The organism is Bacteroides cellulosilyticus (assembly GCF_020091405.1).
Taxonomy (GTDB): Bacteria; Bacteroidota; Bacteroidia; order Bacteroidales; family Bacteroidaceae; genus Bacteroides.
Window position 1 is genome coordinate 1,038,085 of record NZ_CP081903.1, and the last position, 230,686, is coordinate 1,268,770.

The 230,686-nt window shown below is 44.2% G+C and carries 169 protein-coding genes, 1 tRNA gene and 1 pseudogene (2 of these 171 running past the window's edge); 81 read left to right on the plus strand and 90 right to left on the minus strand.

Going from position 1 to position 230,686, the window contains the following annotated elements:
* Nucleotides 1-3,320, plus strand: partial view of a hybrid sensor histidine kinase/response regulator transcription factor gene (locus K6V21_RS03580; protein ID WP_224320871.1) — the 3' portion only. It extends 754 nt beyond the left edge of the window; only the last 3,320 of its 4,074 coding nucleotides appear in the window; its start codon lies off the left edge, out of view; the stop codon is at nucleotides 3,318-3,320.
* A 129-nt stretch (nucleotides 3,321-3,449) separates the two neighbouring features.
* On the opposite strand, the gene K6V21_RS03585 is transcribed toward K6V21_RS03580, so the two are convergent.
* The 5 genes from K6V21_RS03585 to K6V21_RS03605 all read right to left on the minus strand — a co-directional run bounded on the left by K6V21_RS03585 (nucleotide 3,450) and on the right by K6V21_RS03605 (nucleotide 11,924).
* Complete coding sequence (locus K6V21_RS03585) at nucleotides 3,450-3,821, minus strand: hypothetical protein (protein ID WP_224320872.1); 372 nt, start codon at nucleotides 3,819-3,821, stop codon at nucleotides 3,450-3,452.
* Nucleotides 3,822-4,278: 457 nt separating this feature from the next.
* Complete coding sequence (locus K6V21_RS03590) at nucleotides 4,279-4,764, minus strand: hypothetical protein (RefSeq protein ID WP_025836046.1); 486 nt, start codon at nucleotides 4,762-4,764, stop codon at nucleotides 4,279-4,281.
* On the minus strand, nucleotides 4,752-8,003 hold the full coding sequence (locus K6V21_RS03595; protein ID WP_224320873.1) for a DUF6443 domain-containing protein: 3,252 nt from the start codon (nucleotides 8,001-8,003) through the stop codon (nucleotides 4,752-4,754). The genes K6V21_RS03590 and K6V21_RS03595 overlap by 13 nt, the downstream gene beginning before the upstream one ends.
* 12 nt (nucleotides 8,004-8,015) lie before the next feature.
* Nucleotides 8,016-11,765 carry a hypothetical protein gene (locus K6V21_RS03600; protein ID WP_224320874.1) on the minus strand — a complete coding sequence of 1,250 codons (3,750 nt, stop codon included), beginning with the start codon at nucleotides 11,763-11,765 and terminating at the stop codon, nucleotides 8,016-8,018.
* 63 nt (nucleotides 11,766-11,828) lie between these two features.
* The gene (locus K6V21_RS03605; protein WP_224320875.1) at nucleotides 11,829-11,924 is read right to left on the minus strand and encodes a smalltalk protein; all 96 of its coding nucleotides are present in this window, start codon (nucleotides 11,922-11,924) and stop codon (nucleotides 11,829-11,831) included.
* 235 nt (nucleotides 11,925-12,159) lie between these two features.
* Here K6V21_RS03605 and K6V21_RS03610 point away from each other — a divergent pair, with 235 nt between their 5' ends.
* The 16 genes from K6V21_RS03610 (at nucleotide 12,160) to K6V21_RS03685 (ending at nucleotide 31,407) form a co-directional block, all read left to right on the plus strand.
* Nucleotides 12,160-12,930 carry an XRE family transcriptional regulator gene (locus K6V21_RS03610; protein ID WP_224320876.1) on the plus strand — a complete coding sequence of 257 codons (771 nt, stop codon included), beginning with the start codon at nucleotides 12,160-12,162 and terminating at the stop codon, nucleotides 12,928-12,930.
* Nucleotides 12,931-13,420: 490 nt separating this feature from the next.
* The gene (gene mraZ / locus K6V21_RS03615; protein ID WP_224320877.1) at nucleotides 13,421-13,900 is read left to right on the plus strand and encodes a division/cell wall cluster transcriptional repressor MraZ; all 480 of its coding nucleotides are present in this window, start codon (nucleotides 13,421-13,423) and stop codon (nucleotides 13,898-13,900) included.
* Nucleotides 13,901-13,923: 23 nt separating this feature from the next.
* Nucleotides 13,924-14,835, plus strand: a complete 912-nt coding sequence (gene rsmH, locus K6V21_RS03620) for a 16S rRNA (cytosine(1402)-N(4))-methyltransferase RsmH (protein ID WP_217712565.1) — start codon at nucleotides 13,924-13,926, stop codon at nucleotides 14,833-14,835.
* Between the two features lie 56 nt (nucleotides 14,836-14,891).
* Nucleotides 14,892-15,260 (plus strand): FtsL-like putative cell division protein, encoded by a 369-nt coding sequence (locus K6V21_RS03625; RefSeq protein WP_125910786.1) that lies wholly within the window; start codon nucleotides 14,892-14,894, stop codon nucleotides 15,258-15,260.
* A 53-nt stretch (nucleotides 15,261-15,313) separates the two neighbouring features.
* A complete protein-coding gene (locus tag K6V21_RS03630; protein WP_224321994.1) occupies nucleotides 15,314-17,416 on the plus strand; it encodes a penicillin-binding protein in 2,103 nt (700 codons plus the stop codon).
* Between the two features lie 50 nt (nucleotides 17,417-17,466).
* Complete coding sequence (locus K6V21_RS03635) at nucleotides 17,467-18,915, plus strand: UDP-N-acetylmuramoyl-L-alanyl-D-glutamate--2,6-diaminopimelate ligase (protein ID WP_044265177.1); 1,449 nt, start codon at nucleotides 17,467-17,469, stop codon at nucleotides 18,913-18,915.
* A gap of 59 nt (nucleotides 18,916-18,974) precedes the next feature.
* Nucleotides 18,975-20,243, plus strand: coding sequence for a phospho-N-acetylmuramoyl-pentapeptide-transferase (gene mraY, locus K6V21_RS03640; RefSeq protein ID WP_007210863.1), 1,269 nt, complete (start codon nucleotides 18,975-18,977; stop codon nucleotides 20,241-20,243).
* A gap of 132 nt (nucleotides 20,244-20,375) precedes the next feature.
* On the plus strand, nucleotides 20,376-21,710 hold the full coding sequence (gene murD / locus K6V21_RS03645; RefSeq protein WP_217712567.1) for a UDP-N-acetylmuramoyl-L-alanine--D-glutamate ligase: 1,335 nt from the start codon (nucleotides 20,376-20,378) through the stop codon (nucleotides 21,708-21,710).
* 194 nt (nucleotides 21,711-21,904) lie between these two features.
* Nucleotides 21,905-23,182: an FtsW/RodA/SpoVE family cell cycle protein gene (locus K6V21_RS03650; protein ID WP_217712568.1), complete on the plus strand. Its 1,278-nt coding sequence runs from the start codon at nucleotides 21,905-21,907 to the stop codon at nucleotides 23,180-23,182.
* 47 nt (nucleotides 23,183-23,229) lie between these two features.
* Nucleotides 23,230-24,399 carry an undecaprenyldiphospho-muramoylpentapeptide beta-N-acetylglucosaminyltransferase gene (gene murG, locus K6V21_RS03655; RefSeq protein WP_410490260.1) on the plus strand — a complete coding sequence of 390 codons (1,170 nt, stop codon included), beginning with the start codon at nucleotides 23,230-23,232 and terminating at the stop codon, nucleotides 24,397-24,399.
* A gap of 82 nt (nucleotides 24,400-24,481) precedes the next feature.
* Nucleotides 24,482-25,870 (plus strand): UDP-N-acetylmuramate--L-alanine ligase, encoded by a 1,389-nt coding sequence (gene murC, locus K6V21_RS03660; RefSeq protein ID WP_224320878.1) that lies wholly within the window; start codon nucleotides 24,482-24,484, stop codon nucleotides 25,868-25,870.
* Nucleotides 25,871-25,891: 21 nt separating this feature from the next.
* Nucleotides 25,892-26,632: a cell division protein FtsQ/DivIB gene (locus K6V21_RS03665; protein ID WP_217712570.1), complete on the plus strand. Its 741-nt coding sequence runs from the start codon at nucleotides 25,892-25,894 to the stop codon at nucleotides 26,630-26,632.
* A gap of 19 nt (nucleotides 26,633-26,651) precedes the next feature.
* Nucleotides 26,652-28,079, plus strand: coding sequence for a cell division protein FtsA (ftsA, locus tag K6V21_RS03670; protein WP_044265191.1), 1,428 nt, complete (start codon nucleotides 26,652-26,654; stop codon nucleotides 28,077-28,079).
* 20 nt (nucleotides 28,080-28,099) lie between these two features.
* Nucleotides 28,100-29,419, plus strand: a complete 1,320-nt coding sequence (gene ftsZ, locus K6V21_RS03675; protein WP_007210870.1) for a cell division protein FtsZ — start codon at nucleotides 28,100-28,102, stop codon at nucleotides 29,417-29,419.
* A gap of 89 nt (nucleotides 29,420-29,508) precedes the next feature.
* Complete coding sequence (locus K6V21_RS03680; RefSeq protein WP_044265193.1) at nucleotides 29,509-29,958, plus strand: GatB/YqeY domain-containing protein; 450 nt, start codon at nucleotides 29,509-29,511, stop codon at nucleotides 29,956-29,958.
* 201 nt (nucleotides 29,959-30,159) lie between these two features.
* Nucleotides 30,160-31,407, plus strand: coding sequence for an acyloxyacyl hydrolase (locus K6V21_RS03685; RefSeq protein WP_217712571.1), 1,248 nt, complete (start codon nucleotides 30,160-30,162; stop codon nucleotides 31,405-31,407).
* Between the two features lie 217 nt (nucleotides 31,408-31,624).
* On the opposite strand, the gene recO is transcribed toward K6V21_RS03685, so the two are convergent.
* Nucleotides 31,625-32,359: a DNA repair protein RecO gene (recO, locus tag K6V21_RS03690; RefSeq protein WP_044265197.1), complete on the minus strand. Its 735-nt coding sequence runs from the start codon at nucleotides 32,357-32,359 to the stop codon at nucleotides 31,625-31,627.
* Between the two features lie 286 nt (nucleotides 32,360-32,645).
* Here recO and K6V21_RS03695 point away from each other — a divergent pair.
* From K6V21_RS03695 to gyrB, 3 genes are all read left to right on the plus strand, one after another.
* Nucleotides 32,646-32,717: transfer RNA gene (locus K6V21_RS03695), tRNA-Glu, on the plus strand.
* 39 nt (nucleotides 32,718-32,756) lie between these two features.
* The gene (rpsT, locus tag K6V21_RS03700) at nucleotides 32,757-33,011 is read left to right on the plus strand and encodes a 30S ribosomal protein S20 (RefSeq protein WP_044265199.1); all 255 of its coding nucleotides are present in this window, start codon (nucleotides 32,757-32,759) and stop codon (nucleotides 33,009-33,011) included.
* A 211-nt stretch (nucleotides 33,012-33,222) separates the two neighbouring features.
* On the plus strand, nucleotides 33,223-35,184 hold the full coding sequence (gene gyrB / locus K6V21_RS03705; RefSeq protein ID WP_217712572.1) for a DNA topoisomerase (ATP-hydrolyzing) subunit B: 1,962 nt from the start codon (nucleotides 33,223-33,225) through the stop codon (nucleotides 35,182-35,184).
* A 183-nt stretch (nucleotides 35,185-35,367) separates the two neighbouring features.
* Here gyrB and K6V21_RS03710 read toward each other — a convergent pair whose 3' ends face one another.
* From K6V21_RS03710 to gpmI, 3 genes are all read right to left on the minus strand, one after another.
* The gene (locus K6V21_RS03710; RefSeq protein WP_217712573.1) at nucleotides 35,368-35,949 is read right to left on the minus strand and encodes a DUF3109 family protein; all 582 of its coding nucleotides are present in this window, start codon (nucleotides 35,947-35,949) and stop codon (nucleotides 35,368-35,370) included.
* A gap of 68 nt (nucleotides 35,950-36,017) precedes the next feature.
* The gene (locus K6V21_RS03715) at nucleotides 36,018-37,367 is read right to left on the minus strand and encodes a WG repeat-containing protein (RefSeq protein WP_224320879.1); all 1,350 of its coding nucleotides are present in this window, start codon (nucleotides 37,365-37,367) and stop codon (nucleotides 36,018-36,020) included.
* 454 nt (nucleotides 37,368-37,821) lie between these two features.
* On the minus strand, nucleotides 37,822-39,336 hold the full coding sequence (gpmI, locus tag K6V21_RS03720) for a 2,3-bisphosphoglycerate-independent phosphoglycerate mutase (protein ID WP_217712575.1): 1,515 nt from the start codon (nucleotides 39,334-39,336) through the stop codon (nucleotides 37,822-37,824).
* A gap of 272 nt (nucleotides 39,337-39,608) precedes the next feature.
* Here gpmI and K6V21_RS03725 point away from each other — a divergent pair, with 272 nt between their 5' ends.
* A complete protein-coding gene (locus tag K6V21_RS03725; RefSeq protein WP_149933995.1) occupies nucleotides 39,609-40,535 on the plus strand; it encodes a magnesium transporter CorA family protein in 927 nt (308 codons plus the stop codon).
* A 7-nt stretch (nucleotides 40,536-40,542) separates the two neighbouring features.
* Here K6V21_RS03725 and K6V21_RS03730 read toward each other — a convergent pair whose 3' ends face one another.
* Nucleotides 40,543-41,367 (minus strand): hypothetical protein, encoded by an 825-nt coding sequence (locus K6V21_RS03730; protein WP_224320880.1) that lies wholly within the window; start codon nucleotides 41,365-41,367, stop codon nucleotides 40,543-40,545.
* Between the two features lie 66 nt (nucleotides 41,368-41,433).
* A complete protein-coding gene (locus tag K6V21_RS03735) occupies nucleotides 41,434-41,673 on the minus strand; it encodes a hypothetical protein (RefSeq protein ID WP_224322114.1) in 240 nt (79 codons plus the stop codon).
* On the opposite strand from K6V21_RS03735, the gene K6V21_RS03740 reads away from it, so the two are divergent.
* Together K6V21_RS03740 and K6V21_RS03745 are read left to right on the plus strand one after the other, a co-directional pair.
* The gene (locus tag K6V21_RS03740) at nucleotides 41,634-41,744 is read left to right on the plus strand and encodes a type II toxin-antitoxin system HicB family antitoxin (protein ID WP_258771430.1); all 111 of its coding nucleotides are present in this window, start codon (nucleotides 41,634-41,636) and stop codon (nucleotides 41,742-41,744) included. The two genes, K6V21_RS03735 and K6V21_RS03740, sit on opposite strands and share 40 nt — an antisense overlap.
* Before the next feature lie 459 nt (nucleotides 41,745-42,203).
* Nucleotides 42,204-43,718 carry a PQQ-like beta-propeller repeat protein gene (locus K6V21_RS03745; RefSeq protein ID WP_224320881.1) on the plus strand — a complete coding sequence of 505 codons (1,515 nt, stop codon included), beginning with the start codon at nucleotides 42,204-42,206 and terminating at the stop codon, nucleotides 43,716-43,718.
* On the opposite strand, the gene K6V21_RS03750 is transcribed toward K6V21_RS03745, so the two are convergent.
* Nucleotides 43,719-44,324: a ribonuclease HII gene (locus K6V21_RS03750; RefSeq protein WP_044265213.1), complete on the minus strand. Its 606-nt coding sequence runs from the start codon at nucleotides 44,322-44,324 to the stop codon at nucleotides 43,719-43,721. It abuts the gene before it with no gap.
* A gap of 96 nt (nucleotides 44,325-44,420) precedes the next feature.
* Here K6V21_RS03750 and K6V21_RS03755 point away from each other — a divergent pair, with 96 nt between their 5' ends.
* The 8 genes from K6V21_RS03755 to hepB all read left to right on the plus strand — a co-directional run bounded on the left by K6V21_RS03755 (nucleotide 44,421) and on the right by hepB (nucleotide 59,682).
* Nucleotides 44,421-46,043 (plus strand): tetratricopeptide repeat protein, encoded by a 1,623-nt coding sequence (locus K6V21_RS03755; RefSeq protein WP_217712584.1) that lies wholly within the window; start codon nucleotides 44,421-44,423, stop codon nucleotides 46,041-46,043.
* 213 nt (nucleotides 46,044-46,256) lie between these two features.
* Nucleotides 46,257-49,433, plus strand: coding sequence for a SusC/RagA family TonB-linked outer membrane protein (locus tag K6V21_RS03760; protein ID WP_217712585.1), 3,177 nt, complete (start codon nucleotides 46,257-46,259; stop codon nucleotides 49,431-49,433).
* Between the two features lie 21 nt (nucleotides 49,434-49,454).
* Nucleotides 49,455-51,005 carry a RagB/SusD family nutrient uptake outer membrane protein gene (locus tag K6V21_RS03765; RefSeq protein ID WP_217712586.1) on the plus strand — a complete coding sequence of 517 codons (1,551 nt, stop codon included), beginning with the start codon at nucleotides 49,455-49,457 and terminating at the stop codon, nucleotides 51,003-51,005.
* Nucleotides 51,006-51,113: 108 nt separating this feature from the next.
* Complete coding sequence (locus K6V21_RS03770; RefSeq protein WP_022208430.1) at nucleotides 51,114-51,392, plus strand: LysO family transporter; 279 nt, start codon at nucleotides 51,114-51,116, stop codon at nucleotides 51,390-51,392.
* Nucleotides 51,389-51,994 carry a lysine exporter LysO family protein gene (locus K6V21_RS03775; RefSeq protein WP_007210896.1) on the plus strand — a complete coding sequence of 202 codons (606 nt, stop codon included), beginning with the start codon at nucleotides 51,389-51,391 and terminating at the stop codon, nucleotides 51,992-51,994. The genes K6V21_RS03770 and K6V21_RS03775 overlap by 4 nt, the downstream gene beginning before the upstream one ends.
* A 28-nt stretch (nucleotides 51,995-52,022) precedes the next feature.
* Nucleotides 52,023-55,175 carry a glycoside hydrolase family 2 TIM barrel-domain containing protein gene (locus K6V21_RS03780; protein ID WP_224320882.1) on the plus strand — a complete coding sequence of 1,051 codons (3,153 nt, stop codon included), beginning with the start codon at nucleotides 52,023-52,025 and terminating at the stop codon, nucleotides 55,173-55,175.
* Nucleotides 55,176-55,201: 26 nt separating this feature from the next.
* A complete protein-coding gene (locus K6V21_RS03785; protein WP_224320883.1) occupies nucleotides 55,202-57,130 on the plus strand; it encodes an MGH1-like glycoside hydrolase domain-containing protein in 1,929 nt (642 codons plus the stop codon).
* 236 nt (nucleotides 57,131-57,366) lie between these two features.
* Complete coding sequence (hepB, locus tag K6V21_RS03790) at nucleotides 57,367-59,682, plus strand: heparin/heparin-sulfate lyase HepB (RefSeq protein ID WP_224320884.1); 2,316 nt, start codon at nucleotides 57,367-57,369, stop codon at nucleotides 59,680-59,682.
* Between the two features lie 91 nt (nucleotides 59,683-59,773).
* Here hepB and K6V21_RS03795 read toward each other — a convergent pair whose 3' ends face one another.
* The gene (locus K6V21_RS03795) at nucleotides 59,774-61,978 is read right to left on the minus strand and encodes a sodium-translocating pyrophosphatase (RefSeq protein ID WP_217712602.1); all 2,205 of its coding nucleotides are present in this window, start codon (nucleotides 61,976-61,978) and stop codon (nucleotides 59,774-59,776) included.
* 173 nt (nucleotides 61,979-62,151) lie between these two features.
* On the opposite strand from K6V21_RS03795, the gene K6V21_RS03800 reads away from it, so the two are divergent.
* Entirely contained in the window at nucleotides 62,152-62,307 is a 156-nt protein-coding gene (locus tag K6V21_RS03800; protein WP_217712603.1) for a hypothetical protein, read from the plus strand.
* A 40-nt stretch (nucleotides 62,308-62,347) separates the two neighbouring features.
* Here K6V21_RS03800 and K6V21_RS03805 read toward each other — a convergent pair whose 3' ends face one another.
* Entirely contained in the window at nucleotides 62,348-62,668 is a 321-nt protein-coding gene (locus K6V21_RS03805) for a heavy metal-binding domain-containing protein (RefSeq protein ID WP_007210905.1), read from the minus strand.
* Between the two features lie 167 nt (nucleotides 62,669-62,835).
* Between K6V21_RS03805 and K6V21_RS03810 the strand changes: the two genes are divergently transcribed.
* Both K6V21_RS03810 and K6V21_RS03815 read left to right on the plus strand, forming a co-directional pair.
* Nucleotides 62,836-63,177 carry a hypothetical protein gene (locus tag K6V21_RS03810; RefSeq protein WP_224320885.1) on the plus strand — a complete coding sequence of 114 codons (342 nt, stop codon included), beginning with the start codon at nucleotides 62,836-62,838 and terminating at the stop codon, nucleotides 63,175-63,177.
* An 88-nt stretch (nucleotides 63,178-63,265) separates the two neighbouring features.
* On the plus strand, nucleotides 63,266-64,309 hold the full coding sequence (locus K6V21_RS03815; protein ID WP_224320886.1) for a CNNM domain-containing protein: 1,044 nt from the start codon (nucleotides 63,266-63,268) through the stop codon (nucleotides 64,307-64,309).
* Between the two features lie 73 nt (nucleotides 64,310-64,382).
* On the opposite strand, the gene K6V21_RS03820 is transcribed toward K6V21_RS03815, so the two are convergent.
* The 15 genes from K6V21_RS03820 to K6V21_RS03890 form a co-directional block, all read right to left on the minus strand.
* Entirely contained in the window at nucleotides 64,383-65,594 is a 1,212-nt protein-coding gene (locus K6V21_RS03820) for an aminotransferase class V-fold PLP-dependent enzyme (RefSeq protein ID WP_224320887.1), read from the minus strand.
* A gap of 99 nt (nucleotides 65,595-65,693) precedes the next feature.
* Nucleotides 65,694-67,037: a Fe-S cluster assembly protein SufD gene (gene sufD, locus K6V21_RS03825; protein WP_224320888.1), complete on the minus strand. Its 1,344-nt coding sequence runs from the start codon at nucleotides 67,035-67,037 to the stop codon at nucleotides 65,694-65,696.
* 14 nt (nucleotides 67,038-67,051) lie between these two features.
* On the minus strand, nucleotides 67,052-67,492 hold the full coding sequence (locus K6V21_RS03830) for a GxxExxY protein (protein ID WP_025832422.1): 441 nt from the start codon (nucleotides 67,490-67,492) through the stop codon (nucleotides 67,052-67,054).
* Between the two features lie 54 nt (nucleotides 67,493-67,546).
* Nucleotides 67,547-68,299, minus strand: a complete 753-nt coding sequence (gene sufC / locus K6V21_RS03835) for a Fe-S cluster assembly ATPase SufC (protein ID WP_025832420.1) — start codon at nucleotides 68,297-68,299, stop codon at nucleotides 67,547-67,549.
* 113 nt (nucleotides 68,300-68,412) lie between these two features.
* Nucleotides 68,413-69,870 (minus strand): Fe-S cluster assembly protein SufB, encoded by a 1,458-nt coding sequence (gene sufB, locus K6V21_RS03840; RefSeq protein WP_007210913.1) that lies wholly within the window; start codon nucleotides 69,868-69,870, stop codon nucleotides 68,413-68,415.
* Nucleotides 69,870-70,376 carry a CvpA family protein gene (locus K6V21_RS03845; protein WP_224320889.1) on the minus strand — a complete coding sequence of 169 codons (507 nt, stop codon included), beginning with the start codon at nucleotides 70,374-70,376 and terminating at the stop codon, nucleotides 69,870-69,872. The genes sufB and K6V21_RS03845 overlap by 1 nt, the downstream gene beginning before the upstream one ends.
* 102 nt (nucleotides 70,377-70,478) lie before the next feature.
* Complete coding sequence (infB, locus tag K6V21_RS03850; protein WP_224320890.1) at nucleotides 70,479-73,589, minus strand: translation initiation factor IF-2; 3,111 nt, start codon at nucleotides 73,587-73,589, stop codon at nucleotides 70,479-70,481.
* 68 nt (nucleotides 73,590-73,657) lie between these two features.
* Nucleotides 73,658-74,998, minus strand: coding sequence for a transcription termination factor NusA (nusA, locus tag K6V21_RS03855; RefSeq protein WP_217716185.1), 1,341 nt, complete (start codon nucleotides 74,996-74,998; stop codon nucleotides 73,658-73,660).
* Nucleotides 74,999-75,002: 4 nt separating this feature from the next.
* Nucleotides 75,003-75,470 (minus strand): ribosome assembly cofactor RimP, encoded by a 468-nt coding sequence (gene rimP / locus K6V21_RS03860; RefSeq protein ID WP_217716184.1) that lies wholly within the window; start codon nucleotides 75,468-75,470, stop codon nucleotides 75,003-75,005.
* A gap of 128 nt (nucleotides 75,471-75,598) precedes the next feature.
* On the minus strand, nucleotides 75,599-77,173 hold the full coding sequence (locus K6V21_RS03865) for an ATP-binding protein (protein ID WP_224320891.1): 1,575 nt from the start codon (nucleotides 77,171-77,173) through the stop codon (nucleotides 75,599-75,601).
* A 139-nt stretch (nucleotides 77,174-77,312) separates the two neighbouring features.
* On the minus strand, nucleotides 77,313-77,921 hold the full coding sequence (locus tag K6V21_RS03870; protein WP_224320892.1) for an HU family DNA-binding protein: 609 nt from the start codon (nucleotides 77,919-77,921) through the stop codon (nucleotides 77,313-77,315).
* 316 nt (nucleotides 77,922-78,237) lie between these two features.
* Nucleotides 78,238-80,571, minus strand: a complete 2,334-nt coding sequence (locus K6V21_RS03875) for a glycoside hydrolase family 3 N-terminal domain-containing protein (protein ID WP_224320893.1) — start codon at nucleotides 80,569-80,571, stop codon at nucleotides 78,238-78,240.
* A 106-nt stretch (nucleotides 80,572-80,677) separates the two neighbouring features.
* Entirely contained in the window at nucleotides 80,678-81,859 is a 1,182-nt protein-coding gene (locus tag K6V21_RS03880) for an esterase (RefSeq protein ID WP_224320894.1), read from the minus strand.
* A gap of 13 nt (nucleotides 81,860-81,872) precedes the next feature.
* Complete coding sequence (locus K6V21_RS03885) at nucleotides 81,873-82,673, minus strand: alpha/beta hydrolase (RefSeq protein WP_217716180.1); 801 nt, start codon at nucleotides 82,671-82,673, stop codon at nucleotides 81,873-81,875.
* 109 nt (nucleotides 82,674-82,782) lie between these two features.
* Nucleotides 82,783-84,036 carry a carboxypeptidase-like regulatory domain-containing protein gene (locus tag K6V21_RS03890; protein ID WP_224320895.1) on the minus strand — a complete coding sequence of 418 codons (1,254 nt, stop codon included), beginning with the start codon at nucleotides 84,034-84,036 and terminating at the stop codon, nucleotides 82,783-82,785.
* A 563-nt stretch (nucleotides 84,037-84,599) separates the two neighbouring features.
* Here K6V21_RS03890 and K6V21_RS03895 point away from each other — a divergent pair.
* Nucleotides 84,600-84,998, plus strand: coding sequence for a hypothetical protein (locus tag K6V21_RS03895; protein WP_118401997.1), 399 nt, complete (start codon nucleotides 84,600-84,602; stop codon nucleotides 84,996-84,998).
* Here the strand turns inward: K6V21_RS03895 and K6V21_RS03900 are convergent.
* From K6V21_RS03900 to K6V21_RS03920, 5 genes are all read right to left on the minus strand, one after another.
* On the minus strand, nucleotides 84,989-85,918 hold the full coding sequence (locus tag K6V21_RS03900; RefSeq protein ID WP_224320896.1) for a hypothetical protein: 930 nt from the start codon (nucleotides 85,916-85,918) through the stop codon (nucleotides 84,989-84,991). The two genes, K6V21_RS03895 and K6V21_RS03900, sit on opposite strands and share 10 nt — an antisense overlap.
* A gap of 23 nt (nucleotides 85,919-85,941) precedes the next feature.
* Nucleotides 85,942-87,075 carry a hypothetical protein gene (locus K6V21_RS03905; RefSeq protein WP_224320897.1) on the minus strand — a complete coding sequence of 378 codons (1,134 nt, stop codon included), beginning with the start codon at nucleotides 87,073-87,075 and terminating at the stop codon, nucleotides 85,942-85,944.
* Between the two features lie 11 nt (nucleotides 87,076-87,086).
* Nucleotides 87,087-88,349, minus strand: a complete 1,263-nt coding sequence (locus tag K6V21_RS03910; RefSeq protein WP_224320898.1) for a DUF6175 family protein — start codon at nucleotides 88,347-88,349, stop codon at nucleotides 87,087-87,089.
* An 18-nt stretch (nucleotides 88,350-88,367) separates the two neighbouring features.
* Complete coding sequence (locus K6V21_RS03915) at nucleotides 88,368-89,249, minus strand: hypothetical protein (protein WP_195352718.1); 882 nt, start codon at nucleotides 89,247-89,249, stop codon at nucleotides 88,368-88,370.
* A 318-nt stretch (nucleotides 89,250-89,567) separates the two neighbouring features.
* A complete protein-coding gene (locus K6V21_RS03920; protein WP_224321997.1) occupies nucleotides 89,568-90,284 on the minus strand; it encodes a SprT family zinc-dependent metalloprotease in 717 nt (238 codons plus the stop codon).
* A 282-nt stretch (nucleotides 90,285-90,566) separates the two neighbouring features.
* Between K6V21_RS03920 and K6V21_RS03925 the strand changes: the two genes are divergently transcribed.
* Entirely contained in the window at nucleotides 90,567-91,430 is an 864-nt protein-coding gene (locus K6V21_RS03925; RefSeq protein ID WP_217716176.1) for a head GIN domain-containing protein, read from the plus strand.
* A gap of 394 nt (nucleotides 91,431-91,824) precedes the next feature.
* Here the strand turns inward: K6V21_RS03925 and K6V21_RS03930 are convergent, their stop codons facing one another.
* The 13 genes from K6V21_RS03930 to K6V21_RS03990 form a co-directional block, all read right to left on the minus strand.
* Nucleotides 91,825-93,969 carry a glycoside hydrolase family 97 protein gene (locus K6V21_RS03930; protein ID WP_224320899.1) on the minus strand — a complete coding sequence of 715 codons (2,145 nt, stop codon included), beginning with the start codon at nucleotides 93,967-93,969 and terminating at the stop codon, nucleotides 91,825-91,827.
* Nucleotides 93,970-94,071: 102 nt separating this feature from the next.
* The gene (locus K6V21_RS03935; protein WP_224320900.1) at nucleotides 94,072-95,295 is read right to left on the minus strand and encodes an alpha-amylase family glycosyl hydrolase; all 1,224 of its coding nucleotides are present in this window, start codon (nucleotides 95,293-95,295) and stop codon (nucleotides 94,072-94,074) included.
* An 18-nt stretch (nucleotides 95,296-95,313) separates the two neighbouring features.
* Nucleotides 95,314-97,110, minus strand: coding sequence for a RagB/SusD family nutrient uptake outer membrane protein (locus K6V21_RS03940; RefSeq protein ID WP_224320901.1), 1,797 nt, complete (start codon nucleotides 97,108-97,110; stop codon nucleotides 95,314-95,316).
* A 35-nt stretch (nucleotides 97,111-97,145) separates the two neighbouring features.
* Nucleotides 97,146-100,124: a SusC/RagA family TonB-linked outer membrane protein gene (locus tag K6V21_RS03945; RefSeq protein ID WP_224320902.1), complete on the minus strand. Its 2,979-nt coding sequence runs from the start codon at nucleotides 100,122-100,124 to the stop codon at nucleotides 97,146-97,148.
* A 196-nt stretch (nucleotides 100,125-100,320) separates the two neighbouring features.
* Complete coding sequence (locus tag K6V21_RS03950) at nucleotides 100,321-101,976, minus strand: DUF6377 domain-containing protein (RefSeq protein ID WP_224320903.1); 1,656 nt, start codon at nucleotides 101,974-101,976, stop codon at nucleotides 100,321-100,323.
* Nucleotides 101,977-102,251: 275 nt separating this feature from the next.
* Entirely contained in the window at nucleotides 102,252-102,734 is a 483-nt protein-coding gene (locus K6V21_RS03955; protein WP_217716168.1) for a hypothetical protein, read from the minus strand.
* A complete protein-coding gene (locus K6V21_RS03960; protein ID WP_007210941.1) occupies nucleotides 102,724-103,233 on the minus strand; it encodes an RNA polymerase sigma factor in 510 nt (169 codons plus the stop codon). The genes K6V21_RS03955 and K6V21_RS03960 overlap by 11 nt, the downstream gene beginning before the upstream one ends.
* A gap of 61 nt (nucleotides 103,234-103,294) precedes the next feature.
* Entirely contained in the window at nucleotides 103,295-104,068 is a 774-nt protein-coding gene (argB, locus tag K6V21_RS03965) for an acetylglutamate kinase (RefSeq protein ID WP_224320904.1), read from the minus strand.
* Between the two features lie 96 nt (nucleotides 104,069-104,164).
* Entirely contained in the window at nucleotides 104,165-106,057 is a 1,893-nt protein-coding gene (gene speA / locus K6V21_RS03970; protein WP_224320905.1) for a biosynthetic arginine decarboxylase, read from the minus strand.
* A 107-nt stretch (nucleotides 106,058-106,164) separates the two neighbouring features.
* A complete protein-coding gene (locus tag K6V21_RS03975; protein ID WP_217716165.1) occupies nucleotides 106,165-106,692 on the minus strand; it encodes a shikimate kinase in 528 nt (175 codons plus the stop codon).
* 54 nt (nucleotides 106,693-106,746) lie between these two features.
* On the minus strand, nucleotides 106,747-107,355 hold the full coding sequence (locus K6V21_RS03980; protein ID WP_224320906.1) for a nitroreductase family protein: 609 nt from the start codon (nucleotides 107,353-107,355) through the stop codon (nucleotides 106,747-106,749).
* 85 nt (nucleotides 107,356-107,440) lie between these two features.
* Complete coding sequence (locus K6V21_RS03985; protein WP_224320907.1) at nucleotides 107,441-107,896, minus strand: hypothetical protein; 456 nt, start codon at nucleotides 107,894-107,896, stop codon at nucleotides 107,441-107,443.
* Nucleotides 107,893-108,348, minus strand: coding sequence for a DUF3990 domain-containing protein (locus K6V21_RS03990; protein ID WP_217716163.1), 456 nt, complete (start codon nucleotides 108,346-108,348; stop codon nucleotides 107,893-107,895). Before K6V21_RS03990 ends, K6V21_RS03985 begins: the two co-directional genes overlap by 4 nt.
* Nucleotides 108,349-108,539: 191 nt before the next feature.
* Between K6V21_RS03990 and K6V21_RS03995 the strand changes: the two genes are divergently transcribed.
* Entirely contained in the window at nucleotides 108,540-109,175 is a 636-nt protein-coding gene (locus tag K6V21_RS03995; RefSeq protein ID WP_217716162.1) for a viroplasmin family protein, read from the plus strand.
* Between the two features lie 484 nt (nucleotides 109,176-109,659).
* Here K6V21_RS03995 and K6V21_RS04000 read toward each other — a convergent pair whose 3' ends face one another.
* Nucleotides 109,660-111,501 (minus strand): ABC transporter ATP-binding protein, encoded by a 1,842-nt coding sequence (locus K6V21_RS04000; protein WP_224320908.1) that lies wholly within the window; start codon nucleotides 111,499-111,501, stop codon nucleotides 109,660-109,662.
* Between the two features lie 197 nt (nucleotides 111,502-111,698).
* Between K6V21_RS04000 and K6V21_RS04005 the strand changes: the two genes are divergently transcribed.
* Nucleotides 111,699-113,462, plus strand: coding sequence for an LTA synthase family protein (locus tag K6V21_RS04005; protein WP_224320909.1), 1,764 nt, complete (start codon nucleotides 111,699-111,701; stop codon nucleotides 113,460-113,462).
* 109 nt (nucleotides 113,463-113,571) lie between these two features.
* On the plus strand, nucleotides 113,572-115,326 hold the full coding sequence (locus K6V21_RS04010) for an AAA family ATPase (protein ID WP_224320910.1): 1,755 nt from the start codon (nucleotides 113,572-113,574) through the stop codon (nucleotides 115,324-115,326).
* Nucleotides 115,327-115,394: 68 nt separating this feature from the next.
* Here K6V21_RS04010 and K6V21_RS04015 read toward each other — a convergent pair.
* The 3 genes and pseudogenes from K6V21_RS04015 to K6V21_RS04025 form a co-directional block, all read right to left on the minus strand.
* Nucleotides 115,395-115,538, minus strand: a pseudogene (locus K6V21_RS04015) (AAA family ATPase); the annotation flags it as partial.
* Nucleotides 115,539-115,634: 96 nt separating this feature from the next.
* Nucleotides 115,635-115,853: a hypothetical protein gene (locus tag K6V21_RS04020; protein WP_224320911.1), complete on the minus strand. Its 219-nt coding sequence runs from the start codon at nucleotides 115,851-115,853 to the stop codon at nucleotides 115,635-115,637.
* Between the two features lie 193 nt (nucleotides 115,854-116,046).
* Nucleotides 116,047-117,477, minus strand: coding sequence for an MAC/perforin domain-containing protein (locus K6V21_RS04025; RefSeq protein ID WP_224320912.1), 1,431 nt, complete (start codon nucleotides 117,475-117,477; stop codon nucleotides 116,047-116,049).
* A 263-nt stretch (nucleotides 117,478-117,740) separates the two neighbouring features.
* On the opposite strand from K6V21_RS04025, the gene K6V21_RS04030 reads away from it, so the two are divergent.
* The 5 genes from K6V21_RS04030 (at nucleotide 117,741) to K6V21_RS04050 (ending at nucleotide 123,886) form a co-directional block, all read left to right on the plus strand.
* Nucleotides 117,741-119,183, plus strand: coding sequence for an MAC/perforin domain-containing protein (locus K6V21_RS04030; protein WP_224320913.1), 1,443 nt, complete (start codon nucleotides 117,741-117,743; stop codon nucleotides 119,181-119,183).
* A 428-nt stretch (nucleotides 119,184-119,611) separates the two neighbouring features.
* On the plus strand, nucleotides 119,612-120,574 hold the full coding sequence (locus K6V21_RS04035) for a glycosyltransferase (protein ID WP_224320914.1): 963 nt from the start codon (nucleotides 119,612-119,614) through the stop codon (nucleotides 120,572-120,574).
* A 233-nt stretch (nucleotides 120,575-120,807) separates the two neighbouring features.
* Nucleotides 120,808-121,941 carry a glycosyltransferase gene (locus K6V21_RS04040; protein ID WP_224320915.1) on the plus strand — a complete coding sequence of 378 codons (1,134 nt, stop codon included), beginning with the start codon at nucleotides 120,808-120,810 and terminating at the stop codon, nucleotides 121,939-121,941.
* A gap of 89 nt (nucleotides 121,942-122,030) precedes the next feature.
* A complete protein-coding gene (locus tag K6V21_RS04045; RefSeq protein WP_317197611.1) occupies nucleotides 122,031-123,077 on the plus strand; it encodes a glycosyltransferase family 1 protein in 1,047 nt (348 codons plus the stop codon).
* Nucleotides 123,071-123,886 carry a glycosyltransferase family 2 protein gene (locus K6V21_RS04050; RefSeq protein ID WP_224320917.1) on the plus strand — a complete coding sequence of 272 codons (816 nt, stop codon included), beginning with the start codon at nucleotides 123,071-123,073 and terminating at the stop codon, nucleotides 123,884-123,886. The genes K6V21_RS04045 and K6V21_RS04050 overlap by 7 nt, the downstream gene beginning before the upstream one ends.
* Nucleotides 123,887-123,895: 9 nt before the next feature.
* On the opposite strand, the gene K6V21_RS04055 is transcribed toward K6V21_RS04050, so the two are convergent.
* The 13 genes from K6V21_RS04055 to K6V21_RS04115 are packed head-to-tail and all read right to left on the minus strand — an operon-like array spanning nucleotide 123,896 to nucleotide 136,189.
* Complete coding sequence (locus K6V21_RS04055; protein WP_224320918.1) at nucleotides 123,896-125,023, minus strand: glycosyltransferase; 1,128 nt, start codon at nucleotides 125,021-125,023, stop codon at nucleotides 123,896-123,898.
* Between the two features lie 9 nt (nucleotides 125,024-125,032).
* Nucleotides 125,033-126,139, minus strand: coding sequence for a glycosyltransferase (locus tag K6V21_RS04060; protein ID WP_224320919.1), 1,107 nt, complete (start codon nucleotides 126,137-126,139; stop codon nucleotides 125,033-125,035).
* Nucleotides 126,136-127,104 (minus strand): glycosyltransferase family 2 protein, encoded by a 969-nt coding sequence (locus K6V21_RS04065; protein ID WP_224320920.1) that lies wholly within the window; start codon nucleotides 127,102-127,104, stop codon nucleotides 126,136-126,138. Before K6V21_RS04065 ends, K6V21_RS04060 begins: the two co-directional genes overlap by 4 nt.
* A gap of 40 nt (nucleotides 127,105-127,144) precedes the next feature.
* Nucleotides 127,145-128,230 (minus strand): glycoside hydrolase family 99-like domain-containing protein, encoded by a 1,086-nt coding sequence (locus K6V21_RS04070; RefSeq protein WP_224320921.1) that lies wholly within the window; start codon nucleotides 128,228-128,230, stop codon nucleotides 127,145-127,147.
* Nucleotides 128,231-128,260: 30 nt separating this feature from the next.
* Nucleotides 128,261-129,247 (minus strand): glycosyltransferase family 2 protein, encoded by a 987-nt coding sequence (locus tag K6V21_RS04075; RefSeq protein WP_224320922.1) that lies wholly within the window; start codon nucleotides 129,245-129,247, stop codon nucleotides 128,261-128,263.
* Nucleotides 129,248-129,275: 28 nt separating this feature from the next.
* Nucleotides 129,276-130,274: a glycosyltransferase family 2 protein gene (locus K6V21_RS04080; protein ID WP_224320923.1), complete on the minus strand. Its 999-nt coding sequence runs from the start codon at nucleotides 130,272-130,274 to the stop codon at nucleotides 129,276-129,278.
* Nucleotides 130,267-131,082: a glycosyltransferase family 2 protein gene (locus tag K6V21_RS04085; RefSeq protein WP_217716122.1), complete on the minus strand. Its 816-nt coding sequence runs from the start codon at nucleotides 131,080-131,082 to the stop codon at nucleotides 130,267-130,269. The genes K6V21_RS04080 and K6V21_RS04085 overlap by 8 nt, the downstream gene beginning before the upstream one ends.
* Nucleotides 131,083-131,104: 22 nt before the next feature.
* Nucleotides 131,105-131,599: an adenylyltransferase/cytidyltransferase family protein gene (locus K6V21_RS04090; protein WP_007210973.1), complete on the minus strand. Its 495-nt coding sequence runs from the start codon at nucleotides 131,597-131,599 to the stop codon at nucleotides 131,105-131,107.
* Between the two features lie 11 nt (nucleotides 131,600-131,610).
* Nucleotides 131,611-132,648, minus strand: coding sequence for a pyridoxal-phosphate-dependent aminotransferase family protein (locus K6V21_RS04095; RefSeq protein WP_044265405.1), 1,038 nt, complete (start codon nucleotides 132,646-132,648; stop codon nucleotides 131,611-131,613).
* 35 nt (nucleotides 132,649-132,683) lie between these two features.
* Nucleotides 132,684-133,733, minus strand: a complete 1,050-nt coding sequence (locus tag K6V21_RS04100; RefSeq protein WP_224320924.1) for a CDP-glycerol glycerophosphotransferase family protein — start codon at nucleotides 133,731-133,733, stop codon at nucleotides 132,684-132,686.
* 8 nt (nucleotides 133,734-133,741) lie between these two features.
* Complete coding sequence (locus K6V21_RS04105; RefSeq protein WP_217716119.1) at nucleotides 133,742-134,488, minus strand: lipopolysaccharide kinase InaA family protein; 747 nt, start codon at nucleotides 134,486-134,488, stop codon at nucleotides 133,742-133,744.
* A 60-nt stretch (nucleotides 134,489-134,548) separates the two neighbouring features.
* Nucleotides 134,549-135,580, minus strand: a complete 1,032-nt coding sequence (locus tag K6V21_RS04110; protein ID WP_224320925.1) for a glycosyltransferase family 9 protein — start codon at nucleotides 135,578-135,580, stop codon at nucleotides 134,549-134,551.
* Between the two features lie 3 nt (nucleotides 135,581-135,583).
* Complete coding sequence (locus K6V21_RS04115) at nucleotides 135,584-136,189, minus strand: DUF4254 domain-containing protein (protein WP_224320926.1); 606 nt, start codon at nucleotides 136,187-136,189, stop codon at nucleotides 135,584-135,586.
* Between the two features lie 311 nt (nucleotides 136,190-136,500).
* Between K6V21_RS04115 and pdxB the strand changes: the two genes are divergently transcribed.
* A complete protein-coding gene (pdxB, locus tag K6V21_RS04120) occupies nucleotides 136,501-137,544 on the plus strand; it encodes a 4-phosphoerythronate dehydrogenase PdxB (RefSeq protein WP_224320927.1) in 1,044 nt (347 codons plus the stop codon).
* 148 nt (nucleotides 137,545-137,692) lie between these two features.
* Here pdxB and purN read toward each other — a convergent pair whose 3' ends face one another.
* Nucleotides 137,693-138,268, minus strand: coding sequence for a phosphoribosylglycinamide formyltransferase (gene purN / locus K6V21_RS04125; RefSeq protein WP_217716115.1), 576 nt, complete (start codon nucleotides 138,266-138,268; stop codon nucleotides 137,693-137,695).
* A gap of 149 nt (nucleotides 138,269-138,417) precedes the next feature.
* Between purN and K6V21_RS04130 the strand changes: the two genes are divergently transcribed.
* The 3 genes from K6V21_RS04130 to rnc are packed head-to-tail and all read left to right on the plus strand — an operon-like array spanning nucleotide 138,418 to nucleotide 140,836.
* On the plus strand, nucleotides 138,418-138,654 hold the full coding sequence (locus tag K6V21_RS04130; protein ID WP_004291965.1) for an acyl carrier protein: 237 nt from the start codon (nucleotides 138,418-138,420) through the stop codon (nucleotides 138,652-138,654).
* A gap of 19 nt (nucleotides 138,655-138,673) precedes the next feature.
* Nucleotides 138,674-139,939 carry a beta-ketoacyl-ACP synthase II gene (fabF, locus tag K6V21_RS04135; RefSeq protein ID WP_217716114.1) on the plus strand — a complete coding sequence of 422 codons (1,266 nt, stop codon included), beginning with the start codon at nucleotides 138,674-138,676 and terminating at the stop codon, nucleotides 139,937-139,939.
* A gap of 6 nt (nucleotides 139,940-139,945) precedes the next feature.
* Nucleotides 139,946-140,836 (plus strand): ribonuclease III, encoded by an 891-nt coding sequence (rnc, locus tag K6V21_RS04140; protein WP_224320928.1) that lies wholly within the window; start codon nucleotides 139,946-139,948, stop codon nucleotides 140,834-140,836.
* 18 nt (nucleotides 140,837-140,854) lie between these two features.
* Here rnc and K6V21_RS04145 read toward each other — a convergent pair whose 3' ends face one another.
* Nucleotides 140,855-141,865: an ATP-dependent 6-phosphofructokinase gene (locus K6V21_RS04145; RefSeq protein WP_007216812.1), complete on the minus strand. Its 1,011-nt coding sequence runs from the start codon at nucleotides 141,863-141,865 to the stop codon at nucleotides 140,855-140,857.
* 121 nt (nucleotides 141,866-141,986) lie between these two features.
* On the opposite strand from K6V21_RS04145, the gene K6V21_RS04150 reads away from it, so the two are divergent.
* Complete coding sequence (locus K6V21_RS04150) at nucleotides 141,987-143,498, plus strand: GH3 auxin-responsive promoter family protein (protein ID WP_007216811.1); 1,512 nt, start codon at nucleotides 141,987-141,989, stop codon at nucleotides 143,496-143,498.
* 139 nt (nucleotides 143,499-143,637) lie between these two features.
* On the opposite strand, the gene K6V21_RS04155 is transcribed toward K6V21_RS04150, so the two are convergent.
* Nucleotides 143,638-144,519, minus strand: coding sequence for a DUF3078 domain-containing protein (locus K6V21_RS04155; RefSeq protein WP_007210986.1), 882 nt, complete (start codon nucleotides 144,517-144,519; stop codon nucleotides 143,638-143,640).
* A gap of 107 nt (nucleotides 144,520-144,626) precedes the next feature.
* Complete coding sequence (gene mnmA, locus K6V21_RS04160) at nucleotides 144,627-145,676, minus strand: tRNA 2-thiouridine(34) synthase MnmA (protein ID WP_224320929.1); 1,050 nt, start codon at nucleotides 145,674-145,676, stop codon at nucleotides 144,627-144,629.
* 97 nt (nucleotides 145,677-145,773) lie between these two features.
* Here mnmA and K6V21_RS04165 point away from each other — a divergent pair, with 97 nt between their 5' ends.
* The 3 genes from K6V21_RS04165 (at nucleotide 145,774) to cysS (ending at nucleotide 148,757) form a co-directional block, all read left to right on the plus strand.
* On the plus strand, nucleotides 145,774-146,316 hold the full coding sequence (locus K6V21_RS04165; RefSeq protein ID WP_217716112.1) for a DUF5034 domain-containing protein: 543 nt from the start codon (nucleotides 145,774-145,776) through the stop codon (nucleotides 146,314-146,316).
* A 29-nt stretch (nucleotides 146,317-146,345) separates the two neighbouring features.
* On the plus strand, nucleotides 146,346-147,158 hold the full coding sequence (locus K6V21_RS04170) for a hypothetical protein (protein WP_224320930.1): 813 nt from the start codon (nucleotides 146,346-146,348) through the stop codon (nucleotides 147,156-147,158).
* A gap of 123 nt (nucleotides 147,159-147,281) precedes the next feature.
* Nucleotides 147,282-148,757: a cysteine--tRNA ligase gene (cysS, locus tag K6V21_RS04175; protein ID WP_217716110.1), complete on the plus strand. Its 1,476-nt coding sequence runs from the start codon at nucleotides 147,282-147,284 to the stop codon at nucleotides 148,755-148,757.
* A gap of 80 nt (nucleotides 148,758-148,837) precedes the next feature.
* Here the strand turns inward: cysS and K6V21_RS04180 are convergent, their stop codons facing one another.
* Entirely contained in the window at nucleotides 148,838-150,382 is a 1,545-nt protein-coding gene (locus K6V21_RS04180) for a sulfatase (protein ID WP_224320931.1), read from the minus strand.
* Nucleotides 150,383-150,466: 84 nt separating this feature from the next.
* Nucleotides 150,467-151,681: a glycoside hydrolase family 88 protein gene (locus K6V21_RS04185; RefSeq protein ID WP_217716106.1), complete on the minus strand. Its 1,215-nt coding sequence runs from the start codon at nucleotides 151,679-151,681 to the stop codon at nucleotides 150,467-150,469.
* Between the two features lie 155 nt (nucleotides 151,682-151,836).
* Between K6V21_RS04185 and K6V21_RS04190 the strand changes: the two genes are divergently transcribed.
* The gene (locus K6V21_RS04190) at nucleotides 151,837-152,241 is read left to right on the plus strand and encodes a PaaI family thioesterase (protein WP_217716105.1); all 405 of its coding nucleotides are present in this window, start codon (nucleotides 151,837-151,839) and stop codon (nucleotides 152,239-152,241) included.
* Between the two features lie 10 nt (nucleotides 152,242-152,251).
* On the opposite strand, the gene K6V21_RS04195 is transcribed toward K6V21_RS04190, so the two are convergent.
* Together K6V21_RS04195 and K6V21_RS04200 are read right to left on the minus strand one after the other, a co-directional pair.
* A complete protein-coding gene (locus K6V21_RS04195; protein ID WP_217716104.1) occupies nucleotides 152,252-153,133 on the minus strand; it encodes a DUF3108 domain-containing protein in 882 nt (293 codons plus the stop codon).
* Complete coding sequence (locus K6V21_RS04200; protein ID WP_224320932.1) at nucleotides 153,078-155,000, minus strand: Ig-like domain-containing protein; 1,923 nt, start codon at nucleotides 154,998-155,000, stop codon at nucleotides 153,078-153,080. The genes K6V21_RS04195 and K6V21_RS04200 overlap by 56 nt, the downstream gene beginning before the upstream one ends.
* 598 nt (nucleotides 155,001-155,598) lie before the next feature.
* Here K6V21_RS04200 and K6V21_RS04205 point away from each other — a divergent pair.
* The 4 genes from K6V21_RS04205 to lpxA all read left to right on the plus strand — a co-directional run bounded on the left by K6V21_RS04205 (nucleotide 155,599) and on the right by lpxA (nucleotide 162,371).
* The gene (locus K6V21_RS04205; RefSeq protein ID WP_007216786.1) at nucleotides 155,599-156,771 is read left to right on the plus strand and encodes an efflux RND transporter periplasmic adaptor subunit; all 1,173 of its coding nucleotides are present in this window, start codon (nucleotides 155,599-155,601) and stop codon (nucleotides 156,769-156,771) included.
* Nucleotides 156,772-156,801: 30 nt separating this feature from the next.
* The gene (locus tag K6V21_RS04210) at nucleotides 156,802-160,014 is read left to right on the plus strand and encodes an efflux RND transporter permease subunit (RefSeq protein ID WP_007216785.1); all 3,213 of its coding nucleotides are present in this window, start codon (nucleotides 156,802-156,804) and stop codon (nucleotides 160,012-160,014) included.
* 110 nt (nucleotides 160,015-160,124) lie between these two features.
* Nucleotides 160,125-161,516 (plus strand): TolC family protein, encoded by a 1,392-nt coding sequence (locus K6V21_RS04215; RefSeq protein WP_224320933.1) that lies wholly within the window; start codon nucleotides 160,125-160,127, stop codon nucleotides 161,514-161,516.
* Between the two features lie 87 nt (nucleotides 161,517-161,603).
* On the plus strand, nucleotides 161,604-162,371 hold the full coding sequence (gene lpxA, locus K6V21_RS04220) for an acyl-ACP--UDP-N-acetylglucosamine O-acyltransferase (protein WP_007216783.1): 768 nt from the start codon (nucleotides 161,604-161,606) through the stop codon (nucleotides 162,369-162,371).
* A gap of 99 nt (nucleotides 162,372-162,470) precedes the next feature.
* Here lpxA and K6V21_RS04225 read toward each other — a convergent pair whose 3' ends face one another.
* Complete coding sequence (locus K6V21_RS04225; protein ID WP_224320934.1) at nucleotides 162,471-162,833, minus strand: hypothetical protein; 363 nt, start codon at nucleotides 162,831-162,833, stop codon at nucleotides 162,471-162,473.
* A 233-nt stretch (nucleotides 162,834-163,066) separates the two neighbouring features.
* Complete coding sequence (locus K6V21_RS04230) at nucleotides 163,067-163,987, minus strand: hypothetical protein (protein WP_224320935.1); 921 nt, start codon at nucleotides 163,985-163,987, stop codon at nucleotides 163,067-163,069.
* A 165-nt stretch (nucleotides 163,988-164,152) separates the two neighbouring features.
* On the opposite strand from K6V21_RS04230, the gene K6V21_RS04235 reads away from it, so the two are divergent.
* Complete coding sequence (locus K6V21_RS04235; RefSeq protein ID WP_224320936.1) at nucleotides 164,153-165,004, plus strand: DNA/RNA non-specific endonuclease; 852 nt, start codon at nucleotides 164,153-164,155, stop codon at nucleotides 165,002-165,004.
* On the opposite strand, the gene K6V21_RS04240 is transcribed toward K6V21_RS04235, so the two are convergent.
* Nucleotides 165,005-165,760, minus strand: a complete 756-nt coding sequence (locus K6V21_RS04240) for a carbohydrate-binding family 9-like protein (protein WP_217716099.1) — start codon at nucleotides 165,758-165,760, stop codon at nucleotides 165,005-165,007.
* A gap of 105 nt (nucleotides 165,761-165,865) precedes the next feature.
* The gene (locus tag K6V21_RS04245; RefSeq protein ID WP_007216777.1) at nucleotides 165,866-166,951 is read right to left on the minus strand and encodes a phosphotransferase enzyme family protein; all 1,086 of its coding nucleotides are present in this window, start codon (nucleotides 166,949-166,951) and stop codon (nucleotides 165,866-165,868) included.
* 196 nt (nucleotides 166,952-167,147) lie between these two features.
* Between K6V21_RS04245 and K6V21_RS04250 the strand changes: the two genes are divergently transcribed.
* The 9 genes from K6V21_RS04250 to K6V21_RS04290 all read left to right on the plus strand — a co-directional run bounded on the left by K6V21_RS04250 (nucleotide 167,148) and on the right by K6V21_RS04290 (nucleotide 188,286).
* On the plus strand, nucleotides 167,148-171,221 hold the full coding sequence (locus tag K6V21_RS04250) for a two-component regulator propeller domain-containing protein (RefSeq protein ID WP_224320937.1): 4,074 nt from the start codon (nucleotides 167,148-167,150) through the stop codon (nucleotides 171,219-171,221).
* Between the two features lie 291 nt (nucleotides 171,222-171,512).
* On the plus strand, nucleotides 171,513-173,072 hold the full coding sequence (locus K6V21_RS04255) for a sulfatase-like hydrolase/transferase (RefSeq protein ID WP_217715230.1): 1,560 nt from the start codon (nucleotides 171,513-171,515) through the stop codon (nucleotides 173,070-173,072).
* A gap of 166 nt (nucleotides 173,073-173,238) precedes the next feature.
* Entirely contained in the window at nucleotides 173,239-176,424 is a 3,186-nt protein-coding gene (locus tag K6V21_RS04260; protein ID WP_224320938.1) for a SusC/RagA family TonB-linked outer membrane protein, read from the plus strand.
* A 21-nt stretch (nucleotides 176,425-176,445) separates the two neighbouring features.
* On the plus strand, nucleotides 176,446-178,062 hold the full coding sequence (locus K6V21_RS04265; RefSeq protein WP_217715234.1) for a RagB/SusD family nutrient uptake outer membrane protein: 1,617 nt from the start codon (nucleotides 176,446-176,448) through the stop codon (nucleotides 178,060-178,062).
* Nucleotides 178,063-178,186: 124 nt separating this feature from the next.
* Nucleotides 178,187-181,090 (plus strand): chondroitinase family polysaccharide lyase, encoded by a 2,904-nt coding sequence (locus K6V21_RS04270; protein ID WP_224320939.1) that lies wholly within the window; start codon nucleotides 178,187-178,189, stop codon nucleotides 181,088-181,090.
* Between the two features lie 169 nt (nucleotides 181,091-181,259).
* Entirely contained in the window at nucleotides 181,260-184,343 is a 3,084-nt protein-coding gene (locus tag K6V21_RS04275) for a SusC/RagA family TonB-linked outer membrane protein (protein ID WP_224320940.1), read from the plus strand.
* Nucleotides 184,344-184,368: 25 nt separating this feature from the next.
* On the plus strand, nucleotides 184,369-185,883 hold the full coding sequence (locus K6V21_RS04280) for a RagB/SusD family nutrient uptake outer membrane protein (RefSeq protein WP_060407860.1): 1,515 nt from the start codon (nucleotides 184,369-184,371) through the stop codon (nucleotides 185,881-185,883).
* A gap of 299 nt (nucleotides 185,884-186,182) precedes the next feature.
* On the plus strand, nucleotides 186,183-187,310 hold the full coding sequence (locus K6V21_RS04285) for a glycoside hydrolase family protein (RefSeq protein WP_060407859.1): 1,128 nt from the start codon (nucleotides 186,183-186,185) through the stop codon (nucleotides 187,308-187,310).
* Between the two features lie 34 nt (nucleotides 187,311-187,344).
* On the plus strand, nucleotides 187,345-188,286 hold the full coding sequence (locus K6V21_RS04290) for a tRNA-dihydrouridine synthase family protein (protein ID WP_217715240.1): 942 nt from the start codon (nucleotides 187,345-187,347) through the stop codon (nucleotides 188,284-188,286).
* Between the two features lie 9 nt (nucleotides 188,287-188,295).
* On the opposite strand, the gene K6V21_RS04295 is transcribed toward K6V21_RS04290, so the two are convergent.
* From K6V21_RS04295 to K6V21_RS04315, 5 genes are all read right to left on the minus strand, one after another.
* Entirely contained in the window at nucleotides 188,296-189,663 is a 1,368-nt protein-coding gene (locus tag K6V21_RS04295; RefSeq protein WP_224320941.1) for a sulfatase, read from the minus strand.
* 28 nt (nucleotides 189,664-189,691) lie between these two features.
* On the minus strand, nucleotides 189,692-192,778 hold the full coding sequence (locus tag K6V21_RS04300) for a chondroitinase family polysaccharide lyase (protein ID WP_262903779.1): 3,087 nt from the start codon (nucleotides 192,776-192,778) through the stop codon (nucleotides 189,692-189,694).
* A 21-nt stretch (nucleotides 192,779-192,799) separates the two neighbouring features.
* Nucleotides 192,800-193,492, minus strand: a complete 693-nt coding sequence (locus K6V21_RS04305; RefSeq protein WP_217715244.1) for a DUF6250 domain-containing protein — start codon at nucleotides 193,490-193,492, stop codon at nucleotides 192,800-192,802.
* A 103-nt stretch (nucleotides 193,493-193,595) separates the two neighbouring features.
* Nucleotides 193,596-194,111 (minus strand): hypothetical protein, encoded by a 516-nt coding sequence (locus tag K6V21_RS04310; RefSeq protein ID WP_007216763.1) that lies wholly within the window; start codon nucleotides 194,109-194,111, stop codon nucleotides 193,596-193,598.
* A 234-nt stretch (nucleotides 194,112-194,345) separates the two neighbouring features.
* Nucleotides 194,346-195,620 carry a DUF2851 family protein gene (locus K6V21_RS04315; protein ID WP_224320942.1) on the minus strand — a complete coding sequence of 425 codons (1,275 nt, stop codon included), beginning with the start codon at nucleotides 195,618-195,620 and terminating at the stop codon, nucleotides 194,346-194,348.
* Between the two features lie 96 nt (nucleotides 195,621-195,716).
* Between K6V21_RS04315 and dapB the strand changes: the two genes are divergently transcribed.
* The 4 genes from dapB to K6V21_RS04335 all read left to right on the plus strand — a co-directional run bounded on the left by dapB (nucleotide 195,717) and on the right by K6V21_RS04335 (nucleotide 199,638).
* A complete protein-coding gene (gene dapB / locus K6V21_RS04320) occupies nucleotides 195,717-196,478 on the plus strand; it encodes a 4-hydroxy-tetrahydrodipicolinate reductase (RefSeq protein ID WP_224320943.1) in 762 nt (253 codons plus the stop codon).
* A gap of 49 nt (nucleotides 196,479-196,527) precedes the next feature.
* A complete protein-coding gene (gene lepB / locus K6V21_RS04325) occupies nucleotides 196,528-198,000 on the plus strand; it encodes a signal peptidase I (protein WP_217715247.1) in 1,473 nt (490 codons plus the stop codon).
* A 6-nt stretch (nucleotides 198,001-198,006) separates the two neighbouring features.
* A complete protein-coding gene (lepB, locus tag K6V21_RS04330) occupies nucleotides 198,007-198,942 on the plus strand; it encodes a signal peptidase I (RefSeq protein ID WP_060407847.1) in 936 nt (311 codons plus the stop codon).
* 63 nt (nucleotides 198,943-199,005) lie between these two features.
* On the plus strand, nucleotides 199,006-199,638 hold the full coding sequence (locus tag K6V21_RS04335) for a WbqC family protein (RefSeq protein ID WP_224320944.1): 633 nt from the start codon (nucleotides 199,006-199,008) through the stop codon (nucleotides 199,636-199,638).
* Here K6V21_RS04335 and K6V21_RS04340 read toward each other — a convergent pair.
* Nucleotides 199,630-202,506, minus strand: a complete 2,877-nt coding sequence (locus K6V21_RS04340) for a transcriptional regulator (RefSeq protein WP_217715249.1) — start codon at nucleotides 202,504-202,506, stop codon at nucleotides 199,630-199,632. The two genes, K6V21_RS04335 and K6V21_RS04340, sit on opposite strands and share 9 nt — an antisense overlap.
* Nucleotides 202,507-202,769: 263 nt before the next feature.
* Between K6V21_RS04340 and K6V21_RS04345 the strand changes: the two genes are divergently transcribed.
* The 8 genes from K6V21_RS04345 (at nucleotide 202,770) to uxuA (ending at nucleotide 218,299) form a co-directional block, all read left to right on the plus strand.
* The gene (locus K6V21_RS04345) at nucleotides 202,770-204,323 is read left to right on the plus strand and encodes a glycoside hydrolase family 30 protein (RefSeq protein WP_224320945.1); all 1,554 of its coding nucleotides are present in this window, start codon (nucleotides 202,770-202,772) and stop codon (nucleotides 204,321-204,323) included.
* A gap of 51 nt (nucleotides 204,324-204,374) precedes the next feature.
* Complete coding sequence (locus K6V21_RS04350; protein WP_224320946.1) at nucleotides 204,375-205,772, plus strand: DUF5125 domain-containing protein; 1,398 nt, start codon at nucleotides 204,375-204,377, stop codon at nucleotides 205,770-205,772.
* A 42-nt stretch (nucleotides 205,773-205,814) separates the two neighbouring features.
* Complete coding sequence (locus tag K6V21_RS04355) at nucleotides 205,815-209,009, plus strand: SusC/RagA family TonB-linked outer membrane protein (protein ID WP_224320947.1); 3,195 nt, start codon at nucleotides 205,815-205,817, stop codon at nucleotides 209,007-209,009.
* A 20-nt stretch (nucleotides 209,010-209,029) separates the two neighbouring features.
* On the plus strand, nucleotides 209,030-211,006 hold the full coding sequence (locus K6V21_RS04360; protein WP_224320948.1) for a RagB/SusD family nutrient uptake outer membrane protein: 1,977 nt from the start codon (nucleotides 209,030-209,032) through the stop codon (nucleotides 211,004-211,006).
* Between the two features lie 138 nt (nucleotides 211,007-211,144).
* Complete coding sequence (locus K6V21_RS04365) at nucleotides 211,145-213,811, plus strand: glycoside hydrolase family 2 TIM barrel-domain containing protein (RefSeq protein ID WP_224320949.1); 2,667 nt, start codon at nucleotides 211,145-211,147, stop codon at nucleotides 213,809-213,811.
* Nucleotides 213,812-213,829: 18 nt separating this feature from the next.
* Entirely contained in the window at nucleotides 213,830-216,163 is a 2,334-nt protein-coding gene (locus tag K6V21_RS04370) for an alginate lyase family protein (RefSeq protein ID WP_224320950.1), read from the plus strand.
* 117 nt (nucleotides 216,164-216,280) lie between these two features.
* Entirely contained in the window at nucleotides 216,281-217,090 is an 810-nt protein-coding gene (locus tag K6V21_RS04375; RefSeq protein ID WP_025831231.1) for an SDR family oxidoreductase, read from the plus strand.
* A 39-nt stretch (nucleotides 217,091-217,129) separates the two neighbouring features.
* Nucleotides 217,130-218,299 carry a mannonate dehydratase gene (uxuA, locus tag K6V21_RS04380; RefSeq protein ID WP_025831230.1) on the plus strand — a complete coding sequence of 390 codons (1,170 nt, stop codon included), beginning with the start codon at nucleotides 217,130-217,132 and terminating at the stop codon, nucleotides 218,297-218,299.
* Nucleotides 218,300-218,324: 25 nt separating this feature from the next.
* Here uxuA and K6V21_RS04385 read toward each other — a convergent pair whose 3' ends face one another.
* The 3 genes from K6V21_RS04385 to K6V21_RS04395 form a co-directional block, all read right to left on the minus strand.
* Nucleotides 218,325-218,684, minus strand: coding sequence for a nucleotidyltransferase domain-containing protein (locus K6V21_RS04385; RefSeq protein WP_224320951.1), 360 nt, complete (start codon nucleotides 218,682-218,684; stop codon nucleotides 218,325-218,327).
* 733 nt (nucleotides 218,685-219,417) lie between these two features.
* On the minus strand, nucleotides 219,418-219,891 hold the full coding sequence (locus K6V21_RS04390; RefSeq protein ID WP_060408558.1) for a hypothetical protein: 474 nt from the start codon (nucleotides 219,889-219,891) through the stop codon (nucleotides 219,418-219,420).
* A gap of 318 nt (nucleotides 219,892-220,209) precedes the next feature.
* Nucleotides 220,210-220,662 (minus strand): DUF4469 domain-containing protein, encoded by a 453-nt coding sequence (locus tag K6V21_RS04395; protein WP_060408559.1) that lies wholly within the window; start codon nucleotides 220,660-220,662, stop codon nucleotides 220,210-220,212.
* A gap of 347 nt (nucleotides 220,663-221,009) precedes the next feature.
* Between K6V21_RS04395 and K6V21_RS04400 the strand changes: the two genes are divergently transcribed.
* A complete protein-coding gene (locus K6V21_RS04400) occupies nucleotides 221,010-221,969 on the plus strand; it encodes a hypothetical protein (protein WP_224320952.1) in 960 nt (319 codons plus the stop codon).
* A gap of 241 nt (nucleotides 221,970-222,210) precedes the next feature.
* A complete protein-coding gene (locus K6V21_RS04405) occupies nucleotides 222,211-223,173 on the plus strand; it encodes a hypothetical protein (RefSeq protein WP_224320953.1) in 963 nt (320 codons plus the stop codon).
* A gap of 67 nt (nucleotides 223,174-223,240) precedes the next feature.
* Here the strand turns inward: K6V21_RS04405 and K6V21_RS04410 are convergent, their stop codons facing one another.
* From K6V21_RS04410 to K6V21_RS04430, 5 genes are all read right to left on the minus strand, one after another.
* Entirely contained in the window at nucleotides 223,241-226,471 is a 3,231-nt protein-coding gene (locus K6V21_RS04410) for a fimbrial protein (protein ID WP_224320954.1), read from the minus strand.
* Nucleotides 226,472-226,510: 39 nt separating this feature from the next.
* A complete protein-coding gene (locus K6V21_RS04415; RefSeq protein ID WP_224320955.1) occupies nucleotides 226,511-228,118 on the minus strand; it encodes a fimbrillin family protein in 1,608 nt (535 codons plus the stop codon).
* Nucleotides 228,119-228,162: 44 nt separating this feature from the next.
* Entirely contained in the window at nucleotides 228,163-229,266 is a 1,104-nt protein-coding gene (locus K6V21_RS04420) for a hypothetical protein (protein ID WP_224320956.1), read from the minus strand.
* A gap of 2 nt (nucleotides 229,267-229,268) precedes the next feature.
* On the minus strand, nucleotides 229,269-230,267 hold the full coding sequence (locus K6V21_RS04425; RefSeq protein WP_224320957.1) for a FimB/Mfa2 family fimbrial subunit: 999 nt from the start codon (nucleotides 230,265-230,267) through the stop codon (nucleotides 229,269-229,271).
* A 282-nt stretch (nucleotides 230,268-230,549) separates the two neighbouring features.
* Nucleotides 230,550-230,686, minus strand: partial view of an Mfa1 family fimbria major subunit gene (locus K6V21_RS04430; protein WP_224320958.1) — the 3' portion only. 1,555 nt of this gene lie beyond the right edge of the window; the window shows 137 of its 1,692 coding nt (coding positions 1,556-1,692); the start codon falls outside the window, past its right edge; the stop codon is at nucleotides 230,550-230,552.

The following is a 230,686-nucleotide window of genomic DNA, read 5'->3' on the forward strand; positions in this document are numbered from 1 at the left end:
TACACGAAAAAGGAAATAACAACAGTCTTATACATAACCTAATATATTCCATATCCGAAGATCCAAGTACCGGTACTTTATGGATTGGAACACTGGAAGGTTTGAGTTGCTTTAATGGTAAAAACTTTGTAAACTATGCCCCTAATATCCCTTCCAGCGGACTGCCCTACAATGAAATCATAACGATCTTCAGGGATCGAACAGGAACCATGTGGCTGGGGTTTCTCGGAGGAAGGGTTTATTGGGTAAAGCCACAAAATCTGCAATTCAACCGCCATCAGCCGACTTATGCATCCAATCAGACTGCCTGTAACAATATTCAAGGACTGACTATCTATAAAGATGATTTATGGATCGGTCTGGAAAAGCATAGTTTCATCATCCATGACCGCACCACACACTCCAATAGTAAAAGGGAAAAGGCTTTTAGCCCAACCATCCTCAACTCTGAAGATACATACTATAGCTTTCTGAAGCCACAGAACAGAGATGAACTATGGTTAGGCAGTTTCGGCAATGGGCTTTACATATACCGTCCGGAAGACCATAGACAGCCTTTGTCAAACATGAGTTCAACCACAATTCCCCAATTCCCGAATTTCATATTTTGTATGTTCGAAGATAATCGACAGAATGTTTATCTGGGTTCCACTACCGGATTAAGTATTCTGACAAAAGAAGGACAGTTTTACCACTACAATAATCTGCTCTCCCCGCAAAGGCAATATTCGCATAACATTTATTCCATAACCCAAGACAGCCTCAACAATATATGGATAGGAACGGATCACAGTGGAATATTCCGTATGCCACCTCCACAAGATTACGGGAAGTGTACATTTTTCTCTTATTCCATCAACAACCAAAAGATTAATTCAAATGAAATACAGTGTATCTTCGTAAATAAAGAAGGTAACATTCTGGTAGGAACAGATGGCGGGGGACTGAATCTTTATGATCCCCGACAAGATTCTTTCATTTCCATCCATACCCAATACAATATCCCCGGTGATATGATATGCAGTATTCTGGAAGATAAACAACACAATCTGTGGATGGGAAGCAATGTCGGATTGATCAAACTTAATCTGAAAGATTCTATTGCAGAAAGCAAATGCCGCCTCTACACAACTTCCGATGGATTGCAGGATAATAAATTCGCGAGAGGGGCTGCCTGCCAGGCGGAAGATGGAGAAATGTTTTTTGGTGGCCCTCAAGGATATAACTCCTTTTATCCTGAAAAACTGACTGCCGACGAAGCACAACCGGAGATTTTTATTACTGATATACAGATACAAAACCAATCACTGAAGAATCTTCCGGCAACGGAGAGAGCCGCGATTTCTGACTTTGCTCCCGGATATACCCGGACTCTTCGCCTGAATTACAGACAAAATGATTTCAGTTGTAAACTATCTGTGCTGAATTTCTATAATCCGGAAAAGAATGAGTATGCTTACAAATTAGAAGGTCTGGATCATACCTGGCAGTACACTTCCAACAGAAGCAACATTATATCCTACAGCAATCTGGAAAGTGGTACCTATACACTATATATAAAAGGAAGCAATGGAAATGGGAAATGGAGTGAGGTAAAAGAAGCCATTACCATTACTGTAACCCCTCCCTGGTGGAGTAGCCCCTGGGCATATTTCTTTTACTCTATATTCATTGTCAGCCTCATAGCCAATGCAATACGCATCGGAAGAAAGAAAATCAGGCAAAAGAACGTCCTCCGCATAAAAGAATTGGAACAGAAGAAACAAGAGGAATTAAATCGTGCCAAGCTACAATTCTTCACCAATATCACACACGAGTTACTCACTCCGTTGACCGTCATTTCCGTTACGCTAAATGAAATTAAGAGTTACGCTCCAAGCGATTATTATTCCATAATGGAGAATAACATCAATCGCTTGAAGCGTCTGTTACAACAAATTCTGGAATTCAGGAAAGCAGAATCTGGTAATTTGAAACTGAAAGTATCACAAGGAAACATCACATCTTTCATCATGAACAGCGTCAACAGCTTCCTGCCTTTAGTAAAGAAGAAGAAGATGCAACTGGAAATATCCGCCGAGCAGGAAGATATAATAGGATATTTTGATCCGGACAAGATAGACAAGATACTTTATAATCTGCTTTCTAACGCGTTCAAATATAACAAAGAGGGTAAGAAAATCCATATAAATATTTCTTATAGCACCTCATCCAAAGAGATCATCATTGCCGTAAGTGATAATGGAGAAGGTATTTCAGAAGAGAATCTCTCTAAATTATTCAATCGGTTCTATGAAGGAGATTACCGGAAATACCACACAACAGGGCATGGAATAGGTCTGTCCCTGACCAAAGACCTTGTAACCCTGCATCACGGAACTATTGAAGTTAAAAGCCAACTTGGGCAAGGCACTACATTCAGTGTTACACTCCCCATTACGGAAGACGCATTCTCCGAAGAAGAAATTGACAAAAGTATTCTATCACTACCGGAGACAACAGAAACCGAAAACACAGACAATGAGAGTAATAAAGTCACATCCCTTATAGAAACAATTGAAGAAGGAGACAGAAAAACATTGCTGTTAGTTGAGGACAACGAAGATTTGCTTAATATCATGTCTCACTCATTAGCACGAGAATATCATATCCTTAAAGCTACCAACGGCAAAGAAGCCATAGAGCAACTGGAAAAAGCGAAAGATATCAAAATTGTCATTTCAGATGTTATGATGCCTGTAATGAATGGCATAGAACTTTGCCATTACGTAAAGAAACAAGAAGAGTTATTACATATTCCTATCATCCTTCTGACAGCCAAGAACAGCGAATCAGACATCATCGAAGGATACGAAGCAGGTGCTGATGATTATATAACCAAACCATTTCAGTTAACTCTGCTTTTAGCCAAAATAAAGAGTCTACTGAAAAATAAAGAGAATCTTTTCAAGGATTACTCGGATGCCATTTATTTCAAAATGCAAAAGCCTGATATAGACTCTGCCGACAAAGTATTCCTGCAAGAGGCTATCAACTGTGTATACGAGCATCTGGATAACGTCGAGTTCGACCAACAGGCATTTGCCGATGCCATGAAAGTAAGCAAATCTACTCTTTACAGGAGAATAAAAAACTTATCAGGTGAATCACCTTCTGTTTTCATCTCAGATATACGTTTGCAAACAGCCCACAAAATCATCTCGGATAATCCTAATATCCGGATTTCTGACTTGGCTTATACCGTAGGCTATAATGACCCCAAATATTTTAGTAGTTGCTTTAAAAAGAAATTTAATATTATTCCCAGTGAGATGTCATAGAATGATTATTTATTGAAAACAGTCCAAGATTTCCAATCAGAAAAAGCTACCCTTACATAGAAAAACATATAAGGATAGCCATTAACTCAGACCTCTACAAATGATGAGTACTAAAACTTTAATTCATAATTATTCCGACATACAGGGTTGTTTACCCTTTTCCCATAATACATCGGCTATTTGAGGGTCTGCAAAACTATACTCAAGCAAGAAACAATCACCAATAGCGTAATTATCACTAGAGTTCCATTCAATTGTTTCATAACACTGATTATCAACAAAATACTCTACAGTTGCTTGTTTTCCTCGGACTACTCCAGTTCCAGGCTTTCGGCGTATGTCAATTACCTTACAAGTAGTAATTCCACTTTCCTTTAACATCTGACATTTATAGATATACGCTATAGGCAGAAAAATAATTAATATAATAGAAACAACCCAGTTTATTTTAGTCTGCATACTTTTCTCTTTTTTCTTAGGGCTTCTTGTACTCTTCATCATTCCAATCCATTTTTAAGTTAAATCTATCTACTCCTCTTGTTACGATTTCTTCAACAGCATTCGAATTCATTTGGCCTATTGTAGAATTAAGCATCTGAGTTCCAACCTGTTTAACTCGAGTTTTTTTGTGCATCAAAAGTGTGTGTATAGCCTATTCCTAAATTATCCGTTCCAGAGTCTCGTTCTTCTGCACATACACTTTTTCAGCCTTTCTCGTAGTGTTACATCTGTATGCTCAAAAGAATAAATCAGACGTCCCAATCCATCATATTTGTATACAGTCCAGCGCTTTTTACCTTTTTGAACGCCATTTTGTTCAAGTAACAGACGGTCGGTATGGTCATAAGCTAGAGTAATGGATTCACAATCGGGAAACTTTTTCCCAATGCAGTGACAACCCCTGCCGCATAAAATACATGAGACAGGGGCTGTTTAATTAAGGCGGATTTAATTCCCGCTATTTTTTACTCTTATATTCTCCACGTGCATACACCCCAATCCATTTATCATGATCTGCAAATCTCCAAATAAGGAAAGTAAAAAGAAACCCTAAAAAGGAAATACATATGTGTACCAAGTAATGTCTTTGCTTATACACAGAGTTAGGTACTCCTTTCACCATACTAAGAGACGGGATGACAGTATTGCAATAAACTGTTACAGAATCAAGACTTTCTCTCATATCTTCACTAAAAAAGGAATGTTCACCATTATAAGTTTGATTTCTAAAACGATATTGATATTTCAGCACCATACTAGGCCTCTTCACAGCAGTATCATTTTCCAATATATATGAACAGTTGTCAGCTGGTACATATTTAAAAACATTTCCTATACCATTATACATTACATACATAATTATAGAAAAAAGGAATGCACTACCACATACAAAAAGCCCCGCATACAAGGCTAATTTATAAATAAATCTAATTACTGATTCCATTTATCCTCCGTTATTTTTAATGAAAACTCTGTTGTAATAGAAGTCCCAGCATCAATTCTCCAAATTGAATTCGCCGTCTTTTTTCCAACCTCACCCATTCCTTTTGTTATTTGATTAACCACTACACCTGTCGTTTCAGCAGATGCTCCCATTTCTCTCAAAACTGTTGATGTAGAATTTATATTATTCGACATTGTTTGCTGAATAGACTTAGCAGAAGTAGTGAACATTTTTCCTAAGTTACTAGCAACACCACTTGCTACTCCTCCAACTGCACCAGCAATCGCTCCATTTACAGCTTTACTAGAGAAATTCTCTGTTGATATTTTAACTTCTCCTTTATCTAATTGTTCAACAACCTGCCCAACAACATCGCCAGCAACAGCACCACCTGCACCACCAATAGTTCCTGCAGCAGCTCCTACTCCCAAAACAAGCAGAGAGCCTCCACCGGTTGCTACAGCACTTCCAACAGCTAAATCAACAGCGGCACCTGTTATTGCACCGGAAACAGCACCTTCTGCAACACCTGCCCAAACATTCCGACCTTCTCTATAAGCTCTGAATCCACCAACTATACCACCAAAAATTCCACCAATGGCAGTACCTACAATCTTCCCATCAGGATCAACATGTTTCACAGGATCATTTAAACAATATACATACGGTGATACTTCATAATACTTTTCCGCCAGGGGATCCACCGCATGCCATCTTCCTACCGCCGCATCATACTGTCTCGTTCCATAATCATACCAATTCAATCCTTTCCTCACATCCAATTCCTTACCATTATACTTATAAGGTTGAACATTCGTACTATTAGCATATAGCCCTCCAAAAGGATAATAATGATTCACCTCCTCAACACTACCGGATTCATTGATAACTACACGGTTGTTACCCTGATGATCCTGCAAATAATAATGAGGTTTCTTGTCGGACAAAGTAACATAGCCAGCCTCAGTCAACATCCTTTTAGCTGTACCATCTTCATAGATTACATCGCCGCAATACTCAGTTGTCGTAGTAGATCCCCCAATTTTATGTATCGTTTTCAGCTTCGCACCGTCACCGCCATAAGTATAAGCTATCGTGCTACCATCCTTAAACATTACCTTACTTGGCAAATTTAAACAATTATATTGAATACTTGTAATATTCTTGTTGGAATCTTCCGTTAAGTTACCATTAGCATCATAAGAATACTCTTTCGTAAGCTTAGCGCCATCTTTGAATTCAAAACCGTTATTGTATGCAGTAGCAGTGACAGCATCGTTTACAGTCTTCAGCTGATTACCGGTCAGAGTCATAGTAAGATTATCAACAAAGCCATAAGTACTTGCACCGGTTTGTCCGTATCTCTTCAAGCCCAAGATATTACCATTCTTATCATAATTCGTAACTTGTTCCGTAAAACGATTCACATTCGTACCAATCGCAGAACCTTCACCATAAGCGGCAGTCAGCAAACGATTCAAACCGTCATAACTGAACTTATAACCACGAAGCGTACTCTCATTACCCGATTTCCAAGTCATACTACTGACATTACCGCCATAACAAGGAGTTCCGTTACCCGTATGGTAGTATAAGTTCTGGGTAAATTTACTGCCGCTGATGCCAGTCAGCCAGTTACGAATATTATAAGCGTACGAGGCGGAATATACATTAGCATTATAGCTCCGCTTCTGAAGACGTCCATAGCCGTCGTAACCATTACTGTACAAAACGGACTGTGTACCACCATTCAAACTACAACGTACTTCCGTCAAGCGTTCCGCATCATCATAACTGTAAACATATTCCCTGTCAGAGGTAGAACCGCCATTACTGCCATAATGGTAATAATGATGACGTAACGGTTTGCCTGTGAAACTATAAGCATAATATTCCTTATCATAGCCACCACGAACATTCGAAGAATGATGTTGTACTAAGCGACCCTTCTGATCATAATACATTGCCGAAGCCGTATATTTTCCGGAACCATCCAGAAGATATGAACGGGTACCCGTCTGCAAACCATCAGCATAATCCGAACGGGTACCATAACCTGACTTTGCCAGATAAGCCAGGGAGGTACTTTCTGTTGAGCCCAGTGACGCAAGAAACTTGTAATCATCGTAATAATTCACAAGAATCAACTGCAAGTCAGTACCCCAAGAAACGGTAGTGTTTGTATAGCCTATTCCTAAATTATCCGTTCCCGAGTCTCGTTCTTCAACACATATATTTTTCAACCTTTCTCGCAGCGTAGCAACAGGCGTCGCATCCGTATGCTCAAAAGAATAAAGCAGGCGACCCAATACATCATATTTGTATACGGTCCAGCGTTTTTTACCTTTTTGAACGCCATTTTGTTCAAGCGCTAAACGGTCGGCACGATCATAAACCAAAAAGACAGGTTCACAGCCCGGAAGTTTTTTCTCAATGCAGCGGTCACGGTCGTCATACTTATAGCTATAGGCATAGCCCCCCAAAGACGTCGCATCAATCCTTCCGTCCAGTTGCGGTGGAAGGACATAACATAAAAGCCCGTAATCATTATAAACATAATAGGTATCATGCGAAACTCCCTTGTTGCGCTGACGCACTAAAACAGTATGTTGCTGTTTATCCGTAAAGGTCAGCGTACTGTCATTATCCTCACCTACTGAAAGGCTAACCCGGAGTTCTCCGGCAGCATAAACGGAAGGCGAGCCTTGTGTTATACTATAATCGGAAGATATGGCGTAGTGCCGGGCTGATAAAAGCCCGTTCACACTCGCATCATTCACCAAATAGTCGCTACACTTCTTCTTACCCGCACTGTGCCAAGCCGCACCTGCTCCCGTTTCAGAAAGTACTCGTTCCAAAGGAGAGGCTTCATATCCAATTTCCTTGTAAGGAGAAGCGTCTCCGGTGAACTTGGCCGCCTGTTCGGAAAGGCCTGACACATAGCTTCCAGTACTACCTATTGATTGAACCGGAATAAATTCCCGCCATTTCCGGCCATAACCGTCATATTGTATACCGGAAACCAAATCCTGCCCATTAGGCGCAAATTGCTTCAGAACTAATTGTTCTTCACGTCCCAAATCATCAAAGTACTGAATCTGTTCCATACATTTAGAAGCATTTCCGGCTTCCCGATAAGTGCGTGTTTGCACATAATTATTGCTTAAAGACTGTGCAGATACCTGTATCGGAAGTAGTCCCAAAAGCATTGTTATTAAAGATTGTATAAATCGTTTCATATTTTTCCATATTTAATCTAACGGCGCATCTAATACATAGGGATATTGATAAGTAACGCCATTGGTCGCTTTATTTATCACAGTCCGGCAGCATTTGTCACCTTGGTTATACACTATATAAATTCGCGATTGCCCTTTAGGAAATCTCACAGTAACGAAGTCTGCACCATTGCCATACCGAACAAATTTATTGTTATTGTTATAATCGTTTATATAAAAAGTAATCCCCTTGTATGTATTCGTCTGATATTCTAATAAGAAGGTGATGTCTGTTTCACAAGGACAATCAATGTATGCCTCAATAAAGCGTTCGTTACCTTCTTTAAAGGTATGAATGTTCTGAAAACTAACAGCCATATTAGGTACTATTTCAAAAGATACTACGCTTGTGGCACTTGCCCCTGCCACCCTATCATGTATTGTGCAAGCCAGTTGATACGTTCCAAGAACAGTGAATTCATAGGTGAAATTAGAATTTTCTGTTCTATAGTTCAAACCTTTATCGTTTGTCAAGACCCAACTGTAAGAATAATCTCCACTTCCTCCACTACCCCATGCAGCTATTGAAACTCTACCAAGGGGATAAGTTTGCCCAGCTCCTATCCTCAATTCCAGAGGTTGGTAAGATGGAGGAGGCTCAACAGGGGCACTCACTGAATCGCATTTATAATGATAGCCATATTCTTTTTCCTTATTATTTCCATAATCCAATTCAGCTGCTAACTCCCCGAATTTATTATAATGAAAGCTCTTACGGTTTCCATTCGGAACAACTACAGAACTGACTCCCTCAAGTGGACGATAAGTATAAGACGTCACCAATCCAATGCCTCGAAGAGTAGAGCGCAAAGAGGCACATGTACCTGCTAACATCGTGCTATCCGAATAACTTTTTATCTGTCCAAACCTCTCCGGGAAAGACTCATATCCCGCACCTTCAAGCTTAGCTACCGGATATAAAGAGCCATAGCCATAAATATAGGAGATACGTTGCGAACCATCCTTTACCGCTTCCAATAAATTACCATAATCATCGTACCTAATAAACTGTATGCGCGTTTCCCTCTCTTTATCACCTTTACCCGTCTCTATGCGATCTACTACAGGAATGTCCGATGACAGGCGATATGGATTATATACATCATATTTTGCATTCCCCATAGTAGCAACACGATGTATTACCGGCCGCACTATATTACGGTTTACCATCGTTTTTGAAACTTCATCAGTGAAATCTGTAGGATAAAAAACACTTTCAACTTGCGTTTTTCCCCCGTTCAATGTATTCTTTACCATGGTAGGTAATAAGTAATCATTATACTCATATTCAGTTTTACGACCAAATGTTCGATCACCTTCATACTCTTTCACTTCCGAAGAAGTCAACAGTTTATATCCGGTAAAGAAGGACAAAGAACCGTCATACCGGTAAGGTTCCGGCACACCTTTGGCAATAGCCCGGCTATCAACAGGATTAGGAACTACTCTACCTATCTTTAAAGTACGTATTGTCTCCCAACTTGTTACAGCCGGGTCATAAAACAAATAACTTTTTTGCGGTTCGAGTTTCATATAAGTTATTTGCTTAAGATTTTCAATCTTTCTATAGGTATTCTTTTGCTCACTCAGCAGATTTCCTTTACCATCATAAACAGCTTTACGTAGCAATTGCCCTACACTCCAGTCTTTATACGGACGATAAGCTCTTTTATGAAGCAAAGGGCAATATGGAGGCACAGCCTCACGAACGGAACGGATAGCATTCAGGTTACTATAATCATATTCATATACGGTTTTTCCACATTTTCCCTCCTCGTCCGCATATTCGGCCACATAGTCGTATACTATAGAAGCGGAAGATTCCAAAAAATCATTCACTACAGGCCGTGCATGCAGATCAACTTTATAGACTCTGTAAGTTTCAAACCAAGAAGGAGGTCCAATGCCAGCAGATTGTTTGTAACAAACCTGTTCGTAAGACGTCATGAAATCATAGAAAGTAAGCACACGCACAGGAAGCCCTTGCCCATATTCTCCTCTACCATATTTGAATATACGCCGTGATGCAACCGTACCATCTGATTGTAGATTCTTAATTTCCTTGATACGTAAGCTTCCATTAGAAACCGATTTCGTACGATGAGATTCCTCAAATCTATTACGTTCATATTGAAATTCTGTTCTTCCTCCCGTTGGGTAGGTGACACTCTTAAGCATAAATGTCAATCCGGGAGCCTCATCACCATCTTGATAAAAGTCTTTCCCGCCATAGCGAAAATACATAGTATCAATCGGAATGCCATTATCGTTGTAAAGCGCAAATTCAGTATACAATTCAGGAATATTCGTCTGATTATTCCCTGATAGTTGATAATATCCCCATGGATTTACGTGCGGAGTATCATAAGCCACTCCACGCCGATCCCAGTACTGAAAACTATATTGCCTCTGCGAAAGCCCGTCTTTCGAAGTCTCAAGTACACCGTTCAAACAAGGTCGTTCACCAAACCTCTCCGTCAATAATTGAAAACGTTTCACCACATTTCCCAGATAATCCTTTATGACAATCCCGTTCAAGACTTTCTGACTTGTTTGGTACTCAGCTATCATAACATAAGTAAACTCTATACTCCCACCGGGAAAATTGATCCGACTCAGGTATTTGGAGGATATAGACTGTATCCAATAGCTCGTAGTGCGAGTATCATTACACATTAAGACCAAATCATTATCCTTAATACCATCGCTGTGGAAAACATTATAAGTACTTACTCTCATCTCAGTACCCATTGTAGAAGTCCCTGTAACATCACGCTGAACCAACTTCACCTTACGTCCGTTCGACTTTTCATAAGGATAATTAATGAATTCATCGGTCAATACATTTTCCTTCCCATTGCAATATGGTATTACAACATCCCTATTCAACACCGATTTCTTTTTAATATCCAGTGTAGCACTTTGCTCGTAATTACGAAGCGTATACTTATATGGACTGCTTGCCGTCAACCCCTCGTAAGAGAAAGTGATGGATTCCTTATTTGGCGTAAGAATATGCGCAGCTTTATATACCGATATAGCTTCTGTTTGTTGATTCTCCGTTTGAGTCTCCGTATGTTCTATGGGAATAAAATCATACCGTACACCATCCGTATCTGTAATATTGAAACTCTTCAAATCAGGAGAATTACCTATCCGAATCGGATCATAAGGAACAGTTACAAATTCCTTTTTGGAATTATTATTAGCCGGTCTATTCAGAAAGAAACTACCACCCTTGTGAGGCAACAAGTAGAAATATTGATCAGGCTCAAGGTCATAACGTCCATACATAGCATCAACCAATGTATCCTGAACAAATGCACCACTAAGATTCACTCCTTTATTCATGTATAGTCCCACATTGGGCGTTTCATCTGGCAATCCATTCACCGCATGTGCTATCTGTGGTTCCGCTACCAAGCTCCAACCGGCACCTACAAAACTACGCTCGTTAGGCTTAAAGCCTGAAGACTGATATACTAACTTTATAGGTAAAGTATACCCACTATTAAGTTTTATTTCATAAATAGGAATTTCAGTTTTCACCAACCCTGTATTATAAGACACAGGATAATTAATCATACCAATCAATCTATTCACTTCTGGAGTCTGAGGAATCACCTGCGGAAAAGCAGGAGAAAGTACTGTATTCTGAGCAGTAATTGTCGCCCCGGAAATAAACCAGATAATCAATAAAAATAGCATAGATATCTTTTTCATAATGTATCACTTTTAATTATTATCATCTCCGGGGATTTCCCGGAGATAAACCTGCTGTTAAAATCACTCTTTCTTCTCATTGCCGCCAACCCTTCCTAATATTGCCGAGGCTACCGCAATAATCACTTTCAAAATCTTGTTCCAAACTGACTTTTTCATAACTTACCCTCCTTTAATCTTTTAAAATTAGTTAATAGTTAGTAATCGCACTTACAAAGCATACATACATGTTTGTGCTTTTAAATCATAATTTGTTTCTTTGCAAAGAAATGTGTTGTCTGACGGTGCGAATATACTAACTATTTCGATTGAAACAAACTTTTTAGAAATAATAGTTAGCATTTTCACTCCATTTAACTAACTACGAAAATATACCTATTTAATAAATGTAAGTATGGAAGGCTGGGAACGAGTAAAACTAATCATGGAACAGGAAGGATATAACAAGAATTCCTTCAGCGCCACCATCGGATTAAGTAACAACGTAACTATCACCCGTTTAATAAATGAAGAAAGAAAGCCATCAAGGATGACTTGCGAGAAAATAGCTCAACGTTTCCCGCAATACAACCCTAATTGGATACTTACAGGTGAAGGAGAAATGTATCAAGAAAAAGAGGAAGAAACAGTTAGCATTCCTATATACAAGCAAGAAGAAACACAGAAAGTGAGTACTAACTCTCAAATCATTTCCAACGTACATCCCATAGAAAACATAGGTTTTATGAATGTACCATTAGTTCACCTGCGCGCCCAATGCGGATACCTCAACGGATACGGAGACCAGGAATATATAGACACTTTGCCAACGCTACCCGTTATAGTGGACCGTACCTACCATGGCAACTACCGCCTGTTTGAAGCAGAAGGAGACAGCATGGATGACGGTTCCAGAAGCTCTATCTGCGATGGAGACATTGTACTGGGTCGGGAAGTCAGGCGAGACCTATGGCAATACAAGCTCCACATCAACGACTGGTATTTTATCATTATACACCGTACAGAAGGAATCTCCATCAAAAAAATCATCTCACATGATGTAGAGCATGGTATTATCACCTGCCACTCATTGAATGACATGTTCAGAGATTACCAATTACATTTAGATGAAATAGCAGAACTCTACAACCTTATAAAAATTGTAGATAGAAACGCAAGACTGTAAAACTGGAGAAAAACCAACTTCCTGTCAGCAAGGCATTAACTCTATGCAGAAATTTCCGACAGATGTGATAAGCAAAAACTTTTCATCAAATAAAGCGACATCTCATGCAGCTTTTTCCTCCCTGACTTCGCTAAATCAAATATGAAATGCAAAGTCTTCCATCCTTTAAACTCACCATACCCGAACCGTATCTGAACCGTACTTGCTCCGTACCTTCTTCGGTCAGAAGTACCTCTATACGGAGAAACTACGGAGTTAGTACGGAGCAAGTACGGCTCAGGTACGGTACAAGTACAGTCCGAATAGAAAACTAACAAGGTTTTTGCCCCTCAATTCCCCACGAATAAAGCCTTTCGGCACCATGTTCATTATCAACGAAATAAACAATGAACAGGGTGTTGAAAACTTCTCTGAAAGTTTTTAGTTAAAACTTGTGGGGGATTGTGGGGAAATGTGTACTTTTACCGTCGCTTATTATAATAAGGTAGCAATGATACGTTTTTTGGGCAATATAGAAGCGAAGACCGACGCAAAGGGACGTGTATTTATCCCCGCCGGCTTTCGGAGGCAACTGCAATCCGCTTCCGAAGAAAGGCTCGTGCTGCGCAAAGACGTATTCCAAGATTGCCTGGTACTCTATCCAGAAAGCGTTTGGTTCAAGACGCAAAACCAATTAAGGAGGCGATTGAACAAATGGAACGCAAAACACCAAGACATTTTCCGGCAATTTGTGAGCGATGCGGAAATCATGATTCCCGACGGGAACGGACGCATCCTTCTGCCCAAACGTTACCTGCAAATGGCCGGCATACAGAGCGATGTACGTTTTATTGGTGTGGATAATACAATAGAGATCTGGGCAAAAGAGAAAACCGAACAGCCATTTGTCAGTCCGGAAGAGTTCAGCGAAGCTTTGCAGGACATTCTGGGAGATGAGGATGATTGGGAGGAAGAGGAAGAGAATGATTAACGTTTAGTGATGAGTGATTAGTGATGAATGAAGAATTGACATATCATGTACCGGTGCTGTTGATGCCGAGTGTGGACGGAATGAATATCCGCCCGGATGGGACGTATGTAGACGTCACTTTCGGCGGAGGAGGACATTCACGCGAAATACTGTCACGATTGGGAGACGGCGGACGGTTACTGGGATTTGACCAGGACGAAGATGCCGAACAGAATATCGTGGATAATCCGCATTTTATTTTTGTACGCAGCAATTTCCGCTACCTGCATAACTTCCTGCGCTACCATGATATAGAAGAAGTAGATGCGATACTTGCCGATCTGGGCGTGTCCTCACATCACTTCGATGATAGCGAGCGGGGATTCTCATTCCGCTTTGACGGAGCACTGGATATGCGTATGAACAAACGTGCAGGAGACACTGCGGCGGACATTATCAATACTTATGATGAAGAGCGCTTGGCAGATATCTTCTATTTGTACGGTGAACTGAAAAACAGCCGCAAATTGGCATCCGTACTCGTAAAGGCACGCGCCGGACAAAAAATAACAACTATCGGTGAGTTTCTGGAAATCATCAAGCCACTTTTCGGCCGGGAACGGGAGAAAAAAGAACTGGCAAAAGTCTTCCAGGCATTGCGTATCGAAGTAAATCAGGAAATGGAAGCGCTGAAAGAGATGTTGTATGCAGCAACCGAGGCGCTGAAACCAGGTGGAAGACTGGTAGTAATCACGTATCACTCGCTGGAAGACAGAATGGTGAAGAATATGATGAAAACCGGAAACGTAGAAGGCAAGATGGAAAAAGATTTCTTTGGAAATGTACAGACACCTTTCCGGCTGGTGAACAATAAGGTGATTGTACCGGACGAAGCGGAGATAGAACGAAATCCGAGATCGCGAAGTGCAAAACTGAGAATAGCGGAGAAGAAGTAATAAAGAGCAAGAGTGGTAAAGTGATAAAGCGGTAGAGTGATAGAGCGATGAAGGAAATGGAAGAAAAACAGGTAAATGAGAAAACAGAGAAAGCGGAAAAGGCGAAGAAAGCTAAAAATCGCACGTCTCTGAAGAACATCATTGGTGGTGATATTCTGGCAACGGATTTTTTCCGTCGTCAGACCAAATTGCTTGTGCTGATAATGGTGCTGATACTGTTTTACATACACAACCGTTATGCTTGTCAGCAACAAATGATAGAGATTGATAAACTGAAAAAAGAACTGATTGACATTAAATATGATGCCCTCACCCGTAGCTCGGAGTTGATGGAAAAAAGTCGCCAGTCACGCATTGAGGAATACATTGCAACCAAGGAGAGTGACTTACAGACCTCAACCAATCCACCGTATTTGATTAAGTAATCAGTAGAACCGTTAAACAGAAAACAGACTTGGCAGTAAATAAGAAAAATATCATGACCCGCTACTTCTTTGTAGTCCTCGTAATAGGGCTGCTGGGAATAGCTATTGTCGTAAAAGCCGCAATTATCATGTTTGCAGAGCGACAATACTGGCAGGATGTAGCCGACCGTTTCATAAAAGAGAACGTAACGGTAAAGCCTAATCGTGGTAATATTCTTTCATCCGACGGCAAACTAATGGCAAGTTCCTTGCCGGAATATCGCATCTATATGGACTTTAAGGCAGGTGGTGTAACCAAAGATACCATGCTGGTGAATCATATGAACGAAATTTGCGAAGGACTGCATAAGATATTCCCCGATAAAAGTGCCGCTGAATTTAAATCACACTTACAGAAAGGGCGTAAGAAGGGCAGCCGTAATTATCTGATTTATCCGAGACGCATTTCGTATATCCAGTATAAAGAAGCAAAACGTTTGCCTGTATTCAATCTGAACAAGTACAAAGGTGGCTTCCACGAGCAGGTTTATAATCAACGTAAGAAGCCATTCGGATCATTGGCAGCCCGTACATTGGGCGATCTTTATGCCGATACTGCACAAGGTGCAAAAAATGGTATCGAGTTGTCATTCGACACCTTATTGAAAGGTCGCGACGGCATCACCCATCGCCAGAAGGTGATGAACAAGTACCTGAATATCGTAGATATAGCCCCCGTAGACGGTTGCGACATTATCTCAACCCTCGATGTAGGCATGCAGGATATCTGCGAGAAAGCATTGGTAGACAAGTTGAAGGAAATTAATGCCACTGTAGGTGTGGCAGTACTCATGGAAGTACAGACCGGCGAAGTGAAAGCCATCGTCAACATGATGAAAGCCAACGATGGCAACTATTACGAAATGCGCAACAATGCCATCAGTGACATGATGGAACCGGGCTCGACTTTCAAGACAGCTTCCATCATGGTGGCTCTTGAAGATGGAAAGATCACACCGGAAACAGAAGTAGACACCGGAAATGGCATTATGATGATGTATGGCAGCAAAATGAGAGATCATAACTGGCATCGCGGAGGATACGGGAAAATCAATGTAACACGTATTCTGGAAGTCTCATCCAATGTAGGTGTCTCCTATCTCATTGACAAACATTACAAAGATAATCCGCAGAAATATGTGGATGGTTTAAAGCGCATGAGCATCGACCAACCGCTACATCTACAAATTTCCGGCGAAGGAAAGCCTAACATCAAGGGGCCGAAGGAAAGATACTTCGCAAAAACAACCCTGCCCTGGATGAGTATCGGATACGAAACACAGGTTCCGCCACTCAATATCCTGACTTTCTATAATGCCATTGCCAACAATGGTGTAATGATACGACCCAAATTCGTAAAGGCTGCGGTAAAAGACGGTGAAGTTATAGAAGAATATCCTACGGAAGTGATTAACCCGAAGATATGCTCTGACCGGACATTGACTCAGATACGTGATATTCTGGAAAAAGTGGTATCACAAGGATTAGCCAAACCGGCCGGAAGCAAACAATTTTCCGTAGCCGGCAAGACGGGTACAGCACAGGTATCACAAGGTACAGCAGGCTATAAAAACGGACGGGTGAATTATCTGGTAAGCTTTTGTGGCTATTTCCCGGCTGATGCTCCCAAGTATAGCTGTATCGTTTCCATACAGAAACCGGGACTTCCGGCATCAGGTGGTCTGATGGCAGGTAGTGTATTCGGAAAAATTGCAGAAAGAGTATATGCAAAGAATCTGAGGTTTGATATCCGCAATGCAATAGACAGTACAAGCAATGTCATTCCTCCCGTAAAAGCCGGAGAAATGAATGAAGCCTTCCAGGTATTGAATAGTTTGAAAGTACCGGTACAGAAACAGTTCACGTCCAAGAAAGGACAAGAGGCTTGGGGACATACACAAGCAGCTCCCAATGCAGTTGTTCTGCAAGGTAAAGACGGGGCCAACCCGGATCTTGTCCCCAGTGTTATTGGAATGGGAGCGAAGGATGCTGTGTACCTATTGGAGAGTAAAGGTCTGAAAGTCAGACTAAACGGTATTGGAAAAGTGAGAAATCAATCGATACCGGGCGGCAACCGTGTGGTAAAAGGACAGACGGTGACGTTAGCACTTCATTAGAGGTGCGGACGAAAGATTTACTAATTTAGAATATATATTATATATAAGGTATGGTATTAAGTGAATTACTGAAAGCAATACAACCGATACAGATTATCGGAAGTACGGAGACGGAGATAACGGGGGTAAACATCGACTCCCGCCTGGTACAAGCCGGACATCTGTTTATGGCTATGCGCGGTACCCAAACTGACGGACATGTCTATATTCCCGCGGCCATAGAGAAAGGCGCTGTCGCCGTGCTCTGCGAAGATGTACCCGAAGCTAAACAGGAGGGCATCACCTACATTCAGGTGAAAGACAGCGAAGACGCTGTAGGCAAAGTAGCCACTACATTCTACGACGATCCTACTTCCAAGATGGAACTGGTAGGTGTAACCGGAACGAATGGAAAGACGACCATCGCCACCTTATTATATAATACATTCCGTTATTTCGGCTATAAGGTAGGACTGATTTCTACTGTTTGCAACTACATAGACGATCAACCCATACCCACTGAGCATACGACCCCCGACCCCATCACTCTGAACCAGTTATTAGGACAGATGGCAGACTCCGGATGCAAGTATGTCTTCATGGAAGTGAGTTCGCACTCTATCGACCAGAAGCGTATCAGCGGGCTTCGTTTTGCAGGCGGTATTTTCACCAACCTGACGCGCGACCATCTGGACTATCACAAGACAGTGGAGAATTACCTCAAAGCTAAGAAGAAATTCTTCGACGATATGCCGAAGAATGCCTTCAGTCTGACCAACCTGGATGATAAGAACGGGCTTGTAATGACGCAAAACACGCGCTCGAAGGTATACACCTACTCATTGCGCAGCCTCAGCGATTTCAAAGGCAAGATATTGGAGTCTCATTTCGAAGGTATGTTACTCGACTTCAATAACCACGAACTGGCCGTGCATTTCATCGGCCGTTTTAATGCTTCAAACCTGTTGGCGGTATTTGGTGCAGCTGTACTGCTCGGCAAAAAAGAGGAAGATGTATTGGTTGCCCTCAGCACTTTGCAGCCGGTAGCCGGACGCTTCGATGCAGTGCGCTCACCCAAAGGCATCACCGCCATTGTAGATTATGCACACACTCCGGACGCCCTCATCAACGTATTGAACGCCATTCACGGAGTACTTGAAGGCAAAGGAAAGGTGATCACCGTAGTAGGTGCAGGCGGTAATCGCGATAAAGGCAAACGCCCCATCATGGCCAAGGAAGCAGCCAAAGCCAGCGATCGCGTCATCATTACCTCGGACAACCCGCGTTTTGAAGAACCCCAGGATATCATCAACGATATGCTTGCCGGATTAGACAAGGAGGACATGCAGAAAACCATCAGCATAGCCGACCGTCGCGAGGCCATCAAGACCGCTTGCCTACTAGCACAGCCGGGTGATGTAATTCTCGTAGCCGGAAAAGGCCATGAAAACTATCAGGAGATTAAGGGAGTGAAACATCATTTCGATGATAAAGAAGAATTAAAAGCGATAATGTTTTAGAGTAATAGGGTGATAGAGTGATATTACTTTACCACCTTATCACAGCAAATAGTCAAATTATGTTGTATTATTTATTTCAATGGTTAGACAAGTATGACATTCCCGGTGCGGGTATGTTTGGATATACATCATTCCGGGCTTTGATGGCAATCATCCTTGCATTGCTCATTTCAAGCATCTGGGGAGATCGTTTTATCAACCTGCTGAAACGGAAACAGATTACGGAAACACAACGTGATGCCAGCATCGATCCGTTCGGGGTGAACAAGGTAGGTGTACCGAGCATGGGGGGCGTCATTATCATTGTAGCAATTCTCATTCCGTGTCTGCTACTGGGTAAGTTGAGTAATATCTATATGATATTGATGCTGATTACCACGGTATGGCTGGGGTCATTAGGATTTGCCGATGATTATATCAAGATTTTCAAGAAGGACAAAGAAGGCCTGCACGGAAAGTTCAAGATTATCGGACAGGTAGGTTTGGGATTAATCGTGGGGCTTACCTTATACCTGAGCCCGCAAGCTGTTATCCGCGAAAACATTGAAGTGCAGAAACCCGGGCAGGAAGTGGAAGTTATTCATGCGGGACAAGACATTAAGTCGACGCAGACTACCATCCCCTTCTTCAAAAGCAATAACCTGGATTATGCTGATTTCGTAAGTTTTATGGGTAAACATGCGCAAACGGCAGGTTGGGTACTGTTTGTGATTATCACTATATTCGTAGTGACAGCCGTCAGCAATGGTGCCAATCTGAATGATGGAATGGACGGTATGGCGGCAGGGAACTCGGCAATTATAGGTTTGGCACTGGGAATTTTAGCTTATGTATCCAGCCACATCGAATATGCCGGTTATCTGAATATCATGTATATTCCCGGATCGGAAGAACTGGTAATCTTCATCTGCGCCTTCATTGGTGCCTTGATTGGTTTTCTGTGGTACAATGCGTATCCGGCACAGGTATTCATGGGTGATACGGGCAGTTTAACCATTGGCGGTATCATCGCCGTATTTGCCATCATCATACACAAAGAGTTACTGATACCCATTCTTTGCGGTGTATTCCTGCTGGAAAACCTATCCGTCATTTTACAACGGTTCTATTACAAAGCCGGAAAACGGAAAGGAGTAAAACAAAGGCTGTTCAAACGAACACCTATTCACGACCATTTCCGTACCTCCATGAGCCTGATCGAACCGGGCTGTACAGTGAAGTTTACAACGCCGACCAAGCTGTTCCATGAGTCAAAAATTACGGTCCGTTTCTGGATTGTGACGATTGTACTGGCCGCGATAACGATTATTACATTAAAGATAAGATAACAGAGTTACCAGTGACGAGCTACAAGCTACAAGTGCTCGCTACCGGTAACCAATAAGAAACAAACTTGTAGCAACTACCAACTCCAGCCACTGCTTGTAGCTCGTAGCTGGTAGCCCGTAACTAAAGAAAACATGAGTAGAATTGTAGTATTAGGAGCCGGAGAGAGTGGTGCAGGTGCTGCCGTACTCGCCAAAGTGAAGGGATTCGACACATTCGTATCCGACATGTCCGCCATTAAAAGCAAATATAAAGAAGTGCTGGACAGGTACGACATCTCCTGGGAAGAGGGACAGCATACAGAAGAGCTGATTTTAAATGCCGAAGAAGTGGTGAAAAGCCCCGGCATCCCCAATGATGCTCCGATTATATTGAAACTGAAAAAGCAAGGTACGCCTGTCATCTCTGAGATAGAGTTTGCAGGACGCTATACCAATGCAAAAATGATATGTATTACCGGTTCAAACGGTAAGACCACTACCACCTCACTCATTTATCACATTTTCAAGAGTGCAGGTCTGAATGTAGGATTGGCAGGCAACATTGGCAAGAGCCTTGCTTTGCAGGTGGCCACGGATCAACATGATTACTACGTGATTGAGCTCAGTTCTTTCCAGTTGGATAACATGTATAAGTTCCGCGCTAATATTGCCGTGCTGATGAATATTACGCCCGACCACCTGGACCGCTACAATCACTGCATGCAGAACTATGTGGACGCAAAGTTCCGTATCACGCAGAACCAGACACCGGAAGATGCTTTCATCTTCTGGAATGACGACCCCATCATCAAACGCGAACTGGACAAACACGGGTTATGCGCCCATCTTTATCCATTCTCCGCAATGAAAGAAGATGGAGCCATAGCCTACGTAGAAGACGGTGAAGTGGAAATCAACGAACCCATCGCCTTCAACATGGAGCAGGAGAAATTGGCTTTACAAGGCACACATAACTTATACAATTCTCTCGCCGCAGGCATCTCTGCCAATCTTGCCGGAATAGAGAAAGAATATATTCGCCGTGCCTTGTCCGACTTCAAAGGCGTAGAACACCGCCTTGAAAAAGTAGCCACAGTGCGCGGTGTAGAGTTTATCAACGACTCTAAAGCTACCAACGTAAATTCATGCTGGTATGCTTTGCAGAGCATGAAAACGAAAACGGTCCTGATACTGGGCGGAAAAGATAAAGGCAACGACTATACAGAAATTGAGGACCTGGTGCGCGAAAAATGCTCTGCCCTGGTTTACCTGGGATTGCATAACGAAAAGTTGCACGATTTCTTCGATCGCATGGGATTGCCCGTTGCCGATGTGCAGACCGGTATGAAAGATGCCGTAGATGCCGCTTTCCGTTTAGCGAAAAAAGGCGAAACGGTATTACTGAGTCCTTGTTGCGCAAGCTTCGACCTCTTCAACAGTTATGAAGATCGCGGAGACCAGTTCAAGGAATACGTAAGAGCATTATGACCGCGCCCGGGATCAGAATTTTATCCCGCACCCGGGAAAGCAGGCTATCCCCTACCCGGGATAGGAAGCTATCCCCCACCCGGGATAGGGGGCTATCCCGTACCCGGGATAAAAAGACGGTCGCACATCGTGAGAAAAGCAAGCGTATATGAGCGCTTTCATTCTTTAATTATTAACTATTAATTTGCGAAGCATTGGACTTACTCAGAAGCATATTCAAAGGTGACAAGGTAATCTGGATCATATTCCTTTTCCTTTGCCTCATTTCTATCGTAGAAGTGTTCAGCGCCGCGTCTACACTGACGTACAAGAGCGGCGACCACTGGGGGCCTATTACACAGCACAGCATCATCCTGATGGTGGGCGCTGTAGTAGTGGTGTTTATGCACAATATTCCTTATAAGTGGTTTCAGGTGTTCCCTGTGTTCCTGCTTCCTTTGTCCGTAGTATTACTGGGTCTCGTCATGATGATGGAACGCATCAACGGTGCTGCACGCTGGATGACCTTCATGGGTATCCAGTTCCAGCCTTCGGAGGTGGCAAAGATGGCCGTGATCATCGTCACTGCCTTTATCCTCTCCAAGGGACAGGATGAAGACGGGGCCAGTCCGAAAGCCTTTAAGCGTATCATGATTATCACAGGTGTTGTCTGCCTGCTGATTGCACCGGAGAACCTTTCGACGGCGGCTTTACTTTTCGGAGTGGTTTTTCTGATGATGTTCATCGGACGGGTGGCAATGAAGAAACTGTTAATACTGGCCGGTGCTCTGGCAGGAGTAGCAATCATAGGTGTGGCATTCCTGGTACTGACCAAGAATAGCGATTTACCGTTCCTGCACCGTTTTGACACATGGCGTGCCCGTATAGAGAAATTCACGGATGACACAGAAGTACCTGCCGCCAAATTCGATATTGACAAAGATGCCCAGATAGCCCACGCCCGTATTGCCGTAGCCACAAGCAACGTTGTAGGTAGAGGACCGGGCAACTCAGTACAGCGCGACTTCCTGAGCCAAGCATTCTCTGACTTTATCTTTGCCATCATTGTGGAAGAATTGGGATTGATAGGCGGGGCTTTCGTCGTATTCCTCTACGTCTGCCTGCTGATACGAGTCGGGCGTATAGCGAAGAAGTGCGACCGAACGTTTCCGGCCTTCCTCATCATAGGAATTGCGCTGCTGCTTGTATCGCAAGCCGTATTTAACATGATGGTAGCAGTAGGATTGGCACCGGTCACCGGGCAACCGCTGCCGCTTATCAGTAAAGGTGGTACCTCCACACTTATCAACTGCGCCTATATCGGCATGATATTGAGTGTGAGTCGCTATACTGCCAAATTGGAAGAGATTAAAGAACATGACGCACAGATACCGATGCAAGTGGAAGCTGCTGTCGAAGAAAGAAATAGCGAGATACAAACAGCGGCCGAACCAACAGCAAAGGTGCTGAATAGTGATGCAGAATTCGAGTAGGAGATAACGGAGTGATAACTCCTTTAACTCCTGCAATAAATTTAAGTATGAAAGATATGAATAATAGTCATAACGGAGAGGCTCCCCGCATTATCATAAGCGGTGGAGGTACAGGGGGACATATATTTCCCGCAGTATCCATTGCCAATGCCATCAAGGAACTACGCCCCGATGCAGAAATCCTCTTTGTAGGTGCAGAAGGACGGATGGAAATGCAACGCGTGCCCGATGCAGGATACAAAATCATCGGTTTACCTGTGGCAGGCTTCGACCGTAAACGCTTATGGAAAAACTTTGCAGTGATTATAAAGTTACTCCGCAGCCAGCTGAAGGCACGCCGCATACTGAAAGAGTTTCATCCTCAGGTAGCGGTAGGTGTAGGCGGTTATGCCAGTGGCCCTACGCTAAAAGTAGCAGGCATGATGGGAGTACCGACTTTGATACAGGAACAGAACTCTTATGCAGGCGTAACAAATAAGCTGCTGGCACAAAAAGCCTGCAAGATTTGCGTAGCGTATGATGGAATGGAAAAGTTCTTTCCCGCGGATAAGATTATTATGACAGGAAATCCGGTTCGACAAAATCTGTTAGCAAATAAGCAGAGTCGCGAAGCTGCCGTGACCTCTTTCGGTTTCAATCCGGAGAAGAAAACAATATTGATACTGGGTGGAAGTCTTGGAGCGCGTACTATAAACCAGACGCTGATTGCCGCACTGGATACGATCAAAGCACACGGTGACATCCAGTTCATCTGGCAGACCGGAAAGATATACATCCAGCAAGTGAAAGATGCCATCACTACCACCACCGGAGAAGCGGTACGTAATCCACGCATTTCAGCTATCCCGAACCTCTATGTGACGGACTTCATTAAAGATATGGCAAGTGCGTATGCGGCTGCCGATCTGGTCATTTCGCGTGCAGGAGCAGGATCTATCTCAGAGTTCTGCCTGCTGAATAAACCGGTTATTCTGGTACCTTCACCCAATGTGGCAGAAGATCACCAGACTAAAAATGCACTGGCCCTCGTAGATAAGGAAGCCGCCATTTACGTGAAGGATGCAGATGCAATGAAGCATCTTATTCCGGTAGCACTCGAAACGGTTGCCGATGCACAAAAACTAAAAACGTTGAGCGAGAACATTGCCAAATTGGCTCTGCCGGACTCAGCAACTATAATTGCAAAAGAAGTATTGAAACTGATAGATAAACCATAATAATTCAATGAATGAACTGTAGTAACTCAATTCCCCTCCTCCCGGGAGGAGGAGAATTGAGATAGTATTAAACTATAAGAAGATGAATATAGAGAATATCAAATCCGTATATTTCGTCGGTGCCGGCGGCATCGGTATGAGTGCCCTGATACGTTATTTCTTATCAAAGGGCAAACTCGTAGCTGGTTACGACCGCACTCCGAGCGAACTGACCGAACACCTTATCGCAGAAGGCGCACAGATACATTATGAAGAAAATGTAAGCCTGATCCCCGAAGATTGCAAGGACGAGGAAACAACTTTAGTTGTATACACCCCGGCCGTTCCGCAAGACCATACCGAGTTAGTGTACTTCCGCAATAACGGTTTCGAAATACAAAAACGCGCCCAGGTTCTGGGAACAATCACCCACAGCAGTAAAGGTCTGTGCGTAGCCGGAACGCATGGTAAAACCACCACCAGCACAATGGCTGCACATCTGCTTTATCAGTCACATGTAGGCTGCACCGCATTCCTCGGAGGCATCTCCAAGAATTATGGAACCAACCTGCTGCTGTCTCAGTCCAGTCCGTACACAGTGATCGAAGCAGATGAGTTCGACCGTTCTTTCCATTGGTTATCACCGTACATGAGTGTCATTACAGCTACTGACCCCGATCATCTGGATATCTACGGTACGGAAGAAGCCTATCTGGAAAGCTTCCGTCATTATACAACCCTGATTCAACCGGGCGGCGCATTGATCATTCACAAAGACATTGCTTTAAAGCCTGATGTGCAATCCGGGGTAAAGGTTTATACCTATGCTCGCACCGAAGGTGATTTCCATGCTGAGAATATCCGCATCGGGAACGGTGAGATATTTATCGACTTCGTGGCACCTGATACACGTATCAATGATATCCAATTAGGTGTTCCCGTGAGCATCAATATAGAGAATGGTGTGGCAGCCATGGCGCTCGCCCACCTCAACGGTGCTACGGACGAGGAAATCAAACGCGGCATGGCAAGTTTCCGCGGAGTAGACCGCCGTTTCGACTTCAAGATCAAGAATGACAAAGTGGTATTCCTGAGCGACTACGCCCATCATCCTGCCGAAATAGCACAAAGCGTAAAGTCTATCCGCGATCTATATCAGGACAAGAAAATAACAGCTATCTTTCAGCCACACCTTTACACACGTACCCGTGACTTCTACAAGGAATTTGCCGATAGTTTGTCTCTGCTCGACGAAGTGATCCTCGTAGATATCTATCCGGCACGTGAACAACCGATTCCCGGTGTCACCAGTCAGCTGATATACGACAACCTGCGTCCGGGCATTGAAAAATGTATGTGCAGGAAAGAAGACATACTGAACCTGCTGTCGCAGAAAAAGATCGAGGTTCTGATTACTTTAGGTGCAGGAGACATAGATAACTACGTTCCCGAAATCACGAAACAACTTAAACTAAGAATTCTTCATTCTTAATTCTTCACTAATATAAACATTATGCTAAAGCGAATTCTATTGTCTATCGTCCTGCTGCTCGTCATCGCCTATCTGGTGGTAGCTATCACGGCTTTCAACCGGAAGCCTGCCGGACAGGTGTGTCGTGACATGGAATTGGTTATCAAAGATACAGTTTATGCCGGCTTCATCACCAAGAAAGAAGTAACGGGTATGCTGGAGAAGAAAGGTATTTATCCCGTTGGCAAACCAATGGACCGCATTCGCAGCAAAACATTGGAGCGGGAACTCGCCAAACATCCGCTGATCGACGAAGTGGAATGTTATAAGACTCCCAGTGGAATACTCTGTGTGGAAGTCAGCCAGCGCATCCCCATCCTGCGAGTGATGAGCGCAAACGGTGAAAACTACTATCTGGACAACAAAGGCACCGTAATGCCACCCGACGCAAAGTGCGTTGCTCACCTTGCCATAGTGACCGGAAGAGTAGAAAAGTCGTTTGCCATGAGGGATTTATATAAGTTTGGTGTATTTTTGCAGAATAATAAGTTCTGGGACGCACAGATCGAACAGATACATGTGCTGTCGGACAAGAATGTGGAATTAGTGCCCCGTGTGGGCGACCACATCATCTATCTCGGTAAGTTGGACGGCTTTGAGCGCAAGCTCGAACGGGTGAAAGCTTTCTATGAAAAAGGATTAAATAAGGTAGGATGGAACAAATATTCACGTATTAACGTTGAATTTAGTAATCAGATTATCTGTACAAAACGAGGAAATTAAATAAATTAGGAATATATCTATGGCAACAACAGAATTTATCGCCGCTATCGAGTTGAGTTCTTCCAAGATTTCCGGTATCGCCGGCAAGAAGAACAGCGACGGAAGCATACAAGTGCTGGCCTACGCGCGTGAGGATGCCTCTTCTTTTATCCACAAAGGAGTCATCTACAACATAGACAAGACCGCACAGGCTCTGACTTCCATCATCAACAAGCTGGAAAGCCAGTTGAACAACTCCATTGCCAAAGTATATGTAGGCATCGGCGGACAGTCATTGCGCACGGTAAAGAATGCGGTAAGCCGTGTGCTGGAAGAGGAAGGGATTATTTCGCAAGAGTTGGTAGATGCAATCAGCGATGAAAACCTCGAAGTTCCCCTGATGGACATGAGTGTGCTGGATGTAGCCCCGCAGGAATATAAGATAGACAACAATCTTCAGGCCGATCCGGTGGGTGTGGCAGGCAAACGTATCACAGGAAACTTCCTGAATATCGTGGCGCGTGCTTCCCTCAAGAAGAATCTGGAGCACAGCTTCGAGCAGGCCAAAGTAGAAATTGCCGACTTGCTCATCGCCCCGATAGCCCTGGCCAATGCCGTGCTGACGGAAAGCGAAATGCGCTCGGGATGTGCCTTGGTAGACTTCGGGGCAGATACGACTACCGTATCAGTATATAAAAATAACATTCTCCGCTTCCTTAGCGTACTACCGCTGGGGGGAAACAATATCACCCGTGACATTACCGCCCTGCAAATGGAAGAAGCCGAAGCCGAGCAACTGAAGCTGAAATACGGAGATATGCTTTACGAGGAAGAAGAGACAGAAGCACCGGCAGTCTGCACACTGGAGGACGGTCGTAGCATCGAGTTGAACGTACTGAACGACATCATCGACGCCCGTGCCGAAGAAATCCTTGCCAATGTATGGAACCAACTGCAACTTTCCGGATACGAAGACAGATTGCTGTCCGGCATCATCTTCACCGGTGGGGGCGCCAACCTGAAAAACATGGAGGACGCATTCCGCAAACGCAGCAAGGTCGATAAGGTAAAGACCACCCGGTTTGTACACAACACCATCCATGGCTTCAGCGATGTACTGAAGAAAGACGGCATGCAGAATACACTGCTCGGCCTGCTTGCTGCCGGCAACGAAAACTGCTGCCTGCAAGAGGTGAAACCTGCACCTGCCGCTTCCACCGTTACTCCACCGAAACCCGTCGATATGTTTGGCGACGACGAAGCCCTAAAAGAACAGGAAGCCGCTGCCCGTGCCGCCAAAGCACAGCGCGAGAAGGAAGAGAAAGAACGTCGCGAACGGGAACGCAAGGAGAAAGAACGTAAAGAAAAAGAAGAGAAAAAGAAAAAGAAGAAAGAAGGTCCCAGCTGGTTTGAAAAGACTTTCAACAAGATTTCCAATGAGATTTTCTCGGATGACGATTTGAAATAAACTCAAAAAAATAAGGAACTATGGACGATATAGTACAATTCGATTTCCCGACAGATTCACCGAAGATCATTAAAGTGATTGGTGTAGGTGGTGGTGGTGGTAATGCCGTGAACCACATGTACCGGGAAGGCATACACGACGTGACGTTCGTTCTGTGTAACACGGACAACCAAGCGTTGAAAGAGTCTCCCGTCCCCGTAAAACTACAATTGGGGCGTTCTATTACCGAGGGACTGGGTGCCGGAAACCGTCCCGAACGTGCCCGAGAAGCCGCCGAAGAAAGTAGCGAAGAAATCAAATCGCTGCTGAACGACGGTACCAAAATGGTATTTATCACCGCCGGAATGGGTGGCGGAACAGGTACGGGAGCTGCTCCCGTCATTGCCCGCATAGCCAAGGAGATGGACATCCTCACCGTCGGTATCGTCACCATACCTTTTATCTTCGAAGGTGAAAAGAAAATTATCCAGGCGCTGGATGGCGTGGAACGTATCGCCCAGCATGTAGATGCTCTACTGGTTATCAACAACGAGCGCCTGCGCGAAATATATTCCGACCTTACGTTTATGAATGCTTTCGGCAAGGCAGATGATACGTTGTCTATCGCAGCCAAGAGTATTGCAGAGATCATCACCATGCGTGGAACGGTGAACCTGGACTTTGCAGATGTAAAGACCATCCTCAAAGACGGTGGCGTTGCCATCATGAGCACCGGCTTCGGCGAAGGTGAAAGCCGTGTGACGAAAGCCATCGACGATGCCCTGCACTCTCCGTTGCTGAACAACAACGATATCTTCAATGCCAAGAAGGTGATGCTGAACGTATCCTTCTGCGAAAGCTCGGAACTGATGATGGAGGAAATGAACGAGATCCACGAATTCATGAGCAAGTTCCGCGAAGGCGTAGAGGTAATCTGGGGTGTGGCTATGGACAACACACTGGAAGGTAAAGTAAAGATTACCGTACTCGCCACCGGTTTCGGCATGGAAGATGTTCCCGGTATGGACAGTGTACTCGAAAAGCGCAGCCAGGAAGAGGAAGAACGCCAGCTTCAGCTCGAAGAAGAAAAAGAAAAGAACAAAGAGCGTATCCGCAAGGCTTATGGCGAAAGTGCCAGCGGCATCGGTAGCAAGAACATCCGCAAACGCCGACATATCTATATCTTCAACCCCGAAGATCTGGATAATGCCGATATTATCAGCATGGTAGAAAGTTCACCGACATACCTGCGCGATAAGAGCACCTTGAGCACCATTAAAACCAAAGCGGCTACCGAAGGACAGCTTGCTACGGAAGAGGCACAGGGCGGTGAAGATATGGGAGGAGTGATTACCTTCTAAATCCGCCTTAAGACATCTTTCATCCGCAGACTACGCGGATGAAAGATCAGAACATACGATAACGTAATAAACAAAAATAGAGTAAACTTATGGATTTATTTGAAAGAGTCAGCGAAGACATTAAAACCGCAATGAAGGCCAAAGACAAAGTGGCACTCGAAACATTAAGAAACATCAAGAAAGTATTCCTGGAAGCAAAGACCGCTCCGGGCGCCAACGATACTCTGACCGACGACGCTGCATTAAAGATCATGCAGAAGTTGATGAAACAAGGCAAAGATGCCGCTGAAATATACATCCAGCAAGGTCGTCAGGACCTGGCAGACGATGAACTGGCACAAGTGAAGGTGATTGAAGTTTACTTGCCGAAGCAGATGTCCGCCGAAGAACTGGAAGCTGCCCTGAAGGAAATCATTGCCGAGACAGGTGCTACCAGTGGTAAAGATATGGGGAAAGTAATGGGCGTTGCTTCCAAGAAGCTTGCCGGACTTGCCGAAGGTCGTGCCATCTCCGCCAAAGTGAAAGAATTGCTGGGATAAACTCCCGCCTCATTTCTGTTATAAGCCGTGTTTCCGGAAGATAGAAGAAAGTAATTTAACTTCTATCGCCCGAAAACACGGCTTCTTTTCGCATTTTATTGAGTATCATAATTTTTATTTCAAATACTATCATTATATTTGCCACGCATTTTCAAGGGAATATCCCCGCATAATAATAAAACTAGAATTCTGGTACAGTATATGAAAAGCAATATAAAGATGTGGAAATTAATGGTCCTTGCGGGGGCAATGCTTTTCTTGTCTGACATAGCTTACGCCAAAAGCCGGACACAAGACAGTGTACCGGGATATAAACCGGATACGGGATACTTCGCCAAACGTTTTATTCACAGACTGGGCGTAGAATACCGCCCGGGGTATATATTCCCTACCAGCTCATTCCTGGCGGGGGACAACTCCCAATGGAAACCTTTCGAATGGGGCTATTCCGCCCACCTGAAATATTCATTCCAGTTCAAACCCAATACTTGTGCCGACCGGATTTACGGCAGCGCCTACCAAGGTATAGGCGTAGGCTACTACGACCTCGGAAGCAAAGAAGAACTGGGAAACCCGATTGCCGTTTACGTCTATCAAGGGGCGCGCATTGCGCGTATCACCCAACGGTTGTCACTCAATTACGAATGGAACTTCGGTGTGTCCTTCGGCTGGAAACCCTATGACGAACGCTACAACCCGCACAACAGTGTAATCGGCTCGAAAGCCAATGCCTATATCAACGCCGGCGTGCAACTGAACTGGATGGTTTCACGGCAGATCGACCTGATTGCCGGAGTAACCGGTACCCACTTCTCTAATGGCAACACCAAATTCCCCAATGCGGGTCTGAACACCATGGGATTGAAAGTAGGCGTCGTCTATAACTTCAACAGACCGGAAGATGCGCTTGCCAAACCCACATACTATGCACCTGTACCGAAATTTCCGCGCCACGTCAGTTATGACCTAACCCTGTTCGGCTCATGGAGGCGGAAAGGCGTGTGGGTAGGTAGCGGACAGATCGCTTCACCGGATGCTTATACGGTGCTTGGTTTCAACTTCGCCCCCATGTACAACATCGGATATAAATTCCGTACCGGTGTTTCGCTGGATGGTGTATACGATGCCAGCTCCAATGTTTATACGATCCCCGGAAACGGAAATGAGTGCTACAAGCCGTCTCTTCACAAGCAGTTAGCCCTGGGTATTTCAGGACGTGCGGAATACGTGATGCCCTACTTCACAGTCGGTGTCGGTATCGGTGCCAACGTTCTGCATGGTGGCGGCGACCACAAAGGTATCTACCAGGTGTTGACGCTGAAAGTGGAACTTACCCGCAGCTCCTACCTGCATGTGGGTTACAATCTGAAGAATTTCAGTGATCCGAACTATCTGATGCTGGGTATCGGCTTCCGTTTCAATAACAAGTATCCGACTTTCCACCGCTGATACAACGCATCCGGTCCGGGAGTTCTTCCCCATATCCCTCATACATCTCTATCACATCCCTATTTAATCTCATGCAAAAGATGGCATCTTTTACATCAAAAGGTGGCATGTTATGCTACAAAAGATGGCATCTTTTACAGCGAAAGATGGCATCTTTTGCGCCAAAGGTCAGTGAGATATACAGGAAAGGGTTTATTGTTCTACGTCAAAGGACTTATTAATCCATATCAAAGAGCTCCTTAAGCACCTCAAGAGACTTTAATACGGGAAAGTCAGGCAAGTGGAGGCGATAATATTCATTCATTATTGTAAGGCAGCGGGTACGTTCAGCGCGGTTCATGGCAAAGAGGTGCATTGTTTCATAATTCATGCGCATCAGCATCGTCAGCCGTGAAGCCTCCGCAGGAAGTATATAAAATGAATGAAGCTGCGGGCGCAAAGGAGTGAAACAGGCATTCAGCAGATCAAAGTAATCACCATTCTCATAATCCTCCAGATTAGGGTATAATCCCAGGAAGCGGGATAAGCGCATCAGAAACACCAGATGGAAATTGGCAAAACTATCGCGGCACTCGTCCAGCCAGATAATAGAATGTCGCAGATAAGCAAACAACGGACGGTTCTCAGCCTCTTCGCGCACCGCACGATACAGGAACTCCGCCAGGAAAAGCGCTATGGAAGATTTGTACGGATCGTAGGGAATGGAAGAAAACGGATAGTAAGACTTCGCCTCCGTTATCTTATACATACTGGCGTTCGAACGGAAATCCGCCTCCAACTCCACCAAGGCGAGTGGCTGAAACAGCACCGATTTCACCGCAGCCTTCCGCGAACGGGGTATCTTTACAATGAACGAAGCGCGTCCGGCCGTCTCCGTATAGATGTCCGCAATAAGAGAGGTATCGTTATATTTCAGGGTATGCAGCACAATCCCCAGCGTTTTCTGTAACATTCGCGCTTCAAGTTTTGGTTTCAATCCGGTAACAAAACTACGAAAAAAGCCGGAAATAACGGGAATAAAACAAGGATAAATAAAAAAATGCAGGTAGGGAAGTAAAAAAATGAAAGATATTATTCTCCTGATATTCAGACCATAAACACAAAATCAGAGAATAAACGCTACAAATCCCTTTATTTTTTTCCAAAGATTATTTTGCCAATTCAAAAATAGTCCCTACATTTGCAACCGCAAACGAGAGATAATCTCTCTGCAAGAGCAGAAATGCTCAACAAAGGATGGCCCGTTCGTCTATCGGTTAGGACGCAAGATTTTCATTCTTGAAAGGGGGGTTCGATTCCCCCACGGGCTACAATTAAAAAAATAAACGAATTAAAAAAGATTAGTCGAGATGGCAAATCACAAATCATCACTGAAAAGAATCAGACAAGAAGAGACTAGAAGACTTCACAACAGATATTATGGCAAAACCATGAGAAATGCTGTTAGAAAGCTTCGTTCTACAACCGACAAGGCAGAAGCTACTGCAATGTATCCGGGCGTAACTAAGATATTGGACAAATTGGCCAAGACCAATGTAATCCATAAGAATAAAGCTAACAACTTGAAGTCAAAGTTGGCTCTCTACATTAATAAGCTAGGATAAGCTAATTAATATTACACAAAAGACATACAAGGAAAGTCGGACTTTTTAGTCCGACTTTTTCTGCATCTGCACCTATCGCCCCACCCCGTTCCGGAACCTTCCGCAAGAAGCTAAAAAGCTGTAAACGAATCAAATTTATCACTCAGTTTAGTTTCGTATCTCACGAATTTTCACTATATTTGCTCTGTTATTTGAATAAGGAAATTAGATTATGACTGAAGAACAGATTAACTCCAATAACGGGAGCTATTCAGCCGAGAACATCCAGGTTCTGGAAGGTTTGGAAGCTGTTAGAAAGCGTCCCGCGATGTATATTGGTGACATTAGTACGAAAGGACTTCACCACCTGGTTTATGAAGTTGTGGATAACTCTATCGACGAAGCGCTCGCCGGCTATTGCGACCACATTGAAGTAACCATCAACGAAGATAATTCCATCACTGTACAGGATAACGGACGTGGTATTCCGGTTGATTTTCACGAAAAAGAGCAGAAATCAGCCCTGGAAGTTGTCATGACCGTATTGCATGCCGGCGGTAAGTTCGATAAGGGATCTTACAAAGTATCCGGAGGTTTGCACGGTGTAGGTGTATCTTGTGTGAACGCCCTGTCCACACACATGACTACGCAGGTTTTCCGTAACGGAAAAATCTATCAGCAGGAATATGAATGCGGACATCCGCTGTATCCGGTAAAGGAAATCGGAACAAGCGATATTACAGGTACACGTCAGCAATTCTGGCCGGATAACACGATCTTCACGGAAACCGTTTATAACTACGAGATCCTTGCTACCCGTATGCGCGAGTTGGCCTACCTGAATGCAGGCATCAAGATCACTCTGACCGACCTTCGTGTAAAAGATGAAGAAAACAATACCAAGATGGAAGTTTTCTACTCGGAAGAAGGTTTGAAGGAATTCGTCCGCTACATCGACTCCTCCCGCGAACATCTGGTAAATGATGTAATCTACATCAACACAGAGAAACAAGGCACACCGGTGGAAGTGGCTATCATGTACAATACGTCTTATAACGAAAATATCCACTCTTACGTAAACAATATCAATACCATCGAAGGTGGTACGCACCTTGCTGGTTTCCGCCGCGCACTGACCCGTACGCTGAAGAAATATGCCGAAGACAACAAGATGCTGGAAAAAGCCAAAGTAGAAATCGCAGGCGATGACTTCCGTGAAGGTCTGACGGCTGTAATCTCTATCAAGGTACAGGAACCACAGTTTGAAGGACAAACCAAGACGAAGCTCGGAAACAGCGAAGTTATGGGAGCCGTAGACCAGGCTGTAGGTGAAGCACTGAACTATTATCTGGAAGAGCATCCGAAGGAAGCCAAGATGGTGGTAGACAAAGTGATTCTGGCCGCACAGGCACGTGTTGCCGCACGTAAGGCGCGTGAATCCGTGCAACGTAAGTCACCGATGTCCGGTGGCGGTATGCCGGGTAAGTTGGCCGACTGTTCAAGCAAGGACCCGGAAGAATGCGAATTGTTCCTTGTCGAGGGTGACTCGGCAGGTGGTTCTGCCAAGCAAGGCCGCGACCGTAGATTCCAGGCTATTCTGCCGCTTCGCGGTAAAATCCTGAATGTTGAAAAGGCCATGTGGCATAAAGCGTTCGAGAGTGATGAAGTCAACAATATTATTCAGGCTCTCGGCATCCGTTTCGGTGTGGACGGCGAAGACAGCAAGGAAGCAAATATCGATAAGTTGAGATATAAGAAGGTGATTATCATGACCGATGCCGACGTCGATGGTTCTCACATCGACACGTTGATCATGACGCTCTTCTTCCGCTACTTCCCGCAGGTTATCCGCAACGGCTATCTGTATATCGCCACTCCGCCCCTCTACCTCTGCAAAAAAGGTAAAGTGGAGGAATATTGCTGGACAGACCAACAACGCCAGAAGTTTATCGATACCTATGGCGGTGGCTCGGAAAATGCCGTGCACACACAACGTTACAAAGGTTTGGGTGAAATGAACCCGGAACAGTTGTGGAGCACAACCATGAATCCGGAAAACCGTATGCTGAAACAGATAAGCATTGAGAATGCTGCTGAAGTAGACTACGTCTTCTCTATGCTTATGGGCGAAGATGTTGGCCCACGTCGTGAATTCATTGAGAAGAACGCAACATATGCAAATATAGATGCATAAGAAAAAACAGTGACTAATGATTAACGATTAGTGATTAGTCACTGAATAACACGTTTTTATTAACCAACCTCACATCTTACAACGAAGAAACGCCGGATGGACAGGAAAATCCTGTTATCCGGCGTTTTTCTTTTCAGCTCACGAAATAGAGAAATCCGCCTGTGATATGGTTCCGTACTATCCTTACAACAGATTCTGTTTCTTCATCTCTTCTGCCACCAATTCCAGTTCAGCATACCAATCCTCACCGAACTTACGTATCAACGGTTCTTTCAGAAACCTGTATACCGGCAGATTCTCTTTCCGCCCCAGCAATACGGCGGCTTTACACACATCCCAACGGTTATAATTCACTGCCTTATAAACTCCGTAATTTCCTACCCTGATCGGATACAAATGACAGGAAACAGGTTTGTAGAAATCTGTCTTTCCGTCCCGGTAAGCCTTCTCTATGGCGCAATAGCAACAGCCTTTCTCATCATAACAAGTAAAAACACAATCCTTGTTGTTGACAATGGAGGTCACCAAATCACCCTCACAATCAGTATACACTACACCATGTTTCTCTATAACGGCACGTGCCTCGGGAGCAAGTTCTTCCCAAATCACAGGCAGTACTTCTTCCAGCTTTTCTATTTCATCCAGTTCCACCGGAGCCCCGGCATCTCCCTCAACACAACAAGCACCCTTGCAGGCATCCAGATTGCATATAAACTTTTCACGCAGCACATCAAAGCTCACCACTACATCACCTATCTGTATCATTTCCTATAAAAAATTAATTGCGGATGCAAAGATAACACTTTGTTCCGCAATTAATAAGCACAGATTACCTATTTATCGAATGCCAGGATATAAGCCCCGGTCTTATCCACGAAGCCGCTCACATAAGAACCGTCATCTTTTACGCGAGCATAGCAATATGCCAGCCCATTAAAGAAGTTCCTTATCGAGGCATTGGTCTTTCCCTGCCCGATATGAACAGTTCCCTTCGGATCAATGATTGCCTTGCCGCCTATTTTGCGATAATCATTGCCTGCCCCAACCGCAGAAAGTCCCTCCAGGAAGACCAGTTCAATAAGTCCGTCACGCTGCGGCATTACAAAGTCCGCACTGAAACCAGGCACAGGTTTCAGATCTTTATCAAGCAGCAATACCTTGCGATTATCATCGCGGGCGTATGCATAACCATCTTTAAAGGGACACAAACGGTTGAACTCACCTCCATACGGTTTTCCGGTTTTGTCAATCATCTGATACAATCCATTAGACGTCTGCACAACCACATACCCTTCACTGAAACGATATGGACGTTCCTTAAAAGCAGGCTCAATCATCACATTTCCGGCAGTGTCTATAAATCCCCAGCGCTCTTTCTGCAACTCCTTATCCACTACCAATACAGCTGCCAGACCTTCACTAAAGTCATCAACTTCCTTATACACAGGAGTTATCGCCAACTTACCGCTTCTATCATAAAAGCCCCACAACCCCTTTTCCGCATCAAAGAAAGCCGCCAACCCATCACAGAAATCGCGCGGTACGGCACTATCATCCAGATACTCTTTGCTGGCACGTGCCAAACCGGGATAAATTTCCTTTCCCAATGTATCAATATAGATTACAGACGTTTTATAGTTAACCATCTTCCGAACCAACGCGCGGCCATCTTTAAAATCGGACACTCTGGAATAAGTCTCAGGCAATGGAGTTTCCTTACCCGTTTTATCAATAATGAAAAAACGCGTTTTATAATTTACTTCCTTTGTAACAACCGCATATCCGTGATCGAAAGCACAAGTCTGATCATACCGTCCCTTATACTTGCAAGGTATCACCCGTTCTCCTTTCTTATTAATGTATCCCCAAAGGTGAGTTTCGGCATCTTCTACCCACAACATATCATCGCTGAAACATTCCATATCAGAGTGTACGGCCAATCCGCTTATCCAAATAGTGGCGGGCGTCAAATGGGGTACAGCGTAGCCAGTCGCCGCTTCTTCCTGCTTCGGCAGAACGGCGGGCTTTTCAACCTGCGCTTCGGTTTGCTTTTCATCTTTTTGCTCTACCACCCCTACTTTCTCAGCTGCTTTCTTCATCTTTCCTAAGAAACCTTGGGCAGATATTTGCGTACACGGTAACGCAAATAAACATACCATTACCAATAATCTTTCTCTTTTCATAATCGTCAATTTAAAGTTTCATTACTAATCAACAAAATTAACGGGGAAAAGAAAAAGAAAAGAAGCATACGGTCAAAAGAAGAAGCATTTCAACAAAAGTAGGAAAAACTACGTTTACGAAAAGAACTTTATGGGATATGTTATTATGATCAACTGTTTACCATCTTCCCTACACAACCGACAACTACCTTGGAGGATTTCCAGATACAGGCAGTTTTTGGTATACTGAATTTCATGATCCGACTTCGCCAGATTCCGAAAAATCCGGGCACACGCAACATTCCCCAAAACAAGCAACATGACAAACAGAATAGTTTCATTTCATCAATTGTGTGTATTATCTGCAAAGATAGTCTTTTAGAGAAATAGCCATCGGAATATAAAAAAAGAGATGCCTCAGAGAGCAGAAATACTCCCGGGACATCTCCTTTTATAAAATATCGTAAATTATAGTTTACTTAATCAAGTCTTTTCCTGTCATATCAGCCGGCTGCGCCATACCCAGAATGTGAAGGATAGAAGGAGCAACATCTGCCAAAACACCATTCTCAACTTTAGCGTTCTTGTTCTCGGTTACATAAACAAAAGGAACCGGATTCAGAGAGTGAGCAGTGTTCGGAGTGCCGTCTTCGTTCAGTGCATGGTCTGCATTACCGTGGTCAGCGATGATGATTACTTCATAATCGTTAGCTTTGGCTGCTTCTACCGTATCTTTCACACATTCGTCAATAGCTTTTACAGCTTTCTCGATAGCACTATAAATACCGGTATGTCCTACCATATCACCGTTAGCGTAGTTCACAACAATGAAATCGAACTTCTGAGTGTTGATAGCTTCCACCAATTTATCCTTTACTTCGTAAGCACTCATCTCCGGTTTCAGGTCGTAAGTCGCTACTTTCGGAGACGGAACCAGGATGCGCTCTTCAGCGTCATACGGAGTTTCACGACCACCGTTGAAGAAAAAAGTTACGTGAGCATACTTTTCCGTTTCAGCAATGTGCAATTGAGTCTTGCCTTGAGCTGCCAGATATTCTCCCAATGTATTCTGAACATTTTCCTTATCGAAAAGAACATGTACGCCTTTGAAAGATGCATCATACGGAGTCATGCAGTAGTATTGCAAGCCCGGAATGGTGTGCATACCCTGTTCCGGCATATCTTGTTGAGTCAGCACTACGGTCAACTCTTTCGCACGGTCGTTACGATAGTTGAAGAAGATAACTACATCACCTTCCTTAATGGTTCCGTCGAAGTTACCATTTACAATCGGCTTGATGAATTCGTCCGTCACACCTTCGTCATAAGATTCCTGCATAGCCTGAACCATATCGGTAGCTACTTTACCTTCGCCGTTTACCAGCAAGTCATAAGCCACTTTCACACGTTCCCAGCGTTTGTCGCGATCCATTGCATAGAAACGACCTACGATAGAAGCAATCTTACCTGCTGACTTTTCGCAATGTGCAGTCAGTTCTTCAATAAAGCCCTTACCACTCTTCGGATCGGTATCGCGTCCATCCATGAAGCAGTGAACAAAAGTATTATCCACACCATATTCTTTGGCAATATCGCAAAGTTTGAATAAGTGGTCGAATGAGCTGTGTACGCCACCGTTGGAAGTCAATCCCATGAAGTGAACGTTCTTACCGTTTTCTTTGGCATAAGTGAAGGCGGCAACGATTCCCGGGTTCTTCAGAATGCTATTGTCGGCACATGCACGGTTAATCTTTACCAGATCCTGGTATACGATACGTCCGGCGCCAATATTAAGGTGTCCTACTTCCGAGTTACCCATCTGACCGTCGGGCAAACCTACGTCTTCACCGCTTGCCTGAAGCTGTGAGTGAGGATATGCTGTCAGCAGACTGTCCCAGTACGGAGTAGGTGTATTGAAAATCACGTCGTCTTTCCCCTGATCGCCGATACCCCAGCCATCAAGAATCATTAAAAGGGCTTTCTTACTCATAATATTAATTGATTTTAAATGTACAATCTTTAACCTTAACAAAAACGTTCTTTATAGGGAGAACGATTTTTCCGGCTGCAAAGGTACAAAAAAGCACGGTTAAAGCGTACTGTTTCAAATGATTTATGTACTTTTGTCGCGCTTTAAAAAACAAAAAACAAGAAATATGGACGATTCAAACCCACGAACGTGCAATAGTATTTATAATTAAAGCGAACAGAGACGTTGCCCGCAATGCCTCAGTTCGTTCCTAAAGAAAGGAGGCCATTACGATGAGAACGTACCTTTATTCTGAAGCCGGCTTTATAGAAAAGTCGCAATGGATGCCCAATAGCTGGGTAAACGTTGAATGCCCCGATGACAATGATTTTGATTTCCTCACCCAAGAGTTGAAAGTTCCGGAATCTTTTTTGGAAGATATCGCCGATGCGGATGAACGCCCGCGTACGGAAACGGAAGGCAACTGGTTGCTCACCATCCTGCGTATCCCGATGCAAAGCAGTCAGCATGGCATTCCCTTTATCACCGTGCCAATAGGCATCATTACCAATAATGAAATTATCGTATCGGTATGTTACCACAAGACTGAACTCATCTCGGATTTTATCCAACATACACGTCGCAAAGGTATCGTAGTGAACAATAAGCTGGACTTGATCCTGCGGATGATTTATTCTTCCGCTGTCTGGTTTTTGAAGTATCTGAAACAGATAAACAATGATGTAGCCAATGCGGAAAAAGAGTTGGAGAAAAGTATCCGCAATGAAGACTTGCTCCGTCTGATGAAGTTGCAAAAAACCCTTGTCTACTTCAACACTTCCATCCGCGGAAATGAAGTGATGATCGGGCGATTGAAGAATATCTTCCAGGATACCGACTATCTGGATATGGAGCTGTTGGAGGATGTAGTCATTGAACTAAAACAGGCATACAATACCGTAAACATTTACAGCGACATCCTGACAGGAACGATGGATGCTTTTGCCTCCATTATTTCCAACAACGTCAATGCTATCATGAAACGCATGACGAGCCTTTCCATCACGCTCATGATACCGACACTGATAGCCAGTTTCTACGGCATGAACGTGGATATTCACCTGGAAGGTTTCCCGTATGCTTTCATATTCATTATCCTGATCTCCGTAATATTATCGGCAGGAACATTTATCTGGTTCAGGAAGATTAAGTGGTTCTAAAATACCATTACCGCATTTGTTTTTGTATTGAAGATGGTGTAGTCGCGGTTTCGTGACTATCATCATCTTCTTCTTTTATTTCCTCCTCCACCTTGTCCGCTTTATCCACCTTGTCCGCTCCGGCAGCAGTAGGTTGCGTTTTCCAGGTAAGGCGCGTTGTCATAACAGAAGGTTTAGTACCGGAAGGTTTCATGAAGCTGTCCATCCAGGAGTCGTCAGCATCGTCAACATTCTTCAGGTTCGTAGCTACCGAAGATTGAAGTACAGGAGATTGGGATGCGGAAGACATCTGTACCGGCTGATTCGGAGCGTTCAGCAGGAAAGCATACGTATTCTTCGTATCCTTCAAGGCACTCGAAGTTTTGAAGAAAGTAACTAGATTCATGATCACCAGAAAGACAGCCGCAATGGGCGCAAGAGCTATGATAATCGCCAGTCGAATCAGCAACATCAGGAAGGGATAAAAAAGGCTGTCAATGATATCATTGCTGATCACCCGCACTTCTCTTGAAGATTTTGTGGACTTAAAAGCCGAAGGAATGCCGCCAATACCTGCATATATCCACGCATTCATGGCATCACCGGTAGATTGCCAGATGGAAAAGCCCAGTATCATGAAAGCCAATACGAAGATGCACTTTATCAGCGCCCATACTTTCCGTCTGCCCAAAGTAGATAGTTCCTCTTCTGCGGCTTTCAAATTACAGTCGTAGCACAAAGGTTTGCCATCATAAGAATAAACAGAACTATTCAGACAGTTCTGACATAACCCCACTCCACAAGATGCGCAGGTGGCGACAGCGTAGTCATTCAAATGTTTATAGCAATTCATAGCAGTGTCTTTCTTTGTGTACAAAGATATACAAAGAAAGACACTTTACCTAATACGACGTCAGTTTTATTTTTCCGCTTCGTATATTTCCTTTACTTCACTTGCACTTAACACACGTGTATCATAAACCCGAAGATTATCAATACTCATGGAAAGAGCATTCAGCGTTGTAGTAGAGTTTCGTTTCATCGTACCGCCAAGTTGGAACTTAACACCATGATGGAGTGGAACCACGCAAACCGTATAGTGGTACACTAAATATTCGTATTTCTCCGGATGTTCACGGAAGAATAGCTGCTCTTGCACAAGAAGCCGGGACTACGATTAATGGTTATATCAAACAAGCCTTAGAAAATCAACTGAAGATGGCCCATTAGAATGACCTCTATCCCCTTACATGAGGCGGTCAATAAGTAACATTACAAGTGACCCACTGGAGTTGTTCGCTCGAACGACTTCAGTTAATCAATCGAACGACTCCGGTTATTCACTCGAACAAATCCAGTCGGTCATTTATAAACAAACAAGTGAAAGGCACGAAGAAAGGGATATTCGTCCGTGAGAAGCACATCTCAGAAGATAAGAAGAAACAACCCGGTGAAGCGATGACTGAAAGCTGAAAACAATCCTTCAGGACGTGCTTTCAGCTGAAAGGCCGATAAACAGGGAGATAATGAAAACTGAAAGCACTGAGACAATGGAAAATATTTCAAAACGATTGCCCATATTCTATCCCTTCGACCTGAAAAATTCGCAAATAATACGTATGTTTGCGCCAAAATAGGTCAATGAACATGAAAATACACAGGAATTTAATACTTGTATGCCTGCTCCTCATGGCATCAATCTCTTACGCGCAGTCCGAAACCATCGTCGTAGGAAAGAAAGCGGACGGAACGGACTTAAAAGCACAGTGCTACACTTTTCCGCAGCGGGTGGAAACTTTCTCCATGAGTGATAAAGGCGATTATCTCTGCGTCAGTTTCAGGGAAACCACTAAAAGCGGCAAGTATCTGAAGAATAAAGGAGAAATAGGTTTCTATGACACAAAGAGCAGTCAACTCCTATGGAAACAGCCGATTGACTTCAGCAAATCACGGATAACTTGTCTTTCGGAAGGGGTCTTGATAACTGAAATCGGCAGCAAGATATCATTGCTCAGTAGAGAGACAGGAGCAAAGAGATGGGAAGCCAATTTATTTCCGGTATATGTGGACGATTCATTGGGATTGGTCTTAGGTTATAACTCCCCTACCTCCAACAAACTCCGCGCTGTCAACTTGAAATTCGGTAACGATTTGTGGGAAAACAAAATACCTCATCAATACGGTTGGAACGAAGTTCTTGATCTGGAACAAAATAAACGCCTGATTGTAGCGGATGCATTGCATAAGCTGGATTTCATGACCGGAGAGTTACTGACCTATCCGGGAAAACCGGGAGCTCATGATACAAAAGCGGCATTGTTGCAAGGACTAGCCGCCGTAGCAGTCGGAGTAGCCGGTGGCGTAGCAACCGGTGGTGCCTATTATTACAGCTATGTTCCCATTGCCAATAATACAATCACGGGGTTGACTTCCAATATACTATCTCAGGATTCAGTTTATTACTGGGCAGACCGTCAACACATCTCCTGTATGGACACGGCTTTCAACGTAGTGTGGCAAACAGAGTTTCCTGATGTGAAAGCTTCCCGCTCTCAACTTTTCGTGCAAGATGGTAAGTTATTCATGCTGAATTACGGCTACGGATTACGCGAAGGAGCAAGTCGCAAGAAATATGGGCGCCCATTTATAGCCTGTTATAACTTGCTAAACGGAGAAGAAATCTTCTTCAACCAACTAAGTGTAAAGAAAGATATGATTGAAGATGCCCTGCGGACTGATGACGCACTCTACATGCTGTTCGATGACGGAATGGCTTATCAAGAACTGACGGATTCTGTCGTAAATATTGTACCTTGGGATACCAAGCAATACGGTAAGCTGGAAGCGATGTTGCCCGGTACACTCTATGCAGCCAACAAAGATACAACAGCTTTCCAGTCGCTCGCCTACAATGGGGAACATTGCCTGGTATATAATGATCAGGGAGTCATCTATGAAGTAGACAAGAATTTGAATATTGGCAAGACCTACGAACGGGAACGGATTTACAGTCCCAGTATTCAACTAAAAGATTATTTATGTATCGGCAATCGTGGAGACTATTGGTTCATTCATGAAATGGGAATGCCTGTAGCCCATCTTCAAACTGATTTCAAGAAGGGACAGGTGATTGATAATAAGCTGCTGCTACTTAATAATGAAAACCAATTCCTGTTTATCGATCTGGATGAAGCGATAGAATAATCACTTGAAATCAAGTGCTAACTGCCCGTCACCCAACAGATTGAATGTCATGCGGTGATAAGGCGTAGTTCCACGTTCGGCGATGGCTGCACGATGCTTCTTCGTGGGATACCCTTTGTTATGATCCCAATCATAATATGGAAATTCCTCGTGAAGACGGTTCATATAATCATCACGATAGGTTTTGGCAAGCACAGAAGCCGCCGCAATGGAAAGATACTTGCCGTCGCCCTTAATCACCGTGGTATGCGGAAGATCCTGATATTTTTTGAAGCGGTTGCCATCTATAAGCAGATGCTGCGGGCGCATCTTCAATTGATCTACGGCCCGATGCATGGCAAGGAAAGAAGCGTTCAGGATATTAATCTTATCAATCTCTTCGGGAGATACGATACCAACCGCCCATGCCAGTGCTTCTTTCTCAATCACTTCACGCAAAGCATAGCGCTGATGTTCCGTCAACTGTTTGGAATCATTCAGTAGTTCGTTCTTGAAATCTTTGGGAAGAATCACGGCAGCAGCATATACAGCTCCTGCCAGACAACCACGTCCGGCCTCGTCACAACCGGCTTCTATCAGATCTTTATTCAAATAAGGCAATAGCATACAGCATTAATTTAGAGGCACAAAGATAAATCTTTTTGAAAGCAAACCTGACTTTTAAAGGAAAATAATTACATTTGCAGAAACAACAAATATACTATGAAGCAAGTACTGTACCTAATATTTGCAGTTTCCCTATTAACCACGATCCCCTTACAGGCTCAAGACAGCAAACAAGCCCAAAACTTATTAGAACAAGCTCAAAACTCCTTGTTCAGTAACCCCAAGCAGGCCTCATACTATGCAGCTCAGGCAGCTGCCTTATTTCCCGAAGACGAGCCCGATGAAACCCGTGCACAAGCTATGATACTCTATTGCCAAGCAGAGCAACTGCTGGGTAACTTCGATTTGAGTATCAAGAATTTGTATGATACACAGAGATATATCAATCCCGCAAACAAACGGCAAACAGCTCAGCTTTATTCACTCATGGGACGTGTATATAGTAAATTGGGCGATTATAACAAAGGGATAGAACTCAATGATAAGGCAACCTCTATTTTCAAGTCTTTAGGAGATTCGGCTTCAGTGGCCGGATGTTATAATGAGCGTGGAGTCATGCATTATCTGCTTGATGAATTTCTGGTAGCAGAAAGATTTCTTCAACGGGCATTGACTATCAACCGTGCCCAAAGGAACTTAAAAGAGATTGCTACCAATCTGAATAATTTATGTCTATATCAAGGAGATACGGACAAGAAACTATCTTTTATTCAGGAAGCCATAGCCATCAATAAAAATCTGGATGCACAATGGTCATTGGGAGAGAACTACAACAATATGGGCAAGCAATATTACTTCGGCGAGCAATACTCCAAAGCTTTGGAAGCTCTGCAGAAAGCCTATGAATACGCCCATAATATCGGTGCCAAGGAATTGATTTGTGATTATTATGAATATTCATCCTGGGTATATGCCGCCATAGGTGATTATGACCAGGCCTATAAACGGCTCAGTCAAATGTATGCTTTAAGCAAGGAGCTACAAAGTAGCAACAAGTTGCGCAACATTGAACAGGAAATCTCTTATAAAAGATATCAGGATCAGAAATATGCTACCGAAATGCAAGAGCAAACTTATAAGATAGAACTACTAAAGCGCAACCTATGGCTTTTGGGCAGTATACTTGTTCTTGGTTTAGCCTTCAGTATATTCTTATATAAATGGTATAAACGCAGAAAAGGTCTTCAACTAATAGAAGCCCGATATCAACTGGAACTGTCACAACGGGAAATATCCGAATTGAAACTGCACCAACAGGAATTGGAACTGCAAAATGTACAAAGCGCCTTAGACAACAGTCAACAAGAAGTAACCAGCTTTGCCGTATTTCTTAGAAGCCGTAACGAGTTGCTGGACAAAATACGTGAGATGATTAAGGAAGGGTATAGAATGGACAACCAAGCACTGGTTCCCCACTTAAAGAAGGTAAATGCTTTTATCAGCCAATACCAAAGCGGAGATAAGACCAATAATACATTGCTGCTGAGTGTTGAGGAGAAAAATAAAGAGTTTATCGAAAAACTCGTAAAGCAACACCCCAACCTCACACAAGGCGAAAAATATCTCGCGACCTTATTACGGGTGAATCTCTCTACAAAAGAAATCTCAATGATTACTGGAAGCACTCCCAAAACCATCAACATGAACCGTTACCGGTTGCGCAAATCACTCAACTTATCCACAGAAGAAGACTTAACTACATATTTGCAAAGTGTTTAACCCCATCCTTACACACAATAGCATTTTGTAGATATAACCCCAGAATTATATCACTATAAATCAAATAATTAAAGATTCCGTTGTAGTACAAATACTTCCTCTAAAAAGCCCTTTTGTAGATTAATTATAGAACTCCCAGATTGTGAACTTTGATAAATAACATTCTTATTTGTGGTGTGAAACACATTTTATTAACCTTAAAAAACCACACACATGGGTAGAATTATTAAGAATTGTTCCATGAAGAGAGTAGTCAAGTTAGCCTTACTCTTTGCTTTCCTGATTCCACTAAGTTCTTTAGCACAGAACATTCAACTGACAGGTACAGTAACCGATACAACAGGTGAAACCGTTATCGGTGCAAGTGTACTTGAAAAAGGTACTACAAACGGAGTGATTACCAATATAGACGGTAACTTCTCACTAAACGTTTCCCCTAAGGCAATTATCGTTATTTCTTATGTAGGATACACTACTCAGGAAATACCTCTTAACGGTGCAAAAAACATTAAGGTAGTATTGAAAGAAGATACTGAAATGTTGGAAGAAGTAGTAGTCATCGGTTATGGTACCATGAAGAAAAGTGATATGACAGGTGCCATTTCATCTGTTGACGTCGAAGAACTATCCAAACGTACCACCACTAACCCCGCCGAAGCGCTGCAAGGTAAAATCGCCGGTGTAAACATTATGAAAGCAGGTGGTAACGCCGGTGCCGGCGTACAAGTAAAAATTCGTGGCGTAAAGACTTTCGGAGATAACGAACCTCTTTATATCATCGATGGTTTCCCGGGTGATATAAATGCTGTTAACCCGCAGGATATTCAAGCTATGGAAGTACTGAAGGATGGTGCTGCCGCTGCCATATACGGTTCGGTTGCTGCCAATGGTGTAATCATCGTAACTACTAAAAATGGTAAGAAAGGCGAAACAAAAATAGATTTCAGTGCATACGTAAGTATGACAAATGTAGCGAAAAAGCTCGACTTGCTGAATGCAGAGCAATATAAGAAAGTACATACACAAATGTATGAGAACTGGAACGCTCATGTAATGAATCATAAGTCGCAATACGACCCGAAAGGTAACGGTGCATGGGAAAAACAAATATTGGAACTGGAACCTTACATGACCAAGAATACCGGCATCGACACTGACTGGCAGGATGCAATGATGCGTACCGGTCTTTCACAGAACTATATGTTCAGTGTAAGAGGTGGTAGCGAAAATGCCCAATATTCCGTTTCATACAATCACGCTGATGACAAAGGTATTTTCCTTGGCAATGATTACCGTCAGGATAATGCACGCCTAAAGCTGCACATGAGCAAATATATCTTTGATATTGACGCCAACATGGCTTTCAAATTCACAGATAGCAAACAGCCCGAATATCAGCTGAAAGAAATGTATATGATTTCTCCGCTGGTACCTATCTACAATGAAAATGAAGAATATGGCTTCGGTTTGACAAACTTCGATAACCTGCCCAACAATCGTAATGTTATGGCCGACCAGCACTACGAGAAATCTACAGATAAGAAGTATCATACTACCGCCAACGTAGCTTTAACTGCCAACTTCACTAAATGGTTGAGTTTCAAAACAAGTTATGCTTACCGTGGAGAGCATCAACGCCAAACTTACCATACACCGGCTTACATTTCCGACGTAAAAGCCAAGCGAGACTATCCGTATCATAGCGAAACCACCGCTTACTGGGAAGAGCATGTATGGGAGAATGTACTGAGTTTCAACAAAGCATTCGGTAAACATTCTGTCAATGCCGTAGCCGGTACTTCAACCATGGCTCGCAAATATACATGGAATTCTGTAGGCGTAGAAGGTAAATCAACAACTTATAAGGTAGAGGACGGGCAATTGGTAATCGGTGAACAACCAGGCGGTTTCCTCGATCCGGGCTTCTCTACAATCGGTGCAGGTGCAGGTGGTACTTACGACGGTGATGGAACTAAATGGGATTACAGACGCGTATCCTTCTTCGGTCGCATAAATTATAACTATAACGATCGTTATCTGATTCAGGCAACTGTACGTTCCGACGGTTCTTCCAAGTTTGGTGCTGACAACCGTTGGGGTTTCTTCCCATCAATAGCTGTGGGCTGGAGAATCAGTGAAGAAGAATTTTTTCCAAAAGGTATTGCGCTGAACAATTTGAAATTGCGTGCCAGTTGGGGACGTCTGGGTAACGAAAATGCCTTGGGATATTACGACTTCCTCGCTCTAATTTCTACTTATAACACCAAATACCAGGGATATGTAAAAGGTAACGGTGATAATGCATGGGCAGGAAGTATTGCCCGCGGGCTGGAGAATCGTTCGTTGAAATGGGAAACTACAGATACTAAGAATATTGGTCTTGACTTCGGTTTCTTCAACAACAAACTGACCGGTGCCATGAACTACTATTACAATCAAACCGAAGAACTCTTGATTACGAAAGCACTTCCACCTTCTGCCGGCTTGAACAACCCAATCCTGAATGTGGGTAAAATCCGCAACTCCGGTGTTGAAGTTGAGATAAACTGGGCTGACTCCAAAGGTGGTTTCGATTATAACATCGGTATGAATTTCAGTACAACCAAGAATAAAGTTGTAGAACTGGCAGACAAAGGACAGGTTCTTTACGGTGAAGGTTTGAAATATGGAACCGAACATTTCCCAACCCAGACGCGCGTTGGCAAACCTATCGGTGCATTCTATCTTTATAAAACCAACGGTCTGTTCCAAAACAATGAAGAAGCCCGCCAATATGTAAATGCAGATGGAGACGAGTATCAGCCTTTCGCCGATGCCGGTGATATCCGCTTTGTAGATGTAAATGGCGACGGCTCTATTGATGACGACGATAAGGTCTATTGTGGATCGGGTATACCTACATTGGAAGTTAACCTGAATTTCTCTGCCGGCTATAAAGGCTTTGACCTTTCTGTTGTATTGGGTAGTGCATGGGGACACAAGATTTATAATGGTAACAAGTACTTCTATGAAGGAATGAACTCCGGTTCCAACTTCCTCACATCATCCTTGAATGCCTGGACACCTCAAAATACCAATACAAACATACCTCGCGCCATCTTCAACGACCCGAACGGTAACTTGAAGGAGTCTGACCGCTTCATTGAGAAAGGTGACTTTGTCCGCCTCCGTCAATTACAATTAGGTTATACCCTACCGAAAAAAATGATGCAAAAAGTATTCATCGAGAGATTGCGTTTTTATGTAAGTGGTGAAAACCTCTTCACAATCACCGGATACGACGGCATCGACCCCGAATTCTCACGTGTAAGTGTATTGAACACCGGTATTGATAAACTGATTTATCCGTTTACCCGTTCATTCACTTTGGGTGCCCAACTTACTTTCTAACTCATTTAACATTGTATAAACATGAAAAAAGTAATATATATAGCCAGCCTTTGTTTTGCATCGCTCTTTGTGAGCTCTTGCGATGATTATCTAACCTTGGAATCTCCCGACCAGTTGACTTCGGGAAGTTTCTGGCGTAACGAAAGTGATGCACAAGCCGGAATATCGGCTGCATATTCGCAATTAGAATACTACATTGACACCTGGGAATTTGCCGAAGTTAAATGGCCGGTGGAAGCTTACCGTGAAGACATTATCAATATGGGTAACGATGCACGTAACTATCCCAACTGGCTGGAACTCTACAATTTCACTTATACAAACGGTAACTCACAGTTCAGCAATTATTGGTGGAACAACTACAAAGGAGCCAGCTTTGCCAATCAGGTAATAGAGAAAGTGACAGAAATGGAAGAAGGAACTATCGACCCTACTGTCCGCACGCAAATTATAAACGAAGGTTATTTTCTTCGCGCTTACTATCACCTTAAATTGCTTTTGAATTGGAAAGAAATTATCATCCGTGATAAGTATATCACCAGTCAGGCAGAATTAAGCAAAGGACTTTCACCACGTCCCGATACCTGGGATTTTATTATAGAAGATTTAAAGCGAGCCACTGCTCTCCCTTCTTCTTATGACAACGACAACATCGGTCGTGCCACCAGTGGAGCAGCCAATGCCTATTTAGGTTTTGCCTATCTGACACGCGCTTACGAAGAATCTGACAAGAAGACAGAATATCTGAATGAGGCACTTACAGCATTAAACAATGTCAAGGGCTACGAACTGGTAAAGAAGTTTTCAAGTATGTTTGACGCCAGCAACAAAAACAGCAAAGAATCTATCTTTGAGTTGCAGACTTCCATGAGTAGCGCCAATGGTGCTAACTATCGCACTCAGCTCCACCGTTGGATAGGTACATCCGAACTTTGGGGATGGGATGAGATTCTTCCGAGTAATGTATTGATGGAAGCGTACATGAAAGAAGGTGAGATTGCCACAACCGGACGCTATGACTCACGCTTGTACGAGAGTGTATTCTTCCAATGTGATTATTTCAATGATGGAAGCGGGCGTGTTTACGGGGGCGATTATGACAACTGGTTCTGTAGTTTCGATGATAAGAATAACCCTATTCCCGGTACAAGTTACAACCGTCCTTCCTTCCGCAAGTTCATGCCCACCGACTATGATGGCTTATACAATAATTATTGTGCCATCAACATTCCTTTGATGCGTTATGCCAATGTATTGCTAATGAAGGCGGAAGTATTGAACGAGCAAGGCCATCCCGAACAAGCCATTCCGCTGATTAATGAAATCAGAAATGTACATGGAGACATGCCTGCCATGAAAGGGACTTCACAACAAGAGGTACGTGAGCAAATAGAACATGAACGTATGATTGAATTCCCGCTGGAAAACTGGCGCTGGTATGATTTACGCCGTTGGGGCAAATTAGCGTCAGCATTGGCAGATGCAGGACGCGCCGGCTTTAATGTAGAGAAGAATTCGTTCTACCCTATTCCGTTGACTGAAATCAATTCGAACGACCAAATTAACAAATAAATTCTCTCTTCACTCAATATGACATCCTAACGAGACGGTATTTACCTACAGTGATACCGCCTCGTTATATTCAAATGAATTATCTTTGCCCTCAAAAACGACATAGATATGTTTACAATTATCGGACTGATGCTCACAGGAATGCTGTTGGGCTACCTCTTACGGAAACGGAATTTAAGTAAAATACATAAGGTTATCACAGTACTGATCTGGGTACTGCTCTTCATTCTCGGTATTGAAGTGGGAGGAAACGAACAGATTATCAAAGGACTTCATACCATCGGACTCGAAGCCGTCATACTCACCATAGGTGGAACTCTGGGAAGTGTGATTGCCGCTTGGGCACTGTGGAGGGCCTTATACAAACGGAAAGGAGGACAAGCATGAAAGGAAGTCTTATCATAGTCGGCTTTTTTGTGCTGGGGACACTTTGCGGAGTCTTTCACCTGATACCTATCGACATCGTAGTAGATAGTAAAGTCAGCTTTTATGCACTTTGCGCACTGATGTTCAGTGTAGGGCTAAGTGTAGGCAATGACCCGCAAACGTTGAAAAATTTCCGTTCACTCAATCCACGGTTGATATTCCTGCCTATCATGACCATTCTGGGTACGTTGGCAGGTTCTGCCGCAGTCAGCCTGATACTGACACACCGTTCTCTAACAGATTGCCTGGCTGTAGGTTCGGGCTTCGGTTACTATTCACTCTCCAGTATCTTCATTACCGAATATAAAGGAGCTGAATTAGGAACAATTGCCCTGCTCGCCAACATCAGCCGCGAGATTCTGACCTTACTGGCTGCACCGTTACTGGTGCGCTGGTTTGGCAACCTCGCCCCTATCTCTGCCGGAGGGGCAACTACGATGGACACCACACTGCCCATCATTACACGAACGGCCGGACAACAATTTGTAGTTGTCTCCATCTTCCACGGATTTGTGGTGGATTTCAGCGTTCCGTTCCTTGTGACACTGTTTTGTTCAATTTAATATTGTTTTGGACTTAAAGCAAATTATCATGAAAGCCAAAGTTTATACCTTACTCTTTTCCTCACTGCTTTGTGTTTCTGCCCTGGCTGATAACGAACCCTGGCAGAACCCACAAATCAACGAGATAAACAGAGAGCCAATGCATGCGCACTTCATTCCGTTTACGAATGAGGCCAACGCCCTGAAGCAACACTCCCTGCCTGCGGATGTACGTTTCAACGTAAATCCTGCCACCGAACGCCGCATCTCGCTGGACGGTACTTGGAAGTTCCTGTTCTCAAAGAACAACGAACTTTGTCCCAAAGACTTCCACAAACCGGGATACAACACCCGGAAGTGGAGCAAAATACAAGTTCCCGGAAGCTGGGAGTTGCAAGGCTTCGATGCACCTATTTATACGGATACCCGTTATCCATTCCCTGCCAATCCCCCGCATGTGCCAGCCGATTACAATCCGGTGGGAGCATACGTCCGCGAATTCACGGTTCCCGGCGGTTGGGAAGGTATGGATATCTTCCTCGACTTTGAGGGAGTGGAATCCGCCTACTACGTATGGGTGAACGGTGAGCTTGCCGGATATGCCGAAGACAGCCGTCTGCCGTCTCACTTCAACATTACGAAGCTTCTGAAAAAGGGCAGCAACAAACTCGCCGTCAAGGTGTTCCGTTATAGCGACGGCTCTTACCTTGAAGGACAGGACTACTGGAAATACAGCGGTATTGAGCGTGACGTTTATCTCTACGCCCGTCCGCAAAGCCGCGTGCGCGACTTCCGGATGACTGCCGAACTGATAAATGATTATAAAGACGGAGAACTCAACCTGGATGTCATCCTCCATCAGCCGAAAGCGGGAGAGACCGTTGAGGTGAAAGTGCTGGATGCAGGAAAGGTGATTTATAACCGGAAGAAAACCGTCTCTTCTCCTACGGATACTTTATTTAGCCAGCAACAGATTTTCCCGGATGCACGTGCCTGGAATGCCGAAACGCCGAATACCTATACACTGGTAGTCAGCACCTTCGATGCACAAGGAAAGCCGTTGGAGTCTTTCACCCAGCTTTTTGGTTTCCGCACGGTGGAGATGCGCAACGGCATGCAGATGATTAACGGAAAAGCGGTGCTCTTTAAGGGAGTGAACCGCCACGAACACGATCCGCACAAAGGACGCACCATCAGCGTAGCTTCCATGATACACGATATTCAGTTGATGAAGCAATTCAATCTGAACGGTGTGCGCAACTGTCATTATCCGAATAACTATGCATGGTATGAGCTTTGCACGGAATTCGGCCTGTATATGGTGGATGAAGCCAACATCGAAAGCCACGGTATGCAGGATCACAAGGATGGCACGCTGGCCAATTATCCGGATTGGGAACTTCCTTTCATGCAACGCATGAGCCGCATGATTGCGCGCGACCGTAACTGCACAGCTATCGTCACCTGGTCTATGGGTAATGAGTCCGGGTATGGTAAGCATTTCGAAACCTTATACGATTACACGAAGAAGGTAGATTCCACTCGCCCGGTACAATACGAGGGTGGCGGTTATGATGCCAAGAGCGATATCTACTGCCCGATGTATGCACGCATCTGGTCGTTGCGCCGCCACGCCAACCAGCGAGACAAGCGTCCTATGATTATGTGCGAATATGCTCATGCCATGGGCAACAGTGTAGGAAACTTCCAGGATTACTGGGATTTGATTTATAAGTACGACCAGTTGCAAGGCGGCTTCATCTGGGACTGGGTAGACCAGACATTCGCTATCAAAGATAAGGATAACCGTGACATCTGGGCTTTCGGTGGAGACATGGGATTTGTAGGCATCGTCAACGACTCCAACTTCTGCGCCAACGGTCTGGTAGCTGCCGACCGCACTCCTCACCCGCATATCTATGAGGTGAAGAAGGTGCTTCAATATATCCACTTTGAGCCGGTTGCTTTCACACCCAATAAGATAAAGGTTACCAACCGGCACGACTTCATCGGTCTGGAAGGATATACCCTGCGCTGGGCAGTAGAATGTGACGGTAAAGCAGTGCAAAGCGGTGAAATGGATTTCCCAGCAATCGCACCGGGAAGCTCTGCCAACATCGAACTGCCTCTGAAAGCATTGCCTGCCAATGGCAAAGAGTACTTCCTTACCCTGCGCGCATTCACCAAAAACGAAGCGCCGTTAATCCCGAAAGGACACGAGGCCGCCATCGAACAATGGGCGCTACCTTCCGTCCCTGCCAGCAAAGCCATTCAACCGGCTAACGGTAAACTGGCCGTAGACCGCAACAGTGACGCCATCACTCTGACAGGAAACAACTTCCGGATAGCTTTCTCGGCTCAAAACGGTGAAATGACAGAGTTGAGTTACAATGGAAAGAATTTGATAAAAGAAGGTCTGCAACCTAACTTCTGGCGTCCGCTGACGGACAATGATATTCCGAACGGACATCTGTACCGTTGTCTCACCTGGAAGACTGCCGGACAGGATGCCAAACTGGAGAACCTGGATATAACGGAAAATCAACAGAAAGTTACCCTTATCGCTACCTATAAGATGGAAGCGCAAGACTCGAAGCTGCAAACAATATACGATATTCATCCTGACGGAGCAGTCCGCGTGAGCATGCACTTCACTCCCGGCAAACAGGCGTTGAACGAAATGCCTCGCCTGGGTATGCGCATGATACTTCCGGCTGAATATGAAAGGATGTCCTGGCTGGGACGCGGACCACAGGAAAACTATGCAGACCGGAAGACGGGAGCATTGGTAGGACTGTACAGTGCCACGGTTTGGGAACAGTTCCATCCGTATGTGCGTGCTCAGGAAACAGCTAATCATTGCGATGTACGTTGGGTTGCACTGCGCAATGCCGATGGTGACGGTTTGCTCGTTACGGGAGAAGAACCGCTAAGTATCAGTGCCTGGAACTTCCCGATGGAAGATATCGAGTACCGCCCTTCGCAAGTGGAACGCCGCCACGGGGGAAGCATAGTGAAGAAAGATATGGTGTGGCTAAACATCGACCACAAGCAGATGGGCGTAGGTGGTGACAATACGTGGGGAGCACAAGTGCACCCGGAATATACCATCACACCGCACGAATGGAAGTACAGCTTTACGCTGCTGCCACTCGGAGCTAAGGATGATGCAGCGGAACAGGCGCATAAGTGCTGGTTCTAACATTAAATTCATAATAATCAAGGAATATGAAACACAAGTTTATACACATCATTTGCTTTACGCTACTGGTTGTAGGCCTCACCGCCTGCAACTCCGGTAGTAAAAAAACTGCTGAGCAAAGGTACACCTTCAATAACATACTGGATATTGCCTACACTCCCGACACCCTGCACCGTTGCTACGGCTGGTTCACAGACGCCGGTTCATGGATGGGCTTCACCCTGCCCGAAAAGGCGCAATGGGTGAACGGCTTCTGCGGCCCGTTCAGTCTGGATATGTTCCGCCGCCAATGGATGGCACAGTCCGCCGTCACAGTAGATTTCGCCGGAAACACTTCTGCCAGCTTCGTTCCCGACTCTACCTGCTACTTCCCCGGCGAGCTCTATATGTCCGTCCACTCCGATGCAGGGAGCATCATGCAACGACTTAACTTTGCAGACGCCTCAACCGCCCTCCTGCGCATAGAGTCCGATAAAGCGGAAGACCTGCTTCTGACAGGCAGTCAATGGGGAAAAGACGTAACCATTGCTGTAGAGCAAAACTCCGTCATTGCCCGCCACCCCAGCGGAGAAAGCGTGACCGTAACATTTACCCCCGACGTGACACTTTCCCGGACGGAAAACAACTACACAGCCCTTGTTCACAGTCCCAGGTATCCCGTCCATGTAGCCATTTCCTTCTTCACCTCGGAAAAAGAGATGACCGCCGGATTGCAGAATATCCCCACCCTGCTCAACAATCCCGGAAAGGCTTTGCAAGCCAATGCCGAACGCTGGGAGGGTTATCTGACCAAGATACTGCGCAAGGACATGAAGCCCGAATACGACCGTATAGCCGTGAAAGCCGTCACCACCCTTATTTCCAACTGGCGCACGCATCGCGGCGGACTGCTTCATGAAGGTATCGTCCCGAGCCACGCCGTAGGCTACTTTGTGGGTTTCTGGGCATGGGACAGTTGGCGTTTCAGTGCCGGAACCGCTAAATTCGACCCTGAACTGGCAAAGAACAACATCCGCGCCATGTTCGATTATCAGCAACCGGACGGCATGGTTATCGACTGCATCTACACCGACCCGTCGGAAAACAATGCCCGCGACAGCAAACCGCCTTTGGTATGCTGGGCGGTAGACGAAATCTTCACGCATACAGGCGACACGGCTTTCGTTGCCGAAATGTACCCGCAACTGCTCTCTTACTACAAATGGTGGTATCAGAAACGCGATCACAACCGTAACGGCATGTGTGAATACGGTGCAACAGACGGCACACTGGAAGCTGCCGCATGGGAAAGCGGCATGGACAATGCCATTCGTTTTGACGATGCCGTGATGTTGAAGAACGACGGAGCCGATGATGCCTGGAGCATGGACCAGGAAAGCGTAGACCTGAATGCTTATCTGGCACTGGAATGTAAACTGCTAAAGAAGTTTGCCGGATTGCTGAACGCGACTTTCGACGGTCCCGATTATAGCGATAAAGTAGCAGATTACTTCTTCGACAAGCAACTCAATTTCTTCTTCGACCGCCGCCTGAAAGACGGTTCCTTCATCGAAGAACCGGGATGCGAAGCTTATACTCCGCTGTGGACACAGATTGCCACGCAATCGCAGGTGGACAGCATGTTACCCATACTGCAAGACACCGCGAAGTTCTCCACATATATCCCCTTCCCCACCATCGCCGCAGACAATCCCAAGTATAACCCGCGCGGCTACTGGCGTGGCCCCATCTGGCTGGACCAGACTTACTTTGCCATTCGCGGACTCCGCAACTATGGTTATCATAAACTGGCCGATGAATATACCTTGCAGGTATTCGACCGCCTGAACGGATTGAAAGAAGGAGCGCCCATCCACGAGAACTACGGTACACATACCGGAGAACGGTTGAAAGCGCCGCACTTTAGTTGGAGTTCCTCCCATCTGCTGATGATGTACGATGATTACGGGAAGTAATTCTTGCGTGAGGGATAGCTTTTCTTGGAAATCTATCCCTCTATGATTCCACAGCTACGCTAATATTGTTTAGGAGAATGTCACTCATGTCTCAGAATGCTGCACCGGCAGTATTTTGTTGTTTTATAATGATGTAGGTAATGGTTGAATGTTCTACATTTGTAAACAGAGTATATGGTTTTCACACCGTATATCATGCATGAACGGATACTTTATTAATCTATAAAACAGCAACCATGAAGAAAAATTGTCTTTTAGCAGCGAGTTTTCTCTTCATCTTTTGTCTGGAAGCCGGTGCTCAGAAAAGAGATGAAGTAACCTGGGAGAAATTCGAGGACATCACCATCCCCATTCCTCCCTCAACTCACCCCCGACTCTATGTACGTCCCGCCAATTTACCGGATTTAAAGAAACGGATGGATCACCCGCAAGTAAAAGCAAACCTGGCAACCTTGCGCAAACTTGGCATAGACCGCACCGCAGAGGAAGAGGCTAAAGTAACCGACAGAGGCTTTCGCTACTACTTTGAGATGCGGGGAGTAACCAGCCGTGTACAAGTACAAGCTCTCGACTATCTGGTATATGGTGACAAGAAGCAAGCCAGACGCGCCATCACTTCCATGCTCGATTCATTGCAGCATACCAATTTCGGAACCAAACAAGACTTATCGCGCGCCAGCGGAGTCATGCTGATGTGCGGCGCAATGGTATATGACTGGTGCTACGACCAGATGAAAGAATCGGAAAAGAAAGCCTATATAGAATCGTTCATCCGAATCTCCAAGACCATGGAATGCGGTTATCCGCCCAAAAATAACGAACCCATAGCCGGACACTCGTCCGAATGGATGATCTTGCGGGACATGCTTTCAGCCGGTATTGCTATCTACGACGAATATCCGGATATGTACCTCCATGTCATCCGAATGCTGTACAAGGATTACTTGCCGGTAAGAAATTACATCTATTCTGGTCATAATTACCATCAGGGAACAAGCTATGTCAATGTGCGTTTCAGCAATGACCTGTTCTCCTTATGGATTCTGGACCGTATGGGAGCCGGCGCAATCTACAATCCCGCACAACAATTCGTACCGTACGACTTCCTGTACCGCCGTCGTCCGGACGGACAAGTAATGCCCGCAGGCGATACGAATCCTAACAAAAGGAACATTCCTTCTTACTCCCTGCCCGCCATGCTCGCTTCCAGCTTCTATAAAGACAATTATCTGGCTTACGAATACGAACTCAAGCCCAAATTAGAAAGCCACTGCCTTATCTTCGAGATACTGTGGAGAGATTTTGATTTGAAAGCCAAGGCTCCTGATGACTTGCCGCTGACCCGATACTCAGGCTCACCTTTCGGGTGGATGATAGCGCGTACAGGATGGGACAAAAACAGCGTGATTGCCGAAATGAAAATCAATGAACAATTCTTTGGTAACCATCAACACATGGACGGTGGTTCGTTCCAACTTTATTATAAGGGCCCGTTGGCAATAGATGCCGGAGCTTACCAAGGAAGTTCCGGCGGATATAACAGCCCGCACAACAAAAATTTCTTCAAACGTACCATTGCCCATAACTCATTGTTAGTATACAACCCGAACGAGAAATTCGCCAGCTGGAATTATGGTGGACAAGATAAAACTGAATTTGCCGATAATGACGGTGGACAACGCATGCCGGGTGACCGCTGGGAGACTTGCCGCTCTTTTAAAGATTTATTAAGCAAGGAATATACTACAGGCAAAGTCCTGGGACATGGTTTCGGTCCCGATGCCAATAAACCTGACTATTCTTATCTGAAAGGTGACATCACGCAAGCCTATACAGACAAGGTAAAAGAAGCGAAACGCTCTTTTGTTTTCCTCAACCTGCACGCTACCGAAGTGCCTGCCGCCTTAATCGTGTTTGATAAAGTTGTCTCTGCCGACCCTCAGTTCAAGAAGTTCTGGCTACTGCACAGTATAGAAGAGCCGATAATAGAAAATAACCGTTTCACCGTCAAACGCACCCAAAACGAAGATACCGGCATGTTACAGAATCAAGTGTTGCTCCCCGAAATTCAAGATGCACGGATAGAGAAAATCGGTGGAAAAGGAAAAGAGTTTTGGGTATTCGGCACCAATTATGCCAACGATGCCATGCCGAGACGTCCCGACGATGCCAACGAAAGAGGCGCATGGCGTGTAGAAATATCACCTGCAACCGCTACTGCCGAAAATTACTTCCTGAATGTAATGCAAGTAGCCGACAACACCTGTCTGCAAATGAATGAAGTAAAACGCATCGATGCAGATAAAATAGTAGGCGTGCAGATAGCCGACCGCATCGTCACCTTCAGCAAAGACAGCCAACCGCTACCCGGTAAATTTGATTTCGCGGTAAGTGGCAGCCAAACTATGAAGTTTGTCATTACCGACCTTATTCCGGGAACCTGGCAAATCAAGAAAGACGGCAAGGTATATATTCCCGCGCTGGAAGTTCGTACAGACGATGGTATCCTTTCTTTTGAAGGTACTGCCGGACGGTATGAATTTCTTCGATAAAAAGAAAGCCATCTGTCAATGACTTCTTCTACATTGACAGATGGCTTATTTATTAAGTTTCCTCACCCCTTGTTTTTTCAGGCAACTCTCCTTAGAAGAGGCTCCACGCAACCGTCAGTCCGGCCATCACGATAGCTACCATACTCATCAGCTTGATAAGTATATTCAAACTCGGACCGGAAGTATCTTTGAATGGGTCACCTACCGTATCGCCTACCACAGTAGCTTTATGTACTTCGCTACCCTTACCGCCGAAGTTTCCTTCTTCCACATATTTCTTTGCATTATCCCATGCACCGCCCGCATTCGCCATAAAGATGGCAAGAACGAAACCGCTACTCAATCCACCGATCAGCAAGCCCAGCACACCGGGAACACCAAAGATAAGTCCCGTAGCAATCGGAGCTAAAATGGCTATCAGCGAAGGAACTACCATTTCACGTTGCGCCCCCTTTGTGGAGATAGCTACACAACGTTCGTAATCCGGCTCTGTCTCACCGGTAAGTATACCCTTGATTTCACGGAACTGGCGGCGTACCTCATCCACCATGTGACCGGCAGCACGGCCAACAGCGTTCATTGTCAATCCACAGAAAAGGAATGCCATCATACTACCCAGGAACATACCCGAAAGTACTTTCGGATTCATCAGCGTCACATCATAATGGTGCATAAAGTCGAAGAAGGTGGCATCCTGAAGAGCCACGGCATCCCCATGGGGAAGCGCTAATTCCGTGGTTCCCAAACGGGTCAGTCCGATACGGATTTCTTCAATATAAGAGGCAAGCAGGGCAAGTCCCGTAAGTGCAGCCGAACCAATAGCAAAACCCTTTCCGGTAGCGGCAGTAGTATTACCCAAAGAGTCGAGGGCATCCGTACGTTTACGTACTTCCGCACCCAGCCCGGACATTTCAGCGTTACCACCCGCATTGTCAGCAATAGGACCGTAAGCATCCGTAGCAAGCGTGATACCCAGGGTAGAAAGCATACCTACAGCTGCAATACCGATACCGTAAAGTCCCATACCTACATTATTGAAATCGAATCCCGATGCAAACAGGTAGGAAGCAATGATACCGACTACCACAGCAATCACAGGAATTGCAGTAGACAGCATACCCAAACCGATACCGGAGATAATTACCGTAGCCGGGCCAGTCTTTCCGCTTTCGCTCAACTTCTGGGTAGGACGATAGGATTGTGAGGTATAGTATTCCGTAGAACGTCCGATAATGATGCCGACTACCAGACCGACTATAACAGCACAAGATATCCACATCCAGTTATCAAGTTTCAATAGCCAAAGAATAAAGAAAGTAGCCACAACAATCAGCACTGAACTCAGGTTCGTACCGAAAGCCAACGAAGCGAGCAGGTCTTTCATCTTCGCATTTTCCTTGGTACGCACTGCGAAGATACCGATAATAGAAAGAAGAATACCTACGGCAGCAATCAGCATCGGAGCTATAACAGCTTTGAACTGCATGGCCGTATCTCCCGTATGAATAAAGGCAGCAGCACCCAGAGCGGCAGTTGCCAGGATAGAGCCACAATAGCTTTCGTAAAGATCGGCACCCATACCGGCTACGTCACCTACGTTATCACCTACATTATCGGCAATCGTTGCAGGGTTACGCGGGTCATCTTCGGGAATACCGGCCTCAACCTTACCTACCAGGTCGGCACCTACATCGGCAGCTTTCGTATAAATACCTCCACCTACACGGGCAAAGAGCGCTTGTGTGGAAGCACCCATTCCGAAAGTGAGCATGGTGGTAGTGATAATGCAGAGTTTATGAGTCGGAGTCAAAACATCTTCCGGTATAACCGCATTCAATAACAGATACCAGAAAGAAATATCGAGCAAGCCCAAGCCCACTACAACCAGTCCCATTACCGCACCGCTACGGAAAGCGACGCGCAATCCCGCATTCAGTGAACTACGGGCAGCATTTGCTGTGCGTGCCGAAGCATACGTTGCCGTCTTCATACCGAGGAATCCGGAGAGTCCGGAGAAGAAACCGCCCGTCAGGAAAGCAATCGGTACCCAACGATTCTGTACATCGAAACCATAAGCCATAATAGCGAAAAGGATCACAAGTCCCAGAAATACCCAGCCAACTATCTTATACTGTTGTTTCAGATAAGACATCGCGCCTTTACGCACAGCGGCGGCAATCTTTATCATTTGCGGAGTACCCTCACTCTCTTTCATCATTTGCTTATGGAAATAGTAAGCAAAGCAGAGAGCTAAAACGGAAGCGGCCGGAATCAGCCAGAAAAGCAAACTGTCCATGGTGTTATTCGTATTAAAAGGTTGATTGAAAGTCTAAAAGTATTGATTTGAAACGAAATAAGCAAAGGAATAAAAGAAAAATCAACTCATTCTATTAAATTTGCAGGCGAAAACCGTACCCGATTGAGCACCCATGTTGTAGTATAAGTAAAATCAATAAAAACAAAGGAACAATGGAACACACAGATTTTACTTTCAGAAAGGCATGGATGATATACACAGTATATGTTCTTCTACTCTTTACTTCCACCGCAAAAGCACAGCAGACAGCCAAACTGGAACAAAAAAAGGGAAAAGTAATCATCAGCGATTATTCTCCCAAGCATTGATATGCAGGGGAAGAGCTTTCCGGCTCTCCCCCTGTATTCATTATTCTACGGTCACAGCCGTACCACAAGCGGTTACCATCAGCATACTGCCGCTTCCACCCACGGTTTCATAATCCAGATCCACGCCAATCACGGCATTGGCTCCGAGCGCCCTGGCATGCTCCTGCATTTCACGAAGGGCGATATCTTTCGCTTCGCGCAGCACTTCCTCGTAAGAGCCGCTACGTCCGCCCACTACATCGCGGATGCTGGCAAAAAAGTCACGGAATACATTGGCACCGATAATCGTCTCGCCTGAAACGATACCGTAATAGCGGGTGATACGTCCGCCCTCGATAGTTGGGGTTGTTGTTACTAACATAATCTTTCTCTATTTATTTAAGTTATTTGCACCCTATTAGACGCGCGAATAGGGCAGAAAGTTGCAGTAACGGGACTTTTTATATCTCTTCATTATAATAAAAAAACAAAAAAGGCAACATCCATATATGAGCTAAGATAACTATTTCTCTATCTTTGTCCGGAAGAATGGAAACAGATCATTTTATATTCAAGTTAGTGGTATGTCTGGTAGTTGTGCCTTTTGCACTGCAACCCGAGGATTATAACACCTTCTCCGAAAATGAGCCTCCCTTTCTTTGCATCGAACAAAGCGAACAGCATTCGTCTGAAGAGTTTAACGATGAAGCTGTTATCTCACGTACACTTTCTTTAAACCGTGCCCGCAAGCTCTGTGCAGAGATTACGACTACTTATACTTTCTCTACCGAGAACACTAATTTATACCAATATAGTGACGGTACCCAACCGCACACTCTCAAGAGCGTATACTCCCCCGAACGCTCCTTGCTCTGCACATACCGTCTTTAGAACAAGCCCTTCCATCACCGCATTTTCATATTTTATCCGGTACGAATCGTAACATTCGTTCCGCTATGTCTAATTAATAAATTCATATATGGGACTTGTTTTATTATACCTGACCATTGCATTAGCATTATCCTTTTTATGCTCCATCCTGGAAGCTGTCTTATTATCCACCCCGATGTCGTACATCTCCACCAAAGAGAAAACACACGGCAAAAGCGCCATTTTACTGAAGAAGTTCAAACAAGATATCGACCGGCCTATTGCCGCCATATTATCTCTGAATACCATTGCCCACACCGTCGGTGCAGCAGGTGTCGGTGCCGAAGCGGTAAAGATATTCGGAGAAGCTTACTTCGGTGTAATCTCCGCCATACTGACTATCTTGATTCTTGTTCTCTCGGAAATCATTCCTAAAACGATAGGTGCCTGTTACTGGCGCTCACTGGCGCTTCCGTCGGCCCGTATCATTAACTTCCTTATTATTATCTGTTATCCCCTGGTGTGGCTGTCCGAGCTGATTACCCGTCTGTTTTCTTCCGGCAAGCAAGAATTATCCGTAAGCCGCGAAGAGGTTTCGGCTATGATTTCCATCGGAGTGGAAGAGGGTGTCTTCCAGATGAAGGAAAACAAGATGATACAGAACCTCATCAGATTGGATAAAGTAAAGTCACAATCCATTATGACTCCTCGTACCGTGGTGGCAACAGCTCCCGAAAGTATGTCTCTGAAAGAGTTCTATCAGGATGGGAAGTATAAGTTCTACTCCCGTATTCCGATTTATAATGATAGCGAAGATTATATCACAGGCTATGTGTTGCGGCAAACCGTACTCGAAAAGTTAGCAGAGGACAGATTCGATATGTGCCTGAAGGATGTGGCCCGCCCTATCCTTTCCTTCCCCGAGAATAGTCCTGTTTCCACGGTTTGGGAACAGATGCTTGAACGGAAAGAGCATATCTCGATCCTGATTGATGAATACGGTTGCTTCTGGGGAATTGTCACTATGGAAGATATTATAGAAACAGCCTTAGGCTTCGAGATTGTGGATGAGAAAGACAGCGTTACGGATATGCAGAAACTGGCACGGGATAAGTGGCAGAAGAAGCTGGCGGAAACGAAGATTAGTGATTAGAGGTTAGTGATAAGTGATTAGTGCCATGCGGATGGTTGTCACTAATCACTTATCACTAACCCCTAATCACTAACTAGAACATCTTGCTGACACGTTCGATACCTGCCACCAAAACATCGATTTCTTCTTTTGTATTATAGATTCCAAAGGAAGCACGCACTGTTCCTTCTATGCCGAGGCGTTGCATCAGCGGCTGGGCGCAATGGTGTCCTGTACGTACGGCAATACCGAGACGATCGAGCAATGTGCCCATATCGAAGTGATGAATATCACCCACAAGGAAAGAGATGACACTCCCTTTCTCAGCAGCTTCACCAAAGATGCGCATACCAGGGATTGTTTTCAATCGCTGTGTGGCATATTCCGTCAATTCATGCTCATAAGCGGCAATCTTATCCATGCCAATGGCAGAAACATAATCGAGCGCTTTCGCCAGTCCCGTAGTGCCGATATAGTCGGGAGTTCCGGCTTCGAACTTAAACGGCAGCTCGTTGAAGGTGGTATGTTCAAAAGACACATGCTGTATCATCTCACCGCCGCCTTGATAAGGAGGCAACTTATTCAGCCATTCTTCCTTACCATAGAGCACGCCCACACCGGTAGGCCCGTACACTTTATGTCCGGAGAATACAAGGAAATCAGCATCCAGATCCTGCACGTCCACTGCCATGTGGGGAATGGATTGTGCCGCATCTACCAGGAAAGGTACATCATGCTTATGGGCAATCTTAATCATTTCCTTGATAGGATTGACCGTACCCAAAACATTGGACACATGTACTACACTGACAATCTTCGTCCGGTCAGTGAAAAGCTTCTCGTATTCATCTATCAGGAGTTCGCCACGGTCGTTCATCGGAATAACCTTCAGATTGATGCATTTCCGTTCGGCCAGCAGTTGCCAGGGGACGATGTTACTATGATGTTCCATTACGGAAACAATCACTTCATCACCCGGATGCAGGAATGCTTCGCCGAAGCTGGAGGCTAACAGATTGATGCTTTCCGTAGTTCCCCGCGTAAATACGATTTCATTTATAGAGCCGGCATTGATAAACTTCCGCACTGTCTCACGGCTCGCCTCGTGCAGTTCCGTTGCCTGTTGCGACAGGAAGTGTACGCCACGATGCACATTAGCATTGACAGAATAATATTCATCCGTTATGGCATCCACCACACAACGTGGCTTCTGTGTCGTCGCCCCATTATCGAGGTAGACCAATGGTTTGCCGTACACTTCACGGGAAAGTATCGGAAAATCGGCTCTTATCTTTTGAATATCCATATTAGCTTAGAATTATGAATGAAGAATTAAGAATGAAGAATTGGCTGCGCCATGTCATGCCGCATGGTAATTCTTCATTCTTAATTCTTAATTCTTCATTTATTTGCATATCGCGCAGCCCTGGCACTTATTCAGTTCTCCACGGAAACGCTTCTCCACCAGCAGATGCAAGCGGTCTTTCAATGCATCCAGACGGATGGTATCGATTACTTCGTTCACGAAGGCGAACATCAGCAATAAGCGGGCTTCACGCTCCGGAATACCGCGCTGGCGCATATAGAAGAGTGCATTTTCGTCCAACTGACCAACGGTAGCGCCATGACTACACTTTACATCATCGGCATAAATTTCCAGTTGCGGTTGCGTATACATACGTGCCTCACGGGTAGCGCAAAGATTCCGGTTCGTTTGTTGCGAATTGGTATGTTGCGCATCCGGGCGCACTAATACCAAACCGGCAAATGCACCGACTGACTGGTCATCGAGCACATACTTGAAAAGTTCATTGCTCGTGCAGTTAGGTACGGCATGATCGATACTTGTATTGTTGTCTACATGCTGATTCTTATCTGCAATGGCCATACCGCAAAGGTTGATTTCGGCACCTTCACCTGCCAGCAATACTTCGGTGGTGTTGCGGGAAGTGCCGTTATGCAAGGTCATGCCATTCAGCAATACGTTGCTGTTGGCTTCCTGTCTCACATACATATTGCTGATACGTACGGTACTTGTATGCGTCTCTTCGAGTTCGTAAAGATCAAAGACAGCATTCTCACCTACGAATACTTCTATCACCTGGGTTGCCAGGAAATTCACGGCATCCATGGCATGGTCGCACACCAGCATGCGTGCCTGTGCGCCATCTTCCAATACAATCAATACCCGGCGGTTCACCAGGAAGTTCACGTCACCACGCAGGATGTTTACCAACTGAATGGGACGTTCCACTATTACATTCTTCGGCACATACAGCAGCACACCGTCTTGTGCAAAAGCGGTGTTGAATGCTGTCACTCCGTCTTTTGAAGTGTCTGCCAGCCTGCCATAGTACTTCTTTACCAGTTCCGGATGCTTCTCCGCCATCTCCTTCAAACTGCCGAAGATGACTCCTTCGGGCAGATGTGAAGCGGGTAGCGCTTTATTGTAAAAAGCATCATTCACTACAAAGTACAGGGAGGTACTCATATTGGGTACATCGCATTTGAATACTTCATAGGGATTTACCGGAATATCCAGACGGTTCAGGTTCAACCCATAGTCCGGTTCAAAGAACTTGCTGACATCGGTATATTTATATTTCTCCTGTTTACGGGTAGGAAAGCCAAGCCGCTCGAAGTCGGCAAACGCAGTGGCACGAGGGGTATTCATCACCTCGGCACTGTGCTGGCATATCATCGCTTCCGTCTGGGAGAAAAGATCTATGTATTGTTGTTCTGCATTCATATTACATTTATATTTTATTTTTTAGACACGGATAACACGGATGACACGGATTCTTTATTTTCTTTCTGTAAACACTCTCTGTAATAGTTAGAGAACACCTTCCTGCTTATCTCTGGTTTTGGTCCAAAGTTTAGCAATAAACCAATCTCTATATTTGTTGCCTTCAGATAGTTTACTAATTGCAATTCATGTTCTTTTGATAGCCGACTGACTGCTTTCAGTTCTAATATAACAGAATCATAAACAATAATATCAGCTTCATAATAACCAACTATTTCATTCTTATAATAAACATTTATTTTCGGATGTGCAACACATGGGATATCACGTCTCAATAACTCCCTATATAATGCATTCTGGTATACATTCTCTATAAACCCATATCCGAGTTCATTGTACACATCATAAAATGCATTTATAATAGCACTCGTCTTATCAGCCTGTGTTAAACTCATAATATACTAATAAAGAATCTGCGTCATCCGTGTCATCCGTGTCTAAAAAATCAATTATTCTCCCAACTCCTTCTTAATCCAATCATACCCCTTCTCTTCCAGTTCCAGCGCCAATTCCGGTCCCGCCGTCTTCACGATACGACCTTTGTAAAGCACATGTACGACGTCAGGTTTGATATAATCCAGTAAGCGTTGGTAGTGAGTGATGACGATAGTACTGTTCTCCGGTGTTTTCAACTTGTTCACACCTTCGGCTACGATACGCAAGGCATCGATATCCAGCCCGGAATCCGTTTCATCCAGAATACTTAATTTCGGTTCCAGCATCGCCATCTGGAAGATTTCATTCCGCTTCTTCTCTCCACCGGAGAAGCCCTCGTTCACCGAACGGTTAGCCAGTTTATTGTCCAGTTCCACAATGGCACGCTTTTCACGCATCAACTTCAGGAACTCGCTTGCACTGAGAGCAGGCAGATGATTATATTTACGTTGCTCATTCACCGCTGCACGCATAAAGTTAACCATACTCACACCCGGAATTTCCACCGGATACTGGAAGCTGAGGAAGATACCCTCGTGACTACGGTCTTCCGGTGAAAAGTCCAGCAGGTTCTTACCGCAGAAAGTCACGCTTCCCTTCGTCACCTCAAAGGCAGGATTACCTACCAATACAGCCGAAAGAGTACTCTTTCCGGAACCGTTCGGTCCCATAATAGCATGCACCTCACCAGCTCTTACCGACAGGTTGATGCCTTTCAATATCTCTTTGCCATTTACACTGGCATGCAGGTCTTTTATCTCTAACATAATCTATTAAATTAAGAATGAAGAATTAAGAATGAAGAATATCGCAACATTCTCCACTCCTAACTCTTCATCGTTTTATTTTGATTCTTCATTCTTCATTCTTAACTCTTCATTTATCCTACGCTGCCTTCCAGCGAAATAGCTAACAACTTCTGAGCCTCTACCGCAAACTCCATAGGCAGCTTATTAAGCACTTCCTTAGCATAGCCGTTCACAATCAGCCCTACTGCATCCTCCGTAGAAATACCACGCTGGTTGCAATAGAAGATCTGGTCTTCATTGATCTTGCTGGTAGTCGCCTCATGCTCCACAACCGCCGTCTCATTATGGATATCCATATACGGGAAGGTATGCGCACCGCACTTGTCACCCAGCAACAAAGAGTCGCACTGACTATAGTTACGCGCATTATCCGCCTTTTGAGCTACACGCACCAAGCCCCGGTAAGAGTTCTCACTATGTCCGGCAGAGATACCCTTGCTGACAATGGTACTACTGGTATTCTTACCCAGATGAATCATCTTCGTACCCGTATCCGCCTGTTGGTAGTTGTTCGTCACCGCCACACTGTAGAATTCCGCCGAAGAGTTATCTCCCGTCAAAATACAGGAAGGGTATTTCCACGTAATAGCCGAACCTGTCTCTACTTGTGTCCAGGAGAGCTTACTGTTCGCACCTTTGCAGTTACCACGTTTCGTAACAAAGTTATAAACACCGCCTTTACCTTCGGCATCACCCGGATACCAGTTCTGTACGGTACTGTACTTCACCTCCGCACGTTCGTGCACCACAATCTCCACGATAGCGGCATGCAACTGGTTCTCATCGCGCATCGGAGCCGTACAACCTTCCAGATAGGAAACATACGAATCATCATCCGCCACAATCAGCGTCCGTTCAAACTGCCCTGTATTACGCGCATTGATACGGAAATAAGTGGATAACTCCATCGGGCAGCGTACTCCTTTCGGGATATATACGAACGAACCGTCGGAGAATACCGCCGAGTTCAGCGCGGCAAAGAAGTTATCACGGTATCCCACCACGGAACCAAGATACTTCTGCACCAAATCCGGATGCTCACGTACAGCTTCACTGATGGAACAAAAGATAATCCCCTTCTCCATCAGCGTCTCTTTGAAAGTAGTTTTCACAGACACGGAGTCCATCACGGCATCCACCGCCATGCCACTCAGCGCCATCTGTTCTTCCAGGGGGATGCCCAGCTTATTGAAAGTTTTTATCAACTCAGGGTCTACTTCGTCCATGCTCTTAGGCGCATCTTTCTTCTTCGCCAACGGATCGGCATAGTAGGAAATAGCCTGATAATCTATCTCAGGAATACGGAGATGTGCCCATGTAGGCATCTCCATCGTCAACCAGTGACGATATGCTTTCAGACGGAACTCCAACAGCCATTCCGGCTCGTTCTTCTTCGCAGAGATCAGCCGTACAACATCTTCATTCAGCCCACGCTCAATGACTTCCGTATGCACGTCGGTGGTGAAGCCGTACTTGTACTTCTCCTGCGTTAGTTCCTTTACATATTTATTGGGTTCTTCGGGTTGCATTATGTATTAAGTATATATTGTTCTGTAACTTCTTTTGCAGCCGGGAAAAACATTCCCGCGAACGACTCTATAGGATAATATAACACGGATTCCTCCTTCATTGTTCTATCAATCATCGTATTATCCGAGTCGATAAACTCGACAACACAGATAAGCAGACTCACCAGCAGCAGAAACTTCAACGCGCCCAGTCCGGCACCCAGCCATCGATTCAGCCAACCGAGCGAGACTGCCTCCATCGCCTTCGTCAGCAAAGTCGCTACCAGCAGGAACAACAATGGCACCACTACCCAGATAACAACAAACGCCAATATCTGGGCAAACGTCATGGAATCCGTTATCTTAGAAAAGACTCTCTCCGCTACCGACACATACAGTGCTTTTGCAGCCAGCAATCCGACAATCAATCCGAGGATAGATGCCAATTGCTTGATGAAGCCTTTTATAAAACCGATGACCGCTCCCGCACCAATCACCACTAATAAGATGATATCTATTATTGTCATAACTATATCTAAAAAAAGACACGGATTACACGGATAAACACGGTTCTTCTTTTAAACCAATCCGTGAAATCCGTGTAATCCGTGTCTAAAAGATTATTTCGCTTACAGAGTCTGTTTTACTTCTATTTCTTCGTAAGATTCGATCATATCGCCTACCTTGATATCGTTGCAGTTCGTCAGGCTGATACCACACTCGAAGTTGGTACCTACTTCCTTCACGTCGTCCTTGAAACGTTTCAAAGCATTGATAGAACCGGTAAAGATTACGATACCGTCGCGGATGAGACGAGCCTTGTCGCTGCGTTTCACCTTTCCGGTCTTCACTACCGCACCGGCTACGAGGCCTACCTTGGTGATATTGAACACCTCGCGTACCTCGATGGTTGCAGTTACTTGTTCCTTCACCTGCGGTGCCAACATACCTTCCATAGCGGCCTTCACCTCTTCGATAGCGTCGTAGATTACCGAGTACTTGCGGATATCCACACCCTCGTTCTCCGCCATCTTCGCAGCGGCATTCGACGGACGTACCTGGAAGCCGATGATAATGGCATCCGAAGCGGCAGCCAATGAAACATCGGATTCGGAGATAGCTCCAACGCCTTTGTGGATTACATTTACCTGTACCTGCTCTGTAGACAGCTTGATCAGTGAGTCGCTCAACGCCTCAACAGAACCGTCCACGTCACCCTTAACGATAACATTCAGTTCATGGAAGTCACCCAGTGCCAGACGACGGCCAACTTCATCCAAAGTAAGCATCTTCTGAGTACGCAGACCTTGTTCACGTTGCAACTGTTCGCGCTTGTTAGCGATTTCACGTGCTTCCTGTTCCGTATCGATTACGTGGAACGTATCACCGGCAGCAGGTGCACCGTTCAATCCCAGAATCAATACCGGCTCAGACGGTCCGGCCTCTTTCAGGCGCTGGTTACGTTCATTGAACATAGCTTTCACCTTACCATAGGCTGTACCTGCCAGTACGATGTCTCCCACCTGAAGTGTACCGTTTGATACCAGCATGGTAGCTACGTAACCACGTCCTTTGTCCAATGAAGACTCGATGATGGAACCTGTTGCCTTACGGTTCGGGTTTGCTTTCAAATCAAGCATTTCTGCTTCCAGCAATACTTTCTCCAACAGTTCTTTCACACCCAAGCCTTTCTTGGCCGAGATATCTTGCGATTGATATTTGCCGCCCCATTCTTCAACGAGATAGTTCATAGCTGCCAGTTCCTCCTTAATCTTGTCAGCGTTGGCAGTCGGTTTATCAATCTTGTTAATTGCGAATACGATAGGTACACCGGCAGCCATAGCATGGTTGATAGCTTCCTTCGTTTGCGGCATCACGTTATCATCGGCAGCGACAATAATGATAACCACGTCCGTCACCTTCGCACCACGGGCACGCATAGCGGTAAACGCCTCATGACCCGGAGTATCGAGGAACGTAATCTCACGTCCGTCTTCCAGTTTCACGTTGTAAGCACCGATGTGCTGCGTGATACCACCGGCTTCACCGGCAATAACGTTCGCCTTACGGATATAGTCGAGCAATGATGTCTTACCGTGGTCTACGTGACCCATGACGGTAACAATCGGCGCGCGCGGTTCCAGATCCTCTTCAGAATCCTCCTCCTCTACAATGGCCTGTGCCACTTCCGCACTGACATATTCAGTCTTGTATCCGAACTCTTCCGCCACCAGATTGATGGTTTCAGCATCCAGACGCTGGTTGATAGACACCATGATACCGATACTCATACAAGTAGCGATGACCTGCGTCACGGAAACGTCCATCATGCTTGCCAACTCGTTGGCAGTCACGAATTCCGTTATCTTCAGCACTCTGCTGTCCGCCATTTCGCGGTCTTCCTGCTCCTGCATACGGCTGTTCGCTATATCGCGCTTGTCCTTACGGTATTTGGAAGTCTTGCTCTTACCTTTGGAAGTGAGGCGTGCCAAGGTTTCTTTTACCTGCTTAGCTACGTCTTCCTCGCTAACCTCCTGCTTGATGACCGGTTTCTTGAAACGATCCCTGTTATTGTTGTTACGATTGTTCTTGTTGCCACCTTGGTGATTATTACCACCACCGGCACCTTGCTGACCGCCGCCGGCATGAGGTCCTTTGCCTCCACCACCACGGTTGTCGCCTCCACGTTGGAAGTTGGATGCATTGTTGATATCCACCTTCTCCTTATTATTATTAATGCGGAGACGTTTCTTCTTGTTGGCGTTGGCATCGGCATCTTTCTCCTTGCCATCCTTCGCTTTGGTGTCTTCGCGGCGGATTTCTTTGATGATCGCCTCTTTCATCAGCTTCTTCTGATCCTGACGAATCTTCTCCTTCTCTTCGCGCTCCTTACGTTTCTCCTCTTTGGATTTCTTCTTAGGGCGTGTAGACTGGTTCAATGTCGCCAGATCAATCTGACCGATGATATTGATCTTAGAAACAAACTCCGGCTTGTGAATTGTGAAGATTTCCGCTTCATCACTCTTTGCAGGCGCTTCTTCTGCCACGGCAGGTTTCGCCTCTTCCCGGACAGGTGCCACGGGAGCAGGTGTTTCTTTTTTCACTACTTCTTTCGCTACTACCGGAGCGGGGTTGGGTGCAGGTTTTTCTGCAACGACTGCTGGCTTCGGTTCTTCTTTCACTACAGGAGCCGGTTCGGGAGCCGGAGCCGGCTTCGGTTCGGGTTTCGGTTCGGGCTTCAATTCCGGTCTGGGTTCCGGTTTCGGTTCCGGTCTGAACTCAGGCTTCGGTTCCGGTTTGGGCTGCGGTTTAGGTTCTTCCTCTACCACAGGCGCAGATGTTTCCACTTTCTTTTCTTCCACTTTTTCTACTACCGGTTTCCGGTTCAGTTTATCCAGGTCTATTTTTCCGACAGGTTTAAACTTCGGACGTGCATCTTCGGGGACAACAGTCTTTATTTCTTCAACTTTCGGTTTCTCCGTAGTCTCAGCCTCGTAACCATCGATAGATACCGATGCTTTGTTACGGTCTTTATTCTGCCGTTCCTGAATGAAACGTTCCGATTCAAGTCTAAGATTCTTATCTGTACTGAACTCTTTCACGAGCAAGGCATATTGCTCCTCGTTAATTTTTGTGTTGGGGTTTGCCTCAACGGCAAATCCTTTCTTCTGCAAGAACTCAACGACCGTTGAAATTCCTACATTCAAATCTCTTGTTACTTTATTTAACCTTATCGTCATACTAAAAAATTAATGAATAATGTGGAGAAAGAAGTTAGTGCAAACAGAAACAGATGTCGACAGACACTTTATTCTGCCTCGGGCTCTGCCTCAGGGGCAACCTCGGGCTCTGTCTCAGGCATAACCTCAGGTGCCGGATCCAATTCAGGTTCGCCTTCTTCAAACTCCAAACTTAAAATGCGTAATACCTCGTCCACCGTTTCTTCTTCCAGGTCGGTCTTTTCAATCAACAACTCGCGCGGAGCGTTCAGCACGGCCTTCGCTGTATCGATACCAATCGACTTGATAGCATCAATCACCCAACCGTCGATTTCGTCTCTGAACTCATCCAGATAGATATCTTCATCCTCAACAGCCTGATCCAACTCACGGAATACGTCAATGGTGTACTCGGTCAACATACTGGCAAGTTTGATATTCAAACCGCCTTTACCAATAGCCAGCGAAACCTCTTCAGGCCTCAGAAATACTTCTGCCTTACGTTCTTCTTCATTCAGACGAATAGAAGATATCTTCGCGGGGCTGAGGGCACGCTGAATAAACAACTGGATATTGGACGTATAGTTGATTACGTCAATATTCTCATTGCGCAACTCACGAACAATGCCATGAATACGGCTACCCTTTACACCTACGCAGGCACCTACCGGGTCGATACGGTCGTCGTACGACTCAACGGCAATCTTGGCACGCTCACCGGGGATACGGGCAATCTTCTTAATGGTAATCAGTCCGTCATTGATTTCGGGCACTTCCATCTCGAACAGACGCTGCAGGAATACAGGCGATGTACGGGAAAGGATAATCTTCGGATTGTTATTCTTGTTGTCCACACGGGCCACCACGGCACGCGCCGTTTCTCCCTTGCGATAGAAATCGCTCGGAATCTGTTCCGTCTTGGGCAGCAGCAATTCGTTTCCTTCATCATCGAGCAGCAGCATTTCCTTCTTCCATATCTGGTATACTTCCGCATTGATGATATTACCCACCTTATCAATATATTTATTATAGATACTGTCTTTTTCCAGTTCCAAAATTTTAGAGGCCAACGTCTGACGCAAGTTCAGGATGGCACGTCGTCCGAAGTTCGCGAAGATTACTTCATCCGTCACTTCCTCGCCCACTTCATAAGAAGCATCTATTTTCTGTGCTTCCGATAATGCAATCTGCAAGTTCGGATTTTCCAGGTCTTCATCCGCCACTACTTCACGGTTGCGCCATATTTCGAAGTCGCCCTTGTCCGGGTTCACAATTACGTCGTAATTCTCATCGGTGCCGAACATCTTCGCGATCACACTACGGAACGACTCTTCGAGCACGCTCACCATGGTGGTTCTATCGATATTTTTCAGTTCCTTAAATTCCGAAAATGTATCTATCAGGCTGATAGTTTCTACTTTCTTGGCCATAGTCTTATTTAAAACTGATTAAGTATTTAGTATATTTTATTTCATCATACGCAAGCATTTCGTCTTCCTGCACCAGCTGGGGGCGCTTGGCTCCTTCGGATTTCACTTTCTTTTCTACAGTTACAGTGAAATGCTGTTCATCGGCTGCTTTCAGCACGCCGCACAACTTGCGTCCATCTTTTCTCAGCACTTCCACTTCTTTTCCGATGTGGTTGGTGTACTGTTGCAACACTTTAAATGGCTGTCCGATACCGGCAGAACCTACCTCCAACTCATAATCCTCATCCTCACGGTTCAACTTGGATTCGATGTATCGGCTCAACTCCACACAATCTTCAATCCAAACCCCTTCTTTGTGGTCAATTTCCACCACAATCTTGTCGTCCGGGCTGATAGCTACTTCCACCAGAAAGTACTCTTTTCCGTCCAGCCACTCGTCAACAATCTGACAAACAGTTTTCTTTTCTACCATTGATTAACTATATAAGAACAAAAAAAGGAGCTTAATTGCCCCTCCACCTTTCATCCATTGCGGTTGCAAAGATATAAATAATCTATTCGACTACAAAATATTAGAAAGAAAAAAGAATAATTAAGGGGTTATCTTCCTGTTTTCTCTTTCCATTCCTCCACTGTCCTCGTCCGGGACGAGAAGTTGACGCCGATACAAATCACCTTGCGCTTGTCCGTAAGATAAGGTTTGGCATAGTTTTTTTCTTCAATCTGACGGAGTGCCTCGTCGGCCGAGCCGTCGAGTTTAAATTCGAAGATGTAAACATAATCTTTCAGTTCGATGATGCAGTCCACACGGCCGATGGCCTGGGGTTTCTCGTTGATGAGACGGCAATTGCTTTCGCCTATCAGACGCAGAATGAGATAAAATGTGTACTGGAAATATTTTTCGGTAGCCTCGGGAGTCCCAAGCGAATCGTGGCTGTCATACGCTATGCTCGACAGGAAAGCGGTCAAGGAATCACGGAATTCGGCCGTCTCACCGTCTTCCAGCAGGATGAGGGCATCGATTACCCACGAGGAGATGTTGCCGTCCTTCGGTTTCAGGTAATCGTTCGCTATCATGGCGAGAAAGCCTTGCCGCACTTCGTTGTTGGGAAAATCCAGCAGATAAGCATTCCTGCGCATGTCATAGTCTTTGATGGTGAGGTAACCGCTTTGGTAGATCATCGGTAGCGGCTTCTCAACATCGGCTTTATAGTCCACAAACATGGCCGGGGCATAATATTTACCGGTCAGTTCGTTTATCTGCTCATGATTGTGCTTCAGCAGTTTTTCCAGATAGGTAGGCGTGCCGGTGGCGTACCAGTAATCAAAAATCCTTGTCTGATCGAACGCATTGAGCAAGCTGAACGGATTGTATACACCAATCAGTGCATCGCTGAAGTGGTAGCCATCATATTGCTTTTTGAGCATATCTTTCATTTCCCCCGCAGAGCATTGGTATCTCTCGGCCAATGCTGTTATTGGTTCGGCAAAGTAGTGCTCCATCTCCTGCTGCGTAATGCCACAAAGAGTATCGAAACGGCGATCCATACTGATATCCTTTGGCTGGTTGAAACCGCTGAACACGCTCACTTGAGAGAATTTGGTCACACCGGTCAGCAGTACGAACTGCAAGGAGGCATCGGCTCCCTTGAAGGTAGAATAAAAGGTTTTCAGAATTTCCCGGTTCACAGCTTCCTGCGGGGTATCGAGAGCATCGAGGATGGGCTTGTCATACTCGTCTACCAAAACCACCGCACGACGGCCTGTCTTTTCACTGGCACGCCTCAGCAACTCCCTGAAGCGATCTCCGACAGTACTATAGTGGGGATTCTTGCCGTAGATATCTTCCCAATTGCCCAAATATCCTTCGATGGTTGCTTCCAGAATTCCCGGTTGCATATAAGGGCCACCGTTGAAATCGATGCGGAATATGGGATATTCCAGCCAGTCTTTTTCAAGTTCCGCAATAGCTAATCCTTCAAAAAGTTCTTTCCGCCCACTGTAATAAGCCTCCAGAGTACTCACCAACAAGCTCTTGCCGAAGCGGCGGGGGCGGCTCAGGAAGTAAATGGCACCGGTGGTGACCAATTGATAGACTAAAGCCGTCTTGTCCACATACACGTATCCGTCTTCACGGATTCTTTCGAACGTCTGTATTCCAATAGGATATTTCATAATCATTCCCTTCTTTTGATTGCCACCTCGTAAAGTTAATCCATTTCGATGAATCACCCAAACTATAGGCAATTTAGTTTCGCATACACTCAATTTATTTATTAACAAGGATTCAGTTGACAAGCCGACAAGCCCGGAATCACGTCCGTTCCGCCTTCACATAGTGCTTTTGGTTCCTTTTTCCACGGCTCTCAATCAGCCCTTTTTCTACAAAGTGCTTCAAGTCCTGGGCGGCTTTCCACTTCAGCCTGCCGGTCAGCTCGCTGTAGGTCACCCGGCTGATGTAGGCGTTGTTGTCCAGGTAATTCATCAGCAGTTTTTCCAATTCCTCCATGCTCAAGTCGCTGGATTGGCGGAACTGTACCGTCGGAACGCGTGTCAAATCTCCATTCAGCGCTTTCTTGAAGGTGGCGGAAGGACGAAAATTGACATTGTTGAAGCGGATGGATTGGGAGCGGATATCCGTTTTTTTCGCCACCATCCGATTGCCTTTCACCTTGCCGGTAAAAAAGCCGAACTCACCGACTTCTACGCTGAACCCTTTGTTTATCCAGTCGGTTGCCGTATCAAACACACTCATCAGCACTCCTTCAATCTCTCCTTTGCGAAAGCCAATCCGTTTGGACACCAAATCCAGGAACTCATCCGACAGGATAGTTCCCGCCGTGATAGCTTGCACATAAAGCACTTCCGTTTCGCCTTCTTTCGTGGTGAGCGAAGGTTTTTTCTTCAAATCATAATAAGCCATATCTATCTGTATTTAAGTTCATTACCCTATACCGCAAAGCACTAATTCCAAGGCCGCGGAGAATAAGTTCCAAAACCGCCGGAAACAATTTTCTCCGCTACTTCAAATCAGAAGGATGGCTACAACCAGCCCATCAGACGCTTATAAACATCCCATCGGCTGTATGCATACACCCGATGGGATGTATGCATACAGCCGACCTATTTGTTACTGCAAAGATAATTGTTTCTGCCGATAAAAGAAATTATTTGATGGGAATATAGAACATGCCATATTCCTCTTTAACCTGCATTATTCATAGCAGGCTCAATCTTTTCTACTTATTCGGCGTATCCCATTTCCTGGTATCCGTACAAGTAATATTCAAAGTTTGATTACCCGTCTGTATGCGGAAGTCGCCTTTTTCCAGAATCCATTTGCCATCATAACCCACGAAAGCAAGGTCGGAACCTTTCACTTTCAGCGTAACGGTTTTCGTTTCTCCCGGTTGCAGTTCTACTTTCTCGAAAGCACGCAGGCGGCGGATATCAGGAGTCAGGGAAGCGATCAGATCGCTGCTGAACAGCAGAACACTTTCCTTGCCGATACGGTTACCGGTGTTCTTCACATCAACGGTGAAAGTAAGTACATCGTCAGCCGTAAAGTTGGTTTTATCCACTTTGAGATTACTGTAAGCATAGGTAGTGTAACTCAATCCGTAACCAAATGCCCATTGCACGGACATCACGGCATCGTAATCATAAGCACCCGACATCTTTTCAAGGTCTTCGCACGGCTTGTAGTCGTAAGTGAACAGTGAATTGATTTCCTTCGGATAAGTATAGGGCATCTTACCGCTGAAGTTGGCGTCTCCTGCCACGAGGTTTGCCAAAGCATCGCCTCCATAGTTACCCGGAAGCATGGTGTTGATAACAGCCTTTGCCAACGGTTCTATTTCGTTGACGATGCGCGGACGGCCTTCGTTCAGAACCAAAACAACCGGCTTTCCGGTGGCAGCCAATGCTTTCACCAGATTGAGTTGGCTTTCGGAGAGGAAGAGGTTGTTCAGGTTACCCGGAGTTTCGCAATAGGAGTTCTCACCCACACAAGCGATGATATAATCCGCATTGGCGGCAGCAGCTACGGCTTTATCTATTTCCGGAGCATTTTCTTCCCACCATGCGCCACCTTCCTTATAAGTGACACCCGGCTCATAGATGATATTGGAAGCACCGAACTTCTGAGTGAACGATTCAAGAATGGTGTTATAATCCGCCGCTAATTCATCCGCCCTGTGTCCTTGCCAAGTGTAAGACCAGCCACCGTTGAGCGTACGCATGGAGTTGGCATTAGGGCCTGTAATCAGCAGTTTTTTATCTTTAGGCAACGGCAAGATATGATCAGTATTCTTCAATAAGACCAGAGACTCTTCGGCAGCCTGCAAAGCGGCGGCGGCATGCTCTTTACCTCCGAACAGGGGGAAATCCTTGTGATTATAAGCAGGTGTTTCGAACAAGCCCAAGCGATACTTCATGCGCAGCACGCGGCGTACAGCATCGTCAATGCGGCTCATCGGCACTTCGCCTTCTTCCACCAACTCTTTCAGGTATGTACAGAAACTCCATTCATAAGGCACCATCGACATATCGATACCGGCATTGATAGCTATCTTGATAGCCTCTTTCTTGCTGCTTGCAATCTTATCGCGGGTGTAGAGGTTATTGATATCCGCCCAGTCGGTCACAATCATGCCATCCCAGTTCAAGTCCTCTTTCAGCCACTCGGTCAGCAGCTCGTAGTTGGCATGAAAAGGAAGCCCGTTGTTCATGGCAGAGTTCACCATAACAGACAAAGCACCAGCCTTGATACCTTCCAGGAACGGAGCGAAATGTTTCTCGCGCATATCCTGCACAGTGATGGACGAAGGGGTACGGTCTTTACCGGAAACAGGGACACCGTAACCCATATAATGCTTGATGCAGGCGGCTACTTGCTGTTTTCCTATATGGTTAGGATCACTGCCCTGAAAACCGAATACAGCTTCGCGCCCCATTTCGGCATTCACGTAGCAATCTTCACCGTAGTTCTCCCAATGACGGGGCCAGCGGGCATCACGTGCCAGGTCGAGCACCGGAGCATAGGTCCAGGGGATACTTCCGGCCTTGGTTTCATAAGCGGAGATGCGGGCGCCTTCACGCACCAGTTCGCGGTTGAAGGTAGCTGCCATATTGATGCCCTGGGGAAAGAAAGTTCCGCCCAATGTATAAGTTGTCCCGTGTATCTGGTCTACACCATAAATACAAGGAATACCCATTACTTTCATCGATTTGTCCTGTATCTTCCGGATGATTTCTTCCCACTTCTCTTTGGATTGTGCAACGCCCTGGGGTACATTCAGAATAGAGCCGACTTTGTACTTGCCGATAACGGTATCCAGCAAAGCATCGTCTATCTGAAATTCTTGGGTCGAATTATCACGTTTGGTAATGACGTCAATGGTAAGCTCTGTCATCTGCCCAATCTTCTCTTCAAGGGTCATCTTCTTGAGCAAGGCTTCCACCTTCTTTTCTATTTTCCCGTCTCTTGGGATGGCAGGAGCCACTGTAGTTTGCGCCGTAGCGGTTAACATCAGCCCGGAGAGGGCTGCGGATAAGATTAATTTTCTATTCATGGTATTGTTTTTGGGTTTCAGCAGGCAAAGGTAAGAACATCCTGTTATCCTCAAGGGTATAACAGGATGCTTTTTAGGTATTGTTTTGTTATTTCCTGTATTTCTCTTACCTGAACAACATCGGAACGAACTCCGTCAGATAAATACGCCAGTTCCTCCAGATATGTCCTTCATCCGATTCGTAATAGGTATATTTATATCCCTTTTTATCCAGCAGTTTACGGTACTCCTCATTGGCTTTATAGAGGAAATCCGTCTTACCGATGGCAATCCAGTAAAGGGCGGGGTTCTTGTCAAACTGCACTTTCAGTTTTCCTTCCATGTTCTCGTATATCGGTGAAGATGCCTCTTTATTAGGCATAATGGCAGCGGAAAACAGTCCGACATAATTGAACATATCGGGATATTGCTTGGAAATATGCAAAGAATGGAAGCCACCCATAGACAAACCGGCTATGGCACGACCGGATTTACTCTTTACCGTACGATAGTTTTTATCGATGAACTTCACGATCTCGGGGAACGCCTGTTCATAAGATCCCTCCATCGTCTTGGGCAACTGCATTGTCGGGGGAACCATTCCACGGGATGACTCTCCGGGAGCAGCTTCCTGTGAAGCATTACCGTTCGGCATTACTACAATCATGGGCTTTGCTTTACCCTGTGCAATCAGGTTATCCAATATCTGTGCAGTACGGCCCAGAGAAATCCATGCTTCTTCATCGCCACCCATTCCGTGAAGGAGATAAAGCACGGGATAGCGTTTGCCGCCGGTTTCATAACCGGCAGGAGTATAGACCGTCATGCGACGTTCCAGGCCAAGTGCCGGACTATCATACCATACTCGGGAGACAGTTCCGTGAGGCACCGGATTGACTTTATAAAAATCGGCACGGTCGCCGCCAATGATAAATACGTTGGTTAAGGTGGACACATCACGGATCAGGTAGACATTGGCGGGATCGTTCACCCGCAAGCCATCTACTATAAAAGAGTAGCTGTAAAGCTCCGGTTTCAGAGGTTCGGGAGTAGTATATTCCCATACACCCTCCTGCCCTTCCTTCAGGTCCACAATTCCGGGAGCCTCAAACTTAGCATTCTTTTGTACAGGCAGGAAGTCTCCTGTAAGCTGTACTCTCACCGCTTTCGGTGCTTTAAAGCGGAAGGTTACGGTATTGTTGCCATGAATCTCGGGAGATACCACGGGAGCACTTCCCCAAAGGGCTTGTTGTGCAAACATCGTCACACCAATCAGCAAGGCGACGATCAAAGCTGTTAATCTTTTCATAAGTATGTATATATCAATGTTCACGGATATAGTTTATAATCAGGAAACAGGCAGGTTCGAGTACTGTGCCGTGATTGAAGCCTTGCAACTCATACAGAGCCACCTTCTTATTGCCGATATTCTTCGCTACGGAAGCGAATAAAGCGTTCTCTTCCCATCGATCCGCCATTTCCAGATTGCGGTCTCCGGTAATCAGTATGACAGGAGGAGTATCTTTACGCACACGGTTCACCGGGGCATATTCATCTATAATAGGAATACCGTTTGGCAACCCGCGTTCTTTACGAATCGTGAAATGAGTCACCGTCTGTCCGCTGACGGGAAGATAAGCAGCCACTTTATCGGCATCCGCACCATAAGCTTCCATGTACTTCTTATCCATAGCCAATATCAGTGTAAGGTAGCCGCCTGCGGAATGTCCGGAAACAAATATCTTGTCTTTACTGCCGCCGTATTCTTCTATATGGTTGAATGTCCATGCCACAGCTGCCGCAGCATCTTCAATATAAGCGGGATTCTTGGCCTTGGGACTCAGACGGTAGTTCACCGCCACCACTGCAAAGCCTCTGTTCATCAGTTCCTGGGGGATATGCTTTCCACCGCCTTCCAGACCACCGCCATGAAACCATACGATAGTGGGAAAATCTTTTTTGTCCACCGGATAGTAGACATCCAGTTTGCAACGTTCCTTTCGGTAAGCGTCAGTCTCGGACTTGGCAATATACGGCAGGTCTTTTACGGTTTTATATACTTCCTGCGCATGCAGGGTTAACATACAGAATAATAGCAACAGAAGTGTCACTTTCCTTTTCATGGCATATTTGTTTAAAGGTTTGTAGCTGCAATATTAGGCAAATAATTTCAAAGAGCAGCTTCTTAATTGTTGAAAAGATTGTCTGTACGTTCAAAATCAATCATTTTTCTCATTCCGGACTTATATGGCTTACATCAACAGAAAAAACATTTTCAGGTTCGATTCTAGGCTCCAGGTCGTCAGAAAATGAAGGTTGTTGACGACCACCTACGACATAAAGCTTTCCGTCAGCATAGAACAATCCAGAGTTCTCCGAACCGTCCGTAAAATAATAGGCATTCACAGTATTCGTTCTGATATTATATATCTGCAAGCTCATATTTTCATAAATATAAATCAGATTTCCATTGGTTGTAACTCCCAGGCAACAGACTCCTTCCTTTAAATTACATAAGTCGTTCCAGGCACCTGTCTCCAAATCATAACTTCTGACTTTCCACATTGAAGCCGTATATTGACCACCAAAGAAATAAGCAACATGTCCCACCAAAACACATTTCATAAAATCCCTTCTTTCTTTTGGAATAACGATTCCGGCATCATACCAAACACCGGTTTTAAGATCGAGTATATGCACTTTATCAGAGTACACGTTCTTTTTTATGGTGCCACCCATCATATACAGACAATCATCATAAATGAATGTAGCTGGATCTACCGCCTGATGAGGATTCACCCAATCCACATACAGAGTATCTCTATCTAAATCGTAAATTTCAATCTGAGGTGCCGTATATTCCAACTTACGGTTGATGGATAAATACTTTCCCCCCACGATGAATACCTTTCCTTTATAATAATGCGCTCTATGCCCATTACGTCGGGCAAACTTTTGCAGACTTTCTGTCCAAGTATCTGTAGCAATGTCATAAACATACATTTTATCAGAAAGACTACTGCCGGGTGCCAGAGTCTTTTCATCTCCTGATACGATATATATCTTGCCATTTTGGATGAAGGAGCCAGAAGAAACAACAGCTACAGGCAAATCCTTCAAAGGTTCATAATTGAGAAAAATGCGTCCTCGTTCCCCCTTCACACTTACTTCCGGCAATTGCTGAGAATAAGTATACATTGTTACGCGATAGGCCGAATATCTCAAATCCTTAAGGGTAAGTTTAAGAGAAAGATATCCCACATACGAGAAAACAATCGTATCACTTCCTGCAATATTCTCCACATCCTCAATATTGAAATACCCATTTTTATCAGTCACACCTATTCCTACAGAATCTTTTTGCAGATATATATTTACTCCGGATAATGGACTATTGTCTTTTCCATCTATGACATATCCCTGTGATTGAGATTTCATCGGCAGGGAACAAGTTATTATAAGAAACAAGAATATAATTATCTTCATATATGAATATTAAACATTTAACATAAAAAAGGAGAAAGGACAAACATTCTTTCTCTGCACTTACAGAACTTTATTTCGCATAGTTTCTTTTTGGACTATTCGCAACAGAGAATCCAACATTTTCTTATTAATGCATTATCCGCTTTTTTATATAATAAATAGGCTTCTGATAGTAACCAAAAGACTGTTTATTCATAGCATTCAGAACAGAGTTCTCATTCCTGACAACCAAAGATACGAATATGTAGTTTAATAACATACAAAAACAAGGGAAAAAGCACTCAATCATATAAAATAATTACCACCATTTCTAAAGCGAAATATTATCCACTCCAAGGCTACACCCTTTCCCAAAAAGGGCTACACCTTTTATCGGAAAGAGTGTAGCCATTCCAACCAAAGGGTGTAGCCCTAGGAAAAAGACCTTGTAGCTATCTGTACACAGGATAGTAATTACACATTTGCCCAATGATGAGTGCATTCATCAGGTACAAAATTCTTAAAATATTACCTAATATAGGGTTTATTCATTACATTTGTACCATTCTTAAAACTTTATCCTTATGGCACACCACTTGAATACCAACAAACAGTTTATGGTAGGCAACGGCATCCTGGCCTTTGCAGTTATTTTCGTTGTCGTCATCTTCGTTTACATGAGCCTGCGGCTGCAGAAGCAGAAAGATGAAGACCGGAACTTTATCGAAACGTACACCATCACCCTGGAAAAAGGATTTATTGGAGATTCCCTGTCACTAATGATTAATGACAGCGTGCTGGTGAATAAGAAAATAACCGAAGAACCATTCAGTATGGATGTGAAACGTTTTGCCGAGCAGAGCGCATTGTTGATTGTGGATAAAGCAACAGATCAACTATCCCTGTTCGAACTGAGTGAGAAAGGCGGTAACTACCGGTTTGAAAAAGAGAATGGGGAAGTAAAGCAGCTGGCTCAAAAATAGAACTTATGCTTCAGTGATTTTCCCGGCATCTTAAATGTCAATTCCACAAAGTTCTCTTCGTCTTCCAGACAGTCTTCGCTATTATAAGTTATCAGAATGTCTTCGCCACATGGCACAGCTTTCAGTTGGGAAGCGCAGTTAGAAGTAAGTTTCGGCATAGCAGCCGTAGTTATCTTCTTTCCTTTTATAAATAAGGAGACTATGTAAGCATCCTTGCCGTCCGACTTTCCTTCGGCAGTGATAAAGGTTGGCAATTTCCGGTAGTTCTGAACAACACCTTCCGCCCATTCGCGACGTGTCTTATCGAAGAAATATTCTGCGGCGGGACGCATTTTTGTGATGCACTGGTCTATTTCTTCCACCGAAGAGATATCGGAAATACGCTCTTCCATCTTCTTTATCAAGTCTTCCATTGCACGATCCTGCTCTTCGAACTGACGAACCAACGCTTTATGTTCACTTTCAGGGAAGGGATAGCGTATCGCATAAGCGTACGTTATCTTACCGGACTTCTTATCACGGCGTTTCTCCCAATACGAACCATCGACTTTAGAAAGTGAGATCCCCTTGATAAAAGGCAAAGAAGCCGCACGGGTAGAACCTTCGGCCATATACTGATCGACAAACTCCGTGATACGGTCACCGTTACCGGAAGTCTGTTTCACTGTATGCGAATCCGAGAACTCGATATTCTGTGCCACAGCCTGAATAATCTGGCGCTTCACACTTTCCAGACATTGCTGGCGTGCCTCTTCCATCGAACCAGTCTCCGCAGAAGCCACGATATAGCCGGACTCCGCAGACTCATACCAGACGGGAGCTTTCTTATCGCTCTTTTCAACGACTTTATATGCCTGGGCAAATAATGAAACTGTTCCCATGCAGAAAAGCAAAGCAACCGTAATTCCTATTCTTTTCATCTTCATAAGCGGTTTTCCTTTCTTTATTTCCAATCAACGGGCAGATTATGGATAATCACTTTACAGTTATCCACCGTCATTTCTACATACGAAAGTGTGGCACAAGGAGTACTGACACCTTTGATTTCGAACACCTTACCTATTCTGACACCTTTCGGCATCTTGTTTCCATAAGTCCAGGAAGTACAGCCATTCGTCTCTATCTGAGAGAAATTAGTAAAGGTCGCACCATCCGGATCAATTGCCGAAGTCATACGAATAGTCGCACTGTTATTCGTCACACCTGTATTGGTGAAGCGGGCATAGACACGAATACTTTCAGCCGTTTCATTGCCTTCACAAGACACCAGTTCGAAAGAAAGGTCATTGCAGGAAACCGAAATCTTACATTCGGGCAAAGGAGCCTTCTCCGGCTGCACGGCAACCGGTTCGGAAGACGTCACGGGCTCTGCGACAGGAGTAGGTTGCACTTCCGGAGCAGGTTCCGGGGAAGCCGGTTCTTCGGGAGCCGGTTCAGGAATAACAGGCGATTCTTGCGGCTCCCGCTTCCCTATCTTTTGCAATATACCCAACACTTCATCGTAGCAAGGTACCGTTTCGGGAACTATAGACAAATAATCCGCAGCTTCATTCAAGAGCCTGGCATCTATCAGCACCTCCGCTTTCTTAATGATGACAGGACAATTCTGCTGGTAGAAATCAGCAATACGCTTACGTGTAGTGCGGATGAAACGTACAAAAGCCGGATCGGTAACCTTGATGCCGGAGATAAGCGAAGCAATCGCATTGTCCTTACTTCCGGTAGCGTCTCCCTGTACCTCGATAACGGCCGTTCCATATACACTGTCATCATACTTATTGCGGGCAGTCAATGAAAATTCACCTGTAACCAGCGTCACATCCCGCAGCAATCCTTCCGTCTTCTTCGTCTCTCCGAGAACAAGCTCGGGCTGAATGACGAACGCATTGTAAAGTGAAGCAGTTCCGGCATTATTGCGGGCAATAATTTGCTCCACTTTCAGTTTCAGTGCATCCATGTTCTTCTGGCTTAAACCCTTCTGCGCGGGCGTACCCGCCACAAAATGAATGTTATCCTGCGCCGCCGCACCCAGCGAAACGAGCAACAGTAAAGCCCATAGAAATCTATTCTTCTTCATAAAATGCAGATTTATTTAATGGTTACAGTCAACCCTTGCCCCATTGTAACTACAGAGGCAACATATTCTCCCCCTAATTTCTCATCGAGGAAGTTCTTCAGTTCTGTACTGAAGCGGGAAATGGTATAAGCGCGTCCCTGCGCTTCATCCCAAATTGGCACTTGTACGGACATATCGATCACCTTGTCGTTGCTGCGGCTCATATCGTAAACGCCATTCAAGGCGTGAGCCTGCAACCAGTCTTCCAATACGGTCTTGAAACTTGCGCTTCCATCGGGCAACGGCTGGTCAAAGTCCCAGTCGGTGATGGATTTCGCCAGTACCATTTGGATAGCCATCTCACGACCGTTCTTCACAATGTCATTGAAAGAAGCCTGCAACTTGGTAAAGAACTCATCTTTTACCTTTTTGAGAGCATAGTCCGTCAGCTTAATGGTATCTGTAGTGACATACTTACCACTTTGGAAAGTGGCGCTTGCCAGATTGCCTGCCGTCTGAAACTCAGTTGCCGTCAGTTCCAGCGACACTTCGCTTTGACGTCTTGTATCAGTGGTTGTCATCACTTTGGCAGTCACAATGATATCCGCACCCATATTCTGAATCATCTTAGTTACGGCATCAGACTGAGTACCGGCTGTCAGCACGTCATTCCGTTTCGCCCGTTTCAGTTGGGCAAGGAAATCTTTCGTCTTATATCCGCGTGAACTGAACTCACTGGTCATCTTGCTCACGGCATAACTCAACATCTGATTGTGATCCAGGATAGCACGTATATCTTCATCTTCTCTGGTATAAGGAACCACCGTCACCGTAGGCAAACTTACCTGGCTGTTGGGAGTGCCCACTGCCATACCAAGATTAGTCTGCACCTTATTCCGGTTCAGATCTTTCTGCAAAGCATCGAACAAAATAGTCATTTCCACCGTGCAGCGGTATTGCTTACCTTGTTTTTCCGGTCCCTCCGTAATTGTATAGTCCTTAACAAACACAGAATAACGGTTTTCATCGAAAAAGCGGCGGTCATAGTCAGGTTTTGCAGTAGAAATCATCGGATTTCCTTTATTGACTCCATCCACCCCCGTATAGAATAAGGTATAGAAGGCAGACTTCAATGCCATATTTGCCGCCTCTTTCTTCTTCTCACTGATACCCAGGGCACGGACAGTCAATGTGTTTCCCTGCTGTTGCAGAAAGACCACTTCACTGGAATAATTCTGTCCGCAAAGAGTGGCGGACAGAAATATTCCCAAAAGAAACATAAAACAATGCTTCATAATAACTGTATGGTTTTATTAGTTGAAAATCCCGCCCATCAATGTCTGTTCGCGGGAAACGATCTTTATCGGTTGCTCATCACGGATGGCTTTCATGATTTCTTCACCACCCTTCTGCACCTTACACAAAGAGATATCATCTCCTTCAACCGCCTTCACGGTCAAACGGCCGATTTCCTTCTTGGCTTCGCGTCCGGCAACTTCACGTATGGCATAAACAGTAAATTTCTGGGCCTCTTTCACACCATTCATGGAGCCGAGGTTAATGTACACTTCCTCTGCCTTGCCCTTCTTCTCGCTATTTACTTCAAGGATAGTTCCTTCCATTTTGAAGTATTCATCCACAAAGTCGCGCATGCTGTATACCGCACTTTTGATAGTGTTGGCAATGGCTTCTTCCTTATTGCCACCGGTTCCTCCGGTCAGTCCGCTGTGCTGAAACGTCTTGGTACCGATCAATGTACCGTTCTTCGGATTGATAACTTTCAGTGTATAAGATACTGAGCCATCATAATATCCTTTTCCATCTCTTGTCTTATAAGCAGCAGTCATAGAAGATACCTGACCTGTAATGATGAACTGCGCCCCCAATTCTTCCATCACTGAGAGGCGGTCCATTTCATTATCGTCACCCGAAGAGATATTAGCAGATGAGCGACGTTGCGATTCAATACGCAAGGCATCCTGTGCATCCACATCAATCAGAATCACACGTTCCATCTTCTGTATACCCTCAATCACCGTATTACGCAAGCCCTCTACCCACGAGAACGGCGCATCGCCGGAGCGTTTGAAATAGTCAATGAATACCGTAGGCTTTCCCTTCGGCTCATCAAAGTTCTGGCAATAACCGGCAAGTGAATATACCACACAAAACACTAAGAGTACAATCTTTCTCATAAACTTCTTGAATTATATAATTTAAACTTCTGAACTTGCATCTTACTTTAATTTTTCAAAAATAAACATTTGTTATCAAACCGCAAGAGCGTTTACGTTTATTAACTCAAAAAAGAAATACAATCACGGAAAACAGTGACAACTCCTATACCATGTATTGATTGTATCAGAATCATGTCTGCATCGTACCCGAACCGTATCTGCACCGTACTTGCTCCGTACATTCTCCACTCAGAGGTACCTCTGACCGAAGGAACTACGGAGTTGGTACGGAGCAAGTACGGCTCAGATACGGTTTAAGGGTGATCCAAGTCGTGGTTAAAACTCCGTGCGATATTGCCTCAATTCTTTCCGCAAAGCTTGGGCTTTTCCTTCCGTCAATTCATCGAGAAGTGCCCAGAAACGCTCTCCGTGATTCATCTCACGAGTATGAGACAATTCGTGCAGAAGTACATAGTCTATCAGATGTTTCGGCAACAAAACCAGATAGTAAGACAGGTTGATTGTGCGCCGTGCCGAACAACTCCCCCAGCGCCCACTGCTGGAATTGATTTTTACACTTTGGTAAGGCAGATTGTGTTTCTGTGAAAGCATATACAGACGGGGTGGAAGAATGATCTTTGCATTACGACGCAGAGCCTCCTCGATGACTTTACGTAGCCATGCTTGTAATTCCGCATCAGCAAAATTGGCTCCCGGCGGACAGATAATCTGCATCTCTCCCAACTCGGAGCGTGAAAGGAAACGTTCGCGCTGTCCGCTTACAAGACTTAATTTGAAGAACTCCGTATCAATCCGAAAGTTTAAGTCTATCAGAGGACGAGTATGTTTTTTCCGGGCCACCCGCAAACGGGGACGCAGTTCTTCTATCGCATTCTTTATCTCTTTAAGTGTAGTTCCCGGCGGAATGGTTACATAGATAGCATCTTCCCGCGTACGGAAAGTCAAACGCCGCGCACGGGGATTCACTTTAATAAGAAAGCATCCAAGTTCATTATCTTCCAATACATTTTCCAAAACGACAAAACCTCCCAATGAATAAACAGACAAATAAACGAAATATCGTTCGAATATACAAATGACTAGATATCCAAAAACGGACAAGTGTCCGAAAATGAACACCTTTCCTAGAAGAATACATGCTAATTATCAGCGCTTTATAAAACTGGCATGAATATTGACCTATAGAATGCAACCGGACGTTGCCAAAAGGATTTCTGAAAAAAGAGAAAAAAGTATGCAACCTTTTTTAAGCAACTTACGTCTAATAGATAAACAGGAATAATATAAATGAATAATTATAAAACTAAAAAAGTTATGAAAAAGTTAGCAAGCCTCCTCACATGTATCTGTTTAATCCTTAGTACAACAGCGTGCTCACAAAGCAAGAACTACAGTTCAGGTAACTGGGGTAGTAAAAAAGTGATAGCCAGCAATAAATACGTAACGAAGGATATCAAGGTAGATAACTTCAAAAAGATCAGTGTAGCCGGTAGCCCTGATGTTACGTTTACTCAGAAGTCGGGACGCCCCGAAGTAGAAGTCTACACCTCGGACAACATTATTGACTTGCTGGATATTAAAGTAAAGGACAACACCTTATATATAGGTTTCAAGAAGGACGTCAATGTGTCTTACAAGAAACTCGAAGTACGTGTATCCGCCGAAACTCTGAATGGGATTTCTGTTGCCGGTTCAGGAGATATCTTCCTGAAAAACGGTCTCCAGACTAATGACAATTTATCAATCAATGTTGCCGGTTCAGGAGATATCAAAGGCAGCGGCATCAAATGCAATGATATGAAAGTGTCTGTAGCAGGATCGGGCGATATCAATGCTGATAATATTACTTGTAACAACCTGAAAGTATCCGTTGCAGGATCGGGTGACATGGTATTAAGAAATGTAACAGCTACGGGCACGGAAGCAAGTGTGGCCGGATCAGGCTCGGCAACTATTACCGGTACAACCCAAACAGCTACTTACAGCGTAGCCGGATCAGGCGATTTGCTTACAGAAGGTTACGAGGCTCAACGCGTCACCGCCAGTGTAGCAGGCTCGGGCAGCATCAAATGTTTCGCAACCGAGTTCCTGAAAGCACGCACCAGCGGCAGCGGAAAGATAGGCTACAAAGGAAATCCGGAACTGGATTACCCGAAGAAGAGCCTGTACAAACTTTAAGATTCTCTCTTATGACTACTATAAAAAGGATAGTTTAACACAAAATTCAAGCGAAAGGGTTTCCGGGAGGAAGCCCTTCGTTGTTTTTATCCAATGGTGTTATTTCAAACGAAGATGATTCGTTTTTGAGCGGTTTTGAACAAAGAGTGATAAGGCGGTAAGGTGATAAGGTGATAGCGGGATAACGCTCCGTGATATATAGCGCAGCTACTTTATCACCCTATCACCTTACCACCTTATCACTCTTTTCCTTCTTTTCTGCACTAAAATGAATTAATTTCTCAAAAGGCTTCCCTAAGGCACAAAAAAATAGGGAAACCTCCCGGCCTCCCTATTCGTATTGTTAACTTTAATATTAAATGCAGAGTATATCTCCATTTAATGCCTTTATGCCTTAGCGGATGGTTTTCAAACCTTTCATCTCCGTCTTATCAGCCTCTTTGATGCTGATGGCAACGCCGCCGCTGGCGGCTAATTTCTGTTTCAGCACACTCTTAGGTGTCACTACTACCTTACGTATACGATAACTTTGGGGATTGGTATCCCAATCTGCATCCTTGCCATCTTCGTAAATGGTAGCGATATATTGTTTTCCTTCCGGAAGCCAAGAGAAAGGAATCGTTGCCGTACGACTGTTCTCATCGGTAATGCCGCCAACGAACCATTCGTTTTTACCTTTTGCCTTGCGGGCTACGGTGATGTAATCTCCCGGTTCGGCTTCCAGATACCAGCTGTTGTCCCAGTCTACCGCAACGTCTTCAATGAAGCGGAAGGCATCCGGGAAACGGGCGTAATTGGAAGGCAAGTCGGCTACCATCTGGATAGGAGAAGGCATGGTCATGTAGAGTGCCATTTGCTTCACCAAAGTGGTGTGCACGCGTTCGTTGGGTTTCTCACCGTTGTAATAAGACAGTCTTGTCTCGAAAATACCCGGGGTATAGTCCATCGGACCACCTTTCAGGCGGGTAAAAGGCAGGATACAGGTATGATCGGGATCATTGCCGCCCATTGTTTCGAACTCTCCGCCACGGGCCGATTCCTGAGCCAGCCAGTTGGGGTAAGTACGGCACAAACCGGTGGGGCGTACTGCCTCGTGGCTATTAACCATTACTTTATAATCAGCAGCGCGACGGGCTACATGGATGTAATGGTTGTTCATCCATTGGGAAGAATGATATTCATTACGGGGAATGATGTAACCTACGTAACCGGTTTTTACGGCATGATAGCCATTGTCTACCATGAACTGGAAGGCCTCATCCAATTGGCGTTCGTAGTCGGCAGCATTGGCGGCTGTTTCGTGATGCATTACCATTTGCACGCCTTTTTCTTTGGCATAACGTTGCAGTTCTTTGACATCGAAGTCGGGATAGGCTTTATTGAAAAGGAACTGACGGTCTTTCCGGTAGGAAGCCCAGTCTTCCCAACCTTCGTTCCAGCCTTCCACCAGTATTCCGTCGATGCCATGGGCGGAGGCGAAGTCGATATATTCCTTCACATGGGCGGTATTGGCGGGGTGATGGCCGTTGGGTTTCAGTTTTGCATAATCTGTAATGCCGGGTTTGGCCTGATAGAAATCACTATACGCCCAGGTCTTTCCTTCGCCTGTGAACATTTCCCACCACACGCCGACGAATTTCATCGGACGAATCCAGGAGGTATCTTCATATTGGCAAGGTTCGTTCAGATTATAAATCAATTGAGAAGCAAGAATGTCGCGGGCATCATCACTGACAATAACAGTACGCCAAGGAGACAGCACGGGCAGTTGCAAGTAGCCTTTCTTACCCAATTTATCGGGAGTCAGGTGGGCGCTCAGTTTAAACTGTTTGTCGTCCACATTCAGCAACATACCGGCATAATCCACTAAAGCGGCTTCATGGATATTCAGATAGATACCATCTTCGCTTTTCATCATTAACGGGGTTTGCACTGTCAAACCGCCTTCGGCTTTCGATTCATAAGATTTCTTGGCGATTCTTTTCTCCATATCCACTGCTATTTCCGATAGAGGGGCGGTGGTATAGGCAAACTCATTGGTATCATAATCGCCGGGGATACAGAAAGCTTTGTGATTTCCCGTGAGATTGAATTCGGTTACTTCATCTTTTACGGTGAGGTAGTTCATCTTGCGTTGCAAAGGCAGTTCGTAGCGAAAGCCCAGGCCATCATCGAACAGACGGAAACGGATATTTAGGATCCGTCCTGTTTCCGGTTGTTCCAAGGTGACGGTCATCTCGTTATAATGATTCCGTACACGGTTGTACTCACCCCAGACGGGATTCCAGTAGTTATCAACAGAGGCACGTTCAAGGTTTGTTTGTTTGAATCCTCGGGTCAGGTCGGCTTCTTCCGTCAGGAGACCTAAACGACCGGAAGTTAAAACGGGTTTGCCTTTATAGTCCAGCCGGTATGCCGGAACGCCGTCTGCCTGCTCCATAAACTCCAATGACAGGTTACCGTCAGGAGAAGTGAGTTGCTGGGCCGAGGCGAACGAGCCGAGGCAAAGGAAAAAGGCAATAAAAAGAGAATGTTTCATATTCTATTATGGCTTTAGTATTATATATAAACTGATAATTTGCAAGACGAACATTGAAAAATCGAGCTTGATAAATTATCATTTATTCATATTATCATATTATCAATACTTAAAGATTCGATACTGATAAGGGCACAGACTCAGTTCTGCTTCCAGCTTCTCTTCTGTTCCGCTATACATATCTTTACTTGGATGTCCGTTCCACTCTTGCGGAAGCGTCACATTTACTTCACGATTACGTACATTTACAGCAACCAACACACGGTCTTTACCATCCTGTTTTTCAAAGAGCAGCACATCGGGTTGCGGATATGTCTTCAATCCCCCTTTACGGATAGCCGGATACTCGTTGTAAAGAGCCATCAAACGACAGTATTCCTGATACAGTTCACTGTTCCCCGTCCAATCCACCGGAACATACGTAAAGAAGTTGATAGCTTCGGGATAACCCGCCTCTTGTGAACCATAAATCAACGCTCCTCCATGCAGATAAGTAGTCAGTACGAAAGCTGCCATAGAGCCGCGCACATCTCCGAATTCTTTAGTAGGCGACATCTTTGCCGACTCATCATGATTGGTGGTAAAACGCAGTTTCACTTTTCCTACGGGGATAGTGTCATACTCCGCTTTATCCGTAGCAAACAGTTCCTGTGCCGGAGCATCTTTTACGAATACATCGCGAAGTGACTCCAGAAAGTCCCAGGAATAATTCATATCGAAACCAGCATCAAAGTGGTCGCGTCTTTTCCCTTCAGCCAGCATCAGCAACGAACGCTCTGGGATGGCACGCAAAGAGTCGAGCGCCTGTTTCCAGAAGTCGAAGGGAACAAAGTCCGCCGCATCACAACGGAAGCCATCGATGCCGATTTCTGTAACCCAAAACCTCATGGCTTCAATCATTGCCAGGCGCATCTCCTGATTATCAAAGTTTAAGTCGGCCACATCCTTCCAACCGGTTCCGGCAGGAAAGATTATGTTTCCGGCCTCATCCTGCGTATACCATTCTTTGTTGGCAATCCATGCATTGTCCCAGGAAGTATGATTGGCTACCCAGTCGATAATTACATTTATCCCCTTCTGATGGCAAGTGGCAACCAAGGCCTTAAACTCATCCAGTGTACCGAACTCCGGATTCACTCCTTTATAGTCCTTCACACAATAGGGGGAATTCACAGATTTCTCCTGCCCCACTTCATTGATCGGCATGAACCACACCACGTTGATTCCCAATGTCTGAATGGAATCTAAGCGACGTTCCACCGCCTTAAATGACTTCTCAGGAGCAAACAACGGCAACATAAACAGCCAATAAACTATCTTTTTCATGGATTTTCTGTTTTTGAGTTATTTATAATTCGGGTTCTGTATCAGTCCTTGATTGACAAGCAATGCAGAAGCAGGCAACGGATACCACTCATATTTACGATCACGCTTGGCGGGATAAAGTTGACCATTGTCCGTGGCACGTCCGAAGAACCACCACTGTCCTTGCGTGAATTTGTCGAAGCGACGCAGGTCTGTACGGCGGCGGCGACCTTCATTCAGGAACTCAACACCCCACTGGCTCAACATCCAGTCCATATCGAAGGCGGTGAAGCCACGCCCCGGTTTGTCTTTCACGTCTGCCCAGTCGCCGGCACTGAAGTAACGTTTACGTACTTCGTTCACCAATTCCTTGGCCTTGTCGGCTTGTCCGGCACGCATTTCACACTCTGCCAGCATATAATACACTTCGCTCAGGCGGAATTCCACCTCGTCGATGTTCTGGAAGTCGATGGCTGCGGAAGTAGGATATACCGGATACTTCACCAGACGAAGGCCGGAGTTCGTCTCTCCCCAACGCGGTGACATGACGGTTTCCAAATTGCGTCCCAGATTCATGAACGTACCTACCTGATCCACATACGCCAGGTCTTGTCCGTCACGGTCGGCATCGGCTTTCAAAGGCTCACCTTTACCATAGTTAGCTTTTATGGCACCTTTCAGGAAGATACCGCTGTAGCCGTTCTTTTTGTCATAGCTATAATTCTTTTTACGGATGTCGCGGTCGTCGAAGCGTTCGTAGACTGCGCCCAGTTTGTCACCGTAAGCCGCATCGAGGAAGCAGGTAGCTCCCTGTGTACCTCCCAGTTCATTCACCGTTCCCGCATTGTCATACGAAGGAACCAGACAAGTACAGTTCCAACCGCTCTGGCTGTAAGTACCTCCGAAATAGTCCCAGATATTATAAGGGTAGAAAGTCATGCGCATCCATCCCATATTCAGTTTACCGTCTTCGCAGGCAAAAGCCATGATGACTTCGGGACACTCGGTATTATTGATAGAGTAAATATCACGGTAATCCTTTGCCAATTCATAGTTACCATATTTACCACTGATTATTTCACGGCACAATTCGGCACATTCGGTATAATGGTTTTCTTTGATGAACACTTCGGCATTCAGCAACAGGCGGGCCTTGATCATACGGTTCACGGCCTTGTTCATGCGGTTCACCTGATTTTCGACCATTCCTTCGTAGCAATCATCCAGCTCGGTAGCAATGAAGTTATAAATCTTCTTGCAACTTGTATCGAAGTCCGGATCGGCAGTGGGTGGCAATTCACCGTCTACTGTGGCCGGTTCAATATTCAGCGGCAATGCACCACCCCAGATTTCGAAGATATTGTAATAAGCCCAGGCACGGAGTGTACGTACTTCGCCTTCATAAGCTTTCAGTTTCTCATCGGTCATCTTCAGGTCGGCAGAAGTTAACCTCCCCATATCAGCCAATAAAGTGTTACACAGGCCGATAGTGGTCCATGCATTCTCCCAGGCACTGCGGATAATCTTGGCATCGGGAGTCCAGTTCTGGATGGAGAAGATGAACTTTTCACCCTCATCATATCCCCACTGACCGCCATTCCATACACGCCAGGTCACCTGATCGGCAGGAAATTCCTGCATGTACCAGAAGTATTCGGCATAACTGGTAGCCCCTGTGGAGTAGATGGTAGCTACCGCACTCTTCACACTATTCTCGTCCTGATAATAGACGCCGGAGTCTACACGGTCGAACACTTCTTCCGTAAGGTCGAAGCAACCGCTCAATGAACAACCCAGAATGATTGCCAACAGACATTTATATTTCAGATATTTCATAATTCTTTTCTGTATTAATGATTAAAACGATAGCCTTATTTGAAACGGATATTCAAGCCTACGCTCAACTGGGTAGCCGAAGGATAGGCGCTGTTTGTATCTACACCCGGAGTCAGTCCGTTGATGGCAACGGCTGAGGGATCGTTACCGGAATAACCGGTCAGCGTAAACAGATTCTTAGCTGTCAGATAAACTCTCATACCCTTGATGAACTTGTTTTCTTTCGGGGTGATGGTATATCCCAGAGTCAGGTTATCCAGTTTAAAGTAATCGCCCTTTTCAAGGAAGAAGGAAGAGATCACACCGCCACCGGTTGTAATATCCGCATCTTTTCCATAAGCATCGCGCAGCACATTGTCCGTACCGCAACCTTTCAGCCCCATTCCGTAACGACGCATATTGAAGATCTCAAAACCGAAAGCACCGTTGAACATCAGGCTCAGGTCGAAATTCTTATAACGGATCGTGTTGCTCCAGGAGAGATAAGAGGTCGGCGTACCATTGCCTATATAGCGTTTGTACTTCACATCCGCCTTGGACACGGGAACCTTTTCGCCTTCATCGGTATAAATCATCATATCACCATTCTCTACACCGGCATACTCATAGCCATAGAACTGGCCGATCTTGCTGCCCTCTTCCACACGGAAGAAGTATTCGCTGGTACCTACGCCCGGTTTCTGATACAGTTCCACATAAGAAGCTTTGTACAGGCTGTTGGAGAGTTTATCCAGTTTTGTAGTACCGTAAGAGTAGTTGATGCCGGATGTCCATTCTACGGGAGTTCCTTTGAAAACGTCGCCTTCCAGAGACACTTCGATACCACGGTTCACAGTGGTTCCTACGTTTACCAGAATTGTAGAGTAGATGTAGGGAGGCTGTGGAGCCGTATAGTTGTAAAGCAAGTCGCGTGACTGGCGGTCAAACCATTCGACAGAACCGCGCAACCTGTTCCACAAGGCAAAGTCAACACCAATGTTCATACTGACACTCTTCTCCCAGCCCAGTTTGGAGTTGGCATTCACCGAAGGGGCATAACCTGTTACCCAGGCACCATCCATCAGATAGGTATCCGTAACATTCAGCTGGGCATTTTTATGAGAGCCGTAAGTGGCCAATGACTGATAGCAATCGAAGTCCGAACGACCTGTCACACCATAAGAGACACGGGGCTTCAAACTCTGGACGACGTTTTGATGGTCTTTCAGGAAACCCATATTCGCCATTTCCCAGGCAAGGGAAAGAGACGGGAAAGCGCCCCATTTATGATCTGCACCGAATTTGGTAGAGCCTTCGTAACGGATAGAAGCGGAAGCAATCAACAGATTCTTCCAGTTATAGTTAACACGTCCGAAGACACCGATCAGTTTGGCAAGAGATTTACCGGTACCCATGCTTGCTTTTCCTTTGGCAAGATAAGAACCGCTTCCAAGGTTATTCCAGAGAATATCATCGAAATTGAAGTCACTGTTTCCGGCTTGCAGGCGTTCCCAGGTGGTTTGCTCGTAGTTGTAGCCTACCATTGCCTTGAAGTTGTGGTCACCCAGATCCAGCGAGTAGTTACCCAACCACTCCAGGCGGGAAGTGTACCATTTCTGGTAAGTCACTTCTGCACGTCCGTTATAACCGTTCCAGTATGATTCACCGGCGGTGGAAGGGGTATAATAGTGCTGTTTCAGATCGTTGTAGTGCAAAGAGTAGCTCAATGAAGTATTCAGCATTTGCTTTTCCGAACGGATCAGGTTGACTTTTACCTCAGCAGTACCCAACAGGTAAACGCGCTGCCCGTTATTGTCGATCTCTTTCAGTTCCTGCACCGGATTGCGTGCTCCGGTAGGAGAAGTAGGCTGGAAGTAAGTTCCGTCCTCGTTATACAAAGGCATGGTAGGGTTCATGCTCAGGGCAGTATCGAACATACCGTCGTTGCCCCATACTTCATTCACGCGACGGGCGTTGAGTGAACCGTTCAGTTCTACGATTCCATCCATCATACGCTGGTTCAGGACAAAGCGTCCGCCAAATTCTTCGCGGCTGCTGTTCAGATCGAGACCGGTTGCTTTCTTATAATTGAAAGAAGCGCCATAATATCCGTTCTTGGTACTGCCGTCGATAGAAAGATATTGGTTGTTATCATACGAGAAGTCGCGCAGCAACAGGTCGTACCAATCAGTAGAATACCCATAGTCCGTTGCACGGCGGGAACGACGGAATTCGTCTGCGCTCAAGATATCCGGGCCACTCTTTGCCAGGTTCACACCGAACCAGCTGTCGTAAGTCACTTGGGCGCGTCCGGCTTCTCCGGCTCCCTTACGGGTAGTAATCAGGATTACACCATTGGCACCACGTGTTCCGTAGATAGCGGCGGAAGCGGCATCTTTCAGTACGGTCATCGACTCAATGTCCTGTGCTGCCAGGTTGCGGATATCGCCACCTGCCACACCATCAATTACCACTAACGGGTCATTGGATGCCGAAATAGAGGTTGCACCACGAATCTGAAGGGAGGAACTTGCATTCGGATTGGCTGCCGCCGTATTGTTTACGGTCAAACCGGCTACTTTACCGGTCAGCATCTCCATCGGATTGTTCATGGAACCTTGCAGGAACTTCGATCTGTCTACCTGCACAATGGAACTGGAAAGTTCTTTCTTGCTCAATGAACCGTAGCCCACTACCACAACTTCATCCAGTGCCTGAGCGTCTTCCGACAGCACTACATTGATTTCTTTGCGTCCGCTACAGGGGATTTCTTGTGTTTTGTAGCCAATAAAGGAGAAAACAAGGACGGAAGAAGGTTTCACTCCCGACAAAGTATAGTTACCGTCAATATCGGTAATGATACCATTAGTCGTACCTTTCACGGTTACGTTGGCACCGATTACAGTTTCGCCCGTGGTATCCGTTACTTTTCCTTTCACGGTTAAATCCTGGGCAAAGGATGCCACTGCAAAAAGTAATCCGGCCATAAGAAGAAGAGACCGGCACAAACATAACTTTGTTCTTTTTACATTCATACTATTAGTTTTTAGATTAGCAATCATTCTGTTCACCTCCACAGGTTGAGGCGACAATGCAAATGTCTGTAAAAAGAAGGGGGAAGAAAAAGAGGACTAAAGAAAATCTAGATTAACAAAAGAATCAAAATATTATATATCAGTAAGATAAAGCAAATAAAGGGCGTTAAAAAACTAAATGAAAACAAAGAAAGCTCTAACCAGCAAAAGACCCAATCTTCATCACCTCTTCTTCAAAATTATCACGGCAAAGAGAGCGATTCTTCAATTTGGAACGGTAGGTATAAATAGTAGTAATGGAATAACGCAGGAAACCTGCAATCTTGGCACTGTCCGTAATTCCCAAACGAATTAAGGCGAATATACGAAGCTCTGTTGTCAGCCGTTCATCCTGTTTAGGAATAATTCTTTCTTCTTCCGGCAACAGCTCATTAAAGCGTTTCACAAAATCAGGGAAGATACTAAGGAATGAATTATCGAAGTTCTGATAGAATTCTTTCAGCTCCTCATCGATGAAACGGGAGGATTTCAACGTTTTGTAGAGTTCCTCCACCTTTCCCGAAGCAGCCTGTTTGTTAAGCATCCGGCGGTATCCCTCCAACTTATCAATGTATGTGGAGCACAACCCCATAAACCGGCCGACATACTCCTCCTTAATATGATTAGCCTCCGTCAGTGAGTTATTCGTTTCGTGCTGTCTCTGATTTACTTCGATCAATCTTTCATTCAGAAGTTTCAGCTCTTCATTCATAGCCAGCAAATCCTGTCGCGCACGGGCCAGCTTCTTCACCTGACGAATTACATACCACACCGCACATGCCAGAAACAGCGTCAGTAAACTGGTAACAACCAGGAAGATCTGTAACACCTGCTGATGCTTCTGTTTCTCCACCTGATAGGCATGGTCTATGACCGGGAGCATCCTTGAAGCCTGCACATTCCGGAGACGGGCATTGTAGAAATTGGCATCTTCCATACTGCGCTTCATATAAACATCCGCCCGTTGCAATTGTCCCTCTTCATATAGCAGTTCCGCCAATGCACGCAAGGAATTATTCTCTTTCACCACACCACGAATATCAGCAATCGCGCTCTTTATCAAGTACTCTTTTTGCTTTTCCCGCTGTCCCGTACTCTGATAGATAAAAGCTAGAATAGAAGTCACCACTGCATAATCCCGTGTATCCGGTGAAAGCTTTTGCTGATAGGCTTCCAACATTTCAATGGCTTCCTCTCCTCTTCCTTGTTGCAGAAGTTCGGGAGTATAAGCTATGACATACTGATAAGACCCCTCTTCTACCATCTGCAATACAGAGTCGCGGTAGGTATACAGGTTATTCAGATATTCGATCTGATATTCGTCGTCCATCGCATACTCTGCATGATAGAGATAAATATCCTCAAAAGTGATGTAATATTCAATGAGTTGTTCTCTGGAAAGTTGCTTGCTATCTATAGACTTCAACAAGGCCACGCCTTCTGCATACAGACCTGTCTTTCCCAGGATGCTTGCCTTCTTCAGTTTGGCTTCATCCAGCCAATCTTGATTGTTGTGCTGAAGGGCAATCTCGATATTGCGATTGATATAATGTCTTGCTGAATCGCAAATATACGCTTCATATTCATCAAAAAGTTGTTGATTGATTTGGTATTCCTCGGAAGGAGAAGTACTCTTACGAGTCCGGAAATATTCTTTGATCTGATCAATGCGTTTCAGTCTGGCTTGCTCGTATTGAACGGTGTTTTCAATTGTCCTGTCCAGAACCACCAGTAAAGAATCTATTTTCTCCTGCGCTTGCAGAAGGCAACAGAACAGCAAAGAGATTACAAAAAGCAGGTACCGGTTTTTCATGCTTACAAACGTTTACGAACAGGACAAAGATATAAAATCCTACTATAATAACCATCTTACCGGTTCGTTTTTAATAAATCGCCTCAGCTTTGAAGAGTATATATGCATAAAAGGGACGCTGCATCTCGCGGCGTCCCATCTATCTTAGTTAGTTTTTATAAGAATTTGAGAGAATTGAAACTTCACAGCCTCAATTTGTTGTTTTAATAAAGCACACTAACTATATTTATGTTTAAAGCAAATGAAAATGTTATTCTTAAAAGCAAATGAAAACGTTACTTCTTCAGTTCCACCTTCTTGTCTACCCGTTGCAGACTATCCAGAATCTGTTGTTCGTGGGTAATCGTCACGTCTCCCGAAAGAGCTACCGAAGGTGTGGTAATTTGTTTGCCTATCGTATCGGCTGCGGCCACTTCTTTTACATCACTATAGAATGAATGCTGCATCACATTCCCTAATGAAAGTACCACTGCCACTACTGCGGCGGCCTTGAACAGCGGAACGAAGCGTGCGGTAAGCGTCAAGCGTTTTGCCTTTACCACCGGAGTCTCCACTTCTGCAAGCACACGGGCGTCGAAATCTGCTCCCAACCCCACTTCTTGTTGCAGTTGCTGATATACGAACAAGTCTTTGTAGCGAAGCAAATGCTCCGGAACGTCGCTTCCGTTAAAGAAAGCACGCAATTGCGCTTCTTCCTCAAGGGAAGTCTCACACTGCCAGTAGCGTTCTAAAAGTTGTTCTATATATTTACAGTCCATAACCATCTATATCTAAATACCGTTGTTTTACTTTTTGCCTCGCCCTGAAGAGGTTCACTTTTACCTGTTCCTCCGTCAAATGCAGGACGACCGCGATTTCTTTATAACTCTTACCCTCTATATCCCGAAGCTGCATGATCAGCCTTTGTTTATCGGGGAGTTCATTGACCAGACGATGGATGAGTGTCATTTGCTCTTTATCCACCAAGTGATCGTAAGGGTTGGATGCTCCGGAAGTCTGTTCCATTTCAGGTGTCAGTTCCACGGTCTGAGCGTCTTTTCTTTCGCTACGGTCTATTGCCAGATTCTTTGCCACTGTCAGGCAATAAGCCTCGATAGAACCGAATTTCGTCCACTCATCACGTTTGTTCCAGACTCTTATCAGCGTTTCCTGCACAACGTCTTCTGCCTCTGCTCTGTCGAAAGTAATCCGGAGAGCCAACCGAAAGAGTTTGTCTTTCAGAGGGAGAATGTCATTCCGAAAACTGATTTCTTGCATCTCTATTAATAATGACGGTTAAGTATATGGAAAGTTACAGTTGATCACTACTTTTTTTGAATTATTTTTTGATGCGGGTTCCGCTATTCTCGTTAATTGCTGACGCTAAGGTAATTACCACTTCAGTTACTCCCGCATTCAAAGCTTCAAAAGAATTCTCCAGCTTGGGTATCATACCTCCTTGAATAACACCGTCCGCTACGTATTGTTTGAATTCGGCAGGAGTGATCTGGGGTATCACGCTATCGTCATCGTTCTCGTCACGAAGCACCCCCTTCTTCTCAAAACAGAATACCAATGTCACATCGAACAAAGCAGCAAGGGCTTTTGCAGTCTCTCCTGCAATAGTATCGGCATTTGTATTCAGCAGATTGCCTGCACCGTCGTGCGTCAGCGGAGCCATAACGGGCACTACTCCTTTATGGATCAAATCACCCAGAAACTCTGCATTCACTTGCTTTACATCACCCACAAAGCCATAGTCAACGTCTTTCACCGGGCGCTTTACGGAACGGATCACATCCATATCCGCGCCTGTCAATCCCAGTGCATTGACACCACGCGCCTGAAGTCCGGCTACAATATTCTTGTTCACCAGCCCGCCGTACACCATCGTCACTACTTTCAGCGTTTCGGCATCCGTGATACGACGCCCGTTTACCATCTGACTTTCAATGCCCAGTCGGGCAGCCAATTTTGTGGCCGAACGGCCACCTCCGTGTACCAAGACTTTGTAGCCCTCGATAGCTGCAAAGTCATCCAACAACTTATGGAGGGTAGCTTCTTCCTCCACGATTTTGCCACCCACCTTTATTACTGTCAGTTTTTCTCTCATGGTTATAAGTTTTTAGCTACGAGCTACAAGCTACGAGTGGCTGCGCAAACATGCTGCATAGTACTCGTAGCTTGTAGCTCGTAGCTCGTAACTAATTCACTCCAAATAAGTATATCCGTACAGACCGGAACGATAATTGGAAAGGAATTCTTTTCCTTCTTCCAACGAAATACGTCCCTCTTTTACTGATTGAGTCACCCAAGTCTCCAGTGTACGCACCAGTTTCTTAGGACTATATTGAACATAGTCAAGCACTTCCGCTACAGTTTCGCCATCAATCACTTGTTCGATGGTATATCCTTTCTCATTAACAGATACATGCACAGCATTCGTATCACCGAAAAGATTATGCATATCACCCAGAATCTCCTGATAGGCACCTACCAGGAACACACCCATATAATAAGGTTCCTTACTCTTTAAAGAATGAGTGGGCAGATAGTGTGCCACATTCTTAGTCGAGATAAAGTTAGCGATCTTTCCATCCGAGTCACAAGTGATGTCCTGCAAGGTTGCCGCACGGTCGGGACGTTCGTCCAGACGCTGAATGGGCATAATCGGGAATATCTGGTCGATAGCCCAGGAATCCGGCAGGGACTGGAACAGCGAGAAGTTACAGAAATATTTATCCGCCAACAGTTTCGGCAGTCCGCGAAGTTCATCGGGAGCATGCTTCAAGCCGCCTGCAATCTGGTTCACCTCACGCATAACAGACCAGTAAAGACGCTCAATCTGTGCACGTGTTTTCAAATCCACAATTCCATGACTGAACAAGTCGAGCGCTTCTTCACGAATTTGCTGTGCATCGTGCCAGGCTTCCAGCATCTTATTTTGATTCAATGTATCCCAAATGCCATAAAGTTCCTGCACCAATTCATGGTCTTCCTCAGTTACTTCTTCATCATCGTCCCATTCGGGCAAAGTGGTGGTTTCCAACACTTCAAAAATAAGCACGGAATGATGGGCAGTCAGCGCGCGTCCACTTTCCGTAATAATATTGGGATGGGGAATATCATTTTTATCACTGGCATCCACCAAAGTGGAAATAGAGTCATTCACATATTCCTGAATGGAATAATTGACGCTGCTTTCGCTGCTGGACGAGCGTGTTCCATCGTAGTCTACGCCCAAGCCACCACCGATATCAACGAATTCTACTTTGAATCCCATAGAGTGAAGCTGCACATAGAATTGAGACGCTTCGCGCAAGGCTGTCTTAATGCGACGGATTTTTGTAACCTGGCTTCCGATATGGAAATGTATCAATTTCAGACAATCTTTCAGTCCTTTTGAGTCTAAAAAGTCGAGTGCTTCGAGCAATTCACTGGAACTGAGTCCGAACTTGCTTGCATCGCCGCCTGAGTCTTCCCATTTGCCGCTTCCTGAAGAAGCCAGCTTGATACGAATACCAATGTTAGGCATAACATTCAACTGCTTCGCCATCTTGGCTATCAGCTTTAGCTCGTTCATTTTTTCTACTACAAGGAAAATGCGCTTTCCCATCTTCTGGGCAAGCAAAGCCAACTCTATATAGCTCTCATCCTTATAGCCGTTGCAGATAATCAACGAGTCAGAATCTGAGTTAATAGCAATCACGGCATGAAGTTCAGGCTTCGACCCGGCTTCCAACCCGAGATTGAATTTCTTTCCATGGCTGATAATCTCCTCAACCACAGGGCGCATCTGATTAACCTTGATAGGATAGATGATAAAGTTCTGCGCTTTATAGCCGTATTCCTCAGCGGCCTGCCTAAAACATGAAGAAGTCTTCTCAATCCGGTTGTCCAGAATATCGGGAAAACGTATCAGCATAGGAGCCGCCACGTCTCGCAATTGCAACTCATCCACCAATTCTTTCAAATCGACGCCGACACCGTTTTTACGAGGTGTCACCACTACATGACCTTTGTCATTGATACCAAAGTACGAAGTGCCCCAACCTGTAATGTTGTAAAGCTCTTCTGAATCTTCAATACGCCATTTTCTCATTTTTTGTAACTCAGATGTTTGTTGTTTGATTTTAATAGGGCGACAAAAATACGATAATTCTCGATATTTATTGCGTTTTCCTCCTAAAATTACACATTTACAAGCGGTTAAATGCCCAGCAAGTTACGTAATTGCTGCACAGAATCCGCAATTTGCCGGCGGCTTTCCAACTGTCCGGCATCAAAACGGTACCTTGCCTTGCCATAGTGCGGCGCACGTTTTTCCAAGGCTTCTACAATAAAAGCTCGCAAGTCTTCGTCCGTTTTCCCTTGCAGAATGGGGCGTTGCTGCGTAGCCACACGCAGCCGGCGGAACAAAACGTCAGGATGAACATCCAGAAAAACGGTCTGTCCGTGTTCGTTCATATACTCCATGTTATCGAAGAAGCAAGGAGTGCCGCCTCCGGTCGAAATAATGACGTTTTCAAACTCAGCCACTTCGTGCAGCATGGTTCGTTCCAGTTCACGAAAAGAGGCCTCTCCCCGCTCGGTGAACAGTTCACGTATGGATTTGTGAAGACGTTCTTCGATATACCAGTCCAGATCTATGAACGGTATATTCAGTTCGCGGGCAAAAGCCTTTCCTAAAGTGGTTTTACCGGCTCCCATGTAGCCGGTTAAAAAAATACGTATCATAAGCGCTTACCTTTGCGTACAAAGGTAAGCAATTCTATCCTGAGAGATTTACTATCAGATAAAAATTTTAATGCGTTCGCTCAAATCATCAAATTCTTTCCCGCCCGGTTCGGCAACAGGAGTACCGAAAGGCATCTGTGCAATCAACTGCCAGGTTTCGGGAAGACGCCACGTGCTGCGTACATCTTCGTCAATCAACGGGTTATAGTGTTGCAGGGAAGCGCCCAGGCCTTTATCTTCGAGCATAGTCCAGATGGCCAGCTGATGCATGGCAGAGGTATGTTGCGACCACGTCGGGAAATTCTCACGATAAGTAGGGAATTGTTTTTGCAGTCCTTCCACAATGGAGCGGTCTTCAAAGAAAAGTATCGTGCCATATCCGCAAGAAAACGAAGTATCGATCTTCTTCTCCGACTGGCGATATTGTTCTTCGGACAGGCGTTCTTCCAGCTGATCCTTCACAATTCTCCATAGTTTCTGATGTTCGTCGCCCAGTAACAACACAACACGTGTAGTCTGCGAGTTAAATGCCGAAGGCACATGCTTTACTGCTGTACGGATGATGTGTACAATTTCCTCGTCCTGAACCGGAGAGTCGTTACTGATGGAATAATAGCTGCGGCGATGTTCCAATGCCTCAGCAAATGTCCGTTCTCTGATCATATTTAATCCTTTCTTTTGGTATTTAATTTTTGCTTCATATAAGGAAACAAATGAAAGGAGCAAGTTGTTCGGGAGAACTAGAATGTTAAAGAACTTCCCCTCTTATATATGACTGGTACAAATAATCAGGATTTTCAAAATACAGACTACTATTAAAATCCTCAATCTTTCGTGAAAGCCATGAGTTATACACTTCAATCAAGGCTTCAACTGGCTCTTTATCCTGCTTATCACAGAGTTCAATGATTAATCGTTTGTATACTTTCCCTATATCCCAATAAGTAGGGATTGCATATTTAGCATCGGCAACATTATCAAACACACCTGTTTCAATATGATAACCATCAATAAGTTCATCTGTTACCTTATCTATGTTTTCGCTGTGATAAACGTCAGCCAATTCATAAATGCGCAGCAGTTTTTCTTTTCCTATCGCATTCACGACGACATTCCGGTGGTTTTTAGTTTTTCGACCAATATATTCAACCAAACTGCAAACAAAAAACAAATCATTATACTCTTTCTTTTCTCTTCCTATCATACTTTAATCTCCTCGCTCTTAATAAAAGTGAGACATTCCAAAGCTTCCGGTGTACAAAAGTTTATCTGGTGGGTAGGATGCTTGAACTTTGCCAGCACCCAGAATTGCTCCCTTGTTAGAACTCCGCTAATAAAATCTGATATGTAATTATAAATCTGGTCATTCGCCATCGCTCCGATTACAATATCATAATGATGCTTCATCCCATTACGGCAGTTCACAATAAAATCAAGCCAGTCTTCTGTCATCTCTGTAAAACATAAAACATTCAATGCCGGATTTAGTTTAAAATCATAAATATTGACCACCGATGCATCATAGCGTCTTGCCCAACGGACAGCTTGCTCTTTCAATTCCGTACAGTAAAAGCCCGTACCAAAATCTTTAGCATATCTACCTTCAATAATTCCAGGAGTCTCTACCGGGCAGTATCCACCGTGATATATTTCCATAATTTTTAAATATTAGCTTGATAACACAGCGAAAGATAAGGATTATCCGATTTGCAGCAAAGTATTTACCACTTTTTCTCTACACAATCATCTTTCTCCACTTCCAAAATAAGCCAAGCTACATCTTAACATTAAAAATTAAGCAAGCTTATTTTGTACTGCCTCCGGTTTGCATTACCTTTGTCCCCGATATGGGAAAGGAGAAATTTTACGTTGTATGGTCAGGCGTCAATCCGGGCATTTATACTTCCTGGACGGACTGTCAGTTACAAATCAAAGGCTACGAAGGAGCGAAATACAAATCGTTCGAGACGCGCGAAGAAGCGGAAAAGGCCTTCGCCTCCTCTCCGTATGAATATATCAAACGGGCACCCGCCGCTGCTCATGCTCCCAAGAAAGATGCCGACGCCCCTCTCCCCACCTGTGTAACAGAGAATAGTCTCGCCGTAGACGCTGCCTGTAGCGGTAATCCCGGAGCTATGGAATATCGCGGTGTACACGTAGCCAGCCGACAAGAAATATTCCATTTCGGACCGGTATATGGTACGAATAATATCGGTGAGTTTCTTGCTATCGTCCACGGACTCGCCCTGTTGAAACAGAAAGGCTTCGATATGCCCATCTACAGCGACAGTGTGAATGCCATCAGCTGGATAAAACAGAAAAAATGCAAGACAAAACTGCCACGTGAACCCAAAACAGAAGAGCTATTCAAGCTGATAGAGCGCGCCGAAAAGTGGCTGCGCGAAAACACCTACACCACCAAAATCATGAAGTGGGAAACTAAACAGTGGGGAGAAATACCTGCCGATTTCGGAAGAAAATAAGCCTTTCCATTCCCCTTTCCTCTATTCATTAAGGTCAACAAAACAAGCTTCGGTATCCGTTCCCAACAGAGGAAACGAGCGTTTCCACAAAGAGATACGAGCATTCCCATTAAGAGAAACGACAGTTCCCATTAAGAGTAACGAGCGTTCCCATTAAGGGAAACGATAATTCCCATTAAGGGAAACGTTCGTTTCCAAATGCAGGAAGGCAAGTTCCCTAGCGCCAGATAGTCGTAAAACACTGTATTCCAACAAGATGTTAGTTTATATTATAAAGAAAGGAGTAGCCCTAATGTCGTTGCAATCACCTATCGCCACTCCAATAAAGAAAAGTAAAAAAGCCGGTGTAGGCAAACCAATTGCCTACACCTACCTACACCGTTACCTATACCACATAACATGCTATGAATGAAAATCTTACCCTCCCGGGTGTAGGTAGTGTAGGTAAAACTGACAAAAACTTATTGTTGTATCAGCTTTCTGTTTAAGACAGAGACTGCATATCATTCAATCGCTTATAGTATCCATTCTTCTCCAACAAAGCCTCGTGCCTGCCGCGTTCCACAATTTCGCCTTCATAGAGTACGCAGATTTCATCTGCATTTTTAATAGTAGAAAGACGGTGGGCAATAGCAATTGTAGTACGGGTTTTCATCAAACGCTCCAGAGCTTCCTGCACCAGACGTTCGGATTCCGTATCGAGAGCAGAAGTAGCCTCATCAAGAATAAGAATAGGCGGATTCTTCAAAATAGCGCGGGCAATACTGATACGCTGACGCTGTCCTCCGGAAAGCTTGCCACCACGATCACCGATATTTGTGTTGTATCCATGCTCTGTCTCCATAATGAAATCGTGCGCATTGGCAATCTTCGCCGCCTCCATTACCTGCTCCAGTGTGGCGTTTTCCACACCAAATGCTATGTTATTAAAGAATGTATCATTAAACAGGATCGCTTCCTGATTTACATTTCCTATCAGGCCACGCAAATCATGAATACGGAAATTCTTGGTACTAACGCCATCAATCATGATTTCACCGAAATGTATGTCATGGTAACGCGGAAGCAAATCTACCAGCGTAGATTTTCCCGATCCGGACTGCCCAACCAACGCAATCGTCTGCCCCTTCGGAACAACCAGATTGATATGTTTCAGAACTTCCCTCTTCCCATCATAACTGAAGGAAACATCCCTAAACTCGATTTGCCGATTCATACCATGCAAAGGAAGCGGGTTTACGGGTTCCTTAATAGGATTCTCAGCCTTCAGAATCTTATCCACACGTTCCATGGAGGCCAGACCTTTCGGAATGTTGTATCCTGCTTTTGCAAAATCCTTCAACGGATTTATGATGCTATACAGAATAACCATATAGAAAATAAACGTCGGAGCTTCCAGCGAAGAATGCTCATCACCCAAAATCAGCATACCGCCAAACCAAAGCACCAATACAATCAAAAGCGTTCCCAGGAACTCACTCATCGGATGAGCCAACGCCTGACGAACGGCCACTTTATTGGTCGCATCACGCAGTTCATTACTACATCTGGTAAAGCGATCCACCATTTTATCTTCTGCAATAAAGGCTTTAATGATACGCAAGCCACCCAGAGTTTCTTCCAGCTGTGACATGGTGTCACTCCATTTGCCCTGCGCTTCCAAAGATTGGCGTTTCAGCTTCTTGCCGACCTTCCCCATCAGCCAGCCCATTCCGGGAAGTACTACGATGGTGAACAGGGTCAACTGCCAACTGGTTATAATCAGTGTTGTAAAATAGAACAGAATCAAAATCGGATTTTTCAGCAACATATCCAGCGAACTGGTAATGGAGTTTTCTATTTCTCCCACATCACCACTCATACGGGCAATAATATCTCCTTTCCGTTCCTGAGAGAAGAAGCCAAGCGGCAAGTGCATTACTTTAGAATAAACCATGATACGTATATCACGAACAACTCCCGTACGCAAAGGGATCATTACCGCAGAAGAACCGAAGTAGCAGGAAGTTTTCAGCATCGTCATGAGAGCAAGGAAAAGCCCCATAAACAGAAGCGTCATTATCGGGCCATGCACCTCTATCAACCGAGTAACATAGTAATAGAAGTTATTTATTGCTACATCTTTCAAATCATCGCTGCCCCACTCCATATAATGGTATACTTTCTCCCCGCTACCTGTCTTGAACAGGATATTCAGGATTGGAATCAACAAAGTGAATGAGAATACATTGAAAACAGCCGATAAAACATTGAGCACGATTGCCCATCCTATATACTTCTTATACGGCGACACAAAACGTCGCATCAATTGCAGGAATTCCTTCATTGCTTGGGATTTAACGAATTAAGGGTGCAAAGATACAAGAAATATCTTTAAGTTAAAGAAGATATATCCAATATTAACGAGATTTATCCATACAAGCCCCGACAAATAAGTTCTGTAGTTCATTTATATAGCACACGGAGTGATATCGGAAAAATATATCGTATCTTTGCACCCGGATATAAAACAAACGCTTTATTATGACAAAGATCGATAAGTCCATGCTGACGTTCGGAATCACTATTTTTCTGAAATTCATGTTATTCGATATATTATGGTGTATCCCGACTACTTTCGCCTCTCTTTCTACAGTTGAATGTTATACAACAAAACTGATAGCCACACTTATATTGCTTATCCCCTACGCCCTTTTCCGCATGTGGAAAACAGAGACGTTCATCATGCTCCTGCTGGATCTCCTGCTGATAGCCAATCTTATGTACTTCAGAACCTATTACACCGCCATTCCTCTGAACAGCTACGGATTATCAGGAAACTTAGCCGATTTCACCGGAAGCGTTTTCGACTCTCTTCGCTGGTATGATATACTTTTCCCATTATCCACCCTTGCGGCTGCCGTCATTCATTGGCGTACAAAAACCGCACACCAGAAGCGTCCCGCACCGGTACTTGCTTATTCGGTGGTACTTGCAGTCATCATCTGTATCTTTGGCACAGTGACCCTGATTAAAGGCGGATTTTCAAATGCATACAAGGAGTATCGCGACAAAGCATATTTCTGCTCAAGCGGACCTTCTCTCTATACCATTTTCGGTAGCCTTTGCTATGATCTGGTAGGTCAGCAGCAAAAGTTAACTCCTGAACTGGAAGCAAAGATAGAAAAATGGTTAAGTGAAAAGCCCAAACATGAAGTTGCCCTGCCGGACAGTAGTATTAATCGCCGCACCAATTGTATCATCATTCTGGCAGAATCATTGGAGAGCTGGGTATTGGAGAAAGAAGTGGAAGGACAAGAAATCACCCCTTACCTGAACAAACTTCTGAAAGACTCCACCACCATCTATGCCCCACACGTACTGACACAGGTAAAAGGCGGACGCTCCATAGATGCCCAACTTATGCTCTGTACCGGATTGCTGCCCATCAACAGTGGCACGTACAGCAGCCAATACCCCAATCATGTCTATCCTTCGTTGCAGAAAGCCATGCACGAAAAGAGCCATTCGCGCAACTATCTGCTCACCATAGATAAGATATCCACCTGGAATCAAGGTCCCATAGCCCAAAGTTTCGGTATGGATACCATTATCGCCTATCACGACTTCGAACTGACGGAAGCTTTCGGCACGCACAAACGTACCGGAGACGGCTCATTCTTTGCCCAATGCCAGGAAAAGATAGAAAAAGGGGAGATCTGGAAAGAAGGGGAAAATGCATATATGCAGCTTATTACCTATTCCGGTCATGCTCCATTCATATTACCGGAATATTTGAGAGAGATTTCATTCTCCTCCAACATTCCGGAAAAGATGGGTAATTATATGATCACTGCCCGCTACACGGATAAGGCTATCGGTAAATTCGTAGAGTATCTGAAAACGCTCCCTCAATATAAGGAAACGCTGATTGTAATTACAGGAGATCACGAAGGTTTAGCGTCTTATCGTGCAGAGCTATGCGAAAGTCCCGGTGGCAAAGGGATCGTGTCCGACAAGCAGTTTACTCCTTTCATCGTTGTCAACTCTCCCATAGGTATGCGTTACGATGAAGTGATGGGGCAAATAGATATGTATCCCACCCTGCTGAACTTACTCCAACTTGACGATTATTATTGGACCGGACTGGGAGAAAGTATTCTCAATCCTAAAAAGAAAGGATTCGCCGTAGGTTCACAGATGAACGTGGAAGGGAAAGGGTATAGTCCGGAAGATGTGGAGTTTGCAAAGAAGGCATATGATATTTCGGATGAGATGATACGGTTTAATTATTTCGGAGGAAAGTAAGATAATCAAGAAAGTGTACCGTGTTTTTAAGAATCTTTGTTTGGAGAAATAGCGGAAAGGGCGTACCTTTGTTTGCATTCAAAGCAAACTTTTAAAAAGGGCATCAGCTATGGAAGAATATATAGCACCCAGAAGGAAGCACATCCCCTACGGCATGATGAACTTCGCCGTGATTCGCCGTGACGATTGTTATTATGTAGACAAAACCCGCTTTATTCCCATAATAGAAGACGCGGATAAGTTTTTCTTCTTTAACCGTCCTCGTCGTTTCGGCAAAAGCCTGACAGTAAGCATGCTGCAACACTATTACGATATAGCTGCCAAGGACAAGTTTGATGCTTTGTTTGGCGATCTTTACATCGGGAAATATCCTACGCGTGATCGCAACAGCTATCTGGTGCTCTATCTCAACTTCTCAGGAATTGTTGGTGAACTGCACAATTATCGTAAAGGACTGGATGCACATTGCCAAACTATGTTCGACTACTTTTGCGATATCTATGCCGATTATCTTCCTCAAGGTATCAAGGAAAAACTGGATGAGAAAGAAGGAGCGGTAGAGCAATTTGAATATTTGTTTACGGAATGTAACAAAACCAACCAACGAATCTATCTCTTCATCGACGAATACGACCACTTCACCAACGCCATCCTCGCCGATCCCGAAAGCTTGCACCGCTACACCAACGAGACACATGGCGAAGGCTATCTGCGCGCATTCTTCAACAAGGTGAAATCAGGAACCTATTCCAGCATTGAACGTTGCTTTATCACAGGCGTCAGTCCTGTTACGATGGACGATCTCACCAGCGGATTCAATATCGGCACTAACTACTCGCTCTCTCCAAAATTCAATGAAATGATAGGATTCACAGAGGAGGAAGTACGGCAAATGCTGACCTATTACTCCACCACCAGCCACTTCAACCACACTGTGGACGAGCTGTTGGACATAATGAAACCATGGTACGACAACTATTGCTTCGCACAGGGACGTTACGGTGAAACCACCATGTACAACTCTAATATGGTACTCTATTTTGTCAAAAACTACCTTGATAATGACGGCAAAGCACCGCAGAATATGATAGAGAGCAACATCCGTATCGACTATGAGAAGTTGCGCATGCTCATCCGCAAGGACAAGGAGTTCGCCCACGATGCTTCCATCATCCAGACTTTAGTGAACCAGGGTTATATTACCGGAGACTTAAAAGATAGTTTTCCTGCCACCAGCATCACCAATCCCGACAACTTCGTGAGTCTACTCTATTATTTCGGTATGCTCACTATCAGTGGCACATATAAAGGTAAAACCAAACTCACCATTCCCAACCAAGTGGTTCGTGAGCAACTCTACGCCTACCTGCTGAGCACCTACGATGAAGCTGACCTTAATTTCAGCAGTTACGAAAAGAGCGAACTATCCAGCTCCCTCGCCTATCGGGGAGATTGGCAAGCCTATTTCGGCTACATTGCCGACTGCCTGAAACGTTATGCCTCCCAGCGTGACAAACAGAAAGGAGAATTCTTTGTCCACGGCTTCACCCTTGCCATGACGGCTCAGAATCGTTTCTATCGTCCCATTTCAGAGCAGGATACGCAAGCCGGCTATGTCGATATATTTCTCTGCCCGTTGCTGGAAATCTACTCCGACATGAAACACAGTTACATTGTAGAACTGAAGTATGCCAAGTATAAAGATCCCGAAAGCCGTGTGGAGGAGTTGCGTCAGGAAGCAATTGCCCAAGCCAGCCGCTATGCCGATACGGAAACGGTGAAAAATGCTGTCGGCAACACAAAACTGCATAAAATTGTAGTGGTGTATAAAGGGATGGATATGCCTGTATGTGAAGAGGTATAATCAATATAGAAAACCAACAATCCAGATTGGCAATTTATGCCGATAAGGGGTTTCTATATCATCTGCCAATATGAAAGTCCTTGCATCTCATAGGAAATACAACACTTGGATAAGTCGGCAACCGCATTCAGTATATTAAATAAAGAAGATGTACTAAATACAACTCGCAAATCAGGATACATATCATAAATCTCCTTTATTTCTTTGCTCCATTCTTATATTATAAATTCAGACTACAATTACAAGCATTTGCTGTTTGCAAACAGCAAAAAAAGAAGAATTTTGCTGTTTACAGACAGCACTTACCATTATTCCTCCTGCATAGCCTCAATTAAATCTATGGCTTTCTGAATATCAACAATACCACAACCATAAGGCAGTTCCGGAACATCATATCTATTTGCTGACTTTTTCAAAATTTCCAATAATTCTTGATTAGTCAGCCAAGGGTAAGCTTGCCATAAACAGGCATACCATATGTCGTAAAAATCACCTATCCCACCAGTTATGGCAACAGAGCCTACCACCAATATATTAGGAGAGTCTGTCAGAATCCCAACCCAACTCCCATCATTACCAGCACAACATGTAATAAAAATCCTCTTGCTTACAGCAATAATATCAGTCCGTGACGCAAATTTTACTAATTAATAGTAAGAAAAAGGTAGCTCATTTGGCTACCTTCTCAACAAAATATGACATAACTCATAGTAAAATCATTTAGTTGGGAACATAACATTCGATATATTCACATTTCCATTCACCTTCCCCATAAGTTGGACTATAATTTGTATTATAATAATGATCCCTACCATTCCAAGCTTGGTACAATGGAAGAGCACCATCAGTAGGCCTATCATAAACATAACCAAGTACTCCTTCAAAGTTATACCCTTGATATCCTCCAGGATGATAACCAACTGTATAGTAATGATCTTTTCCATTCCAATACTGATAAAAAGGGACAGTTCCTTGAACCGGTTTTGAAAATATACAAAAAGCGACATACTCATACTTCCAATCATTCTTTGCCCCATAAGTTGGGCTATAATTCGTATTATAATAATGATCTTTTCCATTCCACGATTGATATACCGGTACAATAGGTAATATTTCTATCTTTTTGCTATCAATATATCTGAATACAGCTTCCTTTATTTGCTGTTTTTTCACAGGATCAGAAATTAGATCATAAATAGGATACGTAGCATTCCAGTTGACATCAAACAATCTAGAATGCTGGTCATCAACCGATTCTGTCCATGCTCCCAAATTAATTGTAAAAGTTGGTCCTTGTTCGGGTACGAGCGTAATAGTAGTACCAGAAGTAGAACCACCAAGAGCCTTAATATAGCATTCCCAATTAGAATTTTTCTTATTGCGTTCCTCTACTTCCGTTTTGCTCCATGAACCGTGAGCATCAAGTCCAATATTACTTAGATTATATTTTGCCCCAGCACTGACAATCTCTGTCTTTTCCGTACTACTATTCTCTTCTATTATAGCAGATTTATAATATGCAGTATATTTTCCTCCAACTATTATATTAGTCAGAACATGCGTTCCATACATTTCCACAATTCGATCCGCAGAATACTTATTTAAATCTTCAATAAAAGAAGACAACAAATATTTAGATAAGGTTTCAATATCTGTATTCAGCAAATATCTTCTTTGCTTTTTAAAAACCTCCGCTCTAGCAAATGAGTATTTTGAAGAATAAGAATATTTTGAACTTGTTTTGAATCCCGTCGTTATAGTCCCTGAGAAAAAACCTTCTTTATCCTTTTTCTCTGGTAAAGAACCTACAGAACCACTAAAATTCGTATCGGTTATTATCTGAGATAAAAAAGATTGCGCATTTGCTCCTGCAAAACATCTTTGATCAATTACCCCTGAAAATTGCTTATCAAATCTATTAGGATTTGCTTTCACAAATGCTTCTACATCTAAGATTTTCAACCTTGTTGAATTCTCGCCCATGTATTCATCGGTTATATCATAGCCATAACCTAATACATCATACACTCCATCTCCAGCCGCCCTTGTTGTTACATTTGACACTAAAGATTCAACCTTTGGTAAATCCTCTATTTCTGAACAAGAATAGAAAAGAGGCAAAAAGCCCAATAAATAATAAGATTTCTTCATGGTATTAATATTTAAAGTTTAACAATTACCAAAAGTAAGAATATTCAATATTTAATCCAATTCAAAGAGTGTGTTTAGAAACATGAAATCAGAATGCGCCCTTGTCTTACATAACAATAGAAAAACCAACCTTCTGCATGACAAATAGTTAGATTACATTTATTATTAAAATGAAATTCATGTTTATAAGCATGTTTAATTAATTGGATTTAATCGCCAATATGCATACCTTCGATAATTGTTAAACTTTAAATATTAATACCATGAAGAAATTTTATTTTTTATTGGCAGTATTGCCTCTTCTTTATTCTTGTTCCCAAGAATATGAAGAATTAGATTCATTTTTAAATGAAAAGGTAGATCAAATTAACACACGAACTACCGGTGATGAAAAATATGATGTTTTAGGATATGGCTATGACATCACTGATGAATATTTAGGTGAAAATGCTGTAAAGCTACAGGTCATAAATGTCCAAGCATTTGTGAATGATGGTGACAATAAATATCGATTTGACAATCCATTTATTGGCATTATCGAGCAGAACTGTTATGCAGGGGAAAATGCTTACTCGTTTCTTGAGGACATAAGAACTAAAACTGATTTTAGTGGATCTGTAGCTTCTTTAATAGATGTGAAAAAAGATGGTTTTTTCTCAGGTACAGTTTCTACTAAACTTGAGTCTGATAAAAGATATTCATTTTCTACCAAATTTTCATATGCAAAAGCAGAAGTTATAAAAAAGCAAAGAAGATACCTTCTAAACACAGATATAAACTCATTATCCAAATATTTAACCCCATCATTCTTATCAGATATTCAAAAATATTCAGCAGACAAAATTGTACTCAAATATGGAACACATGTCTTGACAAACTTCACTGTTGGTGGGAAATACACAGGATTATATAAATCTGCTATCGTAGAAGAGAATAACCATACTGAAAAAACAAAAACTGTAAGTGCAGGTGCTAAAGCTAATTTTTCAGGCATTGGACTTGATGCCAATGGATCATGGAGTACAACTAGCATACAAGAAAGCAATACTAAAAACTCCAATTGGCAACTTTTCATAAAATCACACGGTGGCTCCACATCAGGCACATCAATGACTATAAGTTCAACTCCAACATTCACCATAAACTTAGGAGAATGGACAAATTCTGTGGATGACGCACATTCGGTATTGATATCTGTCAATTGGAACGCAACCTATCCAATCTATGATTTAGTCGAGGACCCAGTAAAAAAAGAACAACTAAAAACAGCAGTTATTAATTACATTAATAGCAAGAGCGTTGAAGCTCTTGAAATAGTTCCTTTTTATCGATATTGGGGAAATGGAGAACATTATTTTGCGCAAGAGTATGCCCCAAAATTATGGTATGACCAATATACTTATGAACAAGTAGCATGCTATTTGTTAGCAAAGCAACAAAATGGAAGTGTACCTCTAAACCGATACTGGGGTGACGGAGAACATTATTATACTTTAGACTCAACGCCAACCTTATTAAACGGAAAATATAAACTTGAAGGAGTTGTTGGATACATTTATAGAAATCAAGTACCAGGTACTGTTCCTTTATACGTCTATTGGGGAAATGGTGAGCATCACTATGACTTACAATATGCACCTAAATTATGGTATGGTCAATATAAATATGAAGGAATTACTGGATACGTATACCCCATCAACGATTAGTTTGCAATAAATAAGAAACACCCTAAAAGTTTCCTAAAATAAAATACGCCCCAGTTCATGCCAGGGGAGGTTTCTTAAAATAAATTCATACAAGTTTACAACTCTTATGTCTTTTTACCTTCCACTTAATCGGGGATATTCTCAAAAGCCACAAAGTTAAAGCCAACTAATTCATTGGGAGTTAGCTGGCTTTTTGTATCTTTAGATATTTCCCAAACAACACTGTTTGATATAAAATGTCTTTATTATTAAAGCAAAATACATTAATTGTATCCACAAATATTTTATCTTTGCCAAATTAAGGTCAAAGTACTGTTTAGGCTCATTTATAGACTAACAATATAAATGATATATCTAAGTTTACATTTGACATGTCTGACCCAATTACAACCATTACATTTAAGTAACCCAGTTTAAAACAATACGATATGATTCGAAGCTTAAAAAACTATTTCGAAAGAAAAAATGAATTCTATACTGAAAGTCTGGAGTCCAGTTATACAAATTGGAACATTTTAGAACGTAAAGATTTATATCTCAAAAAAATATCAGATCTTCAAAGAGAACAATCATCTCAGTTACTTGCTGAAAGAACTATTTTCCACGCTTACTGGCATGGAACCTTTGGTATCAAGCAAGCTTTCTCTATTAAAAGTCTGTTGTGTACACAAAATATGGAAAGTATAGAAATATGGCTATGGTTGGACTCAGAAAATGGATATACACAAATCGAGAGCAACTCATATCTACAAGAACTAAAAGGTCACATAAAAATATTGTCGTGGAACGTTGAAGACGAAATTAGTGATACTCCCTTTTCCAAAATTAAGACATATATTAATGCCCCCAAGAATCTTGCAGCCAAGGGGGACGATTTTCGAATTATCTCTCTTTACAAATATGGAGGTTTATATTTCGATCTTGATGTTATGTTTTTGAAAGACTTCACTCCCCTATTAAAAGGCCATGAGTTTGTCTATGCATGGGAATACCAATCATATGCCAACAGTGCCATTCTATATTTACGCAAGAATAGCTATATAACTAATTACTTAGCAAAGAAATTACAAAAAAGGAAAGCAGCAATGCCTTGGGTACTATTCAATTACAAAGATAAGAAATTAGAAAATCTAAGAAATTACCCTTGCGCTTTCTTTGATCCACTATGGGGAGGATATTGTGAGGGAATGCCTTTTAGAGAATTCTCTGACTTCTTTAGGGAATTCGACAAAGATTATGCCAAAGATCCCAATATCAATAGTTACAAAGATTTCTTTCCGGGGGCATTCGCATATCATTGGCACAATAAGTGGGATGCTAAAGAGGTTGAAAACTCATATTTTGGCCTATTCAATCATGAATTTAACAATATATTTACACTTCTACATTAATATATTTCAAATATAATATTTACGTTTCTTAAAAGTGAATATCCCTTATCTTTTTTAAGAACTCTTTTATCAACATAGATTTAGGTCGCAATTACACTATTATCATTGGATATTTTTATATCTTTGTTCTTTGAATATAATTAAGATATGTTTTATTTATAGTATTAAACATCTTTATAAGACATGTACTTCAGCTTTATCTAAATAAAAATATTCTAAAAACGAATTTATCCATGAAACTCAGAATATTCAGAAGAAACAAGAAACGTCACTTTCTCTACTCCCTATTTAATAGAAAATGGGTATATATTTCATATATTCCCGATGTATATTACAATAAAAATAATATAAAATACATGCTATCTCACCAGAATAAAAGAGAAGCGCTAGTTGTTGGCAATATATTTTACAGTTTAGGATATAATGTTAAGATTGCACTTTTCAATGCCCCTGAAGAATGCGATACTCGAAAGTATGATATCATATTTGGTTTAGAACCAAACTTCATAACCATGAGCCAAAGAAATCCCCAAGCTCTTAAAATATACTATGCGACAGGAGCTTATTGGAAACATCAACTCACAATGGTAAAAAACAGGACAGACCTATTTAATACAAAACATGGAACACATTTACCATATTCGCGTTTAGTGGATGCGCATAACAGTTGCGAGATAGCTGACGTTATTTTTCAAATAGGAAGCTCATTTACTATCCAAACATATCCTTCCAAATTGCAGAGCAAAATTAATATAATTAATCAGTCTAGCAATTTTGTTCAAGAGTGTGCTCTAAAACATAAATTGCAAAGTGTCTCAATGAAGGATTTCATGTGGTTTGGCTCTAGTGGAAGTATTTTGAAAGGTTTAGATTTAGTTTTAGAGTATTTCATAGAGAACCCCCAATACAATTTGCATGTAGTCGGACCACTTGATGAGGAATTCATAAGGTTCTATCAAAAGCAAATAGAAAAATGCCTCAATATAACATTTTACAATTTTCTCGATACCAGCTCCAAAGAGTTCATGGACTTAGCCTATCTTTGTGCTTTCAATATCTTTCCATCTGGTAGTGAAGGCTGCCCTGGCTCCGTCATAACTTTAATGCAAATGGGTGTCATCCCTATCACCTCTCAATGGGGAGCAATAGACCAAATAGAACATTACGGATATCTGTTACCTGAGTTATCCGTTGAAGCTATAAGCAAGGCCATTGAATGGGGAGTTACACTTCCCCAGGAAGAGTTCCATAAAATTATAGAGGAAAACATATCATATTCAAAAAATACTTGGAATTTAAAACGATTTGAGAATGAATTCCGCTCTCTATTACTAACATTTATAGAAAAAAGTAATCAAAAAGCATGAATCAACCATATATCTTGTACGATTCTCAGATATTTGATTATCAGATATTCGGAGGTATCTCACGATATTTCTGTGAAATAATCCCCAGAATGAATATCACATTCGATATATCTGTACGATATTCTGAAAATATCTATTTGAAAGAATCTAAACTGTGCAAGCATCGCCTGCCTATTCCAAAGTGGATATTCAATAAGTACAAAAATAAACTTCTCCAGAAGAATAGAAAATTCTCCGAGCACATGCTTAGATCATCTTCTGAATATTTGCTGCATGCAACTTATTATGAACCATACTTCCTTGACTGGATAGGAAATAACCCTTATGTCATTACCGTACATGACATGATCTATGAAAAGTTGCCTGAATTCTTTTCAAAAGAAGACAGGGAGTTAAGCTTTGAGCAAAAGAAAAAAGTTGTTACGCAAGCGGATAGAGTTATTGCAATAAGCCAAAACACCAAGCAAGATATCATAGATTTACTACATATTGCACCCGAAAAAATTGACGTCATATACCATGGAACCAATATGCAAAAGCCTACTCGAAAGGATTCCGTAACACTTCCCAAAAGATTTATCTTATATGTTGGTACCAGATATTCCTACAAGAATTTCGCCCGTTTTGTCAAAGCCTTTTCTTTATTATCATCTAAAGACAAAGAGTTATATGCAATATGTACTGGTAGCTCCTTTACTATGGATGAAAAGAAATTATTTGAATCACTAAATATCTCCCAAAAGCTTATGCACATTCAGGCTGCTGATACCTTACTATATACGCTCTACAATCAGGCAGAAGCTTTCGTATTTCCATCGCTTTATGAAGGTTTTGGCATTCCTATCATAGAAGCTTACGCCTGTCTTTGTCCGGCTATCATAAGCAATACCAGCTGCTTTCCTGAGATAGCAGCAGATGCTGCTGCATATTTTAATCCATATTCCGAGATAGAAATGGCAGATACCATTGCAAGTGTTATATACAACCACGCTCTGCGCGCAGAGCTTATCCATAAAGGATCCGAACAATTGAAATTATATTCTTGGGAAAAAGCTGCGTCTCAAACAAAAGAAGTATATTTGAAGGCCTTGAAAGAAAACAAAAGCAAAAAAGAAAGAAAAGAAGAGATATGGTAAAGCCAGTGCTTAGTATTATTACAGTCAATTTTAACAACAATTTGGGGCTACAAGAAACATTACGTAGCATTCAATCACAATCATTTACAGATTATGAGCATATCATCATAGATGCCAACTCTACAGACGGAAGTGCAGAAACTATTGCTAAGTATGCTGCAGAAACTCCTCACCTATCATACTGGGTATCCGAACCAGACAAAGGAGTCTATGACGGCATGAATAAAGGAATCGCACATGCCAAAGGAGAATATATCTTCTTTCTAAACTCCGGAGACTTTCTATTTGACGGCAATGTCTTAGATTCCATCCCTTTTGATGGAACCAACTATATTTGTGGGAATCTAAGAATGGTGTATTCAAATACAGAATATGAAGATATAATTCCTCCCGAAGAAGTAGATGGTTTGTTTTTGCTAAAAAGTTTTCTACCACACCCTGCCTCTTTTATACATCACTCGCTATTCGAAAGCCAAACTTACAGAACAGATTATAGAATCGTATCAGACTGGATACATATGGTTGACAATATCGTATTAAAAGGATGCAGCTATAAGCATGTCAACATCCTGATATCCAACTTCGATAGTACAGGACTTAGCTCCACCAACGGTTCCATTGGACTCTATGAGCGCAACAGATGGATAAAAGAAAATATTCCCGCCCGTATCTATGCTTCCTTAATGGAACTGGACAACCTCAAAAATTCAATATTAGGAAGCATCATTCCAATGGCCAATGAAAAGAAACGTCGTACACAAAAGCGAATGAAAAAGGCGGTCCTATTGCTCTCAAAAATACTTAAATAAAATATAGACTCAAATAATTTCATAGAATCGCGCCATTGTCTCATCAATATTGAAGATATTGGAGCGAGATAAACTTTTTTCCTGATATTCCTTGCAAAGGGTGGTACTATCGACCAGTTTCTTTATAGCTTCATATATAGATGCATCATCATGTTCTGTTAATATGCCATATTTACCATTTTCCAGCAACTCCATCCCTCCTGAGGTTTTTGTAGCAACCACTGGAATTCCAAGCACCAAAGCTTCACATATCACATAAGAAAGCCCTTCGGACAGCGAAGTACTAACAAATATATCTGATTGCCTTAAATAAGGATAAGGGTTTTCTTCAAATCCTAAAAATACCACATCTTCCTGTAAGCCCAATTCATCACGCATTCGAAGCAAAGATTCAAATTCCTTCCCTTGCCCCAGAATTTGAAAACGTAAAGCATAACCTTTATCTTTAAATAGCTTAGCTACTCTTACCAGACGATCATATCCCTTAACTTTATAGAGGCTACCAATAGAAGTTATTGTAAATCTATCGTGCATCACGACCTTTTGCTTAGCCAACCTGCGGATATTCTCCGCATCTACAATATTGTATAGATGCATTTTATCATTTGACGTTTCGTACAATCTATTAAAAGACTCCATTGAGTTACGAGAAACAAACACGATCTTATCCATCTTCTCATAGCATCGTTTTTCATCATGATCGCTATGATAATAGGCCGTCGTCCAATGCTGGTAATATAAATCGCAATGAATCCAACTAATATTGAGTTTAGCCCATTTACAAATGGTACTATGAAACAATATAGGATAACCTTCTATGAACGATATTATAGTATCAAAATGATGTTTCTTACATTTCTGCCTAAATAAAAACTTTAGCAGCCAAGTATTACCATACTTCTTACAATATCTTAACGCCTTTCTTCTCAAAGAAGATTCAAAAGAAGTCTCATTATCAGAAAAGATATGAAAAAGGTTAACTTGAGAAGGAATCTCCTTAGTATATATTCCACCAGCAAATACGACTCCTAAAGTAACATTATATCGGGCATAGTCTATATGCTTCAACAATTCAACCAAAGCTCGCTCTGCTCCACCGCCAAACAACCCTTCTATTATAAATAAAACATCTTTCATATCTTCTCCCTAAATTAAGCTATACACACTCTTCATTGCTTCATCTACATTGAACATCTCCGCCCGAATTAGTGATTTCAAGTGATATTCGTCTCTTGATTCTTCGTTATCAATCAGCTTCCTAAGCCCTTCATAAATTGAAATATCATCCTGTCCTGTCAGAATTCCATATTTGCCATTATCTAAAAGTTCAATAGCACCGGCTGTTTCAGTAGCTACTACAGGTATACCCAAAACAAAGGCTTCACAAATCACATAAGGAAGACCTTCAGACAATGAAGTACTGACAAATAGATCTGTTTTTTTCAAATAAGGATAAGGATTCTCCTCAAATCCTAAAAAAAGCACCTCTTCTTCTAACCCCAATTCGTTCCGCAAGGTCAGCAGATTATCCAATTCTGATCCGCAACCTAGTATTTGGAAAGAAAGGGAATAACCATTGTTTTTTAACATTTTTGCAACACGAAGCAAGCGGTCATATCCCTTCACTTTATATAAGCTACCAATAGAAGTTATAGTGAATACATTTCCAGTAACATTTTCTTCTCCAGCTTTTTCTTTAATTTCTTTTGCATCAACCACATTGTATAAGCACTCTTTAGGCGTATTCACCAGATACAACTTATCAAAGTTCTCCTTTGCAGTATTAGAAACAAAAATTACGCAATCAACATCTTCATAACATTTTCTTTCCAAACTCGAACTATAAAAACAGTCAGAAGTCGGGTAGTTCAACAAGTCACGATGTACCCATGTTACATTCCTATCAGCTCTCTTCATTACAAAACTATGAAATAATAAAGGCCAGCCTTCCATAAAAGAGATAATTGTATCATAATGCCGTTGTAACTTACGCCTTATCTGAAAAGACATAAGCCAAGAATTATGATATTTTCGATAATAACGAAAAGACTTTCTTCGAAAAGAGTTGTTTTGGGTATATAACGGAATAACCGTAACGTTTTCAGGAATATCCTTTAAATAAAGACCTTGATAGAACAAGAGACAAAGCGATACACGATAACGTGTATAATCAAAATTTTTAAGATATTCAATCAAAGCCTTTTCCGCTCCTCCTCCATCCAAGGATTCCATAATGAATAATACATCTTTCATTTTTTCTTAGAGCAATGGGTTAAATAGTACAGAGGCCAAAAATAGGATATTTTCCGTAAGCGCTTATAACTCTGAGGATCAACAACATCCTTGGATAAAGAAAGGAAATCATGCAACCGTAACTTCATAGCTTTCATTTCTTGCTTATATAAAGTATGATTAGGTTTTCGAATAAACGTATTGAAAATCCACAAACAATGCCCTACTACTCTAGCTGTTAATATCCCGCGTTCTTTAGTATTAAAGAGAGTTGTGTTCTCAACAAAAGCTAATCTGTCATATTCTGCTAAAAAATAATCATACAACTTCCTCAAATCTGGACTATGGCAAATACTTCCTTCCCTCTGCAAATAATTATAATATGACTTATCTATCCAACCTATTTTTTTACATTTTGAAGCCCATTTATAAACAGTTAAATGATCTTCATAACATACGCCTTCAGGGAAAGTAAATGAATCGAACAAATCCCTTTTAAATAGTTTTGTACAAGAAGAACTACTAACTTTATCTAGTAAGATATCTCGTACAACATCTTTAGGCATCAAAGAGTATATTTTACCAGAATTTGGATACAACTGTTCTTTATGTCCATCTGCATATTCATAACAATAATTACAATAGGACATATCAGCTCCACAAGAAACCAATGTCTTTAACAAATCTTCATACATTGTCGCTTCAATCCAGTCATCGCTATCAACAAAACCAATATAAGGAGCTACACTGGCAGCAATGCCAGCATTTCTTGCAACAGAAAGGCCAGCAACAGTTAAATGAAGTGTCCTTATACGAGAATCCACTAAAACGTAATCATCACAAATCTGTGCTGATCCATCACTAGAAAGATTATCTACTAAAATAATCTCAATATCTTTCAAAGTCTGATTACGAACAGATTCCACACAACGCTTTAGATAAGCCGCTGTATTATGTACCGGTATAATTATAGCAACCTGAGGCATACTTTTCAACTTTATCTTTTACAAAAACAACAATTAATATTCAAACGATACTGATATATTTTTTTATCACTTCCAAATAACGCTTTCCATAGCGCAAATCCGGCTCCAGATAATTTCCTTCCCCCCACTCATTCCATGATTTCACAAAAGCAAGACGATGCTCCAAAGGTTTATTTTCAATACGTGCAATCACATCTTTCACATGCCGGTCAAAATAGGCTGGTTCTGCATGATTCAATACCAATGCCTTATTTAAAGAACGAGGTGAATGATCCCAATTGGGAATGATTGTTGGTATAATTTCAGGGGCATACTCTTCATCTCCAACAAAAAAACGACTCACTTTCTTGTACTCCATAATTTTAGGACAACGAAAAATCCGATGCCTCCACTTGGCACATTTATAAAGAAACTTTGCTTTCTTTTCAAAATCAAACAAACGTGTTACATTAATAGCATCAAATCCCATATCCATCAATTCGGTTCTTTCCTCCGTCAAATGATATGTTTGACCTATGAAAAAAATACCTTTCAAACCATTATTCATAGCTAATTTCTGCCACAAAGCCATAAACTCTTTTATCTGCGGATGTTGAAAAGGTTGATAAATCATGAAAACAGGTTTATCATCTACTGTTATGTAACGAGGATCTTTAAAAGCAGGCAACACTGTTTCAAAGTGGGCTATATAATCGTCTTCTCCTGGATAAAGCTGGGTAATCAACGCCTGTTTGGTTTTTACTCCATGAAAAAAGCCTTTCCACGACTCATTGGCCCAAGCTAGGCAAAAAGGAAAATCTGGCTTACCAGAAGCCAATACCTCATTAAAAGGACGTTCTAATAATCGCTTACCATTCCCAAACCAATAGTGCCAATAACAAAATCCTTCTATGCCGTATTCTCTCGCCATATCAGCCTGAGCCTGACGAGTCTCGGGAACTCTCAAATCATAATAACCTAAGTCTGCCGGAACTTTAGGCTGATAATGCCCCGGAAATAATGATCGTGCTTTCCCTACATTAGTCCATTCGGTAAAACCCTTCATCCACCATTCATCATTTTCAGGTATCGGATGAAACTGGGGGAGATAAAATGCAATAACTCTTGCTTTATTTATTGTATTCATTATATCTTAATTTCCTTTAGTAATCTATTATTATGCTTGAGGTATCTTCTTCCCAGACTTAAAAAATAAGTTCATCGAACGATAAACACTCAGATTTTGATATAGCAGACAGCGTTTCAAAAGAAATAGGAAATCCACTTGAGGCCATCTTACATCCTTAAATTCCTGCATTTTAGCTATTATATCTTTTATTATGGAATCAAGTTGTGGAGAAGAAGGAAGCATGAGAATTTTATCAATCGAATGTATTCCATATTTATGTACATAACGAGGTGCCTTATGCCATATTCCATTTGCTTGCACAAACTTCACCTGCTCATATATCCGCAAGAACCACAAATATTCTTTTTGTGGATCATACTGCTTATCCAGAACTGTACTCCCCTCACGACGCAAATAATGATATTTCGGACAATCTTGCATGACTATCCGGCGTACCTTATGAAAAACACGGTAGCAAACGGCCATATCTTCAAATATCTGATTTTCAGGAAAGCGTATTCCAGAAAATGCTTGTCGTTTAAACAATTTATCCCATATATAATTCCTTACCCGCTTATCAATAACTAAGGCTCGTATGGCCTCATCACTTGAAAAAGAAGTGAGTGTCCCCGATGAATAGCGTACTTTAGTCCGGGTAGTCGTCTCTATATAATGAGCACACACGGATATATCTGCATCATTATCTACCAACAAATGATATAGAAATTCATACATATCAGGATCAATCCAGTCATCACTATCCACAAAACCAATATATTCGCCTCGGGCAATGGTCAATCCTTCATTTCTCGCACAACTTTGCCCTTTGTTTACCTGATGAATCACTTTGATCCGACTATCTGTTTCAGCAAACATATCACATATTTCTCCCGATCCATCAGTAGACCCATCATCCACCACAATAATCTCAAGATTCTGATAGGTCTGTCCACAGACTGAACGTAAACACTTTTCCAAGTATTCGTTTACGTTATATACTGGTATGATAATACTTATTAAAGGTAAACCTTCCATATTACTCACTTTATTTGCAGACAAATTCTCAAAAGCGATGACTTTTCGACTTAAATATTGACCTGACAAAACGATAGACAGAACGATATCTCGAAAGATTATGATAAATAGCCCAACGCTTTATAGCAATAGCCATACCAATCTGTCGAAACGAAATATCATTGTACTGATGCATTTTACTGAGCACATCTCTTACTATTTCTTCTGCAACAGGCGAAAGAGGCACAAGCATTATATGATCTATAAGATGTACTCCACTCCGAATAATAAATACAGGTGCTTTATTCCACAACTGTTTTTCCTGAATAAAAGTACATTGTTCGTATACAGCCAGAAACATATGATATTCTTTTTCGGGATTATATTTACTTCCTGTTATACTATTAGTACGCACCATATAATGATACTTGGGATGCCCTTTCATTACAATTTTCCGTGCTTGATAAAACACCTTGTACATGACAGCAATGTCCTCAAAATAACGCCCCTGCGGAAATCTCAATTCACGAAACAAAGTCCTTCTGTAAAGTTTATCCCACGCAAAATTTCGAATAATATCATCCTCAACTAAAAGGCGCATAGCATCGCGAGGCACTAAATTCAAAACCTCATCCGAGTTATATTTTATCTTTGTCCTACCCGATCTTTCAATATAATGTGAACAGATTGATATATCCGCCTCCTCTGTCTCCAGCAGCTCATACAAAAACTTGAACATATCAAGATCAATCCAGTCATCACTATCTACGAAACCGAGAAACTCTCCCGTAGCTGCATCCAAACCTTCATTCCGGGCTGCACTCAAACCTCCGTTTTTACGATGAATTACCTTTATCCGTCTATCTTTTGAAGCATAAGTATCACAGATTTCCCCGGAGCCATCAGTCGAACCATCGTCCACCACAACTATCTCCAGATTCTTATAAGTTTGCCCACAGATAGAGTCAAGACATTTCTCCACATAATCCTTCACATTATAAACCGGTACTATAATGCTTATTAAAGGTAATGCTCTCGTTTCATCCATTATTCTCTTTATATGCTTTATCTTCTTTCACGATCCCATTCTCACACCATATCGTCTTCTCCTCAATAACTTGTCTCAACACCTGTTCGTGATATTCCAAATTCTCCCGTGAAGCAAATTTGTGATAGAGATGAAATTGTACCCCCCCCATCTTCAATTGCTTCTTTTGGATACCTGCATGGATTAATCGATAGGAAATTTCCACATCTTCCTGTCCCCACATCTCCAGAGACTCATTATAACCGTTAACACGGAACAAATCTTCTTTCCAGAAAGCCATATTACAGCCCCGGATTCTCAGCATGCTATTCTTGGCATAACGATTTGCCAAATACAAACGTAAAGTGTGTGAACGGAAAGCGTTCAACAAAAAGCTAAGGTCTTGTTTAAAAAGTGCAGGATGAGTTTCCACCCCTCTAAGTAACCGGGCAGTAGCCATTCTCCCCAAAAGCACCCGACTGCCACATACAAAGTATCCCTTCTCCGCCAATTCCAGATGGTCAGCGATAAAGTGCCTATCCAAAAGGATATCACCATCAATCTGGATAATATAATCCCCCTTCGCCCTTTCAATGGAGCGATTACGGATAGCGGAAAGACGGAAACCTTTGTCCTCGTGCCATACATGCACAATAGGAATATCGGTCTTTGCCCGCATCTTATCAATCAGCTGCTTGGTGTCGTCACGTGAGCCATCATCTGCAATCAGAATCTCACAAGGCTTCACGGTCTGAGCGAAAGCGCTGTACAGACATAGGGACAAGGCCTCTTTCCAATTATATGTAGATATCATTAATGAGACTAACATGTATCAATTCTTTAATTCAACTTCATTTTTTCTGATCTTCCGGCCAATTATAATCTAATTCAGCCTCACGTTGTAGCGCTGCCCTGATAATCTCACTTGTACTCTCTATTATTTTCTTCTTAATACCTGTAGTGCTTACATCGGGAGTATAAGGAAAATAAACCACTTCCTTACCGGGCTGTTGCTTCATCCACTCAAGCCCCTCCAGATACTTATTTATCCAATCATCCCCAATGGTTACTATATCAATATCTTCTCTCTGTAATTGTGCCACCTCAGTAAGCTTCACTTGCTTCACAGCTTTAGTCACACACTTCAAAGACGAGATAATCCGGAAACGTTGTTCAAAGGGAATAATAGGCGGCATTCCTTTGTAATGCTGTATCAGCTCATCTGTGCTTACGCCGACTATAAGTTCATCGCCCAATGCCGCCGAACGTTCCAATATGTTCAGATGCCCGATATGAAACAGGTCAAAACTACCGGATGTGAATACTCTGATTTTCTTTCTTTCCATATTATATAGATTTATCGGTATTCTATTTCTTTAATTCTCTTTGCCAGATCATCCAGATCCTCTTCACTTTGAACTCCCAAATGAGAAACCCTGAAATAACAAGGAGTGCCACCCGGCATAATGAATATGTCTTGCTTCAACAATTCATTAAAGAGAATATCCCCATTCCGGCGGACAAAGAACCCCGTAATGCAATTGGATGGTACTTCCGCCGGAACTTCCCAACCATTCTGTCTGCACAGCTCACGAAAATACAGTGCTTTAGCACGCACGGAAGCAATGATTTTGTCAACCCCAAGGAGTACATTCTCCTTTAAACGGGCATGCAATTGCATAAACAAACTGGTGGCCGGACTGTAAGGTGTCTGACCGCGTTCCAGATTCTTCAGATTCTCAGCAAAATCAAAATAATAAGATTTATGCAAAAAATCAGTCTGTAGGATTCTAGGCGAAAGAAACAGAAACGACAAACCCGGGGCTATATTCAGCCCCTTCTGACTACTGGTAATACAGATGTCAATATTCAACTCTTCCATATCCAAATCATCGGACAAGAAAGAACTAATAGCATCAACAACCAGCGAAACATTATGTTTCCTGCAAATAGCAGAAATTTTCTTTAAATCAAACAGTTGACCGGTAGAGGTTTCATGATGTTGACATAAAAACACATCCGGACGCGAAGCAGCCACAGCATTTTCCAGCCGGGCATAATCAATATCACGAGCAAAAGGAACTTCAAAAACTTCATTCTGAACCTGATAGTACTCGCAGAGACTCTTCCAGCGGTAGCCGAATGAACCGCCGGCTATAATAAAAGCTTTCTTTTTCAGGGAAACATAATTGGTAACCACAGCATCCATCGCACCGGTTCCTGAAGCAGTATAGAAGATAACACGACCGCCTGGACAATGTATCAGCTCCAGCAACATACGCTCTGAGTCTTTCACTATTTCAGAAAACAAAGCAGTGCGCATATACGGAAAAGGTTCTCCTGCGATTCGAAGAATCCGCTCTTCTATATTTCCCGGAAAAACATAAGATTTCATATTTCTGCTTTTTAATAATTCTACATTACTTTTCATCACTTCTTTATCCTTCCGAACGTCTTTATACTCGTATATTTTCTCCAGAGGTTCAACTTCCGCTCTCTCGGAACACCATGACGGCGAATATAATCTTCAGCCGCTTCCAGCATTCGCCTGGCTACATTCCCATCCAGGTACGGATCGTAGTTATCAACCACCCATCGTCTTTTCGCAATAGCGCTTTCATCATGCTGCACACTTTCAAAGGCGTCCACCAATTGGGATGTATCCGTTATATCAGTCCAGTAAATGTCTTTCGCTATGGTGCGATAAGTGATTACCGGACGTCCCAGAAGCAAGAATTCATATACCGTTGAGGAAGTGTCACTTATCATGACATCGGACATTAACTGATACTTTGTAACATTAAAGCCGTCTTCCCATATAATGTGTTCTTCTTGTTCTGCCAGTTGTTTATATTCATCCACCCACTCTTTTTTAGTCAACGGATGCAACTTCAATAACAGAACGATATCCCTCATCTTTACTAAATGCAGCAAAGCCTCTTTTAATGCAGGAAGAGATGTTAAACTTGGTGAAAAAGTAGGCGCATATAATACAATTTGACTTTTTCCATGCAGTTTCAACAGTTCTTCACGTTCCCGGTCAAAATCATGCCAATGATTTTTTATCCAATCCTGCTTGGGCCAGCCGGTCTCCACGACCTCAAAATCTTTATATTCGGCTGCTAATTCCTTAAACTTTTTCGTAAAAAAAGGACCTTGGGTGAAATAGGTGTCAAAATAGCGACGGATGATCCAATGATCTTTCTTTTCTGCCGCATAGCCATGAAAAACCTGTATCTTCACACCCGGTAAATAATAGGGAACAATATTACCCGGCACAAATATAGCTTCCGGAGAAAAATCATAAACCTCCTGCATCGAATGTGTATAAACAACTTTTCCATCCAGTGGAAAAACCGGGATCTTCGGAAGATGCACATACCACAAGATATGATTCGCCTCCGACTTTACCGCTTCCTGATATATAGGCAATAATATATCAACAGCATACTTATTTTCACAGAATAAGACAATACGCATACTTCTCTCTATAGCTCCAGTTTATACTTCACTTGATGTTTCTTTGCAAAATAAATCCAGAACTTCTTCCGGTGTGCAAGCACTTTATCAACGCAGTATTGTTCATCAGCATTGCGTGCCCGTGCATATTCTCTGGCAAGTAATTCAAAAAAGGCTTTCTGTCCCCATAAACGGGCAAAATTGGCACACCCCATATCAATACTGATCTTACCGAAGCTCATGCGATTGATATCCACTAACATAAAATGATATTCACCGTCTATCTTATCGAACAGGATATTTCCGGGAGAATAATCCCGATGCATAATATCGGATTCATGCAGGCGAGCCGTATAACGGGCAAAGGCTATAACAACATCCCGGCAATCGTTAACATCGGCATTGCCGAATTCATAAAAGTTTCTTCGATAGGAAGATTGAAGACTGATAAAATAAGAGTATTTGATCAAACCGCACTTGCACTCTTCGATATAAGCGATAGGAACCGGGGTCTCAAAGCCTCTCTGAAGCAGTATATTGGGATATGAAAAGGCGCGCCTTCCTTTCGGGGCACGAAAAAAAGAATAAGCAATCCGATTTACCAAAGCCGGAACCCCATAACGTTTTATATTGATCTCCAATCCATCGTCCACCGTCATCACCTTGATGAGGTTTCTTCCAGAGTAGATCACCCTTCCCTCACTTTCAAAGATATCAGGAATGCTTTCTACAAATTTCCGCAAATGTTCGTATGCAGGATTTACTATTATTTTCATATTTTACTCTGCCTTCACCTTTTTAGACGGTCCCGTCATTCTAAAATATTTATCCATCATTTACCTTATATTCTCTTCAATCTTCGCAATAATCTCTTCAGGTTTTATCTCCCTCAGGCAAGCATAATCGCCACGCCAGCAGGGCTTCTGCCCGTAAACCGAACATGGACGGCAGGACAAGTCAAGCTGCACCGTATTGGCCGGCAACTGTTTCCACCCCATGAATCCGGCATAAGGATGCGTAGCACCCCATACGGAAACAACAGGCACATTGACCAGAGACGCCAAATGCATATTAGCGGAGTCCATGGAAAGAATCACATCCAAATGACTCATCAGATTCAATTCCGTATCCATTTTCAGCTTACCAATCAACGATATGACGGAAGGATACTTAGCGGTCCAGCGGTCGAATACCTCCTTTTCACTCTTCCCTCCACCCAAAAGGAAAACTTTCACATCCGGCATTGCGGCAAAATGGGCAACAACCCGTTCCTGCTGCTCTACCGGATAAATCTTACCCTTGTGTTTAGCAAAAGGAGCAATACCTATCCATTTATTATTCCCTTTCGGGCCTACTACCGGTTCTATTTGCGAGAAATCACCTTTTCCCTCTCCATAGATGGAGGTGAACTTCAATTGAACCGGAAGTCCCAGCTTTTCCAGCACATCAGCATAGCGCCGGAAAGAGCTTTCCTGCTTTTCAAAAACCTTATGATGACGGCGAACCAGTTTCTTCTTACCTGCCCGCCCCTTGCATATTGCAGCTACAGGCACGCCATCCAACCGAAAACGCCATCGTAAGTATTTCGCGCGAAGTATATCATGAAAATCGGCCACATAATCAAAATGTAGCCCTTTTAGTTCTGCATACAAACTGTTTAATCCTCGTAATCCTTTATGTTTCCCCGACAAATCGGCACCGTAAAAGCTTACATTCTCAGGCAACTTCAGAAAAAGAGGTTGCAATGCAGTACGACTCAGCACTATGATTTCATGCTGAGGATATTCGGCTGCCAGCGAATGCACTACCGGAATCGTCATGGCTACATCGCCAAGCGCAGAGAAACGGATAATGAGGATACGTGCCATTCGTTATCTTTTTGCATAAAGCACCGGATTCAAGGCCGGGTCATTATACATCTTCATCTGTTTATATACTTTCATATATTTTTTTCCGGATTCAATATCAGCCAGCAATTGGTCAATGGCCGACGAAAGATCTTGCTTTTGTTCCAGAAGGATGTCCAGTTTAGCCTGGCATTGAGCATGATGTTCGGGAGTAGTATCCGTACGTTCCACCTCCTTTTGCATGTGATAGATCTTTAATGCAAGAATAGAAAGACGGTCTATCGCCCATGCGGGACTTTCCGTATTAATGGTAGCCTCCGCCATCGGTTTCACATCTTTATATTTATCCAGGAAATAGCTATCGATCAGTTCTACCAAGTCTGTTCTGTCCTGATTAGACTTGTCTATTCTTCGTTTCAAAATCAATGCCGCATTCGGTTCAATCTGCGGATCACGTATAATATCTTCAAAATGCCATTGCACGGCATCAATCCAATTCTTCAAATACAGATAATACTCAATCGTCTTCAACTCGTAAGGATTGTTCATCGGCGCATCCACGCTATCCGTTACATGATAATCCGCGACTGACTTTTCAAAAATGCTGTTGCAAAGGTTACTAAATGCCATAATCTTAACGAACTTTACAGTTATACAATAATACAAAGTTATGCAATATTTCCCACACAAGCAACCGTTCCCCACTTTTTATTCCCATCTTGCTCCAAAAGCAAAATATCCTCTTCCTTATTTATTTCATATTTTTACTACCCCATAACACCTTCAATAAGATAAGATGAAAGGATTCGTATGAAGAATACGTTAACAAATCAAAGCAACTTTCATAAGAAAATAGAAACCAGCTATACTTTGTTACTATAACATAGCCCCATACATATAATTAATTTCTAAATTTGCCTATATTCAAAAAACAGAATTCCATGAAAGTTATTGTTGACAATAAAATACCTTTTATAAAGGAAGCTATCGGGAAAATAGCCGACGAAGTAATATATGTCCCCGGAAAAGACTTCACCCCTGCTTTAGTGAAAGATGCAGATGCACTAATAATCCGCACACGCACTCAATGCAACCGCGAATTACTACAAGGAAGCCGGGTACAATTCATTGCTACAGCCACAATCGGCTTCGATCATATAGATACGGAGTATTGCCACGAAGCGGGCATAACCTGGACTAATGCACCGGGATGCAACTCCGCTTCCGTAGCACAATACTTGCAATCCACACTCTTATTGATAAATCTCCTGAAAGGAAAAAACTTATCAGAAATGACCATCGGCATTGTCGGAGTAGGAAACGTAGGCACCAAAGCGGCTAAAGTGGCTCGCGAATTAGGCATGCGGGTATTGCTGAATGACTTACCACGAGAAGAGAAAGAAGGAAGTACAGACTTCTGCTCTTTGCAGCTGCTTGCCGAAGAATGTGATGTTATCACTTTCCACGTACCTTTATATAAGGAAGGGAAATATAAAACTTTTCATCTGGCCGATGAAGCTTTCTTCCGTTCCCTCAAACGTTCTCCCATCATCATCAATACTTCCCGCGGAGAAGTAATAGAAACAGCCGCTTTATTGAAAGCTCTTCAAACCGGCCTGATTTCCGATGCCGTCATTGACGTATGGGAAAACGAGCCCGACATTAATCTCTCCTTATTATATAAGGTATTCATCGGCACCCCCCATATCGCCGGATACTCGGCAGACGGAAAAGCAAATGCTACGCGAATGTCTTTGGGCTCCCTGTGCCGGCACTTCGGCATACAAGCCGACTATCACATCAATCCGCCCAAACCCGAAAATCCGATCATCATAGCATCTACCCCTACAGAAGCCTATTTAAAAATGTATGATCCGCGAAAAGACTGCGAAGCGTTGAAAGCTCACCCCGAACTATTTGAAAAGCTAAGAGGAGATTATCCGCTACGGAGAGAAAAGACAGCATTCTCCGTAATAACTCCGTAGCATCTCCGTAAGTCCTCCGTAACAACTCCGTACCAGCTCCGTAGTAAGTCCGTACCAGCTCCATACTCTAAGACACGGAGATGACACGGAGATAACACGGAGCAGATACGGCTCAGAACAGAACCGGGTATGATAAAGTTATAAAGTTTTAGCCTTCGGATTCAAGCAATTTTTCTATCACTTTGGGATAAGTGTCATATTCCAGCGCATGAATACGTTGTGCCAGATCATCCGGCGTATCTTCCGGCAACACCGGGCATTTCACCTGGCAAATAATGGCACCCTCATCATAATGTTCATTAGTATAATGAATAGTGATACCACTTTCCTTCTCGCCCGCAGCAATCACCGCTTCGTGTACACGGTCGCCATACATGCCCTTTCCGCCGAACTTCGGCAACAACGAAGGATGTATATTTATCATTTTATTAGGATAAGCATGCAAAATAGTATCCGGCACGCGCGCCAGAAAACCGGCCAGCACTACAAAATCAATATCATGCTCCCGCAACACCGATAAAATCGCCTCTCCATTCTCCCAGTCACTCTTCGGAAAATAAAAGCAAGGCACTTCCAGCCCACGAGAACGCTCTAAAACGAACGCATTCTGACGATTAGTTAAAACCAAGGCCACACAAGCCGAACTTTTTTCCCGGAAATAACGGATGATATTTTCGGCATTTGTGCCGCTTCCCGATGCTAAAACTGCGATATTTTTCCTCATATTTCTTCTTTTTAGTGCACAAAACCGTGAAAAATGTGCAAAACATTGCATTTAATTCCCTAAATATTTGCGAGTGACGATAAATATTTATTCCTTTGCCCCGCAAATTTAAAGAAATAAAACTAATTATTAATTAAAAACTTAAAGTTATGTCTGAAATTGCATCAAGAGTGAAAGCGATCATCGTCGACAAGTTAGGCGTTGAAGAATCAGAAGTTACTAACGAAGCTAGCTTCACTAACGATTTAGGAGCTGATTCTCTTGACACCGTAGAGCTTATCATGGAATTCGAAAAGGAATTCGGCATCTCCATTCCGGATGACCAAGCTGAAAAGATTGGTACTGTAGGCGACGCCGTTTCTTACATCGAAGAACACGCTAAGTAATCCTATCCATCAATTTAATATGGAATTAAAAAGAGTTGTAGTAACAGGTCTCGGCGCCATTACTCCCATTGGCAACAATGTTTCCGATTTTTGGGAAAACCTTGTGAATGGGGTTAGTGGAGCAGGACCTATTACTCATTTCGATGCTTCCCTTTTCAAGACCCAATTTGCCTGCGAAGTGAAAGACTTCGAAGCTACCAAATATATCGACCGCAAAGAAGCCCGCAAGATGGACTTGTATACACAATATGCCATTGCCGTCGCAAAAGAAGCGGTTGAAGATTCCGGTCTTGACATCGAAAATGAGGATTTAAACAGAATTGGCGTCATTTTTGGCGCCGGTATCGGTGGTATCCGTACATTCGAAGAAGAGGTAAGTAACTATGCCTTAACCGGTAAAGAAAACGGTCCTAAGTTCAATCCGTTCTTCATCCCCAAGATGATTTCGGATATTGCAGCCGGACAGATTTCTATTATGTATGGTTTTCACGGTCCCAACTACGCAACTTGTTCTGCATGCGCTACTTCCACAAATGCTATTGCTGATGCCTTCAACCTGATCCGTTTGGGTAAGGCTAATATAATTGTGAGTGGTGGTTCGGAAGCTGCAATCACCGTTGGCGGTGTAGGCGGTTTCAATGCTATGCACGCATTATCAACACGCAATGAATCTCCTACAACCGCATCTCGTCCGTTCAGCGCAAGCCGTGACGGTTTCGTGATGGGTGAAGGTGGCGGTTGCCTGGTTCTTGAAGAGCTGGAACACGCCAAAGCACGTGGTGCTAAGATTTATGCAGAAGTTGCCGGTGTAGGAATGTCTGCCGACGCTCACCATCTGACCGCTTCTCATCCGGAAGGACTTGGAGCCAAGTTAGTGATGAGAAATGCGTTGGAAGATGCCGAGATGAGCCCCGAGGAAGTAGATTATATCAATGTTCACGGTACTTCTACTCCTGTAGGTGATATATCGGAAGCTAAAGCTATTAAAGAAGTATTTGGCGAGCATGCATTTGAATTGAACATCAGTTCAACAAAATCCATGACTGGTCACTTGCTGGGCGCCGCCGGTGCGGTGGAAGCCATCGCAAGTATTCTTGCAATCAAGAATGGCATCGTACCTCCGACTATCAACCACGAAGAGGGTGATAACGACGAAAACATCGACTATGACCTTAACCTTACGTTCAACAAAGCTCAAAAACGCGAAGTGAACGTAGCCCTGTCCAATACATTTGGATTTGGCGGTCATAATGCATGTGTTATTTTTAAGAAATACGCAGAATAATCAGTCGTGTTACGTAATCAAATAGACAAAATAAGGCTCTTATTCCGTAAGGACAAAGAGTCTTATTTTTGTTTTTATAAGATCCTGGGATTCTATCCCCACAACATCCAGCTCTACCAGCAGGCTTTGTTGCACAAATCCACCTCCATCCGCTCAGAAAAGGGACGCCCTTTGAATAATGAACGACTGGAATTCCTGGGTGACGCCATTCTTGACGCCATCGTGGGAGATATTGTCTATAAGCATTTCGAAGGCCGTCGCGAAGGATTTCTCACAAATACACGTTCCAAAATCGTGCAACGGGAAACTCTGAACAAGTTGGCAGTAGAAATAGGACTGGACAAGCTGGTAAAATATTCCACCCGTTCTTCCTCGCACAATAGTTATATGTACGGAAATGCTTTCGAAGCATTTATCGGTGCCATCTATCTGGATCAAGGCTACGAGCGCTGCAAGCGGTTCATGGAAGAAAAGATATTCAAGAATCACATTGACCTCGACAAGATGTCGCGTAAAGAGGTCAACTTCAAATCGAAGCTGATTGAATGGAGCCAGAAAAGCAAAGTTGAGGTCTCATTTGAGCTTATCGAGCAATTCCTTGATGAAGATTATAACCCCATGTTTCATACCGAAATCCGCATAGAAGGTATTTCGGCTGGAAAAGGAACCGGATACTCTAAAAAGGAGTCTCAGCAAAATGCCGCACAGGCTGCCTTGAAGAAAATAAAGAATGATGCTGCATTCAAAGAACAAATAGAAGCCACAAAAGCGCAGAATCATTTGTCTGAGAATACAGAAGAAACTGATGAACTCACAGAGGAGACTCTGATTGAAGAAAATCCTGAAACGATTCTGCCTGTAGAAAATCCTGAAATGGACGAATGTAAGGGCGAATAATCTTCGCCCACATCATCATCAGCCGAAACAAATTCCCATCCGGCGTCCCTGAACAACCAGATCATTATCCTCCGTCACCAGTTTCAACTTCCCTGCAATTTCCTCCAGTGGCGCAGAAGAAATCTCATCCCCTTTCAACGTAATCATCCGGCCAAACTGTTCTGTTGCAATCAGTTCCGTAGCATGCCCACCCATGCGGGTAGACAGATTCCGGTCGAAAGGTGTGGGCGAACCTCCCCGCTGGATATAGCCAAGCACAGTTTCGCGGGTTTCAATACCCGTTTCGTATTCTATCTCCTGAGCAATGTACTCAGCGGCACGTTTCCGGCCATCCGTCTGTATGCCTTCGGCCACCACCACGATGGAATAAGGTTTCCCTTTCTTCAGTCGGTTCAGAATAGTCTCACCTATATTATGGATATTATAAGGAATCTCGGGTATCAGGATAACATCACCGCCACCTGCCATACCGGAATATAATGCAATCCAGCCTGCCTTATGCCCCATTACCTCGATCACCATCACCCGCTTGTGCGAACTGGCAGTAGAGTGCAGGCGGTCAATGGCATCCGTAGCAATACTTACAGCCGAATCAAATCCGAAAGAGAAATCCGTTCCCCAGATATCATTGTCGATAGTCTTAGGCACAGATACGATGTTCAGTCCCATGGCAGCCAGTTTGGCAGCAGTCTTCTGCGTACCGTTACCACCGATACAAACCACACAATCCAGCCCTAATTCCTTGATATTCTGTTCTATCAATGCCGGTTTATTGACATCGGATATCACACCGTTCTTCTTGAAAGGTTTCTCGCGGGAAGTGCCGAGCATTGTACCGCCCTGGTTCAACAAACCGGACAAAGATTTATCAGTAAACGACTCCACATCCTTGGTAAGCAACCCCTGAAAGCCACTATGAATGCCCACAACTTCCATCCCGTAATGATTGATTGCAGTTTTGCACACTCCACGAATGGTGGCATTGATGCCGGGACAATCGCCCCCCGAAGTCAAAATACCGATTCTCATGACACTTTTGTTTGAATTATTGTTCTTTAGGTCCGTAAAGATAGAAAAAAAAGAGAAAAAAGATAGAGAAGCCGATAAATAAGATTATTTTTGCGCAACAAAATAGTTTTAACTAAGAGAGATGAATATCACAACATTGCTGGATAAGGTGTATTTTGCCCCTCGCCTGAAAAAAATCGACTTCTATGCTAACCGCGCAGGAGAACTTCAACACCGAGTTCTCGACCGCTTAGTGCGCATGGCAGAAAATACAGAATGGGGAAAGAAATATGATTATAAAAGCATTCATACTTATGAAGACTTTAGAAACAGACTACCCATACAGACTTACGAAGAGGTAAAGCCGTATGTGGAACGACTGCGTGCAGGAGAACAAAACCTGCTCTGGCCTTCGGAGATACGCTGGTTTGCCAAGTCCTCGGGCACAACGAACGATAAAAGTAAGTTCCTGCCCGTCAGCAAAGAAGCATTGAATGACACACATTATCAAGGCGGTAAAGATGCGGTTGCCCTCTATCTGGGTCAGAATCCTGACAGCCGCTTTTTCTCCGGACAAGGTTTGATTTTAGGCGGAAGCCACAGCCCCAACCTCAACTCCAGGCACGGACTTGTAGGTGATCTTTCTGCTATCCTGATACAAAATATACATCCGTTAGTGAACTGCGTCCGTGTTCCGAGCAAGAAAATTGCTCTTATGAGCGACTTTGAAAAGAAGATAGAAGCAATCGCCAACAGTGCCGTATCAAAAGATGTAACGAGCCTTTCGGGCGTTCCTTCATGGATGTTAGTACTCATTAAGCGTATTCTTGAAAAGACCGGTAAACAATCGCTGGAAGAAATATGGCCCAATCTGGAAGTCTTCTTCCATGGTGGTGTTGCTTTCACCCCTTATCGTGAACAATATAAAGAAGTGATCCGATCACCCAAAATGCATTATGTAGAAACGTACAATGCTTCCGAAGGGTATTTCGGTACGCAAAACGATCCGAATGATCCGTCCATGCTGTTGATGATCGACTACGGTATATTCTATGAGTTCATCCCATTGGAAGATGTAGGTAAAGAGAATCCCCGCATCTACTGCCTGGAAGAAGTGGAAGTGGACAAGAATTATGCATTGGTTATCTCTACCTCTGCGGGTTTGTGGCGCTATATGATTGGAGACACCGTGAAGTTCACGCAAAAAGATCCATATAAATTCGTCATCACCGGACGTACCAAGCATTTCATCAATGCTTTCGGTGAAGAATTGATTGTGGATAATGCGGAAAAAGGTTTGGCAAGGGCTTGCGAGGCTACCGGAGCATTGATTTCCGATTATTCGGCTGCTCCTGTATTTATGGATGCCAATGCTAAATGCCGTCACCAATGGTTGATTGAGTTTGTACAGGCACCGGACAGTATAGAGAATTTTGCCAAAATACTGGATGATACACTGAAAGAGGTGAATTCCGATTATGAAGCAAAACGACAGAAGAACATTGCTCTGCAACCTCTGGAGGTGATTGTTGCCCGCAAAGATTTATTCCATGACTGGCTGGCACAAAAAGGAAAGTTGGGTGGACAACACAAAGTTCCGCGTCTCAGCAATACAAGGGAATATATCGAGGAAATGCTGGAACTGAACAACTGATTCCTGCAATATCATAGGACAATACGATAATAAATAAGAAAGGCCGCATCAGACAAAACCGATGCGGCCTTTTTCATTTTTGTTCCATGCCTTGATACTGTGAGTTTCACACCGAGAAACTAACAGTCATCCCAGGCTATCAGAAATTATAAGCCAATCCGATACCCAGTATCTCCTTGAACTGTACCTTCGGCCCTCTTTCAACGCCCTCATCATTAAAGGTTTTCACATCATTATCATACTTCAGTGTCATATTCAGGGTTGCTGATAGTACTTTATTAATCTTCATACTGATGAGCACATCCCAGTTGACATCCACATTACCAAAGTCTTTATTATAAGGAGTGAAGAAATCGGCTGTAGTAATCAGATTCACATTTTCCATGACAGGCAGCTCTGCACGGGCTTTCAGGAAAGCTCCGGCTTCGATCTTAAAGTGATCCCCCGGATCAACACCAAAAGAACCTAAATCAGAAAGATAATCATCGCTCACAAAGGTCATCTTTGTGGAGACAGGTGAAAGGAATATAGAATAATTACTCTTCGGACGATATTCCATACCCAATGCCACATTAGAATAGGCAGGAGCGAAGAAGTTAGATATATAGTGACTCTTGTCCGGATAATTATATCCTTTGGCAAATTGAGTATTCAAGTCAGCCATAAGCGTATAATACCAAACTTTAGTGGCTGCATAGCCCAACTGGGTAGATAATCCTATCTTATCGGAACTCTTTCTCATCCCTTGCGATTTGGTTTTCGAAAGACCATAATCCAGCACCAGGTTCGTCACCCATAGCCAGTTTCCGCTCTTATGTGTCAGTGAACCATTCAGGTAAGCATTTCCGGCAATAGAATTCTCACCACCGGCCGACCAGTTTGTCATTGCAGTTTGCGACATATTTATACCTGTCACACCTTTCAGTACCCAAGCTCCTTCTTTATATCCCTTATCGTCCGTTTGGGCAGAGACGATTGTTGCCAAAGTGGCAAATAGTATCATTAAATATATACGTTTCATACTGTTATTCGTTTTAATTGTTCCGCAAAACAAAGACGTCTTTGTATTTCAAACAGAGTAAACTATTTTTTTGTTCAGAAACAAATAAAAGAATGATTGTACGAAAATTACAGGATGATACCTCCTCCCAGCAGCAGACCTGCCTCATCATAAAATGCCGCAGCCTGTCCGGAAGCAATGGATTCCAGTGGTTCGCGCAATAGCACATGCAAGAGATTCTCATCCGTTATACTGACAGTGCAGTGATTAGCTTGCTTCCGATAGCGAATCCTGACAATGACATCCCCGGAATTCAGTAAACGGGAAGTATCCACAATATTCCAGTCTTTCAACAGCATTTCCTCTTTGTAAAGAGAAGCCAGAGGCGCAAGTATCACTTCGTTCCTCTCTTTATGTATCTCTTTTACGAAAACAGGACGGTTCAGATGAATACCCAATCCTCTGCGCTGACCAATCGTATAGAAGGGATATCCTTCGTGCCAACCTAAAAAAGCCCCGCTTTCATCGAGAAATTGCCCTTTTCCCGGCAAAGCATTCTGCGGAACTTCACGCTGCAAGAAAGAGCGGTAATCCATCGGGCAGAAGCATACACCAAGACTATCCTTTTTGGTTGCTGTCCGTTCAAAGCCGCGCTTAGCAGCATAGGCACGCACTTCATTTTTAGTCCAGTCACCCATTGGAAGGAGCATACGTTCTAAAATGTTCTGTTGCAGTCCCCAGAGGAAAAAAGTCTGATCCTTATCACGGTCGGCAGCCGGGGCTATAAAGTAATAGCCATCCCGGAAAACTTTACGTACGTAGTGTCCGGTAGAAATCCAATAAACGCCCATTTCATCGGCAATCTTTGCCAGCAACGGCCATTTCAGCTCATTGTTACAGAGAGTACAGGGAACAGGGGTACGGGCGGAAAGATATTCATCTACGAAATAGCGGATAATGCGCTCACGGAATAATTCGCGGGTATCATAGATGATGTGCGGGATATTCAGGCGGGAAGCGAGATTACGGGCATCATCCAGAGATTCTTCAAAGCCTTCCGAATCATAGAAACGAAACGTCACACCGGTTACTTCATAACCGGCCTCTTGCAACAGCATGGCGGCAACAGAACTATCTGTACCTCCACTCATACCTAACAATACACGCTTCTTTTCCATATAAATACGTTGACAAAAGTAGATAATCCGCTAAAGAAAAACAATTAAACCATTATTTTTATATATTTGCCATTACTAATACTAATGCACAAAAAAAATGAAAACTAAAAACATATTCTATGCAGGTCTGTGCGCACTCTTCATGTTAACCTCGGCTATGTGTTGCGATGATGATGACAGTGAAGGTATCATCGAACTAACAGGCATTAAGTTGAATCAATACAACAACACAGGAGCATATCCTGTGATTATTGAAAATGGGCAATGTCCCAAAGAAGCGTATCTGATACGAATATCCCCGATTTCAGAGTATTACTACAGCACAAATATCCTAAAATCCCCTATTATAGCTTTCCGTATCATCACACTGACCGATTTCAATGAAGATTATCCTGCGGGAAGCGATATCTACAAATTATTCAAAGAGTATCCTCCGATGCTGTTAAGTGAAAATTTTAGGGAACATTACCTCAGTAGTGATTGTCTGGACAAAGGACAGCCTATCACCACTATAACGTGGGGTGATTTCTACAAGGTCTTGTTAACCTATCCCCAGCCGGGAAATTATCAATTCCGCATTGAACTGGAAACAGAAGACGGCAATATCCTTTCAGAAGAAACAGAAGTCATCCTTTACTGAGTCAGTCCCACTTTAAAACAAATACTTCCATGAAAGCTATCTACTACACTTTAATATGTTTCAGCCTGCTTATTACACACAGCATACAAATCCATGCACAAAAGGAATCAGCGCGGCGAAACGAGCACTTCATCGACCTTGCATTCGGAGCAGAGTTCAATACATCTTCTTATAAAAGTCCGATTGGAGAGATTGTTTTTCAAGGCAAGCAGCGAGCATATGTAAGTATAACCATGAAATATCAATATTTCTTTCATAAGCATTGGGGAGCTTTCTTAAGTTTAAACTCCAACGGTTCGTCACCATATTCAGAAGAAAGGTTAATGGACAAGATGGAAAAACAACCAGCATCCCACTACTACACCTATACCGGTTCTATGGATAAAGATGATATAATGCAGGGCACTTATACCTTAGGAGCCATGTACCGTCAAGATATACATTCGTGGAGCTTCAGACCCTATCTTGCGTTTGGCTGCGCACAATATATGCATGCAAACACAATAGACTATCTCCGCAAAGAAGAGGAGAATAATCAGGTGGAACAAGTGAAAGTCACCGTCGGCAACAGCAAGAATCTTCAATATGGGTTCTGCCTCTCTCCGGGAATTTACATCTCCAAAGCAGTAGCCAGCATTGTATACCTGACAGCAGACTTTTCCTATACGGTGCATACAAGAAAATTTGCAGCGCACTACCAACGAAGCAATATATATACTCACGAAATTCTGGAACAATACAACGTAAAAGAAACACCGGGAAACTACCTAAATCTAAGAATAGGACTAAGTATCCGGTTTGCAAAAAACAAAGCGAAGTCTCACAAGCCCACTTCCAAATGAAGATTTACAGGATTCGGTAGTCGGTCTACCTCCAACTATCAGCAAGAAAAAGAATGAAAGAACTTATTATCTTATGAAATTGTTGTAACTTTGTGCTCTTTAAAAAACTAAAACTCAAACGTTATGGAACATCAACTGACAATTTACAACACCTTAGATAGGAAAAAGGAGCTATTCGTGCCACTGCACGCTCCACATGTAGGTATGTATGTCTGCGGTCCTACCGTTTACGGTGACGCGCACTTGGGACATGCACGTCCTGCCATTACTTTCGACTTGCTTTTCCGCTACCTCACCCACTTGGGATATAAGGTACGTTATGTCCGCAACATCACCGATGTAGGCCATCTGGAACATGACGCTGACGACGGAGAAGATAAAATAGCCAAGAAAGCACGACTGGAACAATTGGAGCCGATGGAAGTAGCGCAATACTACATCAACCGTTACCACAAGGCAATGGAAGCGCTGAACGTACTTTCACCCAGTATCGAACCGCATGCTTCGGGACACATCATCGAGCAGATAGAGTTGGTGAAAGAGATCCTGAAGAATGGCTATGCTTATGTCAGTGAAGGCTCTGTCTACTTTGACGTAGAGAAATACAATAAGGATTACCATTACGGAAAACTCTCCGGCCGCAATCTGGATGACGTACTGAACACCACCCGCGAACTGGACGGACAAACTGAAAAGCATAACCCCGCCGACTTCGCCTTATGGAAATGTGCCCAACCGGAGCATATCATGCGTTGGCCCTCTCCATGGAGCGATGGTTTCCCGGGATGGCATGCCGAATGTACGGCCATGGGTAAGAAATACCTCGGCGAACATTTCGATATTCACGGTGGTGGTATGGACCTGATCTTCCCCCACCACGAATGTGAGATCGCTCAATCGGTTGCATCGCAAGGCAATGACATGGTACATTACTGGATGCACAACAATATGATTACCATCAACGGACAGAAGATGGGTAAGTCTTACGGAAACTTCATCAATCTGGACGAGTTCTTCAACGGCACACATAAGTTGCTGACACAAGCATACAGCCCGATGACCATCCGCTTCTTCATCCTGCAAGCTCACTATCGCAGTACGGTAGACTTCAGTAACGAAGCCTTGCAAGCAGCTGAGAAGGGATTAACCCGAATGATGGATGCCGTGAACGGACTGGAAAAGATCACTCCGTCCGCCACTTCCAGCGTAGATGTGAAAGCAGTGCGTGAGAAGTGCTATGAAGCCATGAATGATGACTTGAATACTCCGATAGTCATTGCTCATCTTTTCGACGGAGCCAGAATGATTAACAACATCATTGCAGGCAACGACACCATCACTGCCGATGAGCTGAAAGAGCTGAAAGAAACTTTCCATCTCTTCTGCTTCGATATTTTGGGACTGAAAGAAGAAAACGATTCCAATGAAGAGCGTGAAGTTGCTTTCGGTAAAGTAGTAGATATGTTACTGGAAGAGCGCATGAAGGCCAAAGCCAATAAAGACTGGGCTACCAGTGATAAGATCCGCAATGAACTTACAGCACTCGGTTTTGAGATAAAAGACGGTAAAGACGGCTGCGAGTGGAAGCTAAATAAATAAGCTCCACTACCCTATAAAAAAGCTGCCTCCCTCTGATTCAAGCGAATCGAGGGAGGCAGTTTCATTTAGAAAAGAGAGTTTTAGTAAGGTATCATGTCGGAAAGAATACGTTCCTTATACCAAGGATCATCTATCGCCTTCAACTCCTTGCCCATCTCACGGCAAAGTTCTGCAACGATTTCTTTATTTTCTTCCAACGGAAGATTATTCATCTGATAAGGGTCCTTTTCATCATCAAACAACAGGCTTTTCTTCAGCTTATGGTCTTTCTTATCAATATAGAAAGCCAAAGTATAACGTGCCGTCTTATACCCTCTTGAAGAAGGGAAGTAAGTCTGTACTTTACCGTCCGCATCTTTTTCTCCGTCCAGGTTCTGGATATACAAAGCACCACCGGGACGTTCAATTTCCGCCTTTTCATCGAAGAAAAGAGGTGCCCAGTTGCGTCCTTGCACATTAGACGGAATGGAATCACTCAAACCACACAGTCCCAGGACAGTCGGCATAATATCCGGCGCAGACATCAGAAGATTGTCTACACGCGGTTGGATATGGCCGGGATAACGTACCAGGAACGGTATATTCATAGATTCGGAATAAGGAGAATTCTTCGGATCATCCGTGAACTGACTACACATTGTTTCACCATGGTCGGAAGCAAAGATCACAATCGTATTCTTATCCAAACCCTGCTCTTTCAGTGTTTCAAGGATCTGTCCGAAGGCACGGTCTACACCGGTAACAGAGGCAAAGTAGTAGCGAACGCTCTCTGCTTTTTCACGCTTCTTATCTGCATTGGGACGGATAAGAAGGCTGTCCAGAGGTTGATCTTTATACAGGTTGAAATCTTCTTCCATACAATCATTCAATGAACGGTACGGGCTGTGGGGCGGATTCATACCCACCATTATAAAGAAAGGTTTCTTCGGATCACGCACATTCCCTTCGTTCTTCAGATAGGAAACCACCATCTTGGACTCATGCAACGGTGACCATTCTTTCGGATCGTGACGATTTCCATCCGTATCCCAGTAACGGGGATTCTTATGTTCATCAAAAGTACCGTAGGAGTACCAGTAATTAAAGCCGTGACGGCGTTCTTTCGGTGTATAGGCATCCCAGGCAGGTATGCGATCTTCTACATAGTGACCGGGACGTTGCGGATCGTTCGGTGTAGGAAAGTCAGCGTGTAACTTGCCAAAGTAAGCGCAGTCATATCCGGATTTATTGAATACATCACCTATACAATCCACGTCGGCACGCAGGGAACTGATAGGCCGGTCTGAATTACAATTCAAAGGTATCCCGCTTTTATTGGGATACATCCCCGTCAGCAGCATACCTCGATGAGGGCTACTCAACGGACAGTTACTCTGGGCAGAACTTAACACCAGCGCTTCACGGGCAAAACCATTCAAGTTAGGGGTATGCACCGGATCATTGCGGAAGTTCACCTTATCGCGAAACCCATCCTGTCCCCAGAACTCCATAGCCTGATTACGGTACTGGTCGGGGAAGACATAAATAACATTCGGAAGTTGTGCCTGCTCTCCCTGCTGAGTTTTGCAGCCTTGCAGGGCAAACAGGCCCAAGCCTCCCAAAAACAAACTAAACCGATTTATCATATCTTTTAATTTCTTCGAACACTAAGACGCTTTCCTCTGATTTCTCAGAATCACCACACCCTTGCGTTCACTATTATTCGTTTATTAGAAGAGCTTCTTGTTCGATTCCAGGTCTCTTTTGCGCATAATTCCTTCCAGGAAGTAATAGTCCGCATAATTCAACGGAACATCAATCTCAGCACCATGAGGAATACTGCCTACAGAGTGCATCAGGATGAAATTACCGTTTGTGCCCACTTCTGCACGATAAGCCGGAGAGCCGAGATTTTCCATAATCTTATCTGCTGTTTCCTTATAGTTTTTGCCGGGAATGTATGTGCTCAACTCGTACAAGGCAGATGCCGTACATGCAGCTGCCGAAGCGTCACGGGGTTCGTTCGGAATATTGGGAGCATCAAAGTCCCAATACGGTACAAGGTCTTCCGGCAGGTTCGGATTATTGAAGATAAAGTTATAAATCTTTTCAGCCATATCAAGATACTTCTGATCGTGGGTATAACGGTAACACATGGTGTATCCGTAAATGGCCCATGCCTGTCCGCGTGCCCAGGCGGATTCGTCAGCATACCCCTGTGCAGTTTGTTTCTTACGTACCTCACCGGTTACGGGATCATAATCCACTACGTGATAACAGCTGTTATTGGCACGGAAATGATTTTTCATGGTGGCATCGGCATGTTTCACGGCAATATTATAATAAGTAGAATCGCCTGAAAGCTTGGAAGCTTCGAACAACAGTTCCAGATTCATCATATTATCTATGATAACCGGACATTTCCAACCACGTTCTGCCTGCCAGCCTTTATCGGCATCCCAGGACTGAAGTACGCCTGCCGCCGGACGGAAACGGGTAGAAAGAGACTTAGCCGTCTGAATAATCACAGGCTTGTATTCTTCTTTACCGGCAAAACGATATCCGTTCAGGTAACTGCTGCCAATCATAAAGCCCACATCATGATGCCAGGTCAGGTATTGCACGGAATCCAGCGCTTCTGTATACTTCTCAGCTAGCGGCAACCATTTCTTATCACCGGTCAACTCATACGTATACCAGATATTACCGGGGAAGAAACCGGAACACCAGTCATCAATGGGTACATAAACAATGCTACCATCTTTGTTGATAGTTCTTGGATTCAGAATTTTCCCTGACTTTTCGATAATGTCGGTCTGAATGGTCTCCTGCGCCACCGCATTATCAATATTCTCTTGGATAAAGTTGCTCTCGGTCTGCTTCTGACTTGTGCAACCCGCCAAAACAAGGAGGGATATTCCCAATGTCGTGAGGATTGTTTTCATAATAATGATTTGTTTATTAAAGTTTCGTATTCTTTCGTCAGCAAAAGTAGCGCAGGTTTACAGAAAAGACCCTCCTAAATTATACAGGAAAAGGGCAAAATTGTTACATTTGCACATAAATCATACAGATTGAACTTTTTAATCATATTGAAAACATGACTCCACAAGAATTTTTCAAGAAAGATCTCTTTGCAGAACAAACCGGCGTAGAACTACTGGAAGTACGCGAAGGATATAGTAAAGCACGCCTCGTTATCACAGAGAATCACCTCAACGCAGGACGCCGCACCCAAGGCGGAGCCATCTTCACTCTTGCAGACCTGGCACTGGCCGCCGCTGCCAATTCACATGGTGCACTGGCTTTCTCCCTGTCTTCCAATATCACCTTTTTGCGCGCCAGCGGACCGGGTGACACGCTGTATGCCGAAGCACGCGAACGGTACATCGGACGTACTACCGGATATTATCAGATAGATATTACGAACCAGGACGGAAAACTGATTGCTACATTCGAGTCCAGCGTATTCAGAAAAGGGGATCCGCTGCCGTTCAAGGTATAGAGCTACAAGCTCATTTCTTCTTTACCACCGACGTCATCGGATAACGATTTCCTTGTACGCTCCTCAGGAAAGCCTTTGCCGACCCGAAGTTAAGATACATATCCAAGCGAATCGGGAGATGATTCTTATCATCTGAGATAAAGAAAGTAATCACTTCTTTTTCCTTTCCTTTCTTATATTCTACAAAAGAGAATACGAGGCAACGATAAATCGTATCATTATTGGCTTTTACATCTTCTTTGCCCCGGTAAATCAGCGTCTGTTCTTCTACCTTACGTCCGGTGGCCATAGGAAAAAGAATCCGGTCGCCTATTTTATAATCTGCCGGATCGTAAGAACGCGCCTGCGCCAGGATACTTAACATATCGAAGATGCAACGGCTGTCACTGTATTCCATCTCTTGCGGATCGCGGACCGGGTTGTGCCAGATACGCCTCTGCTTCACGTTGGATACGCCATCCTTATATGAAAACCAAGCTTCATCCACCGTATAGCGGTCACCCTCTTCGGCCGCTTTACGGAAGTAGAGCGGCTCCAGCTTTTCACTGACATAGCAAGTCAGCGTATCACGCATCTTAAAGAAGAAATCGGTCTTTTTACTTCCTACCGAAAGCAGGTTGAAGCGGTAGGCAGGTTGTGACTGATAAGTAGTGGAGAAGGTGGTCAGACTTGCCAGCCCCACCTTCTTCCAGATAAACTTCCAGTTAAAATATAAATCGTACATCACGTGCTCGCCGGACTGAAATGCGGTGTTTTGAGCCGTACATTGTGCCTTGGCAGGCGTGGACATCATCGTAAGCAACAGTGCTCCCAACAGGCAGAACACCCATCCGCGCTTACCGGTTATTGCCGGAGCTGCGGTTATTCTGGTTTCTCTTTTTCTTGTCTTCATCTGGTTTTTGTTTTTTGAGTTCATCCGGTTTCTGTTTATCCAGCGGCTTTTCATGTATATTCCAATCCTGGGTCAAGTCGAAATTAGCTTTCAGTTCTATCACCTGAGGATAGTAATACACTTTCTCCGGTTGCCGTTTGTCTTCGTATTTTCCGGTGTCCCACACACCGTTTCCATTCGTATCATTTATAAGGCGCGCACTATATTTGCCGGGATTCAGGAAGTAGAAATCTGCCTTACCATCGACAACCGGCACTGTACGCACCACTTTATCCTGTGCGTCCAGCAATTCTACAAAAGCAATTGAATCTGCTCCCGTCACATTATAGAATATTTGCCCGTACTCTTCAGGTTTCTTCACCTTAAATTCTTTCTTTATCTTATCGGTGAAAAGGCCATATATTCCATGGAAAGCCGTCGAGTCGACTTCAAAAGCATAGCTTTCACCAGGCACCCAATCTGCATAAACATTATAGCGCATCAGGTTCAGAGAGTCCGGAACAAAGTCGTAAGGGATATCATTCCACAAACTGTCTACTTTCTGTTTCAGATGAATGGCACCATCAGCAGCAGTTGCCAACGGTTCAGTAAATGTAAGAGAGATATAGTCGTAGATATCCATCGTACCCGGTGCATATACATCCACAGGCAGGAATACCGTCGGTTCTACATACTCCTTACCCTCTTTCTCCGCTTTCTTTTTGGCTTTTTCCAGTTCCTTTTCTTTCTTCTCACGTTCCTTCTCAAGTTCTTTCTCGGACTTAGGCCGAATCTTCGATACAAGTCTCAGAGTATCCGTACGCGGCACCAACTGGTTGAGCGTATCCGTATAGAGGTAAGTGAGACTCATCTTCAAAGTATCCATCTTATAGATCAGAGAGTCTCTTATCCAATAATGAAGCGTATCAATGCGTCCGGTTGGCTTCTCCACGATGAAAGCGTTGGTTTCATCGAAATTCAGTCCCTTCAACAACGGCAGGCTGTCAGCCTGGGTAGAGAAATAGAAAGAGAATTTCCGGGATTCGGGACGTTCGCTCCTGATGAGACGTTGCGACAAAACCCGTTCTTTGAAACAGCGCAATATGACGTCATCCGGAGAGTAATGAGTATAAGTTCTCTCCATGATCGTATCTATCGTCAGAGAATCTTTCCAGAGTGTATCAAGACGTATCCGTTCATCCATGGCAGGAATAATCAGGGAGTCTTCGAAAGCAATCATTTCAGTGGGCTGACTATAATAGAAGTTTTGGTCAGCATCTTGCAATCCGTAGATGCGGTATTCGCCCGGAGCAACACCCCGAATCGTGAAACGCCCACGACTGTCGGTACGACCTACACGTTCAAAAGGTATCGTAGTAAAGGCCGAGTCAGCTAAATTGGAATGCATACCTACCAACATACCTTTCACCGGTTCCAGATTGGCTGCATTCAGCACGGTACCGGAAACCACCATCGAGTCGATAACGGAACCCGTGGAGAAAGTAAACCCGAAATCGGGCAACGGATTACCTTCATTATTGTCCTGAATAGCATCCGAGAAGTCTATCGAATAAGTAGTATTCGGTTTAAGAGTATCCTTTAAGGTGATTACCACCTTCTTCCCGTTCGCCTTTATCTCCGGCTGTTGCACCTGGGGTGGAGAAATCACAATCTTCTCCCCGGGTTTCTCAAGCTTGATGAATTCATCGAATTCAATCGTAACTTTCTTCCGGTTATTATTAAGCGCGCCCGGCGCAGGCGTACTACCTACGAAGCGTGGAGGGGTTTCATCAATAGCACCACCTTCCGGACGACCGATGCTGGCGCAGGAATAAAGCACGGCACCAACGACGGCAACACCTGCCAGACGATTGAAAAGAGACTTCATATCTAAATATTTATTACGTAATATGCTGCAAAAATAAAGGTTATCCCTTAATAAACAGAATGCTTTACAGTATTTTAATCAAAAAAGAGCAAGAAGACAGTAAAAACAGATAAAACAAAGGAAAGGTTCAATCGGGAGGATGAAAGAGAAGATACTTCAGCAAGGCCCTGCGAAAGCGGGCAACTATCTGTGTGGCAATACACTTGGTGTTTCACACCAATCAGTCGTAGTGAAACACGAGTTCAGTCGTAATGGGAAGTACCTTCAGTCGTAATGGGAAATGGCTTCACTCGTAATGGGAATACAGCACCGGTTATGGATAAAAACAGGTGTTAATCTGTGTTGAATTAACACATAAACATATCGAAAGAAATTAAATCCGCCAACGGTATATATAAGATATGTATGAAACATAGTTAAAAATAGACGCAAATAGAACTAATCTGTTCAAAAATAGATAATTTTGCAGCCGGAAAACCCGAAGAGTGCTTTAAGTTTTCCCCTTTGTCCTCCGTATTATCCAAACTATGACAAGACAGAAGAAACCTGTATTTACCAAATGAAAAAATAAACCAAAAGACAGAGAATAATTACAAGTATGAAGAGTAGATTGATTTTATTGGCATGTTGCCTGTCACTGTTCAGTTGCGGACAGAGTGACAAAACTACGGGTAAAGCGCCCGAATTTGCAGTGATTACAGTAGAAACGACCACTGCCAACTTAACGAACAGTTATCCGGCTACGATCAGAGGTAAACAAGATGTAGAAATCCGCCCCATGGTAAGCGGTTTCATCACCAAACTGCATGTAGACGAAGGTTCAGTAGTACGCAAGGGACAAGTGTTGTTCAGCATTGACCCCGTACAGTATCAAGCTGCCGTGAACTCAGCCAAAGCTGCTGTTGAAACAGCTAAAGCTGCCGTAAACACGCAAGAACTTACCGTAAACAACAAGCGTGAGTTGAACAAAAAGAATATCATCAGCAACTACGATTTGCAGATGGCAGAGAATCAACTGGCACAAACAAAAGCACAATTAGCACAAGCTGAAGCACAATTAGTAAACGCCAAGAACAATCTGTCGTATACCAGTGTAACCAGCCCCAGCGACGGTGTAGTAGGTAGCATCCCCTACCGTGTAGGTAGCTTGGTGAGCCCTTCCGTTGCCACTCCGCTGACTACCGTTGCCGATATTTCTGAAATGTATGCTTACTTCTCCATGACTGAAAGACAATTACTTTCACAAATACGCGAGGGTGGCAGCACCAAGGAAATCCTGGAGAAGATGCCTGATGTACAGTTGCAACTCATCGACGGAACCATGTATGCCGACAGCGGACGTGTGGAAACGATCAGTGGTGTTATTGAACAGAAGACAGGCTCCGTAACCATGCGTGCCCTCTTCCCCAACCAGCGTAACGTTCTGCGCAGCGGAAGTACCGGTAATGTGGTATTCCCCAACCCGATGACGAATGTTATTATGATACCTCAATCAGCCACTACAGAAATACAGGACAAGAAGTTCGTATTCGTAGTGCAGCCTGACAACACCCTGAAGAATACGGAAATCCAGGTGTTCAAGCTGAATGATGGTAAGTATTACTACGTAACCGAAGGTCTGAAAGCCGGTGATAAAGTAGTAATGGAAGGTGTGCAGAACCTGAGAGACGGAGCATCTATCACTCCTATCACTCCTGCCGAAAAAGAGGCTGAATATCAGAAAGCACTGAAAGACCAAAAAGAAGGTAATATCCAAACTGCGTTCAATTAACGAATCACCCCCTCCTAATCACTAAATAACATGAAATTAGATAGATTTATTAATCGTCCGGTACTATCTACGGTAATCTCCGTGCTGATAGTGATCCTGGGTCTTATTGGTCTGGCAACCTTGCCTATCACCCAATACCCGGACATTGCACCGCCAACCGTATCGGTGCGCGCCACCTACACGGGTGCCAACGCCCAAACGGTGTTGAACTCCGTTATTGCACCGCTGGAAGACCAGATCAACGGTGTAGAGAACATGATGTACATGACTTCCAATGCCACCAACAGTGGTTCCGCCGATATTTCCGTTTACTTCAAACAGGGAACCAACCCGGATATGGCTGCCGTAAACGTACAGAACCGTGTATCTATGGCACAAGGTCTGCTGCCTGCCGAAGTAACCAAGGTAGGTGTGACGACACAAAAGAGACAGACTTCCATGTTGATGGTATTCTCTATTTATGATGAGACGGACCAATATAACATCGAATTCCTCGAAAACTATGCCAACATCAACCTTATTCCTGAAGTAAAACGTGTGGCCGGTGTAGGTGATGCGATGGTGTTGGGTACTGACTACTCCATGCGTATCTGGCTGAAGCCTGACGTGATGGCTCAGTATAAATTGATACCTAATGATGTAGCGGCAGCTTTGGCAGAACAGAATATCGAGGCTGCCCCCGGACAGTTTGGTGAACGCGGTAACCAGACATTCCAATATACAATACGTTACAAAGGACGTCTGCAACAGTCGGAAGAATTTGAGAACATCGTTATCAAAGCAATGGAAAACGGAGAAGTACTCCGTCTGAAAGATATCGCTGATATCGAACTGGGACGTCTGACCTATAGTTTCAATAACACCGTAAACGGTCATAAGGCCGTCAGCTGTATTGTATTCCAGATGGCCGGAAGTAACGCTACACAAACCATCAGTGATCTGGAGACATTGTTGAATGACTATTCCGATAAACTGCCCGCAGGCTTGCATATCAATATTGCACAGAGTGCCAACGACTTCTTGTTCGCCTCTATTCATGAGGTAATCAAGACATTGATCGAGGCCTTTATCCTGGTGTTCATCGTAGTATATGTCTTCCTGCAGGATTTCCGTTCTACATTGATTCCTGCCATCGCTATTCCGGTAGCATTGATCGCAACGTTCTTCGTACTGAAACTAATCGGCTTCAGTATCAACTTGCTGACCCTTTCAGCCATGGTGCTCGCCATTGCGATAGTGGTCGACGATGCCATAGTCGTCGTCGAGGGTGTCCATGCGAAGTTGGACCAGGGGTATAAGTCTGCCCGTGCCGCTTCCATCGACGCCATGAGTGAATTGGGTGGTGCCATCGTTTCTATTACGCTGGTCATGATGTCTGTATTTATCCCTGTAAGTTTCATGGGTGGTACGGCAGGTATATTTTACCGGCAGTTCGGTCTGACGATGGCTATCGCTATCGGTTTCTCCGCATTGAACGCTTTGACGTTGAGTCCGGCATTGTGTGCCATCTTCCTGAAACCGCATGATGAGCATGGTGAAAAGAAATCGACATTTATCAGCCGTTTCCATACAGGCTTCAATGTAGCTTATGACAAGATGCTGAAGAAATACAAAAATAATGTATTGTTCTTCATCCAAAAGAAATGGTTGAGTTTCGGTCTTGTAGCCGGTTCCATCGTATTACTGATTTTCTTCATGAAGATTACTCCGACGGGTATGGTGCCTAACGAAGATACGGGTACCATCATGGGTGTAGTAACTCTGCCTCCGGGTACTTCACAGGAACGCGCACAAGAGGTGCTGCACCGTGTAGACAGCCTTGTGGCCGCCGAACCGGCTGTTGCATCCCGTACAGTGATTTCCGGTTATAGCTTCATCGGCGGACAGGGACCTTCTTACGGTTCTATCATCATCAAGCTGAAAAACTGGGACGAACGTTCCACAATGCAGAATTCAAACATCGTCTACATCACGCTCTTTATGCGTGCACAGAAGATTATCAAAGAAGCGCAGGTACTGTTCTTCGCTCCTCCTATGATTTCTGGTTACTCTGCATCCAGCGACATCGAGTTGAATATGCAGGATAAGACCGGTGGTGACCTGAACCACTTCTTCGATGTAGTGAAATCTTATAATGCCGCATTGGAAGCACGCCCGGAAATCAACTCGGCAAAGACGACCTTCAATCCGAGCTTCCCGCAATATATGCTGGATATCGACGCTGCTGCCTGTAAGAAAGCGGGTATCAGCCCAAGCGACATCCTCAGCACTATGCAGGGATACTTCGGCGGTCTGTATGCTTCTAACTTCAACAGTTTCGGTAAGATGTACCGTGTAATGGTTCAGGCAGAGCCGGAAGCAACCAAGAATCTGGAATCATTGTCCAGCATCAAGGTGCGCAACGGCGATGAAATGGCCCCGATAACTCAGTTCGTTTCCATCAAGAAGGTATACGGACCCGATATTATCAGCCGCTTCAACTTGTATACTTCTATGAAAGTGATGGTTGCCCCAGCTTCCGGATATACTTCCGGTCAGGCACTGGCGGCTATCGCCGAGGTTGCCAAAGAGAACCTACCTGCCGGTTTCGCTTACGAATTGGGAGGTATGGCACGTGAAGAAGCCGAAACCAGTGGTAGCACCACAGGATTGATCTTCGTTCTCTGCTTCGTATTCGTTTACCTGTTGCTGAGTGCACAGTATGAAAGTTACATCTTGCCGCTTGCCGTACTGTTGTCTATTCCGTTTGGTCTGTTGGGTAGCTTCCTGTTCGTCAACGGTATGAGCGCCATCGGTAATATCTCCATTCTGAAAATGATAATGGGGTCCATGTCCAACGACATTTATATGCAGATTGCATTGATCATGTTGATGGGTCTGTTGGCGAAGAACGCCATCTTGATTATTGAGTTTGCCCTCGACCGTCGTAAGATGGGTATGAGTATTACGTGGGCAGCCGTACTGGGTGCCGCAGCCCGTCTGCGTCCTATCTTGATGACATCACTGGCCATGATCGTCGGTTTGATTCCGTTGATGATGGCATCCGGTGCAGGTGCCAATGGTAACCGTACACTGGGTACCTCTGCCATCGGCGGTATGTTAATCGGTATGATTCTTCAGATCTTTATCGTACCGGCCCTGTTCGTTGCATTCCAATATCTGCAAGAGAAGATTAAACCGATGGAATGGGCTGATGTGGATAACTCTGATGCAGAACCTGAAATTGAGCAATACACTAAATAAGTATAAATAAGTATTAGGTATTAAGTATCAAGTATATTGCCATGCGGCACAGAATACACCAGTCAATACTCAATACCTAACACTTAATACTTAATATTATTTTTATCATTATGAAGAAACAAATTATAACTCTGATGTGTGCAACTGCTCTTTTAAGCAGTTGCCATATCTACAAATCATACGACAGACCCGAAGATATTACGGCTGCCGGACTGTATCGCGACACGACAGCTGTGAACGATACACTGGCAGCGGATACTGCAAACTTCGGCAACCTGCCTTGGAGGGAAGTATTTACCGACCCTCAGTTACAAGCGCTCATCGAACAAGCACTTGCCAATAATCCTGATTTGCGCAGCGCCGCTCTGAACGTGAAGAAGGCAGAGGCTGCTCTTATGTCTGCACGCCTGGCTTATGCTCCCACGCTTGCATTGTCTCCGCAAGGAACCGTAAGCAGCTGGGATAAGGGAAAAGCTACGCAAACTTATTCGCTTCCTGTTACAGCAAGCTGGCAAATTGATCTGTTCGGTCAGATACTGAACCCGAAACGTGCTGCACAGGTGTCTCTGAAACAGACACAGTTCTATGAACAAGCGGTGCAAACTCAGGTAATCGCCAATGTGGCCAATATGTACTACACATTGTTGATGCTCGACCGCCAGTTGCAGATAACAGAATCCACAGCCGATATCCTGAAAAAGAATGTGGAAACCGTAGAGGCTATGAAGGATGCAGGCATATACAATACGACTTCTGCCGGAGTAGAACAAACCCGTGCAGCTTACGCACAGGTGCTGGCATCTCTGCCGGGCATGCGCCAAAGCATTCGTGAAACAGAAAATGCTCTTTGCCTGATGTTGAATCAACCGGCACAGGAAATAGAACGGGGTGTATTGGAAAACCAGCAATTACCGACAGAATTTTCAGCCGGTATTCCTTTGCAACTGTTGTCTAACCGCCCCGATGTAAAGGCTGCCGAGATGTCTCTTGCTGCAAGTTATTACGATACTAACAGCGCACGTGCAGCTTTCTATCCGCAGATTACATTGAGCGGTTCGGCAGGATGGACTAACAGTGCAGGTTCTGCAATTATGAATCCGGGCAAGTTACTGGCTTCCGCCATAGGATCGTTGACACAACCGCTATTCTATCGCGGTGCTAATATCGCCCGTCTGAAACAGGCCAAAGCACAGGAAGAGCAATCCAAAATCCAGTTCCAGACCACTTTGCTGAAAGCTGGAAACGAAGTGAGCAACGCCTTATATCAATATCAGATGACTTCCGAAAAGGCTGTTTCTCGTGAGATCCAGGTAAATTCTGCCCGTAAAGCTGCGGAAGATACAAAAGAATTGTTTAACTTAGGCACGTCAACGTATCTGGAAGTTCTGTCTGCTGAGCAATCTTACCTCAGTGCACAAACCTCCGAGGTATCCGACACTTTCGACCGTATGCAAGCTGTTATCAGCCTGTACCAGGCGCTCGGAGGAGGCAGAAATAAATAATGAACAATGAAAGAATGAAAAAATGAAAGTCAGCCGCAGGTATTGCCTTTTCATTCTTTCATTTTTTCATTCCTTAATTTAAATATTATGATAAGTCCATTAGCATTTGTAGATCCTGCCGCAAAGCTCGGCAAGAATGTAACGGTTCAGCCTTTTGCATATATCGAAGGCGATGTAGAGATTGGAGATGACTGTATTATCATGTCCGGTGCGCGTATCCTCGACGGTACACGCTTAGGGCAAAAGAACAAAGTGCATCATGGCGCCGTACTCGGTACCACCCCACAAGATTTCCATTATACGGGTGAGAAGAGTTTGCTGATCATCGGCGATGAGAATGACATTCGCGAAAACGTAGTTGTAAGCCGTGCTACACATGAAGGAGATGCCACACGTATCGGCAGCGAGAACTTCCTGATGGATGGTGTACACCTTTGCCATGATGTGCAGATAGGTAACCACTGCGTACTGGGACTTAAGACTATCATAGCCGGTGACTGTCGTATCAGTGACTTTACCATTCTGAGCAGTAACGTCATTTTGCAACAACAATGCCACATCGGAAGCTGGGTATTGATCCAGTCAGGATGCCGCATTGCGAAAGACGTTCCTCCTTATGTTATTATGAATGGTAATCCGGCAGGTTATCATGGCATTAATGCTGTCGTGCTACAGCACAAGCACCAGGTAACAGACCGTATTCTGCGTCATATTGTAAATGCTTACCGACTGATTTACCAAGGTAACTTCAGCATACAGGATGCTTTGCAAAAAATTGAGGACCAGGTGCCGATGAGTGATGAGATACATAATATCCTTAACTTCGTACGGGAGTCTAAAGGGATTGTGAAATAAAACAAAAGTTACCTCGAAAAGTAACTGAAAGGGAAAAGACATAACCCAACTTGCTTAATCACCCGCACTACGTCTAAGGTTGTAATGCGGGTGATTTTGTTAAAAAGTTCCAAGTTCATAGGCATTTGCAAATGATGTTCCTTGCACCCAATATGGGAGAATATTAACGCAAACCAAACCATTGTGTACACCTCCATTTGTCAACTTAGCTGCATTAAAGACAAGTCTGTATTCCCCAGGCTCAAAAATCCGTTTGAAACAGGTTTGTCCTTCATATATCTTATCTTTCACTTCTTGTGGTATATCCGGATCTTCCTTTATTGCCAAGTAATCTAAAGAACTCCCTCTTTCATGATAAAGAACTTTCCAATGATAAGGTTCCCCCTGCATAATATGAACTTCAGTAGAAGTCTTAGAATCAGCAGAATGAACAAATAACGGTGTGGGGTTCTTCAAAGTCATAATATAATAAATATTATTTTCTTCCAATGTACGTACTTCCTGTCCCTGCTCGTCAAAGTAATAAAACTCCTGAAAATAGCTCGTTGTATCGCAAGAATCATGAAATTCCCAAGTTCCTTCCTTAACTCAAAGCTTTCCCAAATTCAACCGTATATTCAGCATAATAGCCTACTAAAACTTTCGTTAAACTTCCATCTTTAAATTTCATATCAGTCATTTTTTTTATTAAACAATCATTCCAAAGGCAACACATTAAAAACCAACGTTTCATGCCGCTTCATGGAGAGAACCGGAGAGGCACGCTCACCAAGTATATCTTTCTTCATATTCTGATATTGAGATATAATCCTAATATTCATCTCATAATCATCAGGTATCCGGGAAAAGCAATCATCCCAATCGCGAAACGAATAATAGAAACCTTCTGCATCCCTAAAACCCGACTCCATGTAAAAGCCATCGACAGAATAGCCTAACTGACCTTTCAGCTCGTCAAAAGAAGGAATAGGCTCCGCATCCATTGGATCAGTATCAGAAACTAAACGGCCGATAACGCGCAGTTCTTTGACATAGTCTCCGATATCAGCATTCAATCTATAGACTATCTCACCGAACATGGCTTTCATGTCTATCACGATTTCATTACCGGCATTTCTGTCGAAATCCGAACAATAACCTGTAAATATTCGATAGTAATATGATTTTTCAGGAACACGAAAATAGCGGAAATGAACATGAGTGTCATAGACAAATTCATTACCCCAAAAACAATAGTCATCAGAAGTCAAAGTATATATTTCTTTGAAACGATCCAAATAGCGTTCTGTTGCAGTTGAATGAATGTCATGACAAAGCTTCTGACCATTGGGAACCACCACTACACGAAAAGTGAATTGCTTTTCTTTCAGTAACTTAATCTTTGCCTTACCAAGATCATCAAACAACCCGTAAGCATAAGGGCTACCATCAGCATAAAGTACCTCAATACCATAAAGTGCAGTCTCATCAGCTTTCAAGCCATCAGTTTCATTCCAGATTTCTCCTCCAAGACGAAAGGAATACGGCATACTGTCAAATTCTTCTTTTGAATCGGAACAAGCAATAAAAACTAAAGGGCAACAAAACAAAATAACAAAATAAAGTAAGTTCTTCATAAGCATTACATTTTAAGTGAAACAAACATGCATATATGAATAATACAACTCAAGAAACAAGAAAGGACCTCTATAAGGAGTGTTATAAAACATAGAAACAAACTCGACTTTTTAGCTTTTAAAGTTCAGTTTCAGTATCTTTGTATCATCTTACGTAATCGGATTATGAGAAAGAGAAAGAAAAAACAAGTAAATAGCAAAAAACAACTGATGCTACTGATAGTCTTTATTGTATGCGGCATCCTTACCGCCTATCAGACTATAAACTCCAAGAAAGATGCCGTAAACAGTAAACCGATAGAAGCCGTTTCCCAAAGCAACCTCCAGAACTCCGACATCTACATCAAGCAAACCACTGCACCCGCTACCCCCGAAATATTGTTGCAACGCACCGGATACCTCGTATCCTATAACTCCAACACCCGCATAGCTAACTGGGTAGCCTGGAAACTGACTCCCGAACGTTTAAAAGAAAATACCGAGCGAATCAATAGCTTCCGTCCCGACCCTGACCTACCTAAAAGTAAAGCCGTCACCACACAAGACTATAAAGGCAGTGGTTGGGACCGTGGACATCTTTGTCCCGCAGGAGACAACAAATGGAGCCGCCAAGCCATGATAGAAAGTTTCTACATGACCAACATCTGCCCCCAGCACCACAATCTAAACCGGGGTGACTGGAACGAACTGGAACAGAAATGCCGCAAGTGGGTGAAAAAAGACAGTTGTCTTTACATTGTAGCCGGCCCTATCTTCTATGACCGGAAGCCACAGACCATAGGCGAGCATAAAGTGGCCGTGCCGGATGCTTTCTTTAAAGTGATACTTTCTCTGCACAAAAGGCCGAAAGCCATCGGCTTTATCTATAAAAATAACGAAGGGAATAATCCACTGGACTCTTATGTAAACACTGTGGATGAAGTGGAGCGGATCACAGGGATAGACTTCTTCCCCGCCCTTCCCGATGATATAGAAAAGGCGGTAGAAGCAAGCTATAATTTGAAAGACTGGAAATAGTTACTCAAAATTCAATGTACCGAAAAATTCGGGACAGTGGAAATTAGGCTTTTCCAGATTAATGGGATTCCATGAGAGGAAATGAGGCGTTTGCAACTTATCTCCGCATTTGTAGAAATTGGCACGAACCGTCTTTCCGTCAAGACTGGTGATTTGATGTTTGAAGAAAGCAGAATAAGGAATGACTAATGCCAATTCCCAGTTGCACGCTCCTACCCGTTCTTCAAAAGATTCGCGTCCCAGAGAAGACCAACGCTGCACCTTATCCATTACTTCTTGCGGAGCATGTTCACGATTGCTACGTCCGCCACCTGCACCGATCAGCAAAGTTCCCACGCAGTTACACTCTACATTATAATAAATTCCATCTCCCGCAGGAACTGAAAAGAATTCTACGCAAGCATCTTCCCATACAGCACCGTTATCTCCCGTTGCTACAGCACGCACACTAGCTTCCTTTACTTTATAATGAATCAAAATCGCATCATCTGTATGGGCAATACGGAATTGTACTTCCGGCTGATAAGGAAACGCTTTCCAGTTCACCGTATTGATCGACTGAAAATCCACCTTTTCTTTGTCCAGCAAGGCAGGAACATTCTCCACCGCCACATTAGCCAGACTCACTTTCTTTACATTCAACTCTTTCATTTCTTTCTTTTGGGGGTTAGTTGCAGACAAGGGATAAAAACAGAGCAGAGATAAAAACAAGACTGCTGATTTCAACACCAAGTATGCAGGGGTTCTTTTACTCATATTTTGATTGTGTTAAGGAGTTACGGGCTACGAGCTACAAGCTACGAGTGGCTACGCTCATATTCCGAAAGGTACTTGTAGCTTGTAGCTCGTAACTCGTAACTATTATACCAATGACTCCTTTATAAACTCCTTCATCTCCGGTGTATGTTCCTCGGCACTCTGAAGCAATTTGAACTGCGCTTTTGTACGTACAAGGTTGTGTTCCGGATATTTAATCTTATAATAAGTATCACCATTAATATAATCTGCCAGAAAACGAACACACTGCATGTAGGGGAACAACGCAGCGGCATACGGCAAGTTCTCAATCTCTATCGGAAGCAAAAAGACTTTAGCAGACTCCAGATAGCCTTTTGCAAACGCCTTAAAGATTGCCATATTGAAGTTCACATTATTCAGGTCTTTATCATCCTCGGCGCCCGTATTGGCTGCTGAACGAAGAAAGTCTCCAAAATCAGAAAAGATAAAATTGGGCATTACGGTATCAAGATCAATCACGCAAAGCACCTTCCCTTCTTCATCGAACATCATATTGTTCACCTTCGTATCGCAATGGCATACACGTTTAGGCAATTTACCCTCACGATACAAACGTTCACCTTTACACATTTCGTCCGCACGCTTTTCAATCTCATCCAGATAATATTGCACTTCTTTCACCCGACCTGCCGCATCCGCAGCCACGGCATCCCGAAGCTGTTTCAGACGAAACTCCATATTATGGAAGTCAGGAATCGTCTCTCCCAACGTATCCGGAATATCCGCAAGCATCGCCTGGAAATTGCCAAAAGCAACACCGGCATAATAAGAATATTCCGCATCCACCGTTTCATAAGTCTTTGCATTGGGAATGAAAGTCATGATGCGCCAATAGTTTTCGCCATCGTACCAATACGTTTTTCCCGTATCGGCAGGAATAAAAGAAAGTACCTTGCGGTCGATATCATCCGCTCCCTGTTCCGTAAGTTTCTTGCGGATATGCCGGGTAACGGCTTCAATGTTTGTCTGCAACATCTCCACATTCTGGAAGATAGCATGGTTGATACGTTGCAATACATAGTCGGGCGCGTCGGCTTCCAGAGTAGTCACTTTGTACGTGTCATTGATCAGTCCGCTGCCCAAAGGCTGGATTTCGTTAACTGTACCCTTCGTATTGAAATGGGATACAATGGATTGGAGGTTATTCATGATATTTTATAATAGATTTAAAATTGGTATGCAAATATACGCCTTCCGAATGAAAGCAAAAGTCAAAATTCGTCCGACAAACGCCCAAAAATATACATTTCGACAGACATAACCATAAAAAACAGCCAATAAACATTCCCCCTTTGAGCAAAACGCCTTATATTTGTGTTTGGAACCTTAAAATACCGGAGGAAAAGTGCAAAAGTTTATCAGAACGCTGTTTCTTGTTTTAGTAAGCATAGTTACGGCAAACGTACACAGCCAGAATATCACTTTCAATCATCTGACCACCGACGACGGCCTATCTCAGTTTAGTGTCAACAGTTTGTATATTGATGAAAATGGTATCTTATGGATTGGTACGCGCGAAGGTTTGAACCGTTACAATGGAAACGATATACAGACTTACAAACTGAACAAAAACGATCCCTACAGCCTTTTCTGTAACACCGTGCTCCGCATGGCAGGCGACCAGAACGGGAAAATCTACCTGCTCTGTACCGAAGGGGTTGCCCAGTTCGACCTGACTACCCAACGCTTCACCACCCTCCTGCAAGGAAATATCAATAGCATATATTATAAAAACGGCCTTTTCATCGGAAAAAAGAACGAAATATACCGCTACAATGAGCAAACCGACAACTTCGATCTTTATTACCAGATGGCAGGAGAAAACATCGAAATATCCTGCATGTTCGAAGACAAAGGACACATGTGGATAGGAACCACCAGCGAAGGTGTGTTCAATCTGAAAATAGACGAGCATCTGCTAACCCACCCCATCGAGAAAGGAAATATCACCAGCATTTACCAGGACAATGCAGGCGAACTGTGGATCGGAAGCTGGGAAAAGGGACTCTTCCGGGTGAAAACAGACGGAAGCATCGAGAACCTGCGAAACGACCCGAAGAACCCGCACAGCATATCTTCCGATTTCGTGAGAGCCTGCTGTGAGGATAATCTTGGCAATATCTGGATAGGAACCTTCAACGGTCTGAACCGGTACAACAAAACAACAGGACTTTTCCAGAACCATACCTCCAACGAGATGCAGAATGAAGGACTTACACACTCGTCCATCTGGTGCATCGTAAAAGATAATCAGGGTACCTTATGGCTGGGTACTTACTTCGGCGGTGTCAATTACTTCAACCCCGAATACGAAATCTATACCCGGTACAAAGCTTCCATCCATGAAGAAGAAGGACTAAGCAGCCCCGTAGTCGGACGCACCATCGAAGATAAGAACGGAAATCTGTGGATTGGCACGGAGGGAGGCGGACTGAACTTCTATAACCGCCGGACACGTGAGTTCAAGTGGTATCTTGCCGGACAGGGACGCAACAGCATCTCCCACAGCAATGTGAAAGCCCTTTACTATGATCCCGCAAAGGAAATCATCTGGATAGGAACCCATCTTGGCGGACTGAACAAACTGGATATCCGCACAGGCGCATTCACGCATTATCTGATGGAAGAAGGGAATCCGGAAACTCTTCCGTCCAATATAGTTCGCGACATAACCCCCTACCAGGACCAATTGATTGTTGCTACCCAAAACGGTGTGTGCCTGTTCAATCCTCAGACCGGGAAATGCCAACAGCTCTTTAAAGATAGCAAAGAAGGGCGTAAGATAGCTATGGTTGCAGATGTAGAGGTAGATAATAACGGCACGCTCTGGATTGCCGCCACAGGCGAAGGTATCTTCTCCTACCGCTTCGATACCAACAAGTTGACCAATTACCGTCACGACGGGACGCAAGCGCACAGCCTCAGCAACAATAATGTGAACAACATTATGCAGGACAGCAAGGGTAACTTGTGGTTCTCCACTTCAGGAAGCGGCCTCGACCTGTACCGTCCCGCTACCAACGATTTCGAAAACTTCGACAAGGGCAAGAACGGACTTGTCAGCGATTGCATCTACGATACACAAGAATCCCCCGTCAGCGGTAAACTGATACTGATTACCAATCAGGGCTTCTCCATCTTCGATCAGAAAGCGGAAAAGTTCCAGAACTACAGCGTGGAGAACGGTTTTCCACTGACAGCTGTCAATGAAAACGCGCTTTGCGTGACACGCGACGGAGAAATCTTCCTTGGCGGTACGCAAGGTATGCTCTCATTCAATGAACTGGAACTTAATTTCACCCCGAAGCCTTATAAGATCATCCTTTCCCGCCTCATTGTAAACGGTTCCGAAGTAAAAGTGAGCGATGAAACGGGCATTTTGACGCAATCCCTATGCCATACGCAGGAAATCACCCTGAATGCCAATCAGACAATGTTCAGCATCGAGTTTGCCACTTCCAATTACGTGGCTGCCAATAAGGATGAAATCATCTACAAGCTGGAAGGCTTCTCCGACGATTGGAACAGCACGCGTGGCCAACCTATCATCACCTACACAAACCTGAATGCCGGAACATACAATCTGCTGATTAAGCCTAAAGGAAAGGAAGAGTCGCTTTGTCCGCAAGTACACCTGACAATTCATGTACTGCCACCTTATTATAAGACTCCGCTCGCCTATCTTATTTATCTGATAGTGACCGGCATCCTTTTGTGGTATCTGGTGAAGACATACAAATCAAGAATCAAGCTGCGTGAATCGTTGAAGTACGAACAGAAGCATATACAAGACGTGGAAGCGCTGAACCAATCGAAATTACGCTTCTTCACCAACATCTCTCACGAGTTCCGCACACCGCTTACGCTCATCGTGTCGCAGGTGGAAACCCTGATGCAATTGCAAAACTTCACACCCACCATTTATAATAAGATACTGAGCATTTACCAGAACAGCATCCAATTGCGCGAGCTCATCACCGAGCTCCTTGACTTCCGCAAACAGGAACAAGGACACATGAAGGTAAAAGTCAGCCCGCACAACATCGTGCATTTCCTTTATGAGAATTACCTCATCTTCATGGAATATGCAAGCAGCAAGCAGATCAATTTCAACTTCGAGAAAGACAGTGAAGGTCTGGAAGTGTGGTATGACCAGAAGCAAATGCAGAAGGTAATCAACAACCTGTTATCCAATGCCATCAAGCATACCCAAGCCGAAGATACCATCACACTCAGCATCACCACCGAAGGCAATGAAGCCGTAATTCGCGTGACTGATACAGGCAGCGGCATCGACGCCAAAGAAGTAGATAAGATATTCGACCGCTTCTATCAGACAGAGCAGATGGACAGTCTCACCACCGGCGTAGGTACCGGTATCGGTCTGGCTTTGACCAAAGGCATCGTCGAACTGCACCACGGCACCATCAAGGTAGAAAGCGAACTGGGCAAAGGTAGCAGCTTCATCGTCCGCCTCCGCTTGGGCAACGCCCACTTCAATGCCGAGGAAATCAGCAAGAAGAACGAAGACGTACAGCAAATAGAGCAACCGCAAACTTCCGAAATAGACGCTTCACTCAAAGCCGAACTGGAAGAAAATGCCCCGATTAAGCGTATGCCTGATGTCAAGATGGTTATCGTGGAAGACAACGCCTCCATTCGTGAGATGTTGGAAAACATCTTCCGCCCATTCTATCAGGTGCTGACAGCCGCAGACGGTGAAGAAGGTCTGGAGCTGATACAGAAGGAAATGCCGAATATTGTGGTAAGCGACGTCGTTATGCCCAAAATGTCCGGTACCGAACTCTGCAAACTGATTAAGAATGATTTCAATACCTGCCACATACCGGTAGTACTGCTTACCGCACGAACTGCCGTAGAGCAGAACATTGAAGGACTGCGCATCGGTGCGGACGATTACATCACCAAACCATTCAATACGAATCTGTTGATTTCGCGTTGTAACAACCTGGTAAATTCACGCATTCTCTTGCAGGAAAAGTTCAGTAAACAACCACAGGCTTATGCGCAGATGCTTGCCACCAACCCGATAGATAAGGAAATCCTGGACCGCGCCATCAGCATCATCGAAAAGAATCTGGATAATACGGAATTTAATGTCAACATCTTCGCCCGCGAAATGGCTATGGCACGCACCAACCTGTTCACCAAACTGAAAGCCATCACCGGACAAACACCGAATGACTTCATCCTGACCATCCGCCTGAAAAAAGGCGCCCTGATGTTGCGGAACAACCCGGAACTGAACATCACCGAGATATCGGACAAGATAGGTTTCAGCTCTTCGCGCTACTTCTCAAAGTGTTTCAAGGATGTATATCACGTCAGTCCGCTTGCCTACCGCAAAGGGGAAGACGCCGACAAAGAGGAGAAAAACGAGGAAGACGAAGAGGGCTGACGAACCACTTAAATGTTCCACTCCGTTCCACCGAATTGAAACAAAAGATTCTCTCTTGAGAAACAAAACTTTCTTGCCTAAGGAACAAGAGTTTCTTGCCTGAGAAACAAACGCTCCAATACGGTGGAACAGAAGTGTCACTACCATGAAACGGAATTGGCAATAGATTCGCCCTCATTACGGCATTGAACTTTGTACATTTTCGCCCTTCTCCTGTACTTCATTATACACATAATCCGGAGAAAGCCATTACCTTTGACCTCAGAAATAACAATCTAAAGTCAAAGAACTATGAAACAATTTTCCCCTTTATGGTCTCTTCTCCCGGGCGCAGCCCTGATAGCCGGATGCGGAAATCCATCGAAAAAAGAAGCCACCGACCACACCCGTCAGAAACCTAATGTAATATATCTGATTGCCGACGACCTGGGCATCGGTGACTTGAGTTGCTATGGCGCTACCAAGATAAGCACTCCCAACATCGACCGCCTTGCCGGACAAGGTGTACAGTTCACCAATGCCTATGCCACTTCCTCTACCAGTACTCCTTCCCGCTTCGGTCTGTTGACGGGCATGTATCCCTGGCGACAGGAGAACACGGGAATCGCTCCGGGTAACTCTGAACTGATTATCGACACAGCCTGTGTCACTATGGCCGATATGTTCAAGGCAGAAGGCTATGCCACCGGTGCCGTAGGCAAATGGCATCTGGGACTCGGTCCCAAAGGTGGTACGGACTTCAATCATCTGATAAAGCCTAATACCCAGGATATAGGCTTTGATTACGAATACATCATTCCCGCCACGGTTGACCGTGTACCTTGCGTATTCGTTGAAAACGGACATGTAGTAGGTTTAGATCCCAACGATCCCATTACCGTCAACTATAACCACAAAGTGGGTGACTGGCCTACCGGATTGGAGAATCCGGAACTTGTAAAGCTGAAACCCAGCCAGGGGCATAACAATACGATTGTGAATGGTATTCCCCGCATTGGTTGGATGACCGGTGGTAAATCTGCTCTTTGGGTGGATGAGGACATTGCAGATGTAATCACAGGTAAAGCAAAAGATTTTATTATCAAGCATAAAGACGAACCTTTCTTTATGTACATGGGTACGCAAGATGTACATGTTCCACGCGTCCCCCACGCCCGTTTCGCCGGAAAGAGCGGTATGGGAACCCGTGGTGACGTAATCCTGCAACTGGACTGGACTGTGGGTGAGATTATGAATACTCTGGACAGTCTGAACCTTGCGGATAACACCATCTTTGTATTCTGTAGTGATAACGGCCCTGTCATTGACGACGGTTATCAGGATCAGGCCCTCGAACTGCTGAACGGTCACACTCCTATGAAGCAATACCGTGGTGGAAAGTACAGTGCCTATGAAGCCGGAACACGTATTCCCTTTATTGTACGTTGGCCTGCCGGTATTCAGCCTTGCAAACAGCAAGCTCTATTCTCTATGATCGATGTGTATGCTTCTTTAGCCGCGTTACTGAATCATCCGCTTACACCTGCAACTGTTGCTCCCGACAGCCGTGACCAACTGGCCACTTTCTTAGGGAAAGACAATACCGGATGCGACTATGTAGTACAGCAGAATTTGAACAATACTTTATCGATTATTCAAGGAACATGGAAGTACATCGAGCCAAGTGATAAGCCCGCCATCGAACACTGGACTAAAATGGAGTTAGGGAATGATCCAAAGCCCCAACTGTACAATATTTCCATAGATCCGTCGGAGAAAGATAACGTTGCAGCAGCACATCCGGAGATGGTAAAAGAGCTTTCAGCACTACTGGAACAGGTGAAGGCCGGAAAGAACCAAGGAATAAAGTAAGGAATCGTACAGAACGGGGGTTCTTTATCAAGAATGTACAAATTCGTACTTTTTGCGAACTATTAACGAAAGTAGACTTCTATCCAATCGCATACATTTGCGTTGGAATTCGAGTCGTTTAACGATAAAGAACAACCTTTTTTAATAACTAATTAATTTAATATTTATGAAACAGAAATCAAGCCTCTTGAAAGCGCTAAGTATCATGTTACTTTTTGTTCTGTTTGCAACACAAGCAAAAGCACAGGGAATAACAGTTACTGGTACTGTAAACGACAACTTAGGTCCTGTTATCGGTGCATCCGTAGTGGTAAAAGGAACCGTTAATGGTTGCATTACAGATTTGGATGGAAACTTCAAATTAACAAATGTACCTTCAAAAGGTACTTTAGTCGTATCTTTTGTAGGTTACCAGACACAAGAGATTGCTGTCAACAATCAAACGAAATTCACTATTAATTTAAAGGAAGATGCTCAACAACTGGATGAAGTCGTTGTTGTGGCAGTGGGGTATGGTGACGTAAAGCGTCGCGACTTAACCGGTTCTATCGGTAAAGCCAATATGGATGACCTGACAAAAACTCCTATCAACAATATTGCCGAATCTCTAGGCGGACGTATAGCAGGTGTTCAGGTGTCTTCTTCCGACGGTGGCCTAGGAGATAACTTCAATATTGTTATTCGCGGTGCCGGCTCATTAACCCAAAGTACTGCTCCTCTTTATGTTATTGACGGTTTTCCAATGGAAAGCTCAAGTATGGGCGCGCTCAATCCAAACGACATCGAATCAATTGACGTACTAAAAGATGCTTCAGCCACAGCTATTTATGGTTCCCGTGGTGCCAATGGCGTCGTTATCATTACCACTAAAAAAGGCAAAGCCGGAAAAACAATGGTTACCTATAACGGTAGCGTAAGTTTTAGTACTGTTAGAAACAAAATGGATGTCATGAATGCCTATGATTTTGCATGTATGCAGAAAGAAATCATGGCAGGCAATACAAAAGAAGTAGACGGTGAAATGGTTGACGAATTTGAATACTTTTATTTAAAGAACGGACTGACACTTGACGATTATAAAACAATGAAGAATTATAACTGGCAAGATGAAATCTATCGTACTGCTTTAAGTCATAACCATCACGTTGCTTTAAGCGGTGGTACGGACAAAATGGACTACACCGCATCTCTGTCATACAGCAACCAAGAAGGCGTTATTATACGTTCCGATTTAAATCGCTATCAAGGTCGTTTCAACTTGAATCAAAGAATCAACAAGAGCATTAAAGTTAATGCGAATGTTAACTATGCCAGTGTTACTCAGAATGGTCCTAATCCATCTATCAACACTTCTCAGTCTTCCAACTCATTAATGTACAGTGTATGGGGCTACCGCCCTGTTTCCCCTTCCGGTTCCGACCTTTTGGCAGAACTTTATGACGAAGATGTAGATATAAACAATGATTATCGATTCAATCCGGTAAAATCTGCACAAAACGAATATCGCCGTAAGATTACAAATACCCTGCAAGCTAATTTGGGTGTAGAATGGGAAATCATCAAGAACCTGAAGTTAAAAGTAACAGCCGGCTATACAGGCAAAGACTATAAGAACGAAGAATTCAACAATTCTCAAACACGTACCGGTAATAGTCATCCGAATAATACTCAGAGTAAGGGAGTCAATGCCTATCTATATCAATCAGAAAGCAGAAGCTATCTGAATGAGAATACGTTGAGTTATGTTTTCAACAAGAAAAAACATAATCTAAACACCCTGTTGGGTATTACTTTCCAGAAAAACACCAGCTACTATCATGATGTCAGCGTTTCTCATATTACTAATGAATCATTAGGCATGGCTGGCTTAGGAAATGGTGATGTTCCTGTTGTCAGCGCTTCTAAGGGAGAAAATGCTCTGATGTCTTATTTGGGACGCTTAAACTACAATTATGATTCAAAATATTACGTTACTTTCTCCATGCGTGCTGATGGTTCATCCAAATTTGCACCAGGCAATCGTTGGGGGTATTTCCCTTCAGGCTCACTGGCTTGGGCTTTTGGACGTGAAAATTTTGTAAAAGATAATCTTACATGGCTATCTAATGGTAAATTGCGTGTCAGCTACGGTCTCACAGGTAACAATCGTATTGGAGATTATGATTACATGGCTCGCTTGTATGCAAGTGAGAACACTTACAAATATCCTTGGGACAGCACTTTCTATCCAGGATACTATGTTTCCAGCATTGCTAATCCTAACCTAAAATGGGAAACGACCGAGCAATATGACTTTGGTTTGGATTTAGGCTTCTTGGATGGACGCTTAAACCTGAATATTGACTACTATATCAAAACAACCAAAGATCTGCTGATGAATGCCGATACTCCTGCCAGTTCCGGTTATGCTACTACCCGTCTTAACATTGGAGAGTTACGCAATACAGGATTTGAAGTTACTTTAGAAAGTACTAACATACAGAATAAGAACTTTACCTGGTCATCCAGCTTCAATATAGCATTCAATAAAAATAAAATCTTGTCTTTGAACTACGGACAGGAACAGATGACAAGTTACATCAGCTGGGATCAGAAATTCAGAAATCAGATAGCCTATGTCAGTCGGGTAGGCGAATCTGCCGGTAAAATGTATGGTTTCGTATATGATGGAACATATAAAGAAGAAGACTTCAATATCACTATCAATGAAAACGGGAAGAAAACTTACGAACTGAAACCAGGAGTTCCTAAATTTAAAGATGGTTGCCAACCCGGTGATCCAAAATATAAGAACGTCGATGGCAGCGAAGATAATCTGATCACAGATAATGACCGGACAGTAATTGGCAACGGACATCCACTGCATACAGGTGGTTTCACTAACAATTTTGTCTATAAAAACTGGGATTTAAATATTTTCTTGCAATGGAGCTACGGTAATGATATATTCAATGTGAATCGTCTCGTAATGGAAAATCCAGGAGCTAAAAAACAGTTGAACCAGTTCGCATCTTATAAGAATCGCTGGAGTGAAAGCAATCCTACCAGCAACATCCCCCGTGTAAGAGCAGTTGGTGCTGATGAATACAGCTCACTGTACGTAGAAGATGGATCATTCCTGAAATTGAAAACAATCTCTTTAGGATATAACTTTGATGCCAAGACTTTGAAGAGAATAGGTATCAGTGCAGCAAGGGTATTCGTTTCTGCTGAAAATATCGCTACCATTACGGGATATTCCGGTTCAGATCCTGAGGTTTCTACACGTCACTCTGTGTTGACTCCTGGTTTTGACTGGTCGGCTTATCCTCGTGCATTCAATGCTTCACTTGGTGTAAATGTAACTTTCTAATTACTAAACTGAAAAACGAATATGAAGAAAATAAAAAATCTCTTTAAAAAGGTATGTTTGTGGTCACTCGTGGTAACAATGGCTTCATGTGACTTCCTCGACACAAAGCCTTATGATTTTGTGGCTCCTGAAACGTTCTACCAGAATGAGAAAGATTGTACAATGGCTTTAGCCGGAGTATATTATACCCTGGTAAAAGGGACTGTTTACGGCAATAATTATTCACTGATGTTCTCCAACACAGATGATTTAAGTTATTTTGCCCGCGAATTTGATGGAAATCCAGTAAAGAACCACGGTGCGGTCTGCAATACTCATGATGCTGCCAATGCACAACTTTTCGATACATGGACAGATCTTTACGATGGTATTAATAATGCCAATGTGTTACTTGATAACATTGATAAAGCTGAATTTCCCGCAGATAAAGAGTATGTAAGACAGCGTATCAAAGGCGAAACCAAATTTCTGCGTGCCTACTATCACTTCCTTTTGGTACAAGGATGGTATGAAGTACCTATCCGTACAGAAACGGTTACAGACATAGCTACGAGTAGTAAAGCTGCCACTCCCCATGCAGAAGCACTCGACTGGATTATCCAGGAAATGGAAGACTGCATCGACATGGTAGATGACAAAGAATATGATAAATCGCCTTCTCATGTAAAGAAAACTATTGTCGAGGGTATCTTGGCACGCGTATGCCTGTGGCGCGCCGGTTATCCAAGCGAAGGTGGACAGCCTTTTTATGAAAAAGCCGCCAAATATGCTAAAGCTGTTTATGATTCCAAGAAGCACAAGCTGTATCAAAATGATATTTATGCTATCTGGAAAATGATGGCTTCCGACCAATACGATCCTGTATATAATGAAAGTATGTGGGAAGCGGAATTCATCGGTACCCGTGATGACGGTAAATATACAGAGGGTCGTATGGGTAATGAAATCGGTAATATGCAAAATGCAAATTGTGGAAAAGGATATGGCGCCGCTTTTTATGCCGGTTCACTCATCCTTTGGGATCTATACGAAAAAAATCCTGGTGACATAAGACGTGATCTGGCTATGGCTCCTTACCAAATTGCCGCCAATGGAACAGAAAAAGCATGGGGCAAAACAGCTATTGTAGAACGTTGTTGCGGTAAATTCCGCCGTGAATGGGAAAAGAGTACCCCTCAGCACAAAAATTTCACTGAAGAAAACTTCCCCATTTTACGCTACGCTGATGTTCTTTTAATGCTGGCAGAGGCAGAATTAGAATCCAAAGGGGTTACCACTCTAGCCGTATCTGCCATCAATGAAGTACGCACGCGTGCCGGAATCGGTAAATTGCCGGAAACAATTTCTGTAGATGAACTTCGCCAAGAAATTCGTGATGAACGTGGACGTGAACTTTGCTTCGAAGCATTACGTAAATATGACCTGATCCGTTGGGGTATTTATGTAAAGACCATCAGTCAGAACTTGGCAAATGCTATTGAAGATGCACGTTGGTCAACCAAAAAGGCAAACAGAAGCGGTGCTGAAGGTTTTACCAAAAGTACTCAGAACAAACACCAGTTCTTGCCAATCCCCAATAAAGAACTGTCTGTGAATACCAAGTTAGAACAAAACAGCTATTGGAATCCAAAGAAATAGCAATATACATGACTTCTAACCTTAAAATGAAATCAAATAGACCTTAATCAATTTGATATGTGTGGGGAGAGTGACCGTGAGGTTCCTCTCCTTCTTTCTATCAAACTTAAAAACAATATACCAGATGACCCAAAAACACTTATTATTTATTCTTGTACTGCTATGCGGTCAAGTATCCTTTGCCCAACTGATAGGTTTTGAGACTGGAATTCCCAAACAGTTTCAAACAAGTGATAAAGGAAAAATAACTTTATCTACTCAGTACTATAAAGAAGGGAAACAAAGCCTGGAATGGGATTTCCGCTCCGGTTCCAAACTCAATGTATCTCTGGAACAGCCTCTCACCCTTGATGAGCGAATAGAAAATTCATACGGAATAACTTTATGGATTTATAACGAGGTTCCCCAGCAAGATTCTATTCGTTTTGAGTTTCTTTCTCCCCAAGGAGATATATCTTATTGGTTCAGTTTCCGATTGGCATCGGCTGGCTGGCGCGCTTGCTGGATTGGCTTCCAACACATGAAAGGAGATAAACAAAATAAAGAAATAGCAAGCTATCGGCTGGTAGCCCCTGAACGAAAAGGCCGTATATTTCTAGACCGTTTGACTTTCCCTGTAAAAAAGATGAACGACCGTACTACCCCCGATTTACAGATGCCTTACAATAACTCCCTCTCGTATCGCGACCTGTGGCATTGGTGCCGGGTTTGGCAATGGGAACAATATAAGTATGATATTCCATTACCTTCCGCCCTCAATCAAGCAGAAAAAGACGAACTCCGTATTGTAGAACAGCGGTTAACCACCGCCATCGATATTCAGAAAGCACCAAAAGAAGCTGTTTCCAAAGCATACGATGTTTTTCAGAAAGCCAATATTCAACGCTCTGGGACAGGATTCACAGGTGCTCCTATCCTGCCCCCCGATGAGCTGAACCGTTCCAAAGGAGAAATATCCTGGAATGACTTGGAAACAATGCTCTCCGGATTTGCCTACGATGCTTATTACAATCATTCGGAAACTTCCCACCAGAATTACTTCACCGTCTGGGACTTCGCCATAGACCAAGGATTCGCTTTCGGTAGCGGGATGGGAACCAATCATCACTATGGATATCAGGTACGGAAAATTTATACTACAGCCTGGTTAATGCGCGACGCTATTTGGAAGGCTCCCAACCGGGAGAATATCTTAACCACTCTCATTTTCTGGTCTGCCTTACAAGAAACCCGCCAACCTTACCAATACGGAAGAGATGAATTACTGGACAGTTGGCATACTCTTTTAATGGCCAAAACAGTTTCAGCACTACTATTCACTGACAAGCGGGAACGAGTACGCGCACTGAAAGGCCTTTCCCGTTGGGTATCCTCTTCTCTTCAATACACTCCGGGCACTATCGGAGGTATCAAAGTAGACGGAACCACTTTCCACCATGGCGGTTTCTATCCAGCCTATACCACAGGAGTACTCGCCATGGTAGGCCAATTTATTTCCTTAACCAATAATACCGCCTATGAACCTACCGAAGAGGCTCGTCAAGTTCTGAAATCTGCCTTTATTGCCATGCGTAACTACTCTAATAAATATGAATGGGGAATTGGTATTAGTGGACGGCACCCTTTCGGCGGCTCGATGAAGGCGGATGACATAGCTGCTTTTGCTTATCTTGCCCTATCAGGAGACTTATCAGGAGAAGGCAATGCCTTCGACCACCATCTGGCAGCAGACTATCTGCGGCTTTGCGAAAAGGATACCCCCGAAGCACGTTATTTCAAAGCGCAGGGCATTGCTCCCACCTCCGCTCCACAAGGTTTCTTTGTATATAACTATGGGGCAGCAGGTATCTTCCGGAGAAGCGATTGGATGGTAACCTTAAAAGGTTATACCACTGACGTCTGGGGATCTGAGATTTATCGAAAAGATAACCGTTATGGACGTTACCAAAGTTATGGTTCCGTCCAAATTATGGGATACCCTTCACGCCTTGCCAGCGGTTACGATGAGAACGGGTGGGATTGGAATCGCCTGCCGGGAACTACAACCATCCATTTACCATTCGAGTTGCTCGACAGTCCACTACCGGGAACCACCATGGCTCATTCTAAAGAAAATTTTTCAGGCAGTAGTTCTCTCGAAGGTAAAAACGGCATGTTTGCTACAAAACTGATGGAACGTGAACTGAAAAACTTTACTCCAGATTTCGTAGCCCGCAAATCAGTCTTCTGTTTTGAGAACCGGATGATATGTTTAGGTAGTGGGATTAAAAATAGTAATAACAACTATTCTACAGAAACAACTTTATTTCAGAGCCTCTTCCACAAAGGCATAAGCAGCATTCATATCAATGGAGATGAACATAAAGAAGTAGGATTCTATCAAACAATTAATTGCAAAGCAGAGCAGCCCACCTGCATCAAAGACAGTTATAATAATTATTATTTTGTCAAGGATGGAGAAATAAAAGTTCAGATAGCGGAACAAAAATCACTTCATGAGAAAACACGTGCTGTCACCCATGGCACTTTCGCATCCTCATGGATTGATCACGGCAAAGCTCCAAACAATGCAACTTACGAATACATGATATGGATACAACCTACTGATGAAGAATTAAAAAAGCAAGTATTGCAAAGCTATGAAGTATTGCAACGCGATAATGATGCACACATTGTTCATGATTACAAAACTGGCATTACCGCTTATGTACTATTTGAATCATTCGAATCACAGACTGATAAACTATTCCATAGTATACCAGCTGAAACAATGGTAATGTACCGGAATGATAATGATAAGATCATTCTAAGTGTTTGTGACCCAAATCTGAACATTAGCGAAAAGACTTATACAACCAAAGAGCCCAGCCGCATCATAAAGAAACAACTGGAGTTAAAAGGCTTATGGAAACCAGCAAAGGATAGTAAACAAACGGAAATCTCTTATAAAGCCAATAGTACAAATCTCACTGTTTACTGCCAACATGGACAACCTGTAGAAATAACACTAATTAATCTCCCACAATAGGGTTAAAAAGCCATAGAATAATGATTAGCACATAAGTATGTACAGATTCGTACTATTTACGAACTATAAACGAAAGTCTCCTCTGTTTTAATCGCATATTTTTGCAATGTGATTCGACTCTTTCATCACGGAAGAAAAACCTTATTACTAATTAATAAATTTAATATTTATGGAAAAAAAATCTTGCTTCCTAAAAGCATTTGGTATTATGTTACTTTGTGTACTATTTGCCACGCAGGCAAATGCACAGGAAATCACAGTAACAGGTACAGTGACAGACAACTTTGGCCCTGTAATCGGTGCCTCAGTAGTTGTAGATGGAACCTCTAATGGATGTATTACAGACCTTGACGGAAAATTCAGTCTCACTAATGTTCCTTCTAACGGAACTCTCTCATTCTCCTACATCGGTTATCAGACACAGAAAATCGCTGTAAATGGAAAAACCTCTATCAACGTAAAATTAGCAGAAGATACCCAACTACTTCAAGAAGTAGTAGTTGTAGGTTATGGCGTACAACGTAAAAGCGATTTAACTGGTGCGGTTGCTTCTGTAAAAGCAGGAGACGTATTGAAAAGTACACCTTCCGGTAATGTGTCGGATGCCCTGCAGGGACGTATGGCAGGTGTATCAGTTGTCAGCGCAGGCGATCCTTCCAGCGATCAGACAATTCGTATCCGTGGTATCAACTCTATTACTGCGGACAGTGAACCTCTGGTAGTGGTTGATGGATTTATCGGTGGTTCTTTAAAAGCTCTTAATCCTGCTGATATCCAATCCATTGAAGTCTTAAAGGATGCTTCAGCTACAGCCGTCTACGGTTCTCGTGGCGCCAATGGCGTAATCTTAGTGACAACAAAAACTCCAAACAAGGATCGCTTAACCGTATCTGTCAATGCATTTGTAAATCTGAAAACTGTAATCAGCAAGCCTGACCTCCTTTCTCCGGCAGAATTCGCTCAATTGGCCAACGCATATGGAAAAGAATATAACGAAAGCCAAGGAAAAGAAGCTCATGTATATTATACTCCTGATCAAATAGCAGCTTTCTCAAGTGGTAAAGCAGGATATAATTATATAGATCATATTTTCAACTCTCCAGGAGTAGCTCAGAACTATGAAGTATCAATAGCGGGTGGTGGTGAAAAAACAAACTTCTTGGCATCTCTCCGTTATGAAAGTGTAGAAGGAGCTATCAAGAATTCTAAAAATGATGCATTCAACTGGCGCTTAAAAGTTGATACTAAACTGAAAAAATGGTGGAAAGTCGGCATGAATATCTATGGTAATCTAAATGTGTCCTCAGGACCACGTATGACTCAATATGAGGGTTTACTCGTTTCTGCTATTAATTTTCCCAATACTACTTCTCCCACAAATGAAAAAGGAGAATATAACAACATTTATGCTATTGGTGGGAATCCTGCTTATAATCCAATGGGATATATTAACGAAATTGATGGAGATACTCGCAGGCTGGTAAACAACCTCCAAGGTTATATGGATTTCAATATTATCGATGGATTAACTTTCCGTACTCAGTTAGGAGTAACATTTACTAATTCATTAGCAACAAGCTCTGACAATGCCAAGAGTTATTATTACTTTAAAAATACCAGAACGCAGGCTACAGCCAACAGTGCTTTTAATTGGAGCTGGTTAAATACCAATACCTTGAATTATACCAAAGAATTTAATAAAAATCATCGTATCAATGCAACTGCTGTTTTAGAACAGTCCTATAGCAACAATTTCACTTTAAAAGGAGTAGCCAATAACATGTATTTTGAACGTCTTGGTGCTAACAGTTTAGCTGACTCTTACAGCCAGAATGCAAGTTCAGAGCGTATAATCAATACATTGCTTTCCGGAATGTTCCGCGTAAACTATGTTCTAATGGATAAGTACATGGTAACAGCTTCCATTCGCGCCGACGGTTCCTCACGCCTAAAAGATAAATGGGATTATTTCCCTTCTGCAGCATTAGCATGGAATATCAAGCAGGAAGCATTTATGCAAGACGTAAAAGCTATTAGCCAGTTAAAGTTACGCATCGGATATGGTTCTGTAGGTAACCAAGCAATAGAGCCTTACCGTATTTTCTCTCAAATGGTACCTACCCAAAACGCAGACGGCTCAACTTCTTACACAGTCGGACGTCCGGCAGCTGAATACTTAAAATGGGAGCGTAATGATCAAATCAATGCAGGTATAGACTTAGGTTTTTTCAATGGGCGCTTAACATTAACCGCCGACTGGTACAACAAATTATCTAAAGATGTTTTATTAGAGGTACAACAGCCTGTCCACAGTGGTTGGGATAAACTTTTAAAAAATGCCTGCGAAATTCAGAACAGAGGTTTTGAGATCACAATTGGTGCAGATCCGGTAAATGGTAAAGATTGGAACTGGCATACAGACGTGACTCTATCTCACAACAAAGGGACTTTCAAAAATATCCCTACATTAGATCGTACTCAAATCCAAGCAGGTCAATATGAGAACAAAGTATTCAAAATGATTGAAGGAGAAAAGCTGGGAACTTTTTGGGGATATACCAACTTAGGAGTCTGGAAAAGTGACGAAGTAAATCAAGAGGTCACTGTAGTCAAGAATGGAGTGGAAACAAAAGGTACTTATGCTTCTATCTATAAAGTAGTGCCAGGCCAGGAAAAACTCTTAGACGCAAATAATGACGGTACTTACAATGATGATGATCAAAGTATCATAGGTAATGGACAGCCCAGTTTTAACTGGGGGTGGAATAATACTCTCCGTTATAAAGACTTCGATCTCTCATTGTTCATTATCGGTTTCCACGGCTTCGATATTTATAATGTAACAGATCAATCAGGTTACGGGAATGCAGTATCAGGTATCAATACGGATGTTATTACTCCTAAACGTGCACTTTTAAATCGTTGGACCAAAGAAAATGAAAACACCAATATTCCAGGATTTGTCAAACTCAACCAGACTACTACTGGATTTAATAGTCGATTTGTAGAAAAAGGCGATTTTATAAAAGTCAAGAGTATAACTTTAGGATATAACCTACCTAAAAAAGCATGTGATAAAGTTTTCCTCAATGATTTGAGACTTTACTTCTCTGTACAGAATCCTTTCATGATAACAAGCTATAGCGGTCTTGACCCGGAAGCAACTCTCGGTAGTCCATTAGTATCCGGCGTTGATTGGGGCTGCTACCCTAATAGCCGTAATTTTCTGTTAGGTGTAAATTTCTCGTTCTAATATTAACCGATAATATAAAAAACATATGAAAAAATTAGCATATATAACATTAGGATGCTGCATAGCATTAACTACTGCATGCGTTGATTTAGATCAATATCCCAAATCATTCATCACAGAGGAAGAATATAATGGTATAGAGCAAGACATTAGTAAAGTAGAGCTTGCAGCAACAGGTCTCTATAAGAATTTATGGAATGGTAATTATGGCTTCTGTTGCCGCATGATGCGTATTGATTGTGCAGCAGACCAGATGGTAAGCTCCCCTAAACCTAATAATGTCTTAGATTACATTATCCAGTTAAATCCAAGTATAAGTTCCAACACTGCAGACTGGGATACTTCATGGGCTAATTTCTGGAATGTTATCACCGGTGCCAATACACTGATTGCCGGTACTCCTATCCCCGAAATTAGTGGCGCAACTGCTGAGGAAAAGGAAGCCTCCGAAAAAATAGCGAAACGATATAAAGCTGTTGTGGCAGAAGCCCGTTTCATGCGCGCTTTGAGTTATTTCTATTTAGTACGTATGTACGGAGACATTCCATACGTCACAAATAGCTCCGAAGCCATCGAATATCAACCACGTACCGCTGTAGCTGATATTTATAATAAAATTATCGTTCCCGATCTGATTGAAGCATGTGCATCATTACCTACAGTGAGTCGTAGCGGATTTAGTTCCACACCTTCACAATGGGCAGCAAAAGCACTCCTTTCCGATGTTTACATGACTATGGCAGGTTGGCCTTTAAAGTTAGGTAAAGAATATTATGCGAAAGCTGCAGAAGTTTCTTTGGATATTATAGAACATTCCGGACTCTCCCTGACACCAGTATATGGTGACTTATGGAAAGAAGCCAAAAAGGAAGAAGCTAATGAACATTTATTCGCTATACACAATTCTGTTGCTAACAAAGTTGCAAGCCAATATGGCAAATCTTTCTACCCACGAGACTATGTCAAAGCCGGTTGGGCAGACTATTATGCCAATCCTGACTATATGGCAACCTATCCGGAAGGTGCACGGAAAGAATTCAATTACATGACTGAATGGCCCACAGCTGCCGGAACAACCGTAAAATGGCAGGACAGTCAAGACGGATATCCTTGTATTGCCAAATACCAAGATTACAATCAAGGAGTAGCAGGTAACAGTGCGCAATCTAACGGTATTACTCCCATTTACCGATATGCAGACGTATTATTAAGATATGCCGAAGCATCTAATTTAGCTACAGGCAGTGTTAACGCCACAGCCTTAAAATGCCTGCAAGATATTCAAACCCGCGCAGGTGTATCTACATTGACCACAACGACTAATAGCGAGGAATTTGACAAAGCCGTATTTGCAGAACGTGGTTACGAGTTTTTAGCCGAATACAAACGTTGGTTCGACTTGGTACGTCGTGAAAAGGTGGGTGAATTCAAATCTAAATATTATCCTTCATCGCTTATGAAAGCTAATAGCCATTACTATTTCCCAATTCCTTCTACTCAGATCAAGCTTACTGGCTGGACTAACAATGCAGGATATTAATCAACAGGAGACAATTACACATACTTCTAACCTTATTATCAAATAAATCAAATAGACCTTAATCAATTTGATATGTGTATGAAGGGAGAGGGATCGTGAGGTTCTTCTCCCTTCTGTTTCTTACACATGGATTAAAAAAGAGAAAGAAGAAGCAATCTAAATCATACAATAAACCGTATGTTATTGTACAAGAGTTCATGAAAAGAGTTTCAAGAAATAAAATAAAGATTATCTTTGTTACACTCATAAGATCCACAGATAATAGAGCTTAAAGTATAATATTAAACAAGCATACAACCATGAAAAAGAATTATTTCTTATTTGCACTGGTACTTTTCTCTTCAATCAACCTACTTCGTGCACAGAAGATTGATAACCTGATAGAATTAAAGCAGAAATCACAGAACCCATTATTCCATCGGTTGGGCAAAGCAATAGAAACACCTGCTTTTGAGAGTGAAGGTTATTGGAGTTGGGGAAGTTCCGTGGTAAAAGGGGACGATGGCAAGTACCATATGTTCGTATCCCGCTTTCCCCAATCGCTTCCCTTTCATCCCGGCTGGATGGTGGCTTCAGAGATTGTACATGCCGTATCGGATGTACCGCAAGGACCTTACCAGTTTAGTGAAGTAGCACTGCCGGCACGTGGTGCACAGTATTGGGACGGACGTTCTACGCACAATCCACGGATAGTGAAATACAATCATAAATACTATCTGATTTATATGGGTTCCACCCATCCCTTCGCAGATCCAACGTATGACCAGTTGACACTCGATAGTCCCTGGTGTACGGTAGCACGTTCCAACAAGCGCATCGGACTGGCTGTTGCCGATTCACCATACGGACCATGGAAGCGCCTGGATGAACCTATCTTGAAAACAAAACCCAATACTTTCTTTAGTTTCCTGACCTCCAATCCCTCGCCAGTCGTACAGGAAGATGGCTCTATCATGATGATTTTCAAAGGGCGCAAGCATCTGGAAGACGGGAAGTATTCAAATATGGCTTTAGGAATCGCCTATGCTCCGACTATTGAAGGCCCTTACCGGATATTAAACAATGAGCAACCCATTTTCCAGATAGACGGACAAGGAGAAGCGGAAGATCCTTTTCTTTGGAAAGACGACAAGGGCTACCATGCCATCTTTAAGGATCATGTAGCTAAATTTACAGGTGAAAAAGGAGGTGGTGTTATGGCACATTCTAAAGATGGCATTAACTGGACCGTTGATAAAGACCCGAAAGCATACTCAAAAACAGTAGAGTGGGAAAACGGCACAATAACCAAACAAGGACAATTGGAACGTCCATTCATTCTTTTTGAGGACGGCAAGCCAACATTTATATTCTTTGCAACGATGGATGGTCCGGGCGAATTTGAAAACGGGACGCGTTCCTGGAACATGGTTATTCCGCTAAAATAGTTACCTTTGCAGAAATATTGAATAACTGATTGATATGCAGAGTACCCTCCCCATTCATTTTGCCCCGCTGCAAGGTTACACCGAGGCTATTTACCGACAAGCGCATGCCCGTATATTCGGCGGTGTAGAGAGCTATTATACTCCTTTTGTACGTGTAGAGCACGGAGAAATCCGAAAAAAAGATATGCGCGAGATTACTCTGGAAAACAACCGTGGCGTGCAGCTTATTCCGCAACTCATTGCTCCCGATGTGGACAAAATGGAGCAGATAATTGCCCTATTCATCGAAAAAGGATATAAGAATGTGGACATAAATCTGGGATGTCCTTTCCCTCTTTTAGCTAAACGCCACAATGGTTCAGGCATGCTTCCTCATCCCGAAGAGGTACGGGAGTTGCTGACTGCTGCCATAAAGAATCACCCCGACCTTCAGTTCTCTGTCAAGATGAGGTTGGGTTGGGAGAACCCGGAAGAATGTCTGGCTTTGCTACCCTTGCTGAATGAACTGCCACTGACACATATCATCATGCATCCCCGATTGGGAAAACAACAATATAAAGGGGAAGTGGATTTAAAAGGCTTTGAAGCATTCTACAACGAATGTCGTCATCCACTTATTTATAACGGAGATTTACTTACGGTAGAAGATATACAGGCTACCTGCGGACGTTTTCCACAACTGGCAGGTATCATGATAGGGCGCGGACTGCTTGCTAATCCCGCCTTAGCTTTGGAGTATCAACAGGGACATCCGCTTTCCGAAAAGGATATGCAGGAGAGACTCAGATTGTTCCATGCTGACGTATTTGCCCAGTATGGCAATCTTCTGGAAGGGGGAGACAAACAACTGCTGACGAAGATGAAAAACTTCTGGGAATACCTGATGCCGGACGGAGACCGGAAGGCAAAAAAGGCAATTCATAAGTCCAACAAGCTGGAAACTTACCAGGCGGCAGTCCGCAGCTTGTTGGGGTAATCATTGTTCTTATTCCGGATTTACTTCCGGAATCGTATGTACATCTTTACGTATCTGCGCTACATGATGCAGTTTCATCCAATTGTGCAGATACTCACGGTGTTGTAGTAGGATTTCTTTGTATTTCTCCTCAATGGCGAGGTTCCGCATTTCACCACGGTCTTTTTCCATATCAAAGAGTTGCTCACGGTAACGGCCTTTGTCATACAACACATATTTATAGCGAGAAGTACGTAAAGCCCAGCCACGTGTGTTCCCGCCTTTATCGAAAGTGGTTTCGGTCACAATGTAGTCCTGATGCTTCAATGACGGATCAGCTTTCTCTACCAACGATCTGAAAGAGACACCATGCACCCCTTCAGGAAGCCGGATGCCTGCCCAGTCGCAAACTGCTGCAAAGAAATCCACACCATTATTCACGAGTTGAGGCATCTCCTTGCCGGCATTCTTTTTCCCCGGCAGAGTTACAATAAAAGGTATATTTACCACCTCTTCATATAAAGCCGATTTCTGGTTCCAGTGGTGTGCTCCCACTCCGTCGCCATGATCACTGGTAAATATCACGACTGTATTCTTCCATAAATCCTGTTTGTCCATAGCATTTAGAATCTTACCGATTTCTGCATCCACCTTTTCAACTAGACGGTAATAGAGGCTCCGGTAACGGCGCCAATCATCCGGAGTGTAGTTACGGGTAGAATAAGCCGAATAATTCAGGCTCTGCTCATAACTGATAACATCAGCGTCATAGGGATTCTTAGCAAAATTAAGAGGTAGTCCCGGCCACTCACTCTGCGGCAGGTCTTTTAGATTTCCCCAAGGCAAATTCTGGCTACGTGCGTACTCACAGATATTATGCGGATTATCGAACCCTGCCACCAGGAAAAAGGGTTTGGTATGTTCTTGTTCCAGAAAACCAACACAGGCTTCTGCCAACCCATTATCACTATGCGGATGGATAGTAGTAAAACCGAACTCTTTATCCGGCATGGAGGCTGTATGTACATGCCATTTACCGGCATAGATACAATCATAACCGGCATCCTGCATCAATGTTCCCAAAGTCCGGGTACGCAATGAGTCCGGTATCGGTGTACCGTTTCGGGCAAGTCCTACTTCGTGCGAAGTATAGCCTGTAAACATAGCTGCCCTGGCAGGTCCACTCAAAGGCGTAGAGCAATAGGCATTACGGAACAAGACACCTGACTGTGCCAGTTTATCCATATTGGGAGTATGCAAGTCATCATTTCCCATGCAACTCATCGCAGAGGCAGTCTGCTGATCGGTTACAATGTAGATGATATTAGGCAACTCTTTTGCCCAAACCAAAGAAGGAGCGAGAGCCGTTGCACACAACATCAAATTCTTTACTTTCATCACAGTTCTATTTTAAGGATTAACTTCATTATTTCTTCAGCTCCACATCGAAGCTGGCGGCATCTCTGCACGTAAATTGCAAAACAGTCTGCTGCTTATCTTTGGAAATCACTTTGCAATAAGGAGTTTCTGCAACTTTCCATTCACCCTTTAAAGTAACGGTTACAGGTATTTCACCACTATCATTGTCAATCCAGGGACGTGAATAGATGCTGCGTTCTATACGTTTGCCATCCTTGTCAAAAGCCTCATCGCTCGGACCGCGATACAGGGCCAGGTCCGGTTGGGAAACGGTCAATAAAAGTTTATCTTTGTTTTCACGTATCATGACGAGGCAGGAAGTATCGGCTTTCTGCAGCAATCCCTCCTCAGGCAATGCCTGTGGTGTTTCAAAAAGCACATATGAAGTCAGGTTATCAGTCAGAGAACGAACGATATGGGCGTTGCGGTCCTGTTGCAGTACCTTGTAAGATGGTTTCTTTGCGAAAGCTTTCAAGGAAGCTGCATCCGTACGGGGCAGGACAGCATATTCATAGGAAGCACCTTTCGGAGCTTTTCCATGCTCTAATACCAATGAAACCCAATCACCGGAAGTAGGTTTCGGATTACGTTCACCTACGGTAACTTGCGGGAAGTTCTTTTCATATTTCGCCGCTTTCATCGAGTTTTTCGGCAGATAATAACCTACTCCGTTAGGATCGATATAAGTCTGTCCGGCACTTTTATAAGTTGCCCAATAATCATGCATTTCGGGAGTAGTGGCTGCCAACTGGAAAACGGTAGTCTCTGTCGGAAACTCTTCATTTGTATTCTCAATATCCGTACCCAGACATACAATCGTTCCATTGAAGAAGTGATAAGACTTGCGGGCACGGTGTGAACCGTTATACTTGTCATGCTCGTGAAGCTTCATACCGAAGTTGCCATTTAATTTCGCTTGAGACAAGCCACCTGCAAAAGCCTCATCGGAATAAAGCATTTCTTCCATACCGGAGAAAGTATCTACATTCATCACTTTGGCACGAAGCTGATCGAATGGCAAATGAATAGTTGTCGTACCGGGGAAACGGTTCCAATCGAATCCTGCTTCCTGCCAGCCACTGGTTGCAAAAGTAACCATTTCATCGGGTTTTCCGGTCAATATCTGCATGCTTCCATGAGCCAGGTAGCGACCGAAGAAATTAGCATCCAGATAATGCTCCGCTGCCCAAAGGTAGCGAGAATGTCCGCGTACCACAGCTGCCCAGTTATCCCGGCGCTGTACTGAAACGCAGCCATACCCTAACGCCAGATTGCCTTGCGGATCGGGTTCGGGGCGGAATCCCTGTGCTTCAAATAGCTGTTTTAGCTTTTGTTCGTAAGCGGTAGATGCTTTCGGCAGATAATCAGGAGCATTCTTATCAGGAGTTTCCGTATAAGAAACCAGACGCAGATAAGCAGCAGCCAATTCAGGATCGTATTCCTGCTTTCCATCAGGAGTACCGGCCAATGCCAAAGTAGCATATTGTACGGGGATCAATTGTCCTTTTCCATTGGGATGACGCCCTGACATGGAAAGAGCCCACTGTTTGGTATTACAATAGAAACGCATGGTGAGCAATACATTCTTTACTGTTTCGTGCGCTATTTCAGAGACTTTGAATCCTGTTCCACTCAACAGATAAATCATATTTGTGGCACCATCCAAACCACCGACTGCATAAGCCGGATAGTTATTGCGATGGTGGAAACAAGCACCGTCTTTTTTGAAAGAACCGGCCAATCCGAGCGCCGGGCGGCAACCATAGTCTATCCAGCGGGAGAAAGAACGGAGATATTGAAGCTTCTCAGGAGTATCTTCCATAATCAGGATACTTGCCATGCGCCCCTGCGTCTGCGTATTGAAAGTATCTATATCAATACCATTGACCGTGGGTTTAGGATATACCTCATTGGTGATGGCATACCAGCGCAAGGTGTGTTCCGCTTCATTCAGCTTTCCGGCTTCCCTCAATACATCTTTCATCAGGAAATAGGCCACATACAAACCGCGCATACTGTATCCGTAATGATGGATATTTCCCCAGCAACTGCCATAAGCCACTCCCTGATCGGTGATGTGGTCGTACATAGCCAGGAACTTCTGTTTCAACTCATCCTTTGCCACAGTATCCGAAGCATTGTTATAGGCATAAGCTATCCGGCGCATCAGATTGAAATACTCATTCATCTCCATCCCTAACTTGGTGAACATACCTTTATCCCAGTTGGGATACATACGCTCATAAGCTTCTGCCTGACGTACCATAAAGATGGGCAATCCGCTTACAACACCGTTCTTATAAGTAATCCCATAGAAATCATATTTCTTACGGATGCCTTCCATCTCTTTTTCTGTCAGTTTAGAAGGCGTATAAAGCATATCGCGGAAACGTTTCTCCATCAACTGCATATCTTGTCTGTCCTTCTCACTAACCGGAGTAAGGGCTATTTCCGGTTTCCACAGGGAGTGTTCATAAATCACCAGCCAATGGTTGGTGGTTCCTTTATTAACGAAGGGTACCTGCACATCAGCTGTTTGCTGACGGGCATCGACTTTACTGGCAGTTATCAGATGGTCGATGAACAACTCTCCCTTTACATCAGGTGCAACGATGCGCAGTTCATTCATCCCGGGTTCAGGAGTGCCTTGCATATCGCGCTCGTAGCAGACCCATGCAGCACGCCAGCCGGTGAAGTTAATACCGAAAGGAAAGGAAGTACACTTCTTTCCATCTTTCAGGAATTCAAACTCAATAGTAGTATCCTGGGCCTTTGTATTGTACACCCAAACGATAAAGGCGGAAAGATAAGTGTCTTTTCCGGTAGGGTCTTTCTCCTCAAACTTCAGATCACGTTGAAGGGTTAGTACAGAACCGGGTTCAAATGTCCAGCGCAAACTGTGTGTACCGTCTTTATAGTGTTGATCACTAATGCCAAGCGTGCCCTTCGTAGCACTCAGCCCGGCAGGAAGTTCAGGTTGTTCAAAAGAGAGCAACTGGTCATTCTTTACAACTTGTGCCGACAGGCTAAAAGAGAGCAGCGCAGCGCATACAACAGCAAAGATAGGTTTCATCAGATTAAGTTTCGTCATCATGGTATGAGAATATTAATAGAGTTAATTCAAATGTTCGATACGGAAATTCGTGAAGCGGACATGATTTTGAAGAAGGCGTAAGCCAAAATGTCCATCGCCTGCACCGGCTTCGAGAGGCAGACGGAAAAGTTCCTCACCATCTACAAGAAAAGTTGTACAGTTGTCCTGAACACGGATCTGAATCTGATACCATTGATTAGGTTTCAACAGATGAGCCGGGTCGGTATATTCTTTAATCAGAGGTTTGATACGAGTCTCGTCTACATCATAAAACTGACCGTAGTAACGACGGAAACGGGTAGTGGCATTATCATTACCACCATAGCCTACATATAAAAGGTTCAATGTGTTATAGTTGCGGAAGACACCGTTTCGCCAAGTGGAACGGGCCAAGAGTTTGCCGGGATGTTTCGGGTCGTTTGCAGCCCAGAAGCAGTTCATATCACTCAGACGGTCGTGTTTGCCGCCATTCATTACCATACAGATATGGTAACTGATTTCGTAATCACCGGTCAGGCGATCTTTATACCATAAAGTAAGTCCTTCGGGGACAATCAATTCAAGGGTATCTTCACGAATGGTGAAGTCCATTATTCCCGACTGGTCTTCAGCTATCCAATGACCCAATGAAGGTCGTTCCTGCGCCAATATGGTACAGGGTAGGAAAAGAAAAAGACATTTCCACAGAATTTGTATGAAAGATGAATGTGTCATTTCCGGTATTAGTTTCGTTTACAATATTTCCACATTGCAAAGAAACGGCACTTTTTAGAGAAAATGGCACATAAATCGTACAGAAAAGGTATATTTTAGTTATTTAAGGATGCATTTCCTCAAACGCTTTATTCTCCTCTTCTATCGTAGTGATGGTTTCCGGTAGTTCACTGATAGGAAGATCGAAATTATACCAGTCAGTATAGCAATCGGTAACGTACCACTTCCCGTCAATCAGTTCGAACACTACGCGAAGGGAAGCTTCCGACTCATCATAGCCAGCCTCAAACTCTTTTTGTTTGGGGTTGTTCACGGTGAAACGGGAGACATAAACTCCGCCCTCTTCGTCTGTGATGCGTTCTTCTTTAAACGCATCTTCACCCAGCAATGCCCACTTATCACGTGTAAATGGAAAAGTTTTCTCCGTCTCGCCATCTTCCTCTAACAAGGCTATGGGAGTTTTCAACGGAAACTTGATACGGGAATACTGGAAAGAAGCACTGGAAGTAAATTTCTTGAGGAATGCCTGGAAGTCCTCATTAGTTGCGGCAGCATGACCATTCGTAGTCGTCAGCATAAGTACCGCGAAAAGACAAAATACAAAGTGAATTGCCTTCATCTAGTTACAATGTCAAAGGGTTTATTAATCAGGCGCAAAGATAATGCAAATCCGCAGATTTGAGATAAAAAGGAAAAAGAATATTATACGGTGGTGTTGGATCTATAGATGCAGCATGTCCCATCTATAGATGCAGTATGACCGATATATAGATGCAACGCGTCCGATATATAGACGCAACATATCCGATATATAGATCCTGCACCCTTATCATGTAACCCTTCATTATATGTTTCATTTCTGTCTCAGATACTCAAACCCAAAGCGACAGCGTAAGCAGTCTTTCTTATCGCAATACTCTTTCTGAAGCTGTAACAAAGCCTGCGAATCGGCAGCAGTAGATACAGGTAGTCCTGCCCCACTCCAGTGGCGGATGATGTGATTATCTTCCGCTTTCAGACTTTCTAGAAAGCCCGTAGCCCGTTCGCAAAGCTGCTCATCCGCTTTATGCAGGCCATAAGCATATAAAAAAGGGATGACAGTATTAATAACAATCAGATTCTGAGCATTCTTTCCCACTTGTTTTTCACAGGAGGAAGAGACTTTCCGGAAATTGAAATGCTCTTCCCAATACGGAGAGGTAGTGACAGTCAGTAGTTTTCGGACTACTTCCAGCGTATCCGCTTCCATAATACGGGAGAATAAGGACTGTTCTTTATAATAAAGATTTGCCAACTGCGCCAAGCGGACATGAGGGAAATTACCCGGACGTAAGCGAAGAAAGCGCCATTGAGTAGCAGCCATCGGAGCAGACAGTTCAAACTTATGCTGCAAGTAGCGAAATTCCTTCTGCAACTTCAGATAATACCCGTCCGCATCCGGTAGTTCCTCGTCCAGCAATCCGGCTTGTCCAAAAAAGAAAGCTTCTACCTGAAAGAGATTATCCCGGTGCTTATCTATCGCACGAAAAGGCAGACGGCTGGCCCATGCTTCAAAGGCATCCCCATTCAGCCCGAAACCAAAGTTACGAGCTAAAGTGATAAAAAATACATCTTCCCAATGATTATTGCATCGCTCCAACCGGGTGGCAATCAAATGAGCTTTCTGCTCGAAACGTTCCACCTGCAAAGCAGAAAGCCAGGAATGGACTGTTAGTTTCGGAAGAGAAGACAATATGGAATAACAAGGAGGATAGATTTCCGCATGGCTCAGTTCATCATAACGCTGACGGACGGATTCAGGACAGGATAGTTGCAGTTGTGGCACCGGTATTCCATTTGCGCGAAACACCTCACAATCCACAGTTTCCGCTACGTGCAGAATGACATTGTCATAAGCTGCATCTTTATCGTGACCATGCCTCATCCAATCGGATGCCAATATATGCACTTCGATGTTTCCCACCCAAAGGGTACCGCCAATTTTTAGCTTGGCATTGAAGAAGTCGGGGCCTGCGTTCGTGTTCGGTAGTCCGGCATCTATCACTTCAACCGGTTCGCCGGTGGTGGTCTGGAGCATCTTTAACGGAAAGATTTTATGCTTCCAGACATAATGCAATAGTAGTTCCATTGTTAACAAGAAGTTAATGTACGCAACAAATGTAAGAAAAAGATTATCTTTGCGACCTATAGAACGTTGATAAAGTGAATTTAATCAGAAGAAAGAATGAAAATAGCATTAATCGGTTACGGTAAAATGGGTAAGGAAATTGAAAAGATTGCCCTCAGTCGCGGACACGAGATTGTCAGCATCATCGACGTAAACAACCAGGAGGATTTCAACTCAGACGCTTTCAAGAGCGCAGACGTTGCCATAGAATTCACAAATCCGATGGTGGCCTACTCCAATTATATAAAAACCTTCGAAGCCGGAGTGAAGTTGGTTTCCGGCAGTACCGGATGGATGGACAAACACGGCGAGGAAATCAAAAAGCTTTGTACCCAAGGAGGCAAAACGCTGTTCTGGGCATCCAATTTCAGCCTGGGCGTGACCATTTTCTCTGCCGTGAATAAGTATCTGGCAAAGATTATGAACCAGTTTCCTGCCTACGACGTGACGATGAGTGAGACACACCATATTCATAAACTGGACGCACCAAGCGGTACGGCCATCACGCTTGCCGAAGAAATACTGGAAAATCTCGACCGTAAAGATCATTGGGTGAAAGGAACTTTGCAGGCACCGGACGGAAGTGTTTCCGGCTCTGCCGAATGTGCAACAGATGAAATTCCTGTCAGTTCCATCCGCGAAGGTGAAGTACCGGGCATTCATGTAATCCGTTACGAATCGGAAGCAGACAGCATCATCCTGACACACGATGCCAAGAATCGAAAAGGTTTTGCACTGGGTGCAGTTCTTGCTGCCGAATATACTGCCGACAAACAAGGATATCTGGGAATGAGCGACTTGTTCCCGTTCCTGAAATAAATTGTGTGAATCTGTGTTATCTGTGGTGAACAACAAAAATAATATAATAATGAGAAAAGCTACTCGCGCCCAATGGGTTAAATTCGCAATCGTCACCGTGCTTTACCTCGCTTTCCTGATATGGGTAAAAAGCTGGTTGGGACTGATTGTCGTACCTTTCATCTTCGACATCTACATCAGCAAGAAAATCCCCTGGGGCTTCTGGAAGAAATCAGAGAATCCGGCTGTACGCAGTGTCATGAGTTGGGTAGATGCTATCGTGTTTGCACTGGTAGCTGTTTATTTCGTCAACATCTATGTATTTCAGAACTATCAGATACCTTCTTCTTCTTTGGAGAAGTCTTTGCTGGTAGGCGATTATCTTTATGTCAGCAAGTTGAGTTATGGTCCGCGTGTGCCAAACACACCACTGTCTATGCCATTAGCACAACACACTTTGCCGCTAGTGAATACAAAATCATACATCGAGTGGCCCCAGTGGGACTATAAGCGTGTTCCGGGTCTGGGTAAGGTGAAACGGAATGATATCGTAGTATTCAACTTCCCTGCCGGAGATACCGTAGCCACTAACTTCCAGCAAACGGATTTCTACACCCTTGCCTACAACGAAGGACAACGTCTCTATCCGAATCCTGTAAATATGGACAGTTTGACGCGCAAGCAGCAACGCACAGTCTACGATCTGTATTATAATGCCGGAAGAAATCTGATACGTTCTAATCCCAAGATGTATGGTGATATCGTTGTCCGCCCCGTAGACCGCCGGGAAAATTACGTAAAGCGCTGCGTTGGCTTACCCGGAGACACACTGGAAATCAAAGATGCACAGGTATATATCGATGGCAAACCTCTCGAAAACCCTGAAGAAATGCAGCTCAACTACTTCGTACAGACCACAGGACCATACATTACTGAAGATATGTTCCGCGAACTGGGTATCAGCAAGGACGACCAAACATTAATCAGCAACGAAGGTTTATTAATGGAAATGGGCTTGACTCACCGTGACGCACAAGGCCGCCTGGCTCCGGCATATGACTTACCACTGACGAAGAAAATGTATGAGACCCTGTCTGCCAATAAGAAACTCGTCAGCAGCATCGTTATGGAACCGGAAATATTCTCCGGCCAAATGTATCCGTTGAACCTTTACACCAAATGGGACCGCAACAACTACGGCCCGATCTGGATACCGAAAAAAGGTGCCACCATCAAGCTGACTGAGGACAATCTGCCGATCTACGAACGCCCTATCAGAGCTTATGAAGGTAATACACTGGAAGTAAAAGAGGACGGCATCTATATTAATGGCAAGAAGACGGATGAATATACCTTCAAAATGGATTACTACTGGATGATGGGCGATAACCGCCACAACTCAGCCGATGCCCGTTCGTGGGGTTTCGTGCCGGAGGACCATATTGTAGGTAAGCCAATTGTTGTCTGGTTGTCACTCGATAAGGATCGTGGCTGGTTTGATGGAAAAATCCGTTGGAACCGGATATTCAAGTGGGTAAAATGATACCAAATGAATAAGGCTTGGAAAATAACGGGAGCAATCATCGGAATAATACTCGTTGTGGTGTTACTTCGGGGTTGCGTTATGACTTCCTATCTTATTCCTTCTTCGGGTATGGAGAATTCTTTGTTTCAGGGAGAGCGTATTCTGGTAAATAAATGGAGTTACGGTCTGCGTCTTCCCCTTATGGCATTGTGGAATTATCACCGTTGGAGGGACAACCCTGTACAAAAAGAGGATATCATTGTTTTCAATAATCCGGCTAATCTGTCAGAACCTGTCATTTCCCGGCGCGAAACATTCATCAGTCGATGTATCGGCGTACCGGGAGATACCTTATTGATAGACTCCCTGTTCTCCGTAATTCCATCAGAAAAAAACGCTCCCGACCAGAAGTTTTTATATACTTATCCACGAGAAAAAGAAAAACAGCTGGATTCATTACTTACACTATTGTCCATATGCAACAACCACCTGATGGGACAAGATAGCGTAAAAAATGTACGTAGCTTCAGCCGTTATGAATATTATCTGCTGGAACAGGCGATGAATGGCAATTGCTGGATAAAGTTACTGAATGAAGGAGACTCCATAGAAGCCCTGCGCCCGTTGATCGTTCCCGGCAAAGGTAAACCGGTGCGTGTATATCCGTGGAACCGTACTTTACTACGCAACACACTTGTACTGCATGAGAATAAACAAGCTGAAATAAAGAACGATACTTTGTACATTGACGGGAAGCCTGTACAGCATTGCTATTTCACCAAGGATTACTACTGGGTAGGTGCTAATAACTCTATCAATCTCTCTGATTCCCGCTTGTTTGGCTTTGTACCCAAAGACCACATCATCGGTAAAGCTTCGCTCATCTGGTTTTCCAAAAAGACAGAAACAGGATTGTTCAATGGTTATCGTTGGAAAAGAATGTGGAAAACGGTAAGATAAATAGGGTTAATTACAAAGTATTAAGTATAAAATATTAAGTATTAGGCATAAATTGCGAACCTCATGAAAACTATATATCTCTCTTCCGCCTATCTGGCACCCGTAGAATATTACGTCAAGTTGGTGGCATACGATAAAATCTTTATCGAACAGCACGATCATTATGTGAAGCAAACCTACCGCAACCGTTGCACCATTGCAGCACCCGATGGCGAGTTAGCTCTCTCCATCCCTACCGTCAAACCCGATACTCTGAAATGTCCCCTAAAAGATATCCGCATTTCCGATCACGGCAATTGGCGTCATCTGCACTGGAATGCTTTATCATCGGCTTATAACCATACTCCTTTTTTCGAATATTATAGAGATGATTTCCAACCTTTCTACGAGAAGAAATATAAGTTTTTAGTTGATTTCAACGAGGAATTGTGTCATCTGGTCTGCTCACTGATAGATATACAGCCGGACATGGAACGTACTACTTCATTCCAAAGCAGTTTTGCACCCGACGAGGATGATTTCCGCGAGCGTATCCATCCCAAAAAGGATTACAAAGAAGAAGATCCGGACTTCATAGTCCGGCCTTATTATCAGGTTTTTCAGGAACGTCTCGGCTTCCTGCCGAATCTGAGCATCGTCGATCTTCTTTTCAACATGGGACCTGAGAGCTTACTTGTGTTGCAGAAGTCATTTTGAGAACTTCTGCAAAAATTCCGCAAGATTCGCTCCTTCTTCCAGTCCCAGCTTCTTACGCAAGCGATAACGACTTATTTCTACCCCGCGCAAAGAAATATTCAACAATGGAGCAATCTCTTTAGAAAGCAAATTCATCTTGATATAAGCACAAAGTAACTTTTCCTTGTTGTTCAGTTCCGGATATGCTTCTTCCAATTTTTTGAAGAAATCATGATGTACCGAATCAAAGGTACTTTGGAATGCCTGTAAATCGTCATCATGCTCGATGTTCGTATCAATCTGTCCCAACAGGCGAAGTGTTTTCCGACGAAGAGAAACCAGATTCTCTTCGCTGATGGAATGGGAGATGCCCAGTACTTCCTTTTTTATATCCAATAGGATTTCATTCTTACGTACGATGTTCAAAGTAGTACGAATCAGTTCCTCCGATTTATGACGCAATTCCGACTGTAGGTTTTCTTCTTGCAGTGAATCTATCTTCCGATCTTTCAGGTCACTCTCTTTCTGGAACTTTTGTTCCTGTCGATAGAGTTCCAGTTCTTTTTGCATTAACAAGCGCTTACGCCCTACTGAGATACGATAATACACATAATAAAACAGTAACACTATCACTACCGAATAAACCAGATAACTCCACCATGTGCGATACCACGGTGGCAATATCTCAAAGACAAACGAGCTTTCCACCGGTTCCTGACTGCCGTCAGTAAACAATTTCACACTGAATACATACTTTCCTTCATGCAGTCCTGTAAACTCTTTCATATTATTCTCACTGTATTCACTCCAGATTCCTTTCTCACCACCCGTACTTAACTGATAAGAATATAGCACTGTGTGTGCCTTATTGAAGTTGTTTACACTATATTCTATCCGCATTGAATTTTGAGAATAAGGAATCACTATCGGCGCCGTATCATACAAATAACTGCGGCCATAAATAAGCGAATCACGCAATCCCGTTAAGTAGACTTTCCTGATTTGCAATGTCAACGGCATTTGTTGCACCGGCAGGCTGTCCAGTGTGATCAGTGAAAAACCTTCCTCTGTTCCTGCCACTACCTTGTTGGCTTTATAAAGATTTACATCTTCAAAGTTTTCTATCAATGCTCCTTTCAAGAACTGTTCATTAGTTACCCGGCGATACTCCTGCTTATTGGCATCATAATGCAATACTTTCAATGTGCCATCTGCTACATACCAGATATTTTGTAATGAATCTATCTTCATATAGGTATATGCTGCCTTTCCTTCTAATAACTGTTCCAGCCAAATACATGCTTCCAACGTATCACGGCTCCGATTATACTGCCACAGACCATAATGTGAAGCTATAGTAACTTCATCTTTCACCCGTAACAAACAAGCATCATATCCACGTGGAAAGATGATGTTATTATAGTCTTTCATCTTTTCCACCTTTCTTAAATCATCTGCCAAAGTCAAACGGCAAACCCCATTTTCTTTATTTCCAACCCACAATATATGAGTCGAATCTTCCATCAACATATCTTTGCACGAACGGGTAAACCCCTCTATATAGCTTTCTACCCTCCAACTCGTCCCTCTCTTCATGAGCAAATACAGTCCACTATAAGTGCCTGCAATCAACACATCCTTACGGTCATCCACCGATACAATTCCCCATACTCCTTTGGGATTGTTGAGATGTTCCATATGATCTCCATCCATAATAAAGATACCATTATCCGAACAACAGAACAACTTATCGTCATATTGGTGAAGTGACCACATCTGACCTCCTGTACCCGGCACGAAGTCTATGGGATTTCTCTGGTTTAACTGCCCTGGGAGAGTAGAACGATACAACCCTTGATTCGTTGCGAAATAGTATTTACCCTGATAATTACAAGATGCATATCCCGAACCAATCACAGGTTTACCTCCATAAAGTGAAGCAAGCCTTGCTTTCAAATGAATGCAGTCAATCCCATTATCCAGTCCCAGCCATAGGTTGCCAGTCTTATCAAACAACATGCTCAACACCGTTTTGTTCTGCAAGCCATTTTCCGTAGATATGATTTCCATCTCATTCGTCTTCAGATTTAAAAGACAAACTCCACCCTGAATAGTACCCAACGCCAACAACGAATCTTGCAATGCAGCACAGAAAACTCTATTTTTACGGCAAAATTCCTCGGCTACAGTATTATATTTCTTAAAAGCAGTGCCATCGTAAATAAACAATCCGTTATCCCGGGTTACCATCAACAAACTGTCCGTATGAGGTAACAATCCACCGACTTTGACAGTCGCTCCTATCCCCAAAGGACCAAGAACGGGTATAAACCCTGTTCCATTCAACATTAGCAATCCTTCGGCAGAAGTGATATACAGTTTGTTACGTAAGATAAACGAAGTGTAAATCTCTGAAGAATAATCTATTTTCTTCACAACGCCCTCTTCCCAATAAAAGAAACGACGGTCCGATTGAAAATACACCCGGTCTCCGTCTAATAAGATATTCCAGATGACTCCGACATTCACATTGGGAGATAAACTATCAGAAAGGCAAGTATACTCCAACCCACCAAGACGATTTGGAGTAAAATAGCCAAATTGCTCCATTCCACCGATATAAATTCGCCCGTCATGTCCTACTTTCACAGCACGTGTTTTGGCATTATGAATCGGATATGTATTCCACTCCACACCGTCAAATTCCAATAAGCCTTTGTTGTTAGCTACATATATCCAACCATTATCATGCTGCTGAATACTCCAATTCTGATTGCCGGCTTTATAAGTGTGTCGGGTATAATTCGTCACCGGACGTTGCCATCCGGCACTTACGGGAACAGATATAAAAAAGAGAAGAATATAAAAGAGAAGGTATTTTCGTTTCATAGCGGTTAACATTTTATTCTTATGAAAACAAAGATAGAGTATTTTACCTATAAATAAAAGAATTATTTTTAGATGTAGCGATATTATTATAATAAACATTTAATTATCAACAAAATAATTAAGTCAAGAGAAAGTCCTGATGTAGTTAAAACCAATCAATGAGAAAGTTTTGAAGTAGCGTTTTTTTAGGAAATGCCCTCATCACACGCATATATTTGCAGCGGATAAAACCTTTTTGTTAAACCTATATAAGTCATACTAACATGAGAAAAGTATCTTATTTATTCATTTATGTGTTCCTATTCAGCCTGTTGGTTAATGGCAGTGCATGCGGATCGGACAACGATGAAACAAATCCCCCCAAAACACCTGATGGAGAAAATCCGGAGCCCCCTGTCGGTCTGCAAGCCTACATGCTTACCACCACCGACACCCGTACCTATGATCTAAAGGAGTCCACAGTAGAATTCGAATCCCAGGCCAGCATGTCGCCTAAAAACATTCTGCTGAATCCACAGCAGACCTACCAAACTATGCAGGGATTCGGAGCGGCGCTCACTGGTTCGTCAGCCTTTTGCCTAAAACTGATGAAACAGGAAGACCGAACAGCCTTCCTTAAAAAAACTTATTCGCAGACCGAAGGCTACGGAAGTAGCTATGTGCGCATTGCTATCGGCTGTTCTGACTTCTCCTTAAGAGAATATACCTGCTGCGACACACCGGGTATAGAGAACTTCGCCCTGACTTCGGAAGAAACAGATTACGTGATACCTATATTAAAGGAAATCATAGCCATCAACCCGAATATCCGCATACTGGCTTCACCCTGGACCTGCCCCCTATGGATGAAAGACTATCAGAAATACCCTGTCTACCAAAACCGGGAATACACCGCCGGGCAGCTGAAACCCGAATACTATGCCGACTATGCCACCTACTTCGTGAAATGGGTACAAGCATTCCAGGCAGCCGGCATCCCCATCAACGCCGTCACCATACAGAACGAGCCCCTCAACAACAAGAACTCGGCCTCGCTGGTGATGGAATGGAAAGAACAGCGTGACTTCGTGAAAGTGCTGGGCCCCGCCTTCGAGGCCGCCGGACTTTCCACCAGAATCTACGCCTACGACCACAACTACAACTACGACAACAAAGGCGATCAGAATGGTTATCCCTACCAGATATACAACGATCCCGAAGCAGCCAAGTACCTGACCGGAGCCGCCTACCACGACTATGGAGGCAACCGCAGCGAACTGCTCAACGTCTACCAGCGTGCCCCCGAGAAGGACCTGATCTTTACAGAATCCTCCATCGGCACTTGGAATAACGGCCACGACTTGTCCAAAACTCTACTTTCCAATATGGAAAGCATCGGCATAGGCACCATCAACAACTATTGCAGCGCAGTGACCATCTGGAACCTGATGCTGGAGACAGACTTCAACGGAGCCGTACCCAGCAACAACGGCGGACAACCTAACCGTCCCGGCGGATGCCAAACCTGCTTCGGAGCCGTAGACCTGAACATGAGCGACTTGAAGACCATTTACATGAATTCGCACTACTACATGATCTGTCACCTCTCAGCAGTGGTAAAGCCCGATGCCGTACGAATCGGGACAAGCGGATACACTGACAATGACATTGCCTACAGCGCTTTCAAAAACACGGACGGGAGCTATGCCTTTGTCATCATCAATAAAAGTAGTTCGGCCAAGAGTATCGTGCTCACCGCCCCCGATGCCGCAGGCAAGAAGCACTCGGCAAACTGTACCCTACAGCCGCGCTCGGTAAACTCTTTCAAATGGAAATAACAGAGACTTAAATATAATACATCACTTTTTTTAATTTTAAATTTATAGATTATGAGAAATCGATTTTTGCTCGGCATGATGGTACTCAGCCTTATAGGCATGACATCGTGCAAAGATGAGATTGACCAGTTCGATGATCACGGCAGCTCGACTATCGTATCCTTTGTAGGCAGTGAAAAAGCTTACATGGGCGATAGCATCACCTTCGACTTCGAGGTGAAAAGCGGAGGCGTGAAAATCAATCAGGCCAAGGTTCAACTCTACTATGGAGAAGAAATGGTATCCGAAGCCTTCTACAGTCTGAAGGCCGACGGAAAGTACAGCGGTAAAGTACTGGCTCCCTACCAGAAAAACACACCTGACGGAGATGCAAAGGTTATATTGCGTATCCAGAACGAGCGTTTCAGCAACGACAGTAAGGAAATGACCGTTGCTATCGAACGGCCCAAGTACCAATCATTAAAGTTGGTGGCTGCCAATGGCAAAGAATACACCATGACTCCTGTTCCCGGCAAAGAGTATGAATACAAAGCACGTGAAGCTTTCCCGGCCGACATGGAAGCATCTATCATAGCACCGGCCTATTCTGACGGAACAGACAACCCCTACCTGCAAGGAAACGACTTGCTCTTCGGTATGGATAATGGCAAGATTGCCCTTAATGCTACCAAAGACATCGGCTTTGAAACCACAGGTTATGATGAAGACGGCAAGTATGAAATTACATTCAACACCCTGACTTTTGAAGGTGCCCCATTCCCGAAATTCGGTATACGCTTCGACACACAGAACAAGTTTATGGAATTCGACGGATCGGGCAATGTATTCTACGTTGAAACCGAATTCAAGAAGGACGACATCATCAAAATCAGCGGCATCAAAGAAGAGTATGCCGAGCTTTGGAAGAACCCTACCTGGTTTGACCTCGTAAATGAAGACGAAACTCTGCTCCACTTCCGCGGAAGAGACGGTAAGTACAAACTCACGCTGGATAAAGGTATGAAAGCAATCATGATGGAACAGTTGGAAAACGCTTCTTCATCAAGCACACAGAATGCCACTGCCATGTGGGTGATTGGTAACGATAAGATAGGATTCCCATCATACGCTCAGAACAACATTAACTGGAACACGGGCAAAGCATTCAACCTGGTTCCGCTCACCGACACCAAGTATGAACTGATAATGCTTGTAGGACAAAACGTAAATGGCGTCAACTTCAAGTTCTTCGGACAGAAAGGATGGGGATTGGAATGGAAAGGCCCCGGAGCATATAGTGCAAAAGAAGGTGGCAACTATATCAAATACGCCAGTGACGGTAACTTCAACGCCAACGATACTTGGCCATCCGGCAAATACATGGTGATGACTGTAGAAACCAGCACCAATCCGAACGGACTCTGGATAAAGGCCTTGGACGAGCTCCCCTTGTACGAAATGGGCGAATGACCAACTTCCTTAAAGTATAGATAAACAATTAAGTATAGATATATGAAAAAAAGATATTATATAGCAGCCATGTTTGCCCTTGGTTTGGTAGCACAACCTGCCACTCTACGCGCCAGCGCTGCTGACGAAGCCAACGGTATTGAAACCGTACAGCAACAAAAACAACGCATCAGCGGTTTGTTGACCGATTCCAATGGTGACCCCATTATTGGTGCCACCGTCAGGGTGCAAGGTACCACCAACCGCGGTGTCATCAGTGACGTCGAGGGACGATACTCCATCGAAGCAGCTCCCGGCGAAGTACTGGAATTCAGCTATATCGGATTCGTTAGTGTAGATCACAGAGTGAAAGCCGACGAGACCACTTTTAACCTCCGAATGGAGATGGATGCCATCGCTACGGAAGAAGTAGTGGTTGTGGGTTACGGTAAGCAGAAGAAAGAAAGCGTAGTAAGCTCCATGTCAACCGTAGGACCGGCTCAATTGAGTGTTAAGAGCGCCAACCTTACCAACAACATCGCCGGTAAACTGTCCGGTCTGATTGCCGTACAGCGTTCGGGTGAACCGGGTTGGGACGATGCGCAGTTCTTTATCCGCGGTATCAGCTCGTATGCCGGTGGAACAGACCCACTGGTACTGGTAGACGGTGTGCCCCGTAAAATGAATGATATTGACGTAGATGAAATCGAGACATTCTCTATTCTGAAGGATGCCGCCGCGACAGCCGTATATGGTGCCGAAGGTGCCAACGGTGTAGTATTGATTACTTCCAAACGTGGTAAATCACAGAAGACGGTTGTCAGCATGTCAGCCGAATACGGCTACTCCACGCCGCTCCGCCTGCCCAACCTCATGAGTTCTTATGACTATTTGAGCTTATACAACGAAGCAGACTGGAACAGCAACGGCAACCCGCGCGCCAATTACACAGCACCGGTGAGCGATGCTGACCTGGAAAAATACCGCAGCGGCATAGACCCCGACCTCTATCCGGATGCAGACTGGATGAGCATGCTGCGCGACCACACCAGCAGCCAACGCTACACTATCAACTTCCGTGGTGGTGGCGACCGCGTACGCTTCTTCGTATCGGGTGCCTACTATACGCAAGACGGTGTATATAAAGAGAAGAAGAACGCCGACTACGATTCAAACATCAGTTTCGACCGTTACAACCTGCGTTCCAACATTGACTTCGAACTGAGCAAGACCACCCGTATGTCTGTGGATATGTCCGGACAGTACATCAACCGTACGGCTCCCTCCAAAACGGCCGGTGACATCTTCGGTGGTATGACATTGCAACCTGTGCATCTCTATCCGCAGATTTATTCTGACGGTTCAGCAGCACAGCACCCCAACTATGACAATTCGGGCCTCCGTCAGAACCCTTACAACTTCCTCTACTTCAGTGGTTACAGCAAGAGTTGGGATGCCACATTCCAAAGCAAGGTATTGTTGGAACAAGACCTGGACTTCATTACGAAGGGACTTTCTGTAAGAGGTAGTGTCAGTTTTGACGCCAACTCCAACCAGTATGTCAACCGCACCATGTCGCCCGCTACCTTTACGGCTACCGGACGCGACGCCGATGGCAACCTGATATTCAAAGCTCTGGAATCCGGATCAGCACTGAGCAACCCCTCAAGTGGTTCATCCGGCGGTAACAAGAAGATCTACATTGAGGCATCCTTCAACTACAAGCGTAACTTTAGCGACAAACACGATGTTACGGGTTTGCTGCTGTACAACCAGAAGGAAACCCAGAAGCAGAACGTCGGTGGTCTCAACCTGCTTCCTTATCGCAAGCAGAGCATCGTGGGTCGTGGTTCTTACACTTACGACAACCGCTACACCATCGAAGGTAGCTTCGGTATGACAGGTAGTGAGAACTTCGCCCCGGGTCACCGTTGGGGTATCTTCCCCGCTGTGGGTGGAGCCTGGTACGTGAGTCACGAGAAGTTCTTCGAACCTATACAGAAAGTAATCAGTACCTTGAAACTGCGTGCATCCTACGGACGTACCGGTAACGACCAGTTGGGCGAAACCCGTTTCCCCTATCAGGAAGCGATGAACACCGATGCCGGTGGCCTCAACCTGGGTATATCAGGCATATCAAACGGTAATGCACAGAACTGGTTCGGCGGATTGAGCGAAAACCGCGCCTACTACGCCAACCTACGCTGGGAGATTGAGGACAAAACCAACTTCGGTTTCGATCTCGGCCTGCTGAACGGACAACTTGACCTCTCCATGGACTACTTCTCCAACCGTCGTAAGGATATCCTGATTACCCGTAACACGGTTCCCTCAATGAGCGGTCTGCAATCCAACCCCACCCAGAACTATGGTATCGTGAGCAACAAGGGTGTTGACGGAAGTTTGACCTTCAAGCAACACGTAGGCAATCTGAACCTGACGTTCCGTGCCAACTACACGTATGCGAAGAACAAGATTGTGGAAACGGATGAAATCAGACATAAATACAGTTACCAGGATCTCACGGGTATGTCATTGTGGACTCCTTTCCTCTACATCGCTGATGGGCTCTATACACCCGATGATTTCAACATCACTGTAGACCCTGTGAGCGGCGCCGAAAGCTACCAACTGAAATCCAGTGTAGCCGATCCGGGAGCAGCCGTAGCACCCGGCGACATCAAGTACCGCGACTTGAACAATGACGGCGTCATCAATGACGATGACAAAACCTACCGTAACGGCCATCTGGACAAGACCCCGCGCAGCGTATATGGTCTTTCACTGAACGCCGAATGGAAAGGATTCTTCGCCGGCATCTTCTTCCAGGGTGTGACGGGCTGTTCCATCAACCTGATGAGCAAGGCATCCAACTTCATGCCGTTCAATCAAGGTAAGGACGCTTCTTCCGCACGTATGGAGGCTATGAGCCGCTGGAAAGCATCCGATCCCTACAACGACAACGTACTCTACCCACGCTTGCGCAACAATACTTTTGCACACAACCTGCAACCGAGCACCTGGTGGTATCGTGACGCAAGTTTCCTCCGTCTGAAGAACGTGGAATTCGGTTACCAGTTCAACAAGAAGCAACTGAAGTCATTGCGCCTCACCAACCTGCGCCTCTACGTACAAGGCACCAATCTGAAGACCTGGGACGACGTGAAATATTGGGATCCGGAACTGGGTGATGCAAACTCAGGTGCCAAATACCCCATCTCCAGTACCTGGACTTTTGGAGCAGAAGTTACATTCTAAACATCTAATTAATAAACGATATGAAACTGAAAAATTTACTATACGCAACCGTCGGCTCTGCCGTCCTTGCATTCAGCACAGCATCTTGTTCAGACTATCTCGACATATCAGGCGAATTCAACGCCAGCCTGGGAGTCGATCAGGTTTGGGACAATGCAACCTATACGCGAAACTGGTACGGAGTTATCTACCGCAATCTGATGGAATATTCCGAAACCGGTTCGGAAGTCAATGCTTTCAAAAACCCATGGTCCAACCTCTGCGGTGAAATCGCTTCGGAAAAGGCCAGCTCACGCGATGTCATGATGGCGGGCTTCACAGCAGCCAGCGGAAGCTATCACCGCTGGGCCACCTTCTACAAGGACATACGTCAGGCTATGATTTTCATTGAACGTGCCCACGACGGAGGTGTAGGCGACCCTACCAGTACCAACAAGCTGACAGCCGAAGAAATAGCCCGTATGAAGGATGAATGCCGATTCATGATTGCCTATTATTACTTCTCCATGTTCGAACTTTACGGTCCTGCCTGTATCGTGACGGAGATAGACGACGCTGCCGAACCGCACGTGACGGACTATGACCGTGCCACGGTGGACGAAATGGTGAACCACATTGACGGCATATTGGCCCCCCTCTGCGACCCCGCACAGTCCAAACTGCCCGAATCAGTCATCACGTCATACGCAGACGGTGCATACAATTTCAACACCAATGAAGTGGTACGCCCCACCATCGTAGTGGCCAAAGCACTGCGTGCCAAGTTGTGGATGTATGCCGCCTCCAAACTGTTCAACGGCGGCGACGGTTCCGAATACTACCAGGGATTGCAGAAACTGCAAAACTCCAAAGGCGAATACATCTTCCCACAGAGTAAGGACCCGCAGAAATGGGTGACTGCCAGAGACCGTGTAAAGGACTTGATAGACTATGCCGAAGCACAACACCACGCCCTCTACCGCGTGATGGCAAACGGAGTGGAGCAACCCGACCGTTCGGTATACAACCTTTTCCAGGTGTATAATGAAGAAATCCTGTGGTGCAGTACCAACAACAGTTACTCTGACCAGTACAAGATGGAGAAACGTACCAACCCGCGTGATGTAAACTCATGCTATGGCACTATCGGTCCGTCTCAAGATGCTGTAGATATGTTCTTCATGGACAATGGACTTGATATCGATGATCCGAACAGTGGTTACGATGAAACCGGATTCAGCGCTGTAGAAAACCGTTGCTATGACCCCGACTATAAAGATAAGAAGACGGATCAGAATATCTCCAATATGTACGCCAACCGTGAACCGCGTTTCTACGCAAGCGTGGTATACCAGGGAAGAAGCTGGTTCAAGAAATGGATGAACGGTAACCCTAACTACACCGTAGACTTCTCGGCAGGTGGCGGAAACGACCTCTCCAACGGTGACAACGTGAAAGGCGGATACATACTGGGCAAATTCAAGAACCGTACCGTGAACCATGCCAGCGGTGATACACAGACTTGGAAACGTGTTTCCATCATCTACCGTTTGGCCGAGTTCTACCTGTTCTATGCCGAAGCACTCAATGAAATAGATCCGGGCAATGCGGACATCATCAAGTATATCGACATAGTACGCGAACGTGCTGGTATCCCAGGCTACCAGACCATGAACGATAACGGCATAAAGACCGGTGTAATCGGCAATTATGACAAACAGTTCGATGCCATCCAGCACGAACGCTACGTAGAACTCTATTGTGAAGGACAACGCTACTTCGACGTTCGCCGCTGGATGGTCTGCGGTGACGAAGGCAGAATAGGTTGCGACCAGACACGCTTCTACGGAATGAATATGAAGGGTTCGAAAGATAAAGCTCCGGGCGAACCTACCTCCTACTATACGCGTACGAAGCTGGAAAACCGCCAATGGACAGACAAGCTCTATCTCTATCCTATTCATCAGAATGTGATAGAACTGGCCGAAGGACGTATTCCGCAGAACTACGGATGGTAAAAAAGACAGCTTTTTTGATTCGTTTTCAAAGGATATAAGTAGAAAGATTGAATGAAGGTTTGGAGGCAGTAACTGGCATAACCGGCCTGGTTACTGCCTCCTTTCTTTCTCAGCTAACAAATCAACAATAAATATACCATGAGTAAAGAGAAAACATTTCCAGCCCGGAAACTCCGGATACTGATACCCATGATTCTGTTCCTGTCCCAAACAGTTTGCGCACAGCATGAAAATAAGACAATCAACGACGGTTGGAAATTCCATAAAGGTGAGTGCGAGGCCGCAGCCTCTCCGGCTTACGACGACAGTGCGTGGAACAGCATACATCTCCCGCACACATGGAATACGGATGCATATACCGAAAAAAAGTATTACCAGGGAACAGGATGGTATCGCCGTACACTGACGTTGCCGCAACATTGGCAAGGCAAACAGGTATTCCTGAAACTGGATGCAGCCAGCAAGGCCGCTGCCATCTACATCAACGGTAAAGAAGCAGGCGAACATAACGGCGGATATACCGCCTGCACATTCGATATCACTTCGCTCTGTTCGTTCGACTCTCCCAACTCTCTCGCTATCCGTGTAGACAACGCCCGGCAGGATATCCCCCCTATCTCCGCCGACTTTACATTCTTTGGCGGCATCTACCGGGATGTATGGCTCACAGCAGTCTCCAAACAGCATTTCCATCTGACCAACCACGGTTCGGACGGGATATTTATCAGTACCCCGCAAGTGTCCGAAGAAAAAGGCACGATACTTATTCGCGGAGAGATAAAGAACGATGCAGAACAGAAAGCATCTCTTGAACTGGAGCATATCGTATACAATCCCGACGGAAGTATTGCCCAAACTCAGAAACAGTCTATCCAGATAAAAGGTGGAGAATTATACTCTTTTCATACCGAAACCGTCCCTATCCTGTCCCCCCGATTATGGACACCCGAGACACCTCATCTCTACAGAGTAGAAAGCATTCTGCGCAATAAAAAGACAAAAGCCATCCTCGACCGCAATAATCATCATACAGGTTTCCGCTGGTTTGGCTTCGATGGCAAGACAGGCTTCTCCCTCAACGGAAAGCCCTATAAACTGCGCGGTATCTGCCGCCACCAAGACCAGAAGCCCATCGGAGTCGCACTGACGGACGAGATGCACCGCCGCGACATGATGCTGATGAAAGAGATGGGCGCCAACTTTATCCGAATCTCCCATTATCCGCAAGATGATGCCCTGTTGGAAATGTGCGACAAACTCGGTATGCTGGCCTGGGAAGAAATACCCATCATCGACATCGTGCCCGACACTCCGGGTTACGCAGAAAACTGCGAAAGCAATCTGCGAGAAATGATACGCCAACACTATAATCACCCCTCCATCATCACTTGGGGATACATGAATGAGATATTACTCGTCACCCAGCGCCGCTATAAAAAAGAAGAAGAACTGAAACCCGTGCTGGAACGGACACTGGCACTCGCCAATCGTCTGGAGAAAGTTTTGAAAGAAGAAGACTCCACCCGTGTCAGCACTATGGCCTTTCATGGCAGCAACAGTTACAACGAGGTAGGACTGGGCAATATTACCGATATTATCGGCTGGAATCTGTATCAAGGCTGGTATGGAGGCAACCTTACAGGCTTCGAACACTTCCTGGCAGAACAACACAAAAAGTTTCCTTCGCACCCCATGATTGTCAGCGAATACGGTGCAGGTTCTGACAAGCGCATACATTCGCTGCAACCGAACGCTTTCGATTTCAGCATCGAGTATCAGCAGAAGTACCTGGAGCATTACCTGCCCGTACTGGAAGAAACGCCTTACGTCTGTGGCGGAACGCACTGGAACTTCATCGATTTCTCCTCCGCCCTGCGTGATGAATCTATGCCGCGCATCAACAACAAAGGACTGGTATATTCGGATCGTACCCCAAAAGACGTGTACTATTACTACAAGGCAGCCTGGCGACAAGACATTCCCGTGTTGCACATCGCCAGCCGCGACTGGACTCACCGCACCGGCATACAGCAGGGAGAAGCCCCGGTAATGCTGCCGGTCAAAGTATACACCAACCTTCCGGAAGTGGAACTTTTCATTGATGGAAAGTCTCTGGGCAAGCAAAAAACTGAGAATTATACCGTTATATTCGAAGTACCATTCAGCCATAAAGAACACTTCATTTCCGCCAAGGCTGAACGTAAAGAAGCATCCCGTAATCCCCGTACCATTGAAGACGGCATCCACCTCAGCTTCACCCCTGCCCCTGCAAAGCTGAATGAAACAAACTTACGGAATCTGGAACTTGCCGTCAACGTAGGCAGCAATTGCTTCTATACTTCCGATGAAAGCCAGCTCACATGGCTACCCGATCAGCCCTACACTGAAAACAGTTGGGGATATATTGGCGGAGAAAGCAAAAGTAGTCAGACACAGGTTGAGAATACCAATGACGGACCGTTGTTCCAAACCCTTCGCAACGACATCGAAGGCTATTGTTTCGATGTTCCCAACGGAGTTTACGAGATAGAATTTCTTTTTACAGATATATTCCGGGAGAATGCAGCCACCGCCTACCAGTTGGGACGGAATTCCGATGTAGAAAGCCGCGAGAACTGCTTCAGCATAATCGTTAATGATGAAACTGTAGAAGAAGACTTTTCTCCTTGCCGGGAGAGCGGTTACTTCCATGCTTTGCGGAAAAGATACAATATTACAAACTTTCGGAATAAAATTGAAATACGCTTCCCTGTTCGGAATGGAAAAAGCTTTCTGAACGGTATAAAACTCAGAAAACTTTATTAACTTCAAAATAAAAACGCCATGAGAGCTAAAATTTGCTTAATTATCACCAGTCTGATGCTTGCGGCAAGCAGCATACATGCACAGTCCATCTGGGACAAGGCACATCTGGAGAGAGTAAAACAATCATTACATCAACCGTACTTTTCGGCTGCTTATCAGGAACTGATAACGGATGCTGAAAGAACGCTTGACGCACAGCCCTTGTCCGTCATGATGAAAGAGAAGACACCCGGCAGCGGAGACAAGCATGACTACATGAGTCAGGCACGCTATTTCTGGCCCGACCCGACCAAACCGGACGGGCTGCCCTACATCAGCCGTGACGGTGAATCGAACCCGGAACTGAACAAGCTGGACCGTAACCGCCTCGGGGCAACCGCCCAACGCGTCACCACCCTTGCCCTTGCCTGGTACTTCAGCGGTGACGAGAAGTATGCCCAAAAAGCTACGGAACTGATCCGTGTATGGTTCTTTAATAAGGATACGCGTATGAACCCCAACCTGGAATATGCCCAGATGATACCGGGACACAACAACAATAAAGGGCGTTGCTATGGGGTCATCGATACCTATTCCTTCGTCGAGATGCTGGATGCCGTGCAATTGCTGGAGGGGTCAAAGGCCTTCACCCCGAAAGATTCCAAGCAACTGAAAGCATGGTTCGGCAAGTTGCTGACTTGGATACTGAACAGTCCGCAGGGACAGGAAGAGGCACGCCAGGCCAATAACCACAGTACGGCGCACGACGCACAGGTCATTGCTTTCGCCTTGTACGCAGGAAATACGAAAGTAGCGCAGGAAGTCATCAATGCCATTCCCCAGAAGCGCATCTTCACCCAGATAGAACCGGACGGAAAGCAACCGCACGAACTGCGTCGCACCCTTGCCTTCGGTTACTCACAGTTCAATCTGTCTCACTTCATCGACATCTTCATGATGGCACGGAAGATCGGAATCTCCATTGACAATGCCACCTCGGCAGACGGGCGCAACTTCTACAAGGCTATGGACTTTCTGGTTCCCTACGTGGGAAAAGAAGTGAAAGACTGGCCTTACCGTCAAATCAGCGAGTGGGAACATAAACAGCAGGAGTTCTGCAAAGATTTATACCGCACCAGCTTGTTCAACCCTGCACGGAAAGACTACCTGGAACTCTATAAAGCCCACCGCATCATCAACTGGAAAGACCGCTTCAACCTGCTATGGGTAGAAGCCGACGATGTGGACAACGCCTATGCTTTCGCCTGCGGACAACTCCAGTTTGCCCTGAAGTGCGCCGATAAAGCCAGAAAAGAAGGAGACAACCAGTGCAAGCACCGCGTCACGCCCCGCAGCCTCAACAAAGACGGCTCACTGAGGATGATACATCCCCACGACTGGTGTTCAGGCTTCTTCCCCGGTTCACTGTGGCAGATGTATGCCTACACGAACGATGACTTCTGGCGTCAGCAAGCCATCAGCAACACCTGGATGATAGAAGAAGCCAAATGGCACAAAGGCACCCACGACCTCGGTTTCATGATGAACAACAGCTTCGGCAAAGCCTATCAGTTGACCGGCGAACGTTCCTACAAAGATGTAGTGCTGCAAAGCGCCCGGACGCTGATAACCCGCTACAACAAGAAGGTAAAGAGCATCCGTTCGTGGGACCACAACCGCGACAAGTGGAAGTTCCCCGTCATCATCGACAATCTGATGAACCTGGAGATGCTGTTCTGGGCCACCCAGGAGACCGGCGACTCCATCTACTGGAAGATTGCCGTCAACCACGCCAATACAACAATGAAGAATCATTTCCGCCCGGATTACTCTTCTTTCCATGTAGTGGACTATGATCCCGAAACCGGTGAAGTCCGTGCCCGGCAAACCGCGCAAGGCTATGCCGACAACTCTTTCTGGAGCCGCGGACAGGCATGGGGGCTTTACGGATACACCATGTGTTACCGCTTCACCAAGAACCCCGCCTACCTGCAACAGGCACGCCACATCGCCGACTTCTTTTTCGGCCTGCCCAACCTGCCCGAAGACCTAATCCCTTATTGGGATATGAAAGCTCCCGGCATCCCCAACGTTCCCCGTGACGCTTCTGCCAGCGCCATCATGGCATCAGCCTTGTATGAACTCCGTAGCTACGTTTCGGCAGAAGACGGCAAACGTTATCAGGACATCGCCGACAAGATAGTGGACAGCCTCAACCAGCATTACCGTGCCGAACCTGAAACAACCTACGGCTTCCTCCTGCTCCACTCCACCGGACACCATCCGGGAGGGGACGAAATAGATGTCCCAATCAACTATGCCGACTATTATTATCTGGAAGCATTGGCAAGAAAAGCTGCTCTTGGGCAGTAATTAGTACTTTTTGAGACAGTAGTTCATCTTTTTGAGACGTTTTGTATGGTAAGCGAACTACTTTTCCACTATTTTTGTAGCACAGAGATTTAGAATCATTTTATAAAAGAAAAAGACATGAAAAACTTATTCGACATTAAAGACAAAGTGATTATCGTGACCGGCGGTTGCGGTATCTTAGGAAAGAGTATCGCCAATTACCTCGCCGAACAAGGTGCCAAAATCGTTATCCTGGACCGCGTGGAGGAAATCGGTAAAGAACTGGAAGCCGAACTCAGCCAGAAGACGGAAGCCCTGTTCCTGATGACGGACGTGCTGAACAAAGAAGTGCTGGAAGAGAACAAGAAAGCCATACTGGAACGCTTCGGAACCATCGACGTGTTGCTGAACGCTGCCGGCGGAAACATGGCCGGCGCCACCATCGCCCCGGATAAGACCATCCTCGACCTGGAAGTGGACGCTTTCAGAAAGGTAGTGGACCTGAACCTCTTCGGCACGGTGCTGCCCACAATGGCATTCGTGGACGTAATGGCTAAGAATAAGAAAGGTGTTATCGTAAACTTCTGCTCCGAATCCGCCCTGCGTCCGCTGACCCGCGTGGTAGGTTACGGCTCTGCCAAAGCTGCCATTGCCAACTACACCCGCTATATGGCAACGGAACTGGCCACCAAATTCAGCCCCGAACTTCGCGTAAACGCCATCGTTCCGGGCTTCCTGCTGACGAACCAGAACCGTGCGTTGCTGACCAACCCGGACGGCTCATATACCGACCGCGCAAAGACCATCATCGCCCACACTCCGTGCGGACGTTTCGCCGAACCGGAAGAGCTGTTCGGAACCATCCACTACCTCATCAGCGATGCTTCCAGCTTCGTGACAGGTGCCCTGTCGGTAGTAGACGGCGGTTTTGACGCTTTCTCCATCTAAGCCGATTCATATTTAATAATTGATAATAATAATTCAAGTATGGTATTATGCGAACAAACCTGGCGCTGGTACGGTCCTAATGACCCGGTCAGCCTGTGGGACATCAAGCAAGCCGGAGCAACCGGCATCGTGAACGCCCTGCACCACATCCCCAACGGTGAGGTGTGGACGGTAGAAGAAATCATGAAACGTAAGGAAATGATTGAAGCTGTCGGCCTGCGCTGGTCGGTAGTGGAAAGCGTGCCTGTGCACGAACATATCAAAACCCAGACGGGAGATTTCCAGAAATACATCGATAACTATAAGGAAAGCCTGCGCAACCTCGGTAAGTGCGGCGTAAACATCGTGACGTACAACTTCATGCCCGTACTGGACTGGACGCGTACCGACCTTGCCTACGAACTGCCCGACGGCAGCCGTGCCCTGCGCTTTGAACGTGCCGCTTTCGTTGCTTTCGACCTCTTCCTATTGAAACGCCCCGGTGCCGAGAACGACTACACCGACGAGGAGAAAGCCAAGGCAAAAGCCCGCTTCGAGCAAATGACGGAAGCCGACAAGCAACTGCTTGTCCGCAACATGATTGCCGGCCTGCCCGGTTCGGAAGAGAGTTTCACGCTGGAACAATTCCAGCAGGAACTGGACCGCTACAAGGACATCACTCCGGAGAAGCTGCGTGCCAACCTGATTTACTTCCTGCAGGAAATCGCCCCGGTTGCCGACGAAGCCGGCGTAGAGTTGGTCATCCACCCGGACGATCCTCCCTGCTCCATCCTCGGCCTGCCGCGCATCATGAGCAGCGCCGCCGATTTCCAGGCTTTGATTGACGCTGTTCCCAACAAGAGTAACGGCCTTTGCCTTTGCACCGGTTCACTCGGCGTAAGCAGCGCCAACGACTGTGCCGCCATCATGCAGCAATTTGCCGACCGCATCAACTTCGTTCACCTGCGCAGCACGCAGCGCGACGCAGAAGGCAACTTCTACGAAGCCAACCACCTGGAAGGTGACGTAGATATGTATCACGTCATGAAGGCTTTCCTCGAACTGCAACAACGTCGCGGAGTATCCATCCCCATGCGTCCCGACCACGGGCATCAGATGGTGGACGACCTGAAGAAGAAAACCAATCCGGGATACTCCTGCATCGGCCGCCTGCGCGGACTGGCAGAATTGCGCGGACTGGAAATGGGTATCGCAAAGTCTATCTTTTAAGAAGCCTCTTTATAATTAATACGGGCTACAAGGCACTTATCACTCGTGCCTGTAGCCCGTAACTTATTAATATCTCAATACTTTCTTGTTCCACATTCTTATAAAAAGGAGTAAAATTCCTTTTTTGCCAATCGCTATAAGTGTAAAGCAAAGGATTTATCATAGCCCCTATCTTCCAGCCCAATTCCACCAAAGGGTAAGCAACATTATCAAAGTCATCATTATTAATCCGTTCTTTATCAATCAGAATAAGAATGTCCCAATCAGAATCTTCCCGAGCATCTCCGCGTGCCTGAGAGCCGAACAGAAGTACCCGCCCGCCTGTGGGAAGCACATGTTGCAAGGTATCCTTGATTTGCTGCAATATTTTTGTTTTAGAATACATGCTATCTTCTTTACTAATATCCAATTACAAAGATAAAAATATATCATGTAATTCCAATTCAACTTAGGCTTATTTCTCCAACTTTCCTCATTATACCTGAAAGTGAGATATTATTTCACCCATTTAACCATACCGTTATGACACTTTGCTTTTTATGCATAACGAGAATGCGATAGTTACGTCCCGGTGCAGGGAAGGACGAAAAGAAACGAACGAAAACCAGCATCTTGCTGATTGAAAGAAGAATACATAAATAAGGACAACTCTAAAAAAAGAAAAACAGATGGTCTGTATACTAAAAACACATCATCTGCCACCCATATATAGATCGTCTGTGTTCCAAATATAGATCGTTTGCGTTACATCTATAGATCGTTTGCGTTGCATCTATAGATCGCTTGCATTGCATCTATAGATTGCTTGCGAAAGAAGCACAGTTCCTTGCATAACCATCCATATACGTTGTCTGTTTATGCAGAAACCATGCATTTATATTCCATACATTATCCAAGCAGATTCTATTTCGAAAGTTTTGCAAGAAGTGTTTATCAGCAAAAGGGGCACTCTGATTACTTTTTGTCCGGAATAGAGTATGATGTCTGACTTTTAGCATACCCTCCTAAGTTATTACATTAGTTTAAAAGAATGCGAAGCCCCCGAAGGAACTCCGCATTCACGAGATAAAAAAGGATTGAAAAACAGGGTATATATTGGTTAGATGAGAAATTACCTATTATGATTCTTTTCGGAATAGTCGGCACAGGAAAGACCAAACAGACGTTTTCTTGCCTTTTATCGCTCTATTATGATTCAGTATCTTTTCGTTTAATGAAAGAATTCTATGGGTGAGGTCCGACATCTTCTCAAACCCCTCCTGTAGTCTTGCCTCCCGTTGAGCACGGCGATAGTTTTCCTCATACAAATCATCATTGACTTTTGTTAAGCGTGCATTCTCCTTATAGAGCCAGTTTAAATGCTCTTTCGGAACCCGTTCGATAGTCGCATCATCTTCCGGGTAAGACTTCGTTGAATTAAACTCAAGGGATTTCTCAAGATCCTCCGCATCCACCATCGGATCGGGGTCATCGTAGGGATCTTTATCCAGAGATGAACATCTCAGATAACCGAGCCTTATCCATTCGTGGATTTGCTCTTCGGATATGCCGTATTTCTCAGCGGCCAAACTTACAGAAAGCCAATTAGCCATATAGAGTGTTTGATTAATAAGTTTCAAATCAACCCTATACGGCTATAACTGGTTATTACAAGAGGTACGGGGCATTACGTCTTCCCTGTAAGAAGGTATGTGGGTACCCCTAGAAAAGGAAGAGTAAGCCCGTACCAAGAACTGATACAGGCTACGCTCGTCCGATTTCTAGATAAAACTCCCACATTTTACTTACACCGGAAGAGGACATATATGTATACGCAATACTATATGTCACTTGTTCACCTGCAAAGATACGTTTTTTTCATATTCAATAACAAAATACCTTTATGTTTTTTACTTTCAGCTTAAAAAACATCAAATTAAGTCGCTGCAACTCCTCCTTACAAAGAGAGCTGTATATCTTTCGTCGAGCACTCTCCACGATACCGGCAAGGTATAGGTGAAGTCCACCTTCCCCCCCGTGTGAATCATCATAACCGGGGAGTATTCTCCCGGCTCCAACTCAGGCAGGATCACCAACACCTCTGTGTCGGTATACTTAAACACTCTTTTTACATGTATCAATGTGCCCTTATCGGAGACGGGAGAGAGACCCAGGTATATGGTTCCGAGTGAAGATAAGCACAGATTCTCACCCGTGATGACAACAGGAGCGTTTGCAGTAATGGTGCCGTCGCGCATGCCCGTCAGCGGATCGTATACACTACTGATAACAGGAACTTTCTTCCCGAAAAGCGTCGGAATTTCATTCTTTTCCTGCCTCTTATGGTGTAACTCTGCCACTATTTTTTTCTTATCTTCCATCATATTAATATCCTTCAATTAGTTAGTAAATGCAGGTTTCACCACAGAGGACACAGAGGTCACGGAGGTTAGATTATCCCAGAATCAGAAGCATAAACCTCTGTGAACTCTGTGTCCTCTGTGGTGGATTAAACTGCTTCACAAAATTACATCACAACGCATACACTTCCGTGCCAGTAATAAGAAATGTAGAACAATCCGGCTTTCTATATATGACTGCCTAAGGTTCATCAAACACAATTTTCGGAAATACGCCCTCCGAAGAAAGAAATGTTACGATTTTCGAAACAAGTAGCCCTCCAAAAGTGTTAAATAGACAATAGACAAACCTCTAACTCAGACAGAAGATTATGATAACAAACGAGTTAAACACAGGATTAGTTAATGCCGTCAGAGAGAAACTCCCATCCAAAGAAAATCTTGCCAATACTTTAATGGACATTCTTTATATAGGCAAAGAAGCTATCTACCGCCGGCTCCGCGGTGAAGTACCTTTCACCCTGACCGAAGCAGCCATTATATCCCGTAAACTGGGTATATCGCTGGATAAAATGATAGGCGTAAGCTTTCAGGATAATGCCGTTTTCGACATGAATATAGTGAGTAGCAGCAAGCCTCTCGAAACCTACTACTCCATTCTGGAAAAGCAGGTAGAGTTATTCCGGAAGGTGAAGGATGAAGAGTACTCGGAAATCGGGACTTCATCCAATATCATTCCGCTGACCCTTTCACTGAACTATAATATGCTTTCTAAATTCCGGCTGTTCAAATGGATGTACCAGAATGAAAACATAAAGTGCAAGCATTTTGAAGAAATGGAAATCCCGCAGAAGATAGTGGACAAGCAGAAGGAATACGCCCATGCGGTAGACCATATCCACTCCGTAGATTACATCTGGGACAATATGATTTTCAGCCATCTGGTCAATGATATCCAGTACTTCTGCGACGTGCATCTCATCTCCGACGAAGATAAGAACCTCCTCAAGGAAGAACTGCTTTTAGTAGTGGACGACCTGGAAGAACTGGCCTCCCGCGGAAAGAGCAAGACGGGCAACAACGTCAAAATCTATATTTCAAATATTAACTTCGAGGCCACTTACAGTTACTTGGACACAAGCAGCATACAGCTCAGTCTGATCCGGATATACTCCATCAACTCCATCACCACGCAGGACAGCGAGATGTTCCGCGGTCTGAAGGAGTGGATTCAGTCGTTGAAGAAGTTCTCTACGCTGATATCAGAAAGCGGTGAGATGCAACGCATCCAATTCTTTAAACAACAGCGGGAAATTATCGGTGCATTATAGCCTTTACTTTCCGAAAACTGCAATTGTTCAGACAATTATTCTCTATTATCGAAAACAGATAGAACTCCTATCTGTTTTTTTTCATCATTCAACTATCCACTATCCTATTCTTTTCAAATAGAAAATACGCGCGTTTTCTTCACATGATTTCAATCACAAAAGTTCCATTAACAAGCTCTATATTTGTATATGTCACAAATTCGACCTATGACATTTGATTATTAACAAAAAAGAAGAGGCTATGGCAAAGAATTACATTGTAAAAGAGTTGATTAATGAAATGAAAGAGAGGATTCCCCAAGGGCAGAACTTAGCCAATTATCTGACAGATACGTTATATATGGGGAAAGAAGCCGTCTACCGCAGATTGCGAGGAGAAGTCGCATTTACCTTTGATGAAATAGCCGTAATTTCTCATAACCTGGGCATCTCCATCGACCAGATTATCGGAAATCATCTATCGAACCGGGTCACTTTCGACCTGAACCTACTGCATTCGCCCAACCTGTATGAAAGTTACCATGAAATCGTTGAGCGCTATCTGCGAATTTTCAGTTCGATGAAAGAGGATGGCAACGCCGAAGTATATTCGGCTACCAATACCGTTCCCTTTACCCTCTACTCATCTTATGAGTACTTGTCCAAGTTCCGCCTGTGCCGTTGGATTTATCAGAACGGAAAGGTGAAGACTCCCAATTCCCTGAGCGATATGCATGTGCCCGATAAAATAATTACCGCTCACAAAAAGTTAAGCGAGGGATTGAGAAAGCCCAGGAAGACTTTCTTCATATGGGATAGCAACATTTTCCAATCTTTCGTAAAGGAGATAAAGTATTTTGCAGGGCTGAATTTGATATCCACCTCGGACGTGATGTATCTGAAAAATGAGTTGCAACAATTGCTCATCGACCTGGAACACTTGTCGGTGAAAGGGGAATATAGTGAGGGGCATGAGCTGTTCATCTATTTGTCGAACATTGATTTTGAAGCGACTTATACGTATGTGAGCAACCGGGATTTCCAAATCAGCCTTTTCAGGGTGTATTCCATCAATTCGATGGATTCACAAAGCCCGCAGATTTGCCAGCTACAGAAGAACTGGATTCAATCGCTGAAAAGACACTCGACACTGATTTCGGGTAGCGGGGAGGCGCAGAGGATTGCGTTTCTGGAGAAACAGAGGAGCATTATTGAAACGTTATAGAAAGAGTAGTATAGAATGAGTTGCATCAGAAATGCTTCGAAAGCATTCTGATACAACTCATTCAATCTTAATCTGTAACAGTTCGCACACAGCGATAGTTGGGCCAAGTTACTGTTCCAACGGTAGTCCATGCACTGAACTCATAGCGATTATGGTCCGTAGAGCGGTTATGCCCGATCACCCAATATTTGCCGTCCCGTTCGGTCAGCGCCCAATGTACAGCGGCTAATTTTTGAAAATCACCTCCCCAGTTCATCGAACTGCCAAAACCTTGATCATCGATACTGAACAGCGAACCTCCAAGGCTGTGAACCAGATAAAGTTCACGCTGAGTAGGCAGACGCCAGCCATCTCCCTTGCCCTCACATATAACCTTTGCTTCTTCCCAAGTTTTACCGCTACTGCTGGTATTCTCTATTTGAAACTTCGGAGCAATCTTATTCATCGCGCTACTATTGTCCGGGACCTCGCCTGAAGCAAACAGTGCCGCAGGATCTACTCCTCCATTCGCATCACGAGAGACAATTGTAACTCCTGAAGAAGCTACCGAAAGATAGGGATACTTTGTCGCCCCGCTATTATTATCTCTCACACAACGAAAATAATTAGTGGTAGACCCAGACTGCGGATAGCCTCCCCCAAACTCCAGCTCAAAATACGCCTCAGGGCTTCCTTCCGAATAATATGAAGAGGCCCAATAGTTACCTGTCCAATTTTGATACCAGCCATATATATTCTGACCATACGCCTCACTGCTTCCCAACGCATTACCGCCCAACGCACTTACATAAGCAAATGACAGCAACAGTTCACTTGCAGTAGGCAGACGCCAACCATCGCCTATATTTCCACATATAGTTTCCGCATCGGCTAAACTTGCCCTACGCCCCTTGGACTGGTTATCCGCGACAAGGAGCCGATTGTCGAACCGAAGCGGGTAAAGATAGAAAAGGGGGTCTCCGGCAGTGGTATAGGATTTTGTTTCAGACACCATCTGAAGATCAAGCGTACGATAAAATGGGAAATATGCATCCGCTACAGTATGCATTACGTTCCTGAATGTAATTCTTATCGTTCCGCTTTTTCCTTCTTTCCATTTTCCGGCGTGGAGCTTTAGCCTGAAGTCATATCCACGGTTTACAACATCATTTCCCTTGCCATCATTATCATTGTCTACCACAGATTCCTGATACATCTTCGAGTCCGCATTCATTCTTCCTGCAATTATATCATTATCCGTGTCGGTTCGGATCAGTCCGGTTCCATCATCACCGATAACATCCAACTCTTCAACACTCTCGATTGTCCAGTTATTATTAACAAATAACTGTAAATATTGCTCCGCTCCTAAATGAACTTTGTAGGTGCGGCTATTGTTGATAGTGGGGTAATATCGGAATGAAAACTGTAGCTCACCCTGATTGATTGGCAAAGTAGTAGAACCAAGATAGCTGCCATCTTTATCATAGAGATAGAAATTGAACATATCCCAACGCCACCACCAACCAGGAGTATCTGCACTGGTACCATCGCCTGTAAGCCTTGGGTTGGGGTGCACGGTAAACGCTTGCACCCTTTCAGTGAACGACTTCCTGCTATCTCTATACAATTGCGGAATAAGACCATCAACAGGATACTTAATTCTGGACAACTCCTCAGTTCCAAAAAGTTGGACGTCAATCTTATCCACGGAAAACATCACATATACCGTCTGCGGCTCAATGGGGAGTTCATCACCGTCAGGGTTTCTGATCGGGAAGAAAAGGCCATTCTCCAGCTCATTCCCGTATGCATCGACAAATTTGATAATCCCCGGGTCTATCACTCCCTGCGTCACTTTAATATCGTAAGTTAACCGGCCTGCTGTCAGAGTGACGGTCGCCGTGCGGGTGGTTCCGATGATTCCATTATGATAATAAGGAATTCTCAGCAAAAGTTGTGTATCCTCGTTCGCAACACCTGACACTGTAGCAGTTCCCGCAGAAAAGCCAAGCCAATCGTTCCCTTCCGTAACAGTAGCCTTCCAGCCACCGGGGTGGTCGGTAAAGACGTTGATAGCGTATCCGTTGTTCTGATGTTGCGTCACACTGATTTCCGATTCACCCACACCAAGCATATACTGCCCGTTGTAGACTACATCCTTGACCTTATCCCGGTCGTAAAGTATCAACCGGAACTTAAGATTGGACATGACTGTATAGGATGCCAAAGCCTCCCTGAAACTTTCATAGCCAATGCCCGAAGCTTCCGTAACGGTGATGATGTATTTATAGTTTCGCTTCAAAGACAGGTATTCAACCTCCTCTCCTATCTCTCCGGTTTTTGTGAAATCCACACGGTAGAAGGTTGATTTACCGTCACCTATTTTTCCCTTCACAATCAGACAGACAGCGTCCTTGCGGCTCGAAGCTCCGTCTTGTCCCACACCACCGGCATCCTCTGCAGCAGGTGCCTCGAATGTATAAATCTCTCCGTTATAGGGTGTGTTTCCATTCACGGAATACAGGATTGCATCCCCTTCCTCCGTCTTTTTGCCACCGTCGGCCGGAAGGTTCGGATCATCCGGAGCCGGATCTTTAAGCTTTCCATCCGCATCCCATGCCGGGGCAATATATCCGATAGTATTATAATTAGCCAGATAAACCTCTTCGACCGTGAAGTTCGATGCGGAATTACGAATGTCGATACGCGCCAGCATACGCTTCATGTTGATTCCTGTTATAGAATTCATCGAAGGAGTGATTTTCGCCACTTCCTTCTCACCGTACATAGGGAGCCGTGTGTAACCATCAGCCGAGGAACCGTCTGCCGTCCATTTGCCGGTGTGGCTGTGAAGCAGATCTTCCATCACCTTATCTTTAGTGGTTTCTCCTTTCCTGAATTCCGACGCAATAGCGCCAAGTTCCCTATTCGCCACAACCACGATACAGGTTGATGCGGTAGTGGGAGAAAGCACAGCAGAGAAATTCACCGTAGAGTTATTATTAGCCAAATCCTGTGTAACTCCCGTGCCACTAACCCATTCCAAATATACTGCAGGAGTTTTCGATGCATCAAAAACAAGTATATCCACGGTCTTTATTTCATCTTCTTTCTTGGCTACTCCCGTTCCGGCCATTGTGCGCGAAGAAACGGATGGCATTTCAACGTCGGGAACCGTCAGGGTGAACCGGACACCACTTCCTGTTTGGGGAGGTATTGACTCAAACTCCTCTTGCACACAACCGGTAAGCCATACCAATGCCAACAAGGCTGCCAAGAGAAAGTTCTTTCTAAATATTGAGGTCTTATATTGCATATTTCAATTTCCTTTCTTCTATATATTATGTATCTACCGCTACGGTACAGTCAATATTACCGACATGGGTGGATTATCACCGTTCGTATTGCTCAGTGTAAGCGTGGCTTTTTTACCGGTCACAGCATTTGCTTTGAAATAGAAATAAACCGCACCACCACTCTTACCTATTGACTCTAATATGGTTTCTGTATTGAGCAGAATATTATCAGTATCTTCCACTTGGGTTATTTTCCACTCCCACCAACCCGGATTGCCCGAGGTAAAAACAATCTTCCGACGTTGCATGATCCCGCTTCCTCCATCACTGCTGTCTAATTGCACATCATAGTGCATCCACACTCCGTCTGCACTCCATTGTTGTAGAGACACTTGACGCCGCAGATTACCTGCACTAACATAGAACCTCATCCACCGTTCAGGTTCAGTATCAGAATCAAATTCGGATATTGAGACATTTACATTATACGTATACACACCTTCCGAAAAGGATGGCGGTGTTATATTGACTGTTGCCCAATCTTCCATAGCATTTAGGTCTAATGTCGCACCTGCATCATAGCCTGTATACGGTTCCGCATCATAGTTCGTTTTCACTTCTATGTTGACAGTGGCGGCATCACCGGCTGTCTGCACCTTAGTTTGCGACAATTTAAGATAATACTGCTTGTCGAAAATCACATTTACCGGACTCTCGCCCCACTCAAGAGGAGTGGCTGACAGTTGATAGGTCTCATTCGATATCGTAAAGTTATAGTTGATATATTCTCCCGACTCCCAAGTATGCGGATTCTTAGTGACAATCTCGCTGAGCAGGAATTCATAATCGCCATAGTTAGTGGTGACAACGATCTTGGCTGTTGCAGAGAAGTTGTCGGTCGGTAACATGAGGAATGTATCACCAATCAAGGTAGCATCCTCGGTCACCGTCTTATTTCCGGTGGGGGTAGAAGCGATACTTCCGGTGGTAACATCGCTCCAGACAAACTTCGGTTTGTTATTCTTCGTAGTGGTGGTCGGGATTTCAGCCACAGTGAGCTTGCCGCTTTGCCCCACATTCTGAAACTCTATTTTCTCGATGGTTACTTCATCAGGTACCGGGGCTACCTTTTTGAATGTAAAGGTAACCTTAGTCAGTGTATGGTAGAAGTGTATATTCACACCTTCCACCCATGCAGGTCCCGATACAGCCGCCAGTACATCCACATGATTAGAGGCTGCCGCATTCGCTGTATAGTTCAGCACCATTTCGCTGGGGTCGGTGAAATCCGTAGTGGGTACATTCGCACCGCTGAACGGATACCAGGAAAAGAACCTCATGCTCGCATTTTGCAAGCCGGGCCAATATTGCAGCGGCGAGATCGTAGCGGTCAGGTCGGCATTTACTCTGGCACTTGCATTGAAATATTGTTGAGGAGCAGAAGAATTGGGTGTCAGAGAACCGAAAAGACCAAATGTTTCTCCTTTCAGGTCGGTATTCGAGGATATAACCGTACCACGAGTGTCGACATTGCCGCCTTCTCCGATACGTTGCACAACAATCAATTCCTTATCGCACGTCATCTCTTCGCCGATACACGAAAAAAGGACAGCCGAAAGAATAGCCGTTGTTATAATCATCCTGATATTATTTATAGTCTTTATCATCTTACTTCTTTTCCGAAATTAAAAAACACAACCGGTGAAAGGTATTACAAATCCATATCCAGATCAATGTCTTGCCTGTCACCCCAATCTTCTACGGTTATCGTCAGTATCTGAATACCGATTTTTCCCACACGTGCCGTTATCTGGTACACGTTGTTCCGCCGGATCTCCGTAAAAGGCTGCGCTGTCGGGCTGCCTTTATCATCAACTTTCGTTATGGTTTCAATCACCTTTTCAGTTATCCCAGTGACATCCGAAGGACCTTTCGGGACATTAGCCATACTGACAGCCAGCCGATCGGAATAATCCGACTTGAATATGCGTTCGGCAGTATAGAACGAGCAAAGTAATTTCCGGTTTTTAGCTCCGGTAGCCGATGAATACGCCCACGTTTCTGATGTTGTTGCCGTCCAGGCACCGGGCAACAAATCGCTTTCCGGCACGTCTTCCTTCACTTTACCGTAATTCTTTGAAGGATTGGCATTATCTCGTGTGCCATTGTCCACGTTTCCCATCACGAAATAACTATCGTTGGAGAGATTGTGCAAAGTGACACTGGTGCTTCCGGCAGTATATCCGGTCACCGCCCCACCGTCTATAGCTTCGAGAAAGACATCTACCCGGGCTACGGCACGTTCGATTACCATTTTCACTGATTTGGTTTCTGCTGATGCTACAGATATACCTCGAATCACCCCTGTCATAGGCATCCCAGTCGTAGAAGCAATCTCACCATTGCTGTCCAGTATGGAGGCAATGGAATAATCCAGTTCTTGCAACAGCGGTAGTTCGGTAATGCCGTTAAGCTCTGCGGTGAGACTTTGCGGCTCATTGGCTATGACTATAACTATTATATCCTTGTTGGGAACCACTTTGAGAAGTTGTGCGGTTATATCGGTGGCTGTGCCCGGAGTATCTAATATGACGAGTTTATTCACATCCAGTATCGCGCCACTGGTCGCGTTACCGAATACGATAAACCGGATGGATTTTATCTCCTCCTGCCGTTCCGCATCCCCATCGTCCACCAATCCGATGCTAAGCTGCGCCCGGGTAAGGGTAGGCAGTTCATCGGCCGCATCTCTGCTGCATGCGAACAAAAGGGTTGTGAATACCAAACAAATAATATGTAATAGCTTTATTCTCATTCTTAAATTTCAATATCATGAAGCCAGTAAATCCAGGCACTCACGACAAGACCGATTTGAAGGAATCCTCCTCCGGGTTTTTCAACAACAGTAAATATTAAGCTCCATTCACTTTGACGGTCGAGATATTCCTGAAAAGGAAGTTCCGTTCCGTCGTAACGAGAGGTCGGCCGGGCAATACTCAACAATGTCATCAAGCTGTAGCTCCAGACTTCTGCACCAGTATCCGCATTTCTTATGATGAACTTATAGTCCCATCCGCTCCTGTTAAGCAGGCGCATGGTATTGAGACGTGCGGATACAACTACATCGGGAATTTCGCCCGGACCCGTATAATAAGGTATATAAGTAACGGGACCTTGGCCTGTGGGTTCATTTTCCCAAGAATAGGCTGCACTTTCCGGCGCCTGAATTTCAAACGTATATTGCGTTCCACTTGTTTCGTTATCTTCATATCCCATCAACGCGATGTTAAACCGATTGGTATTGCGTATCAAATTCACCGGATAAACCTTGTGACTGGTATTGGACGGCAAATGGTTCACATCCACAACTTCTCCAAAGTAGAGGTGCTGAAACTCGAAATCTACGGTGTCCGTCCCCCGCTTCAGGGCTACAATGACCTGTTGGAGAGTGGTTGACCCGGGAACCAGTTCACTGCCCGCATGGTTCGAAATCCGGAAGTTGTCGGATAAACTACCAACAGTCAGCACCTTATAGCTTCCGAATTCAAGTTCATCGGTCAGCGACATCCGGTTTCCTCCTATCAATGCAGCAGCCTCGGCTCTTTTGGTAAAGAGCAGTTTATCATCGCTGTCGAACACAAGCACATCCACCGATTTGACCTGCGGATTGAAAGCATCCGCATATTCCATATTGTAGTCGAACGTAAATTCCAGCCAAAGTTCGCAACGGGGTAAATCCTCGCGTATACTGTCACACGAGGCTAAATACAGCATCGAGGCGACGATAAGGAACAACGATTTAGTTTTTCCGAACATATCTTTTCTTTTATGGGGCAACTTTGCAAAGCTGCCGGTTATATAGTCAGAGAACCTCTTTTAAAGTGGTGCTCCGGTTATTTCCGTTTTAGGGGGGCGCTTCTATCTATATATCACCTTTTTTGTGAAATGATGCGCCAATGTATCTTCATGCTGTTTTTTGAAAGCCTGTCATCGGCTTGTTTTTACTTATTTTCCAATGGCTCATGCCATACGGAATATTATAAGGATATAGGGCAGGCAGATTTGCACTGCCCTGTATCCTTTTAGTCAGAGAATTTATTAGATTTCAAAATCAGTTGCCCAGGATACCCATGGAGCTACATTAATCTCAAAATGAAGATAAGCACCTTCTTTATCGATTTCTTCTTCCGGCTCTTCAACCTCCGGATACCAAGGCGTACCTGCACCATTCACCT

Bases quoted from the DNA above. Each gene is read 5' to 3' on its own strand.
- K6V21_RS03585 (WP_224320872.1), bottom strand. From the start codon at position 3,821: ATGATGAAGAGTACAAGAAGCCCTAAGAAAAAAGAGAAAAGTATGCAG.
- K6V21_RS03590 (WP_025836046.1), bottom strand. From the start codon at position 4,764: ATGGAATCAGTAATTAGATTTATTTATAAATTAGCCTTGTATGCGGGG.
- K6V21_RS03595 (WP_224320873.1), bottom strand. From the start codon at position 8,003: ATGAAACGATTTATACAATCTTTAATAACAATGCTTTTGGGACTACTT.
- K6V21_RS03600 (WP_224320874.1), bottom strand. From the start codon at position 11,765: ATGAAAAAGATATCTATGCTATTTTTATTGATTATCTGGTTTATTTCC.
- K6V21_RS03605 (WP_224320875.1), bottom strand. From the start codon at position 11,924: ATGAAAAAGTCAGTTTGGAACAAGATTTTGAAAGTGATTATTGCGGTA.
- K6V21_RS03610 (WP_224320876.1), top strand. From the start codon at position 12,160: ATGGAAGGCTGGGAACGAGTAAAACTAATCATGGAACAGGAAGGATAT.
- mraZ (WP_224320877.1), top strand. From the start codon at position 13,421: ATGATACGTTTTTTGGGCAATATAGAAGCGAAGACCGACGCAAAGGGA.
- rsmH (WP_217712565.1), top strand. From the start codon at position 13,924: ATGAATGAAGAATTGACATATCATGTACCGGTGCTGTTGATGCCGAGT.
- K6V21_RS03625 (WP_125910786.1), top strand. From the start codon at position 14,892: ATGGAAGAAAAACAGGTAAATGAGAAAACAGAGAAAGCGGAAAAGGCG.
- K6V21_RS03630 (WP_224321994.1), top strand. From the start codon at position 15,314: ATGACCCGCTACTTCTTTGTAGTCCTCGTAATAGGGCTGCTGGGAATA.
- K6V21_RS03635 (WP_044265177.1), top strand. From the start codon at position 17,467: ATGGTATTAAGTGAATTACTGAAAGCAATACAACCGATACAGATTATC.
- mraY (WP_007210863.1), top strand. From the start codon at position 18,975: ATGTTGTATTATTTATTTCAATGGTTAGACAAGTATGACATTCCCGGT.
- murD (WP_217712567.1), top strand. From the start codon at position 20,376: ATGAGTAGAATTGTAGTATTAGGAGCCGGAGAGAGTGGTGCAGGTGCT.
- murG (WP_410490260.1), top strand. From the start codon at position 23,230: ATGAAAGATATGAATAATAGTCATAACGGAGAGGCTCCCCGCATTATC.
- murC (WP_224320878.1), top strand. From the start codon at position 24,482: ATGAATATAGAGAATATCAAATCCGTATATTTCGTCGGTGCCGGCGGC.
- K6V21_RS03665 (WP_217712570.1), top strand. From the start codon at position 25,892: ATGCTAAAGCGAATTCTATTGTCTATCGTCCTGCTGCTCGTCATCGCC.
- ftsA (WP_044265191.1), top strand. From the start codon at position 26,652: ATGGCAACAACAGAATTTATCGCCGCTATCGAGTTGAGTTCTTCCAAG.
- ftsZ (WP_007210870.1), top strand. From the start codon at position 28,100: ATGGACGATATAGTACAATTCGATTTCCCGACAGATTCACCGAAGATC.
- K6V21_RS03680 (WP_044265193.1), top strand. From the start codon at position 29,509: ATGGATTTATTTGAAAGAGTCAGCGAAGACATTAAAACCGCAATGAAG.
- K6V21_RS03685 (WP_217712571.1), top strand. From the start codon at position 30,160: ATGAAAAGCAATATAAAGATGTGGAAATTAATGGTCCTTGCGGGGGCA.
- recO (WP_044265197.1), bottom strand. From the start codon at position 32,359: ATGTTACAGAAAACGCTGGGGATTGTGCTGCATACCCTGAAATATAAC.
- rpsT (WP_044265199.1), top strand. From the start codon at position 32,757: ATGGCAAATCACAAATCATCACTGAAAAGAATCAGACAAGAAGAGACT.
- gyrB (WP_217712572.1), top strand. From the start codon at position 33,223: ATGACTGAAGAACAGATTAACTCCAATAACGGGAGCTATTCAGCCGAG.
- K6V21_RS03710 (WP_217712573.1), bottom strand. From the start codon at position 35,949: ATGATACAGATAGGTGATGTAGTGGTGAGCTTTGATGTGCTGCGTGAA.
- K6V21_RS03715 (WP_224320879.1), bottom strand. From the start codon at position 37,367: ATGAAAAGAGAAAGATTATTGGTAATGGTATGTTTATTTGCGTTACCG.
- gpmI (WP_217712575.1), bottom strand. From the start codon at position 39,336: ATGAGTAAGAAAGCCCTTTTAATGATTCTTGATGGCTGGGGTATCGGC.
- K6V21_RS03725 (WP_149933995.1), top strand. From the start codon at position 39,609: ATGAGAACGTACCTTTATTCTGAAGCCGGCTTTATAGAAAAGTCGCAA.
- K6V21_RS03730 (WP_224320880.1), bottom strand. From the start codon at position 41,367: ATGAATTGCTATAAACATTTGAATGACTACGCTGTCGCCACCTGCGCA.
- K6V21_RS03745 (WP_224320881.1), top strand. From the start codon at position 42,204: ATGGCATCAATCTCTTACGCGCAGTCCGAAACCATCGTCGTAGGAAAG.
- K6V21_RS03750 (WP_044265213.1), bottom strand. From the start codon at position 44,324: ATGCTATTGCCTTATTTGAATAAAGATCTGATAGAAGCCGGTTGTGAC.
- K6V21_RS03755 (WP_217712584.1), top strand. From the start codon at position 44,421: ATGAAGCAAGTACTGTACCTAATATTTGCAGTTTCCCTATTAACCACG.
- K6V21_RS03760 (WP_217712585.1), top strand. From the start codon at position 46,257: ATGGGTAGAATTATTAAGAATTGTTCCATGAAGAGAGTAGTCAAGTTA.
- K6V21_RS03765 (WP_217712586.1), top strand. From the start codon at position 49,455: ATGAAAAAAGTAATATATATAGCCAGCCTTTGTTTTGCATCGCTCTTT.
- K6V21_RS03770 (WP_022208430.1), top strand. From the start codon at position 51,114: ATGTTTACAATTATCGGACTGATGCTCACAGGAATGCTGTTGGGCTAC.
- K6V21_RS03775 (WP_007210896.1), top strand. From the start codon at position 51,389: ATGAAAGGAAGTCTTATCATAGTCGGCTTTTTTGTGCTGGGGACACTT.
- K6V21_RS03780 (WP_224320882.1), top strand. From the start codon at position 52,023: ATGAAAGCCAAAGTTTATACCTTACTCTTTTCCTCACTGCTTTGTGTT.
- K6V21_RS03785 (WP_224320883.1), top strand. From the start codon at position 55,202: ATGAAACACAAGTTTATACACATCATTTGCTTTACGCTACTGGTTGTA.
- hepB (WP_224320884.1), top strand. From the start codon at position 57,367: ATGAAGAAAAATTGTCTTTTAGCAGCGAGTTTTCTCTTCATCTTTTGT.
- K6V21_RS03795 (WP_217712602.1), bottom strand. From the start codon at position 61,978: ATGGACAGTTTGCTTTTCTGGCTGATTCCGGCCGCTTCCGTTTTAGCT.
- K6V21_RS03800 (WP_217712603.1), top strand. From the start codon at position 62,152: ATGGAACACACAGATTTTACTTTCAGAAAGGCATGGATGATATACACA.
- K6V21_RS03805 (WP_007210905.1), bottom strand. From the start codon at position 62,668: ATGTTAGTAACAACAACCCCAACTATCGAGGGCGGACGTATCACCCGC.
- K6V21_RS03810 (WP_224320885.1), top strand. From the start codon at position 62,836: ATGGAAACAGATCATTTTATATTCAAGTTAGTGGTATGTCTGGTAGTT.
- K6V21_RS03815 (WP_224320886.1), top strand. From the start codon at position 63,266: ATGGGACTTGTTTTATTATACCTGACCATTGCATTAGCATTATCCTTT.
- K6V21_RS03820 (WP_224320887.1), bottom strand. From the start codon at position 65,594: ATGGATATTCAAAAGATAAGAGCCGATTTTCCGATACTTTCCCGTGAA.
- sufD (WP_224320888.1), bottom strand. From the start codon at position 67,037: ATGAATGCAGAACAACAATACATAGATCTTTTCTCCCAGACGGAAGCG.
- K6V21_RS03830 (WP_025832422.1), bottom strand. From the start codon at position 67,492: ATGAGTTTAACACAGGCTGATAAGACGAGTGCTATTATAAATGCATTT.
- sufC (WP_025832420.1), bottom strand. From the start codon at position 68,299: ATGTTAGAGATAAAAGACCTGCATGCCAGTGTAAATGGCAAAGAGATA.
- sufB (WP_007210913.1), bottom strand. From the start codon at position 69,870: ATGCAACCCGAAGAACCCAATAAATATGTAAAGGAACTAACGCAGGAG.
- K6V21_RS03845 (WP_224320889.1), bottom strand. From the start codon at position 70,376: ATGACAATAATAGATATCATCTTATTAGTGGTGATTGGTGCGGGAGCG.
- infB (WP_224320890.1), bottom strand. From the start codon at position 73,589: ATGACGATAAGGTTAAATAAAGTAACAAGAGATTTGAATGTAGGAATT.
- nusA (WP_217716185.1), bottom strand. From the start codon at position 74,998: ATGGCCAAGAAAGTAGAAACTATCAGCCTGATAGATACATTTTCGGAA.
- rimP (WP_217716184.1), bottom strand. From the start codon at position 75,470: ATGGTAGAAAAGAAAACTGTTTGTCAGATTGTTGACGAGTGGCTGGAC.
- K6V21_RS03865 (WP_224320891.1), bottom strand. From the start codon at position 77,173: ATGAAATATCCTATTGGAATACAGACGTTCGAAAGAATCCGTGAAGAC.
- K6V21_RS03870 (WP_224320892.1), bottom strand. From the start codon at position 77,921: ATGGCTTATTATGATTTGAAGAAAAAACCTTCGCTCACCACGAAAGAA.
- K6V21_RS03875 (WP_224320893.1), bottom strand. From the start codon at position 80,571: ATGAATAGAAAATTAATCTTATCCGCAGCCCTCTCCGGGCTGATGTTA.
- K6V21_RS03880 (WP_224320894.1), bottom strand. From the start codon at position 81,859: ATGAAAAGATTAACAGCTTTGATCGTCGCCTTGCTGATTGGTGTGACG.
- K6V21_RS03885 (WP_217716180.1), bottom strand. From the start codon at position 82,673: ATGAAAAGGAAAGTGACACTTCTGTTGCTATTATTCTGTATGTTAACC.
- K6V21_RS03890 (WP_224320895.1), bottom strand. From the start codon at position 84,036: ATGAAGATAATTATATTCTTGTTTCTTATAATAACTTGTTCCCTGCCG.
- K6V21_RS03895 (WP_118401997.1), top strand. From the start codon at position 84,600: ATGGCACACCACTTGAATACCAACAAACAGTTTATGGTAGGCAACGGC.
- K6V21_RS03900 (WP_224320896.1), bottom strand. From the start codon at position 85,918: ATGAAAAGAATAGGAATTACGGTTGCTTTGCTTTTCTGCATGGGAACA.
- K6V21_RS03905 (WP_224320897.1), bottom strand. From the start codon at position 87,075: ATGAAGAAGAATAGATTTCTATGGGCTTTACTGTTGCTCGTTTCGCTG.
- K6V21_RS03910 (WP_224320898.1), bottom strand. From the start codon at position 88,349: ATGAAGCATTGTTTTATGTTTCTTTTGGGAATATTTCTGTCCGCCACT.
- K6V21_RS03915 (WP_195352718.1), bottom strand. From the start codon at position 89,249: ATGAGAAAGATTGTACTCTTAGTGTTTTGTGTGGTATATTCACTTGCC.
- K6V21_RS03925 (WP_217716176.1), top strand. From the start codon at position 90,567: ATGAAAAAGTTAGCAAGCCTCCTCACATGTATCTGTTTAATCCTTAGT.
- K6V21_RS03930 (WP_224320899.1), bottom strand. From the start codon at position 93,969: ATGAAACATTCTCTTTTTATTGCCTTTTTCCTTTGCCTCGGCTCGTTC.
- K6V21_RS03935 (WP_224320900.1), bottom strand. From the start codon at position 95,295: ATGAAAAAGATAGTTTATTGGCTGTTTATGTTGCCGTTGTTTGCTCCT.
- K6V21_RS03940 (WP_224320901.1), bottom strand. From the start codon at position 97,110: ATGAAATATCTGAAATATAAATGTCTGTTGGCAATCATTCTGGGTTGT.
- K6V21_RS03945 (WP_224320902.1), bottom strand. From the start codon at position 100,124: ATGAATGTAAAAAGAACAAAGTTATGTTTGTGCCGGTCTCTTCTTCTT.
- K6V21_RS03950 (WP_224320903.1), bottom strand. From the start codon at position 101,976: ATGAAAAACCGGTACCTGCTTTTTGTAATCTCTTTGCTGTTCTGTTGC.
- K6V21_RS03955 (WP_217716168.1), bottom strand. From the start codon at position 102,734: ATGGACTGTAAATATATAGAACAACTTTTAGAACGCTACTGGCAGTGT.
- K6V21_RS03960 (WP_007210941.1), bottom strand. From the start codon at position 103,233: ATGCAAGAAATCAGTTTTCGGAATGACATTCTCCCTCTGAAAGACAAA.
- argB (WP_224320904.1), bottom strand. From the start codon at position 104,068: ATGAGAGAAAAACTGACAGTAATAAAGGTGGGTGGCAAAATCGTGGAG.
- speA (WP_224320905.1), bottom strand. From the start codon at position 106,057: ATGAGAAAATGGCGTATTGAAGATTCAGAAGAGCTTTACAACATTACA.
- K6V21_RS03975 (WP_217716165.1), bottom strand. From the start codon at position 106,692: ATGATACGTATTTTTTTAACCGGCTACATGGGAGCCGGTAAAACCACT.
- K6V21_RS03980 (WP_224320906.1), bottom strand. From the start codon at position 107,355: ATGATCAGAGAACGGACATTTGCTGAGGCATTGGAACATCGCCGCAGC.
- K6V21_RS03985 (WP_224320907.1), bottom strand. From the start codon at position 107,896: ATGATAGGAAGAGAAAAGAAAGAGTATAATGATTTGTTTTTTGTTTGC.
- K6V21_RS03990 (WP_217716163.1), bottom strand. From the start codon at position 108,348: ATGGAAATATATCACGGTGGATACTGCCCGGTAGAGACTCCTGGAATT.
- K6V21_RS03995 (WP_217716162.1), top strand. From the start codon at position 108,540: ATGGGAAAGGAGAAATTTTACGTTGTATGGTCAGGCGTCAATCCGGGC.
- K6V21_RS04000 (WP_224320908.1), bottom strand. From the start codon at position 111,501: ATGAAGGAATTCCTGCAATTGATGCGACGTTTTGTGTCGCCGTATAAG.
- K6V21_RS04005 (WP_224320909.1), top strand. From the start codon at position 111,699: ATGACAAAGATCGATAAGTCCATGCTGACGTTCGGAATCACTATTTTT.
- K6V21_RS04010 (WP_224320910.1), top strand. From the start codon at position 113,572: ATGGAAGAATATATAGCACCCAGAAGGAAGCACATCCCCTACGGCATG.
- K6V21_RS04025 (WP_224320912.1), bottom strand. From the start codon at position 117,477: ATGAAGAAATCTTATTATTTATTGGGCTTTTTGCCTCTTTTCTATTCT.
- K6V21_RS04030 (WP_224320913.1), top strand. From the start codon at position 117,741: ATGAAGAAATTTTATTTTTTATTGGCAGTATTGCCTCTTCTTTATTCT.
- K6V21_RS04035 (WP_224320914.1), top strand. From the start codon at position 119,612: ATGATTCGAAGCTTAAAAAACTATTTCGAAAGAAAAAATGAATTCTAT.
- K6V21_RS04040 (WP_224320915.1), top strand. From the start codon at position 120,808: ATGAAACTCAGAATATTCAGAAGAAACAAGAAACGTCACTTTCTCTAC.
- K6V21_RS04045 (WP_317197611.1), top strand. From the start codon at position 122,031: ATGAATATCACATTCGATATATCTGTACGATATTCTGAAAATATCTAT.
- K6V21_RS04050 (WP_224320917.1), top strand. From the start codon at position 123,071: ATGGTAAAGCCAGTGCTTAGTATTATTACAGTCAATTTTAACAACAAT.
- K6V21_RS04055 (WP_224320918.1), bottom strand. From the start codon at position 125,023: ATGAAAGATGTTTTATTTATAATAGAAGGGTTGTTTGGCGGTGGAGCA.
- K6V21_RS04060 (WP_224320919.1), bottom strand. From the start codon at position 126,139: ATGAAAGATGTATTATTCATTATGGAATCCTTGGATGGAGGAGGAGCG.
- K6V21_RS04065 (WP_224320920.1), bottom strand. From the start codon at position 127,104: ATGCCTCAGGTTGCTATAATTATACCGGTACATAATACAGCGGCTTAT.
- K6V21_RS04070 (WP_224320921.1), bottom strand. From the start codon at position 128,230: ATGAATACAATAAATAAAGCAAGAGTTATTGCATTTTATCTCCCCCAG.
- K6V21_RS04075 (WP_224320922.1), bottom strand. From the start codon at position 129,247: ATGGAAGGTTTACCTTTAATAAGTATTATCATACCAGTATATAACGTA.
- K6V21_RS04080 (WP_224320923.1), bottom strand. From the start codon at position 130,274: ATGGATGAAACGAGAGCATTACCTTTAATAAGCATTATAGTACCGGTT.
- K6V21_RS04085 (WP_217716122.1), bottom strand. From the start codon at position 131,082: ATGTTAGTCTCATTAATGATATCTACATATAATTGGAAAGAGGCCTTG.
- K6V21_RS04090 (WP_007210973.1), bottom strand. From the start codon at position 131,599: ATGGAAAGAAAGAAAATCAGAGTATTCACATCCGGTAGTTTTGACCTG.
- K6V21_RS04095 (WP_044265405.1), bottom strand. From the start codon at position 132,648: ATGAAATCTTATGTTTTTCCGGGAAATATAGAAGAGCGGATTCTTCGA.
- K6V21_RS04100 (WP_224320924.1), bottom strand. From the start codon at position 133,733: ATGCGTATTGTCTTATTCTGTGAAAATAAGTATGCTGTTGATATATTA.
- K6V21_RS04105 (WP_217716119.1), bottom strand. From the start codon at position 134,488: ATGAAAATAATAGTAAATCCTGCATACGAACATTTGCGGAAATTTGTA.
- K6V21_RS04110 (WP_224320925.1), bottom strand. From the start codon at position 135,580: ATGGCACGTATCCTCATTATCCGTTTCTCTGCGCTTGGCGATGTAGCC.
- K6V21_RS04115 (WP_224320926.1), bottom strand. From the start codon at position 136,189: ATGGCATTTAGTAACCTTTGCAACAGCATTTTTGAAAAGTCAGTCGCG.
- pdxB (WP_224320927.1), top strand. From the start codon at position 136,501: ATGAAAGTTATTGTTGACAATAAAATACCTTTTATAAAGGAAGCTATC.
- purN (WP_217716115.1), bottom strand. From the start codon at position 138,268: ATGAGGAAAAATATCGCAGTTTTAGCATCGGGAAGCGGCACAAATGCC.
- K6V21_RS04130 (WP_004291965.1), top strand. From the start codon at position 138,418: ATGTCTGAAATTGCATCAAGAGTGAAAGCGATCATCGTCGACAAGTTA.
- fabF (WP_217716114.1), top strand. From the start codon at position 138,674: ATGGAATTAAAAAGAGTTGTAGTAACAGGTCTCGGCGCCATTACTCCC.
- K6V21_RS04145 (WP_007216812.1), bottom strand. From the start codon at position 141,865: ATGAGAATCGGTATTTTGACTTCGGGGGGCGATTGTCCCGGCATCAAT.
- K6V21_RS04150 (WP_007216811.1), top strand. From the start codon at position 141,987: ATGAATATCACAACATTGCTGGATAAGGTGTATTTTGCCCCTCGCCTG.
- K6V21_RS04155 (WP_007210986.1), bottom strand. From the start codon at position 144,519: ATGAAACGTATATATTTAATGATACTATTTGCCACTTTGGCAACAATC.
- mnmA (WP_224320929.1), bottom strand. From the start codon at position 145,676: ATGGAAAAGAAGCGTGTATTGTTAGGTATGAGTGGAGGTACAGATAGT.
- K6V21_RS04165 (WP_217716112.1), top strand. From the start codon at position 145,774: ATGAAAACTAAAAACATATTCTATGCAGGTCTGTGCGCACTCTTCATG.
- K6V21_RS04170 (WP_224320930.1), top strand. From the start codon at position 146,346: ATGAAAGCTATCTACTACACTTTAATATGTTTCAGCCTGCTTATTACA.
- cysS (WP_217716110.1), top strand. From the start codon at position 147,282: ATGGAACATCAACTGACAATTTACAACACCTTAGATAGGAAAAAGGAG.
- K6V21_RS04180 (WP_224320931.1), bottom strand. From the start codon at position 150,382: ATGATAAATCGGTTTAGTTTGTTTTTGGGAGGCTTGGGCCTGTTTGCC.
- K6V21_RS04185 (WP_217716106.1), bottom strand. From the start codon at position 151,681: ATGAAAACAATCCTCACGACATTGGGAATATCCCTCCTTGTTTTGGCG.
- K6V21_RS04190 (WP_217716105.1), top strand. From the start codon at position 151,837: ATGACTCCACAAGAATTTTTCAAGAAAGATCTCTTTGCAGAACAAACC.
- K6V21_RS04195 (WP_217716104.1), bottom strand. From the start codon at position 153,133: ATGAAGACAAGAAAAAGAGAAACCAGAATAACCGCAGCTCCGGCAATA.
- K6V21_RS04200 (WP_224320932.1), bottom strand. From the start codon at position 155,000: ATGAAGTCTCTTTTCAATCGTCTGGCAGGTGTTGCCGTCGTTGGTGCC.
- K6V21_RS04205 (WP_007216786.1), top strand. From the start codon at position 155,599: ATGAAGAGTAGATTGATTTTATTGGCATGTTGCCTGTCACTGTTCAGT.
- K6V21_RS04210 (WP_007216785.1), top strand. From the start codon at position 156,802: ATGAAATTAGATAGATTTATTAATCGTCCGGTACTATCTACGGTAATC.
- K6V21_RS04215 (WP_224320933.1), top strand. From the start codon at position 160,125: ATGAAGAAACAAATTATAACTCTGATGTGTGCAACTGCTCTTTTAAGC.
- lpxA (WP_007216783.1), top strand. From the start codon at position 161,604: ATGATAAGTCCATTAGCATTTGTAGATCCTGCCGCAAAGCTCGGCAAG.
- K6V21_RS04225 (WP_224320934.1), bottom strand. From the start codon at position 162,833: ATGACTTTGAAGAACCCCACACCGTTATTTGTTCATTCTGCTGATTCT.
- K6V21_RS04230 (WP_224320935.1), bottom strand. From the start codon at position 163,987: ATGAAGAACTTACTTTATTTTGTTATTTTGTTTTGTTGCCCTTTAGTT.
- K6V21_RS04235 (WP_224320936.1), top strand. From the start codon at position 164,153: ATGAGAAAGAGAAAGAAAAAACAAGTAAATAGCAAAAAACAACTGATG.
- K6V21_RS04240 (WP_217716099.1), bottom strand. From the start codon at position 165,760: ATGAGTAAAAGAACCCCTGCATACTTGGTGTTGAAATCAGCAGTCTTG.
- K6V21_RS04245 (WP_007216777.1), bottom strand. From the start codon at position 166,951: ATGAATAACCTCCAATCCATTGTATCCCATTTCAATACGAAGGGTACA.
- K6V21_RS04255 (WP_217715230.1), top strand. From the start codon at position 171,513: ATGAAACAATTTTCCCCTTTATGGTCTCTTCTCCCGGGCGCAGCCCTG.
- K6V21_RS04260 (WP_224320938.1), top strand. From the start codon at position 173,239: ATGAAACAGAAATCAAGCCTCTTGAAAGCGCTAAGTATCATGTTACTT.
- K6V21_RS04265 (WP_217715234.1), top strand. From the start codon at position 176,446: ATGAAGAAAATAAAAAATCTCTTTAAAAAGGTATGTTTGTGGTCACTC.
- K6V21_RS04270 (WP_224320939.1), top strand. From the start codon at position 178,187: ATGACCCAAAAACACTTATTATTTATTCTTGTACTGCTATGCGGTCAA.
- K6V21_RS04275 (WP_224320940.1), top strand. From the start codon at position 181,260: ATGGAAAAAAAATCTTGCTTCCTAAAAGCATTTGGTATTATGTTACTT.
- K6V21_RS04280 (WP_060407860.1), top strand. From the start codon at position 184,369: ATGAAAAAATTAGCATATATAACATTAGGATGCTGCATAGCATTAACT.
- K6V21_RS04285 (WP_060407859.1), top strand. From the start codon at position 186,183: ATGAAAAAGAATTATTTCTTATTTGCACTGGTACTTTTCTCTTCAATC.
- K6V21_RS04290 (WP_217715240.1), top strand. From the start codon at position 187,345: ATGCAGAGTACCCTCCCCATTCATTTTGCCCCGCTGCAAGGTTACACC.
- K6V21_RS04295 (WP_224320941.1), bottom strand. From the start codon at position 189,663: ATGAAAGTAAAGAATTTGATGTTGTGTGCAACGGCTCTCGCTCCTTCT.
- K6V21_RS04300 (WP_262903779.1), bottom strand. From the start codon at position 192,778: ATGATGACGAAACTTAATCTGATGAAACCTATCTTTGCTGTTGTATGC.
- K6V21_RS04305 (WP_217715244.1), bottom strand. From the start codon at position 193,492: ATGACACATTCATCTTTCATACAAATTCTGTGGAAATGTCTTTTTCTT.
- K6V21_RS04310 (WP_007216763.1), bottom strand. From the start codon at position 194,111: ATGAAGGCAATTCACTTTGTATTTTGTCTTTTCGCGGTACTTATGCTG.
- K6V21_RS04315 (WP_224320942.1), bottom strand. From the start codon at position 195,620: ATGGAACTACTATTGCATTATGTCTGGAAGCATAAAATCTTTCCGTTA.
- dapB (WP_224320943.1), top strand. From the start codon at position 195,717: ATGAAAATAGCATTAATCGGTTACGGTAAAATGGGTAAGGAAATTGAA.
- lepB (WP_217715247.1), top strand. From the start codon at position 196,528: ATGAGAAAAGCTACTCGCGCCCAATGGGTTAAATTCGCAATCGTCACC.
- lepB (WP_060407847.1), top strand. From the start codon at position 198,007: ATGAATAAGGCTTGGAAAATAACGGGAGCAATCATCGGAATAATACTC.
- K6V21_RS04335 (WP_224320944.1), top strand. From the start codon at position 199,006: ATGAAAACTATATATCTCTCTTCCGCCTATCTGGCACCCGTAGAATAT.
- K6V21_RS04340 (WP_217715249.1), bottom strand. From the start codon at position 202,506: ATGAAACGAAAATACCTTCTCTTTTATATTCTTCTCTTTTTTATATCT.
- K6V21_RS04345 (WP_224320945.1), top strand. From the start codon at position 202,770: ATGAGAAAAGTATCTTATTTATTCATTTATGTGTTCCTATTCAGCCTG.
- K6V21_RS04350 (WP_224320946.1), top strand. From the start codon at position 204,375: ATGAGAAATCGATTTTTGCTCGGCATGATGGTACTCAGCCTTATAGGC.
- K6V21_RS04355 (WP_224320947.1), top strand. From the start codon at position 205,815: ATGAAAAAAAGATATTATATAGCAGCCATGTTTGCCCTTGGTTTGGTA.
- K6V21_RS04360 (WP_224320948.1), top strand. From the start codon at position 209,030: ATGAAACTGAAAAATTTACTATACGCAACCGTCGGCTCTGCCGTCCTT.
- K6V21_RS04365 (WP_224320949.1), top strand. From the start codon at position 211,145: ATGAGTAAAGAGAAAACATTTCCAGCCCGGAAACTCCGGATACTGATA.
- K6V21_RS04370 (WP_224320950.1), top strand. From the start codon at position 213,830: ATGAGAGCTAAAATTTGCTTAATTATCACCAGTCTGATGCTTGCGGCA.
- K6V21_RS04375 (WP_025831231.1), top strand. From the start codon at position 216,281: ATGAAAAACTTATTCGACATTAAAGACAAAGTGATTATCGTGACCGGC.
- uxuA (WP_025831230.1), top strand. From the start codon at position 217,130: ATGGTATTATGCGAACAAACCTGGCGCTGGTACGGTCCTAATGACCCG.
- K6V21_RS04385 (WP_224320951.1), bottom strand. From the start codon at position 218,684: ATGTATTCTAAAACAAAAATATTGCAGCAAATCAAGGATACCTTGCAA.
- K6V21_RS04390 (WP_060408558.1), bottom strand. From the start codon at position 219,891: ATGGCTAATTGGCTTTCTGTAAGTTTGGCCGCTGAGAAATACGGCATA.
- K6V21_RS04395 (WP_060408559.1), bottom strand. From the start codon at position 220,662: ATGATGGAAGATAAGAAAAAAATAGTGGCAGAGTTACACCATAAGAGG.
- K6V21_RS04400 (WP_224320952.1), top strand. From the start codon at position 221,010: ATGATAACAAACGAGTTAAACACAGGATTAGTTAATGCCGTCAGAGAG.
- K6V21_RS04405 (WP_224320953.1), top strand. From the start codon at position 222,211: ATGGCAAAGAATTACATTGTAAAAGAGTTGATTAATGAAATGAAAGAG.
- K6V21_RS04410 (WP_224320954.1), bottom strand. From the start codon at position 226,471: ATGCAATATAAGACCTCAATATTTAGAAAGAACTTTCTCTTGGCAGCC.
- K6V21_RS04415 (WP_224320955.1), bottom strand. From the start codon at position 228,118: ATGATAAAGACTATAAATAATATCAGGATGATTATAACAACGGCTATT.
- K6V21_RS04420 (WP_224320956.1), bottom strand. From the start codon at position 229,266: ATGAGAATAAAGCTATTACATATTATTTGTTTGGTATTCACAACCCTT.
- K6V21_RS04425 (WP_224320957.1), bottom strand. From the start codon at position 230,267: ATGTTCGGAAAAACTAAATCGTTGTTCCTTATCGTCGCCTCGATGCTG.